Origin of the sequence: Pigmentiphaga sp. NML030171 (assembly GCF_002188635.1) — a bacterium.
In the GTDB taxonomy this organism is placed as follows: Bacteria; Pseudomonadota; Gammaproteobacteria; order Burkholderiales; family Burkholderiaceae_B; genus Pigmentiphaga; species Pigmentiphaga daeguensis.
This window is the reverse complement of sequence record NZ_NINX01000055.1, coordinates 1-184,284: the sequence shown is the minus strand read 5'-3', so window position 1 is coordinate 184,284 and position 184,284 is coordinate 1. Positions and strand designations below refer to the sequence as shown.

At 67.8% G+C, this 184,284-nt stretch carries 171 protein-coding genes, 1 tRNA gene, 1 other RNA gene, 1 pseudogene and 1 riboswitch; of the genes and pseudogenes, 114 read left to right on the top strand and 60 right to left on the bottom strand.

Features of this window, described 5'->3' with window-relative positions; all coding sequences use genetic code 11:
* The first annotated feature begins 360 nt into the window (after positions 1 to 360).
* Positions 361 to 1,446 carry a PQQ-dependent sugar dehydrogenase gene (locus CDO46_RS27525; protein WP_254914717.1) on the top strand — a complete coding sequence of 362 codons (1,086 nt, stop codon included), beginning with the start codon at positions 361 to 363 and terminating at the stop codon, positions 1,444 to 1,446.
* A 77-nt stretch (positions 1,447 to 1,523) separates the two neighbouring features.
* On the opposite strand, the gene CDO46_RS27520 is transcribed toward CDO46_RS27525, so the two are convergent.
* Complete coding sequence (locus CDO46_RS27520) at positions 1,524 to 1,895, bottom strand: SWIB/MDM2 domain-containing protein (RefSeq protein WP_087841749.1); 372 nt, start codon at positions 1,893 to 1,895, stop codon at positions 1,524 to 1,526.
* 254 nt (positions 1,896 to 2,149) lie between these two features.
* On the opposite strand from CDO46_RS27520, the gene CDO46_RS27515 reads away from it, so the two are divergent.
* The 7 genes from CDO46_RS27515 (at position 2,150) to CDO46_RS27485 (ending at position 8,873) form a co-directional block, all read left to right on the top strand.
* The gene (locus tag CDO46_RS27515) at positions 2,150 to 2,989 is read left to right on the top strand and encodes a DUF3047 domain-containing protein (protein ID WP_176400859.1); all 840 of its coding nucleotides are present in this window, start codon (positions 2,150 to 2,152) and stop codon (positions 2,987 to 2,989) included.
* 52 nt (positions 2,990 to 3,041) lie between these two features.
* Entirely contained in the window at positions 3,042 to 4,235 is a 1,194-nt protein-coding gene (locus CDO46_RS27510; protein WP_087841770.1) for a M20 aminoacylase family protein, read from the top strand.
* 93 nt (positions 4,236 to 4,328) lie between these two features.
* Positions 4,329 to 5,837: an amidohydrolase family protein gene (locus CDO46_RS27505; protein ID WP_254914716.1), complete on the top strand. Its 1,509-nt coding sequence runs from the start codon at positions 4,329 to 4,331 to the stop codon at positions 5,835 to 5,837.
* A 134-nt stretch (positions 5,838 to 5,971) separates the two neighbouring features.
* On the top strand, positions 5,972 to 7,027 hold the full coding sequence (gene pyrC / locus CDO46_RS27500; protein ID WP_087841747.1) for a dihydroorotase: 1,056 nt from the start codon (positions 5,972 to 5,974) through the stop codon (positions 7,025 to 7,027).
* On the top strand, positions 7,009 to 7,839 hold the full coding sequence (locus CDO46_RS27495) for a DUF3025 domain-containing protein (protein ID WP_087841746.1): 831 nt from the start codon (positions 7,009 to 7,011) through the stop codon (positions 7,837 to 7,839). The genes pyrC and CDO46_RS27495 overlap by 19 nt, the downstream gene beginning before the upstream one ends.
* Positions 7,840 to 7,850: 11 nt before the next feature.
* An RNA gene (rnpB, locus tag CDO46_RS27490) (RNase P RNA component class A) lies at positions 7,851 to 8,262 on the top strand.
* A 53-nt stretch (positions 8,263 to 8,315) separates the two neighbouring features.
* On the top strand, positions 8,316 to 8,873 hold the full coding sequence (locus tag CDO46_RS27485; RefSeq protein ID WP_087841768.1) for a LuxR C-terminal-related transcriptional regulator: 558 nt from the start codon (positions 8,316 to 8,318) through the stop codon (positions 8,871 to 8,873).
* A 9-nt stretch (positions 8,874 to 8,882) separates the two neighbouring features.
* Here CDO46_RS27485 and CDO46_RS27480 read toward each other — a convergent pair whose 3' ends face one another.
* The 5 genes from CDO46_RS27480 to CDO46_RS27460 are packed head-to-tail and all read right to left on the bottom strand — an operon-like array spanning position 8,883 to position 14,635.
* Positions 8,883 to 9,860 (bottom strand): fumarylacetoacetate hydrolase family protein, encoded by a 978-nt coding sequence (locus CDO46_RS27480; protein ID WP_087841745.1) that lies wholly within the window; start codon positions 9,858 to 9,860, stop codon positions 8,883 to 8,885.
* Positions 9,860 to 10,870, bottom strand: coding sequence for an MBL fold metallo-hydrolase (locus CDO46_RS27475; protein ID WP_087841744.1), 1,011 nt, complete (start codon positions 10,868 to 10,870; stop codon positions 9,860 to 9,862). Before CDO46_RS27475 ends, CDO46_RS27480 begins: the two co-directional genes overlap by 1 nt.
* A gap of 51 nt (positions 10,871 to 10,921) precedes the next feature.
* Positions 10,922 to 11,899 (bottom strand): tripartite tricarboxylate transporter substrate binding protein, encoded by a 978-nt coding sequence (locus CDO46_RS27470; RefSeq protein ID WP_087841743.1) that lies wholly within the window; start codon positions 11,897 to 11,899, stop codon positions 10,922 to 10,924.
* Positions 11,896 to 13,455: a class I adenylate-forming enzyme family protein gene (locus CDO46_RS27465; protein ID WP_087841742.1), complete on the bottom strand. Its 1,560-nt coding sequence runs from the start codon at positions 13,453 to 13,455 to the stop codon at positions 11,896 to 11,898. Before CDO46_RS27465 ends, CDO46_RS27470 begins: the two co-directional genes overlap by 4 nt.
* Before the next feature lie 10 nt (positions 13,456 to 13,465).
* Positions 13,466 to 14,635, bottom strand: coding sequence for an acetyl-CoA acetyltransferase (locus CDO46_RS27460; protein ID WP_087841741.1), 1,170 nt, complete (start codon positions 14,633 to 14,635; stop codon positions 13,466 to 13,468).
* A 406-nt stretch (positions 14,636 to 15,041) separates the two neighbouring features.
* Between CDO46_RS27460 and mraZ the strand changes: the two genes are divergently transcribed.
* The 16 genes from mraZ (at position 15,042) to lpxC (ending at position 34,233) form a co-directional block, all read left to right on the top strand.
* Positions 15,042 to 15,470 (top strand): division/cell wall cluster transcriptional repressor MraZ, encoded by a 429-nt coding sequence (gene mraZ, locus CDO46_RS27455; protein WP_087841740.1) that lies wholly within the window; start codon positions 15,042 to 15,044, stop codon positions 15,468 to 15,470.
* A 4-nt stretch (positions 15,471 to 15,474) separates the two neighbouring features.
* Positions 15,475 to 16,536: a 16S rRNA (cytosine(1402)-N(4))-methyltransferase RsmH gene (gene rsmH / locus CDO46_RS27450; RefSeq protein WP_087841739.1), complete on the top strand. Its 1,062-nt coding sequence runs from the start codon at positions 15,475 to 15,477 to the stop codon at positions 16,534 to 16,536.
* 9 nt (positions 16,537 to 16,545) lie between these two features.
* Entirely contained in the window at positions 16,546 to 16,896 is a 351-nt protein-coding gene (gene ftsL / locus CDO46_RS27445; RefSeq protein WP_087841738.1) for a cell division protein FtsL, read from the top strand.
* Positions 16,893 to 18,626, top strand: coding sequence for a penicillin-binding protein 2 (locus CDO46_RS27440; protein ID WP_087841737.1), 1,734 nt, complete (start codon positions 16,893 to 16,895; stop codon positions 18,624 to 18,626). The genes ftsL and CDO46_RS27440 overlap by 4 nt, the downstream gene beginning before the upstream one ends.
* A 2-nt stretch (positions 18,627 to 18,628) precedes the next feature.
* On the top strand, positions 18,629 to 21,592 hold the full coding sequence (murF, locus tag CDO46_RS27435) for a bifunctional UDP-N-acetylmuramoyl-L-alanyl-D-glutamate--2,6-diaminopimelate ligase MurE/UDP-N-acetylmuramoyl-tripeptide--D-alanyl-D-alanine ligase MurF (protein ID WP_087841736.1): 2,964 nt from the start codon (positions 18,629 to 18,631) through the stop codon (positions 21,590 to 21,592).
* Positions 21,582 to 22,751 (top strand): phospho-N-acetylmuramoyl-pentapeptide-transferase, encoded by a 1,170-nt coding sequence (mraY, locus tag CDO46_RS27430; protein ID WP_087841735.1) that lies wholly within the window; start codon positions 21,582 to 21,584, stop codon positions 22,749 to 22,751. The genes murF and mraY overlap by 11 nt, the downstream gene beginning before the upstream one ends.
* A 24-nt stretch (positions 22,752 to 22,775) precedes the next feature.
* Positions 22,776 to 24,314 carry a UDP-N-acetylmuramoyl-L-alanine--D-glutamate ligase gene (gene murD / locus CDO46_RS27425; RefSeq protein WP_087841767.1) on the top strand — a complete coding sequence of 513 codons (1,539 nt, stop codon included), beginning with the start codon at positions 22,776 to 22,778 and terminating at the stop codon, positions 24,312 to 24,314.
* A gap of 4 nt (positions 24,315 to 24,318) precedes the next feature.
* A complete protein-coding gene (ftsW, locus tag CDO46_RS27420; RefSeq protein WP_087841734.1) occupies positions 24,319 to 25,512 on the top strand; it encodes a putative lipid II flippase FtsW in 1,194 nt (397 codons plus the stop codon).
* On the top strand, positions 25,509 to 26,576 hold the full coding sequence (gene murG, locus CDO46_RS27415; protein WP_087841733.1) for an undecaprenyldiphospho-muramoylpentapeptide beta-N-acetylglucosaminyltransferase: 1,068 nt from the start codon (positions 25,509 to 25,511) through the stop codon (positions 26,574 to 26,576). Before ftsW ends, murG begins: the two co-directional genes overlap by 4 nt.
* A gap of 6 nt (positions 26,577 to 26,582) precedes the next feature.
* Positions 26,583 to 28,022: a UDP-N-acetylmuramate--L-alanine ligase gene (gene murC, locus CDO46_RS27410; protein ID WP_087841732.1), complete on the top strand. Its 1,440-nt coding sequence runs from the start codon at positions 26,583 to 26,585 to the stop codon at positions 28,020 to 28,022.
* On the top strand, positions 28,019 to 28,963 hold the full coding sequence (locus tag CDO46_RS27405; protein ID WP_087841731.1) for a D-alanine--D-alanine ligase: 945 nt from the start codon (positions 28,019 to 28,021) through the stop codon (positions 28,961 to 28,963). The genes murC and CDO46_RS27405 overlap by 4 nt, the downstream gene beginning before the upstream one ends.
* A gap of 20 nt (positions 28,964 to 28,983) precedes the next feature.
* A complete protein-coding gene (locus CDO46_RS27400) occupies positions 28,984 to 29,799 on the top strand; it encodes a cell division protein FtsQ/DivIB (RefSeq protein WP_087841730.1) in 816 nt (271 codons plus the stop codon).
* Complete coding sequence (ftsA, locus tag CDO46_RS27395) at positions 29,796 to 31,028, top strand: cell division protein FtsA (protein ID WP_087841729.1); 1,233 nt, start codon at positions 29,796 to 29,798, stop codon at positions 31,026 to 31,028. The genes CDO46_RS27400 and ftsA overlap by 4 nt, the downstream gene beginning before the upstream one ends.
* 278 nt (positions 31,029 to 31,306) lie before the next feature.
* Positions 31,307 to 32,485 (top strand): cell division protein FtsZ, encoded by a 1,179-nt coding sequence (gene ftsZ / locus CDO46_RS27390; protein WP_087841766.1) that lies wholly within the window; start codon positions 31,307 to 31,309, stop codon positions 32,483 to 32,485.
* Between the two features lie 204 nt (positions 32,486 to 32,689).
* Positions 32,690 to 33,193 carry a peroxiredoxin gene (locus CDO46_RS27385; RefSeq protein WP_087841728.1) on the top strand — a complete coding sequence of 168 codons (504 nt, stop codon included), beginning with the start codon at positions 32,690 to 32,692 and terminating at the stop codon, positions 33,191 to 33,193.
* A 116-nt stretch (positions 33,194 to 33,309) separates the two neighbouring features.
* Complete coding sequence (lpxC, locus tag CDO46_RS27380; protein WP_087841727.1) at positions 33,310 to 34,233, top strand: UDP-3-O-acyl-N-acetylglucosamine deacetylase; 924 nt, start codon at positions 33,310 to 33,312, stop codon at positions 34,231 to 34,233.
* A 228-nt stretch (positions 34,234 to 34,461) separates the two neighbouring features.
* Here the strand turns inward: lpxC and CDO46_RS27375 are convergent, their stop codons facing one another.
* Positions 34,462 to 34,950: a DciA family protein gene (locus CDO46_RS27375; protein WP_176400858.1), complete on the bottom strand. Its 489-nt coding sequence runs from the start codon at positions 34,948 to 34,950 to the stop codon at positions 34,462 to 34,464.
* An 82-nt stretch (positions 34,951 to 35,032) separates the two neighbouring features.
* Between CDO46_RS27375 and CDO46_RS27370 the strand changes: the two genes are divergently transcribed.
* Positions 35,033 to 35,989 (top strand): M23 family metallopeptidase, encoded by a 957-nt coding sequence (locus CDO46_RS27370; RefSeq protein WP_087841726.1) that lies wholly within the window; start codon positions 35,033 to 35,035, stop codon positions 35,987 to 35,989.
* Positions 35,990 to 36,049: 60 nt separating this feature from the next.
* Here the strand turns inward: CDO46_RS27370 and CDO46_RS27365 are convergent, their stop codons facing one another.
* Positions 36,050 to 37,078 (bottom strand): LysR substrate-binding domain-containing protein, encoded by a 1,029-nt coding sequence (locus CDO46_RS27365; protein ID WP_176400857.1) that lies wholly within the window; start codon positions 37,076 to 37,078, stop codon positions 36,050 to 36,052.
* Positions 37,079 to 37,190: 112 nt separating this feature from the next.
* On the opposite strand from CDO46_RS27365, the gene CDO46_RS27360 reads away from it, so the two are divergent.
* The 4 genes from CDO46_RS27360 to secA all read left to right on the top strand — a co-directional run bounded on the left by CDO46_RS27360 (position 37,191) and on the right by secA (position 42,937).
* Complete coding sequence (locus CDO46_RS27360; RefSeq protein ID WP_087841724.1) at positions 37,191 to 38,075, top strand: amidohydrolase; 885 nt, start codon at positions 37,191 to 37,193, stop codon at positions 38,073 to 38,075.
* Complete coding sequence (locus tag CDO46_RS27355; RefSeq protein WP_087841723.1) at positions 38,075 to 38,956, top strand: phosphate ABC transporter substrate-binding protein; 882 nt, start codon at positions 38,075 to 38,077, stop codon at positions 38,954 to 38,956. Before CDO46_RS27360 ends, CDO46_RS27355 begins: the two co-directional genes overlap by 1 nt.
* Positions 38,957 to 39,033: 77 nt before the next feature.
* On the top strand, positions 39,034 to 39,996 hold the full coding sequence (locus CDO46_RS27350; RefSeq protein WP_087841722.1) for a tripartite tricarboxylate transporter substrate binding protein: 963 nt from the start codon (positions 39,034 to 39,036) through the stop codon (positions 39,994 to 39,996).
* A 196-nt stretch (positions 39,997 to 40,192) separates the two neighbouring features.
* A complete protein-coding gene (secA, locus tag CDO46_RS27345) occupies positions 40,193 to 42,937 on the top strand; it encodes a preprotein translocase subunit SecA (protein WP_087841721.1) in 2,745 nt (914 codons plus the stop codon).
* 340 nt (positions 42,938 to 43,277) lie between these two features.
* Here the strand turns inward: secA and CDO46_RS27340 are convergent, their stop codons facing one another.
* The gene (locus CDO46_RS27340) at positions 43,278 to 43,748 is read right to left on the bottom strand and encodes a RidA family protein (protein ID WP_087841720.1); all 471 of its coding nucleotides are present in this window, start codon (positions 43,746 to 43,748) and stop codon (positions 43,278 to 43,280) included.
* A 167-nt stretch (positions 43,749 to 43,915) separates the two neighbouring features.
* Here CDO46_RS27340 and CDO46_RS27335 point away from each other — a divergent pair, with 167 nt between their 5' ends.
* Positions 43,916 to 44,233 (top strand): YciI family protein, encoded by a 318-nt coding sequence (locus tag CDO46_RS27335; RefSeq protein WP_087841719.1) that lies wholly within the window; start codon positions 43,916 to 43,918, stop codon positions 44,231 to 44,233.
* A gap of 6 nt (positions 44,234 to 44,239) precedes the next feature.
* Here CDO46_RS27335 and CDO46_RS27330 read toward each other — a convergent pair whose 3' ends face one another.
* Complete coding sequence (locus tag CDO46_RS27330) at positions 44,240 to 45,202, bottom strand: LysR substrate-binding domain-containing protein (protein WP_176400856.1); 963 nt, start codon at positions 45,200 to 45,202, stop codon at positions 44,240 to 44,242.
* 133 nt (positions 45,203 to 45,335) lie between these two features.
* Between CDO46_RS27330 and CDO46_RS27325 the strand changes: the two genes are divergently transcribed.
* On the top strand, positions 45,336 to 46,406 hold the full coding sequence (locus CDO46_RS27325) for a mandelate racemase/muconate lactonizing enzyme family protein (RefSeq protein WP_176400855.1): 1,071 nt from the start codon (positions 45,336 to 45,338) through the stop codon (positions 46,404 to 46,406).
* Between the two features lie 49 nt (positions 46,407 to 46,455).
* The gene (locus CDO46_RS27320) at positions 46,456 to 47,430 is read left to right on the top strand and encodes a tripartite tricarboxylate transporter substrate binding protein (RefSeq protein WP_176400854.1); all 975 of its coding nucleotides are present in this window, start codon (positions 46,456 to 46,458) and stop codon (positions 47,428 to 47,430) included.
* A gap of 40 nt (positions 47,431 to 47,470) precedes the next feature.
* Here the strand turns inward: CDO46_RS27320 and CDO46_RS27315 are convergent, their stop codons facing one another.
* The 3 genes from CDO46_RS27315 to CDO46_RS27305 form a co-directional block, all read right to left on the bottom strand.
* Complete coding sequence (locus CDO46_RS27315; protein ID WP_165963327.1) at positions 47,471 to 48,163, bottom strand: FadR/GntR family transcriptional regulator; 693 nt, start codon at positions 48,161 to 48,163, stop codon at positions 47,471 to 47,473.
* A gap of 115 nt (positions 48,164 to 48,278) precedes the next feature.
* Positions 48,279 to 48,530 (bottom strand): hypothetical protein, encoded by a 252-nt coding sequence (locus tag CDO46_RS28215; RefSeq protein ID WP_132980550.1) that lies wholly within the window; start codon positions 48,528 to 48,530, stop codon positions 48,279 to 48,281.
* A 223-nt stretch (positions 48,531 to 48,753) separates the two neighbouring features.
* Complete coding sequence (locus tag CDO46_RS27305; protein WP_087841713.1) at positions 48,754 to 50,031, bottom strand: aromatic ring-hydroxylating dioxygenase subunit alpha; 1,278 nt, start codon at positions 50,029 to 50,031, stop codon at positions 48,754 to 48,756.
* A 343-nt stretch (positions 50,032 to 50,374) separates the two neighbouring features.
* Between CDO46_RS27305 and CDO46_RS28475 the strand changes: the two genes are divergently transcribed.
* Positions 50,375 to 50,527 carry a hypothetical protein gene (locus tag CDO46_RS28475; RefSeq protein WP_165963328.1) on the top strand — a complete coding sequence of 51 codons (153 nt, stop codon included), beginning with the start codon at positions 50,375 to 50,377 and terminating at the stop codon, positions 50,525 to 50,527.
* A gap of 23 nt (positions 50,528 to 50,550) precedes the next feature.
* Here the strand turns inward: CDO46_RS28475 and CDO46_RS27300 are convergent, their stop codons facing one another.
* Entirely contained in the window at positions 50,551 to 51,546 is a 996-nt protein-coding gene (locus CDO46_RS27300; protein WP_165963329.1) for a tripartite tricarboxylate transporter substrate binding protein, read from the bottom strand.
* Positions 51,547 to 51,709: 163 nt separating this feature from the next.
* Positions 51,710 to 52,456 (bottom strand): FadR/GntR family transcriptional regulator, encoded by a 747-nt coding sequence (locus tag CDO46_RS27295; RefSeq protein ID WP_087841711.1) that lies wholly within the window; start codon positions 52,454 to 52,456, stop codon positions 51,710 to 51,712.
* Between the two features lie 142 nt (positions 52,457 to 52,598).
* Here CDO46_RS27295 and CDO46_RS27290 point away from each other — a divergent pair, with 142 nt between their 5' ends.
* The 7 genes from CDO46_RS27290 to CDO46_RS27260 all read left to right on the top strand — a co-directional run bounded on the left by CDO46_RS27290 (position 52,599) and on the right by CDO46_RS27260 (position 59,191).
* Entirely contained in the window at positions 52,599 to 53,867 is a 1,269-nt protein-coding gene (locus tag CDO46_RS27290) for an aromatic ring-hydroxylating dioxygenase subunit alpha (protein WP_087841710.1), read from the top strand.
* A gap of 95 nt (positions 53,868 to 53,962) precedes the next feature.
* Positions 53,963 to 54,970, top strand: a complete 1,008-nt coding sequence (locus CDO46_RS27285; protein WP_087841709.1) for an amidohydrolase family protein — start codon at positions 53,963 to 53,965, stop codon at positions 54,968 to 54,970.
* Positions 54,971 to 55,019: 49 nt separating this feature from the next.
* The gene (locus CDO46_RS27280; RefSeq protein WP_087841764.1) at positions 55,020 to 56,078 is read left to right on the top strand and encodes a GTP-binding protein; all 1,059 of its coding nucleotides are present in this window, start codon (positions 55,020 to 55,022) and stop codon (positions 56,076 to 56,078) included.
* Between the two features lie 45 nt (positions 56,079 to 56,123).
* Entirely contained in the window at positions 56,124 to 57,131 is a 1,008-nt protein-coding gene (locus tag CDO46_RS27275; protein WP_087841708.1) for a protocatechuate 3,4-dioxygenase, read from the top strand.
* Positions 57,132 to 57,161: 30 nt separating this feature from the next.
* A complete protein-coding gene (locus CDO46_RS27270; RefSeq protein WP_087841763.1) occupies positions 57,162 to 57,830 on the top strand; it encodes an RraA family protein in 669 nt (222 codons plus the stop codon).
* 36 nt (positions 57,831 to 57,866) lie between these two features.
* Positions 57,867 to 58,517, top strand: a complete 651-nt coding sequence (locus tag CDO46_RS27265; protein ID WP_087841707.1) for an RraA family protein — start codon at positions 57,867 to 57,869, stop codon at positions 58,515 to 58,517.
* Positions 58,514 to 59,191 (top strand): 4-carboxy-4-hydroxy-2-oxoadipate aldolase/oxaloacetate decarboxylase, encoded by a 678-nt coding sequence (locus CDO46_RS27260; protein WP_087841706.1) that lies wholly within the window; start codon positions 58,514 to 58,516, stop codon positions 59,189 to 59,191. Before CDO46_RS27265 ends, CDO46_RS27260 begins: the two co-directional genes overlap by 4 nt.
* A gap of 4 nt (positions 59,192 to 59,195) precedes the next feature.
* On the opposite strand, the gene mgtE is transcribed toward CDO46_RS27260, so the two are convergent.
* From mgtE to CDO46_RS27230, 6 genes are all read right to left on the bottom strand, one after another.
* Positions 59,196 to 60,665, bottom strand: coding sequence for a magnesium transporter (gene mgtE / locus CDO46_RS27255; protein ID WP_087841705.1), 1,470 nt, complete (start codon positions 60,663 to 60,665; stop codon positions 59,196 to 59,198).
* A gap of 254 nt (positions 60,666 to 60,919) precedes the next feature.
* Positions 60,920 to 61,642, bottom strand: coding sequence for a monofunctional biosynthetic peptidoglycan transglycosylase (mtgA, locus tag CDO46_RS27250; protein WP_207958691.1), 723 nt, complete (start codon positions 61,640 to 61,642; stop codon positions 60,920 to 60,922).
* Between the two features lie 64 nt (positions 61,643 to 61,706).
* Entirely contained in the window at positions 61,707 to 62,546 is an 840-nt protein-coding gene (gene aroE / locus CDO46_RS27245) for a shikimate dehydrogenase (protein WP_087841703.1), read from the bottom strand.
* Positions 62,546 to 63,532 (bottom strand): energy transducer TonB, encoded by a 987-nt coding sequence (locus CDO46_RS27240; RefSeq protein WP_243724666.1) that lies wholly within the window; start codon positions 63,530 to 63,532, stop codon positions 62,546 to 62,548. The genes aroE and CDO46_RS27240 overlap by 1 nt, the downstream gene beginning before the upstream one ends.
* A 17-nt stretch (positions 63,533 to 63,549) precedes the next feature.
* The gene (locus tag CDO46_RS27235) at positions 63,550 to 64,500 is read right to left on the bottom strand and encodes an NAD(P)-dependent oxidoreductase (RefSeq protein ID WP_087841701.1); all 951 of its coding nucleotides are present in this window, start codon (positions 64,498 to 64,500) and stop codon (positions 63,550 to 63,552) included.
* 62 nt (positions 64,501 to 64,562) lie between these two features.
* Positions 64,563 to 64,970 (bottom strand): VOC family protein, encoded by a 408-nt coding sequence (locus CDO46_RS27230; RefSeq protein ID WP_087841700.1) that lies wholly within the window; start codon positions 64,968 to 64,970, stop codon positions 64,563 to 64,565.
* 215 nt (positions 64,971 to 65,185) lie between these two features.
* Between CDO46_RS27230 and CDO46_RS27225 the strand changes: the two genes are divergently transcribed.
* Genes CDO46_RS27225 through CDO46_RS27205 form a run of 5 tightly spaced genes read left to right on the top strand, consistent with a single transcriptional unit; the run spans position 65,186 to position 69,461 of the window.
* Positions 65,186 to 66,178 (top strand): tripartite tricarboxylate transporter substrate binding protein, encoded by a 993-nt coding sequence (locus tag CDO46_RS27225; protein ID WP_087841699.1) that lies wholly within the window; start codon positions 65,186 to 65,188, stop codon positions 66,176 to 66,178.
* Positions 66,179 to 66,193: 15 nt separating this feature from the next.
* Entirely contained in the window at positions 66,194 to 67,414 is a 1,221-nt protein-coding gene (locus CDO46_RS27220; RefSeq protein ID WP_207958687.1) for an NAD(P)/FAD-dependent oxidoreductase, read from the top strand.
* The gene (locus tag CDO46_RS27215; protein ID WP_243724667.1) at positions 67,401 to 68,339 is read left to right on the top strand and encodes an alpha/beta hydrolase; all 939 of its coding nucleotides are present in this window, start codon (positions 67,401 to 67,403) and stop codon (positions 68,337 to 68,339) included. The genes CDO46_RS27220 and CDO46_RS27215 overlap by 14 nt, the downstream gene beginning before the upstream one ends.
* A 21-nt stretch (positions 68,340 to 68,360) precedes the next feature.
* Positions 68,361 to 68,777 carry a RidA family protein gene (locus CDO46_RS27210; protein ID WP_087841697.1) on the top strand — a complete coding sequence of 139 codons (417 nt, stop codon included), beginning with the start codon at positions 68,361 to 68,363 and terminating at the stop codon, positions 68,775 to 68,777.
* Between the two features lie 30 nt (positions 68,778 to 68,807).
* Positions 68,808 to 69,461, top strand: coding sequence for a GntR family transcriptional regulator (locus CDO46_RS27205; protein ID WP_087841696.1), 654 nt, complete (start codon positions 68,808 to 68,810; stop codon positions 69,459 to 69,461).
* A gap of 36 nt (positions 69,462 to 69,497) precedes the next feature.
* On the opposite strand, the gene CDO46_RS27200 is transcribed toward CDO46_RS27205, so the two are convergent.
* The 3 genes from CDO46_RS27200 to mpl are packed head-to-tail and all read right to left on the bottom strand — an operon-like array spanning position 69,498 to position 73,565.
* Entirely contained in the window at positions 69,498 to 71,546 is a 2,049-nt protein-coding gene (locus CDO46_RS27200) for a ribonuclease catalytic domain-containing protein (RefSeq protein WP_087841695.1), read from the bottom strand.
* Between the two features lie 7 nt (positions 71,547 to 71,553).
* Positions 71,554 to 72,168, bottom strand: coding sequence for a YqiA/YcfP family alpha/beta fold hydrolase (locus CDO46_RS27195; RefSeq protein ID WP_087841694.1), 615 nt, complete (start codon positions 72,166 to 72,168; stop codon positions 71,554 to 71,556).
* Complete coding sequence (mpl, locus tag CDO46_RS27190; protein ID WP_087841693.1) at positions 72,165 to 73,565, bottom strand: UDP-N-acetylmuramate:L-alanyl-gamma-D-glutamyl-meso-diaminopimelate ligase; 1,401 nt, start codon at positions 73,563 to 73,565, stop codon at positions 72,165 to 72,167. Before mpl ends, CDO46_RS27195 begins: the two co-directional genes overlap by 4 nt.
* Positions 73,566 to 73,678: 113 nt before the next feature.
* Here mpl and CDO46_RS27185 point away from each other — a divergent pair, with 113 nt between their 5' ends.
* The 9 genes from CDO46_RS27185 to CDO46_RS27145 all read left to right on the top strand — a co-directional run bounded on the left by CDO46_RS27185 (position 73,679) and on the right by CDO46_RS27145 (position 81,273).
* Entirely contained in the window at positions 73,679 to 74,296 is a 618-nt protein-coding gene (locus tag CDO46_RS27185) for a hypothetical protein (protein ID WP_087841692.1), read from the top strand.
* Complete coding sequence (locus tag CDO46_RS27180; protein WP_087841691.1) at positions 74,293 to 74,889, top strand: TlpA disulfide reductase family protein; 597 nt, start codon at positions 74,293 to 74,295, stop codon at positions 74,887 to 74,889. The genes CDO46_RS27185 and CDO46_RS27180 overlap by 4 nt, the downstream gene beginning before the upstream one ends.
* 138 nt (positions 74,890 to 75,027) lie before the next feature.
* Positions 75,028 to 75,462, top strand: coding sequence for a type II 3-dehydroquinate dehydratase (aroQ, locus tag CDO46_RS27175; RefSeq protein ID WP_087841690.1), 435 nt, complete (start codon positions 75,028 to 75,030; stop codon positions 75,460 to 75,462).
* A 22-nt stretch (positions 75,463 to 75,484) separates the two neighbouring features.
* Positions 75,485 to 75,946, top strand: coding sequence for an acetyl-CoA carboxylase biotin carboxyl carrier protein (gene accB / locus CDO46_RS27170; protein ID WP_087841689.1), 462 nt, complete (start codon positions 75,485 to 75,487; stop codon positions 75,944 to 75,946).
* Positions 75,947 to 76,114: 168 nt separating this feature from the next.
* Positions 76,115 to 77,464: an acetyl-CoA carboxylase biotin carboxylase subunit gene (gene accC / locus CDO46_RS27165; protein WP_087841688.1), complete on the top strand. Its 1,350-nt coding sequence runs from the start codon at positions 76,115 to 76,117 to the stop codon at positions 77,462 to 77,464.
* 15 nt (positions 77,465 to 77,479) lie between these two features.
* A complete protein-coding gene (gene prmA, locus CDO46_RS27160) occupies positions 77,480 to 78,373 on the top strand; it encodes a 50S ribosomal protein L11 methyltransferase (protein ID WP_087841687.1) in 894 nt (297 codons plus the stop codon).
* Between the two features lie 12 nt (positions 78,374 to 78,385).
* Positions 78,386 to 79,645 carry a zinc-ribbon and DUF3426 domain-containing protein gene (locus tag CDO46_RS27155; protein ID WP_087841686.1) on the top strand — a complete coding sequence of 420 codons (1,260 nt, stop codon included), beginning with the start codon at positions 78,386 to 78,388 and terminating at the stop codon, positions 79,643 to 79,645.
* A gap of 5 nt (positions 79,646 to 79,650) precedes the next feature.
* Positions 79,651 to 80,607, top strand: coding sequence for a carbohydrate kinase family protein (locus tag CDO46_RS27150; RefSeq protein WP_087841761.1), 957 nt, complete (start codon positions 79,651 to 79,653; stop codon positions 80,605 to 80,607).
* Positions 80,608 to 80,772: 165 nt separating this feature from the next.
* Positions 80,773 to 81,273, top strand: coding sequence for a glycine zipper 2TM domain-containing protein (locus CDO46_RS27145; protein WP_087841685.1), 501 nt, complete (start codon positions 80,773 to 80,775; stop codon positions 81,271 to 81,273).
* 72 nt (positions 81,274 to 81,345) lie between these two features.
* Here the strand turns inward: CDO46_RS27145 and CDO46_RS27140 are convergent, their stop codons facing one another.
* The 7 genes from CDO46_RS27140 to CDO46_RS27110 form a co-directional block, all read right to left on the bottom strand.
* The gene (locus CDO46_RS27140) at positions 81,346 to 81,903 is read right to left on the bottom strand and encodes a YggT family protein (RefSeq protein ID WP_087841684.1); all 558 of its coding nucleotides are present in this window, start codon (positions 81,901 to 81,903) and stop codon (positions 81,346 to 81,348) included.
* A 328-nt stretch (positions 81,904 to 82,231) separates the two neighbouring features.
* On the bottom strand, positions 82,232 to 82,753 hold the full coding sequence (locus CDO46_RS27135; protein ID WP_087841683.1) for a histone H1-like DNA-binding protein: 522 nt from the start codon (positions 82,751 to 82,753) through the stop codon (positions 82,232 to 82,234).
* Between the two features lie 379 nt (positions 82,754 to 83,132).
* Entirely contained in the window at positions 83,133 to 84,296 is a 1,164-nt protein-coding gene (locus CDO46_RS27130) for a ribonucleotide-diphosphate reductase subunit beta (RefSeq protein WP_087841682.1), read from the bottom strand.
* A gap of 26 nt (positions 84,297 to 84,322) precedes the next feature.
* The gene (locus CDO46_RS27125) at positions 84,323 to 87,220 is read right to left on the bottom strand and encodes a ribonucleoside-diphosphate reductase subunit alpha (protein WP_087841681.1); all 2,898 of its coding nucleotides are present in this window, start codon (positions 87,218 to 87,220) and stop codon (positions 84,323 to 84,325) included.
* 465 nt (positions 87,221 to 87,685) lie between these two features.
* The gene (gene ampD / locus CDO46_RS27120) at positions 87,686 to 88,261 is read right to left on the bottom strand and encodes a 1,6-anhydro-N-acetylmuramyl-L-alanine amidase AmpD (RefSeq protein ID WP_087841680.1); all 576 of its coding nucleotides are present in this window, start codon (positions 88,259 to 88,261) and stop codon (positions 87,686 to 87,688) included.
* On the bottom strand, positions 88,258 to 88,503 hold the full coding sequence (locus CDO46_RS27115) for a PP0621 family protein (RefSeq protein ID WP_087841679.1): 246 nt from the start codon (positions 88,501 to 88,503) through the stop codon (positions 88,258 to 88,260). The genes ampD and CDO46_RS27115 overlap by 4 nt, the downstream gene beginning before the upstream one ends.
* A gap of 21 nt (positions 88,504 to 88,524) precedes the next feature.
* Positions 88,525 to 89,376 carry an inner membrane protein YpjD gene (locus CDO46_RS27110; protein WP_087841760.1) on the bottom strand — a complete coding sequence of 284 codons (852 nt, stop codon included), beginning with the start codon at positions 89,374 to 89,376 and terminating at the stop codon, positions 88,525 to 88,527.
* 23 nt (positions 89,377 to 89,399) lie between these two features.
* Here CDO46_RS27110 and ffh point away from each other — a divergent pair, with 23 nt between their 5' ends.
* The 6 genes from ffh (at position 89,400) to CDO46_RS27080 (ending at position 95,347) form a co-directional block, all read left to right on the top strand.
* Entirely contained in the window at positions 89,400 to 90,818 is a 1,419-nt protein-coding gene (gene ffh / locus CDO46_RS27105; RefSeq protein ID WP_087841678.1) for a signal recognition particle protein, read from the top strand.
* A gap of 42 nt (positions 90,819 to 90,860) precedes the next feature.
* Positions 90,861 to 92,003 carry an ABC transporter permease gene (locus tag CDO46_RS27100; protein WP_087841677.1) on the top strand — a complete coding sequence of 381 codons (1,143 nt, stop codon included), beginning with the start codon at positions 90,861 to 90,863 and terminating at the stop codon, positions 92,001 to 92,003.
* A complete protein-coding gene (locus CDO46_RS27095; RefSeq protein ID WP_217896337.1) occupies positions 91,997 to 92,791 on the top strand; it encodes an ABC transporter ATP-binding protein in 795 nt (264 codons plus the stop codon). The genes CDO46_RS27100 and CDO46_RS27095 overlap by 7 nt, the downstream gene beginning before the upstream one ends.
* Positions 92,792 to 93,730, top strand: a complete 939-nt coding sequence (locus CDO46_RS27090; protein ID WP_087841676.1) for an MlaD family protein — start codon at positions 92,792 to 92,794, stop codon at positions 93,728 to 93,730.
* Positions 93,727 to 94,362 (top strand): ABC-type transport auxiliary lipoprotein family protein, encoded by a 636-nt coding sequence (locus CDO46_RS27085; RefSeq protein ID WP_087841675.1) that lies wholly within the window; start codon positions 93,727 to 93,729, stop codon positions 94,360 to 94,362. Before CDO46_RS27090 ends, CDO46_RS27085 begins: the two co-directional genes overlap by 4 nt.
* Positions 94,363 to 94,489: 127 nt before the next feature.
* Positions 94,490 to 95,347, top strand: coding sequence for a tripartite tricarboxylate transporter substrate binding protein (locus tag CDO46_RS27080; RefSeq protein WP_087841674.1), 858 nt, complete (start codon positions 94,490 to 94,492; stop codon positions 95,345 to 95,347).
* A 6-nt stretch (positions 95,348 to 95,353) separates the two neighbouring features.
* On the opposite strand, the gene CDO46_RS27075 is transcribed toward CDO46_RS27080, so the two are convergent.
* The gene (locus CDO46_RS27075; RefSeq protein ID WP_087841673.1) at positions 95,354 to 97,096 is read right to left on the bottom strand and encodes a proline--tRNA ligase; all 1,743 of its coding nucleotides are present in this window, start codon (positions 97,094 to 97,096) and stop codon (positions 95,354 to 95,356) included.
* A gap of 83 nt (positions 97,097 to 97,179) precedes the next feature.
* Here CDO46_RS27075 and CDO46_RS27070 point away from each other — a divergent pair, with 83 nt between their 5' ends.
* Together CDO46_RS27070 and CDO46_RS27065 are read left to right on the top strand one after the other, a co-directional pair.
* The gene (locus CDO46_RS27070; protein WP_087841672.1) at positions 97,180 to 97,752 is read left to right on the top strand and encodes an RNA pyrophosphohydrolase; all 573 of its coding nucleotides are present in this window, start codon (positions 97,180 to 97,182) and stop codon (positions 97,750 to 97,752) included.
* 67 nt (positions 97,753 to 97,819) lie between these two features.
* A complete protein-coding gene (locus tag CDO46_RS27065) occupies positions 97,820 to 98,428 on the top strand; it encodes a CNP1-like family protein (RefSeq protein WP_087841671.1) in 609 nt (202 codons plus the stop codon).
* 40 nt (positions 98,429 to 98,468) lie between these two features.
* Here CDO46_RS27065 and CDO46_RS27060 read toward each other — a convergent pair whose 3' ends face one another.
* The 3 genes from CDO46_RS27060 to ispB form a co-directional block, all read right to left on the bottom strand.
* On the bottom strand, positions 98,469 to 98,903 hold the full coding sequence (locus CDO46_RS27060; protein ID WP_087841670.1) for a secondary thiamine-phosphate synthase enzyme YjbQ: 435 nt from the start codon (positions 98,901 to 98,903) through the stop codon (positions 98,469 to 98,471).
* 88 nt (positions 98,904 to 98,991) lie between these two features.
* Positions 98,992 to 99,068: transfer RNA gene (locus tag CDO46_RS27055), tRNA-Pro, on the bottom strand.
* A 64-nt stretch (positions 99,069 to 99,132) separates the two neighbouring features.
* A complete protein-coding gene (gene ispB / locus CDO46_RS27050) occupies positions 99,133 to 100,098 on the bottom strand; it encodes an octaprenyl diphosphate synthase (protein WP_087841669.1) in 966 nt (321 codons plus the stop codon).
* Positions 100,099 to 100,350: 252 nt separating this feature from the next.
* Here ispB and rplU point away from each other — a divergent pair, with 252 nt between their 5' ends.
* The 7 genes from rplU to CDO46_RS27015 all read left to right on the top strand — a co-directional run bounded on the left by rplU (position 100,351) and on the right by CDO46_RS27015 (position 108,609).
* Positions 100,351 to 100,662: a 50S ribosomal protein L21 gene (rplU, locus tag CDO46_RS27045; protein WP_087841668.1), complete on the top strand. Its 312-nt coding sequence runs from the start codon at positions 100,351 to 100,353 to the stop codon at positions 100,660 to 100,662.
* 69 nt (positions 100,663 to 100,731) lie between these two features.
* Positions 100,732 to 100,989: a 50S ribosomal protein L27 gene (rpmA, locus tag CDO46_RS27040; RefSeq protein ID WP_087841667.1), complete on the top strand. Its 258-nt coding sequence runs from the start codon at positions 100,732 to 100,734 to the stop codon at positions 100,987 to 100,989.
* A gap of 414 nt (positions 100,990 to 101,403) precedes the next feature.
* The gene (gene obgE, locus CDO46_RS27035; RefSeq protein WP_087841666.1) at positions 101,404 to 102,615 is read left to right on the top strand and encodes a GTPase ObgE; all 1,212 of its coding nucleotides are present in this window, start codon (positions 101,404 to 101,406) and stop codon (positions 102,613 to 102,615) included.
* Between the two features lie 8 nt (positions 102,616 to 102,623).
* The gene (gene proB / locus CDO46_RS27030) at positions 102,624 to 103,748 is read left to right on the top strand and encodes a glutamate 5-kinase (RefSeq protein WP_165963331.1); all 1,125 of its coding nucleotides are present in this window, start codon (positions 102,624 to 102,626) and stop codon (positions 103,746 to 103,748) included.
* A 154-nt stretch (positions 103,749 to 103,902) separates the two neighbouring features.
* Positions 103,903 to 105,339 (top strand): MFS transporter, encoded by a 1,437-nt coding sequence (locus CDO46_RS27025; RefSeq protein WP_087841664.1) that lies wholly within the window; start codon positions 103,903 to 103,905, stop codon positions 105,337 to 105,339.
* 130 nt (positions 105,340 to 105,469) lie between these two features.
* Entirely contained in the window at positions 105,470 to 106,999 is a 1,530-nt protein-coding gene (gene glpK / locus CDO46_RS27020; protein WP_087841663.1) for a glycerol kinase GlpK, read from the top strand.
* 2 nt (positions 107,000 to 107,001) lie between these two features.
* The gene (locus CDO46_RS27015) at positions 107,002 to 108,609 is read left to right on the top strand and encodes a glycerol-3-phosphate dehydrogenase/oxidase (RefSeq protein WP_243724668.1); all 1,608 of its coding nucleotides are present in this window, start codon (positions 107,002 to 107,004) and stop codon (positions 108,607 to 108,609) included.
* Here CDO46_RS27015 and CDO46_RS27010 read toward each other — a convergent pair.
* Positions 108,552 to 109,277 (bottom strand): TetR/AcrR family transcriptional regulator, encoded by a 726-nt coding sequence (locus CDO46_RS27010; protein ID WP_087841661.1) that lies wholly within the window; start codon positions 109,275 to 109,277, stop codon positions 108,552 to 108,554. The genes CDO46_RS27015 and CDO46_RS27010 overlap by 58 nt on opposite strands.
* A gap of 219 nt (positions 109,278 to 109,496) precedes the next feature.
* On the opposite strand from CDO46_RS27010, the gene CDO46_RS27005 reads away from it, so the two are divergent.
* The 7 genes from CDO46_RS27005 to CDO46_RS26975 are packed head-to-tail and all read left to right on the top strand — an operon-like array spanning position 109,497 to position 116,873.
* Positions 109,497 to 110,762, top strand: a complete 1,266-nt coding sequence (locus CDO46_RS27005; protein WP_087841660.1) for an alpha/beta hydrolase — start codon at positions 109,497 to 109,499, stop codon at positions 110,760 to 110,762.
* Between the two features lie 28 nt (positions 110,763 to 110,790).
* Positions 110,791 to 111,741 carry a VOC family protein gene (locus CDO46_RS27000; protein WP_087841659.1) on the top strand — a complete coding sequence of 317 codons (951 nt, stop codon included), beginning with the start codon at positions 110,791 to 110,793 and terminating at the stop codon, positions 111,739 to 111,741.
* Between the two features lie 22 nt (positions 111,742 to 111,763).
* Positions 111,764 to 113,464 (top strand): AMP-binding protein, encoded by a 1,701-nt coding sequence (locus CDO46_RS26995; RefSeq protein WP_087841658.1) that lies wholly within the window; start codon positions 111,764 to 111,766, stop codon positions 113,462 to 113,464.
* Positions 113,461 to 113,940 carry a thioesterase family protein gene (locus CDO46_RS26990; protein ID WP_087841657.1) on the top strand — a complete coding sequence of 160 codons (480 nt, stop codon included), beginning with the start codon at positions 113,461 to 113,463 and terminating at the stop codon, positions 113,938 to 113,940. Before CDO46_RS26995 ends, CDO46_RS26990 begins: the two co-directional genes overlap by 4 nt.
* Positions 113,937 to 115,091 carry an FAD-dependent monooxygenase gene (locus CDO46_RS26985; RefSeq protein WP_087841656.1) on the top strand — a complete coding sequence of 385 codons (1,155 nt, stop codon included), beginning with the start codon at positions 113,937 to 113,939 and terminating at the stop codon, positions 115,089 to 115,091. Before CDO46_RS26990 ends, CDO46_RS26985 begins: the two co-directional genes overlap by 4 nt.
* Positions 115,092 to 115,128: 37 nt before the next feature.
* On the top strand, positions 115,129 to 116,106 hold the full coding sequence (locus CDO46_RS26980; RefSeq protein WP_087841655.1) for a tripartite tricarboxylate transporter substrate binding protein: 978 nt from the start codon (positions 115,129 to 115,131) through the stop codon (positions 116,104 to 116,106).
* Positions 116,107 to 116,123: 17 nt separating this feature from the next.
* The gene (locus tag CDO46_RS26975) at positions 116,124 to 116,873 is read left to right on the top strand and encodes an aspartate/glutamate racemase family protein (protein WP_087841654.1); all 750 of its coding nucleotides are present in this window, start codon (positions 116,124 to 116,126) and stop codon (positions 116,871 to 116,873) included.
* Between the two features lie 6 nt (positions 116,874 to 116,879).
* Here the strand turns inward: CDO46_RS26975 and galE are convergent, their stop codons facing one another.
* Positions 116,880 to 117,956, bottom strand: a complete 1,077-nt coding sequence (gene galE / locus CDO46_RS26970; protein WP_087841758.1) for a UDP-glucose 4-epimerase GalE — start codon at positions 117,954 to 117,956, stop codon at positions 116,880 to 116,882.
* Positions 117,957 to 118,108: 152 nt separating this feature from the next.
* Here galE and CDO46_RS26965 point away from each other — a divergent pair, with 152 nt between their 5' ends.
* The 4 genes from CDO46_RS26965 to wecB are packed head-to-tail and all read left to right on the top strand — an operon-like array spanning position 118,109 to position 122,642.
* Positions 118,109 to 119,524, top strand: a complete 1,416-nt coding sequence (locus CDO46_RS26965; RefSeq protein WP_087841653.1) for a mannose-1-phosphate guanylyltransferase/mannose-6-phosphate isomerase — start codon at positions 118,109 to 118,111, stop codon at positions 119,522 to 119,524.
* Positions 119,525 to 119,581: 57 nt separating this feature from the next.
* Positions 119,582 to 120,391, top strand: coding sequence for a glycosyltransferase family 2 protein (locus tag CDO46_RS26960; RefSeq protein WP_087841652.1), 810 nt, complete (start codon positions 119,582 to 119,584; stop codon positions 120,389 to 120,391).
* On the top strand, positions 120,388 to 121,521 hold the full coding sequence (locus tag CDO46_RS26955; protein WP_087841651.1) for a glycosyltransferase: 1,134 nt from the start codon (positions 120,388 to 120,390) through the stop codon (positions 121,519 to 121,521). The genes CDO46_RS26960 and CDO46_RS26955 overlap by 4 nt, the downstream gene beginning before the upstream one ends.
* Complete coding sequence (gene wecB / locus CDO46_RS26950; protein WP_217896336.1) at positions 121,518 to 122,642, top strand: non-hydrolyzing UDP-N-acetylglucosamine 2-epimerase; 1,125 nt, start codon at positions 121,518 to 121,520, stop codon at positions 122,640 to 122,642. Before CDO46_RS26955 ends, wecB begins: the two co-directional genes overlap by 4 nt.
* 32 nt (positions 122,643 to 122,674) lie before the next feature.
* Here wecB and CDO46_RS26945 read toward each other — a convergent pair whose 3' ends face one another.
* From CDO46_RS26945 to CDO46_RS26930, 4 genes are all read right to left on the bottom strand, one after another.
* Positions 122,675 to 123,751, bottom strand: coding sequence for a glycosyltransferase family 4 protein (locus tag CDO46_RS26945; protein ID WP_254914709.1), 1,077 nt, complete (start codon positions 123,749 to 123,751; stop codon positions 122,675 to 122,677).
* Positions 123,748 to 125,022, bottom strand: coding sequence for an oligosaccharide flippase family protein (locus tag CDO46_RS26940; RefSeq protein WP_087841649.1), 1,275 nt, complete (start codon positions 125,020 to 125,022; stop codon positions 123,748 to 123,750). The genes CDO46_RS26945 and CDO46_RS26940 overlap by 4 nt, the downstream gene beginning before the upstream one ends.
* Positions 125,023 to 125,176: 154 nt before the next feature.
* Positions 125,177 to 126,448, bottom strand: coding sequence for a hypothetical protein (locus tag CDO46_RS26935; RefSeq protein WP_087841648.1), 1,272 nt, complete (start codon positions 126,446 to 126,448; stop codon positions 125,177 to 125,179).
* 69 nt (positions 126,449 to 126,517) lie between these two features.
* Positions 126,518 to 126,925, bottom strand: coding sequence for a divergent PAP2 family protein (locus tag CDO46_RS26930; protein WP_243724670.1), 408 nt, complete (start codon positions 126,923 to 126,925; stop codon positions 126,518 to 126,520).
* A gap of 293 nt (positions 126,926 to 127,218) precedes the next feature.
* Between CDO46_RS26930 and CDO46_RS26925 the strand changes: the two genes are divergently transcribed.
* From CDO46_RS26925 to CDO46_RS26920, 3 genes and pseudogenes are all read left to right on the top strand, one after another.
* Positions 127,219 to 128,646: an RHS repeat domain-containing protein gene (locus CDO46_RS26925; RefSeq protein ID WP_165963333.1), complete on the top strand. Its 1,428-nt coding sequence runs from the start codon at positions 127,219 to 127,221 to the stop codon at positions 128,644 to 128,646.
* The gene (locus tag CDO46_RS28210) at positions 128,621 to 128,995 is read left to right on the top strand and encodes a hypothetical protein (protein ID WP_132980562.1); all 375 of its coding nucleotides are present in this window, start codon (positions 128,621 to 128,623) and stop codon (positions 128,993 to 128,995) included. The genes CDO46_RS26925 and CDO46_RS28210 overlap by 26 nt, the downstream gene beginning before the upstream one ends.
* A gap of 88 nt (positions 128,996 to 129,083) precedes the next feature.
* A pseudogene (locus CDO46_RS26920) lies at positions 129,084 to 130,055 on the top strand (integrase core domain-containing protein).
* Between the two features lie 47 nt (positions 130,056 to 130,102).
* On the opposite strand, the gene CDO46_RS26915 reads toward CDO46_RS26920, so the two are convergent.
* The 5 genes from CDO46_RS26915 to CDO46_RS26895 all read right to left on the bottom strand — a co-directional run bounded on the left by CDO46_RS26915 (position 130,103) and on the right by CDO46_RS26895 (position 138,335).
* Entirely contained in the window at positions 130,103 to 133,198 is a 3,096-nt protein-coding gene (locus tag CDO46_RS26915; RefSeq protein ID WP_087841646.1) for an efflux RND transporter permease subunit, read from the bottom strand.
* An 11-nt stretch (positions 133,199 to 133,209) separates the two neighbouring features.
* A complete protein-coding gene (locus tag CDO46_RS26910; protein ID WP_243724671.1) occupies positions 133,210 to 134,349 on the bottom strand; it encodes an efflux RND transporter periplasmic adaptor subunit in 1,140 nt (379 codons plus the stop codon).
* A gap of 71 nt (positions 134,350 to 134,420) precedes the next feature.
* Positions 134,421 to 135,917: an efflux transporter outer membrane subunit gene (locus CDO46_RS26905; RefSeq protein WP_087841645.1), complete on the bottom strand. Its 1,497-nt coding sequence runs from the start codon at positions 135,915 to 135,917 to the stop codon at positions 134,421 to 134,423.
* A gap of 164 nt (positions 135,918 to 136,081) precedes the next feature.
* Positions 136,082 to 137,314, bottom strand: coding sequence for a flavin-dependent oxidoreductase (locus tag CDO46_RS26900; RefSeq protein WP_087841644.1), 1,233 nt, complete (start codon positions 137,312 to 137,314; stop codon positions 136,082 to 136,084).
* Between the two features lie 34 nt (positions 137,315 to 137,348).
* Positions 137,349 to 138,335 (bottom strand): tripartite tricarboxylate transporter substrate binding protein, encoded by a 987-nt coding sequence (locus CDO46_RS26895; protein ID WP_087841643.1) that lies wholly within the window; start codon positions 138,333 to 138,335, stop codon positions 137,349 to 137,351.
* A gap of 110 nt (positions 138,336 to 138,445) precedes the next feature.
* Here CDO46_RS26895 and CDO46_RS26890 point away from each other — a divergent pair, with 110 nt between their 5' ends.
* On the top strand, positions 138,446 to 139,351 hold the full coding sequence (locus tag CDO46_RS26890) for a LysR family transcriptional regulator (RefSeq protein ID WP_087841642.1): 906 nt from the start codon (positions 138,446 to 138,448) through the stop codon (positions 139,349 to 139,351).
* Between the two features lie 105 nt (positions 139,352 to 139,456).
* On the opposite strand, the gene CDO46_RS26885 is transcribed toward CDO46_RS26890, so the two are convergent.
* Positions 139,457 to 140,482 carry a porin gene (locus tag CDO46_RS26885; protein ID WP_087841641.1) on the bottom strand — a complete coding sequence of 342 codons (1,026 nt, stop codon included), beginning with the start codon at positions 140,480 to 140,482 and terminating at the stop codon, positions 139,457 to 139,459.
* 340 nt (positions 140,483 to 140,822) lie between these two features.
* Entirely contained in the window at positions 140,823 to 141,866 is a 1,044-nt protein-coding gene (locus CDO46_RS26880; protein ID WP_165963334.1) for a porin, read from the bottom strand.
* 203 nt (positions 141,867 to 142,069) lie between these two features.
* Here CDO46_RS26880 and coq7 point away from each other — a divergent pair, with 203 nt between their 5' ends.
* Positions 142,070 to 142,756 (top strand): 2-polyprenyl-3-methyl-6-methoxy-1,4-benzoquinone monooxygenase, encoded by a 687-nt coding sequence (gene coq7 / locus CDO46_RS26875; protein WP_087841639.1) that lies wholly within the window; start codon positions 142,070 to 142,072, stop codon positions 142,754 to 142,756.
* 6 nt (positions 142,757 to 142,762) lie between these two features.
* Here the strand turns inward: coq7 and CDO46_RS26870 are convergent, their stop codons facing one another.
* Both CDO46_RS26870 and CDO46_RS26865 read right to left on the bottom strand, forming a co-directional pair.
* On the bottom strand, positions 142,763 to 143,188 hold the full coding sequence (locus CDO46_RS26870; RefSeq protein ID WP_087841638.1) for an OsmC family protein: 426 nt from the start codon (positions 143,186 to 143,188) through the stop codon (positions 142,763 to 142,765).
* Between the two features lie 845 nt (positions 143,189 to 144,033).
* Positions 144,034 to 144,462 (bottom strand): DUF4168 domain-containing protein, encoded by a 429-nt coding sequence (locus tag CDO46_RS26865; protein ID WP_165963336.1) that lies wholly within the window; start codon positions 144,460 to 144,462, stop codon positions 144,034 to 144,036.
* A gap of 347 nt (positions 144,463 to 144,809) precedes the next feature.
* Here CDO46_RS26865 and rplM point away from each other — a divergent pair, with 347 nt between their 5' ends.
* The 6 genes from rplM to CDO46_RS26835 all read left to right on the top strand — a co-directional run bounded on the left by rplM (position 144,810) and on the right by CDO46_RS26835 (position 150,297).
* Positions 144,810 to 145,238 carry a 50S ribosomal protein L13 gene (rplM, locus tag CDO46_RS26860; RefSeq protein WP_087841636.1) on the top strand — a complete coding sequence of 143 codons (429 nt, stop codon included), beginning with the start codon at positions 144,810 to 144,812 and terminating at the stop codon, positions 145,236 to 145,238.
* A gap of 10 nt (positions 145,239 to 145,248) precedes the next feature.
* Positions 145,249 to 145,641, top strand: coding sequence for a 30S ribosomal protein S9 (gene rpsI, locus CDO46_RS26855; protein WP_087841635.1), 393 nt, complete (start codon positions 145,249 to 145,251; stop codon positions 145,639 to 145,641).
* Between the two features lie 216 nt (positions 145,642 to 145,857).
* Positions 145,858 to 146,916, top strand: a complete 1,059-nt coding sequence (argC, locus tag CDO46_RS26850; RefSeq protein ID WP_165963337.1) for an N-acetyl-gamma-glutamyl-phosphate reductase — start codon at positions 145,858 to 145,860, stop codon at positions 146,914 to 146,916.
* Positions 146,916 to 147,719, top strand: a complete 804-nt coding sequence (locus CDO46_RS26845) for a DUF6776 family protein (protein ID WP_087841633.1) — start codon at positions 146,916 to 146,918, stop codon at positions 147,717 to 147,719. The genes argC and CDO46_RS26845 overlap by 1 nt, the downstream gene beginning before the upstream one ends.
* A gap of 181 nt (positions 147,720 to 147,900) precedes the next feature.
* Positions 147,901 to 148,269, top strand: coding sequence for an iron-sulfur cluster insertion protein ErpA (gene erpA / locus CDO46_RS26840; RefSeq protein WP_087841632.1), 369 nt, complete (start codon positions 147,901 to 147,903; stop codon positions 148,267 to 148,269).
* A 111-nt stretch (positions 148,270 to 148,380) separates the two neighbouring features.
* Positions 148,381 to 150,297 carry an ATP-binding cassette domain-containing protein gene (locus tag CDO46_RS26835; RefSeq protein ID WP_087841631.1) on the top strand — a complete coding sequence of 639 codons (1,917 nt, stop codon included), beginning with the start codon at positions 148,381 to 148,383 and terminating at the stop codon, positions 150,295 to 150,297.
* Positions 150,298 to 150,342: 45 nt separating this feature from the next.
* Here the strand turns inward: CDO46_RS26835 and CDO46_RS26830 are convergent, their stop codons facing one another.
* Both CDO46_RS26830 and CDO46_RS26825 read right to left on the bottom strand, forming a co-directional pair.
* Positions 150,343 to 151,446, bottom strand: a complete 1,104-nt coding sequence (locus CDO46_RS26830) for an anhydro-N-acetylmuramic acid kinase (RefSeq protein WP_087841630.1) — start codon at positions 151,444 to 151,446, stop codon at positions 150,343 to 150,345.
* 11 nt (positions 151,447 to 151,457) lie between these two features.
* The gene (locus CDO46_RS26825; protein ID WP_243724672.1) at positions 151,458 to 152,909 is read right to left on the bottom strand and encodes a M23 family metallopeptidase; all 1,452 of its coding nucleotides are present in this window, start codon (positions 152,907 to 152,909) and stop codon (positions 151,458 to 151,460) included.
* Positions 152,910 to 153,172: 263 nt separating this feature from the next.
* Here CDO46_RS26825 and tyrS point away from each other — a divergent pair, with 263 nt between their 5' ends.
* From tyrS to CDO46_RS26805, 4 genes are all read left to right on the top strand, one after another.
* On the top strand, positions 153,173 to 154,450 hold the full coding sequence (gene tyrS / locus CDO46_RS26820) for a tyrosine--tRNA ligase (protein ID WP_087841628.1): 1,278 nt from the start codon (positions 153,173 to 153,175) through the stop codon (positions 154,448 to 154,450).
* Between the two features lie 95 nt (positions 154,451 to 154,545).
* Entirely contained in the window at positions 154,546 to 155,196 is a 651-nt protein-coding gene (locus tag CDO46_RS26815) for a YbhB/YbcL family Raf kinase inhibitor-like protein (RefSeq protein WP_087841627.1), read from the top strand.
* Positions 155,189 to 155,842: a histidine phosphatase family protein gene (locus tag CDO46_RS26810; protein WP_087841626.1), complete on the top strand. Its 654-nt coding sequence runs from the start codon at positions 155,189 to 155,191 to the stop codon at positions 155,840 to 155,842. The genes CDO46_RS26815 and CDO46_RS26810 overlap by 8 nt, the downstream gene beginning before the upstream one ends.
* A gap of 23 nt (positions 155,843 to 155,865) precedes the next feature.
* Positions 155,866 to 156,756, top strand: coding sequence for a LysR substrate-binding domain-containing protein (locus tag CDO46_RS26805; RefSeq protein WP_087841625.1), 891 nt, complete (start codon positions 155,866 to 155,868; stop codon positions 156,754 to 156,756).
* Here the strand turns inward: CDO46_RS26805 and otnI are convergent.
* From otnI to CDO46_RS26785, 4 genes are read right to left on the bottom strand one after another with little or no spacing between them, the layout of a single operon-like run.
* Complete coding sequence (gene otnI, locus CDO46_RS26800) at positions 156,722 to 157,552, bottom strand: 2-oxo-tetronate isomerase (protein WP_087841624.1); 831 nt, start codon at positions 157,550 to 157,552, stop codon at positions 156,722 to 156,724. The genes CDO46_RS26805 and otnI overlap by 35 nt on opposite strands.
* A gap of 22 nt (positions 157,553 to 157,574) precedes the next feature.
* Positions 157,575 to 158,510, bottom strand: a complete 936-nt coding sequence (locus CDO46_RS26795; protein ID WP_087841623.1) for a 2-hydroxyacid dehydrogenase — start codon at positions 158,508 to 158,510, stop codon at positions 157,575 to 157,577.
* Between the two features lie 17 nt (positions 158,511 to 158,527).
* Positions 158,528 to 159,337 (bottom strand): class II aldolase/adducin family protein, encoded by an 810-nt coding sequence (locus tag CDO46_RS26790; RefSeq protein ID WP_087841622.1) that lies wholly within the window; start codon positions 159,335 to 159,337, stop codon positions 158,528 to 158,530.
* Positions 159,338 to 159,363: 26 nt separating this feature from the next.
* Positions 159,364 to 160,365, bottom strand: coding sequence for a tripartite tricarboxylate transporter substrate binding protein (locus CDO46_RS26785; protein WP_165963390.1), 1,002 nt, complete (start codon positions 160,363 to 160,365; stop codon positions 159,364 to 159,366).
* 199 nt (positions 160,366 to 160,564) lie between these two features.
* Between CDO46_RS26785 and CDO46_RS26780 the strand changes: the two genes are divergently transcribed.
* Complete coding sequence (locus CDO46_RS26780) at positions 160,565 to 161,578, top strand: tripartite tricarboxylate transporter substrate binding protein (RefSeq protein WP_087841755.1); 1,014 nt, start codon at positions 160,565 to 160,567, stop codon at positions 161,576 to 161,578.
* Between the two features lie 30 nt (positions 161,579 to 161,608).
* Here CDO46_RS26780 and CDO46_RS26775 read toward each other — a convergent pair whose 3' ends face one another.
* Positions 161,609 to 162,544, bottom strand: coding sequence for a 2-hydroxyacid dehydrogenase (locus CDO46_RS26775; protein ID WP_087841620.1), 936 nt, complete (start codon positions 162,542 to 162,544; stop codon positions 161,609 to 161,611).
* Positions 162,545 to 162,661: 117 nt separating this feature from the next.
* Positions 162,662 to 162,797: riboswitch (ZMP/ZTP riboswitch) on the top strand.
* A 155-nt stretch (positions 162,798 to 162,952) separates the two neighbouring features.
* Between CDO46_RS26775 and glyA the strand changes: the two genes are divergently transcribed.
* The 3 genes from glyA (at position 162,953) to ribD (ending at position 166,042) form a co-directional block, all read left to right on the top strand.
* The gene (gene glyA / locus CDO46_RS26770) at positions 162,953 to 164,200 is read left to right on the top strand and encodes a serine hydroxymethyltransferase (RefSeq protein ID WP_087841619.1); all 1,248 of its coding nucleotides are present in this window, start codon (positions 162,953 to 162,955) and stop codon (positions 164,198 to 164,200) included.
* A gap of 207 nt (positions 164,201 to 164,407) precedes the next feature.
* Positions 164,408 to 164,881 (top strand): transcriptional regulator NrdR, encoded by a 474-nt coding sequence (nrdR, locus tag CDO46_RS26765; RefSeq protein ID WP_087841618.1) that lies wholly within the window; start codon positions 164,408 to 164,410, stop codon positions 164,879 to 164,881.
* Positions 164,882 to 164,929: 48 nt separating this feature from the next.
* Positions 164,930 to 166,042, top strand: coding sequence for a bifunctional diaminohydroxyphosphoribosylaminopyrimidine deaminase/5-amino-6-(5-phosphoribosylamino)uracil reductase RibD (gene ribD / locus CDO46_RS26760; protein ID WP_087841754.1), 1,113 nt, complete (start codon positions 164,930 to 164,932; stop codon positions 166,040 to 166,042).
* A gap of 10 nt (positions 166,043 to 166,052) precedes the next feature.
* On the opposite strand, the gene CDO46_RS26755 is transcribed toward ribD, so the two are convergent.
* Positions 166,053 to 166,817 (bottom strand): IclR family transcriptional regulator, encoded by a 765-nt coding sequence (locus tag CDO46_RS26755; RefSeq protein ID WP_243724688.1) that lies wholly within the window; start codon positions 166,815 to 166,817, stop codon positions 166,053 to 166,055.
* 155 nt (positions 166,818 to 166,972) lie between these two features.
* On the opposite strand from CDO46_RS26755, the gene CDO46_RS26750 reads away from it, so the two are divergent.
* The 7 genes from CDO46_RS26750 (at position 166,973) to CDO46_RS26720 (ending at position 175,014) form a co-directional block, all read left to right on the top strand.
* The gene (locus CDO46_RS26750; protein ID WP_087841617.1) at positions 166,973 to 168,244 is read left to right on the top strand and encodes a Rieske 2Fe-2S domain-containing protein; all 1,272 of its coding nucleotides are present in this window, start codon (positions 166,973 to 166,975) and stop codon (positions 168,242 to 168,244) included.
* A gap of 37 nt (positions 168,245 to 168,281) precedes the next feature.
* Positions 168,282 to 169,256 carry a tripartite tricarboxylate transporter substrate binding protein gene (locus tag CDO46_RS26745; protein WP_087841616.1) on the top strand — a complete coding sequence of 325 codons (975 nt, stop codon included), beginning with the start codon at positions 168,282 to 168,284 and terminating at the stop codon, positions 169,254 to 169,256.
* Between the two features lie 3 nt (positions 169,257 to 169,259).
* Positions 169,260 to 170,033: an SDR family NAD(P)-dependent oxidoreductase gene (locus CDO46_RS26740; protein ID WP_087841615.1), complete on the top strand. Its 774-nt coding sequence runs from the start codon at positions 169,260 to 169,262 to the stop codon at positions 170,031 to 170,033.
* A gap of 106 nt (positions 170,034 to 170,139) precedes the next feature.
* Positions 170,140 to 171,579 carry a TolC family protein gene (locus tag CDO46_RS26735; protein WP_243724687.1) on the top strand — a complete coding sequence of 480 codons (1,440 nt, stop codon included), beginning with the start codon at positions 170,140 to 170,142 and terminating at the stop codon, positions 171,577 to 171,579.
* Positions 171,580 to 171,600: 21 nt separating this feature from the next.
* Positions 171,601 to 172,578, top strand: coding sequence for an HlyD family secretion protein (locus tag CDO46_RS26730; RefSeq protein WP_087841614.1), 978 nt, complete (start codon positions 171,601 to 171,603; stop codon positions 172,576 to 172,578).
* Between the two features lie 4 nt (positions 172,579 to 172,582).
* Positions 172,583 to 173,857, top strand: a complete 1,275-nt coding sequence (locus CDO46_RS26725; RefSeq protein WP_176400852.1) for an ABC transporter permease — start codon at positions 172,583 to 172,585, stop codon at positions 173,855 to 173,857.
* A complete protein-coding gene (locus CDO46_RS26720) occupies positions 173,857 to 175,014 on the top strand; it encodes an ABC transporter permease (RefSeq protein WP_087841613.1) in 1,158 nt (385 codons plus the stop codon). Before CDO46_RS26725 ends, CDO46_RS26720 begins: the two co-directional genes overlap by 1 nt.
* On the opposite strand, the gene CDO46_RS26715 is transcribed toward CDO46_RS26720, so the two are convergent.
* On the bottom strand, positions 175,001 to 176,428 hold the full coding sequence (locus CDO46_RS26715) for an NAD-dependent succinate-semialdehyde dehydrogenase (RefSeq protein WP_087841612.1): 1,428 nt from the start codon (positions 176,426 to 176,428) through the stop codon (positions 175,001 to 175,003). The two genes, CDO46_RS26720 and CDO46_RS26715, sit on opposite strands and share 14 nt — an antisense overlap.
* A gap of 163 nt (positions 176,429 to 176,591) precedes the next feature.
* Here CDO46_RS26715 and CDO46_RS26710 point away from each other — a divergent pair, with 163 nt between their 5' ends.
* On the top strand, positions 176,592 to 177,344 hold the full coding sequence (locus CDO46_RS26710) for a GntR family transcriptional regulator (protein WP_087841611.1): 753 nt from the start codon (positions 176,592 to 176,594) through the stop codon (positions 177,342 to 177,344).
* A 52-nt stretch (positions 177,345 to 177,396) separates the two neighbouring features.
* Here the strand turns inward: CDO46_RS26710 and CDO46_RS26705 are convergent, their stop codons facing one another.
* Positions 177,397 to 178,239: an SDR family NAD(P)-dependent oxidoreductase gene (locus CDO46_RS26705; RefSeq protein WP_087841610.1), complete on the bottom strand. Its 843-nt coding sequence runs from the start codon at positions 178,237 to 178,239 to the stop codon at positions 177,397 to 177,399.
* Positions 178,240 to 178,415: 176 nt separating this feature from the next.
* Here CDO46_RS26705 and CDO46_RS26700 point away from each other — a divergent pair, with 176 nt between their 5' ends.
* The 7 genes from CDO46_RS26700 to thiL form a co-directional block, all read left to right on the top strand.
* On the top strand, positions 178,416 to 179,333 hold the full coding sequence (locus CDO46_RS26700; RefSeq protein ID WP_087841609.1) for a hydroxymethylglutaryl-CoA lyase: 918 nt from the start codon (positions 178,416 to 178,418) through the stop codon (positions 179,331 to 179,333).
* Between the two features lie 62 nt (positions 179,334 to 179,395).
* Positions 179,396 to 180,376, top strand: coding sequence for an XdhC family protein (locus CDO46_RS26695; protein WP_087841608.1), 981 nt, complete (start codon positions 179,396 to 179,398; stop codon positions 180,374 to 180,376).
* Between the two features lie 34 nt (positions 180,377 to 180,410).
* Positions 180,411 to 181,187 carry a sulfurtransferase gene (locus tag CDO46_RS26690; RefSeq protein WP_087841607.1) on the top strand — a complete coding sequence of 259 codons (777 nt, stop codon included), beginning with the start codon at positions 180,411 to 180,413 and terminating at the stop codon, positions 181,185 to 181,187.
* 123 nt (positions 181,188 to 181,310) lie between these two features.
* Entirely contained in the window at positions 181,311 to 182,501 is a 1,191-nt protein-coding gene (ribBA, locus tag CDO46_RS26685) for a bifunctional 3,4-dihydroxy-2-butanone-4-phosphate synthase/GTP cyclohydrolase II (protein ID WP_087841606.1), read from the top strand.
* The gene (gene ribH, locus CDO46_RS26680) at positions 182,498 to 183,019 is read left to right on the top strand and encodes a 6,7-dimethyl-8-ribityllumazine synthase (RefSeq protein ID WP_087841605.1); all 522 of its coding nucleotides are present in this window, start codon (positions 182,498 to 182,500) and stop codon (positions 183,017 to 183,019) included. Before ribBA ends, ribH begins: the two co-directional genes overlap by 4 nt.
* Positions 183,012 to 183,479 (top strand): transcription antitermination factor NusB, encoded by a 468-nt coding sequence (gene nusB, locus CDO46_RS26675; RefSeq protein WP_087841604.1) that lies wholly within the window; start codon positions 183,012 to 183,014, stop codon positions 183,477 to 183,479. Before ribH ends, nusB begins: the two co-directional genes overlap by 8 nt.
* A 30-nt stretch (positions 183,480 to 183,509) precedes the next feature.
* On the top strand, positions 183,510 to 184,284 hold a 775-nt coding region (gene thiL / locus CDO46_RS26670), incomplete at its 3' end, for a thiamine-phosphate kinase (protein ID WP_140416921.1).

Below are 184,284 nucleotides of genomic sequence, written 5' to 3'. Positions count from 1 at the left end.
TCCCGAACAGGACAGTGAAACGCCTTTGCGCCGATGATAGTGGACGGACGTCTGTGAAAGTAGGTCATCGTCAGGCTACCCTCCCTCAAAACCCCCGACCGGAAACCCGGCCGGGGGTTTTGTCTTTTCACGGCCGCGCATTCTGCGGGAAGCCTTTCCCTACCTCTTGTTTCCTGTAATTCCGTATCCTGTGGCGCCGCAGGGGAACGGCCGCGCCTTTTTCCCGGTCAAGCAAGGATCGCGGACAAGGAGAACGACATGAGATCAGTGCGATGGATGGCGGGATGGACCCTGGCTCTGGGCATGACAGTGGCCTTCGCGTCGGTGGCGCAGCCTGTGCGACCGGGAAAGGATGTACCGATGGCCCGTGCGGCCCTGCCCGCCGGTGTGACGTTGTCCACCTGGGCCGAGGGCCTGGAGCATCCATGGGGCTTGGCGCTGCTGCCCCAAGGTGGCGCGTTGGTGACCGAGCGGCCCGGGCGCTTGCGCGTGGTTTCCGGGCAGGGGCAGCTCTCGGCGCCGGTGGCGGGCGTGCCCCGGGTGGATGCCCGGGGCCAGGGCGGCTTGCTGGACGTCGTGCTACATCCGGATTTCGCACGCAACGGCCTGGTGTACCTGAGCTATGCGGAGGCGGGCGATGGAGGCAACAGCACCGCGGTGGCTCGCGGCAAGCTGGTGCAGGACGGCGGCCAGTGGCGTTTCGCCGATTCCCAGGTGGTCTTCCGCCAGGCTCCGAAGTTCGCCAGCACATTGCATTTCGGATCACGCCTGGTCTTTGCGCGCGACGGCAAGCTGTTCATCACGCTGGGTGAACGCTCCAGCCGCCAGACCCGGCCGGACGCGCAGGGCTTGAACACGCATCACGGCAAGGTCGTCCGTATCAACGATGATGGCAGCGTGCCGCGCGACAACCCCTTCGTCGGCGACAAGGGCGCCCTGCCCGAGATCTGGTCCCAGGGCCATCGCAATCCCCAGGGGGCGGCGTTGAATCCGCGCACCGGTGAACTATGGGTGGTCGAGCACGGCCCCCAGGGGGGCGATGAGCTGAATGTCGTGCGGGCTGGCAAGAACTACGGCTGGCCTTTGTACACGTATGGCGAAGAATATGGCGGCGGAAGGATCGGGCAGGAGGCTTCACCGCCGGGCTTCGAGCCGCCCTTGTACAGCTGGGTGCCGTCGGTGTCCCCGAGCGGGCTGGCATTCTATACGAGCCAGGCCATTCCCTCGTGGACCGGCAGCCTGTTCACCGGGGCGTTGAGCGGCCAGGCGCTGATACGGCTGCAACTGGACGGCGAAAAAGTCGTGCGCGAGGAACGCCTGCTGACCGATCTGGGCAGCCGGATCCGCGATGTCGTGATGGGACCGTCGGGAGAACTGTACCTGCTGACCGATGCCAGGCAGGGGAAGATACTGGTCCTGCGCGGCGCGGGCGCCGCAGGCTCGTAGGCCGGGCAAGACCTGCAGGGCGCCCGGACCGCGTTGGCCGGGCGCCGGCGGGAGCCCCGCGAGCCGGGGCGGCCTGCTTATTTCAGGTGCGCGTTGACGATCTTGGTCAGCTCGAACATGTCGACGCTGGGCTTGCCGAACAGCTCCTTGAGCTTGGCATCGCCGTTGATGTTGCGCTTGGCCTTGGGATCCTGCAGCTTGTGCTTCTTGATGTATTCCCAGATCTTGCGCGTGACTTCGGTGCGCGGCAGCGGGGCCGGGCCGATGATGGCGGCCAGCGTGGCGCTGGGGGTCATGGGCTTGAGGAAGGCGGCGTTGACCTTGCGGGGAGCCTTGGTCGCGGCCTTCTTGGCCGGAGCGGCCTTCTTGGCTGCCGGGGCTTTCTTAGCCGGAGCGGCTTTCTTGGCGGGCGCGGCTTTCTTCGCGGGCGCCTTCTTGGCTGTGGCCATGCTGTACTCCTAAAAAGGGGTTCAATCGTCAGATCGTTGGCAGGGCCACACCGCAGTGCGCGAGAGGCAGACTCCAGAACTGCGGAATAACCCCGCGAGCGCAGCATATCGCCTTGCTGGGCAAAGCCACAACAAAATTCCAATAGAAACGGCGTTTCCCCGGGGTTTTAGACGGGGATGCAACGCTTGGGGGGCCGCTATGGCCGGTAGAATGGTCACATTGCCGTCTACACCCAGTCGGGATGCGCCCGCCGATGTTTGCATTTGTTCCGTTTCGTATCCGGTCGTCCGCCTTGTTGCTGGCCTTCGCGGCGCTGCTCGCGGGCTGTGCCGGCCCCACTTCCGAGCGGGTGGACCCGGCGGAACCGATCGACGGCGCCGCGGCATTGATGCTGTCCCAATCGCCTTCGGCCGTGGGCGAAGCCCCGGCGGGATGGCGGCCCTGGATCATCCGGTCCGACAAGACCAGGACCCGCTACCAGCTCGCGCGCGCCAGCGTGGGCGGGCACGAGCGTCCGGTGTTGCATGCCGTGGCGGAGTCCGCCGCGAGCGGGATGTGGGTGCCGGTGAACCTGCCCGCCGCGCAGGCTCCGTATGTGCGCTGGTCCTGGCGCACCGATGCGATGATCGACCGGGCCGACAGTTCCCGCCCCGAGACCGAGGACGCTCCAGCCCGCCTGGTGCTGGCCTTCGACGGCGACTGGCGCAAGCTGCCCCTGCGGGACCAGATGCTGGCCGATACCGCGCGCATGCTGCTGGGGCGCGAGATGCCCTACGCCACCCTGATCTACACCTGGGACTCCGCCAAGCCGGTGGGCGCCAGCCTGGCCAATGCCCATACGTCCCGCATCCGCCTGAAGGTGGTCGAGTCCGGCCCGGAGCGAACGGGACGCTGGCTGGACTACGAGCGCAACTATGTGCAGGACTACATCGAGTTGTTCGGAGAGGAGCCCGGCACGCTGATCGGCGTCGGGGTCATGACCGATACGGACAATACCCGGAGCTACGCCGAGAGCTGGTATGGCGACATTCAGCTTTTGACACCAAGTCGTACCGCGCTGGGGGAACTCCCGGACGGACCGGTTATCGATTGACATTCGGGCCGCCGAGCGGCCGCAGGACCGGAGAGCAGGAATGGATGCTGGGGTGGCGTTGCGTTCGCCGCTGGAAGCCATACGCAAGTTTCACGATGATCTGACGCTGCTGCGGCGCGACCTGCACGCGCATCCCGAGCTAGGATTCGAAGAGGTGCGCACCTCGGGCATCGTTGCCAAGGCGCTGGAGCTGCTGGGCGTGGAGGTGCACCGGAACATAGGCAAGACCGGGCTGGTCGGGATCATCCACGGCCGGCGCTGCGACAGCGGCCGCATGATCGGCCTGCGGGCCGACATGGACGCGCTGCCGATGGCCGAGGACAACGCCTTCGCGCACCGTTCCAGCAAGCCAGGCCTGATGCATGGCTGCGGTCACGATGGCCACACCACCATCCTGCTGGGGGCGGCGCGCTATCTGTCCAGGACGCGCAACTTCGACGGCACCGCGGTGCTGATTTTCCAGCCGGCCGAGGAAGGGCTGGGCGGGGCCCGCGCGATGATGGACGACGGGTTGTTCGACACCTATCCTTGTAACGAAATCTACGCCCTCCACAACTGGCCGGGCCTGCCGGCCGGCAAGGTCGGCATCAATCCCGGGCCGATGATGGCCGCTTCCGACCGCTTCGAGATCGTCATCGAGGGCAAGGGCGGCCATGGCGCGCACCCCTACCAGACGATCGATCCGGTGGTGGTGGCGGGGCAGATCATCACCGCGACGCAGTCCATCGTCTCGCGCAACGTCAATCCGCTGGATTCCGCGGTGGTGTCCATCTGTTCGGTGCAGGCCGGCAACCCCGGCGCGATGAGCGTGATTCCGCGCGAGGCCCGCCTGGTGGGCACGGTGAGGACCTTCCGCCGCACGGTGCAGGAGATGGTCGAGACGCGGCTGCGGGACCTGTCGTCGTCGATCGCCGCCGCCTTCGGGGCGACGGCCACGCTCAAGTACGACCGCATCTATCCGGCCACCATCAACACGCCGCGGGAGGCCAATTTCGTGGCCGACGTGGCGACCGCGATGCTGGGCAAGGAAAACGTCATCCGCGACCTGACGCCGTCGATGGGCGCCGAGGATTTCTCGTTCATGCTGCAAGGGCGGCCGGGCGCCTATTTCCGGCTGGGACAGGGCGGCGCGGAACAGGGCTGCTTCCTGCACAGCAGCAACTACGATTTCAACGACGCGGTGATCCCCCTGGGCGCGGGCATCATGGCTTCGCTGGTCGAACGCAGCATGCCGGTCGTGGATTGAGCCTGCCCCAAAGGGGGCGGGTTTGCACCAGCCTTGCCACCAATTGCTTTAGGAATAAAATTTGTAGACCTAAAGTAAAAAAAGGGGGATGGCATGGCGAACGAACAGCGCGCGGCGGCGCACGCCGCAGGCGGCGGCCTGGACCGGCGGGATTTCCTGCGCGGTGCGATGGCGGCGGCGGTGGCCGGGACCGGTGCCGCCCTGTCGAGCCACGCACGGGCCCAGGCCCAGCCTGAAGGCGCGCGGACGCCGGGCCGGGAGTTCCTGATTTCCGGCGGCCATGTGCTGTCGATGGACCGGAACGTGGGCGACCTGCCCGAAGGCGACGTCCACGTACGCGACGGCACCATCGTCGCGGTGGGCCGCAAGCTGTCCGCGCCCGGCGTGCAGGTCATCGACGCGCGCGGGATGATCGTCATGCCCGGCTTCGTCGATGCCCATTCCCATCTCTGGAATGCCTTCCTGCGGGGCTCGGTGCGGGGCGACGATCCCCTGCGCGGCTATTTCCCCACGACGAATCGAGCCGCGCCGCTGTGCACGCCGGACGATGCCTTCCATTCGGTCCGGTTCGGGCTGATGCAGGAACTGCTCTCGGGCGTGACCTGCCTGAACAATTTTTCGCACAACACGCGCTCGGTCGCGCATGCCGATGCCGAGATCCGCGCGGCGCTGGACGTTGGGGCGCGCACCCGCTTCTCGTACGGCACGCCCGGCCGGGGCGAGCGCCTGGACCTGGCCGGCGTCAAGGCGACGCTGGCGAAGTGGGGCCGGGCGGATCCGCGGCTGAGGCTGGGCGTCAACCTGCAGCTGCCGACGCCGGCCGTACTGAAGGCCGGCGGCAGCGACGAGACCTTCGTCGGCGAGGTGCGGGCGTCGAAGGAACTGGGGCTGCCGATCTCGCTGCACTATGGCGACACGGCGCACGGGCTCGTGGGGCTGATGGATCGAAGCAACCTGCTGGGGCCGGACATCCTGATGATCCACACCCAGGGGTTTACCGCCGCCGAGCGTGAACTGATGGTGAAAAAGCAGGTGCAGTTCAGCATGTCGCCGGCTATCGAGATCCCGTACTCGACGGTGCGCAACGGCTACATCCAGTTCGCGGAGCTGGAGGCGCTGGGGGCCAGCCTGAGCCTGTCGGTCGATGCGTCCAGCGCGCTGGCGACGGGGGATTTCTTCACGGTCATGCGGGCGCTGCTTTGGGCCCACAAGCAGCGCGCCGACGTCGACCGCAAGCTCGAACCGCGCCGCATCGTCGAGATCGCGACGCTGGGCGGCGCCAAGGTGCTCGGCATGGACGACATCATCGGATCGCTGTCGGCCGGCAAGCAGGCCGACATCATCCTGGTCCGCAAGCGCGACATCAACATGGCGCCGGTGATCGACCCGTATTACTCGCTGGTCTATTCGGGCATGCCCGCCAACGTCGATACGGTAATGGTCGGCGGACGCGTGTTGCTGCAGGGAGGGCGGCACGCGACGCTGGACGTCCAGGAAGTCGCGGACCTGGCCGCGCGGGCCGGGAGCAAGATGCACGAGCGGCTCGAGGGCATCATCTCGAACAGCAAGGAAAACCTGGGCGACCTGAACCGGAAAGGATGAGCGGCGGCGGGCGCGGGCGCGGAAGTTGGCGCCGGGCCGGATTCGGGCCGTAAAATGAGGGCTACCGGGCCGGCGCGGGTGCGGCGTACCTGCCCGCGCCGGCCGATCCTTCGAGACGCCCCTTGGCCGCATCCATGACCATTTCCACGCTTACCATCACCCGCCCCGACGATTGGCACCTGCACCTGCGCGACGGCGAGGCGCTCGAGGCCGTCGCCGCCCACTCCGCACGCCAGTTCGCCCGGGCCATCATCATGCCCAACCTGAAGCCGCCGGTCACCACGACGGCCCAGGCGCTGGCGTATCGGGACCGCATCCTGGCCGCGCTCGGCAAGAGCGGCATCGGGCCGGAAGCGTTCACGCCGCTGATGACGCTGTACCTGACCGACAATACGGCGCCCGAGGAAATCCGGCGCGCCCGCGAGTCGGGCGCAATCCACGCCGTCAAGCTGTATCCGGCCGGGGCGACGACCAACTCGGATGCCGGCGTGACGGACCTGCTGGGCCGTTGCGCCAAGGTGCTCGAGACCATGGAGGAGGTTGGCATGCCGCTGCTGACCCATGGCGAGGCCACCGATCCCGCCATCGACGTGTTCGACCGCGAGCAGGTCTTCATCGACCGGGTCATGATTCCCCTGCGCCGCGCCTTCCCGGCCCTGAAGGTGGTGTTCGAGCACATCACCACCGCCGATGCCGCGCAGTACGTGCGCGATGCCGAGGGGCCGATCGCGGCCACCCTCACCCCCCAGCACCTGCTGTACAACCGCAATGCCTTGTTCCAGGGCGGCATGCGTCCGCACTGGTATTGCCTGCCGGTGCTCAAGCGCGAGACGCATCGCCAGGCCCTGGTGGCAGTCGCCACCAGCGGCAACCCGCGCTTCTTCCTGGGTACCGACAGCGCGCCGCATGCGCGCGGCCTGAAGGAACACGCCTGCGGCTGCGCGGGATGCTTCACGGGGCTGCACGCCATGGAGCTGTACGCCAAGGCCTTCGACGACGCCGGCAAGCTGGACGCGCTGGAAGGTTTCGCCAGTTTCCACGGCCCCGATTTCTATGGCCTGCCGCGCAATACCGGCAAGCTCACGCTGGTGCGCGAGCCCTTCCGGATTCCCGACGAACTGTCGTTCGGCCAACAGACCATCGTGCCGCTGGCCAGCGGGGAGACCTTGCCGTGGCGGGTCTCGATCTGACCCACATCGACTGGGGCCAGCCCTGGTTCGCCGGCGTCGCCCACAAGGGCGAACTGCTGGCGTCCGCGGGCGAGGAGCCCCTGTGCGACAGCCTGAACCGGCTGCTGACGGCGGGCGAGGGTGGCCACGGCGCGCGCGGACGCATGCGGGTGGCCTCGGGCAAGCCGCTGGTCTTCGTGCCACAGGCCGACTTGCCGGAAGGCCGGGCCTACGAGGCGCACATCCACCAGACCGGCCGTGTGCCGACCCGCGACAACCTGCACGATCTCTTCAACGGGCTGGTGTGGTTCGCCTTCCCGCAGACCAAGGCACGGCTGAACGCGATGCAGGCACGCGCGCTGAAGAAAGTGCCGGCGGCCGAGGGGCGGGGCTCCTTGCGCGACGCCGTGACCATCTTCGACGAGAACGGGCTCGTGCTGGCCTGCTCCAGCGACGAGCTGGCCCAGGCCCTGCGCCGTTTCGACTGGCGTAAGCTGTTCGTCGAACGCCGCACCGCCACGCTGATGCAGACCGAACCCTGGGCGATCGGCCACGGATTGCTGGAAAAGCTGGTGCGGCCCTACAAGGCCATCACCGCCCACACGCTGATCGTGCCGGTCGACGACTCGTATTTCCGCGCTTCGCCCCAGCAGCGGCGGACCACCGTCGACCGGCTGGTGGCCGACTGGCTGGACAACTGGCCCTTCTTCACCGCGCGCGACCTCTGCCCGCTGCCGGTGCTGGGCCTGCCCGGCTGGTGGCCCGACAACACGACGCCGGGGTTCTACGACGATCCCGAGGTTTTCCGCCCCGGCCGCACCCGTCAGCGGTAAAATACACGCGCAGAGCAGATCAGGCAGTCGCGGTGCCTTCGGGCATCGAGGAAGGTCCGGACTCCACAGGACAGGATGGCGGCTAACGGCCGTCCGGCGATCGCCGGGGCGCAAGCCCGGGCGCGAAGCCGAGGAACAGGGCCACAGAGACGAGTCTGCGGCGAGGGCGGACGATGTCCGCACCGGTACGGCCACTCCGTACCGTTCGCATGGGCAACCGTGCGAGTCGCGGCAGGGTGAAACGCGGCAACCTCCATCCGGAGCAACACCAAATAGGCATGCGCGCGGCTTCGGCCGCACAGGGCGGTCCGTCCGAGCATGCGGGTAGGTGGCTAGAGCCGTCCGGCAACGGCCGGCCCAGAGGAATGACTGCCCGCGGGCGATGCCCGTGTACAGAATCCGGCCTATCGATCTGCTTTGCCTTGATTCTTTGCGCCTGGCCATCCATCCGGGGCAAGCCCATCGCCGCGAGCCCCATGACCGCAGCCCTGCCCACCCCTTTGGATCTAGCCTTCGAACTGGCCCCGGTCGGCCTCCTGGTGACGCGCGACCGCCTCATCGAGCGCTGCAACCGGGCGTTCGCCGGGATGTTCGGCTACAGCCGCCAGCAACTGGTGGGGCAGACCACCGAGATGCTGTATCCGTCGCACGCCGAGTACGAGGACATCGGCGCGCGTGGCGTGCGCAGCATGCTGGCCGAGGGCATCCACCGCGACGAGCGCATCATGGTCCATCGCAACGGCGAGCTGTTCTGGTGCGCGGTATCCGGGCAGCCGGTGGACCCGGCCCAGCCCTATGCCTGCGCCATCTGGGTGTTCGAGGACCTGCGGCCGGTGCGTCCGGTCCGCCTGGCGCTGACGCCGCGCGAGCGGGAGATCTCGGCCCAGATCCTGGCCGGGCGGACCAGCAAGCAGATCGCCAAGGACCTCGCGCTGAGTCCGCGCACGGTCGAGACCTATCGCCTGCGCCTGATGCGCAAGCTCGAGGCCCGGACCGTGGGCGAGCTCATTTCCCGCCTGCTGGGCCTGCCGTAGCCCCGACCCCTAGACCGGGATGCGGATGGGAAACGGCGGCGGCGACGGGACGTGCGGCGCCACGATGCGGTTGCGCAGCGTGCCCAGCCCGCTGACCTCCAGTTCCAGCACGTCGCCGTCCTTCAGGAAGCGGCCCAGCTCGTTGCCGCAGCCGCCCCCCACCGTTCCCGATCCCAGGACCTCGCCCGCGTACAGGGTTTCGTCGGACGAGACGTAGGCCAGGATGTCCAGGAAGGTATGGTGCATGTCCCGGGAGTTGCCGCGCGACCATTCCTCGCCGTTGACCCGGGTGACCATGGTCAGCGTCTGGGGATCGGCGATCTCGTCGGCGGTGACCAGCCAGGGGCCCATGGCGTTGCCGGTATCGAAGTCCTTGCCCTTGGCCGGGCCCAGGCCGCCCTGCATCTCGGTGTACTGGGCGTCGCGCGCCGAGAAATCGTTGAAGATGGTGTAGCCGAAGATATGGGAGGCGGCCTCGGCCACGGGGATGTTCTTGCCCCCGCGCGAGGTGACCATGCCTATCTCCAGCTCGTAGTCGATGACCTGCGAGTACGCCGGCCAGTGCACGTCGGCGCCGTCGCCCACGACGCTGAAGGGATTGCCCTTGTAATAGATGGGGCGTTCGTACCAGACGCGCGGCAGTTCGACCGAGGCCGGGTCCAGCCGCTGCGTGCCGATGCCGAACAGATGGCGGTTGGCGCGCGATTGCCGGAAATGCGTCTCGAAGCACAGGCAGTCGCGCAGGCGGCGCGGCTGGGGCAGGGGCGCCAGGCGGGCGACGGCCGACACTTCATGGGTGGCCGCGGGGCGCTCCACCAGCCGTCGCGCGTGGTCCAGCGCCGCCGGCCCGGCATCGATCAGGTCCAGCATGCTGCGGAAATAGGGCGCGGCGTCGGCCGCCGTGAAGTCCGAGATCGCGCTTTCCCCGGGCAGCAGCGCGCCGATGTGCGCCGCGCCGCCGGGGGCGAGGAAGGTGGTCAGTTTCATCAGTGGTTCCCATCGCAGTGGTCGTGTCCGCAGGCGTGCTGCTTGCGGGCGAAATGGCGTTTGCCCATCAGCGCCAGCATGTCCATGACGTTGGGCGCCGGGAGCGCGCCGCCCGAGATTTCGCGGTAGCAGGCGTAGACATTGACGCACAGCCGTTCGTCCTCGCCCCAGTTCGCCCAGCGGTCCATCGAAATGGCGTCCACCGCCTGCTCGAAGGACATGCCCGCTTCGAGGCAGCGGCGGGACTCGGCCAGCAGGTAGACCAGATAGTCGCGGAATTCCCGCACGCCATCCTTGTCCGTGATCGGGCCATGGCCGGGCACGATGGTCTCGACGTCCCACTCCAGCATCCGGTCGCAGGCGGCGATCCAGTTCGAGACCGGGCCGGTCCAGATGGCCGGATGCGCGCCGACGAACATGATGTCTCCGGTGAAGACGGTGCGGTCCTGCGGTACGTAGACCAGTACGTCGCCTCGCGTATGGGCCGGGCCGACTTCGATGAGCTGGACTTCCTTGTCACCGACCTTGAGGTCCATGCGGTGGTCGAAGGTCTCGGTGGGCAGCGTCAGGCGGATGCCGCTGAAGTCGAACCGCGAACCGATCACCTCTTGCCAGAACTTGCCGGCCATGCCCATGTTCGGCCAGTCCTTCTGCCATCCTGCGTATTGTTCGGGTGGGCGGTGCTTCATGTCCTCCACGCAGCCGTTGGAAGCGATGATGCGCGATCCCTCCAGCAATTGGTTGCCGAAGGTGTGGTCGCCGTTGCCGTGGGTGTTGACCAGGGCGCCGATCCGCTTCGCGGCGGGCACGGCGTCGCGCATGCTGGCCAGCATCTCGGACGTCATGGGCAGGTCGAACAGGGTATCGACCAGCAGCGATTCGCCACTGTCGGAAATCAGCCCGGCGTTGGACCAGCCCCAGCTTCCGTCGGGAACGAGGTAGGCGTGCAGGCCGTTGCCCAGATCGTGCAAGCCCTTGGTGAAGCGCCATTTGGCGGTCGAGGTCGTCATGTCGTCTCCTTCTGGTTGTCCCGCGCTCTATGTATATTCACAGGTGGTGGCTCAGTCGAGCCGGATGTTGGCGTTGCGGATGACGGCGCCCCATTTGTCGTAGTCGCGCCGCACGATGTCGCGCAGTTCGGCAGGGGTCGATCCTACCGGCTCCAGGCTGGCGGTGGCCAGGCGCTCGCGCACGTCGGGCATGGCCAGCACGCGGGCGACGTCGGCGCTGATCTTGTCCACGACCTCGGGCGGCGTGCCCGCGGTGGCGAACAGGCCGTGCCAGGCATCGGCCACGTAGCCGGGCACGGTCTCGCCCACGGTGGGCACGTCGGGGATGTTTTCGCTGCGCTTGGCCAGCGTCACCGCCAGCGGCCGGACCTTGCCGTCCCGCGCGGCGGCCACGCCGTTGGTGTAGGGCTCCATGGCCAGGTCGATCTGCCCGCTCAGCAGCGCCAGCACCTTGTTCGTGTTCATGGGGACGTGCAGCATGCGGGTGCCGGTCATGCTGGTCAGCAGCTCCATCACGATGTGGTTGCCCGAGCCGTTGCCGGCGGACCCGTAGGTGAGCTTGCCAGGATGCTTCTTCGCATAGGCGACCATCTCTGCGACGTTGTTGATGCCCAGGTCGCTCCGGGCCAGCAGCACGTAGCCCAGGTTGACCATGAGCGACACCGGCGCGAAGCTCTTGAAGGCGTCGTAGCCCAGTTTGCCGTACAGGTGGGGGTTGGCGCACAGCACCGAGTTGACCGTATAGAGCAAGGTGTAGCCGTCGGGCTGGGCCTGCGCGACCGCGGTCGCGCCGATGGCGCCGCCGGCGCCCGGACGATTCTCGACGATCAGGGACTGGCCCCAGATGTCCCCCAGCTTCTGGCCGACGATGCGCATGACCACGTCGGGCGAGGTGCCGGCCGCGAACGGGATGATGACCTTCACGGGCCGCGTGGGAAAGTTCTTCTCCGATCCGTGGGCGGGCCAGGAGGCGGCCAGAGCGAGGGCCAGCGCGGCGCGGCCGAACAAGCGTGCAACAGGGGTCTTCATGTCGTCTCCTTGGGAGGGGCTGGCTCGTTGCGGCCGCCGGCAAGCGCGGCCTTGAGCTCGGTTTTCAGAACCTTGCCGTAATGGTTCTTGGGCAGTGCATCGACGAAGCGGTAGCGCTTGGGGCGCTTGAATCGCGCGATCCGGTCCAGGCACAGGCCGTCGAGCGCGGCCGGGTCCGGCGGCGGGCCGCCCCGGGGCACGACGAAGGCCACGACCTCCTCGCCCCATTCCGGGTCGGGCGCGCCGACCACCGCGACCTCGGCCACGCCGGGATGGGCCAGCAGCACTTCCTCGATTTCGCGCGGGTAGATGTTGGAGCCCCCCGAGATGATGACGTCCTTGGAGCGGTCCTTCAGCGTCAGGAAGCCTTCCGCGTCCAGCACGCCGACGTCGCCGGTCCACAGCCACCCGCCGCGCAGCGCCCGGGCGGTGGCCTCGGGATCGCGCCAGTAGCCGGCCATGACCACGTCGCCGCGCACCTGGACTTCGCCGATCTCGCCGTCGGGCAGCGGTTCGCCGCGTTCGTCGGCAACGCGTATCTCCACCTGGGACTGGGCGTAGCCCACCGAGGCCAGGCGCTCGAGCCAGCGCGGATGGCCCCGGTCGGCCAGTTGCCGGCGGGACAGCGCCGTGATCGTCATGGGCGACTCGCCCTGGCCGTAGATCTGGACGAAGCGGTCGCCCATCACGGCGAGCCCGCGCCGGATGTCCTCCACGTACATGGGGCCGCCGCCGTAGACGATGGTCTTGAAGCCGGACGGATCGGCATCCGTGGCCTCGAGGTGGGCCACCAGCCGCTTGACCATGGTGGGCGCCGCGAACATCGACAGCCGGTCCACGCCGGCCGCCAGGGCGGCCAGCTCCGCGGGATCGAAGCCGCCGGACTCCGGCACCACGTGGCGTGCCGCGGCGGCCATGTGCGGCAGGCTGTACAGCCCCGCGCCATGGGACATGGGCGCGGCATACACGGCGGCGTCGTCCGCATCCACCGGATCGACGTCCGAGAAGTAGCAGGCCGTCATGGCGAGCAGCATACGGTTCGTCTGCATGACGCCCTTCGGGCGCCCGGTGGTGCCCGAGGTATAGAACAGCCAGGCGAGGTCTTCGGGCCGGCGCGGGGCGGGCGGCACCGGGGCGGCGTCCAAGAGGTTCCGGTAGCCGGCCGTGCCGGTCTCGAACACGCGACGGATCGCCGGCGCCTCGCCCAGCAGGGGCAGCAGGCCCGTGGCCAGTTCCGGGGCGGTGAAGAGCGCGCCGGCCTCGGCATGCTCCAGAATGAACAGCGCCTCGCGCGGATGCAGCTTCGCATTGATGGGCACGACCGCCAGCCCGGCCCACCAGGCACCGTACATGGCTTCCAGGTATTGCGGGCAATTGGGCATGAACAGCGCCACCCGGTCGCCGGGCTTGAGGCCGTGGCCGCGCAGGCCGCCGGCGATGGCCGCCGCGCGCGCGGCCAGCCCGCGGTAGTCGAGCAGCCGCGAGGCGCCGTGGTAGACGGCCGGGCGATCGCCGTGGGTCCGCGCCGCGCGGACCAGTAGTTGGACGACATTCATCGGGCGGGTCCTAAGCTGCGCGTTCCAGCACGCTGACGTAGTTGGCGACCACGGAACCGCCCATGTTGAAGACGCCGGCCAGTTCGGCGCCGGGCACTTGGATGTCCCCGGCCTCGCCGCACAGCTGCATGGCCGCCATGACGTGCATGGACACGCCCGTGGCGCCGACCGGATGGCCCTTGGCCTTGAGGCCGCCCGACGGATTGACGGGCAGCGCGCCGCCCGGCGCCACCGTGCCGTCGTCGACGCAGCGCGCGCCCTGGCCGGCCTCGGCCAGCCCCATGGCTTCGTAGCTGAGCAGCTCGGCAATGGTGAAGCAGTCGTGGACCTCGGCCAGGTCGAGGTCGCGGATGCCGATGCCGGCTTCGTCCAGCGCGCGCCGCCAGGCCCGCCGCGGTCCTTCGAAGGCGACCGGGTCGCGCCGGGACATGGGCAGGAAGTCGTTGACCTGGACCGTGGAGCGAAAGCGCACGGCGCGGCGGAAGTCGCGCGCCAGCGGGGCGGCGGTCAGCACCAGCGCGGCGGCGCCGTCGGCGACGGTGGAGCAATCGGTCTTGCGCAGCGGCGCGGCGATGATGGGATTGCGCTCGGACACGGTGTTGCAGAAATCGAAGCCCAGGTCGCGGCGCAGGTGGGCGAGCGGGTTGCGGGCGCCGTTGGCGTGGTTCTTGGCCGCGATCCGCGCCAGGGTCGCGCCGTGGTCGCCGTGGCGGGCGAAATACTCCCGGGCGATCAGGGCGAAGATGCCGGGAAAGGTCAGGCCGCGCGAGCCTTCCTCGCGATGGTGGCTTGCGCGGGCCAGCGCCGCGGTCACGGCCGGCCCGTCTGCGGCCGTCATCTTCTCGGCCCCCACCACCAGGGCGACGCGGACCCGGCCCGAGCCGATGGCGTCCAGTGCGGCATGGATGGCGGCCGATCCGGAAGCGCAGGCGTTCTCCAGGCGCACGGTGGGCGTGAAGCGGAAATCGTCGTCGGCGCCGAAGGGCAGGGAGGAAGGAAAGCCGTCGGGCACCATGCCGGCGTTGAAGTGGGAGACGAACACCGCGTCCACGTCCCGCGCCCGCAGGCCGGCGTCGGCCAGCGCCAGGCGCGTGGATTCGACCATCAGCCCCTCCAGGTCGAAGTGGTCCAGGCGGCCGAAGGGGGTGTGGCCCCATCCGACGATGCAGGGGGTGTCCATGGCGTCTCCTTGGTGGCGTCCGTCCCAGTGGGAAGACGCATGTCGTTATGGAGGCCATTATTTCCAGCCGCGCCTGCCGGGCCTAGTCGTAGGAATACGCTAGTAGCGCCCCCGGGCGCGTAGGCCGAGGGCCGCGGGACCCGCGTGGCGCCTGGGCAAGGGGCATTGTTTTGTTACCTTGTCGCCCCTTTTATGTCACTCCCCGGTTTTTCTTCAGACGACACCTTCACTTCAAATGCCAATGCACTGATTTCATGGAACATTTCGCAATGTGAAGGTTCGAGAAAGTGCACCTAAGTCCTTGTTACTAATGAAGAAACCGTGTCCGAGCGGCTTGACCCCGCGTAATCGCTCATTTAGAGTGGGAAATAGTAGAATTTTGTGCAAAAAAGTGGGGTGAGAAGCCGTGTTTCAGGGCAGCAGCGCGCTGACGCTCGATGCGAAGGGAAGGGTATCCATCCCTACCCGGCATCGTGACGCGCTGATGATGCAGGCCGAAGGCCGGCTGACCCTGACCCGGCACCCCGACGGTTGCCTTCTGATCTACCCCCGTCCCACCTGGGAGGTGAAGCGCGAGCAGATCGCGGCGTTCCCGATGCAGGCGCGCGCGCTGCAACGGCTGCTGCTGGGCAATGCCCAGGATGTCGAGCTCGACAGCGCGGGCCGCATCCTGATCGCTCCCGAGCTGCGCACCGCCGCCGCCCTGACGCGCGAGGTGATGCTGCTCGGCCTGGGCGCTCACTTCGAGCTGTGGGACGCTGCCGTTCTGGCCCAGCGCGAGCAGGAGATGCTGGCGCAGGGCATGCCCGAAGTCCTGAACCAGTTTTCTTTCTGACGCCGTGACGACCCCATTCCTGCATCGGCCCGTCCTGCTCGAGCCGACGATAGACGCGTTGGCCGTACCCGCCGACGGCGTTGGCGCCGGGGTATGGGTCGACGCCACTTTCGGGCGGGGCGGCCACACGCGCGAGCTGCTTGCGCGACTGGGGCCCGAGGCCAGGCTGGTGGTGTTCGACAAGGATCCGCAGGCCATCGCGGTGGCGTGCGCGCTGGCCGGGCAGGACCGCCGGGTGACGGTGGTCCACGAGGGTTTCGGCGGACTGGCCGAGGAAATGTCCCGGCTGGGGATCGCCCGCATCCGCGGCCTGATGATGGACCTGGGTATTTCGTCTCCGCAGATCGACGATGCCGAGCGTGGATTTTCCTTCATGCGCGACGGCCCGCTCGACATGCGGATGGATACGACACGCGGCGAAACCGCCGCGCAATGGCTCGCCCATGCGAGCATCGATGACATGCGGGAGGTCATAGCACGCTATGGTGAAGAACGGTTTGCTTTCCAGATTGCAAAGGCGATTGCAGCTGGCCGCGAGAAACGGCCTGTCACGACCACAGGCGAGCTTGCCGACATCGTGGCTGGTGCAGTCCGCACGAGGGAGAAGGGCCAGCATCCAGCGACCCGCACCTTTCAGGCTCTACGGATTCACCTCAATCAGGAGCTTGAAGAGCTCCCGCGTGCGCTAGCCGCGGCGCTCGACCTGTTGGAGCCCGGCGGCCGGCTGGCGGTGATCAGCTTCCATTCGCTGGAAGACCGCATCGTCAAGCAGTTCATCGCCGCCGCGGCCCGGCCCGGCGCGGAAACCGCGCGCCTGCCGCTGCGCGAGAGCGAGCGGCCGCAGCCCGTGCTGGCCTCGATCGGCCGCATCCTGCCCACCGAGACCGAGGTCGCCGCCAATCCCCGCGCCCGCTCGGCGGTGCTGCGGGTGGCCGAACGTACCCATACGGCCCTGCCGGCCGAGGGCGGCAGGGCTTTCGTCAAGACGCCCGAGGCGGCCGCAGCCAAGCGGCGCCCGCCGGCCCGGACGCGCACCCCGCGCGCCCATTCTTTCGCCAGCGCATAGGAGGCCGGCATGGGGCGCCTGCTCTTCGTCCTGACGGTGGCCCTGATAGGGTGCGCGCTGTCCCTGGTCAGCAGCCAGTACAAGGCGCGCAGCCTGTTCGTCGAACTGGAGCGCGCCCAGGCCGTGGCGCGCGACCTGGACGTGGACTGGCGCCGGCTGCAGCTCGAGCAGACCGACCACGCCAAGCATGCGCTGATCGATAGCGTGGCCCGCACCACGCTCAAGATGGAACCGGTCACGCCCGCGCGCACCATCTACCTCGCGCAGTCGCGCGACGCGCAGAGCGGTCCGGCCCTGCTGCCCTATGGTCCGCCGGGCGTGCCCCTGCCGACCAAGCCGAAAGCGGGAGGTGCGCGATGAAACGCGTCCGTTTCTCGTCCGAGAATCCTGTCCTGAACCTGAAGCTGCCCGCGTGGCGGTCGCGCTTCGTGCTGTTCCTGCTGTTCGCCGGTTTCACCGCGCTGGTCGTCCGCGCGCTGTACCTGCAGGGGCTGTCGAACGAGTTCCTGCAGAAGCAGGGCGAGTCCCGCTATGCCCGCACGCTGGTGCTGCCGGCCTCCCGCGGCAAGATCACCGACCGCAACGGGGTCGTGGTGGCGTCCAGCGTGCCTGCCCGCGCCGTCTGGGCCATCCCCGAGGACGTGAAGGCGCCCCCCGGCGCGCTGGCCGAACTGGCCAAGCTGCTGGAAATCCCGCTGCGCGACCTGCAGCGCAAGCTGGCCAACGAAGACAAGACCTTCGTCTACCTGAAGCGGCAGGTGCCGGTGGACGTGGCCGAGAAGGTGGCGGCGCTGGGCCTGGACGGCATCCACCAGCAGCGCGAGACGCTGCGCTACTACCCCGAGGGCGAGGTGCTCGGCCATGTGCTGGGTTTCACCAACGTCGAGGACCGCGGCCAGGAAGGCATCGAGCTGGCCTACAATTCCCAGTTGGCTGGCCGTGCGGGCAGCCGCCGGGTCATCAAGGACCGCCTGGGCAGGGTGGTCGAGGACGTGCAGGCGGTGCGTGCGCCCGCCAATGGTCACGACCTGACCCTGTCCATCGATACCCGGGTGCAGTACCTAGTGTTTTCGCAGTTGCAAGAAGCCGTCGAGCGCCACAAGGCCAAGGGTGGCGCCGCCATCGTGGTGGATACCCGCACCGGGGAGATCCTCGCCCTGGCGAACATGCCCACCTACAACCCCAATCACCGCGAGACCCTGACCGGGGCGCGCCTGCGCAACCGCGCGCTGACCGACACCTTCGAGCCGGGCTCGACCATCAAGCCGTTCTCGATCGCGCTGGCGCTGGACCTGGGCCGGGTGCAGCCCACCACCGTGGTCGACACCGGCGGCGGCCGCATGAACTTCTACGGGCGCACCATTTCGGACACCCACGGCTATGGCAAGCTGGACGTGGCCGGCGTGGTCCAGAAGTCCAGCAACATCGGCACCACCCTGATCTCCCAGCGCCTCGAGAACAAGGAGATGTGGGAGAAATACACGGAACTCGGCCTGGGCCAGGCGCCCAAGCTGGATTTCCCCGGCGCGGTGGCGGGCCGCCTGCGCCCCTATGACAAGTGGAAGCCGATCGAGAAGGCCACCATGTCCTATGGCTACGGCCTGTCGGTGTCGCTGGTGCAGATGGCCCATGCCTACACCGCCTTCGCGCGCGACGGCGACACCGTGCCCCTTACCTTCCTGAAGACCGAGCGCCCGCCCGCCGGCACCCGTATCTATTCCTCGAAGACCGCGCGCACGATGCGCCAGATGCTCGAGGCGGTGGTGGGACCGGGCGGCACGGCCTCGCAGGCGCAGGTCATGGGCTATCGCGTGGCCGGCAAGACCGGCACTGCGCGCAAGATCATCAACGGGGCCTATGCCACCAAGTATGTCGCCTCGTTCTCGGGTTTCGCGCCGGTGTCGAATCCGCGCATCGTCGTGGCGGTCATGATCGACGAACCCACGGCGGGCAGCATCTATGGCGGCGCGGTGGCCGGTCCGGTGTTCTCCAAGATCACCGGCGGGACGCTGCGCATGCTGGGCGTCGAACCCGATGCGCCGTTCAAGTCGCTCGTCATTCCCGAGCATCCGCTGGAGGACAGCCTGTGACGATGGCGACGTCTCCCGCCTCCATCCTGGAGTGGCTGCGCAAGCATGCCTCTCCAGGTTCGCATTTGCGCCTGGACTCCAGGGCAGTGCAGGTGGGCGACATCTTCCTGGCCTACGCGGGCGCCCGCAGCGACGGCCGCGACTTCATCGGCCAGGCGCTCGAGCGTGGCGCGAGCGCGGTGGTGTTCGAGGACACCGCGGCCGACCGCACGGCCGCGCTCAAGCGGGATCTGGCCGAACGCGGTATTCCGGCGCTGCCGGCGGCGGGCCTGAAGGCCGCGCTGGGTGCCGTCGCGTCCGGCTGGTACGGCGATCCTTCGCGCGACATGAAGGTGATCGCCGTCACCGGGACCAACGGCAAGACCTCGTGCACGCAGTGGATCGCGCGCGCGCTGACCGACGGCGGCATGCCCTGCGGCGTGATCGGCACGCTGGGCATCCAGATCCCCGGACCGGACGGCGGCTCGCGCGCGCTGGCCACCGGCCTGACCACGCCCGACGCCGTGGCCCTGCACCGCGCCCTGGCCGACATGCGGCGCGATGGCGTCGCGGCGGTCGCGATCGAGGCGTCGTCCATCGGCATCGCCGAAGGACGGCTGGACGGGCTGCACGTGGACATCGCCGCCTTCACCAACCTGACCCGCGACCATCTGGACTACCACCCGGACATGGCCGCCTACGAGGCCGAAAAGGCGAGGCTGTTCTCGTGGCCGGGCGTGGCCGCGGCGGTCGTGAACCAGGACGACGAGGCCGGCCGGCGGCTGTTAGTCTCGCTCCAGGCCAGCGGCCGGTCCGTGGCGCTGACCGCCTATACGCTGGAACCGGCGCAAGCCGGTGATGCGGCGCCCCGGGTGCTGCGCGCCTCCGACCTGCATGCCACCGGCAGCGGAATGGTCTTCACCTTGAACTGGCAAGCCCACGCGGTGCAGATCGCCACGCCGCTGCTGGGCGAGCACAACGTCTCGAACCTGCTGGCGATGGCGGGCGTGCTGCTCGAGCTCGGATGGAGCGTGCAGCGCGTGTCGTCCGCGCTGGCGTCCGCCCAGGCGGCGGCCGGCCGGCTGCAGGCGGTGTCGGCGCCGGGCCGCGCCCCGGGCGAGGGCGGGCCGCTGGTCGTGGTGGACTACGCGCACACGCCGGACGCCCTGGCGCGTGCGCTCGACGCTCTCGTGCCGGTGGCCCGGACGCGCGGCGGCCGGCGGATATGTGTATTCGGTTGCGGCGGCGACCGCGATCCCGGCAAGCGGCCGCAGATGGCCCAGGTGGCGTGCGCCCATGCCGATCTGGTGGTGGTGACCAGCGACAATCCCCGCAGCGAGCGGCCCCAGGCCATCATCGAGCAAATCCTGGCCGGCGTGCCCGCGGGCAGCGCCGTGCGGGTCCAGCCCGACCGCGCCCTTGCCATCCGGGAAGCCGTCTTCCAGGCCGGGCCCGACGACGTCGTCCTGCTGGCGGGCAAGGGCCACGAGGCCTATCAGGAGATCGACGGCGTTCGCCATCCGTTCTCGGACGTCGAGCAGGCCGAGGCCGTCCTGGCGGCCTATCGCGCCGCTCCCACCGCCGGCGGGCTGATGACGGTGGCCGACGCGGCGCAGGCCATGCGCGGGGTCGTGCATGGCGAGGCCGGCGCCGACCGCGTGGCTTTCTCCCATGTCGGCAGCGACTCGCGCAACGTGGCCGCCGGCGAATTGTTCTTCGCCTTGAGCGGCGAGCGTTTCGATGGCCATGCCTATGTGCGCGCGGCGCACGAGGCGGGCGCGGTGGCGGCCGTGGTACAGCGTCCGGTCGATGGTGCCGGGATGCCGCAGGTCGTGGTGGCCGATACCCGCCGCGCCCTGGGCGACCTGGCGGCCGCCTGGCGCGGGCGATTCGCGATTCCGGTGGTGGGCGTGACCGGCAGCAACGGCAAGACCACCACCAAGGAAATGATCGCCGCCATCTTCGCCGCGCGCCATGGCGCCGACGGCAGGCTGGCGACGCAGGGCAACCTGAACAACGAGATCGGCGTGCCGCTCACGCTGATGCGGCTACGCGGCGCGCATCGCTGCGCCGTCATCGAGCTGGGCATGAACCATCCCGGCGAGATCGCCGAACTGTCGCGCATCGCCGCTCCCACCGTGGCGCTGGTCAACAACGCCCAGCGCGAGCACCAGGAATTCATGCACACGGTCGAGGCGGTGGCGCGCGAGAACGGCGCCGTCATCTCGGCCCTGGCTGCCGACGGTATCGCCGTGTTTCCCGGCGACGATCCCTATACCCCCGTGTGGGCCGAGCTGGCCGGCACGCGCCGCTGCCTGCGCTTCGGCCTGTCGGGCGAGGTCGAGGTCTCTGCTGCGAACCTGCGGCTGGATGCCTTCGAGACCCGCTTCCAGCTGCGCACGCCCGGCGGCCAGGCCGAGGTCGCGCTGGCCGCGGCCGGCCTGCACAACGTGCGCAACGCGCTGGCCGCCGCCGCGTGCGCGCTGGCGGCGGGCATGGAACTGGACGTCATCGCCCGCGGCCTGGCCGAGTTCGCGCCGGTCAAGGGCCGCATGCAGCGGCACCGCCTGCAAGGCGGGGCACTGCTGATCGACGACACCTACAACGCCAACCCCGACTCGGTGCGCGCCGCGATCGACGTGCTGGCCACGCTGCCTCAGCCACGGGTGCTGGTGCTGGGCGACATGGGCGAGGTGGGCGACCAGGGCCCGGCCATGCACGCCGAGGTCGGCGTCTATGCCCGGGAGCGCGGCATCGACGCGCTGTTCGCGCTGGGCGAGGCGACGCGCGACTCGGTGCAGGCCTTCGGTGCCGGCGGCATGCATGCCGACGCGGTCGAGCAGGTGGCGCCCGCCGTGATGGCGGCCGGCCCCGCGTCGGTGTTGGTGAAGGGCTCGCGTTTCATGCGCATGGAGCGGGTGGTGCAGGCGTTGCAGGCCGGCCCCCCGTCGGATCATTCTTCTATTGGTAATAAGCATGCTGCTTGAACTGGCCCAGTGGTTGTCCGAGGATTACCGGGCTTTCTCGGTGTTCAGCTACATCACGTTGCGCGCGGTGCTCGCGTGCGCGACGTCGCTGCTCATCGGCCTGATGGCGGGCCCCTGGGTGATACGCAAGCTCACCGCGCTCAAGATCGGCCAGGCCGTCCGCACCTACGGCCCCGAAACCCACCTGATCAAGAGCGGCACGCCCACCATGGGCGGCGCGCTGATCCTGATCTCCATCGGCGTCTCGACGCTGCTGTGGGCCGACTGGAGCAACCGCTTCGTCTGGGTCGTGCTGCTGGTCACCTTCGGCTTCGGCTGGATCGGCTGGTCGGACGACTACCGCAAGGTCGTGCGCCGGGATCCGGAAGGCATGCCGGCGCGCGAGAAGTTCTTCTGGCAGACGCTGATCGGTCTGGTCGCGTCGGTGTACCTGGCCTTCGCCATTTCGGCGCCGGATGCCGGCGGCACCTGGTCGCTGTTCGTCGACTGGATCTCGGGCGGATTCGGCTACCACCTGCCGCCGCGCGCCGACCTGATCGTGCCGTTCTTCAAGAGCGTGAGCTATCCGCTGGGCGTGATCGGCTTCATCGCGCTGACCTGGGCGGTGATCGTGGGCAGCAGCAACGCGGTCAACCTGACCGACGGACTGGACGGCCTGGCCATCATGCCCACGGTGCTGGTGGGCACCGCGCTGGGCGTGTTCGCCTACGTCGTGGGCCGCGTCGACTATTCCCGCTACCTGCTGTTTCCGTACATCCCGGGCGCATCCGAACTGATGGTGATCTGCGCCGCGCTGGGGGGCGCCGGGCTGGCCTTCCTGTGGTTCAACGCCTATCCGGCCCAGGTCTTCATGGGTGACGTCGGCGCGCTGGCGCTGGGCGGCGCGCTGGGCACCATGGCCGTGATCGTGCGGCAGGAGATCGTGCTCTTCATCATGGGCGGGGTGTTCGTGGTCGAGACGCTGTCGGTCATCCTGCAGGTGAGCTGGTTCAAGTACACCAAGAAACGCTACGGCCAGGGCCGGCGGATATTCAAGATGGCGCCGCTGCACCATCACTTCGAGGTCAGCGGCTGGAAGGAAACCCAGGTCGTCGTCCGGTTCTGGATCATCACCATGATGCTGGTGCTGATCGGACTGGCGACGTTGAAGTTGCGTTGAACCGTGTCGGACGAATCGCTGAACATGCAAACCCCCGTTGAAACCGCCGCGCAAGCGCCGTTCACCCTGGTCCTGGGCCTGGGCGAATCGGGCGCGGCCGCCGTGCGCTGGTGCGCGCGGGCGGGCGGGGGCCTGCGCGTGGCCGACTCGCGCGCCGAGCCGGCGGGTTTGCAGGCCCTGCGGGAAGCCGCGCCGCATGCCGAGTTCCGGCTGGGCGCGGATGCCATGCGGGACAACGGCGGCGTGAGCGTCTTCGATCCCGCCCTGCTCGAAGGCGTCGAGCGCGTCGTCATCAGCCCGGGCCTGCCGCCGCACACGGCGCCCGCGGGCGCCCTGGTCGGCGCCGCCCGCGAGCGCGGGATTCCGGTCATCGGCGAGATCGAGCTGTTCGCGCTGGCCCTGGCCGAGCTGGCCGTCTCCAGGTCGTACGCGCCCCGCGTGCTGGCGGTGACCGGCACCAACGGCAAGACGACCGTCTGCGCACTGACGGGCCATCTGGTCGAGGCCGCCGGCCGTACCGTGGCGGTGGCCGGCAACATCAGCCCGGCCGCGCTGACCGCGCTGATGGCCGCGCTGGACGAGGACCGCCTGCCGGACGTCTGGGTGCTGGAACTGTCGAGCTTCCAGCTGGAAACCACGCACAGCCTGCGGCCCGACGCGGGCGCGGTGCTGAACCTGACCCAGGACCACCTGGACTGGCACGGCGACATGCGCGCCTATGGCGCCGCCAAGGCCCGGCTGCTCGCGGCTTCGTCGGTAGCCGTGGTCAATCGCGACGATGCCCGGGTGGCGGCCATGGTCGAGCGGCTGGACGCGGAGCACGTGCGCAGTTTCGGACGCGAGGCACCGGTGGCCACGGGCGACCTGGGGCTGGACCACAGCCATGGCGTGGCCTGGCTGGCCGAGGCGGCGGCCGAGGATTTCGACGCGCCGCCGCCCAAGCGCAAGAAGGGCGAGGTCGTGACCCGTCCCGATGGACGGGTGAACCGGCTGATGCCGGTCGACGCGCTGCTGATCCGGGGCCTGCACAACGCCCTGAACGTCCAGGCGGCGCTCCTGCTGGCGCGCAGCCTGGGGCTGCCGTGGGCGCCGCTGCTGCGCGCGGTGCGCGAATACCGGGGCGAGCCGCATCGCGTCGAGTTCGTGCGCGGCATCGCCGGCGTCGATTTCATCGACGACAGCAAGGGCACCAACGTGGGGGCGACCGTCGCCGCGCTGGAGGGACTGGGCCAGCGCAGCGTGCTGATCGCCGGCGGCGTCGGCAAGGGCCAGGATTTCTCGCCGCTGGCCCGCGCCGTGGCCTTGCATGCGCGCGCCGTGGTCCTGATCGGCCGCGACGGGCCGCTGATCGCCGAGGCGCTGAAGGACACCGGCGTGCCGCTGGCCACCGGCCAGGACCTGGACGCCGCCGTGCGCACCGCCCTGGACCTCGCGCAACCGGGCGATGCCGTGCTGCTGTCGCCGGCCTGCGCCAGCTTCGACATGTTCCGCGACTACAAGCACCGCGCCGACCGGTTCGTCGATGCCGTGCAGACGTTAGCTGCCGACCGGGGGGAGGTGTAGCCCGATGAGCCTGTTCGCCGAACTCACCGGTAGCGTCAACGCCGTGCGGCCCAGCCGCACGCGGATGCTGAACTACGACGCCGCGCTGGTCACCTCGGCCCTGGCGCTGCTGCTGCTCGGGCTGGTCATGGTGTATTCCGCGTCGGTCACGCTGTCCGACTCGCCCAAGTTCGCCAATTACGGCAACTACTATTTCCTGGTCCGCCACGCGCTGTACCTGACGCTGGGCGTGGTGGTGGCCGCCGCCACGTTCACGATCCGCATGGACGTATGGCAGAAATTCTCGATGCCGGTGTTCGGCGTGGCCCTGTTCCTGCTCGTGGCGGTGCTGATTCCCGGCATCGGCAAGGAAGTGAACGGCTCGCACCGCTGGCTGCCGCTGGGCTTCGTCAACTTCCAGCCCTCCGAGCTGATGAAGCTGGCCGTGCTGATCTACGCCGCCGACTACACCGTGCGCAAGCAGGCCTACATGCAGAACTTCGTGCGCGGCTTCCTGCCCATGGCCTGCGCGATGGCGGCCACGGGTCTCTTGCTGCTGCTCGAACCCGACCTGGGCGCCTTCGTGGTCATCGTCGCGATCTCGATGGGCATCCTGTTCCTGGGCGGCATCAACGGCAAGCTGTTCGGCGGCCTGACCGCCGTGCTGGTGTCGACCTTCCTGCTGCTGATCTGGGCCGCGCCCTGGCGGCGCGAGCGGCTGTTCGCCTACCTGGATCCCTGGACCGAGGCCAACGCGCTGGGCAAGGCCTACCAGTTGTCGCATTCGCTGATCGCCTTCGGCCGCGGCGAATGGTTCGGCGTGGGGCTGGGCGCCAGCGTGGAAAAACTGCACTACCTGCCGGAAGCGCACACCGACTTCCTGCTGGCCGTGATCGGCGAAGAACTCGGGTTCGTCGGGGTGCTGGTCGTGATCACGCTGTTCTTCGTGATCGTGCGCCGGGGTTTCGAGATCGGCCGCCAGGCCATCGCCATGGACCGCGTGTTCAGCGGTCTCGTCGCCAAGGGCGTGGTCCTGTGGATAGGCGTGCAGGCGCTGATCAACATGGGCGTGAACCTGGGCCTCTTGCCGACCAAGGGGCTGACGCTGCCCTTCATGAGTTTCGGCGGCTCGGGCATCATCGCCAACATGGCGGCGCTGGCCGTGCTGATGCGGGTGGACTACGAGAACCGCATCCTGATGCGCGGAGGGCGGCTATGAACGCGCCGCGCACGCTGATGGTCATGGCCGGCGGCACCGGCGGCCATATCATGCCGGGACTGGCGGTGGCCGGCGCGCTGCGCGCGCGCGGCTGGAACGTGGTGTGGATGGGCAATCCGGACGCCATGGAAGGCCGGCTCGTGCCGCCCCAGGGCATCCCGATGGCGCCCGTGCGTTTTTCCGGCGTGCGGGGCAAGGGCCCGGCCACGCTGCTCAAGCTGCCGTTCACGCTGGCCCGCGCCGCGGCGCAGGCCCTGTCGGCGTTGCGCCGCTACCGTCCCGACGTGGTGCTCGGCATGGGCGGCTACGTGGCGCTGCCGGGTGGATTGATGGCGAGGCTGCGGGGCACGCCGCTGGTCGTGCACGAACAGAATTCGGTGGCCGGCATGACCAACCGGGTGCTGGCGCGCTGGGCCAGCAAGGTGCTGACCGCTTTTCCCGGAGCCTTGCCCGGCGAGCTGACCGGCAATCCCGTGCGGCCCGAGGTGGCCGCCGTGGCTCCGCCGGCCGAGCGCTTCGCCGGCCACGCCGGTCCGCTGCGCTTGCTGGTCGTGGGCGGCAGCCTGGGGGCGCAGGCGCTCAACGGCACCGTGCCCGCCGCCCTGGCGATGCTGCCGGCGGACGCGCGTCCGCAGGTGGTGCACCAGGCGGGCGAAAAGCACATCGAGGAACTGCGCACGGCGTATGCCCGGGCGGGAGTGGACGCCGACTGCCGCGCGTTCATCGCCGACATGGCATCCGCCTATGCCGAGGCCGACCTGGTCATCTGCCGCTCCGGCGCGATGACGGTGGCCGAGGTATGCGCGGCGGGCGTGGCGGCCCTGTTCGTGCCGTTCCCGCACGCGGTGGACGACCACCAGACCACCAATGCCAAGTATCTGAGCGATGCGCAGGCCGGATGGCTGCAGCCGCAATCGGCCCTGACGGCCGAGTGGCTGGCCGACTGGCTGCGCCAACGCACACGGGCCGAACTGGCCGAAACCGCGACCCGCGCGCGAGCGCTGGCGCATCCGCTCGCCACCGAGCGGATCGCCGACATCTGCGAGGCGGCGGCGCGACGCTGACACATCATGAGACATCGAATCCGACACATCCATTTCGTTGGCATAGGCGGCTCCGGCATGAGCGGGATCGCCGAGGTGCTGTTGAACCTCGGCTACCGCATCAGCGGATCCGACCTGGCCGACAACGCGACCACTCGCCGGCTGGCGGAGCTGGGCGCGCACATCACGCAGGGCCACAGCGCCGGCAACGTCGAGGGGGTGGACGCCATCGTCACCTCCACCGCGGTCGCGGGCAACAACCCGGAAGTGATCGCCGCGCGCAACAAGCGCATCCCGGTCGTGCCGCGAGCGGTCATGCTGGCCGAGCTGATGCGCCTGAAGCGCGGCATCGCGGTGGCGGGCACGCACGGCAAGACCACCACCACCAGCCTGATCGCCAGCGTCCTGGCGGCGGGCGGGCTGGATCCGACCTTCGTCATCGGCGGGCGCCTGAATTCGGCGGGAGCCAACGCCAAGCTGGGGCAGGGCGAGTTCATCGTGGTCGAGGCCGACGAATCGGATGCCTCGTTCCTGAACCTGCTGCCGGTCATGTCGGTGATCACCAACATCGACGCCGACCACATGGATACCTACGGCCACGATTTCGCGCGGCTCAAGAGCGCGTTCGTGGAATTCACGCAGCGGATGCCGTTCTACGGCACCGCGGTGCTGTGCATCGACGACGCCAACGTGCGCGAAATCCTGCCTTTCGTCTCGCGGCCGGTCACGACCTACGGCTTCGCCGCCGATGCGCAGGTGCGCGCGACCGACGTCCGCACCGACGGTCCGCGCATGTGCTTCACCGTCAGGCGGCGCGACCGGCAGGTCGAACTGCCGCCGCTGGACATCACCTTGAACCTGCCCGGCGAGCACAACGTGCGCAACGCGCTGGCGACCATCGCGGTGGCGACCGAGCTGGGCGTGCCGGACGACGCCATCCGCGAGGCCCTGGCGGCGTTCAAGGGCGTCAATCGCCGCTTCACGCAGGCGGGCGTATTCCCGGTGAAGGCCGAACACGGCGGCGGCAGCTTCACGCTGATCGACGACTACGGCCACCACCCGGTGGAAATGGCCGCCACGCTGGCGGCGGCGCGCGGCGCCTACCCGCACCAGCGCATCGTGCTGGCGTTCCAGCCCCATCGTTACACACGCACACGGGATTGCTTCGAGGATTTCGTCAAAGTGCTGGGTACGGCCGATGCCCTGCTGCTGGCCGAGGTCTACGCCGCGGGCGAACCGCCCATCGTGGCGGCGGATGGCCGCTCGCTGGCCCGCGCCGTGCGCGTGGCCGGCAAGGTCGAGCCGGTGTTCGTCGAGGACATCGCCGACATGCCGCAGACCATCGCGGATTTCGCGCGCGACGGCGACATCGTCATCGCGATGGGCGCCGGCTCCATCGGAAGCATGCCGGCAAGAATGGGAGCGCTGTTCGCTCCGGCATCGGATCAGGAAGGGATACCGCAATGAGCGCGCAATTCGGCAAGGTCGGAGTGCTGTACGGAGGGAAGTCCGCCGAGCGCGACGTGTCCATCATGTCCGGCACCGGCGTGCACAAGGCCCTGCGCAGCGCGGGCATCGAGGCGCACCTGTTCGACACCGGCGTGCGCTCGCTGGCCGAGCTGGCCGAGGAGCGCTTCGACCGCGTCTTCATCGCCCTGCATGGACGCTATGGCGAGGACGGCACGATCCAGGGCGCGCTGGAACTGTTGCGGGTGCCCTATACCGGCAGCGGGCCGCTGGCTTCCGCGCTGGCCATGGACAAGACCATGACCAAGCGCATCTGGGTCCACGAAGGGCTGCCCACGCCGCGCTTCGAGACACTGGACCGCCGGTCCGACCTGGCCGCGGTGGCCGCCCGCCTGGGCCTGCCGCTGATCGTCAAGCCGCCGCACGAAGGCTCCACCATAGGCGTGACCAAGGTCACGGACCTGGCCGGCATGCGCGCGGCCTACGACCTGGCGGCCGAGTACGACGAGCAGGTCCTGGCCGAGGCCTTCATCCAGGGCCGCGAGCTGACCGTGGCCATCCTGGGTACCGGCGCCTCGGCGCGGGCCTTGCCGGTGGTCGAGATCGTGGCGCCCGAGGGGAACTACGACTACGAGCACAAGTATTTCACCGACGACACCCGCTACCTGTGCCCCGCGCAGCTGCCGCCCGCGGTCACCCAGCGTGTCCAGGAAATCAGCGAGGCCGCGTATCGCGTCCTGGGCTGCGAAGGCTGGGGCCGGGTGGACGTGATGCTGGATGCCGACAACCAACCCTATCTGCTGGAGGTCAATACCTCGCCCGGCATGACCGGCCATTCCCTGGTGCCCATGGCGGCCGCCGCCGAAGGCATGAACTACGAATCCCTGTGCGTGGAGATCCTGAAGGATGCCCGCTGCAAGGTTTCAGGCCGGTCTTCGTAAGAGATTGAATCGGACACTCTGTGTGGAACGACTCCCGTACCCTGAATCTCATCGCCAATACCCTGTACCTCGCCGCGGCGCTGGTGCTGGCGGCGTGCGCGCTGCTGTGGCTGGCGCAGCGACCGGTGTTCGCGTTGCAGACGATCTGGATCGAGGCCGAGGACGGCACGCTCCAGCATGTGACGCCAGCCAGCGTGCATCCGGCCATCTCCGGCCGGCTGACGGGCAACTTTTTCACCGCCGACCTGGAGCAGATGCGCCAGGTGTTCGAGACGGTGCCCTGGGTGCGGCAGGCGTCGCTGCGCAGGCAATGGCCCAATTCGCTGGTGGTGACCATACAGGAGCACCAGCCGCTGGGACTGTGGAACGAGAACCGCTTGCTCAACACCTACGGCGAATCGTTCACCGCCAACCTGGGCGAGGCCGAGGACGACCGGCAATTGCCGATCTTCGCCGGCCCGGAGGGCTCCGAAAAGCTGGTGGCGCAGCGCTACGCCGAGCTGACGCGCTGGTTCGCGCCGGTCAAGCTCGACCCGCTGCGGGTGGTGCTGACGCCCCGCTATGCCTGGCAGGTGGAGTTGTCCAATGGCGCGATCATCGACCTGGGACGCGAGCCGACCACCGCGCCCGGCACGGACACCGCGTCGCTGGAGTCGCGTGTCCAGCGCTTCGTGCAGGCGATTCCGGTGATCGAATCGCGCATCGGCAAGCTGGAACATGCGGACCTGCGCTATCCGAACGGCTTCGCGGTCACCACCGCCCGGCCGCCGGCCAGTGCCAAACCGAATCCAAGGAAACCTGCATCAACCATGCAACCTAACCAGAAAAGACCATGACTCGTGAAACCAAGGATCTGATCGTTGCCCTCGACATCGGCACCAGCAAGGTGGTGGCGGTCGTGGCCGAGATGCTGCCTGAAGGGCGCTTCGAAGTGCTCGGTCTCGGGCAGCATGAGTCGCGCGGCATGCGCAAGGGCGTGGTCGTCAACATCGAAACCACGGTCAACTCCATCCAGCGCGCGCTGGAGGAGGCCGAGCTCATGGCCGACTGCAAGATCCGGGACGTCTTCACGGGTATCGCCGGCAGCCACATCCGCAGCTTCAATTCCAGCGGCATGGTGGCGATCAAGGACAAGGAAGTCACCGCCACGGACGTCGCGCGCGTCATCGAGACCGCCAAGGCCATCAACATCCCGACCGACCAGCAGGTGCTGCACGTGCTGACGCAGGAGTTCATCGTCGACGGCCAGGAGGACATCCGCGAGCCCATCGGCATGAGCGGGATCCGCCTGGAAGTCCGGGTGCACATCGTGACCGGCGCGGTCAGTGCCGCCCAGAACATCGTCAAGTGCGTGCGCCGCTGCGGCCTGGAGGTGCAGGACCTGATCCTGCAGCCGCTGGCCTCGAGCCTGGCCTGCCTGACGCCCGACGAAAAGGAACTGGGCGTGGCCCTGGTGGACATCGGCGGCGGCACCACCGACATCGCCATCTTCACCGGCGGCGCGATCCGGCACACCGCGGTCATTCCCATCGCCGGCGACCAGATCACCGGCGACGTCGCCGCGGCGCTGCGCACGCCCACGCCCGATGCCGAGGAGATCAAGCTGCGCTACGGCGTGGCCAAGCAGGTGCTGGCCAGCCCCGACGAGCGCATCGAAGTGCCCGGGCTGGGCGACCGCGGGCCGCGCCAGCTGTCGCGCCAGGCGCTGGGCGCCGTGATCGAGCCGCGCGTCGAGGAGCTGTTCACCTTCGTGCAGCAGGTGATCCGCGAGTCGGGCTACGACGAGCTGCTGTCGTCCGGCATCGTGCTGACCGGCGGCACCTCGCAGATGCCCGGCGTGGTCGAACTGGCGGAGGACATCTTCCTGAAGCCCGTGCGGCTGGGCGTGCCCGAGTACACCGGCAGCCTGGCGGACGTGGTCCGCAGCCCGCGCTTCTCGACGGTGATGGGGCTGCTGGCCGAGGCCCGCTTGCAGCGCGTGCGCGGCCGCAAGGTGGCGCAGCAGACCGGAAATGTCACACAGGTTTTCTCTCGTATGAAAGAGTGGTTCCTGGGGAATTTTTGAAGCGATCCCCCGTCGCATACGTTGCCCGAATCGTGCAGTCCTTCGCAGTCCGATGAAGCAGTGCCCGTTCTTTGAGTCTGTGCAGTTGCAGGTCCAGAGTATCCAGTAGTTCGTTCAAATCAGTTTTTTACATGAGTCGAGGAGGTGCGTGACCGGGGAAGGTGAAACGTGAAGCGCGATCCCAAGGCGGGGTCAGTCAGATGGTCGATTCCGGCCCGATCACATTTCACATTTCACATTTCCCAGCCGCCACTTATCCGCCAGAACCCCCGGAGGTCATTATGAAATTCGAAATGCTAGACACCGATACCCGTGGAACGGTCATCAAGGTGGTGGGCGTGGGCGGCGCCGGCGGCAACGCCGTTGCCCACATGATCCGTCGCGGCGTGCAGGGCGTGGACTTCATCTGCGCCAACACCGACGTGCAGGCGCTGTCGCATACCAATGCGCCGGTGCAGATCCGCCTGGGCCGCAGCGGCCTGGGCGCCGGCGCCAAGCCCGAGCAGGGCCGCGCCGCCGCCGAGACCGCCCGCGAAGAGATCCGTGACGCGCTGCAGGGCGCCAACATGGTGTTCATCACCGCCGGCATGGGCGGCGGCACCGGTACCGGTGCCGGCCCCGTGGTGGCCGAAGTCGCCAAGGAGCTCGGCATCCTGACCGTGGCCGTGGTGACCAAGCCCTTCAACTTCGAGGGCAGCAAGCGCATGCGCATGGCCGAGGAAGGCATCGACGCCCTGACGCAGCACGTGCATTCGCTGATCGTCGTGCTGAACGAGAACCTGTACGAACTGCTGGGCGAGGACGCCACGCAGGAAGACTGCTTCAAGTCGGCCGACGACATCCTGCACAATGCCTGCGCCGGCATCGCCGAAATCATCAACGTGGACGGCAACGTCAACGTCGACTTCGAAGACGTCAAGACCATCATGAGCGAGCAGGGCAAGGCCATGATGGGCACCGGCATCGCGAGCGGCGTGGACCGCGCCCGCGTGGCGTCCGAGCAGGCCATCGCGTGCCCGCTGCTGGAAGGCATCGACCTGAACGGCGCCCGCGGCGTGCTGGTCAACATCACCGCCAGCCGTTCGCTGAAGATGCGCGAGACCCGCGAAATCATGGACACCATCCGCAGCTATGCCGCGGAAGATGCCACCGTGATCTTCGGCGTGTCGTACGACGATGCGATGGGCGAAGACCTGCGCGTGACCGTCGTGGCGACCGGCCTGGGCCGCAACAAGGCCAAGCCGCAACTGGTGCAGAACACCATGCAGCAGCTGCGTACCGGCACGGACAACGTGCCGGCCTACAACGCCCAGGCGGGTGGCACCAACTACCACGACTACGACACGCCCACGGTCTTCCGCAACCCGCGGGATGCGTCGATGCGCGTGCAGGCGCTGGAAAGCTCGGGCATGGAGCACCTGGACATCCCCGCCTTCCTGCGCAAGCAGGCGGACTGACAGGCCGATAGACCCCCTCTGCGCGCTGACGCGTTCCCCCAGGAAACCGCGGATCTGGCTTAGCCAGTCCGCCGGTTTCGCCCCCTGGGGGGCGCGCGTAGCGCGTAGGGGGGGTATTTTTATTTGTTGCTTTGCTTGGGAGGGCGGCGGCGCGGGCCTATACTGCCCATCCGGTGTTTTTCCCTTCCATACAAGGAGTCTTCCATGACCATCAAAGTAGGTGATCGCGTCCCCGACGGTACCCTGACCGAATTCATCGCCGTGGAGACCGAGGGCTGCTCGCTCGGCCCCAACGCGTTCCAGGTCGCGGATCTGGTCAAGGGCAAGAAGATTGCCGTGTTCGCCGTGCCGGGCGCCTTCACGCCCACCTGCTCGGCCAAGCACGTGCCCAGCTACCTGCAGAACCATGATGCCCTGAAGGCCAAGGGCGTGGACGAGATCTGGTGCGTGGCCACCAACGACGCGTTCGTGATGGGTGCCTGGGCCAAGGACCAGGGCAGCCAGGGCAAGATCCGCATGCTGGCCGACGGCTCGGCCAAGTGGACCAAGGCGCTTGGCCTGGAATTCGACCTGACCGAGCGCGGCATGGGCGTACGTTCGCAGCGTTATTCCATGCTGCTGGACGACGGCGCCGTCAAGGTGCTGAACGTCGAAGCTCCCGGCAAGTACGAAGTCAGCGACGCGGAAACCCTGCTCAAGCAGCTGTAATCCCGATCCCGGTACGGTCGCGGGCTGCGTGCGCGGCCGTATCGGAACCTGCGGCGGTCCCACCGCTCTAACACGGAAACGTTACAATATAGTATTAACCCGGATTCCTAGCCGCCATGCTTTGCCAGCGCACAATAAAAAGCGTTACTCGAACCACCGGGGTCGGCCTGCATTCCGGGCGGCGCGTCGAGATCACGCTGCGTCCGGCGGCGCCCAATACCGGCATCGTCTTCCATCGTATCGACCTGGCTGAACCGGTCGACCTGCCCGCTTCCGCGATGTCCGTCGGCGACACGCGCATGGCGTCCGTGCTGCAGAAGGGCGACGTGCGGGTCTCCACCGTCGAACACCTGATGTCCGCCTGCGCGGGCCTGGGCATCGACAACCTCCATGTGGACCTGACGGCCGAGGAAGTGCCCATCATGGACGGCAGCGCGGGCACCTTCGTGTTCCTGCTGCAATCGGCCGGCATCGAGGAACAGAACGCGGCCAAGGAATTCATCCGGGTGCTGGAACCCGTCGAGGTGCGAGAAGGCGAAGGCGCCGCCGCCAAGTGGGCGAGGCTCGAACCCTACGACGGCTTCTCGCTGGCCTTCTCCATCGATTTCCACCATCCGGCCATCGATGCCACGTCGAATTTCGCCGAGATCGACTTCGCCAAGCATTCCTACATCAAGGAAATCGCGCGCGCCCGCACCTTCGGGTTCATGCAGGACGTGGAAAATCTCCGCGCCGCGGGCCTGGCGCGCGGCGGCAGCCTGGACAATGCCATCGTGATGGACGAATTCCGCGTCCTGAACAGCGACGGACTCCGCTACGACGACGAGTTCGTCAAGCACAAGATCCTGGACGCCATCGGCGACCTCTACCTGGTGGGCAAGCCCCTGATCGCCCGCTACGTGGCCCACAAGTCGGGCCACGGCATGAACAACCAGCTCGTGCGCGCCCTGCTGGAGCGCCGCTCGGCCTGGGAATTGGCCACCTTCGAATCGAAGTCGGTCGCCCCCCAAGCCTTCCGCGAAGACTGGGTGACCGTGTGACCCCCCCTACGCCCTTACGGGCGCCCCCCAGGGGGCGAAACCGGCGGACTGGCAAAGCCAGATCCGCGGTTTCCTGGGTCTAGTATCCGTTTTTTGACACGCCACACCGTTGCTACCGCTGGCAGCCAGCGAAGCCTCCTGCCACAACCCAAGATGACCGTACTAGACCCAGGATGCGGTGGATCCGGCTTTGCCGGTCCACCCGCATCGCCCCCTGGGGGGCGCGCGTCAGCGCGTAGCGGGGGGTAACTTCCTTTTCAGTTCGGCCAGGGCCTGGGTGCCCAGCTCGGTAGCCTGGCGCGCCGGGGCGCGGGGGGCGGGGCGGGACAATTCGGTCTCTTCCAGGCGGGTAAGCGTTGCTTGAACGCGGACGGCGATTCCGTTAACCTGCCACCCTTGCTTTTCCAAGGCCGCCACCAGCCGGGGTGCCAACTGGCGCAGTTTGGCCGAATGGGCCGCGGCCGGTACGCCCAGTGTCAATTGGCCATCCTCGAAGCGCAGCACGCGGCAGGACGGGCCCAGGGGCGCGGGCAGGGCGTCGCAGACCTGGCGTTCCAGGTCCAGCAGGCGGCGGGCGGTGCCCAGCAGGCTGGCGCCCTTGCCGTCACGGCCCAGGCACGCCAGCGTGGCGGTGTACTGCGCGGGGTCGGCATGGGTCTGCGGCTTGCGCCGCTTCCGGAGGGTCGCGGCGGGCCGGGTACGAAAAGTTTCGATCACGAACTCCCTGGAGTCTCGGGAACATTCAAGAGGATACGGGGCGCCGAGCAAGGCGCGTCTCTCACGCCAGGAGGCACGTTCCGTGCAGATCATCATAGTGCATCCGCGCCTGTCCGAGGCGAGGACGCTGACCATAACCCCCCGTTTCGCCGCGGGGATGATCGCCGCAATCGGTGCCGCCCTGATTCTTGGCGCCGTACTGTTGAATTACGCCGCTTCCGGCATCGCATGGCCATGGAGCGGCTCCGGCCTGTCCGAGCGTACGCGCGAGGAAGCCCGCCAGCAGGCGGTGCTGCGCGAGAACATCAATCTGCTGGCCAAGCGCGTGGGTGAAATGCAGGCCAAGCTGATGCAGCTCGACGCGCTGGGCGAGCGCGTCGCCGGCCTGGCGGGCGTGGCTCCGGCGTTTTCCGCCAAGGGCGTGCCGGGCCGCGGCGGGCTGCTGGTATCGCCGCAGCCCATGTCGCCCCAGGACGTCAGCTCCGAGCTCGATCATCTCGAAGCCCAATTGGCCGAGCGCTCCGACTACCTCAGCGTCCTGGACGCGCAGCTGACGACCCTGTCCGTGCGCAAGGCCATGACGCCCACCGTCATGCCCGTCACGCAGGGGTACAACGGTTCCTCGTTCGGCTGGCGCGTCGATCCCTTCACCGGTACGCGTTCCCTGCACGAAGGGGTGGATTTCTCCGCGCCGTCGGGCACGCCCATCGTGGCCGCGGCCGGCGGCGTCGTGCAGGTGGCCGAATTCCACGCCGGCTACGGCTACATGATAGACATCGACCACGGCAACGATCTCGTCACCCGCTACGCCCACGCCTCGCGGCTGCTGGTCAAGCCGGGCGACCTGGTCAAGCGCGGCCAGCGCATCGCCGCCGTCGGCAGCACCGGCCGCTCCACCGGTTCGCACCTGCACTTCGAGGTGCGGCTGGGCGGCGTGGCGGTCAACCCCAACAACTTCCTGACCCACGGCCCCGGCAAACAGCCGGTCGAACCGTTCTCCAAGGTCGTCACGCTGCCCGCCCCCGGTCCGCTGGACTAGAAAGAGTCCCCCCTACGCGCTGACGCGCGCCCTGGATGATGAGCCTCCAGCCCCCAGCCGCTACGCGGCAGCCCCAATAGACCCAGGATGCGGTGGATCCGGCTCCGCCGGTCCACCCGCATCGCCCCCTGGGGGGCGCCCGAAGGGCGTAGGGGGGGGACCATAATCAACAGAGACCTCCCGCAGGCAGCGCATCAGGCGTTCGCTGGCGGGGGACAGCGCGCGCTGCTTGCTCCAGGTCAGGCCGATGGGGCGCAGCAGGCCGGGGAGTTCCAGGGGCAGAATGGCCAGCATGCCCAGGTCGCTGTAGTAGCGGGCCGCGACGCGGGACAGGAGGCCGACGGCCCGGGTGGACTGGAGATAGTTGGCGATGACCGGAACCGACAGGGTTTCGATGTAGTCGCTGGGCATGGCAATGTCGTGTTCCTGGAAGACGGCCTCCAGGGGTTCCCTGGGCAGGGACGCCACCGGCGGCAGGATCCAGGGGAACGGGGCGAGGTCGCGCCAGTGCAGCGACGAGACCCCGGCCAAGGGGTGCTGGCGGCCCACCACGACCATGCTCGATCCCTCGAACAGGGGCGCTTCCTCGAAGTCGGCCGACGGCCAACTGGACAGCCGGCCCACCAGGACGTCCAGGTGGCCTCGCCGCAATTGCGGCAGCAGCGTATCCATCGAGCCTTCCTGCACGTGCACCGTGGTCGTGGGCGAGACCCGCTTGAGGGCGGCCAGCGCCTGGGGGACCAGGGCCGAGGTCATGGCGGGCATCGCGCCCAGCGCCGTCCGCCCGGACGCGCCCGACAGCAGCGCACGCAGTTCGTCGCGGGTCTGGGCCAGGGTGTTCAGCATCACGCGGGCCTGGCGGATCAGGCATTCGCCGTAGGCATTGGGCTGGACGCCCCGGGCCGTCCGGTCGAACAGCTTGAAGCCCAGGCCTTTCTCCAGTTCGGACAGCGCCAGCGACACCGCCGGCTGGGTGATGTTGAGGCTGGCCGCGACCTTGCCCAGGTTGCGCAGCTCGTCCAGGGCCACCAGCAATTGCAGGTGGCGCGGCTTGAGGTTGGCGCGGATGTACCAGTCGAGTCTCGCCATGGCGGATCTCTCCGGATGGGTCATAAGTAGATGCTTATGATAAACGCCAGATTTTTAAGTGGTTTGCTTATGTTGATGCGGGCATGATGGGCGCCTTCGATCAGGAGTCCCCGTGTCCCATCCCAAGCCGACATCGATCATCGATCTACATACCCACGTCATCGCCGCGGACCAGCGGGCCTATCCGCTGGCGCCGCTGTCCGGCCGGCAATCGGACTGGTCGCGCGAGCGGCCGGTCACGCGCGAAGACATGCTGGCCGCAATGGACGAGGCCGGCATCGCGCAGGTCGCGCTCGTGCAGGCCTCCACCTGCTATGGCCATGACAGCAGCTACGTCGCGGACTCGGTCGCCGCTCGGCCGGACCGTTTCATCGGCGTCTATTCGATCGGCTTGTCCGAGCCTGACGCCGCCGATCGCATCGCATACTGGCACGGCCGCGGGTTGCAGGGCATGCGGGTGTTCATCGCCGGGCACACCGCCGCCGACCACGCGGCGCGGCTGGACGACCCGCTGGGCTTTCCCGCCTGGGAGCGGGCGCAGGCACTGGACATCCCCGTGTGCGTGCAACTGCGGGCCGATGGCTTGCCTCAACTGGAAAACATCCTGCGGCGCTTCCCGCGCGTGCGGGTGCTGCTGGACCACTTCGCCCGGCCCCGGCTGGACGACGGTCCTCCCTATGCGGCGGCGGCCAGCCTGTTCGCGCTGGCGGAGCATCCCAACCTGTTCCTCAAGTTCACCACCCACAACGTCCGGGAGTCCCGCGAGGGGGCGGCCACGCAGGCCAGCTTCCTGCGGCGCGCGATCGACGTGTTCGGCGTTCGCCGCATTGCCTGGGGATCGAACTTCCCGGCGTCGGCGGGCAGCCTGGCCAGCCTGCTGGGCGAAGCCCTGGAGGCCACCGCCTCGCTGTCGGGCGAAGAGCGGGAATGGATTTTCCATCGCACGGCCCGGGCACTGTATCCCGAGCTGGACGCCGCATCGGCAAGGGGCGCGTGATGGGTCCGACGACGCTGCGCACCCTGCTGGGCGATTATCCCAACACGCTGGCCCTGAAGCGGGGCGAGATCGCTTCGCCGCTGGTCGGTTTCGAGTTCGACCCGGTCAAGACCGCCAACCGGGCGTTCAAGCGCGTGGTGCGCGAAGGCGCCTTCGACGTGGCGGAGCTGGCGCTGGTGACCTTCCTGCAGGCCAAGGCCTACGGCAAGCCCCTGGTGCTGATGCCGGCCGTGGTGGGGGCGGGCCGCTACCAGCACCACTGCCTGGTCCACAACGTCGAGCGCGGCCGCCTGCGGGTGGCGGAGCTGGCCGGCAGGCGCATCGGGATCCGGGCCTACGCCCAGACCACGGTGGCCTGGGTGCGGGGCATCCTGGCCGACGACTACGGGGTGGACCTGAGCGGGATACGCTGGGTGACGTTCGAGGACGGGCACCTGGCCGAGTTTCCGGACCCGCCCGGGGTGGCGCGGGCCGAAGGCCGCAACATGGTCGAGATGCTGCTGGCGGGGGAGCTGGACGCCGCCATCATCGGCACGGACCTGCCCGACGATCCGCGCCTGGCGCCGGTGCTGCCCGATCCCCATGCGGCCGCCGCCGCCTGGGGCGCCCGGCACGCCATGGTGCCGGTCAACCACATGGTGGCGGTGGACCGGACGCTGTGCGAGAGGCGGCCGGAGGTGGTGCGCGAGGTCTACCGGCTGCTGCAGGAAAGCAAGGCCGCGGCCAGGCGGGACGCAGGCGGGCCGGACCTGACGCCGTTCGGCGTGGAGCCCAACCGCCACGCGCTGGAACTGATCATCCACTATGCCTATGACCAGAAACTGATACCGCGCCGCTATGCCGTCGACGAGCTGTTCGACGACGTGACCCGCGTGCTGTGACCGGCGCCGGCCGTGGGGCCGGCCCGCAAAGACAATCGCGGCGGCGAGGGTCGCCGCCCTCATTCCCAGGAGACAACATGAAATGGTTCGCAATCCTGGCCGCCTGCGTGGCGGCCGCCGTTCCCACGCTTCCCGCCCAGGCCCAGGTAGGCGGCCAGGTTACGCGCATCGTCGTGCCGTTCGCCGCGGGCGGAGCCCGGGAGCTGCTGGCGCGCACGTTCTACCAGGAACTGGGCCAGCAGCTGGGCCAGACCATCATCATCGAAAGCCGGCCAGGCGCGGGCGGGGCCATCGGCACGTCCAACGTCGGGCGCGCCGATCCGGACGGGCGCACGCTGCTCATGGCCGCGTCCAGCCATTTCGTCACGGCCGAGCTGGGCGCCAAGCCGCACTATGACCCGGTCAAGGATTTCACGCCGGTGGCCAACATCGGCACCCAGAGCTACGTGTTGATGATCAGCAGCGCGGTGCCGGCCAGGAACGTGGCCGAGTTCATCGCCTATGCCAAAAAGCGCCCGGGCGAACTGAACTACGGTTCGGCCGGCATCGGCAGCTCCACCCATCTGGCCATGGCCTATTTCCTGAGCACGGCCGGGCTGGACATGCTGCACATCCCCTACAAATCCACCCAGGAAGCGGCCAACGACGTGGCCGGCGGGCGGGCGCAGGCGGTGATCGTGCCCAATGCCGGTGTCGGTGCTTACCTGCAGGATTCCAGGCTGCGCATCATAGGCGTGACTTCGCGCCAGCCCTCGCCGCTGCTGCCCGGCGTGCCGCCCATCGCCCAGGCCGGCCTGCCGTCCTACGTGTTCGAGTCGTGGTTCGGCCTGCTGGCGCCCGCCGCCACGCCCGCGCCGGTGGTCCAGCGCATCAACGCCGCGGTGGCGAAGGTCCTGGAGATGCCGGTCATCAAGGAGCGCCTGGCCACGCAGGGCGTGGCGCCGGATGCCATGAACGTCGATGAATTTGGCAAACTGTTCGTCCAGGACAGGCAACTGATGGCCCGCATCGTCAAGGAGGCCAGGCTCACCCGGGATTAACCCGGACCGGTCCCGGCGGGGGCGGGCGCCGCTCCCGGGCCGGGCCAGCCGCCGGGCGGCGGCCGGGCAGGGATGTCCATGCGGACGGGGCGTGCGATTCAAGGTCCTCCCACGGTGCTAAACTGGCTGGCTTATCCCCTATCCCGGCTGGGATGCCAGGCCACGGCCCGGCCCCGGTTGCTTGCAAATATCGCGCATGGTTTCCTCTCTGCTCAAGAAAATTTTCGGCAGCCGCAATGACCGGCTGCTGAAGCAGTACGGCAAGTTGGTCGCTCGCATCAACGCGCTGGAGTCCCAGACCGCCGCACTCAGCGACGAGCAACTCGCGGCCCGCACGCAAGAGTTCAAGCAACGCTACCAGAACGGCGAATCGCTGGACGACCTGCTGCCAGAGGCCTTCGCCGTCGTGCGCGAAGGCGGCAAGCGGGTGCTGGGCATGCGCCACTTCGACGTCCAGCTGCTGGGCGGGATCGTGCTGCACAGCGGCCGCATCGCTGAAATGCGCACGGGGGAGGGCAAGACCCTCGTGGCCACGCTGCCGACCTACCTGAACGCCATCGCCGGCAAGGGCGTGCACGTGGTGACGGTCAACGACTACCTGGCGCAGCGCGACGCGGCCTGGATGGGCCGCCTGTACAAGTTCCTGGGCCTGTCGGTGGGCGTGGTGATCTCGCAGCAGCCCAACGAGGAAAAGAAAGAGGCCTACCAGGCCGACATCACCTACGGCACCAACAACGAATTCGGCTTCGACTACCTGCGCGACAACATGGAATACCGCGTGGAGGACCGCCGCCAGCGCGCGCTGTTCTACGCGGTGGTCGACGAGGTCGACTCCATCCTGATCGACGAGGCGCGCACGCCGCTGATCATCTCGGGCCAGGCCGAAGACCATACCGAGATGTACATCCGGATGAACGCGGTGCCGCCGCTGCTGACCCGGATGGCGTCCGAGCCCAAGTCCAACGAGCCCGAGCCCGAGGGCGACTTCTGGGTGGACGAGAAAAGCCACCAGGTCTACCTGTCCGAGGCCGGCCACGAGAAGGCCGAGCAGATCCTGGAGCGCCAGGGCCTGCTGCCCGAGGGCGAGTCGCTGTACGAGCCGCGCCACATCAGCCTGATGCACCACCTGATGGCTGCGCTGCGGGCGCACAACCTGTTCTTCCGCGACCAGCACTACGTCGTGCAGAACAACGAAGTGGTCATCGTCGACGAGTTCACCGGCCGCCTGATGGTGGGCCGCCGCTGGTCCGACGGCCTGCACCAGGCGGTCGAGGCCAAGGAAGGCGTGAAGATCCAGAACGAGAACCAGACGCTGGCCTCGATCACCTTCCAGAACTACTTCCGGATGTACGAGAAGCTGGCCGGCATGACCGGCACGGCCGACACCGAAGCCTACGAGTTCCAGGAAATCTACCGCCTGGAGACCGTGATCATGCCGACCAACCGGCCCATGATCCGCGTCGACCAGAACGACCAGGTCTTCAAGACCGACCAGGAAAAGTACAACGCCATCCTGGAAGACATCCGGGACTGCCAGAAGCGCGGCCAGCCGGTGCTGGTGGGTACCACCAGCATCGAGAACTCCGAGCTGCTGTCGGCCATGCTGGTGAAGGCGGGCCTCAAGCACGAGGTGCTCAACGCCAAGCAGCACGCGCGCGAAGCCGAGATCGTGGCCGAGGCCGGCAAGCCCGGCCATATCACCATCGCCACCAACATGGCGGGCCGCGGCACCGACATCGTGCTCGGCGGCAGCGTCGACAAGCAGGTCGACCTGATCCGCGCCGACGACTCGCTGTCCGAGGCCGAGAAGGAAATCCGCATCGCCCGCGTGCGCGATGAATGGAAGCCGCTGAACGAGCAGGTCAAGGCCGCCGGCGGCCTGCGCATCATCGGCACCGAGCGCCACGAGTCGCGCCGTATCGACAATCAGCTGCGCGGCCGCGCCGGCCGCCAGGGCGATCCGGGTTCGTCGCGTTTCTACCTGTCGCTGGAAGACTCGCTGATGCGCATCTTCGCGGGCGACCGCGTGCGCGCCATCATGGAGCGCCTCAAGCTGCCCGAGGGCGAGCCCATCGAGGCCGGCATGGTCACCCGCTCCATCGAGTCGGCCCAGCGCAAGGTCGAGGCCCGCAACTTCGACATCCGCAAGCAGCTGCTGGAGTACGACGACGTCGCCAACGACCAGCGCAAGGTCATCTACACCCAGCGCAATGAGGTCCTGGAGGCCGAATCCATCGCCGACGTGGTCGCCGGCCTGCGCGAGGCCACCTTCACCGAGGTGTTCCGCGGCTACGTGCCGGAAGACTCCGTCGAGGAACAATGGGACGTGCCGGGCCTGCAGAAGACGCTCGAACTCGAGTGGCAGGTCGAGCTGCCGCTGGCCGGCATGCTGGAAGCCGAGCCCAACCTGACCGACGACGACCTGCTCGAGCGCGTGCTGAAGGCCGCGGCCGATGCCTACGACGCCAAGGTGACCCTGGTGGGCACCGAGATGTGGGGCCAGTTCGAGCGCTCCATCCTGCTGCAGTCCATCGACACGCACTGGCGCGAACACCTGGCCATGCTGGACCACCTGCGCCAGGGCATCCATCTGCGCGGCTACGCCCAGAAGAACCCCAAGCAGGAATACAAGCGCGAAGCCTTCGAGCTGTTCTCCAACATGCTGGACCGCATCCGCAACGACGTCGTCAAGGTGCTGATGACCGTGCGCGTGCAGTCGGCCGAGCAGGTGGAACAGGTCGAGCAGGAGGCCGCCCAGCCGCACGTGCAGAACGTGCAGTACCACCATTCCGACTACGACGAAGCCCTGGCCGCCGCCAATGCCGCCGCGGGATCCGGACAGGAACCCGTGCGCAACGTACTGCCCAAGGTGGGCCGCAACGATCCCTGCCCCTGCGGCAGCGGCAAGAAGTACAAGCAATGCCATGGGAAGCTGGCGTAGCCAGCTTCTAGGGAAGCCCACCCCCTACCCGCTTGCGCGGGCCCAGAATGGTGAGCCCCCAGCCGCTACGCGGCAGCCCCCCGAGGGGGCCTGGGCCCGCCTTGGGGCGGCCCGGCGCCGGGCCCAGGGGGGCACTGGCAGACCGGCAAAGCCGGATCCGCCGCATCCTGGGTCTGGTACCGTTATCTTGGGTTTGGCACGGTTGCTATCACTGGCTGCCAGCGGTAGCAACCGTGCTTCAGTCCACGATGCTTTCCCTAGACCCAGGAAACCGCGGATCTGGCTCCGCCAGTCCGCCGGTTTCGCCCCCTGGGGGGCGCGCGTCAGCGCGTAGGGGGGGTTACACCACCTCGAACATCGCCTCGATCTCGACCACCACGCCGTGCGGCATGCTGCTCACGCCCACGGCCGTGCGCGTATGGGCGCCGGCTTCCCCGAATACCTCCACCATCAGGTCCGAGGCGCCGTTGACCACCTCGGCGATGCGGACGAAGTCGGGCGTGGCGGCAACGAAGCCGCGCAGGTTCACTACCGACACGATGTCGTCCAGGCCGTTGGGCAGGGCGGCGCGGGCCTGGGCCAATACGTTCAGCGCGCTGGCGCGCGCGGCCTGCTGGGCCTGGGCCAGGTCCAGGGTGTCGCCCACGCGGCCGACGTGGCGCAGTTCGCCGTTCACGCTGGGCAACTGGCCCGAGACGAACAGCAGGTTGCCCAGCTTGCGCGCCATGCGGATGCGCGCGGCGCGGGCCGCGGGCGCGGGCGGCAGGATGATGCCCAGGGCCGACAGGCGGGCGTCGATGGAACTTGGCATGGGTGGCTCCCGGTGATGGCGAAGGCCGCCATTGTCCCGTCCCGGCCCATGGGGCGGGCTGATTTTTCGCGCCGCGGCCATAACCATGCGGTTGGAACCGCGGGCGAAACTGGAATGCGGCAGCGGCCGGCGGCTCCGTATCATGGCCGTTTCGACAAGGAGCGCGCATGCTGTACATCATCTACCAGGAAGACCGGGACGACGGCGCGGCGGAGATCCGCAAGCGGGTCAAGCCCGCGCATCTGGAGTACCTGGCCAGGTTCGAATCCAGGCTGGTGCTGGGCGGCGCCATGCTGGCCGAGGACGGCGTGGGGCGCACCGGCAGCGTATTGATCCTGAACGTGGGCAGCCTGGCCGAGGCGGAGGCGTTCTCGCGCGACGAGCCGTTCCGCAAGGCCGGCCTGTTCAAGAGCGTGAAGATCTCGCGCATGCGGCGCGGACAATGGAACCCGGCGGCCGCGCCCGCCACCGCCGAGGGCAACTGACCGGCATCAGGCCGCGGGCGGGCGGTGGTAGAGCTCGCCGGCCGCCTGCTTGAGGCTGTCCACCATGCGCAGCGCGGCGGCCGACAGATTGTTGTGGGCGTGGGTGATGATGCCCACGGGCAGGGCGGGATAGCCGATGTCCACCGGCAGCTTGGCCAGGACACCCTGTTCGATGTCGGCCTGGACGATCTGCCACGGCAGCGCGGCCACGATGTCCCGCTGCAGCAGCAGGGCGCGTATCAGCGGGAACGACAGGGTCTCGACGATGCGGGCGGGCAGGTCCAGCCCCTCGCGGGCGAAGAACAGGTGGATGGGCGTGCGCGCCACGCTGCTTGCGTGCGGCATGACCCATTCCTGCGCAGCCAGGTCGGCGGGCGTGGGCGCGGCCTTGCCCGCCAGCGGGTTCTGGCGTCCCGCCACCAGCACGATGGGTTCGAAGTACAGGGGGATCTGCCGGATCTGCCCATGGCCGTCCTGCTCGGACATGCGGCCCACGACGATGTCGATCTCGCCGGCCTGCAGTCCGCTCAGCAGCCTTTCCTTGCTGCCGTCCACCACCGACACGCGCGTGGCGTCGCCGCCGGCAAAGAACAGCGACAGCGCGCGCGGCAGCAGCGTGGGCAGCGCCACCATGTAGCTGCCTATCGCCAGCTTGCCGGCCGAGCCTTGGCGCAGGGCGGTCAGTTCATCGGCCGCGCGCTTGAGCTCGGCGTGCAGCGAATGGGCATAGCGCAGCACGTGGCTGCCGAACACGGTGGGCACGACACCCTTGGCGGTGCGGTCCAGCAGCCGCTCGCCCAGCAGCGTCTCCAGTTCGTGGATGGTCTTGGATACCGCGGGCTGCGACATGTGCAGCGTTTCCGCCGCGCGCGACAGGGCGCCGCATTCGGCCACGGTCTTGAACATTAGCAGGTGGCGCAGCTTGACCTGGGTGGTCAGCACGCGCTCGATCGATCGCTCGGCTTCCATGTGAACCCCGATGGCGGGAAGAAGAGGACGGCCGGCCCATAACCATTTGGTTTGCCCGGCCGCCTGAATGCGAATGATCGCACGCTCGGGCCGCTGATAGAGTGGCCGCATCCCTGCCATGCCGGAGAAGCCGTTGAAGATCACCGCATTTTCCCTCGAACACCTGAGCCTGCCCGACGAAGATCCCAACTGGAAGTTCGCGGGCCAGGCCTATCCGACCAACGATGCCGTCGTCCTGACGCTGACGGCCGAGGACGGCACGCAAGGCTGGGGCTATGCGGCGGCCTTTCCGCACCTGGCCGCGACCGCGCTGGGGGTGGAGGGCGCCTTGCAGCGCATCTGTCCGGCGCTGGTCGGCCAGGACGCGATGGCGATCGAGGCCAATCTGGTGCGCGTACAGGCGGCGCTGGTGGGCAACAACCCCGCCAAGGCCGCCATCGATTGCGCGCTGCACGACCTGAAGGCGCGCCTCTTGGGCGTGCCGCTGTACGAGCTGCTGGGCGGCAAGACCACCGGCCGTATCGCGATCTGCCGCATGCTGGGCCTGAAGACGCCGCCCGAGATGGCCGAGCGCGCGCAGCGCCTGGTGGACCAGGGCTACCGCCACCTGAAGCTCAAGGTGGGCGGCTCCGTGCGCGAGGACATCGAGCGGTTGCGCGCCGTGCGGCGCCAGGTGGGCGACGCCGTGCGGCTGGTGGCCGACCCCAACCAGTCCTATCGCGCCAAGGATGCCGTCGTGTTCGCGCAGCGGGCCGTCGAGTTCGACGTGGACATCATCGAGCAGCCGGTGCGGGCCGACGACCTGGACGGCCTGCAGGAAGTCACGCGCGCCTCCAGTATCGCCATCGAGGCCGACGAGAGCGCCTACGACGCCTCGTCGACCTACCGCCTGGCCGCGAGCCGCTCGATCAACGCGGTCAGCCTCAAGGTGCCCAAGATGGGCGGGCTGCGGGCCGTGCAGACGGCCGCGCGCATCTGCGAGGTGGCGCACCTGGGGTGCCGGATGGGCGCCAACGTCGGCAGCCAGCTGCTGGCTGCCCATGCCCTGCACCTGGCCGTGGCGCTGCCCAACATCACCTATGCCTGCGAACTGGCCGAGTTCCAGAAGCTGCTGAACGATCCGTTCGAGGGCCTGAAGGTGGTGGACGGCCATCTCCATGTCCCGGAAGGCCCGGGCGTGGGCGTCGTCCGCCGCGCGTCCTGAGCGCGTCCGTCCGCACATTTTTCTTCAAGGAACGTCCATGGAATTCCCCATGCTTGCCCGTCGCCCCGTCCTGCGGTCCGCGCTGTTCCTGCTGGCCGCGACATTGGCCGGCAACACCGCCGCCCAGCCCCTGCCGCGCCAGATCCGCATGGTCGTGCCGTTCTCGCCCGGCGGTCCGGCCGACCTGATCGCGCGCAAGCTCTCCGAGCGCCTGGGCCCGCAATTGGAAGCGACCGTGATCGTCGACAACCGTCCCGGCGCCAATGGCGCGATCGGCGTGCAGGCGGTGGCCAAGGCCGTGCCCGACGGCGGCACGCTGCTGTTCGCGACCTCGGGCATGCTGACCATCAGCCCCGTCCTGTACAAGGACCTGAACTACGATCCGCTGAAGGACCTCAGCCCGATCGGCCGGGTGGTGGCCAATGGCACCGCATTGCTGGTGGGCAAGCAGCTTCCGGCCAGCGACATGAAGGAATTCGTCGCCTACGCCCGCCAGTCCGCGAATCCCGTTCCCATCGGTTCGGCCGGAACGGGCAACATCACGCACCTGTACATGGAGCTGATGAAGGACGCCACGCGTGGCAACTTCGTCCACGTGCCCTACAAGGGCGTGGCTCCCGCGCTGACCGACGTCATGGGGGGCCAGATCGCCGGCGTGTTCGTCGACCTGCCGGCGGCGCTTCCGCTGCTCAAGGGGGGGAAGGTGAAGGCCCTGGGGCTGGTGGGCACGGAGCGCAGTCCATCGGCGCCCGAGATCCCCACCATTGCCGAGCAGGGCTATCCGGGGGTGGACGGCGTGAGCTGGTTCGGCGTGCTGGCGCCCGCCGGCATGGCCGCCGACAAGGTGCAGGCCATCCACGCGGGCATCGCGCGGGTGTTGGCCGATCCGGCCATGATCGAGAACCTGAAGGAGATCGGTTCGGTTCCCGCCTTGAACCAGCCTGCGCAGATGACCACGCTGATGCGCGACGAACAGGCGCGCTGGGCGCGGCTGATCAAGGCGCGCAACATCCAGGTGGACTAGGGCCGAGGCCGGTGGCCCGCGCGGGCCACCCGGGACGCGGTCAGTTGCCGGGCGCGTTCTTGTCCGCGGCGCCGTGCTTGGCGCGGACCTTGGCCACGTGGTCGGTCAGCAGTTGCCTGGCCAGTTCGCAGTCGCGCGCCACGATGGCCGCCAGCATCTTGCGGTGCCGCTGCACCAGCCGCTTGCCCACCGCTGGTGTCGTGTATGGATTGACCGAGCGGTACAGCACGTACGAGATCGCCTTCATGATCGACGACAGGAACTGGTTGTGCGAGGCGTCGACGATGGACTGGTGGAAGGCCAGCGAGGCGGTGGTCAGTTTCTCCGGCGTGAAGTCCTCCGGCGAGGACACCAACTCCTCGACCCGCGCCAGGCACGCTTCCATCTTGGCGATGTCGTCGGCGTTCGCCAGCTTGGCCGCGAGTTCGGCGGCGCTGGCCTCGATGATGAGTTGAGCGTCGAAGACCTCGTCCGAACCGACGCCGATCAGCTTGAGCTGGATGGCCAGGGCTTCGACCACCGGCGCATCGTTGCCGTTGGCGATGCGGGTGCCGCCGCCGGCGCCCGTGCGCACGTCCACCACGCCGAGCGCTTGCAGCCGCCCCATGGCTTCGCGGATGGGCAGGCGGCTGACCTGGAACTGCTCGGCCAGATCGTTCTCGGAACCCAGGAAATCGCCGGGTTGCAGCTTGCCGTCCAGCACGGCTTCCTTGATCTGTTTTTCAACGCGCATGGCCGTGGATTCGGTGCGTCCGGCGCGCCATACTGGTAGATCGGCTCTGGTACGTGCCATTTTTTCTGTTCCACCGTTCATAAGTCGCAGACTGTATGAGCAATTATATCCGCTCTCATGACCTCGGGCCCCTGCCTCTTACCAGAAAACGAGCAAATGGCTTGGTGGTGGACGCTCCGACGATGACCTCGAACAGGCCGAACAGCCGCGGCGAGATGTACCTGACGGTGTCGTTCACGCGGACCACGCCCACCGCCATGCCGCGCCCTATGCCACCGCTCTGCACGCCGAAGCCGCTGGAGACCCAATCCGACCCGGTCGACGTGTTTGGCCTGCCGTTGGGATCGATGTTGCCGCCATTGTCCATGTTGAAGCCGCCTTCGATGACGAAGTGCGCGCTCTAGCCGTTGCCCAGCGCTTCCGTACCCCGGAAGCCAAGGCGTGAGCCCGCGTCGTACAGGCGGCGCACGCGCGGGCGCTTGCCGTTACGGCGATGATCCGGTCTAATTACGCATACTGTATAAGTAAAAGAGGGGGTGTCAACGAAGAAAAACCCGGCCATGCCGGGTTGTCCTGGCTTACGCGCGGAGCTAGTGCGCCTGCACGTCCTCGTCGCGCAGGCCCATCGCTGCGCGGTAGGCGGCCTTGACCTCGTCCGGCTGTCCGGCCTGGAACGGATAGTCGGCCAGGTGCTTGCCCAGTATGGGATGCGCCAGCAGTTGTTCACGGGTCAGGCCCTCGGTGAACAGATGGCGTCCGGCTATGGGCAGCTCGACGCATTCGTTCACGGCCGGGTCGCGGATCAGCCCGCTGGGATCGCGTCCATCCGCCACGGCGTCCATGTCCTCGCCGAAGCGCTTGCGCAGCATGGCGATGCCGCGGTCGCTGGAGGCCAGGTTTTCCTTGGTGCGATCGGCGATGGTGCCTTGCCCGACCCAGGCCACGAAATCCTGGTTCATGACGTGGCTGGAGATCCAGCGGCCGGTGTCGGGATCCACCACGGGGCCGTGCCAGGCCGGGATGGGCCCTTGTTCATAGGGCTCCTGTTCCTTGGGAACGCGCGAGAAGGCCCAGGCGATGCTGAGCGTGTTCTCGTCGTCGATGGGGATCCGCCATTCGATGTGGTCGCCCAGGCAGAACGCCTGTGGCCACAGGCAGACGCGGCCGACGGTCCACAGGGGATGGCGCTCGCTGGTGTCTTCGCGCAGCCGCTTGTAGATGATGCCGTAGTCGAATTCCTCGAAATCCACCTTGATGTGCGTGGGCGCGTAAGGGCCGGTCTCGCCCTTGAGGCGAATGCTCCAGTTCGAGTGCATCCATTCGAAGTGCACGGGGTCGATGGAGTTCTCCTGGCACTGCAGCCAGTTGCAGGGAATCTCGGAGATGACGATCTGGGCGAAGCCGTTCTTCCAGGTGAAGGGTTCCCAGTTGGGAACCAGCGGCGCGGGCGGCGGGCCGAGATAGGCCCACAGCATGCCGGCCTTCTGTTCCACCGGATAGGCGGTGATGCGCAGGCGTTCCTTCATGCGGGCATGGGGCGCCGCGATGTCCTCGTAGGGTTGCTCGGTACAGCGGCCGTCGCGGTCGAACAGCCAGCCGTGGTAGTTGCAGCGAAGGCCCGATTGCTCGACGAAGCCATAGGACAGGTCCGCCCGCCGGTGGGCGCAGCGCCGGTCGATCAGGCCGAAGTTGCCGCCCAGGTCCTTGTACAGCACGAGATCTTCGCCCAGCAGCCGGACGGGCTTGGTCTCCATCTTGTCGAATTCGCTGACCGCCGCGATCGGGTGCCAATAGCGCCGTAGCAGTTCCCCCATGGGGGTGCCGGGCCCCACCCGAGTCAATTGACGGTTCTTCGCTTCGCTAAGCATGTGTCGTCTCCCTCGGCATCCGGCGACAACCATGCGGGTCTGCCTGCAAGTCGTTCATTGTTGGTGAATTAAGTCTGCTATTTAACATACAGTATGCGTGTTTGGGTGTTCGTGTCAAGACAAAGCGAAGGCCTTCCAGGACGGCAAGCGCGGTTCGCGCAATGGCGAGATCCATTGGGCGCAGGAGATGCTCGACCAGGGCGGCATGATGCGCGAGTTGGTCAAGTGGGACTCTATGCGCGCTACGTGGAAGGGGGCGACATCCACCGGGTGGCCGCCTTCATGAAGGCTCAGTGGCGCGGCGGCGTGAGCTGGCGATGCCTCGCGCGCGGTCCGGGAGGCGGTGGGAACGCTGCCGGTGCTGGCCGACGAAGTCCGGACCACGCTGGCGCAGATCGGCTGCCGCCGTTTCGCCGACATGTCGCCCGCGTTCATCCATCGCGGCGCGCCCGGACAGGGCGAGCCGGCCCGGGTGTCCGCGGCCCGCGCGGCCTGACGGGTGTCCCACCGTGCCGCGGGTTATTCCGGGCTGATGCCTTCGGTCTTGATGACCTGTTTCCAGCGGTCGAATTCGGCGCGGGTGAGCCGGCCCAGGTCCTCGGGCGAGCCCAGCACCACGTTGAAGCCCGTATCGGCCAGCGCGGTGCGCATGGCCGGCGCGTCGAAGATGGCTTTCAGCTCGCGGTTGAGCCGCGCCACGACAGGCTCCGGGGTTCCCGCCGGCGCGTACAGCCCGACCCAGACCGCCAGCCGATAGCCGGGATAGCCCAGTTCCTCCAGCGTGGGCACGTCGGCCATCAGGGGCGAGCGCGCCGCGCCCGTCTGGGCGATGGCCTTGAGCTTGCCCGAGGCCACCAGCGGCCGCGCCGCCTCGATCGGGGCGATCATCATGGTCACGCTGCCCTGGACCACGTCCATGATCGCGCTGTTCAGGCCGCCGGCGGGTATGTGGCGCATCTTCACCCCCACCATGTTCTGCAGCACGGTCGTGTACAGGTGGGCGGTGGAGGCGATGCCCGGCGAGGCATAGGACGCATCGTCGGGGCGGGCCTTGAGCAGGGCCACCAGTTCCTTGAAGTTGCCGGCTGGTGTGTTCGCGCCGGTGATGACGACCTGGGCGCTTTCGGCGATCTGGCCCACGGGCACGAAGCTCTTGACCGGATCGTAGGGCGTGGGGCGAAAGGCGGGCGTGATGACCAGCGTGGTGGGGCCGACCATGAGCGTATGGCCGTCCGGCGCGGCACCGGCGGCGTAGGCCGTGCCGATGATGCCGCTGGCGCCCGACCGGTTCTCGACATAGGTGTTCTGGCCCAGTCGTTGCGACAGTTGTTCGGCCGCGCGCCGGGCGATGGCGTCCGCGCTGGTGCCCGGACTGTAGGGAACGACGATCTTGACCGCGCGGCGGGGGTAGGGCGACGAGGCGGCCGGGTCGGGCTGCGCCTGGACGCCGGTGCAACAGACGAGCAGCCCGACCGCAAGCGGCAGTCCGGCTGAGAACGGGAACGCGTGAACCATGGCTGTCTCCATGCTGGGGTGGGCCGGCTTTCTACGTGCCGGACTCTATCTATAATATATAATATATATGAAATTAGACAAGAGAAAAGCATGAGCGCACGCGGCTCCGCCCGCCGTCCCGGGTCAGGACAGCGGGCGGAGCAGGACTCGAGGGGGAGGGGCGTCAGTCCGCGCGCGAGGCGGTGTCCGCTTCCTGGGACAGCGTCCTGGCGCGCTGGTAGGCCAACCGTTCCCGCATCAGCCTGGCCGCTTCCACGCCGTCGGCGGACTCGATGGCCTCGAGCAGCAGTTTGTGGTGGCGCACGATGCGGACCGCCGATGCCGAAGTGAGGTTGGGGCGCAGCACCGGTTCGAGCACGAAACTCAGCGCGTGGAACTGCGCAAGCAGGATGCGGCTGTGGGACGCGCGCACGATGGCTTCGTGAAAGCGCATGGATGCATCGGCGAAGCGGTCGAGCTCGCCTTTCAGCGAGGACAGCTCGGCCAACACGCCGCGCAGATGTTCCAGGTCGGCCTCGTCGCGCCGTTCCGCCGCCAGCCGGGCGGCCATTTCCTCGATCGCCATCTGCGCGTCGAACACTTCGCCCGAGGTGATGCCGATGAGCTTGAGGTGGATGGCCAGCGCGTCGGCCAGCCGGTCCGGGTTGCCTTGGGCGACCCAGACGCCGCCGCGGGCGCCCATGCGGATCTCGACGATGCCCAGCCCTTCCAGCGTGCGCAGGGCGTCGCGCGCCGCCATGCGGCTGACGCCGAACTGCTCGGACAGCGCGGCTTCGCTGCCCAGGAACTGTCCGGCGACGATTTCCCGGTTCAGGACCGCCGCCCGTATCTGCGCCACGATGCCGCCCGACAGCGTGGCGTTGGGGACGGCTGCCCACGAGGGGGGCGAAGAAAGAGGCTTGCTGACCAATCCTGATCCTTTGAGGGCAAAGCGTGACGGCGGTGGATCGCATTATAGGGTGCCGTGCCTTGCTTGGTTTAAGTATGATATATAATATATATAGGCATGGAGCCTCGCGCTCTTCCTTTCTATCCTTAGACACTGGCTGATCATGCTGAACCAAGAAAAGAACGAGTTGCTGACCCGCGTGGGGCGGGGCACGCCGATGGGGGAACTGCTGCGGCGCTACTGGATGCCGGTCGCGGGCGTCACGGAGTTCGACAGCCGCGCAACCAAGGCCGTGCGCTTGTTCGGCGAAGACCTGGTGCTTTATCGCGACCTGGAAGGCAGATGGGGGCTGGTCGATCGCCATTGCCCGCACCGCCGGGCGGACCTGGCCTACGGTTTCCCGGAGTCCGAGGGCCTGCGCTGCAACTATCACGGCTGGCGCTTCGGCGCGGACGGCGCATGCCTGGAGCAACCCTACGAGGACGTTGCCCATCCCGAGGCGCGCATGAAGGACCGCATCCGGATCACGGCCTATCCCGTCCAGGAAAAGGCCGGTCTGCTGTGGGCCTACATGGGACCGGCCCCGGCGCCGCTCCTGCCCGACTGGGAGGCCTTTTCGTGGCCCAACGGCTTTCGCCAGATCGTGCTGTCGGAAATCCCCTGCAACTGGTTCCAGTGCCAGGAGAACTCCATCGATCCGGTGCACTTCGAGTGGATGCACAACAACTGGAGCCTGCGCCAGCAGGGGGTGCTGCAACCCTATTCGCCCGTGCACAAGGAGGTCGGCTTCGACGAGTTCGAGCATGGCTTCCTGTACCGGCGGGTCCGGGGCAACGGCAGGAAAGAGGACCCGCTGTGGGCGGTCGGGCGCGTCTGCCTGTGGCCCAACGCGGTGTTCCTGGGGGACCACTTCGAGTGGCGCGTGCCCATCGACGACGAGAACACGCTGAGCGTGTGCTGGTCCTACACCCGCGTTCCCCGGGAAAGCGAACCGTATGTGCAGCCCTCCATTCCCACCTGGCACGGCCCCATCCGCGACGAGCGCGGCGACTGGATCTCGTCGCACGTGATGAACCAGGACTTCGTGGCATGGGTGGGGCAGGGGCGGATCGCGGACCGCAGCCTGGAGAACCTGAGCGCCAGCGACCGGGGCATCACCATGATCCGCAAGAAGTTCTTCGAGGAACTGGACGCTGTGGCGGCAGGCGCGGACCCCAAGGGAGTGATGCGCGATCCGGACAGGAATCACCGGGTGGAACTGCCCCTTGCCTTTCGCGAGATCCTGACCGGCGGACTGCCGCTGGCGGAACTGAAGGCCCATCCGGTGTTCGGCCGGCACCTGCACGACTATGTCTTCCAGGCCGGACAGCCCGAACCGGTGGCGCGGGCGTATCGCCAGGCCATGGGACTGGAGGATGACGGAGGCCACTGAGTCCCTCCGCGCCGCAAGGGCCGGGACTGGTCCAAATGCGGCGGATATGTATAATACTGTATGAGTGTTATAGCGAGGTTGGAGGAGACCCACCCATGATCATCGATTGCCATGCCCACGTAAGCGCGCCCACGGAACTGTGGGCCTACAAGGCGAGCCTGCTCGCCAGCCGCGGCAGCCACGGCCGCGGCAAGGTGAAAGTCACGGACGACGAGATCCGGGCCGCCGCCAACAAGGCCGAGACCTGGCCGATGGGGCACCTGGACTACCTGAAGAAACACGGCACGGACCTGCAGCTGGTGTCGCCCCGTCCTTTCCAGCTGATGCAGTCCGAGCGTCCGGCGCGGATCATCGACTGGTTCACCGAGGAGTGCAACAACATCATCTACCGGCAGACCCAGCTTTTTCCGGAGACCTTCGCCGGCGTGGCGGGCCTGCCCCAGGTGGCGGGCGAGCCGATCGAGCGGGTGCTGCCCGAACTGGAGCGCTGCATCCGAGAACTGGGTTTCGGCGGCTGTCTGTTGAACCCCGATCCGTTCGAGAACGGTTCGGAAGAAGCGCCGCCGCTGGGCGACCGCTACTGGTATCCGCTGTACGAGAAGCTGTGCGAACTGGACGTGCCGGCGCACATCCACGGCACGGGATCGCGTTCCGAGCGCGTGCCCTATTCGCTGCACTTCATCAACGAAGAGACGGTGGCGGTATTCGGCCTGCTGAACTCCAACGTCTACAAGGATTTCCCCGACCTGAAGGTGGTGGTCAGCCACGGCGGCGGCGCCATCCCCTACCAGCTGGGCCGCTTCCAGGCGCCCTCGCTGCGGCGGCCCGAGGGCGACCGCTTCACCGATCGCCTGGAAAAGCTCTACTTCGACACGGTGCTGTATACCGAGGAAGCGCTGCGCCTGCTGATCAAGACGGTGGGCGTGGACCGCTGCCTGTTCGGCACGGAGTGCCCCGGCGTGGGGTCGTCGGTCGATCCGGCCACGGGCCGCTCGATGGACGACGTCAAGCCGCTGATCGAGGGCTTCGACTGGCTGAGCGCGGCCGACAAGAAGAAGATCTTCGAGGACAACGCCCGCAAGGTCTTCAAGCTGCGGCAGTAGGAACCAGGACGGGGCGCCGCCGGCGCGCCCCGTGCCCGAAGGGACGGACATGAGCACGACCGCCAATGCGCCCGCGCTGCGCACCCCCGTATCGCTGCTGACGGGCTTCCTGGGCAGCGGCAAGACCACGCTGCTGGGCCGCCTGATCCGCCATCCGGGCATGGCCGACACCGCGGTCATCATCAACGAGTTCGGCGAGATCGGCCTGGACCATCATCTGGTCGAGGCGGTCAGCGGCGAGGCCGTGCTGCTGGCCAGCGGCTGTGTCTGCTGCACGATACGCGACGACCTGGCCGCCACGCTGCGCGAGCTGCACGACAAGCGCGAGCGGGGCGAGATCCCGGCCTTTCGCCGGGTCGTGATCGAGACCACCGGGCTGGCCGATCCCGCGCCCATCATTCATTCGCTGCTCAGGCACGCCGATGTCCGCCAGCTGTATGCGCTGGACAGCGTCATCTCGACCATCGATGCCGTCAACGCGGAGGCCCAGCTCGACCGCCAGCCCGAATCCGTGAAGCAGGCGGCGGTGGCGGACCGCCTGGTACTGACCAAGACCGACCTGGTGGACGAGGCGCGGACCGAGGCCCTGCTGGGGCGGTTGGCGCGCCTGAATCCCGGGGCCGACGTGGTGCGCGCCGACCGTGGCGAGGTGGACCCGGCGCGCCTGTTCGAAGTGGGCGCGCTGCCTCGGCACCGCGCGGCCGATACCGGCGATGAACCGGAACCGGACGGTTACCTGGCCGGTGTCATGCGTCACGTCTGCGGCCCGGATTGCGAGCATGCGGGCAGGGCGGGCCGGCACGACGCCGGCATACGCACGCACGCCTTCCGTTTCCAGCAGCCCCTGGACTGGGAACGCGTCAGTGCCTGGCTGGGCGGGCTGGCCTATTTCCATGGCGATGCCCTGTTGCGGATGAAGGGCCTGTTGAACCTCAGGGGCGAAAGCGCGCCGGTCGCCGTGCACGCGGTACAGCATCTGTTCCACGATCCCGTCACGCTCGCGCGGTGGCCTGACCAGGATCGCGATTCCCGCCTGGTGTTCATCACCAAGGGCCTGGACCGGGAGGTGATCGCCGATGCGCTCGCCCTGGCCATGGCCGAGGACTGACCATGACAACGAATCGAACGCACGCCGTGATCCAAGGAGACGGAAATGGCTGAGGTAGTGTGCGCGCTGGCGTGCTCGCACGGCCCCTTGCTGGCGACGCCGCCGGACATGTGGGACCTGCGCGCGGGCGCCGATCGCGAGAACAAGCGGCATTGGTACCGCGGCAGGCAGATGGACTACGCCACGCTGCTGGCGGAACGGCAGCCGGGCTTCCACGACGAGGCCAGCCTGCCGCAGCGGCAACTGCGCCACGACGCCTGCCAGCGGGCGCTGGACGAGATGGCGCGGCGGTTCCGCGCCGCGCGGCCGGACGTAGCCATCATCCTGGGCAACGACCAGCGCGAGGTCTTCCGCGAGGACCTGACCGCCGGCTTTACCGTCTATGCCGGCGACGAGATTCCCAACACCCCCTTGTCCGAAGAGCAGGTCCGGCGCCTGCCGCCCGGCGTCGCGGTGGCCGAGGAAGGCCACTGCCCGCCAGGGGGCGCGATCTATCCGGGCGACAGGCGGACCGCCGAGAGCCTGGTGCAGGCCTTGGTGGCCGAGTCCTTCGATGTGGCGGTGTCGTACCGGCTGCCCGGCGGCGCGGATCGCCAGCACGGCATTCCCCACGCCTTCGGCTTCATCTACCGCCGCATCATGGAAGATGCGCCGCCGCCGTCGGTGCCCGTCTTCACCAACGTGGGCGTGCCGCCCAACCGGCCGCTCACGCGGCGCTGCCTGCAGATGGGGCATGCGCTGGCCAAGGGCATCGCGGCGCTGCCGTCCGATCTGCGGGTGGCCATCGTGGCCTCGGGCGGCTTCACCCATTTCGTCGTGGACGAAGAACTGGACCGCCGGATCCTGGACGCCATGCGCAGGGGCGACGAGGCGGCGCTGGCCGCCGTGCCCGAGTCGCATTTCGAGGGCAATACCTGCGAGATCAAGAGCTGGTATCCGCTGGTGGCGGCCATGAACGACCTGGGCCGCAGGATGGAAGTGATCGACTACGTGCCGTGCTACCGGACCGAGGCCGGGACGGGCAGCGGCATGGCCTTCGCGTCGTGGCAATGACGCGGCGCAAGAACCGAGGGAATGCAAGACATGGATAGCAAGGACATCGTGCGGCGCATGCAGCGCATCGACAGCTGCGCCTTTTCGGATGCGCTGGACAAGCTGGGCTTGAAAGGGACGGTGACGGGCCTGCCCAGGCGCGCCGCGAGCCGCCGCATTGCCGGGCGGGTGGTGACGCTCAAGCTGGTCGAGGCGTCGCAGGCGCCCCGCCACGACGGGCCGCCCCGGCACCTGGGCACCACCGCCATCGAAGCGGCCGAGCCCGGGGACATCGTCGTCGTCGAACAGCGCACGGGCGTGGACGCGGGATCGTGGGGCGGCATCCTGTCGCTGGGCGCGAAGCTGCGCGGCCTGGCGGGCGTGATCGCCGACGGTCCGGTACGCGATGCGGACGAGGCGCACGAGTACGACTTCCCCATCTATGCGCGCGCCACCACCGCGTTCACCGCGCGCGGCCGCGTGGCCGAGGCGGGTACCAACGTACCCGTGCGGATCGGCGACGTGACCGTCCAGGCCGGCGACTACGCGGTCGCCGACAGCAGCGGCGCGGTGTTCATACCCGCCGAGCAGGCCGAGGCCGTGCTGCGCGTGGCCGAGGAGATCGCCGCGCGCGAGGCCGCCATGGCGCGCGCGCTGATGGCCGGCCAGCGCATCACCGACGTGATGGGCGCCAACTACGAGAACATGCTGGCCCGCTGAAACGGGGCGGCGCAACGACGAACGACCGGAGACGACATGGACAAGAACGTAGAACGCATCGCCAGGCTGGATACCGCCACGCTGAGCGATGCGCTGGACCGGCTGGGCATCCAGGGCCAGTGCCACGGCATCAAGCCCCGCACCGCCGGTTTCCGCCTGGCGGGACGCGCCTTCACCATCCTGTATGGCCCCGCTTCCACGCCGCCGGGCACGGTGGGCGATTTCATCGACGACGTGCCCGACGGCCACGTCGTCGTGCTGGACAATGGCGGACGGGTGGATTGCACCGTGTGGGGCGACATCATGACCGAGATCGCCCACCGCCGGAAGCTGGGCGGCACCGTGATCGACGGCATCTGCCGCGACGTGTCGCTGTGCATGGACCTGGGCTACCCGGTCTTCAGCCGCGACCACTGGATGCGCACCGGCAAGGACCGCGTGCAGGTCGAGGCCACCAACGTGCCGGTCAATATCGGCAACGCCCGTGTCGCGCCGGGCGACCTGCTGCGCGGCGACGCCGACGGGCTGGTCGCGGTGCCGCAGGCGCACGAGGAAGCCGTGCTGGCGGCGGCCGAGGAGATCGCGATGGTCGAAGACCGCATCCGCGAGGCGGTGCGGGGCGGCATGCGCCTGGACGAGGCGCGGCGCGAGTTCGGCTATCACACCCTGCAAACGAGGAAGAAATGAGCCAGAGCCGTTTCCCGTTCATGTCGCTGCCCACCGTCACGGTGGATATCGAGCGGCCCAGCCCGGCCCAGCTGGAGCAGGCCGCGGCGCTGCCCAGTTCGACGCTGCACGAGGCGGCCGGCAAGATCGGCGCGCTGCCGTCGGCGATCAAGCCGGTGCATCCCTCGTTCCGCATCTGCGGTGCCGCCGTGACGGTACAGTCGCCGCCGGCCGACAACCTGTGGCTGCATCGCGCCATCGTCGCCGCGCAGCCGGGCGACGTGCTGGTGGTGCACGTCGGCGGCCACTACGAGGCGGGCTATTGGGGCGAGGTCATGTCGCAGGCGGCTCGCGCCCGCGGCCTGGCGGGGCTGGTCATCGACGGCTGCGTGCGCGACGGCGCCATCCTGGAGCGCTTCGGCTTTCCCGTCTTCGCGCGCGGCCTGTGCATACGGGGCACGGGCAAGGACTTCGATGCGCGCGGCTGGATCAACGCGCCGACGCTGTTCGGCGACGTCACCGTGCAGCCGGGCGACCTGATCGTGGGCGATACCGACGGCGTGGTCGCCATTCCCCGCGCCCGCATCGACGAGGTCCTGGCCAAGGCCCGCCAGCGCGAGGAGGATGAGGCCCGCATCATCGAGCGCCTGGCGGCAGGTGAAAACTCCCTGGACATCTATAACTGGAACCGGTGACCGGCTATAGGAGGAACAACGTCGCCAGGCCCAGGAAGATGAAGAACCCCATGGTGTCGGTCGCGAAGGTCAGCAGGACCGAGGAGCCGATGGCCGGGTCCTTGCCGAAGCGGCTGCGGGTCAGGGGGACCAGCATGCCTATGCAGGCGCCGACCAGCAGGTTCAGGACCATGGCGGCCATCATGACGAGGCCGAGCGAGTAGCGGCCGGAGATCGCCCAGGCGAACAGGGCGGCGACCGCGCCGCCGCCCAGGCCCACCACCAGCGCGATTTCCAGCTCGCGGCGCACCAGCTTGCCGACGTTGGCCGAGTTGATGCGGCCCACGGCCAGAGCCCGGATGATCAGGGTCATGGTCTGGTTGCCGGAGTTGCCGCCTATGCCGGCGACGATGGACATCAGGAAGGCCAGGATGACGATGTGGCCCACGGTGTCCTCGAAGCGCGAGGCGACGAAGGCGGCGGTCGAGGCGGTGCACAGGTTGACCAGCAGCCAGGGCGCGCGGTTGCGGATGGCCTGCGGGATGGGGGCGAAGATGTCTTCTTCCTGCAGGCCGGCCTTGGACAGCGCCTGCTCGTCCGAGGCCTCGCGGATCACGTCCACCACCTCGTTCACGGTCACGCGCCCGATCAGGCGGCCCACGGCGTCCACCACCGGCGCCGACACCAGGTCGTAGCGCTCGAACGCGGCGGCGGCCTCGTCGGCCTCGTCCAGCGGCGCCAGGGTCAGGATCTCGGTTTCCATCACGTCGGCCACCTGCGTATCGGGGTCGCTGACGATGAGGCGGTTGATGGCCAGGCTGCCCATCAGCTTGTCGTGCCGGTCGACCACGAAGATCTGGTCGGTGTGGTCGGGCAGTTCCTGCAGGCGCCGCAGGTAGCGCAGCACCACTTCCAGCGTGACGTCGTTGCGCACGCGGACCATCTCGAAGTCCATGATGGCCCCGACCGAATCCTCGGGGTAGCTCATGACCTCGGTCAGGCGGGCGCGCTCCTCGTCGGTCAGGCCCTTCTGGACCTCGGCCACCACCTCGGGCGGCAGGTCGGGGGCCAGGTCGGCCAGCTCGTCGGCCTCGAGGTTCTCGGTCGCGGCGACCAGTTCCTCCTGGTCCATGGTCGAGATGAGCGACTCGCGGACCCAGTCGGCGACCTCCAGCAGGATCTCGCCGGCCCGCTCGGGACGGACCAGTTGCCAGACCGCCTGCCGGTCTTCCTTGGGCAAGGATTCGAGGATGAAGGCGATATCGGCCGGATGCAGGTCCTCGAGCAGCGCGCCGAGTTCGGCGTCATGCTGGCGATGGACCAGGGCCTCGACCAGCGGGGCGCGGGTATCGCCGGCTTCCTGCCGGTGGACCAGTTCTTCGACCAGGTGCTGGCGTCGCAGCAGTTCCTGGACATGCTCCAGGGCTTCCTGGGCATCTTCGGGCTCGAGCCGGTTGCGCTCGAGCGATTTGAGTTGGGTTGCTTGTTCGACCATCGCGCGGGAAAACACAAGACGGCCCCGCACGGGCCTTGGGTCTGGCGCCTGACGCGGGCGGACTCAGATGGGGCTCGAACGGAGGCCGGGGAACAAAAGGCCGGCTGGTAGTAAGGGTCTAGGTCGTGGCTGTGAGGCCATACCGGAAAAGCAGCACGCACGCACTGCGAAGTTGACGACGCCGCAATTGTACGCGCGCCACATGACATTCGGCCGCATTGCCCCGCCGGTTGGCGAGTTTGGTTGCAATTGAGTCACGGAATGGCCGCGCCTGGCATCCAGCGCAGCAGGCGGTCAGTGCGCGAGGCGAGGTAGGCCGAGCCCCGGTTCTTGTCGTAGAACCGGGGCCGGGGCAGCATGGAGGCCAGCCGCGCGGCCTGGTAGGACGACAGGTTGGCGGCCGAGGTATTGAAATAGTGGCGGGCCGCGGCCTCGGCGCCGAAGACGCCTTCGCCCCATTCGGCGATGTTCAGGTACAGCTCCAGGATGCGCTGCTTGGTCATGACCAGCTCGATCATGTAGGTGATGACCACTTCCTGGCCCTTGCGCAGGTAGTTGCGGGAGTTGGACAGGAACAGGTTCTTGGCGACCTGCTGGGTGATGGTGGAGCCGCCGCGCATGGGCCGCGAAGGCGGCTTGCGGCCGCGAGCCATCGCGCGTTCGGTCGCTTCGGCCAGTTGGCGGTTGTGGTCGTAGGCCTTTTCGACGGCGTTCCAGTCTATGCCGCCATGTTCCAGGAAATTGGCGTCTTCGGCGGCCACGGCGGCGCGCTTGAGGTTGTTGCTGATGCGGCCGTAGTCCACCCACTGGTAGTTCAGGCGCCGGTGGGGATCGCGTTCCTGCAGCCGCGCGAGTTCGCTGCGCATGATCGAGGTCGAGCCCGGCGGCATGTAGGCATACCAGAGCACCCAGCCGAACAGCCAGACCTGGTACAGCAGCACCAGCGCCACCGCGGCCAGTACCAGGCGCATGGCCATGCCCGCGACGCGGGCGGCAAGCGAGCGGCGGCGGACGGGGCGCGCGGGGCGGCGGGGAGGCATGTCAGGCGGAAAGCAGCTTGCGCAGGGCGGCCAGAACCGGCGCCGGATCGGGCCGCACGCCGCGCCAGATGTGGAAGCTCTCGGCCGCCTGGCCGACCAGCATGCCCAGGCCGTCGGCGGTGGCCGAGGCGCCGTCGGCCATGGCCTGGCGCAGGAAGGCGGTGGGGCGGGCGGCGTACATCAGGTCGTAGGCCATCGCGCCCGGGGCGTAGGCGCCAGCCGGCAGGGGGGGGGCTTCATCGTCCAGGCTGCTGGCGGTGGCGTTGATCACGAGGTCCCAGCCGCCGCCGGCCGGCAGGTCGGCATAGCCGCTTCCCCGCAGCGTGGCCCGGCCGGCGGGGAACGAGGCCGCCAGTTCCTCGGCGCGGGCCGCGGTGCGGTTGGCGATGTCGATGCGGGCACAGCCGGCCTCGATCAGCGGCAGCAGGATGCCGCGCGCGGCGCCGCCGGCCCCGGCCAGCAGCACCCGCGCGCCGGCCAGGCGGGCGCCCAGCCGCCGCAGGTCGGCGATCAGGCCGACGCCGTCGGTGTTGCAGCCGTGCAGCCGTCCGTCGGCCATCCACAGGGTGTTGACCGCCCCGGCTGCCATGGCGCGGGGGCTCAGGTGGGCGCGGGCCAGCTCGAAGGCCTGCAGCTTGAAGGGGACGGTGACGTTCAACCCGCCGCCGCCCGCGGCGAAGAAGCCGGAGACCCGGGGGGCGAAGTCGTCGACGGGCGCGCAGATGGCCTCGTAGGTGAGGTCCTGGCCGGTCTGCTCGGCGAACCGCGCGTGTATCCAGGGCGATTTGCTATGGGCGACGGGATTGCCGATGACGGCGTAGCGGGTGGGAGCGGAGGACATCAGCCGGGTTTCGCGAGTAGCTTGTCGTTGGTGAAGTACCAGGTGCGCGTGATGGCCAGCACGTCGGTGTCGCGCGCGATCTGGGGCGGGAACGGGGCGAACGGCGTGGCCAGCGCGACGATGCGCCTGGCCGCATCGTTGAGTATTTTATGTTCCGACGGCTTGTCGATGTCCATGCGTTCGACGGTGCCGTCGCTGCGTATATATACCGTCATGCGCAGGGAGCCGTATACCTTGCCGCGGGCCGCCGCCGGATAGTTCTGGTTGCCCAGCGTCTCGACCCGCTGCCGCCACTGCTCGACATACACCGCGAAGCGGTATTCCGAGGTGGACGGGGCGAAGAAGTGCCGGCGCGGGCGCTTGTTGTAGTCGTCGACGCGCTGGGAGATCTCGGCGAATTGGCGGGCGAGCTGTTCGGCCCGTACCTGGGTGGGGTTGCGTTCGGGGGCGGGCGCGCCTAGCGGACCGGGAGGCGTGGGCGCCTGGCCGTGGTCGCGCGACAGCGAGGCGGCCAGGCGGCGCTGCTCGGCTTCCAGCGCGGCCTGGCGCTGCTGCAGTTGGGCCAGCAGCTTGCCGTCGCGGCTGGCGGCCGAGTGCGGCACCGGCGCCTTGGCATGCCCGGCGGCGGCATCGCCGCCACCATCGCTGGCGACCTGCGCCCGCAATTGGGCCTGGGTCGGGGCGTGGCCGGTGCCGGCGTTGAGCAGCACCACTTCCAGCCCGTCGTCGCGTTCGGGGCGCGTGGGCCCGGGCGCGGTGAAGTGCAGCGCGAACAGGATGAGGTGGGCGAACAGCGAGATCGCCAGCGCACTCATCAGGTAGCGCCGGTCGGGCCGGGTGGTCCAGTCCTCGGCCAGTTGACCGAGGACGCGCGCGCCGGCGCGCCGGAGCCGGCGCGCCGGCGGATCCTGCGTGGAAGAAGGCCGGGGGCCGGAGGCCGCGGGCTTGCCGTCAGGGGGAAGGGGGGGAGCGGGGGGATGCGACACCCCGCGATTGTAAAGCGTCAGGCGGGGGCGGATGGCCGCACGGCATAGCGCGGCGGGCGGCCGGACAGGCCGTCTTCCAGGCTTTCGAGCATCATGTCGAGCTGCACCAGGATGGCGGCGGGCGATCGGCCCGAGATGTGGGGCGTCAGCACGACGTTGTCCATGCCCGCCAGTTCGGCCAGCAGCGCGGCGGGCGGCTCGGGTTCTTCCTCGAGCACGTCCAGGCCGGCCCCGGCCAGTTGCCCGGCGCGCAGCGCCTCCAGCAGGTCGTCGGTCTTGAGCACCGATCCGCGCGCGACGTTGATGACGACGCCGCCCGGCCCCAGGGCCTGGAACATTTCGCGGTTCAGCAGGTGGCGCGTGCGCGGCCCGCCGGGGCAGCAGGCGAACAGGAAGTCGCTGTTGCGGGCGAGTTCGAGCGGGTCGGCGTAGTAGGTGCCGGGCGCGCCCGGCTTGGGGGAAGGGTTGTGGTAGCCGATGTCGGCGCCGCAGGCGGCGGCGCGTTCGGCGACCATGCGGCCGATCTGGCCCAGGCCGATGATGCCCACCCGGGACTTGTTCAGGCTGGCGCGGGGGGCGCGCAGGGACGTCCAGGCTTCGCCGCGGGCCAGCCGGTTGCTCAGGGTCCGCAGGCCCCGCGCCAGCGCGAGGGCCAGGCCTATAGCATGGTCGGCCACCGTGGCGGCATTGGCGCCGGGGGCGTTGGTGACCACGATGCCCCGGGCATGGGCGTCGGCGATGTCGATGTTTTCGGTACCCGCGCCCATGGAGCAGATCACCCGCAGGCGCGGCAGCCTGTCCATCTGGGCGGCGGTCAGGCCGGTCGAGCCGTTGGTGACCACCGCTTCGACGTCGGCGACGGCGGCGGCGCCGAAGTCCGGCGCGCTCTCGTGCAGGCGGTAGTGCCGCGCGATACCGTCGCGCAGCGCGGGCGGCAGGGGAATGATGGACAGGACGTGGCGGGTCATGGGTGGTTCTTTCCTGGAATGGGGATGCGCCGCGCGGGACACGGCGCACGGGCCGGACCGTTTCAGGCGGCCGGCTTGACCTCCTTCACGGCGCCCTTCCAGCCATTTTCCGTGATGTCGAAGACCGTGCCGTCCGGCATCCGGTATTTGACCTCATAAAACACGTTGGGGTCGGTTTCCTTGCGGCCGGTCAGGTAGGTGCCGCCGGCTTCGGTGATGCGCTTCTCGGCGGCTTCCAGGTCGTCGACCCACATGCCGAAGTGGATCACGCCGCGCACATCCTTCAGGCCCGCATAGCCGGGCACGGTCTCGTTGGCGAAGTTCAGCAGCGCCACGTTCATGACGCCGTCCGTCATGTAGATGCCCCGCATGGCCTTGCCGGCCCGGGTCATGCCGAAGGCCTTCTCGAAGAATTGGGCCGCGGCTTCGGGATCTTCCACCGAGAGAGCGATGTGCCTGAGTTTTTCCATGAGTGCTCCTGGTCGTTCAAGGGCTGATGGGGCTTCCCATCTTTTGGTGTTCCATTCTATATTACAGGTATACCAAAATTAATAAAGGATTTTTGTTGTAGTTTTTTTGGATACCTGTAATCGATTTGGCATGTAAGTTGCATCGGATGTCTCCGTGTGGTCCGGCGCCTCGGGTGAGCGCGTCGTGGGCCACTCCACCAAATCTGGAGCTCGGAATGAACAAGCAACGCAGGTCTTGCATGAAGGCGGGGGCCGTGGCCCTGGCCATGGCGGCATCGGGGGTGGCATGGACGGCCGGCGCGGCCGCGGATTCCTGGCCGGTGCGGCCCATCACCATCGTGGTGCCCTACGCACCGGGCGGCAACACCGACCTGATGGCGCGGCTGATCGGCGAGCAGCTTGCCAAGGCCTTGCACGTGCCGGTGGTGGTCGACAACAAGGCCGGTGCGGCGGGCCTGATCGCGGCGGAGTACGTGGCGCGATCGCCGGCCGACGGCTACACGCTATTCATGGGCACGCTTACGCAGATTTCCACGGCGCCGTTCACCAACAAGATCCGCTACGACCCGGTGAAGGACTTCGTGCCCATCGCCAACGTGGGCGGCAATCCGTTCGTGATCACGGTCAATGCGCGCGTGCCGGCGCGGGACGTGCAGGAGTTGATCGCCTATGCCAAGAAGCATCCCGGCAAGCTCAACATGGGGAACGCCGGCGTGGGCGGGCTGACGCATCTCTCGGCGCTGGTCTTCGCCAAGTACACGGGCATCGACGTGGTGGAAGTGCCGTACAAGGGGGCGTCGCTGGCGCTGGGCGACGTGGTGGCCGGACAGATCGACATGTATTCCGGCAACCTGTCCGAGGTCGTGCCCTATGCCCGCGACGCGCGCGTCCGGTTGCTGGGCGTGTCCAGCAAGAACCGCGTCAAGCAACTGCCGGATGTCCCGGCCCTGGCCGAATCGGTGCCCGGCATTCCCGAGGTCGAGACCTGGAACGGGCTGCTGGGGCCGGCGGGCATGCCGGCGCAAGCCGTGGACCGGATCTCCGGCGCGGTCCTGGCGGCGCTTGCCGATCCCGTCTTCCGCAAGAAGCTCGAGGACGCCGGCATCACCCCGCTGCCCGAGGCCAAGGAGCAGTTCGCCCGGCGCATCCGCCGCGACATCGAAGTGTGGAAACCGATGATCGAGATGGCCGGTATCAAACCCGAATAATCCAGGAGGAGGATCATGATGCAAGCAGACAAGCAGCGCGTTCTCATCGTCGGGGCCGGCCCCGTCGGCATGGTGTGCGCGCTGGCGCTGAACCGGCAGGGCATACCGGTGACCGTGTTCGAGCAGGAGCCCGGCCCGGTCAAGGACCAGCGCGCCGCGTCCATCCACCCGACCACGCTGGAGATGCTGGACGAGCTGGACGTGACCCGGACCATCGTGCCGCGCGGCCTGGTTTCCGAGACCTACCAGTACCGCGACCGGGTCAGCGGGAAACTGATCGCGGAGTTCGACCTGCGCGGGATGGCGGACGTCTTCCGCTTCCCCTTCGTGCTGCAATACGAACAGTACAAGCTGACGGGGGACATCGCGCAGCAATATGCCGACGAGTCGGATTTCGACGTACGCTACGGGCATGCGGTCGAACAGATCGAGCAGCATGCCGATCAGGTCGAGATCTCGGTCCGGGGGCCCGACGGCATCCGGCGCTATCGCGGCGCCTACCTGATCGGCGCGGACGGCGGGCGCAGCACCGTGCGCAAGGCCGCCGGCATCCCGTTCGAAGGCTTCACCTACCAGGAACGTTTCATCAAGATCGCGACCAGCTTCGATTTCCAGAAAGCCCATCCCGACTACGCCTATCGCAACTATTTTTCGGACCCGGACGAGTGGTGCAACCTGTTCAAGGTCCGGGGCGAGGCCGGGGAAGGGCTGTGGCGCGCCATTTTCCCGACCCGCGTGGACGAGTCCGAGGAAGAGGCGCTGAGCGAACGGGGCGTCGAGGCCAGGCTGCAGAAGTTCTTCCCCAAGGCCGGGCGCTACGAAGTGGCCTACTGCAACGTGTACGGCGTGAACCAGCGCGTGGCGCAGACCTTCCGGCGCGGCCGCCTTCTGCTGGCCGGCGATGCGGCGCACGTCAACAATCCCATCGGCGGCATGGGCATGAACGGCGGCATCCACGACGCCATCAACCTGGCCGGCAAGCTGGGCGCGGTGCTGAGAGGCGGGGACGACGCCCTGCTGGACCAGTACAGCCGCCAGCGGCGCCATGCCGCGGTGGCCTTCGTGCAGGCGCAGACCATCGCCAACAAGAAAATGCTGGAAGAAAAAGACGAGGCCAGCCGCCAGAAGAAATTCGAAGAGCTGGCGCGCATCGCGGACGATCCGGCCGGCGCGCGGCAGTACATGCGCCGCGCCTCGCTGCTGGAGAGCCTGGAAACCGCCAATGCCATCACCTGAGGACACCATGATCGATCCCACCCGCACGCTGGGCAGCCTGCCGCCCGAGCAGGCCGCCGAACTCGAGCGCGCCGGCCCCATCTGGGGCACCGACATCAATCGCTTCCGCGACCTGGTCGTCAAGCTGTACTCGCCGCTGGTGGCGGCGGCGCCCAAGGACGGGATGACCGTCGCGCGCAATCTGTCCTACGGGGACAGCGCGCGCCAGGTGCTGGACATCTTCACGCCCGACGGCGCGCGCGATGCCGACGTCGTGGTCTTCGTGCACGGCGGCGCCTTCATTCGCGGGTCCAAGAGCGCCAATGGCCATATCTACGACAACGTGTCGTACTGGTTCGCGCGCCAGGGCATGGTGGCGGTCAACATGGAATACCGCCTGGCGGGCGAGGCGCCGTTCCCCGGCGGCGCCGACGACGTGGCCGCCGCCGTGCGCTGGCTGGCCGGGCACGTGTCCGCCCACGGCGGCAATCCGCGCCGCATGTTCCTGATCGGACACTCGGCGGGCGGCACGCACGTGGCCACCTATTGCTTCGATCCGCGCCGGGGCTATCGGCCCGACCCCGGCGTGCTGGGCGCGGTGCTGGTCAGCGCGCGGCTGCGGGCCGACACGCTGCCGGGCAATCCCAACGCCAGGGCGGTCGAGGCCTACTTCGGCACCGATCCGGCCAGCCACGAGGCCGACTCGCCCATGGCGTACGCCGCCGAGTCGGACCTGCCGGTGATGATCGCCATCGCGCAATACGAGAATCCCTACCTGGACCTGTACGGGCTGGAGTTCTGCCAGCGCGTGGCCCGCGCGCGCGGCTACGTCCCGCGTTTCGTGCAGATGATGCGGCACAACCATACGTCCATCGTCGCCCATTTCGACAGCGGCGAGGAAACGCTGGGCCGCGAGATCCTGGACTTCTTCCGCAGCATTGCCTGAGCTTCCCATTTAGAGGTTTCCATGAGTGACTCCGCCACGCTGGCCACCCGTGCCCAGCCGCTGGGCAAGTATCCCCACTACAAGACCATGGGTGACAGCATCTACCTGTCCGGCATCAGCGCCCGGCTGCCCGACGGCTCCATCGCCGGCACCACCCGCCATGCCGACGGCAGCGTGACCCGCGACATCGAGGTCCAGACCCGGGTGGTGATCGAGAACGTGCGGGCGACGCTGGCCGAGGCCGGCGCGACCCTGGCCGACTGCATCGACATCCTGGTATTTCTGACCGATATGAAGGATTTCCCGAAATACAATGCCGTCTACGGCGAGTATTTCGATGCAGGCGGCCCCACCCGCACCACGGTGGCGGTCAGCGAGCTTCCGCGTCCCGACATGATCGTCGAGATGAAGGTGGTGGCATGCCGGCCCCGGCCGTGACCGCATGCGTTACAGACCTATCGGGTAGTCATGTCCACGATTTCCTCCAAGATCTCCAAGCAGCTGGCTGAACAAATCATCGACGGCACCTATCCGCCGGGCACCAAGCTCGAGGAGCGGTCGCTGGCCGAGAAATTCAACGTGTCCCGTACGCCCATCCGCGAGGCCTTGCGCGAACTGGGCAGCCGGGGGCTGGTGGAGGTGATGCCGCGCCGGGGCGTGGTGGTCGCTTCCATCGGGGTCAAGGAACTGGCCAAGCTGCTGGAGGCCGACTGCGAGCTGGAAGCGCTGTGCGCGCGGCGCGCCGCCGAATGCATGACGGCGATGGAAAAGAAAGAGCTCGAGTTCATCTACGAGCAGAGCGCCGAGTTCGCCCGGAACGAGGACGTCGCCGGCTATCTGAACAACAACCGCCAGTTCCACGCCCATATCCTGGCCGGCGCCCACAACGAGGTGCTGGCCTCGATGGTGGCCGACCTGCGCGAGCGGCTGGCGCCGTTCCGCCAGGCCCAGGCCCACGTGAACGACCGGCTGTCGGTGTCGCACGACGAGCACGAGCCCATCGTCAAGGCCATCCTGGGCGGCGACCCCGAAGGGGCGTACAACGCCATGCGCAGCCACCATGCGCGCCTCAGCAACCACGTATTGCGGCTGATCCGCTCGCGCCAGGACGAGGACGCCTGAGCCTGCGGGGCCGGCAGGCGACCGTCGCAAGCCGGCTCAGGCCCCTTCTTCCGGCTTCGGTCCGTCGCCCGGGGCGGGGGCGCCGGCGTCGTCCAGGCGCTGGTCCGTGGGATCGGGGCCGTCCGCCGCATCCGTCTCGGCGATCTCCACCGCGGTTTCGGCCGTCGGCTCGTCCTCGATGTCCTCGGCGCCCCCCTGCGCATCCACCACGTCCAGGAAGCGGCAGTCCAGGCTCAGGTCGAGTTCGTCGTCGCCCATGATTTCCAGCAGCACGTGGCGGCCGCGCTCCAGCTCCGGCAGGGTACCCACGCGTGTATAGAAGGGCGCGTCCTTGAGCCTGACCAGCTCTTCGCGCAGGACCACGGCCTCTATGCGGCGCAGGCCCTGCTGCTTGATCCAGCGCAGGCACCAGAAGCGTTCCATGGCCTGCTGGAAGTCGGCATAGGCGCCGTACTTGGCCTCGAAGGCGCTGATGACGGCGTACAGGTCGGCTTCGCGGGGCTTGAAGGGGGCGACCAGGCGCGCCGACACGCCGTGCTCGATGGCGGCGATCAACTGGCCCTGGTTGACCAGGTCCACATAGCGCCGCAGCGGCGAGGTGCACCAGGCGTATTGCGGCACGCCTATGGAATCGTGGGGCGCCGCGGCCGTTCCCATCCGTACCCGGCCCATCTGCTGCGAGCGGTAGATGCCCGGCACGCCGCACGACGACAGCAGTCCGCCCCAGAGGTTGTTGGCCAGGATCATGTATTCGGCCACCAGCCGGTCCAGCGGCGCGTTGCGCTTGCGCTGCTCGATGCGCACGTGCGCCGATTCGGGGTGGTCGGGGTCGCCGTCCACGTAGAAGCTGAAATCGACCCGGTTGTTCGACTCGGGCTTGCCGCGGACTTCGTCGCGGCGCCGGGACAGGGCCTTGGCCAGCCGCCACAGCGGGCGAAAGACGTGGCCGTAGGGCAGCTCGGCGGCGGGGTCGTCCAGCTGTTCCTCGCCGATCAGGTCGTCCAGCGTGTTGTGGCGCAGGTTTTCGCGCACGACGATGCGCTCGATGCGCGATTCGTGAGACAGGATCTCGCCGGTGTCGGGATGGGCCACGACGTACAGCGACAGGGCGGGCACGGGCCGGCCGGCGTCCAGCGAGAACGCGGCGATCACCTCGTCGGGCTGCATCGGGATCTTGGCGCCCGGCATGTAGACCGTCGACATGCGCGCGCGCGCCAGCGCGTCCAGGTCACTGTCGCGCGTGACGGCCAGGGCCGGGACGGCGATGTGGATGCCGACCCGGAGCGTGCCGTCGTCCAGCGCCTGCACCGATAGCGCATCGTCGATCTCGGTGGTCGTGATGTCGTCCACCGAATAGGCTTCGACGTCGGCCAGCGGCAGGTCGCGGGCGATGGCGGGCACCTCGGCCGGGGCGAAGCCCGTGCCGCGCGGAAAATGCTGCGCGTAGAAGCGGCGCTTGTGGATGGCGATCGCGCTGGGGAAGGCGCCCAGGTTCATCAGCAGCCGTTCGGGGCGCATCTGCAACTGGGTGCAGGCGGCGTCCAGCGCCTTCCATTCCAGGGTGTTTTTGTCGGGCTTGAACAGCAGGGTCTCGGCCTGCCGGGCCAGCGGCTCGGGCAGGGTGCCGGCCTTGATCTCGTCCACCCAGGCTTGCTGCTGTTCGGCCTGGCGCTTCTTTTTTTCCAGGGCCGCCAGCGCGGCCGCCAGGATGTCGGGCGGGGCGGGACGGTACTTCCCCTTGCCGCGGCGATGGAAATAGACCGGCGCGCCGTGCACGCGCAGCAGCATGGCGGTCTGCTCCACCGGGGTGGGCGCGTGGCCGTAGTATTCCTCGGCCAGCACCGGGATGTCGAAGTCGTCCTTGGGCGCGCATTCCCACAGGAATTCCAGGTCCAGGTCCTGCGAGGCCGCGTCGGCCTCCTTCAGCAGGGCCTCGGGCGACGGCTGCTCGAAACGCACGATGACCGCGGATTTCTTGATCTTGCTGCGCTTGCCGCTGGCCGCCTCGACCTGCAGGCTGGTGTCGGTTTCGCTCAGGACAGTGGCGGCCTTGAACCCGCCGTCATCCTCGTAGAGGACATGCATCGTGTGTTTACCCTGGGATGGATTCGTCGTCTGCCGCGGCGTCGGCGAAAGCCAGGACGCCGGGCAGGTAATGCTCGAAATCGGAGATGCCGTGGTCGCCGCCTTCGATGATGTGCTGCCACGCGCCCGCGTAGTGGTCGCGCATCTCGCGCCAGTCCAGCACTTCGTCGCCGGTGGCCGCCAATAGATAGTAGCGGCAGGGGCGGGTGATGCGCGCGACGGCGTAGGCGCGCAACTCGTCCACGTGGCCGGCGGTGAAGCTGAAGGGCTGGCCGTCGTGGTAGGACAGGTGTTCGCCCACCTGCGTGGCGAGGTCGCGCGCGCCGTGGACGACGGGATTGAGCAGGGCGGCGCGGCAGCCCAGCCGTTCGGCCAGCCAGGTCGCGTAGTAGCCGCCCAGCGAGGAGCCCACCAGGGTCAGTTCGCCGCCGTTCGCGCGCGCATGCCGCTGCATGTCGCGCGCCAGCGGCTCGGCCAGCTCCATGGCCTCGCGCGGGCTGGCCGGCAACTGCGGGCAGGCCCATTCGCGCCGGCGGCCGCGCTCGGCCATGGCCTGCGCCAACTGCCGCGCCTTGGCCGAGGCAGGAGAGGAACGGAACCCGTGCAGGTAGAGCAGCATCATGCCGAGCCGGTACCGGGGGCACGCTCGCGCAGCGCCCGCAGCAGTTTGTCGTGCACGCCGCCGAAGCCGCCGTTGCTCATCACCACCACGTGGTCGCCGGGCCGCGCCGCGGCCGCGATGGCCGCGACCATGGCGGACAGGTCCGACCAGCCGCTGGCCCGGGCGCCCAGCGGGGCCAGGGCCTCGGCCGGGTCCCAGCCCAGCGCGTGCTTGCCGTCCTGGGCTCCGAAGCAGAACACCAGGTCGGCGTCCTGCAGCGAGCCGGGAAGCTGCGCCTTCATGGCGCCCAGCTTCATGGTGTTCGAGCGGGGTTCCAGGACGGCCAGGATGCGCTCGCCCGGGACCCGGGCGCGCAGGCCCGCCAGGGTGGTGGCGATGGCGGTGGGGTGGTGGGCGAAGTCGTCGTAGACCCGCACGCCGTCTACGGTGCCGCGCAGCTCCATGCGGCGCTTGACCCCGGCGAAGCGGCTCAGGGCCGCCACGGCGTCCGCCGGGACCACGCCCACGTGCTCGGCCGCCGCGATCGCCGCCAGGGCATTCATCCGGTTGTGCTCGCCGCTCAGCGTCCAGGCCACGCGGCCTGCGGACGTGCCGCGGTGGATGACTTCGAAGGCGCCCGATGCGTCCTCCGGTCCCGCCTGCCAGTCGCCTTCGGCGCCGAACGTGACGGTTTCCGACCAGCATCCGCGCGCCAGCACGCGGTCGATGGCGGGCGTGCGGGTGGGCGCGACGATCCGCCCCTGGCCGGGAATGGTCCGGACCAGGTGATGGAATTGGGTTTCGATCGCGGCCAGATCGGGGAAGATGTCGGCGTGATCGTATTCCAGGTTGTTCAGGATGGCGGTGCGGGGCCGGTAGTGGACGAACTTCGAGCGCTTGTCGAAGAAGGCCGTGTCGTACTCGTCGGCCTCGATCGCGAACACCGGCCGCCCTGTGCCCCGGCCAGGCGAGAGGCGCGCCGACACGCCGAAGTCCTGCGGCACGCCGCCCACCAGGAAGGACGGCTGCAGCCCGGCCGACTCCAGGATCCAGGCCAGCATCGAGGTGGTCGTCGTCTTGCCGTGCGTGCCGGCCACGGCCAGCACGTGGTGGCCGGGCAGGACATGTTCGCCCAGCCACTGCGGGCCGGACGTGTAGGGCAGGCCTTCGTTCAGGATGGCTTCCATCAGCGGGTTGCCGCGGCTTACCACGTTGCCGACCACGAACAGGTCCGGCGCGAGCGCCGTCTGGCCGGCATCGAAACCCTCGATCAGTTCTATGCCTTGTTCCATGAGCTGGGTGCTCATGGGCGGGTAGACGCCGGCGTCGCAGCCGGTGACGCGGTGCCCGGCCGCCCGCGCGATCAGCGCCAGGCCGCCCATGAAGGTGCCGCAGATGCCGAGTATGTGTAGATGCATGGTTGCCTGCTTCCGGTCGGGGTATGGATTGTAGACGCCCGGGCCGGTCCGGGCCGTCGCGGGGCCGGGCCGGGGACGAAGTATGATGTCGGGGTCACCTCCTCGGAGCAATCATGTCGTTTTCTTCTTTGCGCCAGGAAATCGCCGCCGCCGCGGCCCGGATGATCGCCGAGGACGGGCTGGACTACAGCACCGCCAAGCGCAAGGCGGTCAAGCAACTGGTGGGGGCCGGCAGCCTGCCCCGCGGCGACGTGCTGCCGGACAATGACGAAATAGAGAACGAGGTCCGCGAATATCAGGCCCTGTTCATGGGGGATACCCAGCCCGCGCGCCTGGCCAGGCTGCGGCGGGTGGCGCTGTCGGTCATGGACCTGCTGGAACGATTCCAGCCCTATCTGGTCGGTCCTGTCTGGAACGGCACCGCCGGCGAGCATTCCGACATCGCCCTGCAGTGCTTCGCCGACTCATCCAAGGAAGTCGAGATATTTCTCCTGAACCATGGCATCAAGTACGAAGTGGGCGAACGCCCGGATTTCCGCGGCCGCGGCAAGGTCGAGGCCCTGTACTTCCTCTGGCAGAAGGAAGGCGTCATGTTGAGCATCTATGATGGCCTGGCGCTGCGCGGCGCCTTGAAGCCCGGCCCCGACGGCCGCGCCGAGCGCGGCGACGCGCGGGCCGTGGCGCGGCTGCTGGACGACGTCGAGGGGCGGATGCAGGGGCAAACGGCATGAGCGCGCCCAAAGGGGGCGCGGCCTCCCGCGGGGAGGACGGCGCGCGACAGCAGGGGAGTACGGCGAGCGGATCTTCCCGCCGCCGGCTGCTGGTGTACGGCGGCACCGGCCTGGCGGCGGCCCTGGTGGGCGGCGGCGTGGCCTGGTGGCGCCTGGCGCCGACCGCGGCGTCCGACCGGGCGGTGAACATCCTGTACGCGCAGACCCTGGAAGGGCTCGACGGCCGTTCCTATCCGTTCCAGCAATGGCGGGGACGGCGCCTGGTGGTGAATTTCTGGGCGACCTGGTGCCCGCCCTGCGTGGACGAGATGCCGGAACTGGACATGCTGCACCAGGAATTCGCCAATACCGCGCAGTTTGTCGGGATCGGCATCGATTCGGCCGCCAACATGCGGAAATTCGTTGAAAAAGTGCCCGTAGGTTATCCTTTGCTGATCGCCGGCAACGTCGGTACGGAACTGGCCCGCGAGCTGGGCAATGCCAGCGGCGGACTGCCGTACACGGTAGTGATCGACGAAAAAGGGGCGGTAATCCATCAGTATTCCGGCCGGATCAAGCCCGATACGTTGCGGGGCGTGCTCAGGCCCGCCTGAAGGCGTCCCTACACCCGGGACATCCCCGGGGGGTGGGATGGTCCCGACATGGCAGAATCGTCGAATTCGTTACAATTGATAGACAATATGGCGTGTTTTGCGTAAAAATCGCGCCCTTCCGTATCGCATCGCAGGCATATGGCCCATCGCATCCTGGTTCTGCACGGCCCGAATCTGAATCTGCTCGGCACGCGCGAGCCCGGTATCTATGGTGCGACGACACTGGCCGACATCGATGCACGGCTGCAGGCCCTGGCGCAGCAGCACGGCGCGTCGCTCGCCTCGTTCCAGAGCAACCATGAAGGTGCGCTGGTCGACCGCATCCAGGCGGCCGCGGGCGAAGGCGTCGATTTCATCGTGATCAATCCGGCGGCCTACACGCACACCAGCGTGGCGGTCAGGGATGCGCTCGCGGCGGTGGCGGTGCCGTTCATCGAAGTCCATTTGTCGAACGTGCACAAGCGGGAAGCCTTCAGGCACCGTTCGTATTTCTCCGACCTGGCCGTTGGCGTGATCGCCGGGCTGGGCGCCGATGGCTATGAAGCGGCCGTGCGCTACGCGCTGTCGCATTGAAGAAAATTACTGGGGAAGCCCCATGGATCTTAGAAAACTGAAAACCTTGATCGACCTGGTTGCCGAATCCGGCATCGCCGAGCTGGAGATCACCGAAGGCGAAGGCAAGGTGCGCATCGTCAAGTTCGCGCAAGGCGGCCAGCTCGCCGCCGCGCCCGCGGTCCAGGCCTACCAGGTCATGCCGCAGGCCGCCCCCGCGCCGGCCCCGGCAGCCGAAGCCGCGCCCGCCCCGGCGCCCGTCGTGGCCCAAGGCCACGTCGTCAAGTCGCCCATGGTCGGCACCTTCTATCGCGCGCCCAATCCCGGCGCCGCGGCATTCGTCGACGTCGGCCAGGCGGTCAAGGAAGGCGACCCGCTGTGCATCATCGAGGCCATGAAGCTGCTCAACGAGATCGAGGCCGACAAGGCCGGTACCATCAAGGAAATCCTGGTCGAGAACGGCCAGCCGGTCGAATACGGCCAACCCCTGTTCGTGATCGGCTGACCGGTCGACACCATGCGCATCGACACCCTGCCCGTTGATGCGCTTCACACCGTGTTATCAGTCGGGCGCCGGGACCGGCGCGCCAGTCCCGGCAAGGCATCGTCCGCCGCGACGCCGCCGGAGGAAGCCGCCCCGACCAGCCGTCCGACTTTTTCAGGACATTCGTTCATGTTTGAAAAGATCCTGATCGCGAATCGCGGGGAAATCGCCCTGCGCATCCAGCGCGCCTGCCGCGAGCTGGGGATCAAGAGCGTGGTCGTGCACTCCGAGGCCGACCGCGAGGCGAAGTACGTCAAGCTGGCCGACGAGTCGGTCTGCATCGGGCCCGCGCCGTCGCGCGAGAGCTACCTGAACATGCCGGCCATCATCTCGGCGGCCGAGGTCACCGACGCCGAAGCCATCCATCCCGGCTATGGCTTCCTGTCCGAGAATGCCGATTTCGCCGAGCGGGTCGAGAAGAGCGGTTTCGTGTTCATCGGCCCCAAGCCCGAGTCCATCCGCATGATGGGCGACAAGGTCAGCGCCAAGCAGGCCATGATCGCGGCCGGCGTCCCCGTCGTGCCCGGTTCCGACGGCGCGCTGCCCGAGGATCCGAAGGAAATCATCCAGATCGCCCGCAAGGTCGGCTATCCGGTCATCATCAAGGCCGCCGGCGGCGGTGGCGGACGCGGCATGCGCGTGGTCCATACCGAGGCCGCGCTGCTCAACGCCGTGACCATGACGCGGTCCGAGGCCGCGGCGGCGTTCAACAATCCCGACGTGTACATGGAGAAGTTCCTCGAGAACCCCCGCCACGTCGAGATCCAGGTCCTGGCGGACGGCCAGCGCGGCGCGATCTGGCTGGGCGAGCGGGACTGCTCGATGCAGCGCCGCCACCAGAAGATCATCGAGGAAGCGCCGGCGCCTCACATTCCGCGCCGGCTGATCGACCGCATCGGCGACCGCTGCGCCGACGCCTGCCGCAAGATCGGCTATCGCGGCGCGGGCACGTTCGAGTTCCTGTACGAGAACGGCGAGTTCTATTTCATCGAAATGAACACCCGCATCCAGGTCGAGCACCCGGTCACCGAGGCGATCACGGGCGTGGACCTGGTGCAGGAGCAGATCCGCATCGCCGCCGGCGAGAAGCTGCGGCTGCGCCAGCGCGACATCGTGTTCCGCGGCCATGCCATCGAATGCCGGATCAATGCCGAGGATCCGTTCCGCTTCACTCCCAGCCCGGGCCGCATCACCAATTGGCACGTGCCCGGAGGCCCCGGCATCCGCGTCGATTCGCACGTCTACAACGGCTATTTCGTGCCGCCCAACTACGACTCCATGATCGCCAAGGTCATTGCCTATGGCGATACGCGCGACCAGGCGCTGGCGCGCATGCGCATCGCCCTGTCGGAAATGGCGGTCGACGGCATTTCGACCAACATCGCGCTGCATCGCGAACTGCTCCAGGATGCCCGCTTCATCGAAGGCGGAACCAACATCCATTATCTGGAGCATCGCCTGTCCCAGCGTCCGGACTGAAGGTAGCGAGTCCGTATGCGCGAACTGGTGTTCGACTGCCCCGAGCAATTGGCCGAGCCGCTGTCCGACGCGCTGCTGGAAGCGGGCGTGTTGTCGGTGTCGGTCGAGGATGCCGATTTCGGCACCGAGGCCGAACGGCCCTTGTTCGGTGAGCCCGGCCTCGAGCCGGAAACCCAGGCCTGGTCGCGCAATCGCGTCGTGGCGCTGCTGCCCGACGGCGAGGATCCGGCCCAGTTGCTGGCCCTTGCCTGCGCGGCCTGCGGCATCGACGACACCCCTGCCTGGCAATTGCGCGAGGTGCCGGATGCCGACTGGGTCCGCCTGACCCAGTCGCAGTTCGAGCCCATCGAGGTCGATGCCCGCATCTGGATCGTGCCGACCTGGCACGAGGTGCCGGACCGCCCGGGCACCATCTCCATCCGCCTCGATCCGGGCCTGGCCTTCGGCACCGGCAGCCATCCCACCACGCATCTGTGCCTGGCCTGGCTGGCCGCCAATCTGCGGGCTGGCCGCAGCGTGCTGGACTACGGCTGCGGTTCGGGCATCCTGGCGATCGCCGCGCGCAAGCTCGGCGCCGGCGAAACCGTGGGCATCGACATCGACCCGCAGGCGGTCCAGTCCGCCCAGGCCAATGCGCAGGCCAACGGGGTCGAGGTGCTGACCGGGCTGCCCGATGTGCGCCAGGGCTGGCGCGCCGACGTCGTGGTGGCCAACATCCTGTCCAATCCGCTCAAGGTGCTGGCGCCCATGTTGTGCGATCGCGTGTTGCCGGGCGGCGACCTGATCCTGTCGGGCGTGCTCGAGCGGCAGGCCGACGAAGTCGCGCGGGCGTATGCGCCATGGATCGAGATGAAGGTCTGGCGCGCGCTGGACGGTTGGGTCTGCCTGCACGGGCAGCGTCCCGCCTGACGGACGCCCGGCATGACGCTCGCCACTCGCTGCCCCCAGTGCGCCACGGCGTTCCGGGTGGCCCCGGACCAGATCAAGCTGCGTGGCGGCTGGGTGCGGTGCGGGGTCTGCAACGAAGTCTTCGATAGCAGCCAGAGCCTGATCGAGCTGGACCCGGCCGGCGGCGCGCCGCGCCCGGTGGCCGCCGGACCGGCCTTTCCGCCCGAGGCGCCAATCTCTTCGCCCGAGGCGCCGGCTTCCCCGCCCGAGTCGCCGGTCGAGCCGCACGTGCTGCGCCGGCGCGGAGAAGGCCTGGTCGCTTCCATGCAAGACGATGGCAGCCAGGCGCCTACGCCCGAACCCACGCCCTCGTTCTCTTCGCCGCTGGCCGTTGCCGCCGGCGAAGCCGGCGTGCCGGACCGCGAGGCAACGCCGGGCGCCGAGTCCTTCCCGGTCGCGGGCGCTTCGCCGAAGCCGGCCTTGACGGACGAGGCGGCCGATGGCGCCCTGCCTTCGGTGCTGCGATCCCGCCGCGCCGCGCCGGCCACGGCATCCGACGGTGCGCCAGTCCAGCCGCCGGATGCGGAGGCCGGACCCGCCGTCGCCGTGCCGACGACGCCTGCCCTTGGCTCCGCCGAAGACGCACACGCTCCCATCGTGGGCGAATCCCGCCCACGCGAACGGGAGTCCCGCGGCGACGAGGCGCCCGATTTCCTGGACGAAGAGGCCCGGCAACGCCGGCGGCGTGCCCAGTGGCTGTGGGGCCTGGCCGCGCTGATCGCGCTACTGGTCCTGCTGGCCCAGGCGGCCTGGATCTTCCGTGCCGAGATCGCGACCCGCGTGCCCATGCTCCGTCCCGCCATGGAGCGGCTGTGCCAGCGGTGGCAGTGCACGGTCGGCTATCCCCGCGCGCCCGAACTGCTGGTCATCGAGTCCTCGTCCGTCGAGCCCTGGTCGCCCGAGTCGCCGGGATTTGCGCCCCCCATCGCCGACGAGGCCGAGCCGGTGCCGGGCGAGTCCGCCGGCATCGTGCTGCCGACGCGCCAGCTGGCGCTGCGGATGGTGTTGCGCAACCGCGCCACCTTTCCGCAGTCCTGGCCCGCCATCGAACTGTCGCTGATGGACCTGTCCGACGCGGTGGCCGCCCGCCGCGTGCTGCTGCCCTCGGTCTATCTGTCGCCCCGGGATTTCGCCCAGCCGCTGGGACCGCTCCAGGAGCGGGTCCTGCGGATTCCCATCGAAACCATCGACGCCCATGCCACCGGCTACCGCGTCGCCATCTTCTATCCGTGACCGCCATGGCCCATCCCGAAACCGCTCCCGTCATCATCTGCGGCTCCGTTGCGTTCGATACGATCATGGTGTTCGAAGGCAAGTTCCAGGAGCACATCCTGCCGGAGCAGGTGCACGCGCTCAGCGTGTCCTTTCTCGTGCCGTCCATGCGCAAGGAGTACGGCGGCTGCGCCGGCAACATCGCTTACAACATGCGGCTGCTGGGCGGCACGCCCGTGCCCGTGGCCACGGTGGGCGAGGACGCGGGCGACTACCTGCGCCGCATGCGCGAGCAAGGCACCAACGTCGACTGGGTCAAGGTCGTACCCGGCACCTTCACGGCGCAGTGCTTCATCACGACCGACCTGGCGGACAACCAGATCACCGCATTCCACCCCGGGGCCATGTCGGCGGCGGCCACCAACGACCTGACCGGCGCGCCCGGCGTCTGGGGCATCGTCGCGCCCGACGCGAAGGACGGCATGTTCGCCCATGCGCGGCGGCTGCACGCGCAAGGCATCCCCTTCATCTTCGACCTGGGGCAGGCCATGCCGCTGTTCAACGGCGAGGACCTGGAGGAAATGCTGGCGCTGGCGCAGGTGCTGACCGTCAACGATTACGAGGCCCATGTGGTCGAGCAGCGCACGGGCCGCAGCATGGCGGACATCGCCGCGGGCCTGCAGGCGGCCATCGTGACCCGGGGCGAGAAAGGCTCGACGCTGCTGACCGGCGGCCAGGAGATCCACATCGATCCCGTCAAGGCCGAGGCCGTGGTGGACCCCACCGGTTGCGGGGATGCCTATCGCGCCGGGCTGCTGTACGGCCTGACCGTGGGATGGCGCTGGGAAGACTGCTGCAAGCTGGCCAGCCTGATGGGCGCCATCAAGATCGCCTGCCGGGGCCCGCAGAACCACCAGATCAGCCGCGAGGAGATTTCGTCGCGCCTGGAACGCAGCTACGGGCTTTCGCTGCCGCAAGGCTGATGCGATTCGCCGTGGTCATGGTTTGAAACAACCTGGGCCGGTCGGGGGCGGGCGCCCAAGGGCCGGTGGGCGAACCGACAGGGTATAAATCCAGTCCAAGATCTTTGTTTCATACCAAGAAGAGGGCGCTGCGGCGTTTCTCCGCTTTTCCATCAGGATGGCTCTATGAACCCAAGCAATTCGTCTCTTTCCCTGGCTGCCGGGCGCGGGCGCGCCCTGGCGGTGGCTGCCGCGCTGTCGGCGCTGGCGCTTTTGGCCGGATGCGCGACGGGCAGCAACTCGGCGTCGGTCTATGACCGCAACCAGGCTCAGCGCGAGCAGGTGGTGCGCATGGGGACGGTGGAGTCGGTGCGACGCGTCACGATCGACCGCGGCCAGACCGGCGTGGGCACGGCCGGCGGCGCGATCGTCGGCGGCGTGGCGGGCAGCAGCATAGGCGGGGGCCGTGGCCAGATCATCACCTCGGTGCTGGGCGCGATCGCCGGCGGCATCGCCGGGCAGGCCGTGGAAGGCGGGATGTCCAAGCGCGAAGGCCTGGAAATCACCGTCCGCTTCCAGAACGGGGAGTTGCGCTCCATCGTGCAGGAAGCCGACGAGATGTTCTATGTCGGGGACCGTGTGCGCGTGTTGAGCGGCACCGGCGCCACCCGCGTCACGCACCTGTAAGGCAACGAGGCCGGCGCCGCTTGCCCGGCGGCGCCGCATCGATACCGGGGCGGGCCCTGGGCCCGCGTGGCCTTACAGCCCGAAGATGGGCAGGCCGATGCGGGACAGCACCATCAGCGCGATCTGCGTCAGCAGGAACAGGACCAGCGGCGACAGATCCAGGCTACCCAGCGAAGGCAGCACGCGCCGGATCGGATCCAGCAGCGGGGCCGTCAACGCGTGAAGGACCGGCATGGCCGGCGCGCCGGGGTTGACCCACGACAGGATCACCATCAGCAGCGTGACCCACATCACCAGATTGATGGACCACTTGAGCATCAGCATCAGCGCGATCCACAGCCCCTCGGGCAGCATGGAAAGCGGATTGCCCCCCGCAACCAGGATGATGGCCGCCAGATAGACCAGCGCCGTCAGCCAGGCCGCCACCAGGCAGGCCCAATCCACGCCACCCCGCCCCCCCAGCACCCGCCGCAGCGGGATCACGATCCAGTCCGTGACCTGGAACACGGTCCGCGAAATGGGGTTGTACGGCGGCATCCGCACGAACTGCAGCCACAAGCGCAGCAACAGCACGGCCCCGTAAAGGGTGAAAACGACGTTGAGCAAAAACCGGGCGATATCGCCAACCATGAGGACTCCGGGCACCGTACTGCTGTTCAGCAGGTTGTAAGCAAAAGATTATAACCCCCCCCTACGCGCTGACGCGCGCCCCCCAGGGGGCGGCACTGGCGGACCGGCAAAGCCGGATCCGCGGTGCCCTGGATCAAGGCAAGCAAGCGGTGCTTCGCACCGAGATATCCTACGCAGACCCAGGATGCGGTGGATCCGGCTCCGCCGGTCCACCCGCATCGCCCCCTGGGGGGCGCGCGAAGCGCGTAGGGGGGGGCCACAAAAAACCCCGCCAAAGCTCGCACCTTGGCGGGGTTTGAATCAGAGCGCAAGGCGCTCCGATTAGGGCTTACGGGCGGCTGCCCGTAGGGAAGGGCCAAGCAGCGGCAGGGTTGAGCGCCGTTTTCGCGCCCGGCGCAGCCGCGGTGGACGGCGCAGGGGCAGGCTTTTTGGCTGCAGGCTTCTTGGGAGCAGCCTTCTTGGCCGGCGCCTTCTTCGCAGCAGGCTTCTTGGCAGCAGCAGCCTTCTTGGCCGGGGCCTTTTTCGCCGCGGGCTTCTTGGCGGCGGCAGCCTTCTTGGCCGGGGCCTTCTTGGCTGCGACCTTCTTCACTGCGGCTTTCTTGGCCGGAGCCTTCTTGGCCGCAACCTTCTTCACTGCGGCTTTCTTGGCCGGAGCCTTCTTGGCCGCGACCTTCTTCACTGCAGCTTTCTTGGCCGGGGCCTTCTTGGCCGCGACCTTCTTCACTGCGGCTTTCTTGGCCGGGGCCTTCTTGGCCGCAACCTTCTTCACTGCCGCCTTCTTGGCCGGGGCTTTCTTAGCCGGGGCTTTCTTGGCTACCGCTTTCTTCGCGGCCTTCTTGGCTGTCGCCATGGTCTGCTCCTTTACGAGACGTTCAGGGACCCAGAACACGAACCCGCTCGGACCATCCTCACGGGCTATTCATCGGCGCAAGCCCTGCTGGTGAACGAAACCTCAACAGCGGAATCAGTTTGCGCTAATGAATGCTGCACACAGCCATTCGACATACCCCGCAACTGGTGCGACCCATGTCGAATGACTTGGCAGGCGGTTTCCCGCCTGCCGGATGACACCCCCGTTTGCCCGGCCGCCGATGCTTCGTCTTCGACAAAGCAACATGCGCAGGGGCCGGATGGTGCGCTGGGCGAGGGGACCTGCCCCATGCGCCGCGTCTGAACTCATCCGGGCCCTGCCGGGCGCCCGAGGGCGCCTGATCCTGTCTACGTGTGGTCTAGTCCCAGCTCAGCGCCCCGCCGGTCTGGTACTCGATCACACGCGTTTCAAAGAAATTGCGTTCTTTCTTCAAGTCGATCATTTCCGCCATCCACGGGAAGGGGTTCTCTTCCTGCGGGAACAGCGGTTCGATGCCGATCTGCTGGCAGCGGCGGTTGGCGATGAAGCGCAGATACGATTTGAACATCGGCGCATTCAGGCCCAGCACGCCGCGCGGCATGGTGTCTTCGGCGTAAGCGTATTCGAGTTCGACCGCCTTGCGGAAGAGTCCGCGGATTTCCTCGCGGAATTCCGGCGTCCACAGATGCGGGTTCTCGAGCTTGATCGTGTTGATGAGGTCGATGCCGAAGTTGCAGTGCATGGACTCGTCCCGCAGGATGTACATGTACTGCTCGGCCGCGCCGGTCATCTTGTTCTGCCGGCCCAGCGCCAGGATCTGGGTGAAGCCGACGTAGAAGAACAGGCCTTCCATCAGGCATGCGAAGACGATCAGCGACTTCAGCAGGGTCTGGTCGGCCTCCGGCGTGCCCGTCTTGAAGTTCGGGTCGGCGATGGCGTCGATGAAGGGGATCAGGAACTCGTCCTTGGCGCGGATGGACGGAACTTCATTGTAGGCATTGAAGATTTCCGACTCGTCCAGGTCCAGGCTTTCGACGATGTACTGGTAGGCGTGGGTGTGGATCGCTTCCTCGAAGGCCTGGCGCAGCAGGAACTGCCGGCACTCCGGGGCGGTGATGTGGCGATACGTGCCCAGCACGATGTTGTTCGCGGCGAGCGAGTCGGCCGTGACGAAGAACCCCAGGTTGCGCTTGATGATGCGGCGCTCGTCCTCGGTCAGGCCCTCGGGGTTCTTCCACAGCGCGATGTCGCGCGACATGTTGATTTCCTGCGGCATCCAGTGGTTGGCGCAGGTGGCCAGGTATTTTTCCCAAGCCCACTTGTACTTGAACGGGACCAGCTGGTTGACGTCCGTCTGGCCGTTGATGATGCGCTTGTCCGCGATGTTGACGCGACGCGAGGAGGCGGTGCCGGGCGCCGCAGCGCCCGCGGCCAGCGCGACCTCGTCGAACGCGCCGGCGTGTTCGCGCGGCGCGGCGGTGCCCGCCGGCTGCAGGGCCGGCGTGGCGGAGGGGGTGGATACTTCTTCGTCCCAAGACAACATAGATCGACTCCGGTATTCAGCGGGGGTTATTGGCAGGCTTCGCACTCTTCGAAGCCAGGGTCACCCGGCTTCATGGTGCATACCGCCCCGACGATTTCCGGTTCCGGAAGGTTGGTGCCCGCCGCGGACATTCCCGCATTGGACGAGGCCGTGGGCACGGCGTTCAATTCGCCGCCGCGTCCGGTCGATTTTTCAGCGCTGGTCGCACCCAGGGTGCGCAGGTAGTAGGTGGTCTTCAGGCCGCGCTGCCAGGCCAGCTTGTACGTCTCGTCCAGCTTCTTGCCCGATGCGCCCGCCATATAGATATTGAGCGATTGCGACTGGTCGATCCACTTCTGGCGGCGCGCCGCGCATTCCACGAGCCAACGGGGCTCTACCTCGAAGGCCGTCGCATACAGCTTGCGCAGCTCGGGAGGCACCCGGTCGATCTTGGCGAGACTGCCATCGAAGTACTTCAGGTCTGCGATCATCACCTCGTCCCACAGCCCGAGCTTCTTGAGATCACGCACCAAGTAATCGTTGACGATCGTGAATTCGCCGGAGAGATTCGATTTGACGTACAAGTTCTGATAAGTCGGTTCAATGCACGCAGATACGCCAATGATATTGGAAATCGTCGCCGTCGGGGCAATAGCGATGCAGTTCGAATTGCGCATGCCATGCAGTTTGATGCGCTCGCGCAACGCATTCCAGTCCATCGACGCGCTTTCGTCGATGTCGACGTAGCCTCCGCGCTCTTCGCGCAGCAGCTTGATGGAATCCTGCGGAAGAATGCCGCGGTCCCACAGCGAGCCTTCGAACGACGAGTAGCGGCCGCGTTCCTCGGCCAGTTCGGTCGACGCGAGGTAGGCGTAGTAGCACACCGCTTCCATCGAGCGGTCGGCGAATTCGATGGCGGCATCCGACGCGTAGGGCACGCGCATGATGTGCAGCGCATCCTGGAAGCCCATGATGCCCATGCCGACGGGACGATGGCGCAGGTTGGAGTTGCGGGCCTTGTCGACGGCGTAATAGTTGATGTCGATCACGTTGTCGAGCATGCGCATGGCGACGTGGATCGTGCTGCGCAGCTTGTCGTGGTCGAGCTCGACCGTGCCGTCGGCGTTGGTCTTCAGGTGCGCGACGAGGTTGACCGAACCCAGGTTGCAGACCGCGATCTCGGACTCGTTGGTGTTCAGCGTGATCTCGGTGCACAGGTTGGAGCTGTGGACGACGCCGACGTGCTGCTGGGGCGAGCGGATGTTGCAGGGATCCTTGAACGTGATCCACGGGTGGCCGGTCTCGAACAGCATCGAGAGCATCTTGCGCCACAGCGACATGGCCGGGATCTTCTTGAAGAGCTTCAGTTCGCCGCTGGCGACCTTGGCTTCATAGCCCAGGTAGGCCTTCTCGAATTCCTTGCCGACCTTGTCGTGCAGGTCGGGGCAGTCGGACGGCGAGAACAGGGTCCATTCGGCATTGTCCATGACGCGCTTCATGAACAGGTCGGGGATCCAGTTGGCCGTGTTCATGTCGTGGGTGCGGCGGCGCTCGTCGCCGGTGTTCTTGCGCAGTTCGAGGAATTCCTCGATGTCCAGGTGCCACGTCTCGAGGTACGTGCACACGGCGCCCTTGCGCTTGCCGCCCTGGTTGACCGCCACCGCGGTGTCGTTGACCACCTTCAGGAAGGGGACCACGCCCTGGCTTTCGCCGTTGGTGCCCTTGATGTGGCTGCGCAGCGCGCGCACGGGGGTCCAGTCGTTGCCCAGGCCGCCGGCGTACTTGGCCAGCAGCGCGTTTTCCTTGATGGCGTCGTAGATGCTTTCCAGGCTGTCGGCCACCGTGGTCAGGTAGCACGACGACAGCTGCGAGTGCAGGGTGCCGGCGTTGAACAGGGTCGGCGTCGAGCTCATGAAGTCGAACGACGACAGGATGTTGTAGAACTCGATGGCGCGGGCTTCGCGGTCGGTTTCTTCCAGGGCCAGGCCCATCGCGACGCGCATGAAGAAGGCCTGCGGCAGCTCGATGCGGGTGCCCTTGATGTGCAGGAAGTAGCGGTCGTACAGGGTCTGCAGGCCCAGGTAGGTGAACTGCAGGTCGCGCGTATCCTTCAGCGCCGCGCCCAGGCGCGCCAGGTCGAAGGTGGCCAGCTTGGGGTCAAGCAGGCCGCCCTCGATGCCGCGAGCGATGAATTGCGGGAAATATTCGGCGTAACGCGTGGCCATGGCGGCTTGTTCGACCTCCTCGCCCAGCACTTCCTTGCGGATGGTGTGCAGCAAGAGACGTGCCGTGACCGTGCTGTAGGCCGGATCCTTTTCCAGCTGCGAGCGCGCGGCCAGGATGGCGGACTTGAAGATCTCGTCGGTGGAGACGCCGTCGTACAGGTTCTTGACGGTTTCCTTGAAGATGCCCTCGGCCGAGACGAATTCCTCCAGGCCCGAGCACGCGGCCTGGATGATGGCCTGCAGGTGCTGGGGGTCGAGCGGGATGCGCAGGCCGTTCTCGGTGACGTGCACGACCGCCTGGTCGGGCGAGGTGTGCATCAGCGCACGCTGCTGGGCGCGCTTTTCACGGTACAGCACGTAGGCGCGCGCGACGTCATGCTCGCCGGAGCGCATCAGCGCCAGTTCGACCTGGTCCTGGATGTCTTCGATATGGACCGTGCCGCCGCTGGGCTGGCGGCGGACCAGCGCGTGGACGACCTGTTTGGTCAGGCCTTCGACGAGCTCGCGCACACGCGCGGAAGCAGCGCCCTGGCCACCGTTGACGGCCAGGAAGGCCTTGGTCAGCGCGATGGAAATCTTGCCGGGTTCGAATCCGACCACGGCGCCGTTGCGCCGGATGACCTTGTGGTCGGAATACGCGGTCTGGTCGGCTTCGGTCTGTGCGGGCTTGGAAGCTAGCGGCGCAGCGGTCGATTGGGCCGAGGGAGTCGAGAGTTGCATAAGGCCTCCTGGATGCATGAAGGCGCGGGGGGCCGCGCCGGTACTCGGTGTTCTGGGATTTGCAGCGAATATTCTTGATTACAAGGGCGTCAGGCCGCGCCGGAGCGCGGCTTGGGGCCTAACGACGAGGTGCGCGGCAGTGGCCGCCGCACATCCGGGCTGGTCTGGATAAGCCATGTTTTCCCCCTCCCTTGCAGCGCGGGCACTACATCTAGTGGTGTGTGACCGGCAAGGCACTAATTCTAGGGGGGGGCAGATTGTACGGCAAGTGTCAAAATGTTGCTGGCGGAGAGAATCCGGCGCTCGCATAGGCAAATCGGGCTCTATTTATTAGACAGCCAGCAACCATGCGTGTTTCACGACGAAAGGTGCACGAGGCACGCGTGAAATGCGGCGTTTGCAGCGCGTGAAACAGAGCGGGCGCGGGCTGGGCGTGGGCGGGCCGGGGTTGGCGAGGGCGAGATTCTACAGGAGGGGAAGGGCGGTCCAGCCCGTTTCCCGGCCGTAGCGGGCCCAGTCGAAGGCGGGGCCGGGGTCGGTCTTGCGGCCGGGGGCGATGTGCTCGTGGCCGCGGACGGCCTGCAGGGGGTAGCGGGCGCGCAGGGCCGGGGTGAGCCAGGCCAGGGCGCGGTACTGGGCGTCGGTGAAGGGCACGGTGTCGCAGCCTTCGAGTTCGATGCCGATGGAAAAGTCGTTGCAGCGTTCGCGGCCGTCGTGGCAGGAGACGCCGGCGTGCCAGGCCCGGCGGTCGGTGCTGGCGAACTGGACGATGGCGCCGTTGCGGTCGATCAGGAAGTGGGCCGAGACCTTCAGGCCGCGCAGGCAGTCGAACCAGGGGTGGGCATCGCAATCGAGGGTGTTGGTGAACAGGGCCTCGACGTAGGGGCCGCCGAATTCGCCGGGCGGCAGGCTGATGTTGTGCAGGACCAGCAGCGAGATTTCCGTGCCGGGGGGCCGCTCGTCGGTGTTGGGGGAAGGGACCCGGCGCACGGCGGGGTGGTCGATCCAGCCCTGGCCGTCCAGCCGCGCGGCGACGTTCATTTGCCGGGACCCTTCAGCGAGTGGGCCAGGCTGCAATAGTTATAGCCCTTGCGCCGCACGGCTTCGGACGGCGGCAGGTGGATGCCGCAATGGGCGCAGCGCACCATGCCGTCGGCCGGGAAGCGGCTGGCGTCGGCCCGACGCGATTCGCGGCGGTGGCCCTTGACCGCGCTGCGGGCGGCGATGCGGGCCACCAGCAGGGCGACCACGATGACGAACACCCAGAAAAGTAGCTTGCCCATGGTGGTTGGGGGTCCTGGTTTCTAGCGGTGCAGGATGAACTCGAGCACGAACCGGGTGCCGGTGTAGGCCAGCAGCAGGAAGGCGAAGCCGACCAGCGTCCAGCGCAGCGCGATGCGGCCGCGCCAGCCCCAGACCTGGCGTCCCAGCAGCAGCAGGCCGAAGGTCAGCCATGAGAGCAGCGTGAAGACGGTCTTGTGGTCCAGGGGCAGCGCGGTGCCCGACAGCGACTCGGAGATGACGATGCCGCTGATGACGGCCAGGGTCAGCAGCACGAAGCCGACCCAGATCAGCCGGAACAGCAGGCGTTCGAGCACCAGCAGGGGCGGCACGGCGTCGAACAGGCGGGCGTAGACCCGGGCCGAGTGCCGGGGCTGGGGCGGGTTGCTGGCCGAGATGTCGTGCAGGCGCCGGTCGGCCGAGGCCATCAGCAGCGCGTGCAGGGCGGCGATGGTGATCATGCTGTAGGCGGCCAGCGCGATGGCCAGGTGCACGCGCAGCCAGCCGCTGTCGGCATGGGCGATGACGCGGCCCTCGGGAAAGACCACGGGCAGCACGGTGCCGATCACGCCCAGCGGCATCAGCCAGAGCCGCAGGCCGTCGATGGCCACCCACAGGCTTTCGGCCCAGAAGACGACCAGGCCCAGCCACAGCGCGGCCGAGATGCCCAGAGCGAAGCCCAGCTTCAGGTTGCCGTCCCCCAGCATGGCCTGCTGGACCGCCAGGCCGTGCAGGATCAGCACCAGCGCCAGCCCCAGGCGCTCGGCGGAGCCGGTCCGGGGTTCGGGGTGCGACGAGACGGCTCGCCACGCGAATACCGTCAACAAGGCGTAACCGGCCGCAGCCAGTGCGTGCAATACAATTCCCATATCCATGGAAGTGTAAGCGAATCCCATTCATGCTCGATAACCTTACCGCCCGCCTGTCGCGCGTCGTCAAGACCCTGAAGGGGGAAGCGCGCCTGACCGAGGCGAATACGCAGGAAATGCTGCGCGAAGTCCGTCTGGCGCTGCTGGAAGCCGACGTGTCCCTGCCGGTCGTGCGCGAGTTCGTCGCGCGGGTCAAGGAAAAGGCGCTGGGCGAGGACGTCATGGGCAGCCTGACGCCCGGCCAGGCGCTGGTGGGCGTGGTCCACAAGGAACTCACCGCCCTCATGGGCGGCGACCTCGGACCCCACGCGAGCGAGCTGTCGCTGGCCCAGCAGCCCCCCGCCGTGATCCTGATGGCGGGCCTGCAGGGCTCGGGCAAGACCACCACCACCGGCAAGCTGGCCCGCTGGCTGGCCGAAGGCGGCCATGTCCAGAACGGCCGCAAGACGGGCAAGAAGAAGGTGCTGGTGGTCAGCGCCGACGTCTACCGTCCCGCCGCCATCGAGCAGTTGAAGACCGTGGCCGCGCAGGCCGGCGTCGACTTCCTGCCCTCGTCGGCCGACCAGGCGCCCGAGGCCATCGCCCGCAACGCGCTCGACCATGCCCGCAAGCACCATTACGACGTGCTGATCGTCGATACGGCCGGCCGCCTGGGCATCGACGAGGCGCTGATGAACGAGATCCGCGCGCTGCATGCCCTGCTCGAGCCGATCGAGACCCTGTTCGTGGTCGACGCCATGCTGGGCCAGGACGCGGTCAACGTGGCCAAGGCCTTCAACGACGCCCTGCCGCTGACCGGCGTGGTCCTGACCAAGCTGGATGGCGATGCGCGCGGCGGCGCCGCGCTGTCGGTGCGCCACGTCACCGGCAAGCCGCTGAAGTTCGTCGGCGTGTCCGAGAAGCTGTCCGGCCTCGAGCCCTTCCATCCCGAGCGCATGGCGCAGCGGGTGCTGGGCATGGGCGACATCCTGTCGCTGGTCGAGGAAGCCCAGCGCGCGATCGACGTGGACGAGGCGCAGAAGCTGGCCGCCAAGCTCAAGTCGGGCGACAAGTTCGACCTGAACGATTTCCGCGCCCAGATCGCGCAGATGAAGAACCTGGGCGACATGGGCTCGCTGCTGGAGAAGCTGCCGGCGCAATTCTCGCAGGCGGCCTCGCAAATCGACAGCAAGCAGGCTGGCAAGCAGATCCGGCGCATGGAAGGCATCCTGAACTCCATGACCGAGCTCGAGCGTGCCAAGCCCGAGCTGATCAAGGCCTCGCGCAAGCGCCGCATCGCCACCGGCGCCGGCGTGCAGGTGCAGGAGGTCAACCGCATGCTGTCGCAGTTCGAGCAGATGCAGGCCATGATGAAGCAGATGAAGAAAGGCGGCATGGCCAAGATGATGCGCGCCATGGGCGGCATGAAGGCGCTGCGCGGCATGAAAGGCTTGCCTGGACTCAAGTAAAGCCCCGACAATCGCGGTTCCGTGGTCCCGTCTCCAGGAACGATGAGCGCAGCGCCGCAGCCAGGCCGTCTAGTGTGGGATGCCGCAGCCGGCGACGGCCGCCTGTCGGTCGAGGGCGACTGGTCGCTGGCGGGCTTCGAGGCCCTGCGCCGCGAGACCGCCCGTTTCGATGCGGTCCCCCAGGTGCGCGTGCTGGACCTCAGCCGGCTGGGCGTCCTGGACACCGCGGGCGCCGCGCTGCTGGTCGACCTGCTGGGCGCGGAGCGCCTGCCCGGGTTGCTGGCCTCCGGCCCCCCGGTGGAGGCATCGCGCCGCGCCTTGCTCGACACCATCATCCGCGCCCAGGGCGCGGTCCAGCAATGCAAGCCACCCGAGCCGCCGTCGCCGGTGGCCGAGCTGCTGTGCCACGTGGGCGAAGCCGCCGAGCAGTTCTGGAAGCACGCCGCGGGCCTGTGCGGGTTCATCGGCCTGACGCTCGAAAGCCTGGGCCGTTCGCTGGTGCGTCCGCGCACGTGGCGACTCACGGCCACCGTCGCCCAGATCGAGCAGATCGGACTGAACGCCGTTCCCATCATCGCCTTGCTGACTTTCCTGGTCGGCGCCGTCGTGGCCTTCCTGGGCGCCACGGTGCTGCGGGACTTCGGCGCCACGCTCTATACGATCAACCTGGTCGGCTTCGCCTTCCTGCGCGAGTTCGCCGTGCTGCTGACCGCCATCCTGATGGCGGGCCGGACCGCCAGCGCCTTCACCGCGCAGATCGGCTCGATGAAGGCCAACGAGGAAATCGACGCCATCCGGGCCCTCGGGCTCGACCCCATCAACATGCTGGTGCTGCCGCGCGTGCTGGCCATGCTGGTGTCGCTGCCCGTGCTGACCTTCATGTCCATGCTGACCGGCATCGCCGGCGGCATGGTGGTCTGTGCCTGGAGCCTGGACATCCCGCCGTCGCTGTTCCTGTCCACCCTGCGCGAGAGCCTGGACGTGCGGCATTTCTACGTGGGCATCGTCAAGGCGCCGATCCTGGCCTTCATCATCGCCGTGATCGGCTGCCTGGAGGGCTTCAAGGTCAGCGGCAGTGCCCAGTCCGTGGGCGAGCACACCACCTCCAGCGTCGTGCAGGCGATCTTCATGGTGATCCTGATCGACGCGCTGGCGGCGCTGTTCTTCATGGAGATGGGATGGTGACGGCCGACGAACCCATCGTGCGCGTGCGCGGGCTGGTCAACCGCTTCGGCGCCCAGACCGTGCACGAAGGGCTGGACCTGGACATCCGCCGGGGCGAGATCCTGGGCGTGGTGGGCGGGTCGGGCTCGGGCAAGTCGGTGCTGCTGCGTTCCATCGTGGGGCTGCGGCGGCCGACCGCCGGCAGCGTGCAGGTGTTCGGCCAGGCGCTGGACGAGCTGTCCCCCGAGCTGCGTTCGCGCCAGGAGCGCCGGATGGGGGTGCTGTTCCAGCGCGGCGCGCTGTTCTCCTCGCTGTCCGTGACCGAGAACGCCGCGCTGCCGCTGATCGAGCACGCGGGCCTGGCGCGGCCCGAGGCCGAGCGGCTGGCGCGGCTCAAGCTGGCGCTGGCGGGCCTGCCGGTCGAGGCCGGCGCCAAGTCCCCGGCCTCGCTGTCGGGCGGCATGGTCAAGCGGGCGGCGCTGGCACGCGCCCTGGCGCTGGATCCCGACCTGCTGTTCCTGGACGAGCCCACGGCGGGACTGGATCCGATCGGCGCGGCCGCCTTCGACGACCTGATCCTCACCTTGCGGGACGCGCTGGGGTTGACCGTGTTCCTGGTCACGCATGATCTGGATACGCTCTACGCCATTTGCGACCGGGTGGCGGTGCTGTCGCAGCGCAAGGTGCTGGTGGTGGACCGGCTGGAAGTGGTGGAGCGGGTCGACGATCCGTGGATACAGGAGTATTTCCAGGGGCCGCGCGGACGCGCGGCGTCGCGGGCGGCCGAACGGCCGCGCAAGGAGGAGTAGATGGAAACCCGGGCGCATCATGTCGTGATCGGCCTGTTCCTCGTCATCGCGGTGACGGGGGCCCTGCTGTTCGCGCTGTGGCTGGCCAAGAGCCATTCGGACGCCAGCGTGGCGCAGTTCGACATCGTGTTCAACGAAGCGGTCAACGGACTGTCCGAGGGCAGCGCCGTCATGTACAGCGGCATCAAGGTGGGCGACGTGGCGCGGCTGCGGCTCGATCCCGTGGACCCGCGCAAGGTGGTGGCGCGGATACGGATCGCCAGCGACGTGCCGGTCAAGGAGGACACGGTGGCGCGCCTGCGCCTGACCGGCGTCACCGGTACCTCGGTGATCCAGCTCGGCAGCGGCACGCCCGAGAGCCCGCGCCTTCTGCCCAAGGGCGACGAGGTGCCGGTCATCGTGGCCCTGCCGTCGCCCATCACCCAGCTGCTGGCGGGCGGCGAGGACCTGATGCTGAACATCAACGAGATGGTCGCCAGCGCGCGCCAGATCATGTCGCCCCAGAATGCCCGGCAGATCAGCCGCATCCTGGAACATCTCGAGGAAAGCACCGCCGAGCTGGCCGCGCAGCGCGAGGGCTTCGCGAAGCTGAGCGGGCAACTGGGCGAGATCGGCCGGCAGACGTCCGAGGCCCTGGCCAAGGCCAACTCGCTGATGACGCACACCGACGAACTGGTCGGCTCGCAGGGGAAGGACACCATGCAGAGCGCCCAGCAGGCCATGGCCTCGTTGGCGCGCGCCAGCGACAGCATCGACCGGCTGGTGCAGGAGAATCGCGGCGCGCTGGGCAGCGGCGCCCAGAGCCTGAGCGAGCTGGGCGGCGCGCTGCGCGAGATGCAGGCGACGATGGCGTCGCTGCGGGCCATCACCCGCCGCCTCGAGGACAATCCGGCCGACTACCTGCTGGGCCGCGAACAACCCAAGGAGTTCACCCCATGAGACGCGCGGGCGCAATCATCCGTTGGGCGGGCATGTCGCTGGCGGTGCTGGCTTCGGCGTGCACGCTGCTGCCGGAACAGAAGACGGTCGACATCTACCGGCTGCCGGCCACGCAGGCGGCGCCTGCGCCGGGAGGCAGGGCCCAGGCCTGGTCGCTGCGCATACGCAGCCCCCATGCCAACGCCGTGCTGGACAGCGCGCGCATCGCCGTCATCGTCCAGGGCGACCAGATCAGCACCTATGGCGGAGCGCGCTGGACCGACGCGCCGCCGACCCTGGTGCGCACCCGCCTGGCGCAGGCCTTCAGGCTGGACGGCCGCGTCGCGTCGGTGTCGACCACCGACAGCAACGTGCGCGCGGACCTGGAGCTGGACAGCGACCTGCGGGCCTTCCAGAGCGAATACCGCGGCGCGGTGCCCCATGCGGTCGTCAGCCTGGACGTGCGGTTGATCTCGACCTCGACGCGGCGCGTGGTGGCCTCGCGCAGCTTCGAGGTCGCGCAGCCGGCGGGCGGGGTCGAGGTGCCGGCCGTGGTGTCGGCCTTCGGCCTGGCCACCGACGCGCTGGCCGCGCAGGTGGTCCAGTGGGCGGTGGAGCAGGGGGCCGCTGTTCAATCCGGCAGGCCGGAGTAATCGCCGCCCGTACCGGGATTGTGGACGTCCTTTTTTGTGGATACCATCAACTATATGGTTGATTTAATCAATCATATACGGGCGCCCGCCAGCGGCGCCGATGACCACATGACCAAGGAGACGTTCGATGATCGTTCTGGAAAGGGTGGGGCGCAGGGTCGGAGGAGTGTTCTGCATGGCGGCGGCCGCTTGGGCGGGAGGAAGCGCCGGGGCCGCCGAGCCGCCCGCGGCGGGATTTCCGGGGCGCACGGTCCAGGTGATCGTGCCCTATCCGCCGGGCGGCCTGACCGACGGACTGGTCAGGCAGCTGGCGGCCGAGCTGGGCCAGTCATGGAAGCAGAGCGTGGTCGTGGAAAACCGGGGCGGCGGCACGACCATAGGCACCGCGCCCAACGTGCTGTACGTGCGGCCCGGGCTGCCCGTCCGGTCGGTGGCCGAACTGGTGGCCTATGCGAAGGCCCGGCCCGGTGAGGTGAAGTTCGCCTCGACCGGGAACGGTTCGAGCCCGCACCTGACGGCCGAGCTGCTGGCGTCCCGCGCGGGCATTTCCATCCTGCACGTGCCTTACAAGGGGGCGGGGCCAGCCTTGACCGACCTGCTGGCCGGCCATGTCGATGCCATGTTCCACTTCCCCGCGTCCCTTGCCCTGGCCAGGCAGGGCAAGCTGCGGGCGCTGGCGGTGGCCGCCGACGAGCGCCTGGCCGACGCGCCGGACCTGCCCACCGTGGTGCAGGCGGGCGTGCCGGGCGTGGTATCCGGAAGCTGGTTCGGCTTCTTCGTGCCGTCCGCGACGCCGGAGGCGATCCAGGACAAGATCCATCGCGACGTGGCGCAGGCCCTGCGGGCGCCTGCGGTGCAGCGCTACATGCAGGAGTCGGGACTGGTGTCCCCGCCCATGTCGCGCGCCCAGTTCTCGGCCTTCATCGAGCACGAGCGCGACAAGTGGGCCGAGGTCATCCGGACGCGCAACATCCGGCTGGAATAGCGGCGGTCAGTTGGCCTGCGCCAGCCGGGCCAGCGTGGCGGCCAGCGCTTCGCCCACGGGGATCTTGGCGGCCGCTTCGTCGCGGCGGCCCTGCAGTTCGATCTGCCCCTCCTTCAGGCCGCGGTCGCCGATGGTGACGCGCACCGGCACGCCGATGAGCTCCCAGTCGGCGAACATCACGCCCGGGCGTTCGTCGCGGTCGTCCAGGATCGCGTCGACGCCGGCTTCCTTCAGGCCTTCGTAGAGCTTGGTCGCGGCTTCGCGCACCGCTTCGCTCTTGCCCCAGCCCACCGGGCAGACGACCACCTCGAATGGCGCCAGCGCGCGCGGCCAGATGATGCCGCGCCCGTCGTGATGCTGTTCGATGGCGGCGCCCAGCAGGCGCGTGACGCCTATGCCGTAGCAGCCCATCTGCAGCAGCGCGGGCTTGCCGGTCTCGTCCAGGTAGGTGGCCTTGAGCGCCTCGGAATACTTGGTGCCCAGGAAGAACACATGGCCGACCTCGATTCCGCGCTGGATCGCCAGCGGGCCGCTGCCGTCCGGCGACGGGTCTCCGTCGACGACGTTGCGCAGGTCGGCCACCAGGTCGGGCTCGGGCAGGTCGCGTCCCCAGTTCACCCCCACGTAGTGGTGGTCGGCCTGGTTGGCGCCGGTGACGAAGTCGTGCAGGTTGGCAACGGTGCGATCGGCCACCACCTTGACCGGCTTGGCGGTGCCCACGGGCCCGATGAAGCCCGGCACGCAGCCGAAGTGCTCGACGATCTCGGCATCGGTGGCGAAGCGGTAGCCACGGTCCAGGCCGGGGATCTTGCCGGCCTTGATCTCGTTCAGTTCATGGTCGGCGCGCACCAGCAGCAGCCAGATCTGGACCGGCTTGCCGGGCTCTTCCGGTTCGACCGCCAGCGCGAGGGATTTCACGTGGCTGGCCAGCGGCAGGCCCAGCATCTGGGCCACGGCTTCGCACTTGGTGGCGCCGGGGGTCGGGGTTTTCTCCAGGGCCCGGCCGGGCGCCGCGCGCTGGGCGACCAGGCAGGGGGCCTCGGCCAGCTCGATGTTGGCGGCGTACTGGGTGGCCGGGTTGTAGACGATGAGGTCCTCGCCGGTGTCGGCGATGACCTGGAATTCATGGCTGCGCGTGCCGCCGATGGAGCCGGTGTCGGCCGCCACGGCGCGGAAGGTCAGCCCCATGCGGGTGAAGATGCGCATGTATGCGTCGTACATGGCGTCGTAGCTCTTCTGGGCGCCGGCTTCGTCGCGATCGAAGGAATAGGCGTCCTTCATCGTGAACTCGCGGCCCCGCATGACGCCGAAGCGCGGCCGGCGCTCGTCGCGGAACTTGGTCTGGATGTGGTAGAAATTCTTGGGAAGCTGGCGCCAGCTGTGGATCTCGTTGCGGGCGATGTCCGTGATGACCTCTTCCGAGGTCGGCTGCAGCACGAAGTCGCGGCCGTGGCGGTCCTTCATGCGCAGCAGCTCGGGGCCGTACTGTTCCCAGCGGCCCGATTCCATCCACAGCTCGGCGGGCTGCACCACCGGCATCAGCAGCTCGAGCGCGCCGGCGCGGTTCATTTCCTCGCGGATGATGGCCTCGACCTTGCGGATGACCCGCAGGCCGATGGGCATATAGTTGTAGATGCCGCCGGCCAGCTTGCGGATCATGCCCGCGCGGGTCATGAGCTGGTGGCTGACGATCTCGGCGTCGGACGGTGCTTCCTTGAGGGTGCCGATATGGAACTGCGATGCGCGCATTGCGGTGCTCACGTGGGTGGATACGAGTTCGGCCCCCTGGGCCTATAATTGACTCAATTGTATGAGAATCGCTGGGGTGGCTCATGCTGGATCGTGAAGGTTACCGTCCCAACGTCGGCATCATCCTCGTCAACCAGAAGAACGAGGTCTTCTGGGGCAAGCGCGTCAACGAACATTCCTGGCAGTTCCCGCAGGGCGGCATCAAGCACGGTGAAAGCCCTGTCCAGGCGATGTTCCGCGAGCTCCACGAAGAAGTGGGCCTGCGGCCCGAGCATGTCCGCATATTGGGTAGAACACGCGACTGGTTGCGCTATAACGTGCCCGAACACTTCGTCAGGCGTGAATGGCGCGGGCACTACAAAGGTCAGAAGCAGATCTGGTTCCTGCTTCGGATGCAGGGGCGCGATTGCGACGTCTGCCTGCGGGCGTCGTCGCATCCGGAGTTCGACGCGTGGCGCTGGAGTTCCTACTGGGTTCCGCTGGAATCGGTCATCGAGTTCAAGCGCGACGTCTATACGCTGGCCTTGAACGAGCTTGCGGTCGTGCTCTTCCGCCGGAACCACGAGACCCGGTACCTGCGCCAGCACATCGGTTCGCACCGGCGCGGCCAGGGCGAACCGCAGGCGTCCCTGTCCAAGGAAGCCCCCGAGGTCTGAACCCCCGCGACCTCCTGCGCGGGGTTCAGGTATCGTGTCGGGTGCAACCTGTATATGGAAAACACTTATGCCTAGTCAGTTCGCCGGGGTGCGTCCTGCCCGCCGGGCCCTGCGCGCCGCCGCCTGGGCCGGCGCCGGATGCCTGGCCCTGCTTCTTGCCGCCTGCGGCAGCCAGCCGCGAGGCGAGGGCAACTACCTGCTGGACGACATCGATGCCCAGCGCACGTTGCCCGATGCCGGATGGGAAGCCCTGAAGTCGGAATTGCCGCCCGTGCCCACCGAGGCCGACGTGCTGCCCGTGGAAAACCTGTCGCGCAACGAACGTTTCCGCTTCGGCGTGGATCCGCGCTCCATCCAGATCGCCCCGGGGCTGATCGTGCGCTATACGCTGCGCGCGGTCAGCGACATGGGGGCCGAGAACATCTCGTACGAGTCGGTCCGTTGCGGGACGCGCGAGTGGCGCACCGTGGCCCTGTACCGGCCCGGTGCCGGCTGGCAGCGCCCGGTGCACGACGAGTGGCGCCCCTTGCTTCCCAATACGATCCAGCACCTGCTGCGCAACGGCGTGCTCTGCTCGGGCGGCGGCCCGGCCGGCGCCAAGGCGTCGGACCTGGCCTATCGCGTGCGCCACTGGGACCGCTACGCCGACGCCATGGCGGGCCGCAACACGCAGTGACCGGCATGCGGGCGGGCGGATGATCCCGCCTGGGCCGCCGTCAGCAGCCGACCAGCGTCACGGTGATGCGCCTGCGGTGCGGGCGCCGGCGGTGTTCCCACAGGTAGACGCCCTGCCAGGTTCCCAGCGCCAGGTCGCCGCCGGCCAGCGGCAGCGTCACGCTTGCCGCGGTCAACGCCGCCCTGACGTGGGCCGGCATGTCGTCCGGGCCTTCGGCATCGTGCGCATACAGCGGATCGCCGTCCGGGACCAGGCGTGAAAAATAGCGTTCCAGGTCGGCCAGCACGTCGGGATCGGCGTTTTCGGTCACCAGCAGCGAACAACTGGTGTGGTGGGCGAAGACGTGCGCCACGCCGGCATTCATGCCGCTTTCCCGCGCGTGGCGCCGGACGTGCCCGGTGATTTCGATCAGGCGGCGGCCGGGCGTCTCGATGGTGAAGGCGTGCTGGGCCACGAGGGCTGGAGAGGTTTTCATGGCGCGGGCATCCTGCGTGCACAAACAAAAACGCACAGCCTGAGCTGTGCGCTTGCGTGCCTGGCTACAGGCTTGTCGACCAGATCAATGGTCGGGGCGAGAGGATTCGAACCTCCGACTCCTGCGTCCCGAACGCAGTACTCTACCAGGCTGAGCTACGCCCCGACTTGTCGGTCCGGCCTGCCGGCTACGGGCTGTACAACTTGCCCGGCAGGCCGTCTTGCTTTTTTCAGCGATCTCGGTTGATCGCGAAAGCGCAGAATTCTAGCAGAGAATCCCGGAAAGCGGAAACGGGGTAGCCGGAAATCGCCGTGATCGCCGCGTCCGCCTCGATCCGGGCCCGGGCGCGGGTGTAGTCCAGGGCGTCCGATTCCCGGATCGCGGCGGCGACGGCGGCGAAATCGCCTTCGCCGTTTTCGATCGCGGTGCGCACCAGTGTCTGCTGCGCCGGCGTGCCCACGTCCAGCAGGCGGATCAGCGGCAGCGTGGGCTTGCCTTCGCGCAGGTCGTCGCCCAGGTTCTTGCCCAGCGCCTCGGCCTCGCCGCTGTAGTCGAGCACGTCGTCGATCAGCTGGAATGCCGTGCCGGCGCGCCGGCCGTATTCCGCCGCCGCGGCTTCCTGGTCGGGCGTGGCGCCGGCCAGCACCGCGGCCAGCTGGGCCGAGGCCTCGAACAGCCGGGCGGTCTTGTAGCGCACCACCTGCAGATAGCGCTCCTCGGTCACCAGGGGGTCGTGCACGTTCAGCAGTTGCAGCACCTCGCCCTCGGCAATGACGTTGGTGGCATCGGCCAGGATCTGCATGACGCGGACCGAGCCGGTCTCGACCATCATCTGGAACGAGCGGGAATGCAGGAAGTCGCCCACCAGCACGCTGGCGGCGTTGCCGAAGACCGCGTTGGCCGTGGCGCGGCCCCGCCGCAGCGCCGATTCGTCGACCACGTCGTCGTGCAGCAGCGTGGCCGTATGGATGAATTCCACCACCGCGGCCAGCAAATGATGCTGCTGCCCCTCGTATCCCAGCGCCCGGGCGACCATCAGCAGCAGGGCAGGCCGCATCCGCTTGCCGCCCGCGCCTATGATGTAGTCGGCGATGGTGCGGATGAGCGGGACGTCGGAGTCGAGTCGTGCCCGGATGACGGCATCGACGCGCTGCATGTCGTCGGCGATGGGGGCGAACAGGGTCGGCAGGCTCAAGGGGAATCCGTGGGTAGACTGGCCGTTGCCGGCCAGGTGTGCAACAAAAGCCGAGATGCAACAACCGGCGGCATGGCGTACAGAGAGGCCCGCGAGCGGGCGGCGGCGCTCGAAAGCGCCGTGGCAACGAAATTATACCGGGGCTGTGCGCGGGGCGATGCCGGGATTGACGCCGCGGTACAACTCCGGTTATAGTCTATGGTTCGACCCCCATTGGGGGTTCGAGCTTTGAACAATCCAAGAGGTCATCCCATGTACGCGGTCATAAAAACCGGTGGCAAGCAGTATCGCGTTGCCGCTGGCGAAAAACTGAAGATAGAACAGATACCGGCAGACATCGGGCAAGAGATCACGCTGGACCAGGTCCTGGCAGTGGGCGAAGGCGATCAACTCAAGATCGGCGCGCCTCTTCTGTCCGGTGCCGTGGTCACGGCCAAGGTTCTTGCACACGGTCGCCACGACAAGGTCCGCATCTTCAAGATGCGTCGGCGCAAGCACTACCAGAAGCGCCAAGGCCACCGTCAAAACTACACCGAAATCCAGATCGGCACCATTTCCGCCTGATGGGAGCCCGGCGCGGCCGGGCACCGGAATGTAGGCAAGAATCGGTAACGAACAAGCAGGAGTGCAAACATGGCACAGAAAAAGGGCGGCGGTTCCACACGGAACGGCCGCGACTCAGAAGCGAAACGCCTGGGCGTCAAGGCCTACGGCGGTGAATTGATCCCGGCTGGCTCGATCATCGTGCGCCAGCGCGGCACCCGTTTCCACCCCGGCGTCAACGTCGGCGTGGGCAAGGACCACACCCTGTTCGCGCTGGTCGACGGCCGCGTGCAGTTCGCGGTCAAGGGCGCCCTGCGCAAGCATACCGTCTCGATCGATCCTGTGTAAGTAATAGACCCCCCTACGCGCTGACGCGCGCCCAGCATGGTGAGCCCCCAGCCGCTGCGCGGCAGCCCCCCGAGGGGGCCGGGGCCCGCCTTGGGGCGGCCCGGCGCCGGGCCCCGAGGGGCGGCACTGGCGGACCGGCGGAGCCGGATCCGCTGTGCCCTGGATCTGGGCTCGGCTTCGTGGGGTAGGGTATGTGGTCACGGGGAGCCTTGGCTTCCCGGAAAAATAGCGCCGCCGCGCGATGTTACGCGTGGGGGCTTTTTTTTATGATCGCGCTAGTATTGGCACTTGCACGGTCATTTCTTTTGAATCTTTGAAACCCCGCCGCCGCGCCTCCCGGGATGCGGTGGATCCGGCTTTGCCGGTCCACCCGCATCGCCCCCTGGGGGGCGCGCGAAGCGCGTAGGGGGGGGCATGAAATTCGTCGACGAAGCCACCATCGAGGTAGTTGCCGGCAAGGGCGGCAATGGCGTGGCGAGCTTTCGCCGCGAGAAATTCATTCCCTTCGGCGGACCCGATGGCGGTGATGGCGGGCGGGGCGGCAGTGTCTACGCCGTGGCCGACCGCAACATCAATACGCTGATCGACTACCGCTACGCCCGTCTGCACCGCGCCCAGAACGGCGAGCAGGGCAGCGGTTCCGACCGCTATGGCGCCGGCGGCAGCGACATCACGCTGCGCATGCCGGTGGGCACCATGGTCTACGACGCCGAGACCAACGAGCTGCTGTTCGACCTGGCTACCCATGGCCAGAAGGTCGTGCTGGCCGCCGGCGGCAACGGCGGCCTGGGCAACCTGCACTTCAAGTCCAGCACCAACCGCGCGCCGCGGCAGTTCACCCACGGCCGCCCGGGCGAACAGCGCAAGCTGCGGCTGGAGCTGAAGGTGCTGGCCGACGTCGGCTTGCTGGGCATGCCCAACGCCGGCAAGTCCACGCTGATCCGCAAGCTGTCGAACGCCCGGCCCAAGGTGGCCGACTACCCGTTCACCACCTTGCATCCGAACCTGGGCGTGGTGCGCACCCATGCCGAACGCAGCTTCGTGATCGCCGACATTCCCGGGCTGATCGAGGGCGCGTCCGAGGGCGCCGGGCTGGGGCACCAGTTCCTGCGCCACCTGTCGCGCACGCGCCTGCTGCTGCACCTGGTGGACGTGGCGCCCATGGATCCCACGGTGGACCCCGTGCACGAGGCGCGTGCCATCGTCGAGGAATTGCGCCGCTACGACCCGGCCCTGTACGAGAAGCCGCGCTGGCTGGTGCTCAACAAGGTCGACATGGTGGACGACCCGCAGGGCCTGAAAGAGGCGTTCTGCCTGGAGTTCGGCTGGGACGGCCCGGTATTCTGCATTTCCGCGCTGGCCGGCGACGGTACCCAGGAACTGGCCTGGGCCGTCCAGAACTGGCTGGACGAGCAGCGCGAGGCCGAGCAGGCCTTCGACGAGGACCCGCGCTTCGTCGAAGCCCAGGCGTCCGCGGCCAAGCCGGCGCCCGTCCGCCGCCGCCCGCCGCGCCGTGCTCCGGCCGATGGCGGTGACGCGGGGCCGCAGACTCCCGAAGATGCTCCCGGCGACGACGGCGGCGATGCCGGCGGCGAAGGCGGCGATGGTGGTGGCGACGGCGATTGAGTTCCACGATGAATAGCACCTCCGTGATCGCCGCCGCCCGGCGGCTCGTGATCAAAGTAGGCTCTTCGCTGGTCACCGACGAGGGACGCGGCCTGGACCGGCGGGCGCTGCTGCGCTGGGCCGGGCAGATCGCGCACCTGCGCGCGCTGGGCAAGGAAGTCGTCCTGGTCTCCAGCGGCGCCATCGCGGAAGGCATGCTGCGCCTGGGCTGGGACAAGCGGCCCACGCTGGTACCCGAACTGCAGGCGGCCGCGGCGGTCGGCCAGATGGGCCTGGCGCAGGCCTACGAAAGCGTATTCGCCGAACATGCGCTGCATACCGCGCAGATCCTGCTGACCCATGAGGACCTGTCGGACCGCACGCGCTACCTGAACGCGCGGTCGACGCTGTTCACGCTGCTGCGCCTGGGCGTGGTGCCCATCATCAACGAGAACGACACGGTGGTCACCGACGAGATCAAGTTCGGCGACAACGACACCCTGGGCGCGCTCGTGACCAACCTGATCGAGGCGGACGCCCTGATCATCCTGACCGACCAGGCCGGGTTGTATTCGGCCGATCCGCGCAAGCATCCCGACGCGAAGTTCGTGTCGCATGCGCGCGCGGGCGATCCCGAACTGGAGTCCATGGCCGGCGGCGCCGGTAGCAGCCTGGGCAAGGGCGGGATGCTGACCAAGATCCTGGCCGCCAAGCGGGCGGCCGGCAGCGGCGCGCATACCGTGATCGCGTCGGGCCGAGAACCGGACGTGCTGGTGCGGCTGGCCGGCGGAACCTGCATAGGGACCGAACTGCGCGCCTCGCTGCCGCTGTTGTCGGCGCGCAAGCAATGGATCGCCGACCACCTGCAACTGCGCGGACGCGTCACCGTGGACGAGGGAGCGGCCCTGGCGCTGACCCGCGACCACAAGAGCCTGCTGCCCATAGGCGTGACCGCGGTCGAGGGCGAGTTCGAGCGCGGCGACGTCGTGGCCTGCGTGGACGCCTCCGGCAAGGAACTGGCGCGCGGGCTGATCAACTACTCCTCCGGTGCGACCCGCCGCATCATGCGCCAGCCCTCGAGCCGGATCGAGGCGCTGCTGGGCAGCATGGAAGAGCCCGAGCTCATGCATCGGGACAACATGGTCATCCGCTGACCGCGATTCTCCGTATATCGACGGCAACAACCCAGGCACGGGGGCGACGTTCCGATGGACGTCGTCCCCGTGCCTCTGTTATTTTGTGTACGCTGTACACATTTGTCGTCCCCACCCATCCACCATGCCGCGTGCCGGCATGAGGAGCTCATCCGTGACTGCCGACCTAGACCGCCGCAAACGCTGGCTGGCCCTGATGGTGCTGTGCCTGGGCGTGCTGATGATCGTGCTCGACACGACGATCGTCAACGTGGCGCTGCCTTCCATCCGCGATGACCTGAAGTTCTCCGAGACCGCGCTGGTCTGGGTGGTGAACGCCTACATGCTGACTTTCGGCGGCTTCCTGCTGCTGGGCGGGCGGCTGGGCGACCTGTACGGGCACCGGCGGCTGTTCGTCGCCGGCATCGCGCTGTTCACCCTGGCGTCGCTGGCCTGCGGGCTGGCCCAGTCCCAGGCCGTGCTGGTGGCGGCGCGCGCGGTGCAAGGCCTGGGCGGGGCGGTGGTTTCCGCGGTGTCGCTGTCCCTGATCATGATGCTGTTCCCCGAGCAGGAGGACCGCGCCAAGGCCATGGGCGTCTACGGCTTCGTGTGCGCGGGGGGCGGCAGCATAGGCGTGCTGCTGGGAGGCTTCCTGACCAGCGTGCTCAGCTGGCATTGGATCTTCCTGGTCAACCTGCCCATAGGCGCCGCCGTCTACGGCCTGTGCATGGCGCTGCTGCCGGCGAAGGGCGGCCAGCCCGGCGAGCGGCTGGACATGGCCGGCGCGGCGGCCATCACCGCCTCGCTGATGCTGGCCGTGTATGCGGTGGTCAATGGCAACGAACGCGGCTGGACCTCTTTCCATACATTGGGCTTGCTGGGCGCCGCCGCCGTCCTGCTGGCGGCTTTCCTGGCCATCGAGTCCCGGGTGCGCGCGCCGCTGATGCCCCTGGCGCTGTTCCGGCTGCGCAACGTGGCCACGGCCAACGCGGCGGGCGTGCTGTGGGCCGCCGCCATGTTCGCCGCCTTCTTCATTTCCGCGCTGTACCTGCAAGTGGTGCTGGGCTACAGCCCCATGCAGGTGGGCCTTGCTTTCCTGCCGGCCAACATCATCATGGCGGTGTTCTCGCTCGGCCTGTCGGCGCGGCTGGTGATGCGCTTCGGCATCCGCGCGCCGCTGGCCTGCGGGCTGGCGCTGGCGTCGGTGGGGCTGGCGCTGTTCGCGCGCGCGCCGATCCAGGGCGATTTCCTGATCGATGTGCTGCCCGCCATGTCGCTGCTTGGCCTGGGCGCGGGCATCGCGTTCAACCCCATGCTGCTGGCGGCCATGAACGACGTGGACCCCCGCGATGCCGGACTGGCCTCGGGGGTGGTGAATACCTCGTTCATGATGGGAGGCGCGCTGGGCCTGGCCGTGCTGGCCAGCCTGGCGGCGGCGCGCACGAGTTTCCTGCTGGAGCGGGGCGCCGCCGAGGCGGCCGCGCTGAATGGCGGCTACCAGCTGGCCTTCGCCCTGGGCGCCGCATGCGGCGCGGTGGCCGCGGTCCTGTGCGCGATGCTGCTGCGTCCGCCCGCCACGGCACGGGCGGGCGATTCCGCGCCGGCGGCGTAGCGGCGCCGGGCGGGCCGGGGCGGGAGGGGTACGGTCGGGCCAGATGCGCGCGGGCGTCGCTCGCGCTACCATCTGCCTGCGTCTTGGCCGACGCCTCCACGCAACGCAGGTTTCACTAGGTCTCCTCCGTATGCGCTACATCCTTTCGCTGGACCAGGGCACGACCAGTTCGCGCGCCCTGCTGATCGACCACGCCGGGCAGATCGTCGCCGTCGCCCAGAAGGAATTCCCCCAGTTATTCCCCCGTCCGGGCTGGGTCGAGCACGACCCCGAGGACATCTGGCAATCGCAACTGGCCGTGGCTCGTGCCTGCCTGGCGCGGGCTCCCACCTCGCTCGTGGGCAACGGTTATTCGCGTGCGCCCGCCATCGCGATCGGCATCACGAATCAGCGCGAGACCACGGTGCTGTGGGACCGCATCACCGGCAAACCGGTGGCGCATGCCATCGTCTGGCAGGATCGGCGCACGGCCGATCGCTGCGACCAATTGCGCCGGGAAGGGCATGAGGCGCTGATCCAGCGCAAGACCGGGCTGGTGCTGGACGCCTATTTTTCCGCCTCCAAGCTGCAATGGCTGCTGGACCACGTGCCGGGCGCCAGGCAGCGTGCGCGCAACGGCGAACTGGCTTTCGGCACCGTCGACGCCTGGCTGATCTGGAAGCTGACCAACGGCCGCGTGCACGCCACCGACGCCAGCAATGCCTCGCGCACGCTGCTGTTCGACATCCATCGCATGGCCTGGGACGAGGAATTGCTGGACCTGTTCGACATCCCGGCCAGCGTGCTGCCCGCCGTGGTGCCGTCGTGCGCGGTACTGGGCGAGACCGAGCCCGATCTGTTCGGCGCGGCGGTGCCGATCGCGGGCGTGGCGGGCGACCAGCAGGCGGCCACGTTCGGGCAGGCCTGCTTCGAGCCCGGCATGGTCAAGAACACCTATGGCACCGGCTGCTTCATGCTGATGAACACCGGCAACGTGCCCATGCCCAGCCAGAACAAGCTGGTGGCCACGGTCGGCTGGCAGGGGCCGGCCGCCGCCGATCCGGCCACGCGCACCGCCTATTGCCTGGAGGCGTCGGTGTTCATGGCGGGCGCCACCATCCAGTGGCTGCGCGACGGCTTGAAGATGATCGCCAGCGCCCCCGAGGTCGAGCCGCTGGCCGCCAGCGTGGCCGACGCGGGCGACGTCTACCTGGTACCGGCCTTCACCGGACTGGGTGCGCCCGACTGGGACGCCTATGCGCGCGGCACGCTGATCGGCCTGACGCGCGGCACGACCCGCGCCCACATCGCCCGCGCGGCGCTGGAGTCGATCGCGTTGCAGGCCACCGATGCGCTGACCGCGATGATGGGCGATTCCAGCCTGGCCATCCGGGAATTGAGGGTGGACGGCGGCGCCTGCGGCAACGACCTGCTGATGCAGATGCAGGCCGATTTCCTGGGCGTACCGGTGGTGCGGCCCCAGGTTACCGAGACGACGGCGCTGGGCGCGGCCCACCTGGCGGGCCTGGCCACGGGGTTCTGGGCCGACGGGGCCGAGATCGCCTCGCAATGGGCGCTGGACCGGCGCTTCGAGCCGTCGATGTCCGAGACCGCCCGCCGTGCCAAGGTCGAGCGCTGGCGCGAGGCGGTCGCGCGCTCCCGCGCGTGGGCCCGGACTTGACCGTGTCCACGCAGGCGCCGCTGCGTACCGACCGGGCCGGGTTGCTGGCCCGGCTGGCCGAGCCCCGGGATTACGACGTGGCGGTGATAGGCGGCGGCGCCACCGGCCTGGGCGTGGCGCTGGATGCGGCCACGCGAGGCCTGCGCGTGGTGCTGGTCGAGGCCCATGACTTCGCCAAGGGCACCTCCTCGCGCGCGACCAAGCTCGTGCACGGCGGCGTGCGCTACCTGGAGCAACGCAATTTTCCGCTGGTGCGCGAGGCTTTGCGAGAACGGCAGATCCTGTTGCGCAACGCGCCGCACCTGGCGCAGCCGCTGCCCTTCGTCGTGCCCGCCTACCGGTTCTGGGAAAAACCGTACTACGGAACGGGCCTGGTCCTGTACGACGTGCTGGCCGGCAAGGCCGGCCTGGGGCGCACGCGCTGGCTGGACGCGCGGGCCATCACGGCCCGCCAGCCCGGGCTGCGGACGCAGGGGCTGCGCGGCGGCATCGAATATTGGGACGGCCAGTTCGACGATGCCCGGCTGGCCATCGCACTGGCGCGCACCGCGGCGCGCGAGGGAGCGCTGCTGGTCAACCATTGCGCCGCCGTCGGCCTGGTCCGTGAACAGGGCAGGGTGGCCGGCGTGCGGTGCGAGGACCGCGAAACCGGCCGCTCGTACGTCCTGCGCGCCGCCTGCGTGGTGAACGCCGCGGGCATCTGGGTCGACGCGGTGCGGCGCCTGGACGCCCGCGCGGAGGCGGTCGAGGACACCATCGTGTTCAGCCAGGGTGCGCACGTGGTCGTGTCGCGCGACTTCCTGCCCGGGGACCGGGCGCTGCTGGTGCCGCGCACGCGCGACGGCCGGGTGCTGTTCGCGCTGCCCTGGATGGGCAGGACCGTGATCGGCACCACCGACACCCCCCGGCCCGGCCTGGAGCTGGAGCCGCGCCCGCTGGCCGAAGAAGTGGACTTCCTGCTGGGCGAGGCCGGCCGCTACCTGGCGCGCGCGCCGGGCGCCGGGGATGTCTCCAGCGCCTGGGCGGGCCTGCGTCCGCTGGTCCGCCCGGCGGGGCACGCCAGCACCAAGGATGTCAGCCGCGAGCACGTGGTCCGGATCGAGGACGACGGGCTGGTCACCGTGGCCGGCGGCAAGTGGACCACGTACCGCGCCATGGCCCGGGACACGCTGGACGCCTGCCTGGATGCCGGGTTGCTCGCATCCGCCGGTCCCTGCGTGACGGCGGACCATGCCCTGGTGGGAGCCGAGCCGGCCAGGCACAGCATCGGCGATGCCCCGGGCCTGTGGGGGTATGGCAGCGAGCGGGACGCGCTGCTTGCCCTGCCGGGCGCGGACCGCGAACTGGGCGGCGGATTGACCGAGGCCATGGTGCGCTTTGCCGCGCGCCACGAATACGCGCGCACGGTCGAGGACGTGCTGGCGCGCCGCTCGCGCCTGCTGTTCCTGGACGCCCGCCTGGCACGGGAGCTGGCGGGCGAGGTCGGAAGGCTGCTGGCCGAGGAGACTGGCGTCGACGCGGGCGCCGGGGTGTTCCGCGAACTGGCGGACAGTTATTTGCGCTGGCCGGCCGAGGCGTCATCCTCGGGCACCACCAGCTTCTCCAGGTAAGCCAGGTCCTCGCGCAGCAGCCGCAGGGACTCCTTGACGTCGGGCACCCGCGCCCGGCGCGATTCGTCGCGGCGCAGGGCATGGATGGCCATGTCGGCGATGGCCTCGGCCACTTCCTGCTGGCCCAGGCGCCCGCTGGGCTTGAACCACCATGCGGTCCAGTTGCACATGCCGATCAGCCCGAAGGCCGCGACATGCGGATCGGCCATGCGGAAATGGCCGAGCTGGATGCCGCGCTCGATGATGCCGCTGAAGTCCGCCAGCACGCTGCGGCGCGCCGTATGCATCGAGGCGCGCTGGCGCTGCGTGAGGTCCGACTCGTTGCGGTCGGCCACGCGGAACTCGGCCGGGCGCGACAGGATGAGATTGGCGTAGTCGGTGACCAGTTCCCGCAGCGCCTCGGCCGGATCGCGGTCCTGGCGGGAGACGGCGGCGTTGGCCAGTTCCCGGGCCGAGGTCAGGATTTCCTCGGTCAGCGCCCGCAGGATCGCGTCCTTGTTCTTGAAATAGTAGTAGACGGCGGTACGGCTCAGGCCCAGCGATTCGGCGATGTCCTGCATGCTGGTGCCGCCCGTGCCGCGTTCGATGAAGAGCTTGGCCGCGGCGTCCAGGATGGCGCCGCGCAGGACTTCCCCTTTCATCGTTGCCTTGGTGGGAAGCTCGTTCACGGATAGGGACTTTCCAGGATATGGGGCAGGAACGGGTGCCGGCCCAGGAGCCGATTATGGCATGTCGAAACCCCGTCTTCCCAGGGAAAATGGGCGCGTCGGCGAGTTTTTTTGACACTTCTGTCTGAATTTCAACGTGTATTGACAATTAAGTCAAAAAATAGTCGAATGTGACAAAAGACGGTTGCATCAGCCGTCCGCGTCATCAGGAGACCCATCGTGAGCACCGGCGCCAACGCCCCCCAGCACGTCACCGCAGGCTTCTTGAACACCGACTGGAACCCCCGCGATCTTCCGGCCGGCGCCTCCACCCGCAACGTCGTCCTGCGCACCGATGACGCCGCCGCCACCACGGGCTCGCTCTACCTGCCGGCGGGCCCCCGTCCCCGGACCGTCGTGTGCGTGATGCACCCGCGCGAATTCATGGCCTGCCACTACCTCATCCCCGACATCGTCGGCGCCGGCTACGCGGCCTGGTCGCAGGGCGCGCGCTCGGTCGGCAACGACCTGCGCCTGGAGCACGAGACCGCGCTGCACGACGTGGCCGCCGGGCTGGCCTTCCTGCGGGGCCAGGGGTTCGAGCACATCGTGCTGCTGGGCAATTCGGGCGGCGCGGGCCTGTATTCCTTCTACGTCCAGCAGTCCTCGCTTCCGCCCGCCGAGCGCATCGCCCGCACCCCGGGCGGCAGGCCGTCCGGCCTGGCCGGGCTGGAGATGCCCGGGGTCCAGGGGCTGGTGCTGGTGGGACCGCATCCCGGGCAGGGCGCGCTGCTGATGAATTGCATCGATCCCTCGGTGCTGGACGAAGGGGACGCGCTGTCGGTCGACCCCGCCCTGGATCCGCTGAATCCCGGCAACGGCTATCGCCCCGGCGGACAGGCGCGCTATGCGCCGGAGTTCGTCGCGCGCTACCGGCAGGCCCAGCGCGCCCGCGTGGAACGGCTGGATGCGCTGGCGCGGCAGTTCATCGCCCAGCGGCTGGCGGCGCGCAAGGCGCTCAAGGGCCGCGAGGATGCCTCCCAGGCCGAGCGCCGGGCGGCTGCCCATACCCCCGTGATGACGGTCTGGCGCACCGATGCCGACCTGCGCTGCCTGGACCTCGGCCTGGATCCGTCGGATCGGCATCCCGGTTCGCTGTGGGGCCGCGATCCCTACGCCTCGAACTACGGCGCCGTCGGCTTCGCGCGCTTCTGCACGCCCGAGAGCTGGCTGTCGACCTGGTCCGGCCTGTCGTCCAACGCCAGCCTGGCCGCTGCCGCGGGCGCCATCGTCCAGCCCACCCTGGTCATCGAATACACGGGCGACCAGGCCTGCTTCCCGGGCGACGTGCGCGCCATCCACGACGCCCTGGCCACGGCCGACAAGCGCCATCTGCGGGTGCGCGGCGACCACCACGGCCGCGCGCTGACCGAGGGCGAGGAGCCGGGCCGCTACGAGGCCGGCCGCCAGCTGGCGGCCTGGCTGCGCGAGCGTTTCGCGCACTGACCATCATCCATAGGCAAGGGGAAACGACATGAGCAGCAGCCCGAACGCCGGCGCCACGCTGGCAGGCAAGACGACCGCAGCCGCTCCCGGGGCGCCATCCGCCCACGGGCTGGCGCTGCGCGGCGTCGATCACACCGCGCGTCCCACCTGGAAGCTGCGCGAGACCGTCGCGTTCTACCGGGACATCCTGGGCCTGCCCCTGATCCACGTGATCTCGGCGCGCGGCTGGGGGCCGGCCACGCATCCGGACTTCCTGCATTTCTTCTTCGACAGCGGCAACGGCAGCACCATCGCCTTTTTTTATTACCTGGGCTCGGAGCCGCCCGAGGCCATGCGCGACCGTCCGGTCATGGCGCCCGTGCCCGACGACCACGTGTTCGACGCCACCCACACCGCCTGGCTGGTCCAGGGGCAGGACGAGCTGCGCGCGTGGAAGAAGAAGCTGGAGGATGCCGGCCTGCAGGTGTCGGTCGAGACCACCCATGAAGTGATCGAGTCGATCTACGTGCGCGATCCGAACGGCTACTTCATCGAGTTCACGCGCAAGCTGCGTCCGCTGACCCAGGTGGATGCCCTGGACGGCCACCTGACGCTGCAGGCCGCGCTGGAAGCCGAGGACGAGGCCCGGGCCGGACAGCGGCGCGTGTCGGACATCGCCGAAATCTGGTCGCGCAAGGCCCGGCTGGTGGCCGAGCACGTGCAGCCCGGCCAGGCGCAGGCCACGCCGGCGGTGCGCATCTTCGTGCCCCGCGTGCGCGAGTTCGCCGCCATCGTCGAGGATGCGCGCGGCCGCGGCGATTGCCGCGTACAGGCCCTGGGCGACTACGACCGCATCGAAAGCGACGGCCCCATCGAGTTCCGCCGCAAGACGCTGGGACTCAAGCCCGCCATCTGGTATGGCCTGTTCACCGGCGGCGTGCAGGGCCGCATCGAAACGCTGGACCGGGACCGGGTCCGCATCATTCCAGAGGCCGCCTGAAGCCCGGACGGAGGAGACCATCATGCAAGACATACGGCACCCGATAGAAGGGGTCATCTACCATCCGGCCGAACGCGCCGCATCCTACCTGGACAGCGGCGCGTGGATGCGGTCCTCGGTGGGCGACGCCCTGCGCGCCACGGCGCGGCGCCTGCCCGGCAAGACGGCGTTCATCTCCGACGAGGGCAGCCTGAGCTTCCAGGAACTGGACGAGCAATCGGAACGGCTGGGCGCTGCGCTGCTGGAAGCGGGCCTCGCGCCCGGCGACCGCGCCATCTTCCAGATGGGCACCACGCTGGAAACCGTACTGGCGCTGGCGGCCTGCTACAAGGCCGGCATCGTGCCCGTCTGCTCGCTGCCCCAGCATCGCGAACTGGAGATCGGCCAACTGATCCGGCAATCGGCGGCGCGCGGCTATTTCGTGCAGGCCGATTTCCATCCCAGCTTCGACCTTGCTGCCTTCGCCCGCAAGATGGCCGAAGGCAGCGATACGCTGCGCCATCTGGTCGTCGCGCGTGGGCCGGCGGGCGAGGGCGGGCTGTCCCTGCGCGACCTGATCGCCGGCATGCCGCTCGCGGCCGCGCGCCGGCGCCTGGCCGAGGCGCCGCCGGGACTGGGCGACGTGCTGAGTTTCCAGCTCTCGGGCGGCACGACGGGGATGCCCAAGATCATTCCGCGCTTTCATGCCGAATACCTCGGCCATGCGCTGGCCTGCGCGGGCATGTACAAGCTGCGCGAAGACGACCGCTTCATGTGGGCGCTGCCGTTGCTGCACAACGCGGCCCAGGTGTACGTGCTGATCCCGGTATTCGCCATGGGCGTGTCCGCCGTGCTGATGCCCAGGCTGGACCTCGTCCGCATGCTGGAGCTGATCGAGGAACACCGGGTCACCCGCGCCGTCTCCATCGGCCCCATCGCCCCGCAGCTCATGACCTATCCGGACCTGGCCAGGCACGATCTGTCGGCCTTGCGCCTGTTCATCACCATGAGCCGCGCCGATCGCCTGGAGGCGCACCTGGGCGTGCCTTGTTCCAACCTGTTCGGCATCACCGAGGGGCTGCTGCTGGGGTCCCCGCCCGACGCGCCGGCCGCCAGGCGTTTCCAGACCCAGGGCTGCTCCGGCTGCCCGCAGGACGAACTGCGCCTGCTGGAGCCCGATTCGGAAAAGCCGGTGGCGCCCGGACAGATGGGCGAACTGTGCTTCCGCGGTCCCTCCACGCTGCCGGGCTTCTTCAACGCGCCCGAGGCGAACGCCCAGGCCTATACGTCGGACGGCTTCTATCGGACCGGCGACATGATGACCGCCCACGTGGTCGACGGCGTCACCTGCTACGCCTTCGAAGGCCGGCTGCGCGACAACATCAACCGCGGCGGCGAGAAGATAGGCTGCGAGGAGGTCGAAGGGCTGGTGGGCGCGCACCCGGCGGTGGCCGAGGCGCGGCTGGTGGCCATGCCCGATCCCGTCTATGGCGAGAAGGGCTGCATCTACATCGTGCCGCGCCCCGGGCAGACCGCGCCGCAGGTCAAGGAACTGGCGGACTTCCTGGTCGCCCAGGGCCTGGCCAAGTACAAGTGCCCCGAGCGGGTCGAAGTGATCGACGCCTTCCCGGTGACCAAGGTGGGCAAGCTGGACAAGCCCGCGCTCAAGCGCATGATCGCCGAGAAGCTGGCGGGCGAGACCGGTGCCCAGGACCAGGATCCCGGGCAAGGGAGCCCGGCATGACCAGCACCGAACACGTGCTCTCGAGCACGCCCTTCGTCGTGCGCCGCCGCGTCAAATGGGGCGACTGCGACCCCGCCGGCGTGGTCTACACCGTGACCTTCGGCGAATACGTCATCTCCGCCGTCGAACTGTTCTACGGCATGCTGTTCGATTCCACGCCCCAGCGCGTCAAGGACGAGCTCGGCTTCGGCACGCCCAGCCGCGCGCTGTCGTTCGACTTCCGCTGTTCGTTGTGGCCGGACGACGAATTCGACATGCGCGTGACCGTGGAGGACATCCGCCAGCACACCTACGCGCTCGACATCACCGCCACCACGGCGGCCGGGCAGACCGCCTTCATCGCCAAGCTGACCCCCATCTGCGTCGCCCGCGGCGAACGCCGGGCCATCCCCGTGCCCGGCGTGCTGCGCGACGCCTTGTCCTCTTATCAGGCCGCCTGCGGCGCCGCCGCGACGGCAGGGAGCCCCGCATCATGAAAATCGCCGTCATCGGAGCCGGCCCCGCCGGCCTGTACTTCTCGCTGCTGGCCAAGAAGCACGACCCGTCCCACCAGATCCACGTCTACGAACAGAACCCCGCCGGCGCCACCTACGGCTGGGGCGTCGTGTTCTCGGACGTCGGCCTGTCCTTCCTGCAGGAGGCCGATCCCGAGTTCTTCAAGGCCTTCGTGGCCCACCACGAACGCTGCGACTACATGGAGATCGTCCACCGCGGCACCCACGTCCAGGTCCACGGCAACCACTTCTCGCGCACCGCCCGCATCGACATGCTGCGCGTGCTGGAAGACGCCTGCCGGCGCGAGGGGATCGAGATCGAACACGACCGCCGCATCGATGACGTGTCCGCGCTGGCGCGCGAGGTGGACCTGGTGGTGGCGGCCGACGGCGGCAACAGCGCCGTGCGCAAGCAGTTCGCCGACCACTTCCAGCCCAGCTTCGAGAAGCGGCGCAACAAATTCGCCTGGTACGGCACCCGCCAGCGCTTCCACCCGGTCTCGCTCATCTTCCGCGAGACCCCGCACGGCGTGTTCATCGCCCACAGCTACCAGTACAGCCCCGAACTGAGCACCTTCCTGGTCGAGGTCGATCCCGACACCTGGCGGCGCGCCGGCCTGCACGAAGCCAGCGAGGACGAGAGCCGCCGCTACTGCGCCGACGTGTTCCGTCCCGAACTGGGCGGCAACGAACTCCTGACCAATCGCTCGCTCTGGTTCGAGGCCAACATCGTCCGCAACGAACGCTGGACCTGCGGCAACATCGTCCTGCTGGGCGATGCGCTGCGCACCGTGCACTTCTCGCTGGGCTCCGGCACGCGCATGGCCATGCAGGACGCCATCGCCCTGCACCAGGGGCTGGTGCGCCACCCCGGCGACCTGCAGCAAGCCTTCGCCGCCTTCGAAACCCAGCGCCGCCCCGCTTCGTCCAGCTTCCAGAACGCCGCCGCGCGCAGCCTGGACTGGTACGAAAACGTCGCCGACAAGATGCATCTCGACCCGGTCTCGTTCGCCTACGACTACATGCGGCGCACCGGCCAGGTCAGCCATGAAGACCTGAAACAGCGCGACCCCCATTTCGCGGCCGCGTGCGAGGCGCTGTCCTGCCACCAGCGCACGCCCGCGACTGCCTGATTCCCCCACACCAACGAAACACACACGAGGAGACACCATGAAAACCATCTTGCGCGGCGCCGCCGCCCTAGTCCTGGCCCTGGGCGCCGGCCATGCCGGTGCCCAGGCCCCCGCCTATCCCTCCAAGCCCGTGCGGATCGTCCTGCCGTACTCGGTCGGCAGCGGTCCCGACGCCGTCACCCGACTGGTCGGCGAAAAACTGTCCAAGACCTGGGGCCAGCCCATCATCGTCGAGAACAAGCCTGGCGCCAACGGCTGGCTCGCCATCGGCGACGTCAAGCGCGCCGCGCCCGACGGCCTGTCCCTGGTCGTGGTCGACAACACCCACATGACCCTGCACCCGCACCTGTACAAGAAACTGCCCTTCGACCCCGTTGCCGACTTCGAGCCCGCCTCGCCCGTCTACACCACCAACTTCTTCATCGTCGTCTCGGCCAAGTCCCCCTGGAACAACGTCGCCGACCTCATCGCCGACGCCAAGGCCAAGGGAGGCAACCAGACCTACGGCACCTGGGGCCTGGGCAGCGTCGCGCACATCGGCGCCTCCATGTTCCAGACCCAGACCGGCACCCACATGACCCACGTGCCCTTCAAGGAACTGCCGCAGCTCTACACCGCCGTCGCCACCGGCGAAGTCGACTGGGCCTTCGGCACCGCCGCCACCGTGGCCCAGCTCTACCAGGCCAAGAAGGTCAAGCTGCTGGCCCTGGCCGCGCCCAGGCGCCTGGCCCTGTATTCCGGCGTGCCCACCGTCTCGGAGGCCGGCGGTCCGGCCAACTTCGAACTCAAGACCTGGGTCGCCCTGTTCGCGCCCAAGGGCACCCCCAAGGCCGCCATCGACGCCATCAACAGCGGCGTCGCCAAGGCCGTGGCCGAGCCCGACGTGCGCAAACAGTTCGACACCTTCGGCTTCGAAGCCTGGCCCGCCTCGGCCGCCGACCTGGCCCAGGCCGTCAAGGCCGATACCCAGCGCTTCGAATCCGTCGTCAAGCTCGCTAATATCACCCTCGACTAAACCGCGCAGGAAACGCCATGACATCCCGCCTCTACCGCATCGGCCAGATCGTCCCCAGCTCCAACACCACCATGGAGACGGAAATCCCGGCCATGCTCCGCGCCCGCGAGGCCATCCGGCCCGAACGCTTCACCTTCCATTCCAGCCGCATGCGCATGCACAAGGTCACCAAGGAAGAACTCGAAGCCATGAACCGCGAAGGCCTGCGCTGCGCCGCCGAACTGGCCGACGCCCGCGTGGATGTCATGAGCACCGCCTGCCTGGTCGCCATCATGGCCATGGGCCTGGGCTACCACCGCCAGACCGAACGCGAGCTGACCGAGGTCGCGCGCGCCAACCACTGCGACGCGCCCGTCATGACCTCGGCCGGCGCGCTGGTCGAGGGATTGCACCGCCTGGGGGCCAAGCGCATCTCGCTCATGGCCCCCTACATGCGCCCGCTGACCGACCTCGTCGTGAAGTACATCGAGAACGAAGGTATCGAGGTGGTCGACGCCAAGTGCTTCGAGATCCCCGACAACCTGGAGGTCGGCCGGCGCGACCCCATGCAGCTGGTCGAGGACGTGAAGACGCTGAATACCCGCGGCGTCGACGCCGTGGTGCTGTCGGCGTGCGTGCAGATGCCGTCGCTGCCGGCGATACAGGTGGTGCAGGACCGGCTGGAGGTGCCGGTGGTCTCGACGGCGGTGTGTACGGTCAGGGGGATGCTGGAGAGGCTGGGGCTGGAGGCCGTGGTGCCGGGGGCGGGGGCGTTGCTGGCGGGGTAGGCCGGGTCAGGACGCGTAGCCGTCCGGATTCTGCGATTGCCAGCGCCAGCCGTCGGCACACATGTCTTCCAGGGTGCGGGTGGCTTGCCAGCCCAGGAGAGCCTGGGCGGCGGAGGGGTCGGCCCAGCATTCGGCGATGTCGCCGGGGCGGCGGGGTTGGAACTCGTAGGGGATCTTTCTGCCGCTGACCGTGCTGAAAGTGCGCACCAACTCCAGGACGCTGGTGCCCCGCCCTGTGCCCAGGTTGATTGCGGTAAAGCCCCCCATCGTTTCCTGGGCGTGTTCAAGCGCCTTGACGTGGCCGATGGCCAGGTCCACGACATGGATATAGTCGCGCACCCCGGTTCCATCCACCGTGGGGTAGTCGTTGCCGAAGATGTTCAGATGGGAACGTTTGCCAACCGCGACCTGGGTGATGAACGGAAAAAGGTTGTTGGGTATGCCCTGCGGCGCCTCTCCCAGCATCCCGCTGGGATGGGCTCCGATGGGGTTGAAATACCGCAGACAAATGGCCCGTCGTTCGGGGAACGCCGCGCACCAGTCACGCAGGACTTGCTCCACCATGGCTTTCGTCTGGCCATACGGATTCACCGGCGCGATCGGATGCCTTTCGGTGTACGGCTGTTCGCGCGGAATACCGTAAACGGTTGCGGATGAACTGAAGACGATGGTGCGGACCCGTGCCCGGTCCATCGCCTGCAGCAAGGTCAGCGTCCCGGCGACGTTGGTCTGGTAGTAGTCCAGGGGTGCAGCGACGGATTCGCCCACCGCTTTCAGGCCGGCGAAGTGCACCACCCCCTGGACGGGGGCTCCGCGTGCCGCGGCCTGGCGAAATACTGCATCCAGCGTGGCGGCATTCCTGATGTCTCCTTCGATGACATCGAGGGCATGGCCGGTCAACGCTTCGACACGCCTGAGCGCATGCACCGAACCGTTCGAAAAATCATCGAGGACGATCGGACGATAGCCGGCTTGGATGAGCTCGATCAGGGTATGGGGCCCGATGTAGCCGGCGCCGCCGGTGACGAGCAGGGTCGGGCTGGAAGCTCGTTGCAAGGCGTGACCTCGAAGGCTGGATGACATGGCGCCAACCATACCGGACCGGCGCGTGGGCATTGTAACGAAAAGCGCGGGTATTCCCGTGGATGAGCGAGATGGTCGGGTTAAACTGCGGCTTCGCCGTCGGCCGGCCCCGTGTCGGGCTTTTTTTCTTCGTCTTCTAGGACTACTGCCAGATGGGACTTGTTCCAATCATCCTCTCCGGAGGCAAGGGTACGCGCCTGTGGCCGGTGTCTCGGGAACTGCATCCCAAGCCTTTCATTCGTTTGGCGGATGGCGAAAGTTTTCTCCAGAAGGCGTATCGGCGGGCCATCGGGCTCGACGGCGTCTCCCGGGTCATTACGGTCACGAACCGGTTGCTGTCGTTTAAGACGATGGATGAATATCGGGCGCTTGGCCTGTCCGAAATCGAATGCGGCATGATTCTGGAGCCTGTGGGACGCAACACGGCGCCGGCCTTCGCCGCCGCCGCGGCGACTGTGTCTCGGCGATTCGGGCCGCAGGAGGTATTGCTGTTTCTGACCGCCGACCACCTGATCGAGGATATTCCCGCGTTCACGCAGGCCGTGGAGCAGGCGGTTCGACTGGCAGAGTCCGGCAGGATCGTGACGTTCGGAATCCGCCCGGACGCGCCGGAGACAGGCTATGGCTACATCGAGGCATCGGGATCCGACGTGCTGCGGTTCGTTGAAAAGCCTACCCAGGAACGGGCGCAGGAGTTTCTTGCCAGTGGTCGATATCTTTGGAATTCGGGCATGTTCTGCGTGCGCGCCGACGTGGCCGAGGCCGAGCTGAAGTTGCACGCAGCCGATGTCTGGCAGTTCGCCGAGCAAAGCGCCGCATCGGCGCGCGTGCTGGAAGGGCGCCACGAATGGCAGGTCATGCTCGACGAGGCGGCCTTTGCCCTCGCGCCTGATATTTCCGTCGATCACGCTCTCATGGAAAAAACCGAAAGGGCGTCGGTCGTGCCTTGCGACATAGGCTGGAGCGACATCGGGTCCTGGGCGGCGTTCGGCGAGCTGTTTCCCAAGGACGGCGACGGCAACCGGATCGATGGCGACGTCATCGCGGTCGATACCGTGAATTGCTATGTCCATAGCGATGCCAGGGTCGTCGGTACCGTAGGTTTGAAGGATCTGGTCATCGTCGATACGCCCGATGCCTTGCTGGTCGCACATCGGGACAACTTGCAGGACATCAAGCAGGTCGTGGCGCGGCTCAAGCAACGTGGGGACGATGCCTACCAGATTCATCGAACGGTCCACCGTCCTTGGGGCACCTATACGGTCTTGGAAGAGGCGCAGCGGTACAAGATCAAACGCATCGTCGTTCATCCCGGGCAGACCCTTTCCCTGCAGATGCACCATCACCGCAGCGAGCATTGGGTCGTCGTAAGCGGCATGGCGAGCGTGACGAATGGAGATCAGACTTTCCTCGTGCGTAGCAACGAGTCCACGTATATCCCTTCTGGCCACAAGCACCGGCTGGAGAACCCGGGGATCATCGATCTTGTCATGATCGAAGTGCAAAGCGGGGAGTACCTGGGCGAGGACGATATCGTCAGGTTCGAGGATGCCTATGGCAGGGGCTGAATGGGTGAGGTGGAAGCGCATGGCCATGTTCATCTTGCCGGAGGCCTCGCCTGAAACATGTCTGATGTGAACGAGCCTTTCATTTCCGGCCTTGTCTCGGTCGTCATGCCTGCGTACAACTCGGCTGCGACCCTTGCTGCGGCCATCGAGTCGGTGCTTGCCCAGGAGTACGGCGAACTCGAGCTCTATGTCGTGGACGACCATTCCGTCGACGCGACTCGTCGCCTTGCCGAGGCATTTGGGAAGAAGGATGCCAGGGTCCGTGTGCTGAGCACGGACTCGGGAAAAGGCGTCGCTCCTGCTCGCAATACCGCGTTGCGCCGTTGCAGGGGGGAGTTCGTAGCCTTTATCGACGCGGACGACAGGTGGGACCCTGAAAAACTTCGGGTGCAACTGGCAGCCCTGTCCGATTCCGGCCTTGCCCTGGCCGCGACGAGTTACCGTGTCGTGGACCAGCATGGCGCAGACTGCGGCCTGGTCCGGATCGACGGAACCGCCGGCTATGGCGACCTGCTGAAAGGCAATGTGCTGGGCTGTTCCACGGTCGTGGTCGATCGCACACGGACAGGCACTTTTCTGATGCCCGAGGAAGTCAATGAAGACTACCTGACCTGGCTGGCTTTGACGAAAAAATACGGGCCGGCGTTGTGCGTTCGCCAGGTGCTTGCCACCTACACCAAATCCAGCGCATCGCTATCGGGTTCCAAGCTGCGTGCGGCACAATGGCAGTGGCGCGTCTATCGCGAGGTGCTGAAGTTTTCGGCCGTTCGCTCCGCGTATCTGTTCGCTCACTACGCCTGCAGAGGCGTGGGAAAGCATTTCTTTTCCGGCCGATCGGCTGAGCGGCCGTCGTCGAATTCAGCATGATAGTTTTCATCCGCTCACATGTTCCCCAGCTCGATGGAAGGATGCGGAAATACCGGCAGGCCTTGGCGGAAGCCGGCATGCGGACTGTCGCCCTGGGCTGGCTGCGGGGCGAGAGCATCCCGAATGTGGACGAAGCCAACGACGCCTTTTACCGGCGCCCGGCTCCGCTGGGAGGCGGCTGGCGGAACGTGTTGAATCTCGTGCTGTGGAATGGTTTCGTATTGCGGTGGCTGTGGCACAACCGGCGCGATATCGATCTCGTCCACGGTGTGGATTTCGACTCCTGTCTTCCCGCCTACGTGTTCAGTCGCTTGCGCCGGGTGCCTTTCGTGTTCGACCTCTACGACAAATATACGGAGACCCGCGGCATGGCGGGCCCGGTCGCGGCTGTGATCGACACGCTGGAATCCTGGGTGGCGAGCAAGGCCGATCTCGTCCTGCTGGCCGATGCATCACGCTACGAACAGCATGGCTTGCGCCCGTCTTCCCGCATCCGCGTGCTTGAAAACGTGCCAGTGTCCGGGCACGACTTGTCCTACCGGGCGGTTCAGCCGCAGGTGCCGATACGTATCGGCTATTTCGGTGTCCTGGAGGAACGCAACAGGGGACTGGAAGATCTGATCGCCGCCTGCACACGCTCGGCGGACAAGGTGGAGTTGCATCTGGCCGGTTATGGTCCGGTGGCGCCGTTGGCGCGAGAGGCGGCCCGACAGCATGAGAACGTGACGTTCCATGGCGCGATGGACGTGGCGGCGGGCCTCTCCTTGATGTCGTCGATGGACGTCGTGGCGGGTTTCTATTACCTGACCGTGCCCAATCACCGCTTTGCCGCTCCCAACAAGTATTACGAGCATCTGCTGCTGGGGCGACCGTTGCTGACGACGAAGGGGACGCCACCCGGGGACAAGGTCGGTCAATATGAAACGGGCTGGGCATTGGACGAAGGTGAAGCCCCTATTCTGCAGTGGCTGGCTGATGTCGGCCCGGCAGAGATCGAAAGGCGTGGCCGAAATGCCCGGATGAAATGGGATACGGAGTACGAGAACTATTACGAGGAGAACTATGCCGGGTTTTATGCCGAGTACGTGCGCGGCCGGATTGCGGCGCGCAGGAATGATCGGGTGAAATGATGAAAGTCCTACTCGTATTTGGCACTCGCCCCGAAGCCATCAAGATGGCGCCGGTATACAAGGCGCTGATGGCCGCCAAGGGTGTGCAGGCGGAAGTGTGCGTTACGGGACAGCACCGGGAAATGCTGGATCAGGTTCTTGACTGGTTCCAGATGAAGCCCGCCTACGACCTGAGCGTCATGAAGAAGAACCAGTCCCTGTCGGACATCACTTCCCGCATTCTGACTCGGATGGATGAGGTCTTGTCGGCATCCAGGCCGAACCTCGTGCTCGTCCATGGAGACACCAGCACGACCTTCGCTGGCGCGTTGGCGGCCTTCTATCACAAGATTCCCGTGGGCCACGTCGAAGCCGGCTTGCGCACGCACAATCTGCTGTCGCCGTGGCCGGAAGAGGCCAACCGCCAACTGACTTCGGTGTTGACCCGCTTCCATTTCGCTCCGACGACGACGGCGCAGCGGAACCTGCAGGGCGAAGGGGTCGCCGCAAGCAACATTCACGTCGTGGGTAATACTGTCGTGGACGCCTTGCTCGAAACGGCTGCGCGTTTGAAGAGCGAAACGCTGGAACTGGAGATGCGTGCGCGTTTCTCCTTCATTCGCCAGGATGCCCGCATGATCCTGGTGACCGGACATCGGCGCGAGAATTTCGGAGCCGGTTTCGAACAGATCTGCGCGGCGTTGAAACAACTGGCGCAGCGGAAAGATCTCGACATCGTCTATCCCGTCCATTTGAACCCGCAGGTGCGAGAGCCGGTTCAGCGGGTGCTGGGGAAAATCAGGAACGTGCACCTGATCGAGCCGTGCGACTACATGTCCTTTGTGTGGCTGATGCAGCGCTCGTACCTCATCCTGACCGATTCGGGAGGCGTCCAGGAAGAGGCGCCGTCGTTGGGCAAGCCAGTCCTGGTCATGCGGGATACGACCGAGCGGCCCGAAGCCGTGGAGGCGGGAACGGTCAAGCTCGTGGGGACCGATTCGGACAGGATTCTGGACGAGGCCTGGGCCCTGCTGGATTCCACGGAAAAATATCGCGCCATGGCGGAAAGGCACAATCCCTACGGAGATGGCCGCGCCGCCGAACGGATCGTGAGCTGCCTGCTACAGCAGTTGCCGTCCTGAAGACGGAGCTGCTGTGTCACGTGTCTGGCGTGTCACCTGCCTGTTTCCAATTGCTTGAATAGCGCATCCCACAGCGCGCCTACTTTCTCCATCCTGTAAGCCTGCGCTGTCTTCAGCGCTACGAGGCTCATGGCTTGTCTGACGGCGGGGGCGTCGATCAGCGTTTTTATTCCCTTGGCCAGCGCACCAACATCTTCCGGGGCGCACAGCAGGCCGTCGACCTGATCCGTGATGATGTCCCGCGGACCGAAGTCGCAATCGAACGAGACGATGGGCAGTCCGCAGGTTTGAGCCTCCAGCATGACCAGGGGAAAACCTTCGAATCGAGAACTCACCGCCAGCAGTGACGCGGTCTCGTAGAACGAAGCCAGATCGTTCGAAAAGGGAAGAAACTCGACCGAACTTCCCAGGTCCAGTTCCTGGGCCTGCCGCTCCAGCTGTGTGCGCAGTTCACCTTCGCCGATTATCGACAGGCGCCAACCGGCAACATCACTCCTTATGAGATGCCATGCCGCCAACAACAGGTCGAACCCCTTTTGATGGCTGCAACGTCCCACGGCTAGAACAATTGGCTGTCTTGTCCGTCCAGCGGACGGCACGAGGTTTACCGGATTCGGTATTTGCACGACAAGCCGGTTGTATCCGTGCGCTTCATAGTAGCGTCGTTGCGTGGAGGTCAGTGCGATCAGGGCGTCGGCCCTGGGGTACAGCAACCGGCATAACCAGCGAGTGTGCCGTCCAAACCCGCGCGGGTTGTTGTGGTCGCATATCACCAGTTTGAACCTTCGGCCGAGCATGAGCAGGAGCAGGGCCGACCAGGGGCCATTTGCGACCACGACATCGGCCGAGGCCAGCGCCGCACTCTGTTTCAGGCGGCGTAGAGCCTTCCAGTACTCGAGCAGACGTTGCCAGCGGCTGCTCCTTTCTTTCCCGCCCAGGCTGTGAACCGCCACCCTCGCATCGAGATCGTACGGAGGAATGACGGGTTCCTGCCTGATCAGTAGCGTCACTTCGTGGCCTTGTTCCGCCCAGTGGCTGCTCATCAAGCTCATGACGCGCTCGACTCCGCCTTTTATCCTGAACTCATCGTAGACTGAGACGATTCTCAAAGCGCACGCACTCCCATACGCGATTTACGAAGCTTGAAAAATACGGTGCCCATGCCGATTGATGCGGCGGTCGTATATCCAGCGATCAGCCCGGCAATGCCAGTCAGCCATTCGCCCCGATCGCCCAGCCACAGCACCAGGAAGCACACCAGGAATCCGCCCAGCCACTTTGCGGCAATCAACCTGAAGTACCTCAGGCGTACCAACAAGGCCGTGACCCCGGTATCGAAGAAACCGACGACCGTGATCCACGAGGCTGCGCGCAAGATTTCCTGCACTTGCACGAATCTTTCCCCAAAAATCGCGGTGGTAAGTAAACCGGAGAAGAGATAAAAACCAATGACGGCTGCGAGCCCCAGGCACGTCAATATTATCAAGAGCCGTCCGGCGTTTCTGGCCACTATTGACAGGTTCTCATGTCGATACAAGAGTCTTGGGGCCAGGGCTGTCATGACGACAGGCCCGAAGAACATGACACTATCCATCAGACTCATGGCCGCGGCGTATTCGCCAAAAATCGCTGGCGGCAGTGAAATGCCTAGAACCAGCCGGTCCATGCGCTGCATGCCTATCATCAAGGCAAGCCCCAACCATACGGGGACGCTCGCCCGAAGCAATCTCGCCGTGTGTCGCCGCGTTGGACGCCAGTCCCAGGGCCGCCCGTCATCCGCGATGAGGTAGACGTAGGCAGCGGCGATGACGATGGTTTCAGCCAGGTAGATTGCCAGCATCGAGAGGACACCGCCGCCCAGCGCGGCGACCCCGGCGATAGCCACCAGCTTCAGGACACTTGTCTGGAAGCGGATGCGCGCGATCACTCTGGTATTGGACGCGGATTCTCTGATGATCCGCAGGATATTGAAGGGTTCCGCGATGAGCAGACTCAGCGCCATGATGGCCACCCCTTGTCCGACCGTGCCGCTGAACCAAAACAACCCGCTCGTTGCCATGAGAAGCATGGCAACGCCGCCAAGGGCCAACCGGATCAATAGTGCAGAACCCAGGATGCCTTGCCGGGATTTTACGTAGGACAGTTTCACCAGATCCGGAGCGATGACTTCCGCTCCGCAGCCCAGCGTAACTGCGGAAAAAATGAACAGCACGGCAAGTACGTACTGAAATTCGCCGTAATGCTGGGGACCCAGTGCCCGGGCAATGATTCCTATGGATATGAAGGAAAAGGCCAGTTGCACGGCCTTCTCCATGGATAGCCATGCCAGACTATGTATGCTGGGATTTCGCAGCAGATTTGCGCAGCGGTCGAAACGCATGGAGGGCGGGCCTATATCGATAGTCGCGGCATTCAAGCAGATTCAGAGCTTTCTTCGGATAGATGCCTTCGTGATGCTCGCGCGAGCCCGCATACCCGTGCTCCTTGCCCTGGAGCCCCTGGGTGCCACGGTTTTCAGAAGATGCGTGCGCGGATCATGCCTGGCGAACTGCTCTGCAGTCCGTGTCATGTCGTTTCGACCGACGCCATGCAAGCCAACGGTTCCATGCAGAGCCGGCGGCGATTGCATCGGGACTGATGGCGAAGAACAGCCACAGGAAGGGAAGATGGAAGTACGCGCCCTTCAGCAGGAATACCCCTATCAGTAATAATGTTGATGGCCGGTAGCTCGTGAACAAGTAGGCAGAAAAAACAAGCAGGATGACGATGCCGACAACCAGGCCGTAGGTGGTAAGAGTGGTGATGGGAAAGGTCAGGTCGTTCAGCGCCTGGTAGTACATCGGGTCGCCGCTGATATAGCCTTCCAGTCCATAGCCGGTTGCCCACAGCGTTGGGGTTTTCAAAAATTCTTCGATTACCTGGAATTTTACCTGCGTGCTCGGATCATTGTTGTTTCCAACCTCGGCCGAACGGGTCACGGCATGTCCCAGCGGACTGTAGGCGTCGCTCGGGATTATTTGTGAAAGAAAATATTGTCCGCCGAAGTAAACGACTATCGCGATCAGGCCGACACGAATGTTGATGAATAAGAGAATCAGGAAAAAAACGACCAGAGCGAGCAGCGACGAGGTAAGCACAAGGGATATCATGCCCGCCCACCAGAGCGTGGTCATTTTTCTCTGGCGGACATAAAGTGCAATGCAGAGCCCGGCCATGACCATGGCGTAAAGGGCTGGTTCGTCAAAAACCCCGGTCGGCCGGTACAAATCTCCCTGGAGCGATCGGTGTCCCTCTCCTCCCAAGGCATTGCCTATGTCCAGATCATAGCCCCAGCCGTACCATGCGATGAGCTGCGCGACCATGACCGTCAGGTGGAGCGCAAGGCACAGCTTGATGGCTTTTGTGGTTGCGTCGGAGTACTGGTTGTAGGCATGAACGAGCGTGGGAGTCAGCACGCAGCCGAAGCCGATCATCAGCGTATTTTTCAGAGATCGGCTGGAAACGGGAGGAACGAGAATATATCGGGCGACGAAATAGGCGGCGATGATGGCCGCCAATAATATCAGGCGCCGGTCGATCTCGAACCGCTGTCCAGAGGACACATGCAGTGCGACGAGCCCGCATGCGGACAGGGCCCAGCCGTAGGCGGCGATCGATGAAAAACCCAATGCGGTATCGAAATACAAGGTGGGCAACAAGATGGAGAGGAAAATCAGTCCATCGTGCAACGGTTTCGAATTTTTCAAAGAAAAAATCACTAAAAATATGATGTAAAAATCATGATGGCTGGCTGCGCCGGAAAACATGGATTTTCCGGCGCTTGACCGCATTTCGTCAAGGTTGAGCGCGGAGTTTTTTGTCGACCGAGGTGTTTCTTAGGTTTTTACTCTTTGGCGCCATGTCTGCCTGTAACTGATGGCGACGACATGCGAACTGTCGTGCGCCCGTCCTTGGTGATCGGAATACTCCATCAGGTCAAAATTGGATTTACTGCGAAGGCCACGGCGATGCCAATGCCGATACCAGCGGCAATTTCCAACGAGTATGCCCCATGCGGTCAGAGGCGGTGGATGACCGAAACACCCTACGGCCAGTTTGTTGATTGCCGTCGCGTGCTTGCCCACTTGCCGGCGCAGGCTGCTGGCGTCGAGCGTGACGATAAAGGCCAGCGTGATAGCTACGCCGAAAGCGGGATGTTCGACTCCCCTCTTGAGGGCGATCAGCGCGGCCGTGCTGCTGACGAGGGCGCTATGGTTGCTGGGCAGGCCACCGTACCACAACACCAGCGGCGCGAACAGCGTCCGGCCGCACACCGTCGCAAGTATTTTGCGCGATGACGGTACGCTGACCTACACCTACGATGCCAACGGCAGCATGCTGACGGGGGCGGGTCACACGGTAACCTACACCGGCTTCAATATGCCGGCCACGATCACCGGCAACGGCACCACGCTGTCCTTCGTGTACGACGACACGCATCAGCGGGTCAAGCAGATCGCCCCTCGGGCACGGTGTACTACGTGCATCCGGACAGCGTCAGCGGCCTCTTCTACGAGAAGGAGGTCAAGACCGGCGGGTGACCGAACACAAGCACTACATCACCGCCTCGAGCGGCACGGTTGCGATCTACACGACGCGCAGTACCAATGTGACGACGCTACGCTATCTGCACAAGGATCATCCGGGTTTAACCAACGCGATCTCGGACGAGACCGGCGCGGTGGTCGAGCGGCTGGCCTACGATGCGTGGGGCAAGCGGCAGTTCCCCAACGGCACGACCGATCCGGGCAATACGCTGGCAGGCGTCAATACGGATCGGGGCTTTACGGGGCACGAGCACCTCGAAGAAGTGGGGCTCGTGCACATGAATGGGCGGATCTACGATCGGCGCATCGGCCGCTTCACGAGCGCCGATCCGATGATCCAGGCCCCGTACAACCTGCAGTCCTACAACCGCTACTCCTATGCATTTAACAGTCCGCTCAATGGTGTCGATCTGTCAGGGTATGGACTCCTTAGCTTTATAAACGATATCTTTGATGCCGTCGGGGATCTCATCGGCAGTGTCGCCAAGGGGGTCAGCAGCATCGCTGAGTCCAAGGTCGGGCGCATGGGCCTGTCCATTGGGGTGGGCTATATGACGGGGCAATGGTACCTGGCAAATTTCGGAGGATGGAGCGGAGCTAGCGTGGCGGCCGGCGCTCTAGGAGGTTTCTCCGGAACGATGGTGGCAACGGGCGGGGACTTCGAAGCTTCGGTAAAAGGGGCAATTATTGGGGCAGGGTTTGGTTGGGCGGGTGGCCTTAAAGGGAACCTGATCTATGCGGGGCATGCGGCCGTAGGATGTGCCAGTGGAGAGTTGCAGGGCGGTGGGTGCCTGCGCGGTGCCGCCTCTGCCGTGGCGGGTAAGCTGATGACGGTCAATACAAAGGGCTGGGAGGACTATGAGCGATTCGCCATGACCGTCGCGGTGGGTGGAACAGTCTCAGTCATCGGTGGTGGACAATTCGCCAACGGCGCCATGACATCTGCCTTTGGGTATCTCTACAACCAAATGGCGCATAAAGCCTGCCTTGGGAGTGGTAGTGTGATGTGTAAGGCGGCACCCTCGCAAATTGAGCGAGAGGCGGCTGCGCGCACTGCTTCTCTGGAGCCGGGACTACAGGGTGTATATCCGGAAGTTGCTTTGGTGCCGGCTGGTCGCGGGGTTTCATTATTACGAAACTTAGTAAATTTCTTCACACGAGATGAACTCGTAATCCATTGGGGAACCAATAAGAACGATAGTTCCCATGCTATGCGATGGGTGGAAAGCAAAGGGCTTGATGTAAATCAGGTGCAAAATGCCATTCGTCAAGACTTGATCGTTCGCGACGTCCAGGCTCTTCCACCCGGGGGGGTGGGTGGACACAACCCTGTCAATGTACAAGGCGTTACTGTCCGCTATTCCGCTTATAAGTTCGATGATGGAGCGATTAATGTCGGATCGATTCGAACCCGCTAAGAAATGGAGAAAGCTCACAAAAGCAGAGGCGAGTCTCGTCGCTCGATTATGGCAAGGGAAAGATACTCTGCTTGTCGTGCATTCAGTTGCAGAATTACTCGCAAGAAACATGGGCGACGGATATTGTTTACGACTGTCTCGACCTGATCAAATCAACGTCGAGCGACAAGGATATGAAGCCTCTGCCTTTGTTGGCGATGCTGTCGACTATGACCAGGTTATGGTTCAGGCAGTTCTCGTGATCGGATTGGATTTTTATCCATTAGAATTAGAAATTTTTCGCCAAGACGGAAAATATCTAAACACCCCTTTAGAAGAACTAGATTTCCACTTAGTAAGAGAAGACTAGATAGAGATGGCATGTTATTTTTCTGGTAATTTCCCCGCAAGACTGGTGAAGTCAGAAGTAGAGTTTTCTCATTGAGGAGTTCTACAGCATGAAGAAGTCGAGATTCACGGACAGCCAGATCATCGAGGCGATCAAACGGGTGGAAGCCGGATTGGCGGTGCCGGAGCTGTGCGGAGTGTTGGGCATCAGCTCGGCGACGTTCTACGAGTGGCGTTCGAAGTACGGCGGCTGGATGTGTCGCTGATGGCGCGGATGAAGGAGCTGGAAGCCGAGAACGCCCGGCTGCACACAAGATGTACATTGAAGAGAAGCTCAAGGCCGAGATCGTGTCGGAGGCGCTCGAAAAAAAGTGGTGAGGCCATCTCGCCGCCGCGAGATGGCCCAACGTGCCGTGCAAGAGCGAAGCGTATCGATCCGGCGGCCTGCCAAGCATTTCGGGTCAGCTAGACGTGCTATCGATATGTGGCCAAGGCCGACGCCGAGAACGAAGAGATTGCCACTTGGTTGCTGCGCCTGACCGACAATCACCGCAACTGGGGCTTCGGGCTGTGTTTCTGTACCTGCGCAATGTCAGAGGCTACGGATGGAATCACAAGCGCGTGTACCGGATCTACCGCGAGCTTGAGTTGAATCTGCGGATCAAGCCGCGTAAGCGGCTGGTGCGGCTGGCGCCCGAGCCGTTGACGGTGCCGACGGGCTTCAACCAGGTGTGGTCGATGGACTTCTCGCTGCCATCCGAACGCGTGATCCGTGCGCTCAAGCAGATCATCGGCTGGCGTGGCCGGCCGTTGGCGATACGTTGCGACAACGGCCCGGAATATCTGAGCGCAGCGATCGTCGAATGGGCGGGTCGATGGGGCATCACGCTCGAATATATCCAGCCGGGGAAGCCACAACAAAACGCCTACGTTGAGCGGTTCAACAGGACCGTTCTCTATGAATGGCTGTCCCAATATCACTGGACGACTTGGATCACGTCCAGCGCGTCGCCACCGACTGGATGTGGTCCTACAATCACGAACGCCCGAATATGGCCCTGAGCGGCTTTATCCCTAAATAGCGGTTGGCCATGACCGTCTGAATCCACAGCCGTTAAAAATGGGGGGATTACCCATCGGCGTGCCCCCGCCGAACCAACCGCAGCACCCACTGCCCAAAATCATCCACAAACAAGAACACCACCGGTATCACCAGCAAACTCAAAAACGTCGACGTGATCAACCCTCCCAGCACCGCGATCGCCATCGGCGACCGGAAGCTCGGGTCCGCGGCTCCGTAGCCGATCGCGATCGGCAGCATCCCGGCGCCCATCGCCATGGTGGTCATGATGATGGGCCGGGCCCGCTTGTGGCAGGCGTCGATCAGGGCATCCCAGCGGCTCATGCCGGGCACGGCCGGCCGCACGTCGGTGGCGGGGTGTCCCCGCCGCGCCAGGATGGCGTATTCGACGAGCAGGATGGAGTTCTTGGTGGCGATGCCCATCAGCATGACCAGGCCGATCAGCGAGGGCATGGAGAAGCTCTTGTGCGCGATGAGCAGGCCGACGAAGGCGCCGCCCAGTGACAGGGGCAGGGCGGCCAGGATGGTGACGGGGTGCAGGAAGTGCTTGAACAGCAGCACCAGCACGACGTAGATGCACAGCACGCCGGTCAGCATGGCCAGGCCGAAGCTCTGGAACAGTTCGCCCATGACTTCGGCGTCGCCCACGGTGGCCTGGCGCACGCCAGGCGGCAGGTTCTTGATGGTGGGCAGGTCGGCCACGCGCTGGGCGACTTCGCCCAGGTCCATGCCGGCCAGCTCGATCTCGAAGTTGATGTTGCGCGAGCGGTCGTAGCGGTCGATGACGGACGGTCCCGCGGAGAAGTCCAGGGTGGCGACCTGGTCGAGCAGGACCGGGCCTCGCGTGCCGGGTACGGACAGGCGGCCGAGCAGGGAGAGGTCTTGGCGCGCGGCCTGGTCCAGGCGCACGACGATGGGGACCTGGCGCTGGGACAGGTTGAGCTTGGGCAGGGAGATGTCGTAGTCGCCGACGGTGGCGATGCGCAGGGTGTCGGCGATGGCGCTGCTGGTGACGCCCAGGTCGGCGGCGCGGGCGAAGTCGGGGCGTACGGCGATTTCGGGGCGGATGAGGCTGGCGGTGGACGAGATATTGCCCAGGCCCGGTATGGTGCGCAGTTCCTTGGAGACGGCCAGGGCCGCCTGGTTCAGCGCGTCGGGGTTGTCGCCGGTCAGCACGAGCACGTATTTGTTGTTGGAGCCGCCCAGGCCGACGCGGCTGCGTATGCCGGGGATTTCCTGCAGGGCGGCGCGCATGTCTTCTTCGATGCCTTGTTTCCTGGGGCGGTCTTCGCGCGGGTCGAGCTGGATGGTCAGGGTGGCCTTGCGGACTTCGGCCGCGCCGGACATGGAGAACGGGTCGCCGCCGGCGGTGCCGCCGCCGATGGTGGTGTAGACGCTGCGCACGTGGGGGACCTTGGCCAGCCGCAGGCGGACGAGTTCGGCGGTGTCCAGGGTCTGGGCCAGGGTGGAGCCGGGCGGCAGCTCGACCACGACCTGGGTCTGGGAGTTGTCGTCGGCGGGCATGAAGCCGGCGGGCAGCAGCGGGATCATGCCGATCGACAGGAGGAAGAAGACGGCGGCGCCCAGCACGGTCAGCCAGCGGTGGCGCAGGCAGGCGGCCACCCAGCGCATGTAGGTCTGGAGCCAGCGCGGTTCCTTGCCGGCATGCACGACGGGCTTGAGCAGGTAGGCGGCCATCATGGGCGTGAGTACGCGCGCGACGATGAGCGAGGCGAACACGGCCAGCGAGGCGGTCCAGCCGAATTGCTTGAAGAAGCGTCCGGCGACGCCGCTCATGAAGGCGGTGGGCAGGAAGACGGCGATCAGGGTGAAGGTGGTGGCGACCACGGCCAGTCCGATTTCGTCGGCGGCTTCCATGGCGGCCTGGTAGGGGCTCTTGCCCATGCGCAGGTGGCGCACGATGTTCTCGACTTCGACGATGGCGTCGTCCACCAGGATGCCGATGACCAGGGACAGCGCCAGCAGGGTGATGACGTTGATCGAGAATCCCAGGAAGTACATGCCTGCGAAGGCGGGGATGACCGACAGCGGCAGCGCGACGGCGGAGATCAGCGTGGCGCGCCAGTCGCGCAGGAACAGCCAGACGACCAGCACGGCCAGCAGCGCGCCTTCGTACAAGAGGCGCATGGAGCCGTCGTATTCTTCCTGGACCGGCGTGACGAAGTTGAAGGACTCGGTGATCTGCAGGTCGGCATGCTGGGCCTTGAGTTCGTCCAGCGCGCGCTGCACGCCCGCGGCAACGTCCAGTTCGCTCGCGCCGCGGCTGCGGGCCACCTCGAAGCCGACGACGGGCTGGCCGTCGAGCAGGGCGGCCGAGCGCCGCTCGGCGATGGTGTCGGTCACGGTGGCGACGTCGGATAGCCGGATGGACCGGCCGTCGCTCAGGACCAGCCGCAGGCCGGCGAGTTCTTCGGCGGTGCCCACGGTGGCCAGGGTGCGCACGGGTTGTTCGGCGTCGCCGATGTCGGTGCGGCCGCCGGAGCTTTCGCGCTGCACCTGGCGCAACTGGCGCGAGATGTCGGCGGCGGACGCCCCCAGGGCCTGCAGGCGCTGCGGGTCGAGCGCGATGCGTATCTCGCGGGTTACGCCGCCCACGCGGTTGACCGCTCCCACGCCGGGCACGTTCAGCAGTTTGCGGGCGACGTCGTTGTCGACCAGCCAGGACAGCGCTTCGTCGTCCATGCTGCTCGCGCGCACGGTGAAGGCCAGCACGGGCTGGCCTGCCAGGTCGACCTTGTTGATGATGGGGTCGCGCAGGTCGGCAGGCATGTCGGCGCGCACGCGCGAGACCGCCGAGCGTACATCGTCCACCGCTTCCTGCAGGGGTTTTTCCAGCTCGAACTCGGCGGTCAGGCTGACGCTGCCATCCTGGATCTTGGTGTAGACGTGCTTGAGGCCCTGCAAGGTGGCGATGGAGTTCTCCAGCTTGCGGGCGACGTCGTTCTCCAGTTGGCTGGGCGAGGCCCCGGGCAGCGAGGCCGTGACCATGACCATGGGCAGGTCGATGTCGGGGAAGTTCTGCACCTTCATGGCGCTGAACGACAGCAGGCCCGCGAAGGTCAGCAGCACGAACAGCATGACCGACGGAATGGGGTTGCGTATGGACCAGGTCGAGACGTTCATCGCGTCGGCTCTCAGCGCGTCACGGCGGTGGCAGGGGTGGCCGCGGGAGCGGGCGTGTCGACCACGCGCACCAGGTCGCCGTCGGTCAGGAAGCCCGCGCCGCGCACGGCGACGCGGTCGGTGGGTGCGAGGCCGTCCAGGACCTCGACCCGGTCGCCGTCGCGCCGTCCCGGCTGGATCTTGCGCTGGGCCACCCGGTTGTCCGCGCCTACGACGAAGACGTAGTTGAAGGCCTCGCGCATGACGACGGCCTGCTGGGGCACCGTCAGGCCCTGCGCGGAGCCCAGTTCGAATTCGCCGCGCGCGAACATGCCGGCCTTGGCCGAGGAGTTCGGCGCGCCGGCGCCGGGCAGGTCGACGTAGACCAGGGTATTGCGCGTTTGCGGGTCGACGGTGGGGCCGATGGTGCGGACCTTGCCCTGCAGGCGTTCGCCGCTGGCCGCGACGACGGTGACGGGGTCGCCCACGCGCACGCGGCCGACCTCGGCGGAGGTGACCTCGCCGCGCCATTCCAGGCGGCCCTTGCGGATCATGCGGAAGAGTTCGGTGCCGGCGCCCACGACCGCGCCTACCGTGGCGGTGCGCGACGAGATGACGCCGCTGTCGGGCGCGCGGACCTGCGTGAATTTCAGGCGCAATTCCTGCGCGGCAAGGCTAGCCCGGGCGGACTCCACGCGCGCCTGGGCGGTCTGGCCGCCGGTCACGTACTGGTTGATCTGCGATTCGCTCAGGGCGCCGGAGGCTTTCAGGGACTGGGCGCGCTCGGCGTTGGCGCGGGCCTCGGCGGCGCTGGCCTCGGCCTCGGCCAGCGCGGCGCGGGCCTGGGCGATGTCCGCGCGCACGGTTTCCTGCGCGAAGGTGGCCAGTACCTGGCCGGCCTTGACGGTATCGCCCACGTTGACCAGGACGTCCTGCAGGCGCAGGCCGCCGATCTCGGCGCCCAGGCTGGCTTCCTGCCAGGCCATGATGTTGCCATTGGCCTGCAGGGCGAGGCGCAGGGACCGCATCTGCGGCTGGGCGACGGTGACGGTCAGGGCTGGCCGGACGGCCGGGGCGGCGCCGGTGTCGGCCGCGCGCAGGGCGGGCGCGAGGAAGGCGCCGGCCAGGATGGCGCCGAGCACGGCGGCGGCGATGAGAGGGCGTAGCGGCATGGACGGGATCATGGTTGGGGTGGGGCCGGGGCGGCAACGAGCCCTGCGGCGACAAGGTTCGTGAGATGTCGTCAGGAAGGGTTGGCGGCAGGCTTCGCGGAGGCCGACGGCGGCGTGTCCGGAGGCGCCGGCGCGTCCTGCCGCCAGCCGCCTCCCGCCGCGCGGTACAGCGCGATCCAGGCCGCCATGCGCTCGCGCTCCAGCGCGGACTGGGTGGTGCGCGCCGTCAGCAGCATGCGCCGCGACTCCTCCAGTTCCAGCAGGCTGGCCAGGCCGCCGCGATAGCGCTGCTCGGTGGCTTCGAACGAAGCCTGGTATCCCTCGACCGCGGCGCGCGCGTCGGTGGTGCGCGCGGCCGTGCTTTCCAGGTTGACCAGGGCTTGCTCCACTTCGCGCACGGCCTGGCGCGCCGTGGCGCGATACTGCGTGACGGCTTCGTCGTAGCGGGCCCGGGCAGCGTCGATGTCGGCGCGGTGGCGGCCGCCGTCGAACAGCGGCAATGACACCGACAGCGGACCGATGGACCAGGTCGAGACGTCGACGTTCATGCCGCGTGCCTTGAACGAGGCCGCGCCCACGCTGCCGGCCAGGGTCAGGCGCGGGTAGCGCCTGGCCTGGGCGCTGCCGACCTCGGCGCTGGCCGCCGCCACGTTGCGATCGGCGTTGAACAGGTCGGGGCGTTGCGCCAGCACGGCGGCAGGCAGGTGGTCGATGGCGAACAGCGTGTCGGACGGAGGTTGCGCCGGCGCGGCCAGCCGGGCACGCAACTCGGGTTCGTCCAGCGCGGTCAGCGCCACCAGCGCCTTGACGCTGATGTCGCACGAGGCCCGCTGCTGGCGGGCGCGGGCGGCGGCTTCGGCGCTGCTGGCGCGCGCCAGCGCGGCGTTGGCGGTGGACTGGAAGCCCGCGCGCATGGCGAGGTCGGTCAGGCGCGCGCTTTCCGCGCGCGAGGCCGCGTCCGATTCCTGGATGGCGAGCTCGCGGCGGCAACTACGGAAGTTGTTCAACTCGTTGGCGACTTCCGCGGCCACCGAGATGCGCGCGTCGTGCCATTGGGCCTGCGCGCCCTCCAGGCGGGCCTGCGCGGCGTCGCGCGTGGCGGCGTTGGCGCCGAACAGGTCGATCTCCCACGAGGCCTGCAGGCCGGCCTGGTTCTGCGTGGCGATGCCGCCCGCGATCTGCGAAAAGCCGCGGCTGGTTTGCGCCGTGGCGTCGAGCGTGGGCCCCAGGGCGGCGCCGGCGGACACGCGGGCGGCCCGGGCCTGCAGGAAGCGCGAGCGCGCCGTGCCCACGGTCGGGCTGGCCGCCTGGGCCGCCTCGATCAGTCCGGGCAGGGCCGGGTCGCCGGTCTGTTGCCACCATTGCAGCAGGCGCTGCGGGTTGGAGTCGTGCGGCAGGGAGGGTTCGGCGGAGGCGGGCAGCGAGGCCTGCCAGCCGGCCGGCGTGGCCAGCGGCACGGACGGCGCGGGCGGTTGCAGGCTGCAGCCGGCAATCAGCAGCAGCAAGGCCAGGCCCAGGACGGGGCGTGGCGACGACGAAACAAAGGACTGGGCGCGAGCGAGAGGCATGCTGGAGGCGCGGAGGCCGGCGGGATCGCCGCCGGTCCGCGCAGTTAGAGTGCATGGACGACTCGATAGCGTAAACGAAAAGATTAGGAAATCGTGAATATCGAGAATATTTCTCGTTACGGAAGGGCGTGATGCAGCCCGGGGGCGGGCTGCCCACTCCGCGCCTACCGGGACAGCGAGGCCAGGTCGTAGCCCGCCACGCGCTTGTAGCCGTTGGAGATGGCGGCCAGTTCCTCCTGGCTGATGACATCGTCGATGTGCCGGAAGGGGCGATCGCCCGTGCGCTCATACACTTCCTTCAGGATGGCGTCCGGCGGCGTCTTGCGGTTGGCCAGCACGATGTCCGTCGTCGCGGGGCGGCGCTGCGATTCATATCGCGCCAGCGCGGCCGGCACGTCCGGCTCCGCGGCCAGCGCGGCGGCCAGGGCGCGCGCGTCCAGGATGGCCTGCCCCGCGCCGTTCGAGCCGCGCGGCACCATGGGGTGCGCCGCGTCGCCCAGCAGCGTGACCCGGCCCTGGGTCCACCAGGGCAGCGGGTCCTGGTCCACCATGGGAAATTCCAGCAGGACGTCGGCGGCCCGGATCATGGCGGGTACGTCCAGCCAGTCGAAGCGCCAGTCCTCGAATACGCCGATGAAGTCCTCCAGCCGTCCCCGCCGGTTCCAGTCGCGGCGCTCGTAGCGGGGCGTCGTCACTTCGGCCACCCAGTTGATCAACTGGCACCCATCGGCGTCGAGCGCGTTGCGGATCGGGTAGATGACCATCTTGCCCGGCGTCAGCCAGCCGCCGCGGACATAGGTGGCGCCGTCGAAATAGGGCTTCCAGCGGGTGACGCCGCGCCACATGTTGACCCCGGAGTAGACCGGCTCGCCTTCGGCGGGATGCAACTGCTTGCGGATCACCGAGTGCAGGCCGTCGCAGGCGATCAGCGCATCGGCCGCGCGGGGACCAAGGGAGTTGCCGGCGGGATCGACGAACGAGGCGGTGACGCCGCCGGGCGTCTGCGTGAAACCGGTGCAACGATGGCCCGCGACGATGCGGTCCGCGCCCAGGCGCTCGCGGCAGGCCTCGAGCAGGATCATCTGCAGGTCCCCGCGATGGGCCTGGAACTGCGGCCACTCGTAGCCCGCCTGTCGGCCGGTCGACTCGGAATAGACGTGCTGTCCGAAGCGGTTGAAGAAGGTGGTGGTCGTGGTGGTGACGGCCACCTTCGCCAGGGCCTCGTTCAGGCCGAGCTCGCCCAGGACCCGGGTCGAGTGGGGCAGCAGGCTCACGCCCACGCCCAGCGCCTGGATTTCCGGCGCCGCCTCGAAGACCCGGGCGGCGATGCCCATCTTGTGCAGCGACAGCGCCAGGGTCAGGCCGCCTATGCCGCCGCCCACGATCATGACTTCCATGAAGACTCCTCTTGGTGTGGTTGGGATATGCGTGCTATTGGGACGCCAGGCCGGCCTGGCGGATGACGCCGGCCCAGCGCCTGAGGTCGTCCCGCGTCAGCCTGGCCAGGTCGTCCGGCGTGCCGCCGCTGGGCTGCAGGCCCTGCATGGACAGGCTCTTGACCACGTCCGGCATCTTCAGGATCTGCGCGACCTCGGCGTTCACCTTGCCGACGATGGCCGGCGGCGTGCCGGCGGGCAGGTAGAGGCCGTACCACATGTCGACGTCGACGTCGGCGATGCCGGAGGCCTCGGCCAGCGACGGGATGTCGGGCGTCACGGCGGTGCGCCGCGTGCCGCCGGCGGCCAGCATCTGCATCTTGCCGGCGCGGGCGAATTGCAGCGCCTGGTGGACGGGAACGAAAGCCAGGTCAACCTGGCCCGACAGCACGTCGTTGACCAATCCGCCCGAGCCTTTGTAGGGCACGTGGACCACGTCGATGCCGGCGCGCTGCTTGACCAGCTCCATGGCCAAGTGGTGAGGCGTGCCGGTGCCGGGCGAGCCGTAGTTGAGCTTGTGCGGCTGCTTCCTGGCCAGCTCGATCAGTTGGGACACCGACTTGGCCGGGAGGTCGGGGCGGGTCACGAGCGCCAGGCTGCCGATGGCGATGGGCATCACCGGCGTGAAGTCCTTTACCGGATCGAAGGTGACGCCCTGCATGAAACTCGGCGTCATGATGATGGTGTTGGCCGTCATCAGGTAGGTGTAGCCGTCGGGCGCGGCCCGCGCGGCCAGGTCGGTGCCGATGTTGCCGCTGGCGCCGGGGCGGTTCTCGACTACCGCCGCGTACTGCCAGGCCTCGGATAGTTTCTGGCCTATGGTCCGGCCCAGCACGTCGATGCCGCCGCCTGCCGAGAAGGGCACGATGATGCGGATGGGGCGAGTGGGATAGGGTTCGTCCGCCTGGACCGCGCCGGCGGCCAGCGCCAGCAGCCAGGCATTACAGAACGAGCGACGGGAGAAGCAGCGGCGGGTGGGCATATCGACCTCTCTGGTGGGACAGGAACGATCGCCATTCAATACGAGCTTTATACGCGAGTGAAATATGAATAAAGTATGAATTGATCAGGTATCTGCATCAATGCACCGACATGAACATCTCCCACCGCCAGCTCAAGGCCTTCCTGCTGCTGGCCCAGCAGCGGAATTTCTCCCGCGCGGCCGAGCAACTGCACATCGCCCAGTCGGGCCTGAGCCTGATGATCCGGGAACTGGAAGGGCAACTGGGTTTCCGTCTGTTCGACCGCACCACGCGGCAGGTCACGCTGACGCAGTTCGGCGCCGAGTTTCGCGCCGTGGCCGAACAGAACGTCAAGCGGATCGAGGAGATCGTGGAGCAGGTGGGGAGATCGGCGCAGCGTGCCAATACCACGCTGTCGATCGGCGCGCCGCCGCTGACCTGTTCCTATCTGCTGCCCCCGGTCGTGGCGGCCTTCGAGCAGCGTCATCCGGGCGTGCGCCTGACCGTCGTCGACACCGACCTGCCATCGGTGTCCAGCATGGTGCGTGCCGGGCACCTGGACGTCGGGCTGGGCATGTTCATCAAGGCGGCGCCGGGCATGTTGCGGCAGCCGCTGTTCCACTTCTCGCTGGTGGCGGCCAGCGCCGCGCCGAAGTTCCAGCTGGCGCGGTCGCCACGTTCCTGGAGCGCGCTGGCGGGCGAGCAGTTCATCAACCTGCCCTTCGACAACCCCTTGCAGCAGTTGATCGACAAGAACCTGGCCCTGGTGGGCCACGAAGGTCCGCCGCGCTTCGTCGTCAATTTCATCGAAACCCAGATCGGCCTGGCCGAGGCCGGGCGCGGCATCGCCATCCTTCCCTCGACCGCCGTCCCCGCCTGCCGGGGCCGCGGCATCCGTCTCGAGCCGCTGGGCCCGCCCCTGGTCGAACTGGAGTTCTACGAACTGCGCGACCGCGGCCGCAAGCTGCCGCCGTGCGCCGACGATTTTTGCGATCTGCTCAAGCGCTCCATTCCCCGCGCCGTGCGAGGCGGGTAGGGGGCGGCAAAAAAAACCGGACCGTTTCCGGTCCGGTTTTCCCAGCGTACGCCCAGGGGGTTCTGGGCGCTTGCAAGGAGCGCGCGCGGCGCTCCCGCCGCCGATTTAGAACATGTGACGCAGGCCGACGCCGAACTGGCGGGTGGTCTTGTCGCCGGTCGTGACGGCGCTGCCGTAGTGACCGACGTTGTCCATGTTGCTGAAGAAGGCATAGGCGTTGGTACGACGCGACAGCGGGTAGGTGTAACCGACGCTGAAGCCTTCGATGTCCCAGTCCTTGGCTTTCTGGTACGAGCCGAACAGCGAGCCGGGGCCGACGGGAGCCGACGCGCCGACCATGTACGACAGGGTCTTCTTGGCGAAGCGGCCGTTCCAGCCCGGGATGTCGCCAACGTTGACCGCGACGTTGCGCTGGTCGGCGATGGCGGCATGCAGCTTGACCACGCCGAAGTCATAGGTACCGCCCAACTGGGTCGAACGGCCGACGTTGCCGCCGGTCGAGGGCTCGACCTGGTCGTAGGTCAGGGCGACTTCGACGGGACCGTTGGCGTAGCGCAGGCCCGAGGTGATGGCGCGGTTGTTGGTGCCGGCGACCGGGGTTTCGCTGGTCGAGCGGTTGAAGCTGTAGCCGATGGCGCCTTGCAGGCCGTTCCAGGTCGGCGTGAAGTACATCACGCTGTTGCTGTTGCGGACCTGGTTGGCGGCGATGAAGGTCGAGCCCATGCCGGCCTGACGGAAGGTCGTGCCGAACGGATCGATGTTGGTGAAGAATTGCGAGCCCAGGATGAACTGGCGGCCCAGGCGGATTTCACCCAGCGTGTTGGACGACAGGCCCACCCACGATTGGCGGTTGAACAGGCCGGACTGGGTGGTGGTGCCGTCGTCGGCGTTGATGCCGGCTTCCAGCAGGAAGTTGGCCTTCAGGCCGTTGCCCAGGTCTTCCGAGCCACGCAGGCCGAAGCGGGAATCGCTCTGCAGGCCGCTGTCCAGCGCGTTGCGCGCCTTCATGCCTTCGGTCTTGGTATACAGGTAGCCCATATCCATGATGCCGTACAGGGTGACCGAGCTTTGCGCTTGCGCGGTACCAGCCATGCCGGCCAGAACGGCGGCAGCGATCAGGGTCTTTTTCATTCGTACATCTCCATGATTGATCTGGCTGTCGCGGCAGACGGGGGGTGCGAGGCGCCGGATGGAATGCGCGGATCCATCGTCGGGTATCCGTTTGCTGCGGGAAAACCAGAGCTTCCTGGTAGGAAGTTGTTCATATTGCAGCAAAGAATGCGGGTTACTACCAAGTCGAGAGACGAATGAAGGCCGGGTTTTTACTTATTCTTACGGCTTTCGTTGTTTTTGCGCAAAAAACCAACGAAAAAGCCCGTCTCCAGGCAAGCCGAAGACGGGAAAACACTCACTGCTGAAGTAAGCACTTCGAAACATGGGCCGGATGCCCCGGCCCATGCCTGAGCCGGGCTTAGAACTTGTGCTGCAGGCCGATGGCGATTTCGCGCTTGTCGCCCAGGGCCTTGTTGTCCGTGCGGACGATCACGTCGGTGTACTGGTTGAACAGGGCGTAGATCATGGTGCGCTTGGACAGCGTGTAGTTGTAGCCGATGGCGTAGCCATTGATGGCCTTGTCGGCGCGGCCGGCGTTGATGTTGGCGTTGTCGTTGCGCTGGTAGGTGGCGAACACGGAGTGCGCGCCGAACGGCACGGTCACGCCCAGCAGGTACGAGTTCTCCTTCTCGGCGTTCGACTTGTAGCCGGAGTTCTGCAGGCGGCCGTAACCGGCGTGCAGCTTGGCCACGCCGAAGTCGTAGGTGGCGCCCAGCTGGATGTTCTTCAGGTCGGAGCCGCCCACGCCCGCACCGGGAGCCAGGTCGGCCGCGTTCTTCTGTTCGTACGTCAGGACGGCCAGCAGGGGGCCGTTCTGGTAGCGCAGGCCCAGCGAGTAGGCGGCGTTGTCGGCGTCGTTGCCGGCGGTTTCGCTGCCGTTGGCGTTGAAGCTGTAGCCGGCGCCGACCTGGAAGCCGCTGAACTTGGGCGACAGGTAGAAGGCGCTGTTGCTGAAGCGGTCATCGATGCCGCTGACGTTGAAGACGGTCTTGCTCTGGGCCTGCGAGTAGGCGTTGCCGAAGGGGTTGATGGCGCCGCGGAACCAGTTGAAGCCCAGGGAGTCCTGGCGGCCCAGGCGGATTTCACCGAAGTTGCCCGACACACCGACCCAGGCGGCGCGGTCGAACAACTGGCCGCTGGCGCTCTGGATGCCCGTGTCGGCCTTGAAGCCGCTTTCCAGCTGGAAGTTGGCCTTCAGGCCGTTGCCCAGGTCTTCCACGCCACGCAGGCCGAAGCGCGAGCTGCCGGCGATGCCGCTTTCCAGCCCGTTGGTGGCCGATTGGCCATCCTGCTTGCTGTTCATGAATCCCATGTCGACGATACCGTACAGCGTCACGCTCTGGGCTTGCGCGGTGCCGGCGAAGCCAGCCAGCAGCGCGGCGGCGATGAGGGTCTTTTTCAATTGAGAACTCCAGATGGATTTGTGTGATGTGGCACGAGGGCGTTGCTCAAGTGCTCGGACGAGAGGATGACGATCCAACATGAGGCGAAAATGACAACGGGGTTGCGTCGCGCCGGACGTTGTTCAAGAACAACGAATCGGGGATTGCCTATACTGGAATCTGTTCATGTCGCTGTCCGGCCATGTCCGGACCGGAGGTCGCAATGTCGGGAACCGCATCCTTTCGCCGTATTTCCCTGCTGGACCGGGTGCTGTCCGAGGCGGATCGCGCCGTGCGCGTGCTGACGGGGTCGGTGTCGGCGCAGCGGCCGAATCCGGCGGGACGCCTGTCCGCCGCTGCCGAGGGGACGTCCGGGGACGCTTCGGGCCCGGCGTTGACGGAAACCGAGCGCAAGCACGCGGCCGGCCTGATGCGGGTCAATCATGTGGGGGAGGTGTGCGCCCAGGCGCTGTACCGGGGCCAGGCGCTGGTCTGCGACAAGCCGGAGACACGCCAGGTATTCCTGGACGCGGCGGCCGAAGAGACCGATCACCTGGCCTGGCTGGACGACCGCCTGCGCGAGCTGCGTTCGCATTCCAGCCTGTTGAATCCGTTCTGGTATGCGGGGGCCTTCGGGCTGGGCATGCTGGCGGGCAAGGCGGGCGAGGCCTGGAACCTGGGCTTCATGGCGGAAACCGAGCGGCAGGTGGAGCGCCATCTGGACGGACACCTGGGTACGCTGCCGGCCAGTGATGCGCGTTCGCGCGCGATCGTCGAACGGATGGCCGCCGACGAGCGCCAGCATCGGGTGACGGCGGAGCAGCGTGGCGGCGTCGAGCTGCCCGCTCCGGTGCGGGCAGCGATGCGGTGCGGGTCCAGGCTCATGACCTCCACCGCGTATTACCTCTGACGCGCTTCAGTCGGCTTCGACGATTTCCACCGACCAGGTCAGTTCCGCGGTCTTTTCGAGCATGGCCGAGGCCGAGCAGTACTTTTCGTGGGAAAGCTGCACTGCACGCTCGACCGCCGCGGGCGGAAGGTTCTTGCCCGTTACCGTGAAGGCGAAATGGATCTTGGTGAAGACCTTGGGGTCGGTGTCGGCCCGCTCGGCCTTGAGCGCCACCGTGCAGCCGCGCACGGCATGGCGGCCGCGCTTCAGAATCAGGACGACGTCGTAGGCCGTGCAGCCGCCTGTTCCGGCCAGCACCAGTTCCATCGGCCGGGGCGCGAGGTTGTTGCCCCCGCCGTCCGGCGCGCCATCCATGACGGCGACGTGTCCGCTGCCCGTCTGGGCGGTGAACAGCATGCCCTGGGGGCCGCCCCAGCTTACGATGCATTCCATGATATTCCTCGTGCTGCGATAGAAAGTTGACGATCAGCACGATGATAGCGGGTGGGAGGCAGGTTTCGCGGTTGTCGCCGGCTCCGGCCATGTTGCGATGCGGCGAAAACTGCGACAAATGGTCGCGCCCCCTGCCGGAGCTGTTCCAGGGCCGGATTTTTTCTCCGCAACGTTGCGGAGTGGTGGGATGGTTTGTGTATAACTTATTGATTGGTAAGGGGTTTTTTATCGGCATCCACATCGGTTTTTGTACGTAGGCAACAACCCTTAGGGGTTCTTGCATCGCACAAAAGATCTCTCTATAATTAACCCAACGGATGACGCTTTGTATGTCGACACGGCCTCGGGCCCCTCGGCATCGTCGGATTGCCCCGCAAAGCCCATCTACCGGTGTCTCCTCCACCCTCCTCCTTTGGTGGATTAGCCCGAAGCCGCAAGGCTTCGGGCTTTTTTTTGCCCGTACCATGCTGCTTCGCATCAAAATATGTCGACAGCACATCCGCATCCATGGCTGAGCAAGCCTGAGTCGCCTGAAAAGGATGGGGAGGGGCGCGCAGAACCGCGCTAAAAAAGGACTTAACTTGTTGATATAAAAAGAATTTTGCCTGTTGAAAATTGATACCGCATGGTGGTGAACAGGTCAAAAAAAACTTCTTGCATCGCACAAACCGCTTCCCTATAATGGGTTCAACGGATGACGCTTTGTATGTCGACACGGCCCCGGGCCCCTCGGCATCGTCGGATAGCCCCGCAAAGCCCATCTACCGGTGTCTCCTCCACCCTCCTCCTTTGGTGGATTAGCCCGAAGCCGCAAGGCTTCGGGCTTTTTTTTGCCTGTTTTCGGATCAGCGCATCATCGTGCCGCCACCCGTGGAGCCGCCATAGCTGCCGCCGGTCGAGCCGGCGCCTTGCATCAGCGCGCCGTACCGCTGCATCAGGGCAGGATCCTGCTGGACGGCTGCGTTGATGGCGTTGAACTCCCGCACGGTCAGCCCTTCGCTCCAGACAGCCTGCGCCTTGCGGCCATTGGCTTCGTCGAAAGTGGCGTTGGTGGGCTCGCCGCCCGCGGTGGTGGCGGCGGCCGCCCCGGTTCCGGGCGACACCGCGTTCACTTTCCTGGCGGCGTTGGCGAAGCGCTGCAGCTGATCGTCGGTAACCGACTGCGGCGATATCGTCGAGGCCTGCTGGGTGGACGTGTCGCGCTGGGGCGCCGCGCAGGCGGCCAGTCCCGCGGCCACGGCTCCGGCGGCCAGCATCGTCTTGATCGTTTTCATCGGACGGTTCTCCATAAGGCACTGTGAACGGCCTAGTGTCTGCCCTTAAGTGGCGCCGGGATCTTTTCTTATGTATGGATGTTTATCAAAGCATGAAGCGCGGCCGTGGCATCACAGGGGAAGCGGGCGGTGGCGTCGGATATCGTTACAGCTGGACCGGGGGCCGGATGGCGGCCGCGGGTGGGTCGGCGCATGGCCTTTGACTTTGCGGGATATTCCGGGTTACCATCTTCTGCTTACCCTTTTTCCGTACCTGCAGTTCACAATGCCGAGGCGGGATCGGGGTGACTGCCGTCAGGAAGCCCGTAGGGGGCTTTACGGGCACCAGATATGTCACAGAGATCATCATGAAAACCTTCGTTGCGAAACCGCATGAAGTGACGCGTGACTGGTACGTGATTGACGCCAAGGGCAAAGTCCTAGGTCGTGTGGCCAGCGAAGTCGCACGCCGTTTGCGCGGTAAACACAAGCCTGAATTCACGCCTCACGTCGATACCGGCGACTACATCGTCATCATCAACGCCGCCGATATCGTCGTCACCGGCAACAAGGCGCAGGACAAGCGCTACTACCGCCACTCGGGCTATCCCGGCGGTATCACCGAAACCACGTTCCTGAAGATGCAGCAGCGTTTTCCTGGTCGTGCGATCCAGAAGGCCGTCAAGGGCATGCTGCCCAAGGGTCCCCTGGGCTACGCCATGATCAAGAAGCTGAAGGTGTACGCAGGATCCGAACATCCGCACACCGCCCAGCAGCCCAAGCTGCTGGACATCTGAGGAGCCGCGCATGATCGGTAACTGGAATTATGGAACCGGCCGCCGCAAGACCTCGGTGGCGCGCGTGTTCCTGAAGAAAGGCTCGGGCAAGATCACCGTCAACGGCAAGCCCGTCGACGAGTACTTCGCTCGCGAGACCGGCCGCATGATCGTTCGCCAGCCGCTGGAACTGACCGGCCACCTGGAAACCTTCGACTTCCACGTCAACGTCCACGGTGGTGGCGTGAACGGGCAGGCCGGCGCGGTGCGCCACGGCATCACCCGCGCGCTGATCGACTACGACGCGACGCTCAAGTCCGCGCTGTCGCAAGCCGGCTTCGTGACTCGCGATGCCCGCGAGGTCGAGCGCAAGAAGGTCGGTCTGCACAAGGCGCGACGTCGCAAGCAGTTCAGCAAGCGCTGATCGGCTTCGATCCCCCTCGTCCCGTTCCGGCTCCGGCCGGCGGGCGAGACAAGAAAGGCCGCAGCGATGCGGCCTTTTTTTCGCTTTGAGCGGCGCTCGCCCGAAGGGGCGTCACATCGATGCTGCCGAGCGTGGGGTATTCTTATTCATCACATGTCGCAGGGCACCGTCCCGCTTTCCCGGGCCGGGAAGCGCAAGGGACTCCAGGAGATTGCAATGGCCAAGATCAAGGTAGGTATCGTCGGCGGCACGGGCTACACCGGCGTGGAACTGCTGCGCCTGCTGTCGCAGCACCCGAACGCGGAGCTGACCGCGATCACCTCGCGCAAGGAAGACGGCATGCCGGTGGCCGACATGTACTCCAACCTGCGCGGCAAGGTGGACCTGGCGTTTTCCTCGCCCGACAAGGCCAGGCTGACCGAATGCGACGTGGTGTTCTTCGCGACGCCCCATGGCGTGGCCATGGCGCAGGCGCAGGAACTCCTGGCCGCCGGCGTCAAGATCATCGACCTGGCCGCCGATTTCCGCCTGCAGGACCTGGCCTCGTTCGAGAAGTGGTACAAGATGCCGCACGCCTGCCCGGACGTGCTGCGCGAGTCGGTCTACGGCCTGGTCGAACTGAACCGCGAGAAGATCCGCGGCGCACGGGTCGTGGGCAATCCCGGGTGCTACCCGACCACCGTGCTGCTGGGCCTGGCGCCGCTGCTCGAGGGCCGGGCCAAGGCGTCGCCGCTGGTGGACGCGTCCACGCTCATCGCCGATTGCAAATCGGGCGTGACCGGTGCCGGGCGCAAGGCCGAGCTGCACATCCTGTTCTCGGAAGCCAGCGACAACTTCAAGGCCTACGGTGTGTCGGGCCATCGCCACCATCCCGAGATCGTCGAGCACCTGCAGACCCTGCACGGCGGGCCGGTAGGGCTGACCTTCGTGCCGCACCTGACGCCCATGGTGCGCGGCATGCATTCGACCATCTACGCCCGCATCGACCCGAAGGCGCGCGACGTCGATTTCCAGAAGCTGTTCGAGCAGCGCTATGCCGATGAGCCGTTCGTCGACGTGATGCCCGCGGGCAGCACGCCCGAGACCCGCTCGGTGCGTGCCTCCAACATGATCCGGATCGCCGTGCACCGGCCCGGCAACGGCGACCAGCTGGTCGTCCTGGTGGTGCAGGACAACCTGGTCAAGGGCGCATCCGGCCAGGCCGTGCAGAACATGAACCTGATGTTCGGATTGCCCGAGGACGCCGGGCTCGGCCAAGTGGCGGTGCTGCCCTGATGAAGCGGCGGCCGCTGTTTCCGGCGCTCGTGCCGCGCAGGCTGCGGCGCGGCGCGGGGCCGGCTGCGCGGGCCGACGGGACGGGACTGCCCCCTGCCTCGCCGTGGCGGATCGTGGTCCTGGTATTGCTGCTGGCGCTGGGCGCTGCCCTGGGAACGGGGCTGTACGAGTCGGCACGCCGAATCTTCGGCGGGCCCCAGGTTTCGGCATCCGAACTGGCGCAATTGCGCGCCGAGCACCAGCGGCTGATCGCCGACAACGAGCGCTTGCAGGGCAGCCTGGCAGCCGCGGAAAGCCGCCTGGAGATCGAGCGTGCCGCCAAGGACCAGCTCGCGGCCGATTTGCGGGCCGCGCAGAAGGAAATGGGCGACATGCGCAATGACCTGGCCTTTTTCGACCAGCTCATTCCCATGGATCCGCGCCAGGCCCAGGTCAATATCCGTTCCGCGGAACTGGAGCGGCAGGGCGAACTGCTGCGCTATCGGGTGCTCCTGATGCGCGGCGGGCGCCCCTCGGGCGAGTTCAGCGGGCGCTTGCAATTCTCGGCGTCCGGCGTGCGCGCGGGCGCCGCCACCACGATAGACCTGCATCCGTTCTCGGTCCCGACCGACGCGCTGGCAGGGGACGGCGCCCCGGTCGCGGCCCGGCCGGCCGCCGACCCGCTGGCCGTGCGGTTCCGGCAGTATCAGCGCGCCGAGGGATCGCTCGCGGTCCCGGCCGGCTTCGTGGTGCGCAGCGTCACGGTGCGCGTGGTCGAGGGAGGCGTGGTGCGCTCGCAAAGCACCGTCAACCTGCCGGCCTGAGGCCGCGGGCTTGAACCTTGGCGGTGCGCCCGCATCTAACGGGTGTGGCCGCCGACCGGAGTGTCCCTGGCGGCGCCAGGGTTGAAATCAAGCGCCAATAGCGGTTGAATTACCCATTAACCAGATGATTTACAGCGCATGCGCGGCACGGGCCGTGCCTACGCGCAGGCAAGGAGCAGTCATGAACGCAGCAGTCGAACAAGCCAGCCTCGAGGCCCCGCCGATGGGCCTCGTCTTCACCGATGCGGCGGCCGCCAAGGTCAAGGAGCTGATCGATGAAGAAGGCAATCCGGCGCTCAAGCTGCGCGTCTTCGTGCAGGGCGGCGGCTGTTCCGGCTTCCAGTACGGCTTCACCTTCGACGAAGACGTCAACGAAGACGATACGCAACTGGACAAGAACGGCGTGCAACTGCTGATCGATTCCATGAGCTTCCAGTACCTGGTCGGTGCCGAGATCGACTACAAGGAAGGCCTGGAAGGCGCGCAATTCGTCATCAAGAACCCGAACGCCACGTCCACCTGCGGCTGCGGGTCGTCGTTCTCGGTATAAGGCGGGGGCCCACAGGGGCCGCGCCGTTCCGTCCTTTCTTCCAGGGCGCCCTCGCGCAAGCCAGGGCGCTTTTTTCGTTTTCGCTCCTGACCGGTCCGCCCGGCGTGCTTCATGGCTCTCATCGCTCTGACCGACATCGAACTGGCCTACGGCCACGTCCCTCTTTTGCACCGTGCCAGCTTCTCGGTGGAGGCGGGCGAGCGGGTGGGGCTGATCGGCCGCAACGGCACCGGCAAGTCCTCGCTGCTCAAGCTGCTGGATGGCCGCTCCCTGCCCGACGACGGCCTCATCTCGCGCCAGGACGGCCTGAAGGTCGCCACGGTGGAACAGGAGCCGGTATTCGACGAATCGGGCACGGTGTTCGACGCCGTCAGCGAGGGCCTGGCCAAGGGGCGCGACCTCTTGCGTGCCTACCAGCGCCTAACCCACGAACTGGCGGAAACGGCCGGCGGAGCGGACCACGACGCGCTCCTGGCCCGGCTGCAATCCCTGCAGGCGGAGCTGGAGGCGCACGACGGCTGGACGGTGCAGGCGCGGGTCGAGGCCACGCTGGCCCGGCTGAACCTGCCCGCCGATGCGCCGGTGGCCGGATTGTCGGGCGGTACGCGCAAGCGCGTGGCGCTGGCCCGGGCGCTGCTGGGCGATCCTGATCTGTTGCTGCTGGACGAGCCCACCAACCACCTGGATTTCCAGGCCATTGCCTGGCTCGAGGAATTGTTGAAGGCCTTTCCCGGCAGCATTGTCTTCATCACCCACGACCGCCGCTTCCTGGACGCCGTCGCCACTCGCATCGTCGAACTCGACCGCGGCGAGCTCTCCAGCTTTCCGGGATCCTTCTCCACCTACCAGATGCGCAAGGCCGAGATGCTGGAGGCCGAACGGCTGGAGCAGGCGCGTTTCGACAAGCTCCTGGCCCAGGAGGAAGTGTGGATACGCAAGGGCGTCGAGGCGCGCCGCACGCGCAGCGTCGGCCGGGTCAAGCGGCTGGAGCAGCTGCGCCTGCAGCGGGCCGAGCGCCGCGAACGCATGGGCAAGGTCAGCATCGACGTGGCCGAGGGACAGCGTTCGGGCAAGCTGGTGGCCGAACTGACCGATGTGTCGAAGTCGTTCGGCGACAAGGCCGTCATCCGCTCGTTCTCGACCACGGTCATGCGCGGCGACCGTATCGGCCTGATCGGACCGAACGGCGCGGGCAAGACCACGCTGCTCAAGCTCATTCTGGGCGAACTGGCCCCCGACACGGGTTCGGTCAGGCAGGGCACCAATCTGTCGGTGGCCTACTTCGACCAGATGCGCAGCCAGCTGGACGAGGACATGGCCCTGGCCGACGTCATCAGCCCGGGCAGCGAGTGGATAGAGATCAACGGCCAGCGCAAGCACGTGATGAGCTACCTGGGCGACTTCCTGTTCGCGCCCGAGCGTGCCCGCTCGCCGGTCAAGAGCCTGTCCGGCGGCGAGCGCGCGAGGCTGCTGCTGGCGCGATTGTTCGCGCGGCCGGCCAACGTGCTGGTGCTGGACGAACCCACCAACGATCTCGACATCGAGACGCTGGAACTGCTGGAGGAACTGCTGCAGGACTACTCGGGCACGGTCTTCCTGGTCAGCCACGATCGCATGTTCCTGGACAACGTCGTGACGCAGACCATCGCCTACGAAGGGGATGCGCGCTGGCGCGACTACGTGGGCGGCTACGACGATTGGGCGACGCAGCGCGCCAGGGCCGAGGAAGCCAGGTCGGCCGCGGCCAAGCCCGCGCGCGAGGCCGCCCGCGACGAACCAGCCGCTCCCGCCAAGCCCGGCCGTTCGCGCCTGAGTTCCTGGGAAGCGAAGGAACTGGAGAGCCTGCCCGACGCCATCGCCGCGCTGGAGGCCGAGCAGCAGGAACTGAACGGGAAACTGGCCGACGGATTGATCTATCGCGACGATCCGGCCGGCGCGACCGCCATCCAGCAGCGCCTGACGGCGATCGAGGACGAACTGATGGCCAAGCTCGAGCGCTGGGAACTGCTGGAAAGCAAGCGGGGCTGACCCTGCGCGGTTTCAGCCCGCATCAGGCCGTCCGGTGTCGTCGCCCTACGCAGGGTAATAGGCGCCCAGCACACGGGGACCGGCCGCGCCGGTCACGGCGGGCAGGTTGCCGGACAGGCCGGCGACATGGCGATGGGCCAGCCAGGCGAAGGCCAGGGCCTCCATTTGCTGGGCAGGCACGCCCGCGTCGTCGCTGGGTGCGACGGGGCAGGGCAACGCGTCGGCCAGGGCCCGCATCAGGCCGCCGTTGCGTGCGCCGCCACCGCAGACCCACACCTGCTCGCAGGCGGGAAGCTGGCGGCGTATCTCGCGCGAGACCGTTTCGACCGTCAGGGCCTGCAGCGTGGCCTGCACGTCGGCCGCGGCCAATACGCCGTGGCGGGCCTGCCAGGCCTGCAGGCGCTGGTCCAGCCATGACGTATTGAACAGGTCGCGTCCGGTGGATTTGGGCGGCGGGGCCGCCAGCCACGGTTCGGAGGCAATGAGTTCCGCCAGCAGGTCTGGCCGCATGGTGCCGGAGGCGGCGTAGCGGCCGTCTTCGTCGTAGTCCCGGCCGGTATGCCGTGCGCACCAGGCGTCCAGCAGCAGGTTGGCCGGGCCGGTGTCGTAGCCCACCACGCCGGCGGGCGACAATAGCGTGACGTTGGCGATGCCACCCAGGTTGACCACGGCGCGCGGCCGGTCGGTGCCGAATATCGCCGCGTGGAAGGCCGGCGCCAGCGGGGCGCCATGTCCGCCCGCGGCCAGGTCGCGACTGCGCAGGTCGGCCACGACCGCGATGCCGGACAGTTCGGCCAGGCGGGCGGGGGCGTTCAATTGCACGGTGTAGCCGGCATCGGGACGGTGGCGGACGGTCTGCCCGTGGGCGCCGATCGCGCGAACCCGCGCGGCGTCCAGGCCGGTCCGGGCCAGCAGTTCGGAGATGACCTGCGCATACAGGTCCGCCAGGGCCAGGCCGGCTTGCGACATCCTGTGGATCTCGTCCGGACCCGGCGTGTTCAGGGCCAGCAACTCCGCCCTCAGGGCCGGCGGCATGGCGACGTCGGCATGCGCGAGGATGCGGGGCCGGCCGCCGTCGAACACGGCGGCCACGCCATCCACGCCGTCCAGGCTCGTTCCGGACATCAGGCCGATGTACGGTTCGGCCATGGCGGACGGCCTTATTGGGCGGCCAGCGACATGTCGCCCGCCGGCATGCTGTAGTCCTTCAGCTGGGCGAGCAGCGACATCTGGTGGCGCAGGGGATCGGTCTGCTGCTTGAACAGCGCCAGGCCGCGGGCGCTGAGCTCGGGGGCCTGCGGCAGGGCGACGGTGAGCGGATCGACCGGCTTGCCGGCGATGCGGAACTCGTAGTGCAGGTGCGGGCCGGTGGCCCAGCCGGTCGAGCCGACGCGGCCGATGAACTGGCCCTGGCTGACGCGGGAGCCCTTGGACAGGCCCGGCGCGAACGCGCTCATGTGGGCATACAGCGTGGAATACTGGCCGTGGTGGCGGACCACGACCACGTTGCCGTAGCCGTTCTGCTTGCCGATGAAGTCGATGGTGCCGTCGGCGGTGCTGCGGATGGGCGTGCCGGTGGGCGCGCCGTAGTCCACGCCCTTGTGCTCGCGCCAGGTTTTCAGGATGGGGTGGAAGCGGCGCGAGAAACCGGAAGTGACCCGGGTGAACTCCATGGGCGCGCGCAGGAAGGCCTTGCGCAGGCTCTTGCCGTCGAAGGTGTAGTAGCCGCCGCTGACGCCGGGCTGCTGGTCGAACCAGACGGCCTGGTAGGGCGTGCCCTTGTTGACGAATTCCAGCGCGATGACCTTGCCGGCCCGCACGTAGTTGCCCTGGTGCGTATAGGTTTCGTAGACCACGTTGAAATGGTCGCCGCGGCGCAGGTCGCGGTGGAAGTCGATGTCGCCCGACAGGATCTCGGCGATCTGGGTGGCGACGCTGTCGGGGATGTCGGCGGCATCGGTGGCGCCGAACAGCGAGCTGTAGATCTCGCCGTGGGCGATGCGGGTCTCGCGCTCGGTGTCCAGCTGCACGTCGCGGGCCGACAGGCCTTGCGCGGAGCGTTCGATCTGCAGCATGCGCGAGACGACCTTGTCGCCGGACTCCGCGCCCGGGGTATGGATGTAGCGCAGCCAGCGGACTTCGCCTAGCGCGTCGGTGGAAGCCTGGACCACGCGGCCGGGGTAGAGCTGGTAGAAGCTGCGGGCGTCCGGCGAGGTGCGGATGAAGCGCTCGAGCTCGGGATCGTCCACGCCCAGGCGGTTCAGCAGCGTGGCGACCGAGTCGCCGCGCTGGACCCGTTCTTCGCGGATGAAGTCCGGCGCCTTGGCCTCCTGCTCGGCGACCTGTTCGGACAGGTCCGGCAGGGCCAGCGACTCGACGATGCGGGTCGTGGGCAGGGTCGAGGCGTCCGGCGCCAGCGGCGCGACGCCGATGGCGGCGGCGGTCACGAACAGGCCGGCGGCGCCGGTGCCGATGACGATGCGGCGTTTCAGCGGCGACGAGGTGATGGTCAGGGTGGCGGGATGGGAGGTGATGCGGGAGAGGGTTTGTTGCACCGCTGCGGCGATGCGCTTGAGCATCGCGCCGGCGATGCCGGAAAACTTACGATTCATGCGGCCTGGCCCCTGGGGTCGGTTGGGCTAGAATTGCTTCGGAGTGCGGGTCCGGAGCGCGGCGTGTCTCGGGCCCCGTTGTATTGCCGCAACTTTGTTGCGAAGCACAAATAGCGTCGCTGGGCTCGATTCATGAACCGAACCCGCGCCTTCATATTTGTAACAACGGGATGTCGCCGAAACGGGCCGAGTATATAGAAACTCCCCCTGGCCTGCCAATACGATTGTTTACACTTGACACACTTTCCAGAGCTGTCCGCGCCATGACCGAAACGAAACCCGACTCGTCCGTATCCCTCCCCTCTGGCACGCCCGGGGCGGCGGCGACATATCCGGTTACACCGGAGGTCGAGCGGGACCTGGCGATCGTGCGGCGCGGCTGCGACGAACTGCTGGTCGAGGCCGAATTCGCGCGCAAGCTGGCCCGCAGCCGGGCCACCGGCGTGCCGCTGCGCATCAAGCTCGGCCTGGATCCCACCGCGCCCGACATCCACCTGGGCCATACGGTCGTCCTGAACAAGATGCGCCAGTTGCAGGAACTGGGCCACACGGTCATCTTCCTGATCGGCGACTTCACCTCGATGATCGGCGACCCCAGCGGCCGCAACGCCACCCGCCCGCCGCTGACGCGCGAGCAGATCGAGGCCAACGCCAAGACCTACTACGCCCAGGCCAGCCTGGTGCTGGACCCGGCCCGCACCGAGGTCCGCTACAACTCGGAATGGTGCGACCCGCTGGGCGCGCGCGGCATGATCCAGCTGGCTTCGCGCTACACCGTGGCCCGCATGCTGGAGCGCGAGGATTTCACCAAGCGCTTCAAGGGCGGCGTGCCCATCTCGGTCCACGAGTTCCTGTATCCCCTGATGCAGGGCTACGACTCGGTGGCGCTGAAGGCGGACCTGGAACTGGGCGGCACCGACCAGAAATTCAACCTGCTGGTGGGGCGCGAGCTGCAGAAGGAATACGGCCAGGAGCCCCAGTGCATCCTGACGATGCCGCTCCTGGAAGGGACGGACGGCGTCGAGAAGATGTCCAAGTCCAAGAACAACTACATCGGCATTTCCGAGGCGCCCGAGTCGATGTTCGGCAAGCTCATGTCGATCTCCGACACGCTGATGTGGCGCTACTACGAGCTGCTGTCGTTCCGGTCGCTGGAAGAGATCGCCGGCTTGAAGCGCGAGGCCGAGGCCGGCCGCAATCCGCGCGATATCAAGGTGATGCTGGCCCAGGAAATCGTTACACGTTTTCATTCGGCCGCCGCCGCCGAACAGGCCCTGGCGGACTTCGAGGCCCGCTTCAAGCAGAAGGCCATTCCCGACCAGATGCCCGAGGTCTCGATCGCGGGCGCGCCGCTGGGCATCCTCCAGGTGCTGCGCGAGGCGGGGCTCTGCGCCTCGGCCTCCGAGGCGCAGCGCAACATCGAACAAGGAGGCGTGCGCATCGATGCGGCCAAGGTCGAGGACAAGGGCCTGAAGCTGGACGCCGGCACCTACGTCGTACAAGTTGGTAAACGAAAGTTCGCGCGCGTCACGGTACGATGAGGGACCGGAGTCGCTTTCCGGGCCGGCGCGAACCATCCCGCCCCGCGCCGCCTTTGGCACACCATGCCAGGTAGACGATTTTTAGGAGTATCGCGATGAAGCTCTGGAGCAATTCCTTCATGGATGGCGAACCCATCCCGGCGCGTTATGCCTTCGGCAAGATCGATCCCAAGACGCAGGTGACGCTGTCCGACAACGTCAATCCCCATCTGGCCTGGGACGACGTGCCCGCCGGCACGCAATCGTTCGCGATCATCTGCCACGACTACGACGTGCCCAGCAAGGGCGACGACGTCAACCAGGCCGGCAAGCAGGTGCCGGCCGATCTGCCGCGCGTGGACTTTTTCCACTGGGTACTGGTGGACGTGCCCGCGGGCAAGACCGAAATCGAGGAAGGCGAGTTCTGCAACGGCGTGACGCCGCGCGGCAAGGCCGGCCCGATGGCTCCCGGCGACACCCGCCAGGGCGTCAACGACTACACCGGGTGGTTCGCCGCCGACCACGACATGAGCGGCGATTACTACGGCTACGACGGCCCGTGCCCGCCGTGGAACGACTCCATCATCCACCACTACGTGTTCACCGTGTATGCGCTGGACGTGCCCAGGGTCGACGTCGACGGCAAGTTCGGCGGGACCGACGTGCGCCGCGCGATCGACAAGCACGTGCTGGGGCAGGCGGCCATCACGGGCACCTACACGCTGAATCCGGCCCTGGCGCCGCGCCGGATCGCGCCCAATGACTGAGCTCTGGCTGATCCGGCACGGCGAGACCGAATGGAACCGGTTGCGCCGGGTGCAGGGGACGCTCGACATCGGCCTGAATGCGCTCGGCCGCGCCCAGGCCGAGCAGGTCGCCGCCCGGTTCCGGCCCGGGCGCGACCGCGTGCATGCCATCTATAGCAGCGACCTGGCGCGGGCCCACGATACCGCCCGTCCCACCGCGGGCAAGCTGGGACTGGAAGTGCGGCTCGATGCCGGCCTGCGCGAACGCAAATACGGCGTCTTCGAAGGGCTCAGCTTCGACGAACTGGCCGAGCGCCACCCGCAGGCCGCGGTGGCCGTGCGCGAACGGCATCCCGACTACGAACTGGACGGCGGCGAATCGCTGCGCCAGTTCCATCATCGCGTGGTGGCCACGCTGGACCGCATCGCCGCCGCCCACAAAGGCGAGCGCGTACTGGTGTTCACCCACAGCGGCGTGCTGGACACCGCCTACAGGCATGCCGAGGGATTGTCGCTGCGCGCCGAGCGCCGGCACACGCTGCACAACGTCAGCATCAACCGCCTGCTGATCGACGGCGCCCGCTGGCGGGTGGAGAGCTGGGGCGACGTGGCCCACCTGGAAGGCGCCGGGCAGGACGCCTGGGAAGAGCCGGCCGACGCGGCCTAGGCTGCGGGGCCAGCCAGCTCGCCGTGGACCTCAAGCAACTCGAATATTTCGTCAGCGTGGCCGAGCTGGGCGGTTTCACGCGGGCGTCCATCGCGCTCGGCATCGCCCAGCCCGCGCTCAGCCGGCAGGTGCGCCAGCTCGAGATCGAACTGGGGCAAAGCCTGCTCAGGCGCACCGGGCGCGGAGTGGTGCCCACCGAGGCGGGACAGATGCTGCTGGAGCACGGACGGGGCATCCTGCACCAGGTGGCGCGCACCCGAGAGGAGCTGGGACGGTTGCGCGGGGCCCTGGCCGGCCGGGTGGCGATCGGCCTGCCGCCCCGCTTCGCCAAGATGCTGACCGTGCCCTTGACCCGCGCCGTGCGCGCGCGGCTGCCCGAGGCGGCGCTGTCCATATCCGAGAGCCTTTCCACCGGGCTGCAGGAGTCGCTGCTGAGCGGCCGGCTGGACATCGCGCTGTTGTACAACCCGGCACCGTCACCGGACATCGACAGCGTCGTGCTGCTGGAGGAGGACTTCTACCTGGTCACCCGCCGCCAGGGGCGGGCGCGCAAGTCGATCAGCGTGCGCGAGCTGGCCGACGAGCCCTTGGTGATCCCGACCCGGCCCAACACCATACGCATGCTGGTCGAGGCGGAACTGGCCAACATCGGGCTGCATCCGCGCATCGCCATGGAAATAGACGGTGTGGCCGCCATGCTCGACCTCGTGGCCGAGGGCGTGGGAGGCGCGGTGCTGTCGGTCAATGCCGTTCGCACGTCGGGCCGCGAGGAGGTGTTCCGCGCGGTACCCATCGTCAAGCCGCGCCTGCGCAGCAAGCTGGCGCTGGCGGTCAGCGCGCAGCGCCCCGCCACGCGCACCCAGCAGGCCATGCAGGACATCATGCGCGAGCTGGTGCTGGGCCTGCGCATGTAGCGGCGCGAGCCCGGCGCAGCCACGCCAGCCCCGCCGACGTGCCGCCCGGCTGCGCGCCCAGCCGGGGGTGGTATTCGCAGCCGACCCAGCCGTCATAACCCAGTTCGTCCAGCAGCCCGAACAGATAGGGATAGTTGATCTCGCCGGTATCCGGCTCGTGCCGGTCCGGCACGCCCGCGATCTGCACGTGGCCGACGTGCCCGGTGGGCAGGTAGCGGCGCAGCCGGGCGGCCAGGCCGCCTTCCACGATCTGGCAGTGATAGAGATCCATCTGGATCTTCAGGTGGGGCGAGCCCACTTCGCGGACGATCCCATGGGCCTGATCCTGGCGGGTCAGGAAAAAGCCCGGCACGTCGCCAGGGTTGATCGGCTCGATCAGTACCGTGCGCCGGTCGCGCGCGGCCAGGTCCGCGGCCCAGGCCAGGTTCTCGACGTAGGTGGCGTGCAAGGCCGGGAGATCCGCCTGCGCAGGGATCCGGCCGGGCATGACGTGGAGGTTGTCGCAATCGAGCGCCGACGCGTAGTCGAGCGCATGTAGGAAGCTGTCGCGGAATTCGCGGCGCCGGTCGGGCAGGCAGGCGATTCCGCGTTCATCCGGGTGCGACCTGGGCGTGGCGTTGAAGAACACCAGGCGCAGCCCGTGATCGCGCAGCCGGGCCGCCAGCTCCGCTTTGGCATGGCCGTAGGGAAAGAAGAACTCGACCGCCGTGAACCCGTCCCGCATCGCGCAGCCGAACCGCTCCAGGAAGGGGCGGTCGGGATAGAGCATCGAGAGATTGGCGGCGAAGCGGGGCATGGTCGATGGCTCCGTGGGGCGTTCAGACCGGGGTCAGGACCTGTCCGCCGCGGAAGTAGGCGTCCAGGTTGTCGCACACCAGCCGTTCCATGTCGGCGCGCGACTCGCGCGTGAAGCCGGCGATGTGCGAGAGCGCCACGACCTGGTCCATGTCCAGCAGGGGCTGGGGCACGTCGGGCTCTTTCTCGAACACGTCCAGGCCCGCGCCGCCCAGCCGGCCTTCCTGCAAGGCCCGGACCAGCGCGGCTTCGTCGACCACGCTGCCGCGCGCGATGTTGACCAGGATACCTCGCGGGCCCAGCGCATCCAGCACTTCCGCGTCGACCAGGTGGCGGGTGGCAGGGCCGCCGGGGCAGGCCACCACCAGGAAATCGGCCCACCGGGCCAGTTCCACCAGCGAGGGCTCGTGCTCGTGCGGGCTGCCCGCGACCGGCCGGCGCGTGTGATAGCGCACCACCATGTCGAAGCCGGCCGCGCGGCGCGCGACGGCCTGGCCGATGCCGCCGAAGCCCAGCAGGCCCATGTTCTTGCCATGCACGCGGGTCATCAGCGGGCGCTGGCCGGTCTTCCAGCCGCCGGCCCGCACGAAGCGGGTCGTGACGGAAATGCCGCGCGCCACGTCGATCGCCAGGCCCATGGCCAGGTCGGCGACGCAGCCGTCCAGGACGCGCGGGGTATTGCTGACCTGCATGCCCAGGCGCCTGGCGGTTTCGACGTCGATCTTGTCGTAGCCCACGCCGAAGTTGGCGATGACGCGGACATTGGGCACGGCGTTCAGGATGTCGGCGCCGCAGGCGTCGCGCACGTGGATCGCGATGCCTTCGAACGCGGGGCCGTGCTCGGCCAGGAAGGCGGCGCGATCGGACTGCTTCCACAGCGGGGTGACGTCGTAGTCGCGCGCCAGCCGCTCGTCGGCGGGGGCGGTGATGGGGCCGATCTGCAGGATGCGGTGTTTCATCGTGGGCTCTCCCGGGGTCAATCGCGGTAGCTCGTATCGCGTCGGTCCAGCATCCGCAGCAGGGCCGGCCACTCGCGTTCGCCGTGGGGGGGATGGGTGCCGTCCGGATTGGGCGTGGGCGCGTGGCGCAACTGCTGATAGGCGCGCTCGGTCACGGCCGGCGCCGGCATGTGCAGCGGGCTGCCGGCCGACAGCGTCAGCAACTGTGTCTGGCATGCCCGTTCGAGCCGCTGCATGTTGACGAAGGCCTCGGCCACGGTCCTGCCCACGGCCAGCAGTCCGTGATTGCGCAGGATCATGACGTCGCGGTCGGCCAGGTTGGCGGCCAGCCGCCGGCGCTCGTCCACGTCCACCGCCACGCCTTCGAAGTCGTGGTAGCCCACGCCGCCGGCGAAGCGCATCGCGGTCTGGTTCAGCGGCAACAGGCCGCATTCCAGGGCCGAGACCGCCATGCCCGCCGGCGTGTGGGTATGCAGGACGCAGGCCACGTCCGGGCGCGCGCCATGGATCGCGCTGTGGATCACGTAGCCGGGCAGGTTGATCGTGTACTGCGCATTGGGGTTGTGGATCACCTTGCCGGCCAGGTCGACCTTGATCAGGCAGGACGCGGTGATCTCCTCGTACATCATGCCGAACGGATTGATCAGGAAGTGCTCGTCGTCGCCCGGGACCCGCGCCGAGATGTGATTGAGGATCATGTCGCTCATGCCGAACAGGTCGATCAGCCGGTAGCACGCGGCCAGGTCTATCCTCGTTCGTCTTTCCGCCTCGGTGATGGCGGCGGTCGTTTCCTGCGGCGCCGAAGGCGCCGTGCTGCGGTGGGTCATGACGTTTCCGTTTGCCTGGTCGGGTTTCATTGCTTCTCGATGCCTGCTTCTTCGATGACGACCCGCCACTTGGCGGCGTCCTTGCGGAAGACCTCCTTGAGCGCCTCCGGCGTGCTGGCGCGCGGCTCTATGCCCAGCGCGATGAAGCGCTGGCGCACGTCCGGCGCCTGCAGGGCCTTGCCGATCTCCTGGTTGAGCTTCTGCACGATCGCGGGCGGCGTGCCGGCGGGGGCGACGATGCCGTTCCACGAATCGGATTCATACCTGGCCAGGGCCGGGTTGCCGCTTTCGGCGATGGTGGGCACGTCGGGCAGGAACCCTATCCGCGCGGGCGCCGTGGTCGCGATGGCTCGCAGCGACCCGCCGCGGATCTGGCCCAGCACGCCCGTGACGGTTTCCATCGCCACCTGCACATTGCGGCCGCGCAGCGCGGCGATGACGTCGCCGGTGGACTTGAACGGGACGATGGGCACGTCCAGTCCCGCCATCGTCGCGAACAGGCGCGCGGAAAGATGCTGGGCGCTGCCGACGCTGATCGTGCCAATGTTGAAGTGCGCCGGATCCCGGCGGGCGGCGCCGACGACGTCGTCGACGGTCTTGAGCGGACTGTCCTTGTCGGCCACCAGCAGGAAGTGGAAGGTACCGATGGTGGAGATCATCGAGAAGCTCTCGACCGGATCGTAGGGCAGCGACTTGAACAGATAAGGGCTGAACGCGTTCTGCCCGCTGACCAGCAGCAGGGTGTAACCGTCCGGGGCGGCACGGGCCACCATGGACGCGGCCGTGATGCCGCCGGCGCCGGGGGCGTTTTCGACCACTACGCTCTGACCCATGGATTCGGCCATTTTCTGCGCCAGGGTACGCACCACGGTATCGCCCAGCCCGCCCGGGCCGAAGCCGACGACGATCTTGACCGGCTTCTGCGGGAAGGCCTGCGGCCACGCCGCCAGCGGGGCCAGGAGGGTGGCGAGCGCTAGCAGCAACGGGGAAAGGAGCCCGCGCGGGGGCGGGCGATGATGGCGGTCCATGGCGTCTCCTGATGATCCGGCAGTGTCGTCCTGCCTGGAAGAGCATTGTGGTCGGGCGCGGCGCTGGCCGATACCGCGTTCCATGGACAGCTGTTATGCCGTTTTGATATGGCTGCCCTCGCCGTAGGGGTTTCCGCCGTCTGAGCGCCCGAAGTCGATCGGCTATGCTTGCGCCTTGATTTCCACGCACCTTCCCGACATGGCCACTTCCACCTCCCGCACCGTTTTCCGTTCAACCCGCCGCCGCCTGCTGGCCGCCGCACCGGCGCTCGGCCTGGCCGCTGCCGCAGCCCCCAGCGCCCGGGCCCAGGGCCGCAAGCGGGTGACCCGCATCATCGTGCCCTTCGCGCCGGGAGGCGGGAACGACGTGTTCGCGCGCCAGCTCGCGCACAGCCTGAACGCGATGACCCAGAAGGACGTCATCGTCGAGAACAAGCCGGGCGCCGGCGGCAACCTTGGCACGGAACTGGTGGTGCGCGCCGCGGCCGACAGCAATACCTTCCTGCTCGGGCATACGGGTACGATCGCCATCAATCCCGCGCTGTACAAGAACCTGTCGTTCAACGCCTCCACCGACCTGCAGCCGGTCGCGATGTTCGCGTCGTCGGCGCTGCTGCTGGTCGTGCCGGCGGCCTCGCCCGTCAAGAGCGTCGCGCAGCTGGCCGACGCGCTGAAGGCCAAGAATGCCGACCTGTCCTATGCGTCCAGCGGCGCCGGCACGGGCGGCCACCTGACGGCGGAAATGTTCCTGCACGCGCTGGGCGCGCGCGCCGTCCATGCGCCGTACAAGGGCACGGCGCCGGCGCTGGCGGACGTGGCCGGCGGCCAGGTGGATTTCAGTTTCAGCGTGATCCCGGCCGCCATGGCGCTGGTCAAGGCCGGCAAGCTGCGGGCCCTGGCCGTCACCAGCGCGAAGCGGCTGGCGCTGCTGCCGGACGTGCCGACCGTGGCCGAATCCGGCGTTTCCGCGCTGGCGGGTTTCGAAAGCACGCTGACCTACGGCATCCTGGCTCCCAAGGGCGTGCCGCAGGCGGACGTGGCGCAGCTTGGCGCCGAGATCCTGAAGGCGGCGTCCACGCCCGAATTCCAGTCCAAGCTGGGCATCGAAGGCGCCGAGCCACTGCTGGGCGGCGCGGCCGAGTACGCCCGCAAGGTCCAGGAAGAAAGCCGCAAGTGGTCCGAGGTGGTGAAGTTCTCGGGGGCGTCGGTCTAGCGGCCGTTGCGGGCGGAATCGGGAGGCTGCTCAGACCGGATTCAGCACCTGCCCCGTCCGGAAATACGCATCCAGGTTGTCGCACACGCGGGCTTCCATGTCCGCCCGCGATTCGCGGGTGAAGCCGGCGATGTGCGAGACGGCCACTACGTTGTCCATCTCCAGCAGGGCCTGGGGCACGTCGGGCTCGTTCTCGAACACGTCCAGGCCCGCGCCGCCCAGCCGGCCTTCCTGCAAGGCCCGGACCAGCGCGGCTTCGTCGACCACGCTGCCGCGCGCGATGTTGACCAGGATGCCCTGCGGGCCCAGCGCCTCCATGACTTCGGCGTTCACCAGGTGGCGGGTGGCGGCGCCGCCGGGGCAGGCCACCACCAGGAAATCGGCCCATCGGGCCAGTTCCACCAGCGAGGGCTCGTGCCGGTACGGGGTGCCCGCGACCGGCCGGCGCGTGTGGTAGCGCACGTCCATGTCGAAGCCGGCGGCGCGCCGGCCGATGGCCTGGCCGATGCCGCCGAAGCCCAGCAGGCCCATGTTCTTGCCGTGCACGCGCGTCATCAGCGGGCGCTGGCCGGTTTTCCAGCCGCCGGCCCGGACGAAGCGGGTCGTGACGGAAATGCCGCGCGCCACGTCGATCGCCAGGCCCATGGCCAGGTCGGCGACGCAGCCGTCCAGCACTTCGGGCGTGTTGCTGATCTGCATGCCCTGGCGCTTGGCGGTCTCGACGTCGATCTTGTCGTAGCCCACGCCGAAGTTGGCGATGACGCGGGCATTGGGAAGGGCATTCAGGATGTCGGCGCCACAGGCGTCGCGCACGTGGATCGCGATGCCTTCGAACCCGGCGCCGTGCTCGGCCAGGAAGGCGGCGGGGTCGGCCTGCTTCCACAGTGGGGCGATGTCGTAGTCGCGCGCCAGGCGGGCGTCGACGGCGGGCGTGATGGAGGCGATCTGCAGGATGCGGTGCTTCATCGGGAGAGTCCTGGAAGTCGGTTGTCGGTCGCGGTCAGGGTGCCACGATAGCCCATGTTGCGCCGCCGCGCAGACGTGCGCCAGGGCGCTCGAGACTGGGGTAAACTAATTCTTGCCTTCACCCTGCGTGACTGGCGACTCTAGGCTTCGGGGCCTAGGTGGGTTTACCACAAGGAAGCGCAGGGTTTCGGCGGTTAGGTTCGTCCCGTCCGGGGCGTGGCCGCGCCGCCCGCCGTTCGCCTGGGCAGCCGTTAGGCAGATTCGTAGATCGCGTCACGCCGTCTTTCGTTTCGGCTGCCCTGCCGCGCAGGCGCAGCAGGGCGATGTGGCGCGGTTTCCGTCATATCGGCTGGCCGTCGCGTTGAATCCGTCGGTTGGCCCCCCGTTCTGCACAGGAAGGAAACCGTCATGTTCGACCGCAACCGCACCATCGCCCAGGCCGATCCCGAGCTCTGGTCCGCCATCGAGCTGGAAAACCAGCGCCAGGAACAGCACATCGAGCTGATCGCCTCGGAAAACTACGCCAGCCCGGCCGTCATGCAGGCGCAGGGCACGCAGCTCACCAACAAGTACGCCGAAGGCTATCCCGGCAAGCGCTATTACGGCGGCTGCGAGTTCGTGGACATCGTCGAGCAGCTGGCCATCGACCGCGCCAAGCAGATCTTCGGCGCCGACGCCGTGAACGTGCAGCCCAACTCGGGCTCGCAGGCCAACCAGGGCGTGTACATGGCCGTGCTCAAGCCCGGCGACACCGTGCTGGGCATGAGCCTGGCCGAGGGCGGCCACCTGACGCACGGCTCGCCGGTCAATGCCTCGGGCAAGCTCTACAACTTCCTGTCCTACGGCCTGAACGCCCAGGAAGAAATCGATTACGACCAGGTCGCGCGCCTGGCCGCCGAGCACAAGCCCAAGCTGATCGTGGCCGGTGCCTCGGCCTATGCGCTGCGCATCGACTTCGCCCGTTTCGCCGAGATCGCCAAGGCCAACGGCGCGCTGTTCATGGTGGACATCGCCCACTACGCCGGCCTGGTCGCCGGCGGCGCCTATCCCAACCCGGTCCCGCACGCCGATTTCGTCACCTCGACCACGCACAAGTCGCTGCGCGGCCCGCGCGGCGGACTGATCATGTGCAAGGCCGAGTTCGAGAAGGCCGTCAACTCCGCCATCTTCCCGGGCATCCAGGGCGGTCCGCTGGAGCACGTCATCGCCGCCAAGGCCGTGGCCTTCAAGGAAGCGCTGGATCCCTCGTTCAAGCAGTATGCCGCCCAGGTCGTGGCCAACGCCAAGGTGATGGCGGAGACGCTGGTCGAACGCGGCCTGCGCATCGTGTCCGGACGCACCGAGAGCCACGTCATGCTGGTGGACCTGCGCGCCAAGGGCATCACGGGCAAGGACGCCGAACTGGCGCTGGGCCAGGCTCACATCACGGTCAACAAGAACGCGATCCCGAACGATCCGGAAAAGCCCTTCGTCACCAGCGGCGTGCGTGTCGGTTCGCCGGCCATGACCACGCGCGGCTTCAAGGAAGACGAGGCCCGCCTGACCGCCAACCTCATCGCCGACGTGCTGGACAACCCGCGCGACGAGGCCAACATCGCGGCCGTGCGCGAGCGCGTCAACGCCCTGACCGCGAAGTTCCCGGTCTATGGTGGGTAGTAGGGCTCACCCCCTACGCCCTTCGGGCGCCCCCTCGAGGGGGCGGCGCTGGCGGACCGGTAGGAAAGACCACTCCCTGCGCCCTTCGGGCGCCCCCTCAAGGGGGCGGCGCTGGCGGACCGGCAAAGCCGGATCCGCTGCGCCCTGGGGGGCTGGTCTTAAAGAGGGAGTCGCACGCATGGACGCCATTTTGGCCGAGGACCGCAGATGAAGTGTCCTTTCTGTCGCCATGAGGACACCCAGGTGATGGACACCCGGGTGCTGGAAGAGGGCAGCGCCATTCGACGGCGCCGCCGCTGCACGCATTGCGATCGGCGCTTCACCACCTACGAGCGGGTGGAGTTGTCGCTGCCGGCGGTGGTCAAGCGCAATGGCAGCCGGTCGGAGTACGACCAGGGCAAGCTGCGCGGCAGCCTGATGCTGGCGCTGCGCAAGCGGGCCGTCAGCGCCGACGCGGTGGAAGCCGCCGTCACGCGCATCGAGGAAGCCCTGATGACCAGCGGCCTGCGAGAGGTGCCCTCCGAGCGCGTGGGCGAGCTAGTCATGCAGGAGCTCAAGAAGCTCGACAAGATCGCCTACATCCGCTTTGCCTCGGTCTACAAGAGCTTCGAGGACGTGGATGAATTCACCGACGTCGTGCGCGAGGTCCAGGGGCCCCGGCCTCCCGGCGCGAAGTCCTGATCGCCGATGAGCGCCGACATTCCCGAACGTCCCGAGGATGCCGCCTGGATGCGGCGCGCGCTGTCGCTGGCCGACGGCGTCATGTATACGACTTCGCCGAATCCGCGCGTGGGCTGCGTCATCGTGCGCGACGGCCAGGTCCTGGGCGAAGGCGCGACCCAGCCCGTGGGCGGGCCGCATGCCGAGGTGCGGGCGCTGCGCGACGCGCAGGCGCGCGGCTTGTCGGTGGCAGGCGCCACCGTCTACGTCACGCTGGAACCCTGCAGCCACCATGGCCGCACGCCGCCATGCGTCGATGCGCTGGTCGCCGCCGCGCCGGCGCGGGTCGTCGTGGCGATGGGCGATCCCAATCCGCGCGTCAACGGCGAAGGCCTGGCTCGGCTGCGCGCCGCGGGCATCGAAGTCACCGCGGGCGTGTGCCTGGACGAGGCGCTGGCGCTGAACGTCGGCTTCGTCGCCCGCATGAGCCGCGGCACCCCCTGGCTCTGGGCGAAGATGGCGGCGTCGCTGGACGGGCGCAGCGCGCTGCCCAACGGGCGGTCGCAATGGATCACCGGCGAGGCCGCCCGCGCCGACGGCCATCACTGGCGCGCGCGCAGTTGCGCCGTGCTGACCGGCATCGGCACCGTGCTGGCCGACGATCCCCGCCTGGACGTGCGCCATGTGGCGACCACGCGCCCGCCGCGCAAGATCGTGCTGGATACGCATCTGCGCATGCCGGCCGCTGCGCGCCTGCTCGACGGCACGGAAACCTGGGTCTTCACGGCGCGCGAGGATGCCGGGCGGGTCGCCGAACTGGCGGCGCGCAATGCGCGGGTCATTTGCCTGCCGGGCGCGGATGGCCGCGTCGACCTGCCCGGCGTCATGCGCTGGCTGGGGCAGCACGACATCAACGAAGTCCATGCCGAGGCCGGCGCGGTGCTGACCGGCGCCTTGCTGCAGGAGGGCTGCGTGGACGAATTGCTGGTCTACATGGCGCCCATGGTGTTGGGCGAGGGCGCCGGCATGGCGCGCTTGCCCCTGATCGAGGATCTGGGCCAGGCACGCCGTTTCCAGTTCGTGGACGTGCGCGGGCTGGGCCCGGACGTCCGGCTGCGGGCGCAGGACCCGCGGCGGCTGGCGGCGGCTCGCGCGGCCGCCACGCCCGCGCGGCGGGCCTGATCCGCCGCCGTCAGGGCGCCGTCCGGCTGCCCAGCGTGCGCGAGAGCTCGGCGGCTTCCCGCATCACCATTTCTCCGAATTCCTGGATGCGATCGGCGGGCAGCCGCGCGCCGGGGCCGAATACGCCCAGCGAGCCCGCCACCTGGCCGCTGCGATCGAAGAAGGGCGCGGCGATCGCCACCGCGCCCTGTATCAGTTCATCCCTGCTGACGGCATAGCCCCGGCGCCGCACCATGTCCAGGTCTTCGGCCGGCCGCTCGATGTCCAGGCCGCGCTCGGCCGCGTAGCGGCGGCGGTCCTCGTCGCCCTGGCCGATGTTGGCCAGGATGGCCCGGCCGCTGGCGCCCACCGATATGCGCTCGCGATAGCCGATGCCGCGCTTGAAGCTCAGGGGCTGGGGACTGGGCAGCTCGGCGATGCAGAGCCGGTCTCCGCCTTGCAGCACGAACAGGGCCACCGTCTCGCCGGTCTGCTCGCGCAGCCGCTGCATGGGCGGCGCCGCCAGCGCGCTCAGGTCCAGGCTGGAAGTCCAGACGTGGGCGAGCTGGCCCACCGAGGGCCCCAGGCGGAATTTCTGCGGATCGCCCTCCGATACCACGAAGCCGCACTGCTCCAGCGTGTACAGCAGGCGGTACAGCGTGGGCCGGCTCAGGTCCACGCGCTTGAGCAATTGCCCCACCGTCAGCTCGTAGTCCGTGGCCGTGAAGGCCAGCAGGATTTCCAGGGCCCGGTCCACGGCCCGCACGCTTTCGCCCGGTTTCTCGGTTTCCGCCACGCCTTTCCTCGTTCGTCTCTGTCCATCCAGCCCGACATCGTAGCCGAGCCGACGCCCGGTTCCGTGGGCGCCTGCCCATTGACATTCCGTTTTATGTCCGTAGAATGGACTCAATTATCATAGAACGGACATTTCCTGCAGGAGGCAGTGGAGTCATGAACAAGGAAACCTCGGAAATCCTGGTGCGCACCGGCCCGGGCACGCCCATGGGCAATCTGCTGCGGCGCTACTGGGTCCCCATCCTGAAATCGAGCGAGATCGCCGAGCCCGACTGTCCCCCGGTGCGCGTGCAGATCATGGGCGAGAAGCTGCTGGCGTTCCGCGACAGCAGCGGGCAGGCGGGGCTGATCGACGAGTTCTGTTCGCACCGCGGCGTGTCGCTGTACTTCGGCCGCAATGAAGAGGACGGCATCCGCTGCGCCTACCACGGCCTGAAGTTCAACCGCCTGGGAGAGTGCGTGGACGTGCCGTCGGCGCCGCAAAGCTGCAGCCGCATGGGCATCAAGGCCTATCCGTGCATCGAGCGCGGCTCCATCGTGTGGGCCTACATGGGGCCGCCGGAAACCCAGCCCAGCCTGCCCGAGGTGGAGTGGTGCTGCCTGCCGGAAAGCCATATCTACGTGTCCAAGCGGCTGCAGGAGTCCAACTACCTGCAAGCCATGGAAGGCGGCATCGATACCAGCCACGTGTCGTACGTGCACCGCTACGAAGTCGACGTGGATCCGCTGCACCAGGGCACCAAGGCCAATGACTACATCAAGGCCGACGGCAACGTGGTGTTCGACATCGAGAAGAACGAGTTCGGCCTGTCCCTGTACGGCCGCCGCAATGGCGAACCCGATTCGTACTACTGGCGCATCACCCAGTGGCTGTTCCCGTGGTTCACGCTGATCCCGCCGTTCGGCGACCACGCCCTGGGCGGGCACGTCTGGGTTCCCATCGACGATCACAACTGCTGGGCCTGGAGCATCAACTTCCATCCCGACAAGCCGCTGTCCGAACAGGAGCGCGCGGACCTGGACGCGGGCCGGGGCATCCATGCGCCCTGCGATCCCGTTACCTTCCGCCCCCTGGCGAACAAGGACAACGACTACCTGATCGACCGCGTGGCGCAGAAGGAGAAGCGCGCCTACAGCGGCGTGTTCGGCTTCGCCATGCAGGATGCGTCGCTGCAGGAAAGCATGGGCCCCATCCAGAACCATGAGGCCGAACGGCTGCTGCCCACGGATCGCGCCATCGTCATGGCGCGCCGCATGCTGCATGAAGCCGCCGTGGGGCTGGCCAACGGTTCGGAGCCGCCGGCGCTGGACGGCGCCGCGCAGCGCGTGCGCGCTGCGGGCGTCTTGCTGGACCGTGGCGCGGATCCGATGGAGTGGGCCAGGAAACACCTGGCGGACGGCTTGAACGAGCCGGTCTACAGCGTGTAGCCGGCCGCTTCGATAACGAGAGGGTAAGGAGACTTTCATGCATGCATTGCTACGCAAGGCGGCCTGTGCGCTCGCCGTCTGTTCCGTCGTGCCGGCGGCCGCGGCCGCCGGCGAATGGGCACCCACCAAGCCCGTGCGCATCATCGTTCCCATCGTGGGCAGCACCAACGACGTGCTGGGACGGCTGGTGGCGTCTAAGCTCGAAGGCATACTGGGGCAGCCGGTCATCGTCGAGAACAAGCCGGGCGCAGGCGGCAACATCGGCGCGGACCTGGTGGCCAAGTCGCCGCCGGACGGCTACACGCTGCTGGTGGGCTACAACGGGCCCATCGCCATCAACAAGACGCTGTTCGACAACATGCCCTACGATCCGGTCACCGACCTGGCGCCGATCACGCTCGCGGTCAGCTCGCCGCAGTACCTGGTGGTCAATCCGGGGTTGCCGGTCAAGAGCGTGGCGGATCTGGTGGCCTGGTCCAAGGCCCATCCGGGCAAGCTGTCGTACGGGTCGGTGGCCACGGGCAGCGCCTCGCACCTGACCATGGAGATGCTGAACGAGGCCTCGGGGCTGAGCGCCACGCACGTGCCCTATCGCGGCGCCTCGCCGGCCCTGGTCGACCTGGTGGCGGGCAACGTGCAGGCAGCCTTCATGGTGCCCGGCAACGTCCAGCAGTATGTGAAGGAAGGGCGGCTCAGGCTGCTGGCCTCGACGGGCGAGAAGCGCTTTCCCAGCACGCCCGACATTCCGACCATGATCGAGTCGGGCTATCCCCACTTCGTTGCCACGTCGTGGATCGGCTTCCTGGCGCCGGCCGGCACGCCGCGTCCCATCATCGACCGCTACAACAAGGAGATCGTGAAGATCCTGCACATGCCCGACGTGCAGCAGAAGCTGCGCGACATGGAGTTCGAGGTCGTGGCCAACACGCCGGAACAGTTCGGCGCGTGGATACGGACCGAAGTCGAACGCTGGGGCAAGGTCATCAAGGCCACCGGCGCGAAGGCGGGGTAAGCCATGGCCAGACTCGCAGAACGCAGGGCCCTGATCACCGGCGGCGGCGCGGGCATAGGCGCCGCCATCGCCCGGGTCTTCTGTCTGGAAGGCGCGGCGGTGCTGCTGGTGGACCGCGATGCCGACGCGCTGGCGCGCAGCGCCGCGGCGCTGCGCGAGCAGCATCCGGAGGCCCGGGTCGAGTGCCTGGCCGCCGACGTGGCCGACGAGGATGCGGCATTGAACGCGGCCGAGCTGGCCCGGCGGACCTGGGGCGGGCTGGACGTCCTGGTCTGCAACGCGGCCATGCGCAACTACTCGCGCCTGTCCGAAGCCCGGCCCGAGGAGTGGCGCGCCATGGTGGACGTGAACCTGGTCGGTACGGCCAATTACTGCCGTGCCGCGCTGCCCGCCCTGCGCGAGTCGGGCAGGGGCAGCCTGGTGATCGTGTCGTCGTGCTACGCGGTGACGGGCAGGGCGGGCATGGGCATCTACGATGCGACCAAGGCCGGCCTGCTGGCGATGACCCGCACGCTGGCGTTCGAGGAAGCGTCGCACGGCGTGCGCGTCAACGCCGTATGTCCGGGATCGACCCTGACCGAGTTCCACGTGGACCGGGCCCGGGCGCGCGGCCAGGCGATCGAGCAGTTGAAGGGCGAGCGCAGCGATACCTCCCTGCTGGGCCGCTGGGCGGCACCCGAGGAAATCGCCTGGCCCGTGCTGTGGCTGGCCTCGGACGAAGCCTCGTTCATGACCGGGACCCACGTGCTGGTCGATGGGGGCCTGTCGGCGATGTGATGCGCAAGATGCGCACTACCGGCCCGTTTTCTTTATCATGTCCCCATGAAGCGTGGCCGGCGAGGGGGTGCCCGGCTCCGCCGAACTTGTCAGGGGGACGGGATCCGTGCATGCGTCGACGTCCGGGGGCCGGAGGTATCGCCCAAGTGGTGATGGGCAATGGCGGCGGAAGGCGGGTGGGTTTGCGGCCTGGCTGGCCTTTGTCCTGCATGCGGGCGCGGCGGCCCAGGCGCTGCCCGCCCTGAGCTATCAGGCGGCGCAGCAGCAGGTACTGGCGCGATCCGACAAGCTGGGCGCGGCGCGGGCGGCGGTCGAAAGCAAGGAACTCCAGCTCGAAGGTGTGCGCCATCTGGGCGGGCCCTCGCTCAGCGTGTCCGCCTCCCACATCCGCTACGAAGCCAACGCCAATCTCAGCCTGTCGGGGCTGAACAACATCGGTATTCCACTGCCCCTGCCTTCCAGCGTGGAACTGGAGCGGCGCGGCTCCCTGACCAACAAATCCCTGATCGGCATCTGGCCGCTCTATCTGGGCGGGGCCACCGACGCGGCGCGCGGCCTGGTCAACGCCCAGGCCGACGAAGCGCGCGCGGACGCGACCCAGGCCGGCTACGAAGTGCAGACCACGCTGGCCAAGCGCTATTTCGCCGCGCAGCTCGCCGCGCGCGCATGGGACCTGCGCCGCGAGGCCCTGCGCGCCATCGGCGAACACGACCGCGCGGCCGAGCGTATGATGGCCGAAGGCACGATTGCCCGCGTCGACCGGCTGCAGGCACGGGTCGCGCTGGAAGATGCGCGGCGGGAAGAGCGCAAGGCGCAGGACACGCTCGAACTGGCGCAGGTGGCCCTGGGCCGCACGCTGCGCATGGACGAGGCCGTGCGGCCTTCGACGCCGCTGTTCATCCTGACCCAGTCCATCGAACCGCTGTCGTACTTCCTGGAGGCCGCCATGCGCGGACATCCCGCGCTGGGCAAGGTCGCGGCCAAGGAAGAACAGGCGCGCCAGCTGCATGCGGTGGAAACCGCCACGCGGCGCCCGCAGGTGTTCGCCTTCGGCGGGCACCAGATCCGCAGCGAGAACGGCAGCTGGCTGGTGGGCGTGGGCGTGCGCTGGACGCTGTGGGATTCGCTGGACCGGCCGGCGCTGGACGCCGCCAGCGACAAGACCATTCTCCAGGCCCGGCTGACCGAGGCCCAGGCGCGGCAGGACATCAGCCTGCTGGTGGAAAGCAAGTGGCGCGCGGTGGATCAGGCGCGCCGCCAGTTCCTGGCGACCGGCGCCAGCGTCGAACTGGCCGACGAGGTGGTGCGCCTGCGCACCAGCGGCCTGCGCGAAGGCGTCAGCACCGCCACGGACCTGATCGATGCCGAGACCAACCGCGCCAAGGTGCAGACCGAAAGGGCGCAGGCCGCCTACGACTACATCCAGTCCCTGGCCGAACTGCTGGAGGCCAGCGGGCTGGGCGGCGAATTGACGCGTTACATCGAACGGGCGGACGTGCGCCTGCCGCTGGCGGCCGTGGCCGCCGATCCTGTCCGCGGCCCCTGACGACAACGAGACCGAGCTGCCATGAGCGCAAGAAAATCCACTCTCGCCATTGCCATTGCCGGCATGCTGGTGCTGGCCGTCGTCGCCTATGGCTTCTGGCGCGCGTCGCGGCCCGCGCCCGAGCAGTTCCAGGGCTACATGGAAGCCCAGGAGACCGACGTCGCCGCCAAGATCTCGGCGCGGGTGGCCGAGGTGGCGGTGAAAGAAGGCGACAAGGTGGAGCGTGGCGCGTTGCTGGTGCGCCTGGACAGCCCCGAGGTGGCCGCCAAGATGGCCCAGGCCCAGGGCGCGCTGGCGGCGGCGCGCGCGGTGCAGGCCAAGGCCGATCGCGGTGCCCGCCCGCAGGAGATCACGATGGCGCAGCTGAACTGGCAGCGTGCGCAGGCGGCGGCCGACCTGGCCGAGGTCTCGTTCCGCCGCGTGGACAACCTTGCCCGCGAAGGGCTGGTGGCCGAGCAGAAGCGTGACGAGGCGCGCGCCAACTACCACGCTTCGCGCGATGCGGCGCTGGCGGCGCGGGCGCAGTACCAGCTTGCGCTGGACGGCGCGCGGCCCGAGGACAAGGAGGCGGCGGCGGGCCAGGCCCGGCAGGTGGCCGGCGCGCTGGCCGAGGTCGAGGCGGCCGAGGCCGAGGTCAATCTGAAAAGCCCCGTGGCCGGCGAGATCGCCAAGGTCTATGCCAAGGTCGGCGAGCTGTCGCCGCAGGGCGTGGCGGTGGCCACAGTGGTCGATCTGGCCGACCAGTGGGTCGTCATCAACGTGCGCGAGGATCGGCTCTCGCGTTTCGCCGTCGGCTCGAGCTTCCAGGCCGAACTGCCGGCGCTGGACAACCGCCGCGCGGATTTCAAGGTCTATTACGTCTCCGTGCTGCCCGACTTCGCCACCTGGCGCACCACCCGCGCCAGCCAGGGGTTCGACGTCCGCACCTTCGAGGTCCGGGCTCGTCCGCAGGCGCCGATAGAAGGCGCGCGCCCGGGCATGAGCGTGCTGGTACGGTGACGCCATGAGCGCAGCGGCGGGACCTCCCCCGCATACGGCCGGCGGGGCCGCGCCCCGCGAAGCGCGGCCGGGCGCCTTCCGGCGCGCGGCGAGCCGGGAGGCCGCGTGGCTGCGCCGGCATCCGCGCGAACTGGCCATGATCAGCTGGGTACCGCTGCTGGCCGTGCTGCTGCTGTGGTGGATGTTCTCGGCCGGCATTCCCACGCGCCTGCCCATCGCCGTCGTGGACGGCGATCATTCGGCCCTGTCGCGCCAGTTCGCGCGCATGCTGGAGGCGGCGCCGGGCTTGCGCGTCGCGCGGCGCGACGCCAGCCTGGCCGAGGCGCGGGCCGGCATGGAGCGGGGCGACGTCTACGCGGTGGTGGCGGTCGAGCGCGACTTCTCCCGCGACATCAAGCGCGGGGCCAGCGGCCACGTCACGCTCTACCACAACGCGCAGTTCTACACGGTGTCGGGCCTGGTTCTGCGCGATGTGCAGACCGTGGCCATGACACTGTCGGCCGGCGTCGAGATGGCAGCGCGCAACCGCCGCGGCGAGCCGGCGCAGTCGGTGGCGGTCAGCGCCGAGCCGGTTCGGGCCAGTTCGCTGGCCTTGTTCAACCCCAGTCTCAACTACGAACAATTCCTGGCGGCCGCGCTGGTCCCTGCGCTGCTGCACATCCTGGGGATGACGGCCGGCGCCTGGACCGTGGGCCGGGAGATCCGCGACCGCACGGTGGGCGCCTGGCTGGCGGCGGCCACGGGCGCGCAGGCCCGTCCCGACGGCGGCGTGCGCGTCGCGGCGGGGCCGGCCCTGGCGGCATTGGCCGGCAAGCTCGCGTGGCCGTGGGCGGGGCTGTCCGCCGTGGGCCTGGCGGCCCTGCTGTGGCTGACCTGGGGCCGGGGCTGGCATCCGCCCGGCAGCCTGCCGTGGGTAGCCGTGGCCCTGATGTCTTTCATTGCCTTGTCGATCGCGATGGGGGCCGCCGCCGCGCTGGCGACGCGATCCCTGCGCACGGCCTTGTCGCTGGCCGGCATCGTGACGGCGCCGGCCTTCGCCTTCAGCGGCATGGGCTTCCCGCTGGCCGCCATGCCGGCCGGTGCGCGTGCCTGGGCGCTGGTGCTGCCCTATACGCACTACATCCGCCTGCAGGTGGAGCAATTGCAGATGGCTGCGCCCCTGCGCCATTCGTTGCCGGCCTTCGTGCTGATGCCGCTGGGCGCGGCGCTGCTGGCGCTGGCGGGCGCGTGGCTGCTGTGCCGCGTGGCGGCCGAGCCCGCGCGCTGGGGAGGCCGCTGATGGACGCGCGCGGCTGGGCCGCGGCCTGGCGAGACACCCTGGCTGAGCTGCTGCGCGACAAGGGCGCGCTGCTGCTGATCGTGCTGGCCCCGGTCTTCTACGGATTCTTCTATCCCTGGCCCTATGCCACCGAGGTCCTGCAACGCGTGCCGGTGGCCATCGTGGACCTGGACCACTCCAGCCTGTCGCGCCAGATCGTGCGCTACGCCGATGCCAGCCCGGACCTGCGCGTGGCGATGGTGACCGGCGACGAAGAGACGGCACGGCAGGCGATGTGGCGGGGCGAGATCGAAGGCTATGCGCTGCTGACGCGAGACCTCAGGCGCAATGTGCTGCGCGGCCGGCCGGCGCCGGTCGTGGTCAGCACCAACGGCAGCTACGCGCTCTACAACAAGGCGGTGATGACCGGCTTCACGGCCGTCGTCGGCACGGTGTCGGCCGGCATCGAGATCGCGCAGCGTACCGCGCACGGGCAGGGGCGGAACCAGGCCATGGCAGGCCGCAGCCCGGTCGGCGTCAGCGCCGTGGCCCTCTACAACCCCACCGGCGGCTATGGCAGCTACGTCGTGCCGGCGGTGGCGTTGATCATCATGCAGCAGACGCTGCTGATGGGCGTCGCGATGCTGGCCGGCACCTGGGCCGAGGCCGGCCGCCTGCGGGCGCCGGCCAGGGTCTGGCTGGGGCGCGTGCTGGCCTTCTCCACCGCCGGTCTGGTCGCGGGGCTGGTCTATTTCGGCTGGATCTTCTGGTTGCAGGACTACCCGCGTGGCGGCAACCCGCTGGGGGCGCTGGTCCTGCTGCTTTGCTATGCCCCGGCGATCAGCGTGGCGGGGGCGCTGCTGGGCGCCTGGCTCAAGGACCGCGAGCAGGCCTTGCAGGTATGGCTGTTCACGTCGCTGCCCATCGCCTTCCTGTCCGGATTCGCGTGGCCGGTGGAAAGCCTGCCGCCCGTGTTGCAGGCGGCACGCTGGATCTTTCCCAGCACCGCCGGCATCGATGCCTCGCTCAGGCTGAACCAGATGGGGGTGCCGCTGGCCGACGTGGCGGGATCGCTGTCGTGGCTGGCGGCCTGGGCGCTGGCGGGCTTTGCCGCGCTGGCCTGGTGGATGCGTCCCCGGGAGCCGGGGACGCTCCGCGGGGACGTCAAATCTGCGTGATGAACTTGGTCACCAGGTAGCCGTCGAAGGTCTCGACGCCGCCTTCGCTGCCTATGCCCGAGTCCTTCACGCCGCCGAAGGGCGTCTCGGCCAGGGCGACGCCGAAGTGGTTGATGTTGACCATCCCGGCTTCCAGGCCGTTGGACACGGCGGTCGCGGTCTTGAGCGAGTTCGTGAACACATACGAGGCCAGGCCGAAGGGCAGGCTGTTGGCTCGCTTGAGCACTTCCTCGATGGTCTTGAAGCGCGTGACCGGGGCGATGGGGCCGAAGGGCTCCTCGGTCATCAGCTTGGAGTCGTCGGGGATGTCGGTCACGACCGCGGGCGAGAAGAAATAGCCTTTTTCGCCCATGCGCGAGCCGCCCGTCACGACACGGCCGCCGCGCTGGCTGGCGTCGTCCAGGAAGGTTTCCATGGCCATCAGCCGGCGCTCGTGGGCCAGGGGGCCCATTTCCACGCCCTTGCCCAGGCCGTCGCCGACCTTGATGGAGGCGATGGTGTCGGCGAAGCGCGCCACGAACTTGTCGTAGGCCTTTTCCTGGACGTAGAAGCGGGTCGGCGATATGCAGACCTGGCCGGCGTTGCGGATCTTCATGCGCGCCAGCATCTCGGCCGCCGGCTCGACGTCGGCGTCGTCGAAGACCAGCACCGGGGAATGGCCGCCCAGTTCCATCGTGGTGCGCTTCATGTGGGCGCCGGCCAGCGCCGACAGCTGCTTGCCCACCGGCACCGATCCGGTGAACGAGATCTTGCGCACGATGGGCGACTCGATCAGGTAGGTGGAGATTTCGCTGGGCACGCCCCAGACGATGTTCAGCACGCCGGGGGGCAGCCCGGCGTCGTGGAACAGCTGGGCCATGGCCACGACCGCGCTGGGCGTGTCTTCCGGACCCTTCAGGATGATGGTGCAGCCGGCGGCGACGGCCGCGGAGACCTTGCGGATGGCCTGGTTGAACGGGAAGTTCCAGGGCGTGAACGCGGCGCAGACGCCCACCGGCTCGCGTACGACGAACTGGCGCACCGCCGGGTTGCGGGGAGGAATCACCCGGCCGTAGATGCGGCGGCATTCCTCGGCATGCCATTCTGCATGCTCGGAGCAGGTCATGATCTCGGCCACGGCCTCGGCCAGCGGCTTGCCCTGGTCCAGCGTCAGGTTGCGCCCGATGTCCTGGGCACGCTCGCGCGCCAGTTCGGCCACCTTGCGCAGGATGCGCGAACGCTCCAGCGGCGAGGTCTTCTTCCAGCTTTCGAAGGCCCGCTGGGCCGCCGCCAGGGCCCGGTCCAGATCCGCGCGCGAGGCGTGCGGCAGCTTGCCGAGCACTTCCTGGGTGGCAGGATTGATGACATCCTGCTCGCGGCGATCGCCGCCTTGGATGAATTCGCCGTCGATGTAAAGGGCGAGGTCCTGATACATGCCAGTCTCCTGAGGTCGGAGTCCGGGACGTTCCGGACTCCGGAAGCGAAAAGCAACCCCATAGACTAGCACGGCCTGGCGATTTTCCGCATGAACCGCCCGCCCCGCATGCTATCTTCCCGGGTACTTTTCCCTACCCCGAACCTTGCGTATTTCCCGCGGCATGCCGGCAGGACGACACCCGAAAACACAGCCCGGCGACAGCCCCCGCTACCGGCAGATCCTGGATGCCTTGCTGGCTCGCATCGAGCACGGCATCTATCCGGTGGGCGGCCACGTCCCCACCGAAGGCGAACTGTGCCGCGAGTTCGAGGCCAGCCGCTACACGATACGCGCCGCGCTGGCCCGCCTGGTCGAGCACGGCATGGTCGAACGCCGCCCCGGAGCCGGGACGGTGGTGCTTGCGTCACGGTCGCGACGGGCCTACCAGCAGTCGATCGCCTCGCTGTCCGACCTGTTCCAGTATGCGCTGGACACGCACGTGGAAATCCGCGCCTCGACCCTGGTGACGCTGGACGCGGCCACCGCCGCCATGCTGGGCGCGCGCGAGGGCGACCGCTGGCTGCAGGTGGACAGCGTGCGCTGGACCGAGCGGGGTGGCACGCCTATCTGCTGCACCAGTTCCTTCCTGCCCGAGCGGCTGGCTTGGATAGGACCCGAGCTGCCCGGCTGCGTGGGACCCTTCTATGCCCACATCGAGGCGCGCGCGGGCGAGCCCATCGTGCGGGCCACGCAGGAGATCCGCGCCGAGCCCATGCCGGCCCACCTGCGGCCGCTGCTGGACGAGCGGGCCGACGCGATCGCGCTGTGCCTGATCCGCCACTATTTCTCGGCGGTGGGCAGCGTCATCTGTTCGTTCAACTGGCACCCTGCGGCCAGCTTCAGTTACCGGATGGAGATCGAGCGCCGGGGTTAGCGGGAACCGGCCTTAGGGGTTCATGTGCTCGGTCCGGCCTTGCCCGGGGCGCCTACATGATGGCCGGCTTGTCCACGTGCGGCGCGCGGGCGCCTTCGGCGGCCAGTTCGGCCGGCAGCGATTCATTCCACAGCCGCGCGATGTAGCGTTCGCCGGTGCGGCCATTGGAGGCGTCCGAGCACAGCCACAGGATGCCGCGCCGCATGATGGAGGCGGGCAGCAGGTTGCCGTCGGCGCCTTTCCTGTTGGGACCGCCGGGAAGGAAATCGGTGTCGGCCGCGCCGCCGGGCAGATAGACGTTCACGTCCACGCCCGTGCCCGCCAGGTCCTGGGCCCAGATGCGCGAGGCGGCCTCCAGCGCGGCCTTGCTCGGCCCGTAGGGCGAATAGCCCCGGCGCACCATGGTTTGGTCGCTGGTCGAGATGTTGATGATCTTGCCGAAACCCTGGGCCACCATCAGCGGTGCGGCGGCGCGCGCCATGTTGAAGGCGCCGTTGATGTTGGTGTCGATGATCGCCCGCCAGGCCTGCGGGTCGGTCTGCCAGAAGCGCGCGGGCTCGGTGGTGAAGGTGTCGCTGATGACGCCCATGCCTATGCCGGCATTGTTCACCAGCACGTGCAGCGCGCCGAAATGGTCGCGGATCTCGGCCACCGCGCGCGAGCAGTGCTCGAAGCGCGTGACGTCGGCGACGATGGCGAACATGCGCCCGATGCCGGCCGTGGCCTGGGCCTGCGCCATGGTCTCGTGCATGGCGTCCGAGGCATGGGCGCCGGTGATCGCCACCCGGGCGCCCGCCGCCACCAGCGCCAGCGCCATTTCGCGTCCCAGTCCGCGCGTGCCGCCGGTGACCAGCACGACGCGGTCGCGCAGGGATGCCGTGTAATCTGCCGTCATGACGTTCGCTCCTGGAAGAGGCGCCCACGCGGCCGCACCGTCCGGTGCCCGTATCGCGCCGTGCATGTCCCAGTGTAGCGGCTTGGCGGGGGCGCAGGGGCATTCTGAGGCGCCGCGATGTCGATTTGTCCGGACAAAGTTATACTGCCCCTGACCACAGATACGGGGGACCCGGCATGGACGGCCACGTGGAGATCATCGACGTCGCACCGCGCGACGGCATCCAGAACGAGCGCGTGCTGTTGCCCGCGGCTGACAAGATCGAGCTGATCCGCCGCATCGCCGATGCCGGCGGCAGGCGGATCGAGGCGACGAGTTTCGTCAATCCGAAGCGGGTGCCGCAGATGGCCGATGCCGAGGCCGTCATGGCGGGCGTCGAGCGCCGTCCGGGCCTGTCGCTGATCGGCCTGGTGCTCAACGAGCCGGGCCTGGCGCGGGCGCGGGCGGCCGGCTGCGACGAGGCCAACGTGGTGGTGGTCGCCAGCGAGACCTTCTCGCGCAAGAACCAGGGCGCGGGCGTGGCCGAGGTGGTCGCGGCCGCCTCGGCCATCCTGGCGGGCGCGCGGGCGGCCGGCATGCGTACCTCCGTCACCGTCGGCGCCGCCTTCGGCTGCCCCTTCGAGGGCGAGGTGCCCGCGCAACGGGTGCTGGCCCTGGTGGAGTCGCTGCTGCCGGCCCGGCCGGACGAGATCGCGCTGGCCGACACCATAGGCTGCGGGGTGCCGAGCCAGGTACGCGAGCTGTTGGCGGGCACGCGCGCGCTGGCGCCGCACGCGCGCCTGCGCTGCCATTTCCACAATACGCGCAATACCGGCATCGCCAACGTGCTGGCGGCGCTGGAAGCGGGCGTGGATGCCCTGGACGCCAGTACGGGCGGTTTCGGCGGCTGCCCCTTCGCCCCGGCGGCCACCGGCAACATCGCCACCGAGGACGTCGTCTACATGCTCGAGCGCATGGGCGTGGCCACCGGCATCGACCTGGACGCCGTGCTGCGGACGGCGCAGTGGCTGGGTGAGCGGCTGCAGCGGCCCGCCATCGGCGGCGTCAGCCGCGCCGGCCGCTTTCCGGCCCCGGCGCCGCAGGCCTGCGCATAGCGGTCCCGGCCGCGTCGTGGACTATCATGGCGTCCTGAGAATGACGTGGAGTGGGTACGACGATGGACAACGTCGATCTGGACGTCCTGCGGCGCCTGGCCCAGTGGCGGCGGGAAGGGCACGAGGTCGTGCTGGGCACGGTGACGCGCACCTGGGGCTCGGCGCCCCGGCCCATCGGCGCGATGGTGGCCGTGCGCGGCGACGGTTCGATCGCCGGTTCGGTGTCGGGCGGTTGCATCGAGGACGACCTGTCGGACAAGGCGCGCACCGGCGCCTGGCCCACCGGCGTGCCCAGCGTGGTGCGCTACGGTGTCTCGGCCGAGGAGGCCACGCGTTTCGGCCTGCCCTGTGGCGGCACGCTGGAACTGGTCCTGGAGCCGGTCGCCGACCATAGTGGCGTGGAAGAGCTGCTGGCGGAGCTGACCCAGGGGCATCGGGTGCTGCGCCGGCTGGACCTGGCCACCGGCCGCGCCGTGCTGGAGGCCGCCCGCGACCGTGCCGACACGCTGTCGCTGACCGACTCGGAGCTGGTTGCCACCCACGGGCCGAGCTGGCGCCTGCTGATCATAGGCGCGGGGCAGATGTCGCAGTACCTGGCGCAGATGGCGCTGGCGCTGGACTACGAGGTCATCGTCTGCGATCCGCGCGAGGAATATACGCAGGGCTGGGAGGTGCCGGGCGCGAGGCTGGTGACCACCATGCCCGACGATACCGTGACCGAGATGCGCCCCGATCGCCATACGGCCATCGTCGCGCTGACCCACGATCCCAAGCTGGACGACCTGGCGCTGCTGGAGGCGCTCAAGTCCCAGGCCTTCTACGTTGGCGCCATCGGTTCGCGGGCCAACCAGGCCAAGCGCCGCGAGCGGCTGGTCGAGTTCGACCTGACCCCGGACGAGGTGGCCCGGCTGCACGGCCCGGTGGGCCTGCGCATCGGGGCCCGCACGCCGCCCGAGATCGCCGTGGCCATCCTGGCCCACATGACGGCCGAGCGCTACGGCTTCCACAAGCTCGAATTCGAGGCGCCGGGCGCCGGCGCGTAAACTATCGCGCCTCGTCGTTTTCCGGATCCCCGCCGTGCCCGCCGTCGTCAACATCGCCGCCTACCGTTTCCTGACCCTGGACGACCTGCCCGCGCTGCAGGCCGCGGCGCGCGACCGGGCCCTGGCGTGCGGACTGAAGGGCACGGTGCTGCTGGCGCACGAGGGCATCAACCTGTTCCTGGCCGGCACCCGCCCGGGCATCGACGCCTGGCTGGAGTGGCTGCGGCATGGTCCGGACTTCGGCGGCCGGCTGGCGGGTATCGAGGTCAAGGAAAGCCTGTCCGCCCGGGTGCCGTTTCGCAAGCTGCTGGTGAAGATCAAGCGCGAGATCATCCGCATGGATCATCCGGCCATCCGTCCCGAGGAGGGGCGCGCGCCGGCCGTCGAGGCCCGCACGCTGGCCCGCTGGCTGCGCCAGGGCCGGGACGACGAAGGGCGGGAGGTCGTCATGCTGGACACCCGCAATGCCTTCGAGGTCGATCACGGCACCTTCCGGGGCGCGATCGACTGGCGCATTTCCCGCTTCACGCAATTCCCGGCGGCCGTGCAGGCGCACCGGAACGACCTGGCGGGCAAGACCGTGGTGAGTTTCTGCACCGGCGGCATCCGCTGCGAGAAGGCGGCCATCTACATGGCGCGAGCCGGCGTCGAGCACGTCTACCAGCTCGAGGGCGGCATCCTGAAGTATTTCGAGGAAACCGGCGGGGAGGGCTACGACGGCGAGTGCTTCGTGTTCGACGGGCGCGAGTCGCTGGATCCGGCGCTGAGGCCCCGGCTGGACGGGGTGGACGACCCGATCCCGGCGCCGTAGGCTGCGCTGCGCGCCGCCCCCTTGCTGTCCCGGCATCCGGGTAAAATACCCGGTTTCCCCGTATCGGCCGACCGCCCGCGCCGCCGCCGGTACAACCCCGCAACCCCGCGCCGGACGATCTTCATGTCTGCATTCATTTCTCCCGTTCCCACCCCCGGCGGCTCCTCGGCGATCTCGTCGGTGCCGGAAATCGTGGCCGAGCTGCGCGCCGGCCGCATGGTCATCCTGGTCGACGAGGAGGACCGCGAGAACGAAGGCGACCTCGTCATGGCAGCCGAGTTCGTCACGCCCGAGGCCATCAATTTCATGGCCCGCTACGGACGGGGCCTGATCTGCCTGACGCTGACCGAAGAGCGCTGCCGCCAGTTGAACCTGCCGCTCATGGTGTCGGCCAACGGCACCAAGCACGGTACCAATTTCACCGTTTCCATCGAAGCCGCCCAGGGCGTGACCACCGGCATCTCGGCGGCCGACCGGGCCCGCACGGTGCAGGCCGCCGTGGCGCGCGACGCCAAGCCGTCCGACCTGGTGCAGCCCGGCCACATCTTTCCGCTGAAGGCGGCCCGCGGCGGCGTGCTGGCGCGGGCCGGCCACACCGAAGCCGGTTGCGACCTGACCGCCATGGCGGGGCTCACGCCCGCCTCGGTCATCTGCGAAGTGCTCAAGGACGACGGCTCCATGGCCAGGCTGCCCGACCTGATCGAGTTCTCGCGCCAGCACGGCGTCAAGATCGGCACCATCGCCGACCTGATCCAGTACCGCAGCGAACACGAGTCGCTGGTGCAGCGCGTGGCCGAGCGGCCGATCCGCACGGCGCACGGCGTCTTTCGCGCGGTGATGTACCGCGATACGCCCAGCGGCGCGCCCCACCTCGCGCTGGTCCATGGCGAGATCCATCCCGAGCGCGAGACCCTGGTGCGCGTGCACGAGCCCACGTCGCTGCTCGACGTGCTGGAAGTGGCCCGCAGCACGCACAGCTGGAGCGTGCCCAGCGCCCTGGAAGCCATTTCCCAGGCCGAATCCGGCGTGGTCATCCTGCTCAACTGCGACGGCACGGCCAGCGACCTGGCGGCCGAGTTCCAGCAATTGATCGACCAGGACCGCACCGGCGCGGCCTGCGGCGACGCGCCGGTGCGCATGGACTTGCGCACCTATGGCGTGGGCGCGCAGATCCTGAAAGACCTGAACGTCGGCAGCATGAAGCTGCTGGCACGGCCGGTCCGCATGCCCAGCATGACCGGCTTCTCCCTTACCGTGACCGGCTACGAGGCCGGCCATGACCAACCCCCCACCAAGGACGGCGCCCCATCATGAACCCCTATACCATGACTCCCGATCTGAATGGCGAAGGGCTGCATATCTGCATCGTGCGCTCCCGCTTCAATGAAAACATCGGCGAACTGCAGCTGCAGGCCTGCCTGGAAGAACTCGGCAAGCTGGGCGTGGACGAGCGCGACATCATGGTCGTGTCGGTGCCCGGCGCCCTGGAACTGGGCGTGACGCTGGCCCAGCTCGCCCACACCGGTGAGTTCGACGGACTGATCGCCCTGGGCGCGGTGATCCGCGGCGAGACCTACCACTTCGAAGTGGTCAGCAATGAGAGCGCGGCGGCCATCAGCCGCGTCGCGCTCGAGACCGGCATCCCCGTCGCCAACGGCGTGCTCACCACGGAAACCGAGGAGCAGGCGGTGGAGCGCGCCGCGACCAAGGGCCGCGACTGCGCGCAGACCGCCGTCGAGATGGCGAACCTGCTGGCCACCCTCGAGCCCGAGGAGGACGACGAGGACGAGGACGACGAAGATTTCGACGACGAGGAAGAACAGGATGACTGAGGCCAGCCGCCAGAACGCGCGCAGCGCGCGCCGCCGCGCGCGCGAGTTCGCCCTGCAAGGGGTGTACGAGTGGCTGCTCAAGGGGGGCGACGCCGGCGAGATGGGCGAGATCGACGCCCACATGCAGGACGGCGAGGGTTTCGCCGAAGCCGACCTGGGCCATTACAAGGCGCTGCTGTACGGCGCCGCCCGCGACGCGGCCGCGTTGCGCGAACGCTTCGCGCCCTTCCTCGACCGCCAGGTCGAGGAGCTGTCGCCGGTCGAGCACGGCATCCTGCTGATCGGCACCTACGAGCTGCAGAACCACGTCGAGATTCCGTACAAGGTCGTCATCAACGAGGCCGTCGAACTCGCCAAGTCCTTCGGTGGCACCGACGGCTTCAAGTTCGTCAACGGCGTGCTGGACAAGCTCGCGGCCGAAGTCCGCGCCGCCGAGGTCCAGGCCGGCCGTCGGGGTTGACGGTGCCTGGCCCGGGCCGGGGGAGCTGGCATGAGCGGTGAGTTCGAACTCATCCGCCGGCATTTCACCCGGACGGCGCCGGCGGGCATGCTGGGGGTGGGCGACGACTGCGCGCTGCTCTCGCCCTCGGCCGACGCCACGGCGGTCAGCACCGACCTGCTGGTGGAAGGGCGCCACTTCTTTCCCGACGTCGATCCACGCGCGCTGGGCCACAAGTCGCTGGCCGTGAACCTGTCCGATCTTGCCGCCATGGGCGCGAAACCGACGGCCTTCGTGCTGGGGCTGGCGCTGCCGCGCGTGGACGATGCCTGGCTCTCGGCCTTCGCCGCCGGCCTGTTCGCGCTGGCCGACGCCTACGGCTGTCCCCTGGTCGGGGGCGACACCACGCGCAGCGACGCGGGCACGACCCTGTCCATCACGATCTTCGGCAGCGTGCCCGCCCAGGCGGCGCTGCGCCGCTCGGGCGCCCGCCCTGGCGACGACATCTGGGTGTCGGGTACGCTGGGCGACGCCGATCTCGCGCTGCGCCTGCTGCTGGGCGAGCGGGACGTACCGGTGGCGGACCGGGCGGCGGTGCTGGCGGCGACCCGCGGCGCGCTCGAATGGCCCGAGCCGCGGGTGGCGCTGGGGCTGGCGCTGCGCGGCCTGGCCAGCGCGGCGATCGACATCTCGGACGGCCTGCTGCAGGATCTCGGCCATGTCCTGGCCGCCAGCGGATGCGGCGCACGGTTGTGCGCCGATGACGTGCCGGTGTCGCCGGCCGTGGCGGCCCTGCCGGCGCCCTGGCGGCGGCGCTGCGCGCTGG

Bases quoted from the DNA above. Each gene is read 5' to 3' on its own strand.
- CDO46_RS26695 (WP_087841608.1), top strand. From the start codon at position 179,396: ATGGACAACGTCGATCTGGACGTCCTGCGGCGCCTGGCCCAGTGGCGG.
- CDO46_RS27275 (WP_087841708.1), top strand. From the start codon at position 56,124: ATGGCTGAGGTAGTGTGCGCGCTGGCGTGCTCGCACGGCCCCTTGCTG.
- tyrS (WP_087841628.1), top strand. From the start codon at position 153,173: ATGACCGAAACGAAACCCGACTCGTCCGTATCCCTCCCCTCTGGCACG.
- CDO46_RS27475 (WP_087841744.1), bottom strand. From the start codon at position 10,870: ATGACGACCTCGACCGCCAAATGGCGCTTCACCAAGGGCTTGCACGAT.
- CDO46_RS27480 (WP_087841745.1), bottom strand. From the start codon at position 9,860: ATGAAACTGACCACCTTCCTCGCCCCCGGCGGCGCGGCGCACATCGGC.
- rplM (WP_087841636.1), top strand. From the start codon at position 144,810: ATGAAAACCTTCGTTGCGAAACCGCATGAAGTGACGCGTGACTGGTAC.
- ftsA (WP_087841729.1), top strand. From the start codon at position 29,796: ATGACTCGTGAAACCAAGGATCTGATCGTTGCCCTCGACATCGGCACC.
- lpxC (WP_087841727.1), top strand. From the start codon at position 33,310: ATGCTTTGCCAGCGCACAATAAAAAGCGTTACTCGAACCACCGGGGTC.
- pyrC (WP_087841747.1), top strand. From the start codon at position 5,972: ATGACCATTTCCACGCTTACCATCACCCGCCCCGACGATTGGCACCTG.
- murF (WP_087841736.1), top strand. From the start codon at position 18,629: ATGGCGACGTCTCCCGCCTCCATCCTGGAGTGGCTGCGCAAGCATGCC.
- CDO46_RS27210 (WP_087841697.1), top strand. From the start codon at position 68,361: ATGAGTGACTCCGCCACGCTGGCCACCCGTGCCCAGCCGCTGGGCAAG.
- secA (WP_087841721.1), top strand. From the start codon at position 40,193: ATGGTTTCCTCTCTGCTCAAGAAAATTTTCGGCAGCCGCAATGACCGG.
- murD (WP_087841767.1), top strand. From the start codon at position 22,776: ATGCAAACCCCCGTTGAAACCGCCGCGCAAGCGCCGTTCACCCTGGTC.
- prmA (WP_087841687.1), top strand. From the start codon at position 77,480: ATGCGCGAACTGGTGTTCGACTGCCCCGAGCAATTGGCCGAGCCGCTG.
- CDO46_RS27085 (WP_087841675.1), top strand. From the start codon at position 93,727: ATGAGACGCGCGGGCGCAATCATCCGTTGGGCGGGCATGTCGCTGGCG.
- CDO46_RS26740 (WP_087841615.1), top strand. From the start codon at position 169,260: ATGGCCAGACTCGCAGAACGCAGGGCCCTGATCACCGGCGGCGGCGCG.
- CDO46_RS26780 (WP_087841755.1), top strand. From the start codon at position 160,565: ATGGCCACTTCCACCTCCCGCACCGTTTTCCGTTCAACCCGCCGCCGC.
- CDO46_RS27000 (WP_087841659.1), top strand. From the start codon at position 110,791: ATGAGCAGCAGCCCGAACGCCGGCGCCACGCTGGCAGGCAAGACGACC.
- CDO46_RS27080 (WP_087841674.1), top strand. From the start codon at position 94,490: ATGATCGTTCTGGAAAGGGTGGGGCGCAGGGTCGGAGGAGTGTTCTGC.
- CDO46_RS26980 (WP_087841655.1), top strand. From the start codon at position 115,129: ATGAAAACCATCTTGCGCGGCGCCGCCGCCCTAGTCCTGGCCCTGGGC.
- CDO46_RS27350 (WP_087841722.1), top strand. From the start codon at position 39,034: ATGAAATGGTTCGCAATCCTGGCCGCCTGCGTGGCGGCCGCCGTTCCC.
- CDO46_RS26915 (WP_087841646.1), bottom strand. From the start codon at position 133,198: ATGAACGTCTCGACCTGGTCCATACGCAACCCCATTCCGTCGGTCATG.
- CDO46_RS26810 (WP_087841626.1), top strand. From the start codon at position 155,189: ATGACTGAGCTCTGGCTGATCCGGCACGGCGAGACCGAATGGAACCGG.
- CDO46_RS26775 (WP_087841620.1), bottom strand. From the start codon at position 162,544: ATGAAGCACCGCATCCTGCAGATCGCCTCCATCACGCCCGCCGTCGAC.
- CDO46_RS27525 (WP_254914717.1), top strand. From the start codon at position 361: ATGGCCCGTGCGGCCCTGCCCGCCGGTGTGACGTTGTCCACCTGGGCC.
- CDO46_RS27270 (WP_087841763.1), top strand. From the start codon at position 57,162: ATGGATAGCAAGGACATCGTGCGGCGCATGCAGCGCATCGACAGCTGC.
- mpl (WP_087841693.1), bottom strand. From the start codon at position 73,565: ATGCATCTACACATACTCGGCATCTGCGGCACCTTCATGGGCGGCCTG.
- CDO46_RS26890 (WP_087841642.1), top strand. From the start codon at position 138,446: ATGAACATCTCCCACCGCCAGCTCAAGGCCTTCCTGCTGCTGGCCCAG.
- CDO46_RS26785 (WP_165963390.1), bottom strand. From the start codon at position 160,365: ATGGACCGCCATCATCGCCCGCCCCCGCGCGGGCTCCTTTCCCCGTTG.
- CDO46_RS26900 (WP_087841644.1), bottom strand. From the start codon at position 137,314: ATGGAAGTCATGATCGTGGGCGGCGGCATAGGCGGCCTGACCCTGGCG.
- erpA (WP_087841632.1), top strand. From the start codon at position 147,901: ATGAACGCAGCAGTCGAACAAGCCAGCCTCGAGGCCCCGCCGATGGGC.
- CDO46_RS26830 (WP_087841630.1), bottom strand. From the start codon at position 151,446: ATGGCCGAACCGTACATCGGCCTGATGTCCGGAACGAGCCTGGACGGC.
- CDO46_RS27340 (WP_087841720.1), bottom strand. From the start codon at position 43,748: ATGCCAAGTTCCATCGACGCCCGCCTGTCGGCCCTGGGCATCATCCTG.
- argC (WP_165963337.1), top strand. From the start codon at position 145,858: ATGGCCAAGATCAAGGTAGGTATCGTCGGCGGCACGGGCTACACCGGC.
- obgE (WP_087841666.1), top strand. From the start codon at position 101,404: ATGAAATTCGTCGACGAAGCCACCATCGAGGTAGTTGCCGGCAAGGGC.
- CDO46_RS27465 (WP_087841742.1), bottom strand. From the start codon at position 13,455: ATGAATGTCGTCCAACTACTGGTCCGCGCGGCGCGGACCCACGGCGAT.
- murC (WP_087841732.1), top strand. From the start codon at position 26,583: ATGAGACATCGAATCCGACACATCCATTTCGTTGGCATAGGCGGCTCC.
- CDO46_RS27520 (WP_087841749.1), bottom strand. From the start codon at position 1,895: ATGGCCACAGCCAAGAAGGCGCCCGCGAAGAAAGCCGCGCCCGCCAAG.
- CDO46_RS27285 (WP_087841709.1), top strand. From the start codon at position 53,963: ATGATCATCGATTGCCATGCCCACGTAAGCGCGCCCACGGAACTGTGG.
- CDO46_RS27090 (WP_087841676.1), top strand. From the start codon at position 92,792: ATGGAAACCCGGGCGCATCATGTCGTGATCGGCCTGTTCCTCGTCATC.
- CDO46_RS27135 (WP_087841683.1), bottom strand. From the start codon at position 82,753: ATGGCGACAGCCAAGAAGGCCGCGAAGAAAGCGGTAGCCAAGAAAGCC.
- CDO46_RS26835 (WP_087841631.1), top strand. From the start codon at position 148,381: ATGGCTCTCATCGCTCTGACCGACATCGAACTGGCCTACGGCCACGTC.
- CDO46_RS27205 (WP_087841696.1), top strand. From the start codon at position 68,808: ATGTCCACGATTTCCTCCAAGATCTCCAAGCAGCTGGCTGAACAAATC.
- CDO46_RS27215 (WP_243724667.1), top strand. From the start codon at position 67,401: ATGCCATCACCTGAGGACACCATGATCGATCCCACCCGCACGCTGGGC.
- CDO46_RS26825 (WP_243724672.1), bottom strand. From the start codon at position 152,909: ATGAATCGTAAGTTTTCCGGCATCGCCGGCGCGATGCTCAAGCGCATC.
- CDO46_RS27060 (WP_087841670.1), bottom strand. From the start codon at position 98,903: ATGAAAACCTCTCCAGCCCTCGTGGCCCAGCACGCCTTCACCATCGAG.
- ribD (WP_087841754.1), top strand. From the start codon at position 164,930: ATGCGGCGCGCGCTGTCGCTGGCCGACGGCGTCATGTATACGACTTCG.
- glyA (WP_087841619.1), top strand. From the start codon at position 162,953: ATGTTCGACCGCAACCGCACCATCGCCCAGGCCGATCCCGAGCTCTGG.
- CDO46_RS27300 (WP_165963329.1), bottom strand. From the start codon at position 51,546: ATGGTTCACGCGTTCCCGTTCTCAGCCGGACTGCCGCTTGCGGTCGGG.
- CDO46_RS26975 (WP_087841654.1), top strand. From the start codon at position 116,124: ATGACATCCCGCCTCTACCGCATCGGCCAGATCGTCCCCAGCTCCAAC.
- CDO46_RS27200 (WP_087841695.1), bottom strand. From the start codon at position 71,546: ATGCATGTCCTCTACGAGGATGACGGCGGGTTCAAGGCCGCCACTGTC.
- CDO46_RS27185 (WP_087841692.1), top strand. From the start codon at position 73,679: ATGTCGTTTTCTTCTTTGCGCCAGGAAATCGCCGCCGCCGCGGCCCGG.
- CDO46_RS27115 (WP_087841679.1), bottom strand. From the start codon at position 88,503: ATGGGCAAGCTACTTTTCTGGGTGTTCGTCATCGTGGTCGCCCTGCTG.
- ribBA (WP_087841606.1), top strand. From the start codon at position 181,311: ATGTCTGCATTCATTTCTCCCGTTCCCACCCCCGGCGGCTCCTCGGCG.
- CDO46_RS26710 (WP_087841611.1), top strand. From the start codon at position 176,592: ATGCCGGCAGGACGACACCCGAAAACACAGCCCGGCGACAGCCCCCGC.
- CDO46_RS27150 (WP_087841761.1), top strand. From the start codon at position 79,651: ATGGCCCATCCCGAAACCGCTCCCGTCATCATCTGCGGCTCCGTTGCG.
- ftsW (WP_087841734.1), top strand. From the start codon at position 24,319: ATGAGCCTGTTCGCCGAACTCACCGGTAGCGTCAACGCCGTGCGGCCC.
- CDO46_RS27140 (WP_087841684.1), bottom strand. From the start codon at position 81,903: ATGGTTGGCGATATCGCCCGGTTTTTGCTCAACGTCGTTTTCACCCTT.
- CDO46_RS27335 (WP_087841719.1), top strand. From the start codon at position 43,916: ATGCTGTACATCATCTACCAGGAAGACCGGGACGACGGCGCGGCGGAG.
- glpK (WP_087841663.1), top strand. From the start codon at position 105,470: ATGCGCTACATCCTTTCGCTGGACCAGGGCACGACCAGTTCGCGCGCC.
- CDO46_RS27235 (WP_087841701.1), bottom strand. From the start codon at position 64,500: ATGACCCGCCACGTCCTGTCCATCATTCCCCTGCCGCCCGCGCTGCGC.
- CDO46_RS27260 (WP_087841706.1), top strand. From the start codon at position 58,514: ATGAGCCAGAGCCGTTTCCCGTTCATGTCGCTGCCCACCGTCACGGTG.
- coq7 (WP_087841639.1), top strand. From the start codon at position 142,070: ATGTCGGGAACCGCATCCTTTCGCCGTATTTCCCTGCTGGACCGGGTG.
- CDO46_RS27125 (WP_087841681.1), bottom strand. From the start codon at position 87,220: ATGCAACTCTCGACTCCCTCGGCCCAATCGACCGCTGCGCCGCTAGCT.
- CDO46_RS27265 (WP_087841707.1), top strand. From the start codon at position 57,867: ATGGACAAGAACGTAGAACGCATCGCCAGGCTGGATACCGCCACGCTG.
- ffh (WP_087841678.1), top strand. From the start codon at position 89,400: ATGCTCGATAACCTTACCGCCCGCCTGTCGCGCGTCGTCAAGACCCTG.
- CDO46_RS26935 (WP_087841648.1), bottom strand. From the start codon at position 126,448: ATGTTTTCCGGCGCAGCCAGCCATCATGATTTTTACATCATATTTTTA.
- CDO46_RS26910 (WP_243724671.1), bottom strand. From the start codon at position 134,349: ATGCCGCTACGCCCTCTCATCGCCGCCGCCGTGCTCGGCGCCATCCTG.
- CDO46_RS27470 (WP_087841743.1), bottom strand. From the start codon at position 11,899: ATGAAGACCCCTGTTGCACGCTTGTTCGGCCGCGCCGCGCTGGCCCTC.
- CDO46_RS26995 (WP_087841658.1), top strand. From the start codon at position 111,764: ATGCAAGACATACGGCACCCGATAGAAGGGGTCATCTACCATCCGGCC.
- CDO46_RS27320 (WP_176400854.1), top strand. From the start codon at position 46,456: ATGCTTGCCCGTCGCCCCGTCCTGCGGTCCGCGCTGTTCCTGCTGGCC.
- CDO46_RS26795 (WP_087841623.1), bottom strand. From the start codon at position 158,510: ATGAAACACCGCATCCTGCAGATCGGCCCCATCACCGCCCCCGCCGAC.
- ftsL (WP_087841738.1), top strand. From the start codon at position 16,546: ATGGGGCGCCTGCTCTTCGTCCTGACGGTGGCCCTGATAGGGTGCGCG.
- CDO46_RS26870 (WP_087841638.1), bottom strand. From the start codon at position 143,188: ATGGAATGCATCGTAAGCTGGGGCGGCCCCCAGGGCATGCTGTTCACC.
- CDO46_RS27155 (WP_087841686.1), top strand. From the start codon at position 78,386: ATGACGCTCGCCACTCGCTGCCCCCAGTGCGCCACGGCGTTCCGGGTG.
- CDO46_RS26905 (WP_087841645.1), bottom strand. From the start codon at position 135,917: ATGCCTCTCGCTCGCGCCCAGTCCTTTGTTTCGTCGTCGCCACGCCCC.
- CDO46_RS27070 (WP_087841672.1), top strand. From the start codon at position 97,180: ATGCTGGATCGTGAAGGTTACCGTCCCAACGTCGGCATCATCCTCGTC.
- CDO46_RS27130 (WP_087841682.1), bottom strand. From the start codon at position 84,296: ATGTTGTCTTGGGACGAAGAAGTATCCACCCCCTCCGCCACGCCGGCC.
- proB (WP_165963331.1), top strand. From the start codon at position 102,624: ATGAATAGCACCTCCGTGATCGCCGCCGCCCGGCGGCTCGTGATCAAA.
- CDO46_RS26720 (WP_087841613.1), top strand. From the start codon at position 173,857: ATGGACGCGCGCGGCTGGGCCGCGGCCTGGCGAGACACCCTGGCTGAG.
- CDO46_RS27100 (WP_087841677.1), top strand. From the start codon at position 90,861: ATGAGCGCAGCGCCGCAGCCAGGCCGTCTAGTGTGGGATGCCGCAGCC.
- CDO46_RS27180 (WP_087841691.1), top strand. From the start codon at position 74,293: ATGAGCGCGCCCAAAGGGGGCGCGGCCTCCCGCGGGGAGGACGGCGCG.
- CDO46_RS26815 (WP_087841627.1), top strand. From the start codon at position 154,546: ATGAAGCTCTGGAGCAATTCCTTCATGGATGGCGAACCCATCCCGGCG.
- mraY (WP_087841735.1), top strand. From the start codon at position 21,582: ATGCTGCTTGAACTGGCCCAGTGGTTGTCCGAGGATTACCGGGCTTTC.
- CDO46_RS27220 (WP_207958687.1), top strand. From the start codon at position 66,194: ATGATGCAAGCAGACAAGCAGCGCGTTCTCATCGTCGGGGCCGGCCCC.
- accB (WP_087841689.1), top strand. From the start codon at position 75,485: ATGGATCTTAGAAAACTGAAAACCTTGATCGACCTGGTTGCCGAATCC.
- CDO46_RS28215 (WP_132980550.1), bottom strand. From the start codon at position 48,530: ATGGACAATGGCGGCAACATCGATCCCAACGGCAGGCCAAACACGTCG.
- CDO46_RS27305 (WP_087841713.1), bottom strand. From the start codon at position 50,031: ATGCTTAGCGAAGCGAAGAACCGTCAATTGACTCGGGTGGGGCCCGGC.
- murG (WP_087841733.1), top strand. From the start codon at position 25,509: ATGAACGCGCCGCGCACGCTGATGGTCATGGCCGGCGGCACCGGCGGC.
- CDO46_RS27225 (WP_087841699.1), top strand. From the start codon at position 65,186: ATGAACAAGCAACGCAGGTCTTGCATGAAGGCGGGGGCCGTGGCCCTG.
- CDO46_RS27505 (WP_254914716.1), top strand. From the start codon at position 4,329: ATGGCGAACGAACAGCGCGCGGCGGCGCACGCCGCAGGCGGCGGCCTG.
- nrdR (WP_087841618.1), top strand. From the start codon at position 164,408: ATGAAGTGTCCTTTCTGTCGCCATGAGGACACCCAGGTGATGGACACC.
- CDO46_RS26750 (WP_087841617.1), top strand. From the start codon at position 166,973: ATGAACAAGGAAACCTCGGAAATCCTGGTGCGCACCGGCCCGGGCACG.
- aroQ (WP_087841690.1), top strand. From the start codon at position 75,028: ATGGCCCATCGCATCCTGGTTCTGCACGGCCCGAATCTGAATCTGCTC.
- CDO46_RS27195 (WP_087841694.1), bottom strand. From the start codon at position 72,168: ATGATGCTGCTCTACCTGCACGGGTTCCGTTCCTCTCCTGCCTCGGCC.
- mtgA (WP_207958691.1), bottom strand. From the start codon at position 61,642: ATGGCCATGCGCCTGGTACTGGCCGCGGTGGCGCTGGTGCTGCTGTAC.
- CDO46_RS26715 (WP_087841612.1), bottom strand. From the start codon at position 176,428: ATGTATCAGGACCTCGCCCTTTACATCGACGGCGAATTCATCCAAGGC.
- CDO46_RS27365 (WP_176400857.1), bottom strand. From the start codon at position 37,078: ATGGCGAGACTCGACTGGTACATCCGCGCCAACCTCAAGCCGCGCCAC.
- mgtE (WP_087841705.1), bottom strand. From the start codon at position 60,665: ATGGTCGAACAAGCAACCCAACTCAAATCGCTCGAGCGCAACCGGCTC.
- CDO46_RS27280 (WP_087841764.1), top strand. From the start codon at position 55,020: ATGAGCACGACCGCCAATGCGCCCGCGCTGCGCACCCCCGTATCGCTG.
- CDO46_RS27230 (WP_087841700.1), bottom strand. From the start codon at position 64,970: ATGGAAAAACTCAGGCACATCGCTCTCTCGGTGGAAGATCCCGAAGCC.
- CDO46_RS26700 (WP_087841609.1), top strand. From the start codon at position 178,416: ATGGACGGCCACGTGGAGATCATCGACGTCGCACCGCGCGACGGCATC.
- CDO46_RS26985 (WP_087841656.1), top strand. From the start codon at position 113,937: ATGAAAATCGCCGTCATCGGAGCCGGCCCCGCCGGCCTGTACTTCTCG.
- CDO46_RS26990 (WP_087841657.1), top strand. From the start codon at position 113,461: ATGACCAGCACCGAACACGTGCTCTCGAGCACGCCCTTCGTCGTGCGC.
- CDO46_RS27355 (WP_087841723.1), top strand. From the start codon at position 38,075: ATGGGTCCGACGACGCTGCGCACCCTGCTGGGCGATTATCCCAACACG.
- aroE (WP_087841703.1), bottom strand. From the start codon at position 62,546: ATGTCCTCCGCTCCCACCCGCTACGCCGTCATCGGCAATCCCGTCGCC.
- otnI (WP_087841624.1), bottom strand. From the start codon at position 157,552: ATGCCCCGCTTCGCCGCCAATCTCTCGATGCTCTATCCCGACCGCCCC.
- CDO46_RS26790 (WP_087841622.1), bottom strand. From the start codon at position 159,337: ATGACCCACCGCAGCACGGCGCCTTCGGCGCCGCAGGAAACGACCGCC.
- CDO46_RS27110 (WP_087841760.1), bottom strand. From the start codon at position 89,376: ATGGATATGGGAATTGTATTGCACGCACTGGCTGCGGCCGGTTACGCC.
- CDO46_RS27330 (WP_176400856.1), bottom strand. From the start codon at position 45,202: ATGGAAGCCGAGCGATCGATCGAGCGCGTGCTGACCACCCAGGTCAAG.
- CDO46_RS27515 (WP_176400859.1), top strand. From the start codon at position 2,150: ATGTTTGCATTTGTTCCGTTTCGTATCCGGTCGTCCGCCTTGTTGCTG.
- CDO46_RS27075 (WP_087841673.1), bottom strand. From the start codon at position 97,096: ATGCGCGCATCGCAGTTCCATATCGGCACCCTCAAGGAAGCACCGTCC.
- CDO46_RS27485 (WP_087841768.1), top strand. From the start codon at position 8,316: ATGACCGCAGCCCTGCCCACCCCTTTGGATCTAGCCTTCGAACTGGCC.
- CDO46_RS27405 (WP_087841731.1), top strand. From the start codon at position 28,019: ATGAGCGCGCAATTCGGCAAGGTCGGAGTGCTGTACGGAGGGAAGTCC.
- nusB (WP_087841604.1), top strand. From the start codon at position 183,012: ATGACTGAGGCCAGCCGCCAGAACGCGCGCAGCGCGCGCCGCCGCGCG.
- CDO46_RS28210 (WP_132980562.1), top strand. From the start codon at position 128,621: ATGTCGGATCGATTCGAACCCGCTAAGAAATGGAGAAAGCTCACAAAA.
- CDO46_RS26885 (WP_087841641.1), bottom strand. From the start codon at position 140,482: ATGAAAAAGACCCTGATCGCTGCCGCCGTTCTGGCCGGCATGGCTGGT.
- CDO46_RS27065 (WP_087841671.1), top strand. From the start codon at position 97,820: ATGCCTAGTCAGTTCGCCGGGGTGCGTCCTGCCCGCCGGGCCCTGCGC.
- CDO46_RS26955 (WP_087841651.1), top strand. From the start codon at position 120,388: ATGATAGTTTTCATCCGCTCACATGTTCCCCAGCTCGATGGAAGGATG.
- CDO46_RS27315 (WP_165963327.1), bottom strand. From the start codon at position 48,163: ATGCGCGTTGAAAAACAGATCAAGGAAGCCGTGCTGGACGGCAAGCTG.
- CDO46_RS26960 (WP_087841652.1), top strand. From the start codon at position 119,582: ATGTCTGATGTGAACGAGCCTTTCATTTCCGGCCTTGTCTCGGTCGTC.
- rpsI (WP_087841635.1), top strand. From the start codon at position 145,249: ATGATCGGTAACTGGAATTATGGAACCGGCCGCCGCAAGACCTCGGTG.
- CDO46_RS27440 (WP_087841737.1), top strand. From the start codon at position 16,893: ATGAAACGCGTCCGTTTCTCGTCCGAGAATCCTGTCCTGAACCTGAAG.
- ribH (WP_087841605.1), top strand. From the start codon at position 182,498: ATGAACCCCTATACCATGACTCCCGATCTGAATGGCGAAGGGCTGCAT.
- CDO46_RS26705 (WP_087841610.1), bottom strand. From the start codon at position 178,239: ATGACGGCAGATTACACGGCATCCCTGCGCGACCGCGTCGTGCTGGTC.
- wecB (WP_217896336.1), top strand. From the start codon at position 121,518: ATGATGAAAGTCCTACTCGTATTTGGCACTCGCCCCGAAGCCATCAAG.
- CDO46_RS26730 (WP_087841614.1), top strand. From the start codon at position 171,601: ATGAGCGCAAGAAAATCCACTCTCGCCATTGCCATTGCCGGCATGCTG.
- CDO46_RS26845 (WP_087841633.1), top strand. From the start codon at position 146,916: ATGAAGCGGCGGCCGCTGTTTCCGGCGCTCGTGCCGCGCAGGCTGCGG.
- CDO46_RS26725 (WP_176400852.1), top strand. From the start codon at position 172,583: ATGAGCGCAGCGGCGGGACCTCCCCCGCATACGGCCGGCGGGGCCGCG.
- CDO46_RS27145 (WP_087841685.1), top strand. From the start codon at position 80,773: ATGAACCCAAGCAATTCGTCTCTTTCCCTGGCTGCCGGGCGCGGGCGC.
- galE (WP_087841758.1), bottom strand. From the start codon at position 117,956: ATGTCATCCAGCCTTCGAGGTCACGCCTTGCAACGAGCTTCCAGCCCG.
- CDO46_RS26865 (WP_165963336.1), bottom strand. From the start codon at position 144,462: ATGAAAACGATCAAGACGATGCTGGCCGCCGGAGCCGTGGCCGCGGGA.
- rpmA (WP_087841667.1), top strand. From the start codon at position 100,732: ATGGCACAGAAAAAGGGCGGCGGTTCCACACGGAACGGCCGCGACTCA.
- CDO46_RS26745 (WP_087841616.1), top strand. From the start codon at position 168,282: ATGCATGCATTGCTACGCAAGGCGGCCTGTGCGCTCGCCGTCTGTTCC.
- CDO46_RS26895 (WP_087841643.1), bottom strand. From the start codon at position 138,335: ATGCCCACCCGCCGCTGCTTCTCCCGTCGCTCGTTCTGTAATGCCTGG.
- CDO46_RS26965 (WP_087841653.1), top strand. From the start codon at position 118,109: ATGGGACTTGTTCCAATCATCCTCTCCGGAGGCAAGGGTACGCGCCTG.
- ampD (WP_087841680.1), bottom strand. From the start codon at position 88,261: ATGAACGTCGCCGCGCGGCTGGACGGCCAGGGCTGGATCGACCACCCC.
- CDO46_RS27095 (WP_217896337.1), top strand. From the start codon at position 91,997: ATGGTGACGGCCGACGAACCCATCGTGCGCGTGCGCGGGCTGGTCAAC.
- CDO46_RS27385 (WP_087841728.1), top strand. From the start codon at position 32,690: ATGACCATCAAAGTAGGTGATCGCGTCCCCGACGGTACCCTGACCGAA.
- CDO46_RS26940 (WP_087841649.1), bottom strand. From the start codon at position 125,022: ATGCGTTTCGACCGCTGCGCAAATCTGCTGCGAAATCCCAGCATACAT.
- CDO46_RS27290 (WP_087841710.1), top strand. From the start codon at position 52,599: ATGCTGAACCAAGAAAAGAACGAGTTGCTGACCCGCGTGGGGCGGGGC.
- CDO46_RS27460 (WP_087841741.1), bottom strand. From the start codon at position 14,635: ATGGACACCCCCTGCATCGTCGGATGGGGCCACACCCCCTTCGGCCGC.
- accC (WP_087841688.1), top strand. From the start codon at position 76,115: ATGTTTGAAAAGATCCTGATCGCGAATCGCGGGGAAATCGCCCTGCGC.
- rplU (WP_087841668.1), top strand. From the start codon at position 100,351: ATGTACGCGGTCATAAAAACCGGTGGCAAGCAGTATCGCGTTGCCGCT.